Below are 230,686 nucleotides of genomic sequence, written 5' to 3' on the forward strand. Positions count from 1 at the left end.
GGTTTTAACTTTGAAAGTCAAGAACTTTTTAAAATTAATTTGAAAGCTTGTTTTGAAATATCATTATGTGTGTCGTTTTGTTTCGTCCGACAAGTAAATACTATACACGCTTAAAACGCTTTGAACAACAGTAAAATTTACACTTTTCTTCATGATCAAATGTGATCTTTCTTCATTTTACATACTTTTTATTTCCAATGGTTCGTATCGTTCGTTTTTATCTTCATCTCGTGATTTTTGACATTGATAAATAGTTTGAATAACTCTATAAAACAAACTTTACTGTTTATTAAATTTCTTTTCAAAAATTTAAAGCTACCTTAAAAAAGGTAGCTTGGTTTCATTTTATTTATAATTGAACACTTATTACATCTCTGTTCTGCCCATAATCGCTTTTGATAATGTCACTTCATCCGCGTATTCTAAATCTCCACCAACAGAAAGTCCTTGCGCTAATCGAGTTACTGTTAAACCTATTGGTTTAACTAGTCTCGATATATACATCGCCGTTGACTCGCCTTCCAAATTAGGGTTCATTGCTAAGATGAGCTCTTTTACTTCATCATTTTTCAAGCGATTGATTAAACTTGGAATATTAATATCTTCTGGTCCTATGCCATCCATCGGAGATATAGAACCATGTAATACATGGTACAAGCCTTTATATTCACGCATTTTTTCCATAGCGATAACATCTTTATCGTCCTCAACCACACAAATAATTGAACGATCTCTCTGTTTATCTTGGCAAATATAGCATGGATCTTGCTCAGTAATATGCCCACACTCACTACAATAGGTAAGTTCTCGTTTTACATCTACTAAAGCTTTAGCAAATTGAACGACATCGTCTTCTTTCATATCTAATACATGAAACGCCAGACGTTGAGCTGTCTTCGGCCCAATGCCTGGCAGTTTCATGAAACTGTCGATAAGTTTGGATATTGGTTCTGGATAGTGCATACAATCACATTCCAGGGATATTTAAGCCTTGTGTATGCTTACCTAAACGTTCTTGAGTAAGTTCATCAGCTTTATTCATCGCTTCGTTAGTAGCAGCAATAACTAAGTCTTGTAACATTTCAATGTCATCTGGATCAACTGCTTCTTCTTTGATTTCTACATCGAGAACTTCTTTATGACCTGATACTGTGACAGTTACCATGCCACCACCAGCTGTACCTTGTACTTTTTCTTCTTTTAATTTTTCTTGTTCTTCATTCATTTTCTTTTGCATTTTCTGCATTTGTTTCATCATTTGTTGCATATTTCCGCCACCGCGCATATATTTATCCTCCTTAAAAACTTCAATCTCATCTGATTGTAATTCATCTTTTGTCTCATTATACATGCCTTTTAATTCATTGTCATGTATCACTCTTCATCAATTACATTTACTGTGTTTTCTCCAAATAGGTCTTTAGCCTTTTGAACGACGTCGACTTCTTCAGGAGACGCTGTTGTCGCTGTTCTGTTTTCTTCCGCACTCGTACTTTGTTTGCGGTTTTGAAGATATTCTGTTCTTACTCTCATCCACTGATCTGCTGGCACGCCCACTACTTTAACTGTTTTATCTATAATATTACATACTACGTTCTCAATATTCTCTCTTTTTTCATCATCTTTATTTACAATCTCACAGTGTATTTCTTCTTCGAATTTAATCAGTACATGTGTTTCACTAGCTGCCACTGGTTCTGAATTTTGAAGTAAGCTTACTAATGATTTCATATCATTACTTTTAGCGTGATCTACAACCTCTTGCCAGTGGTCTTTAAGCTGTTTAATATCTTCTTTGTTAGCTTTATCTAATACTTTGGCAATTTGTTGCATTGAAAACGCATTTTTCGATTGCGTGCCTTTACTAGCTGTTTTTTTAGCTTGCGGTTTTGCATTATTAGTTACGACACCTTGTGATTTTAATGTTTTCAGTTCATTTTCTAACTGTTCCATTCGCTGTAACAATACTTCATTATTAGGTTCACTGGCTACGCTCGTTGTAGCAACAGTTTGCACATTTTCTGATTCGCCTTTAATCATTTCTGCTATTTTAACTAATAATACTTCAAAATGCACACTTTGATTGACACTAAATCTGATTGAAACAAGCGTATCATTAATCACATCAATCATTTTATACAAAGTTTCTAAGTCAAAATGCATCAGTGCATCATATTCAGATTCTATATTAGATGTCTTATTCATAATGGTATCTCTCACAAAATAAATCATATCATTAATCAGACGATTTACTTCTTTACCTTGTGCAATAAATTGGTGATAAGTTGAAAATGCAGTTTTTACATCTCCTTCAACTATCTCTTTTAGTAAATCATTCAATGCTTGAGCATCTACGCTACCAGTTACATTCAACGCGTCTTGCAATGTAAGATGATCATCACCAAAAGCAATTGCTTGGTCCATAATACTTAACGCGTCTCGCATACCACCTTCAGATGCTTTGGCAATAAAATCTAAGGCAGCATTATCATATTCTATATCTTGAGCGTCTGCTACGAATTGCAAACGTTCTACAATTTCATCGTGACTAATTGCTTTGAAATCAAATCTTTGCGCTCTTGAAATAATTGTCGGAGGTATTTTATGTGGTTCTGTAGTCGCCAATATAAAAATTGCATGTGCTGGTGGTTCTTCTAAAGTTTTCAACAATGCATTGAAAGCACCTGTTGTTAACATATGAACTTCATCTATAATGTATACTTTGAATTTTGATTCACTTGGTGCGTATTTAACTTTATCTCTGATATTTCTAATTTCATCCACACCATTATTACTAGCAGCATCTATTTCAATCACATCTGAATTCGTTCCTCGCGTAATCCCTGTACAAATAGCACATTCATTACAAGGTTCTCCATCGGAACGTTCGAGACAATTAATAGCTTTCGCGAATACTTTTGCGATACTTGTTTTGCCTGTCCCTCTCGGCCCGCTAAAAATATACGCATGTGATTGTTTGCCTTTTGAAATTGCATTGCGCAATGTTTTAGTTACATGTTCCTGGCCTACTACATCTTCAAAACTCTGTGGCCGGAACATTCTATATAAAGCTTGATAATTCACCTTCACACCTCCAATTACATTCAACAACTATTATATCACTGTGCTTTATATTTTGAATATTAATTAAATGCCTCTGGATAAACTACATTACCATTTGGTTGCTCTGCAAGTTGTTCCCACAAGAATTTAACCATAAAATATTTCGATGGTACATCAAACGGGCTATAAATTTGATAGTAGCTTGCCTCTTCATAACCTAACATACCATAATATTCAGGATCTCCTAGTACAATAATAGTCGTATAATCTTGCGCTTTTGCGCGTTCTTCCACAGCTTGAACAAGCGCTTTACCTATACCTTTACTTCTATATTCTGGCAATACAGATAAAGGTGCTAACGCTAACGCCGTATAGCGTGTTTCATCGTTAATAATCTCTATTTCTGAAAGCATTGCATGGCCAATGACATCACCTTCATCTGTCTTCGCAACAACTTCCAATTCGGAATTATATTCTGTAGATGCTCTAATTTTCAAAACTAAATCTTGTTCATCATGGTTGGACTCTGCGACGTTTTCAAAAGCAGTTTTTATTTCGTCTAAACTTGCGTCATAGTCATTTTCAGTTAATGTACTTAAATAAATTTGCATATGTCGTTCCTCCAAATTCACTAAATTCAATTTTGGGCAGTTACAATCAGAATGCTATCGTTACAGTTCAATCAATTAAATTAATGTATCGCTATTATTTTAATATAAAAAAAGAGTGACTGCTATCAAAAGATAAGTCACTCATAATATATGGTTAATTGTATTTATTTTAAAAATTAAAACCGTGCACCTTCGCTTCGAATACGTATCATAAACGTAACCAAAGTCGACAGCTAAATCTCGGCAATCCTACGGCACATACGATGATCCACTTAATGCTGCTTCCGTCAGGACCTGACATGGTTCATGGGTTCATATTGCATAGGACCGAAATCTTCAAACACTACGTGCTTTGGGCAGACTTCACAAAAACGTAGCCTTAGCGAAGGAATTAAGTCTCGCATAAGCGGATTTCGAGTACAGGGAACCGCTACCTCCCCACCTAGCACGGCAAGATATATCATACTATAAGGTAATGACTGATTGCAAGTCATACAATTCATTATTTTATAACTTATTTCATTAAATTTTGTGACGTCTCGAAAAATCATTAAACTTAAACTCCGTGGCTAAATGTTTGGAAATGTTATATTGAAATTTTGTCGTATCCTTTAAATGGACGATACCTCGAACCGTTGCAGTGTATGGTGGTGTTACATCTCCAAATATTTCACATTCTAAATTACCAAATGCTTCAAAGGTGATAGATTTATTAGAGTAGCTAATTTCTAACTTCAGCGTTTGTTCTATATAATGATACAGCGAATCTTTAGCAATGTTCATTGTTATATCAGGAACAATTTTTTCTACTAAATAATCTTCATCAATAATTTTTACGCGACGATCAATTTTTCGCGTTCGGATAATGTGCCACAATGTTTCACTCTGCCGCAAGCCCAAAGCGTTTTTTACTTCCGGTACTTCGCTGGCAGGTATGCGTTCTAATAATCTAACTTCAGTCTCATGACTCAGACCTAATCCTTGTTGAACTTCCCTGAAACTCGTTAAATTCGCAAACGGGAATTCTGTAACACCTTGATAGATTACAACTGATCCTTTACCTTTAATTTTCTGAATCATACCGTCTCTAACAAGTAGATTAAGCGCTTTGCGCACAGTTTCACGAGAGGCATTGTAATCGAATACCAATTCGTTTTCTGATGGCAATTGAGCACCATATGGTAGCTTTGATTCGATGATGTCTGTGCGTAAATTTTCATAAATCGCAATAAATTTTTTCTGTTTCATGTGATTTCACTCACTGCCTTTTAATTTAAATTATTGTCTAACTACGATGGCACCAAATCCGTCTATTAAACCATTTACAATCGAGCCATTTTGTAACATTACTTCTCCTTCAACTTTTAAGTCTTGTGGTATTTCAACTTTTTCTTTTGAAAAGTTAGCAATCACTAACCATGTTTCATCCTTATAATGACGCTTATAAACAAATAATTCATCGTGGTCCATGTAAAGTGGCTCAATATTCCCATAAGTTATAATATCATGTTCGTGACGTAGCTTTATCAATTTTCTATATGTTTGCAAAATGGATTGATCGTCTTCTATGGCTGCTTCAACATTGATTTCCTTATAGTTGTTAGGAATATCAATCCAAGGTGTGCCTGAAGTAAAACCTGCATTTTCACCGCTTGTCCACTGTACAGGTGTACGAGAGTTATCACGAGATTTTTGTCCTAATATCGTTAAAATCTCTGTTTCTGGATAACCTTCAGCTTTTAACTTTTTATATGCATTTAGAGATTCTATATCTCTATACTGGTCGATATCATTGAAGTGAGGGTCTGTCATACCAATTTCTTCACCTTGGTAAATATATGGTGTGCCTTGAAGCATGTGCAAAGCGATGGCTAGCATTTTAGCACTACTTTGACGTAAAACCTCCGTCGAATCATCACCGAATCGTGTTACTACACGTGGTTGATCATGATTACACCAAAAAATAGCATTCCATCCGCCACCGTTATAAATACCTATTTGCCATTCCATTAATATTTCTTTTAATTTATGAAAGTCTAACTTTGCGTTTGTCCACTTTTCTCCATTAATATAGTCTACTTTTAAATGATGAAAATTAAACACACTACTTAGTTCTTGACGTTCGGGATCCGTATATTGAATACAATTTTCAATCGTTGTCGAAGACATTTCGCCCACTGTCATCATATCTTTAACTCCAAATGTCTGTTGATTCATTTCGTGTAAGTATTCATGCACACGTGGTCCATCAGTGTAAAATTCTTTTCCTATCTTTTCTGAATTTTTAAATTCACCTTTTGATATTAAATTAATTACATCGAATCTAAAACCGTCTACACCAAAATCAATCCAATAATTAATCACTTTATAGAGTTCACGGCGCACTTCAGGGTTATCCCAATTCAAATCTGCCTGTGTTACGTCAAATAAGTGAAGATAATATTCATCTGTTTTGTCATCGTATTTCCAAGCATTACCACCAAACTTTGATTCCCAATTTGTCGGTGGTTGATTATCTGCTGACCTCCTAAAGAAATAGTAGTCTCTATATGGGTTGCTTTTATCTGAATATGCTTGTTTAAACCATTCATGTTCTGTAGATGTATGATTAATGACGATATCCATCATTATTTTTAAATCACGTTGATGTGCTTCAGCAATCAATGTTTTTAAATCTTCAATCGTGCCAAATTGTTCATTCACTTTGTAATAATCGCTAATGTCATAACCATTATCATTCATAGGTGATTCATAAATAGGTGTTAACCAAATATAATCCACACCTAGATATTGTAGATAGTCTAACTTTTCAATTATGCCATTTAAATCACCTTCACCATTACCCGTCGTATCATTGAATGACTTAGGATAAATTTGATAAACTACCGATTTTCTCCAATCATTGACTACCATATTATTACCACCTTATCTTTGTATTTTAAATTAAGAAACTCGCTAATCAAACTTAGCGAGTTTAGTTGTACTTATCTATTCGAATTAACTATTCTTCTACTATTTCTTTTGCTTCTTCTTTACTGAACTTCGAGAAGATAACAGTTAATATCGCTGGTACTACCATTGCTAGAACGGTACCTATTCCGTAAATTAACCAAAAATCTTTTTTAATAGAAATGATGGCTGGCACACCGCCAACGCCAACATTACCTAAGACACCAATTGCACCTATGATAGCGCCTATAACACCCGAAGTTAAAATCGCTGCAACAAAAGGATATTTCAACGGTAAGTTTACACCAAACAATGCTGGTTCAGTAACCCCTAAGAATCCTGATACACCAGAAGTCATTGCCAAGCCTTGTTCTTTGGCCATTTTGCGTCGTTTATAGACGAACCATGCACCAAATGCAGCTGAACCTTGACAGATATTTGAAATTGCTAAGATTGGCCACAAGTACGTCCCTTCAAGACTGCTTCCCATCAGTTGGAAATCAACCGCTAAGAACATATGGTGTAAGCCTGTAATAACTAGAGGTGCGTAAAAGAAACCATAAATTGCGCCACCTAACCAGCCGATATGTTCAAAGACAAATGTCACACCATTTGTAATCCCTGTTCCTAACCATAAGGCAATTGGACCTATAACGATAAACGCTAAGAAACCAGTGATTAATAAGGCAACTGGACCAACGACTAACATTTTGATTGAATCATGCACATATTTACTTAAGAACTTTTCAATTTGTGCTAATACATATGATGCTAATAAGATTGGTAATACTTGACCTTGATAGTTCAGTTGTTTAATTTCTAAACCAAAGATATGCCATGCTGGTATATTACCTTTCCCAATATCATATTGTGAAGCGAGTTGTGGGTTCATTAAAATTAGACCTAATACCAAACCGAGTATTTGACTCCCACCAAACACACGCATACTACTCCAACCAATTAAAGCTGGCAAGAAAATAAAGGCAGTGTTTGCAATAACATTAATAATATCTGCAAAGTCCCCTAATTGTGGATATTGTGCCACCAATGCTTGCTTCCCAAACAAGTCTTCCATTGTTAATACATTATAAATCCCTAATAGTAAACCAGCAGTTACGATAGCCGGTAAAATTGGTATAAAGATATCTCCCAATAACTTAACCAATCTTTGTATAGGATTCCCTTTTTTAGCTGCCGCTGCTTTCGCATCATCTTTAGAGGCACTTTCAGCCCCGGTTTCCTCAATAAATTGTTTATAAACTTCATCTACAGTACCTGGTCCAATAACAATTTGATATTGATTATCAGCTTTGAATTGTCCCTTAACTAAATCATTGTTACTCAGTCGATCTTTATCGACCTTATCATCATCTTTCAAAACAAGTCGCAAACGCGTCACACAGTGTGTTGCTGTGTCCAAGTTTTCTCTGCCCCCAATAGCTTCGACTATATCTTGAACATCTTTCTTTTTAACAGCCATGATGATTCACTCCCTTAAACTTTAATATTATCCAGATTATAACTTGTATAGACAAGTTTTGTAAAGGCTTTCATTCAGTTTCTTAAAAAAGGTCATCAAGTAGACATTAATTTCCTATCTCTACTTGATGACCTTCTTCAATAAAAATATATATTATTTTGTGTTTGGCGTAATCACAGCAATAAGTTTAATGATATATGCCACAAACAATAACAAAAACTATGTTAAGCACTCGTCTTTTTTCTATCATTGATCGTAAACAACAAAAAAAGACAAACACTTTATATTAAATAAACGTTTGCCTACTATATTATTTATTAGTCTTGGTATTTAATGATAATGGCGGAGGAAGAGGGATTCGAACCCCCGCGGGCCGTTAAGCCCCTGTCGGTTTTCAAGACCGATCCCTTCAGCCGGACTTGGGTATTCCTCCAAATGAACACAATAATTATAATATTATAGCCCATTAAAAAAGTCAATTATAATTAAAATGTTACACCAATGTTTTTTCAGTTAGGTATTCGTCAACAGCATTAGCGACTGCTCTACCTTCTTGAATTGCCCAAACAACAAGACTTTGACCTCTTCTTGCGTCGCCTGCCGCAAAAATATTTGATTGATTCGTTTTGAAATTTTTGTTATCTGCAACAATTTTATTTCTCTCAGTTTGTATATTAAACGCATGTGGCACAGTGGTTTCAGTACCAATAAATCCTATTGATAACAATACCAAGTCAGCTGGCCAATGACGTTCTGTACCATCGACAACAACCATACCATCCTCTGTTTCTTCAAGTATTTGTGTATAAACACCTGTTACATTACCAATACGATCAACTTCGTAACGCATTGTTTGAACACCATATGCACGTGGTTCAAAACCAAAACGCGCCTCATATTCATTATGAGCATAATCCATTTTGAATACAGGCATGGCTAATGGCCAATACGTATTTTCGTCAAATTCGATAGCTTCAGGTTGTTTTGTGTATTTGTTAAATTGAACGATAGATTTACAATTTTCTCTCAGTGCAGTCGCTACACAGTCTGCACCTGTGTCACCAGCACCAATGACAATTACGTTTTTCCCTTCTGCAGATATTGACGGCTTTTCAATTTCACCATTTAAATACTCGCCCTGTTCTGTTAAGTAATCCATAGCAAAGTGAATACCCATGCCCATTCGACCTTCTAATGGTAAATCACGTGCGTTTTGCGAACCTGTACAAATAATAATGGCATCGAATTGTTCCTCTAAACTTTCTTTACTGACATCTATCCCTATTTCCGTATCAGTGATAAAGGTGATACCAGATTGTTCCATTAGTTTGATTCTACGTCGCACTACGTCTTTATCTAATTTCATATTAGGTATACCATACATTAATAATCCACCTGCTTCATGTGCACGTTCATATACAGTTATGCGATAACCTAATTTGTTTAATTCATCTGCAGCTGTTAAACCAGCTGGGCCGCTTCCTACTATAGCTACTGATGCTGCTTTACGCTCATTGGGAATCGTTGGTTTAACCCAGCCATTTTCAAAAGCTTCATCAATAATAGTACGTTCAATACCTTTAATCGCAACAGATTCTCTATTTATCTTCATCACACACGATTGTTCACACGGAGCCGGACATACACGTCCAGTAAATTCCGGGAAGTTATTCGTTTCATTCAAGCGTTTATATGCCGTTTCGAAGTCTTTTTGGTACACTAAATCATTCCATTCTGGAATATAGTTCCCAATGGGACAACCAATTGTTTCTCTACCATATGGTTCACCTGTTTGACAAAAAGGTGTACCACAATCCATGCATCTCGCACCTTGTTCCGAGGCTTCTTCTTTTGTAAACCTTTGCTGAAAGGGTGCGTGTCCTTTCAAACGTTCTACTAAAGACAATTCATGCAAAGGTTGTTTATCATAATTCATAAATCCTTTGAATTCTCCCATACTTAGTCCCCCTTCAAATTAATACACAGCCGTTAATTGTTGCGCTGGTTCTAGATGTGTTCTCTTGTCATTAAAAGCATTCAGTAACGCTTCATCTTGCTGGTTAGATTCACGCTTTTGTAATTCAATTTTTTGCATCATCAATTTATAATCTTTCGGAATGACTTTCACTACTTTATTAGCCATTTCTTCAAAATTATCTAATATATTTTTTGCTTTAGTACTATTTGTATAAAGTAAATGGGCTTCTAGCATCTCTCTCACAACATTTTTTTCTGCTGCAACAGTGATTTCGTCGAAGTCTAAACTGTCTAATTGACGTTCTTCTTTGAATTTTTCAATATCAGATGGGAAGATATAAGCAACACCACCACTCATGCCTTGACCAAAGTTCTTTCCGACATCTCCAAGCACAATGACGCGACCGCCTGTCATATACTCAAGACCATGATCACCAATACCTTCAACAACAACTTGTACACCACTATTTCTAATACAGAATCTTTCACCAGCTTTACCATTAATAAAAGCTTTACCATAAGACGCACCATAGAAACAGACATTACCAACTATAATTTCTGATTCTCGCTGTTGCGTCGGTGCCTTCACAATTACTTTACCGCCAGAAAGCCCTTTACCTACATAATCGTTAGCATCACCTGTGTGATGTACTGTTAATCCTTGAGGTATATAAGCAGCTAAACTTTGACCAGCATGACCTACTGTATTGACATTGATACTATCTTCAGGCAAACCTTCAGCACCGTAGATATCAGTAATCATACTACCAGTAATGACGCCCACATCTCGTTGCTCATTTTTCACTACATAATTGCCAGTAAATGACTTCTGTTGTTCAATTGCTACTTGAGCATCAGGTAATAGTTGTGTTAAATCGAATCCTTCATCAAGATGGTGATTTTGCGCTATTTTTTTATATCTTTCACCTTCGTGCTGATATAATAATGCTTCAACATTCATAGATGCAGCTTTAGGTCTTCGTTGAGATAAATTATCTTTTCGTTTTAATAAGTCTGTACGCCCCACCAAATCATCTACAGTGCGCAAACCAAGTTCGGCTAGTATCTCTCTTAATTCCTCAGCAACAAAATGCATAAAATTGACCACATGATCAGCTCTACCATTAAATAGTGCGCGTAAATCTTGATTTTGTGTAGCAATACCTACAGGGCATGTATCTTTATGGCAAACCCGCATCATTATACATCCAAGTACGACTAATGGCGCTGTTGCAAAACCAAATTCTTCCGCTCCTAATGCACATGCATATGCCACATCTTTACCTGTGAGTAATTTGCCGTCTGTTTCTACAATCACTCTCGATCTCAAATTATTCATCATAAGTGTTTGATGTGTCTCCGCTAATCCAATTTCCCAAGGTACACCTGCGTGTTGGATACTTGTTTTGGGAGAAGCACCCGTACCGCCATCATATCCACTAATCACAATTTTATCAGCATAAGCTTTAGCTACACCTGCTGCGATTGTACCGACGCCAGTTTTAGATACAAGCTTCACTGTGATATTTGCGTTTTTATTAGCATTTTTCAAATCATGAATTAATTGTGCTAGGTCTTCAATTGAATAAATATCATGATGTGGTGGTGGAGAAATCAAACCAATACCTGGTGTAGAGCCTCTGACTTCAGCAATCCATGGATAAACTTTAGAACCAGGAAGCTGACCGCCTTCCCCAGGTTTAGCACCCTGTGCTACCTTAATTTGTATTTCTTTAGCATGTTGTAAGTAATGACTCGTCACTCCAAATCTTCCAGAAGCAACTTGTTTGATTGCACTAGAACGATTACGACCTTCGTCATCCACTACAAATCGTTCAGGATTTTCTCCACCTTCACCACTATTACTTTTACCACCCATTTGATTCATTGCTTCAGCAAGTGTTTGATGGGCTTCTTCAGAAATAGAACCATAACTCATTGCACCTGTATTAAAACGTTTTACGATTTCACTCGTTGGTTCTACTTCATTGATATCAATTGAATCTTGGTTTTTAAATTCCATTAAGTGACGAATATGATCTGTACGTTGGTGATTGACTTCATTTGAAAACGTTTTGAACTGTTCATAATCATTTAAACGACACGCATGTTGTAGTAAGTGAATTGACGTCGGGTTAAATGCGTGATGTTGGCCTTGTTTACGCCATTGAAACGTACTACCAGATTCAAGGTACTCGCTCTCAGATGACTGTCTCGCTTTATTTTCTTTATCTATCAAGTTTATATCGATACCAGATAGTTTTGTTTGTGTCCCTGTAAAATACCGGTCAACAACTTCTTGTGACAAACCTACCGCTTCAAAAATTTGAGCCCCTTGGTAGCTTTGAACGGTAGAAATCCCCATTTTAGCCATAACTTTTATGACACCTTCTGATAATGTATCCGTATATGTTTGAACGTTTTCGGCAATATTTCCGTTTAAGCGTCCTTTCTCCACTAAGTTTTCTATTGTATGCTGCGCTAAATATGGTACGACTGCATTAGCACCATACCCTAATAAACACGCTACATGGTGCACCTCTCTCGTTTCACCAGAAAGTGCGATGATACTTGTACGCATGCGCAAACCTTCTCTAATTAATAATTGATGTACATGACTTACCGCAAGCAATATTGGCAATGCATAGCCTTGCGCTTCAACTAGTACTCGATCATCTAATACAATAATTTCATAGCCATCTTTTACAGATTGAATTGCTTGTTCCCCTAAATTGTCTAACGCCGTTTCTAAGTTTTCGTGATATAGCGTTGATAAATGCTTAACTTTGAACCTACTATCGTCAATCGCTTTTAATTGTGCCTCAGTTAACACCGGTCTTTTCAATTGAATTCTATTCAATACATCTTCGTTAGGTTTTAATAAATTACCTTCTGAACCTAAATAAGACAATTCACTTGTCACTATTTTTTCTCTATATGCATCAATCGGTGGATTAGTGACTTGTGCAAAAAGTTGTTTAAAATAATTGAATAACGATTCATCTTTTTCATTTAAAACAGCAATCGGAACATCATACCCCATAGCGCCAATTGGGTCTTTCTTACTTTCAATTAATTCTGTCATATATTTGTCGATTTCTTCATTCGTATAAACAAATTGCTTTTGTAATCTAGCTAAAGTTGCTTCATCCCAATTGGATGGGACCACTTTTACATTGTCTAAATCTAAGTCTACTTTAAATTGATTTAGCCAATTCTCATATGGTAATTCATCAGCGATACGTGATTTTAATTCATTATTATCAACTACTTTTTGCTGTTGAAAATCAACTAATAGTAATTTCCCTGGATTTAGTTGACCTTTAAAAGCAACTTGTTCCTCAGGTACATCTACAACACCCACTTCTGATGAAAAAACAATGTAATTATCTTTAGTGATTGTATAACGTCCTGGTCGCAAGCCATTTCTATCAGTTAGCGCGCCAATTTTTTCTCCATTACAAAATGAAATCATTGTTGGACCATCCCACGGTTCCATCAAGTAACTATAGTATTCATAAAAAGCACGAACGTTACTGTCATTCGCCGTATTATAAAGCCAAGGTTCTGGTATCATTAACATTGCTGCTCTCTCTGGTTCCATAGCTAAAGATAAAAATTCTAAAGCGTTGTCTACAATAGCTGAGTCACTACCGTCTTCATCAATAATTTCCTCTACTTTATGTTTGTCTTCACCAAAAATAGTTTCAATCAAATCATTTTGTCTTGCACGCATCCAATTAACGTTACCCTTAATAGTATTAATCTCTCCATTATGCATTAATAATCTATTAGGGTGTGCGCGCTTCCAGCTCGGAAATGTATTTGTACTAAAACGAGAATGCACGAGTCCTAGCTTTGATATATAGCGTTCATCATTTAAATCTTGAAAGAGCTTCTTAATTTGGTCAGAACGCAACCATCCTTTATAGACGATTGTTTTATGAGATAAACTTGTGAAATATAAATCTACTTGCTGCTTTTTAGCATATAATTCAATTTGTTTACGTGCTAAAAATAACGCTTTTTCTATGTGAACATCATCATTTAATGCGATGAATACTTGTTGTATATATGGCATCGTTTGGGCTACATGTTCGGCAATGGCATTGACATCTACTGGCACATCTCTATAACCAATAACATTTAATCCTTCGCTTTCAAAATAACGATTGAACGTTGCTTCATGCTCTGAATTTTTTATCTTCACGTTCGAAAAAAACATACCTACTGCATAATGACCCTCTTTCGGTAATTCAAAATCTGTTTGTTTAGAAAAATAATCAAAAGGAATTTCTGTCATAATACCGGCACCATCACCTGTCATGCCATCTGCACCAATTCCTCCACGGTGATCTAACCTACGTAGCATTTCCAGTGATTTTTCAACGATATCGTGTGATCTCCCATTATTCATATTGGCATAAAATCCAATACCACATGCATCATGCTCTTCACGACTATCATATAATCCTAATTGCTTACCATATTCGAACATAACCCTCACCTCTTTTTCGAAAATTCTGAATATTAAATAAGTATAGTAAACTATATAGTAATACATTAATCTATTCAATATATAAAATAGATGATATTATTCTAATAATTCGAATAATATTAATATGTTGGGAATGGTCATATGGAAATTAAACAATTGAAATATTTTATAGAAGTTGCAAAAAGAGAACATTTATCAGACGCTGCTCTAGAACTTAACATTGCTCAATCTGCTATAAGTAGGCAAATCACACTATTGGAAAAGGAATTACAAGTGACGTTGTTTAACAGAGAAGGGCGCAACATACACATTACTGAAGAAGGGCAACAATTATTTTCTGAAGCAACAAAGATTATCGAACAGCTTGATAACACAGTACGTTTATTTCATAACCAATCTGAAACAGAGCATTATATTATACGTGTTGGTTATGTTGAAAGTTATATAACACAGGTACTTACATTATTAATGCAATCCTTTGAAAACGAAAGCACATCCATCATTCAACCCATTTTAATGGAAGAAGAAGACATTTTTTCAGCTTTGCTCACAGATAAAATTGATATTGCTTTCACTGCTATGTCAGATGAACTCAAACAGCACCGTTCTTTAAAGGTAAGCCCTTTATTTGAAGAAACATTCCATGTCTATGCACCTAAAGATGATCCGATCACAATGGCTACGAATCCACCTTTAGTACAATTTTCGAATAAATCTATTTACGAATTATATCCATTACCAACCAAGATTAGACAAACATTAGTAAAAACAACCAAAACACCTATACAAACGATTACACATCCTCAACTGGCTGAATATATCTTAAGCAAAGGGCGTGGCTACATCGTCACACCTTCTTATCATTTGCTTTCAAAAAATCCGCAAAAATGGCGAGAAGTATCATTAGAACATACAGCATTGAAAAGAACCATTTGCCAAGTTGTTCGGCTAGACAATCGAAAACATGATTTACAATTTTTATTAGAAATTATCGATAAATTATTAAGTAGAAGCACGACTTATCATTAATCACATGCATAAAACTTTTGAATTCAAATCGCTAGGAGCGTATAATCGCATTGTCTATATAGGGAGGACTGAAACAAAACAATGCCTTTTAAAACGTTATTTAAACGCCCTTTTGATTGGGTCATCTTGATATTTATCATCTTATTTGTGGCTGTATTTATTTTCACATTTTTCAATGCCAGATTTTACGATACACCAATCGGCCAAATTACAAAGATCGAAAATAAATCTACATCACACATTACAGATGATAACCATAATAAAGATACTAAATACAATCAAACCCTAACACTTAAAATTTTGAACGGAAAATTCGAGGGACAAACGACGAAGATTCCTCATCATTACATAGCATCACAAGCTGATAGTGAAGCATTCTCAAAACATAACAAAGTTTTGTTACACATCGGCAAACATCTAGATGATGCTTATATCATAGAAAAGAAGCGAGATAGCCTCGTCGTTATGATAACTGGAATATTTTTATTAACTGTTTTACTAGTAGGACGTAAAATCGGTTTACAATCGATTCTTTCTTTAGTTTTCAATACAATCGTTGTGCTTTTAGCTATCTATTTACATAATAAATTTCCTGATTTAAATTTATTTGCACTTATGAGTATCGGCGTCATTTTTACTACGGTATTTACTTTGCTCTTAGTTACCGGTTGGCGATGGCGAACGTCAATTACGATAGCAAGCACACTATTAGGCACTTTTATTTGTGTTGGCGCCACCCAATTAGTGATTACGTTAACAGACGGTGCGGGCTTAAAATTTGAAACAATGAGTTTCTTAACTTTGCCTCCTAAGGATGTTTTCCTTGCTTCTGTTATGATTGGAACACTTGGTGCTGTCATGGATGTAGCTATCACAATAGCAAGTGGTATGGCAGAAATATTGCGCAGAACACCTAATATAAGTATGACTCGATGGGCGCTCGCAGGGCGTCATATTGGTCAAGATATTATGGGGACAATGACGAACATCTTATTATTTTCATATTTATCTGGTAGTCTTCCGATGTTTCTTATTTACCTTAAAAATGCAAATACAGTAACCTATACCATTTCCATGAATTGGTCATTAGAAATTTCCCGGGCAATTACTGGTGGTATTGGTATTGTTTTAACGATTCCAATCACTATTTTATTAATGCAATTATGGTTTAAAATGCGAGGTGTTAATCAGTGAGCGTCATAACAATCTTAGGTCTTCTACTTTTCCTATTAATGGCCATTTTTGGAGGAAAAAAAGGTATCATCTCATATTTAACACTGTTTTTGAATTTTGTCATATTATTAATCACTGTCATTATAATTATGCTCGGCGCACCTATTTATCTCGTAACACTTATATTTTGTATCGTTATTGCAGCATGTAATTTATTTGTTTTAAATAGTTACAATACAAAAACAAAAGCAGCATTCTGTGCAACGGTCATTACTACTTTGTGCTTGATTATTGGTATTTATTTATCAGTATCCATCGGACATTTACAAGGTTTCACAACCGAACAACAAGATGAAACGTATATTTTTTCTATGAATATCGGCATTGATATGGTGAAATTCATGGTGTTTACAGTAGTACTTGCAGTCATAGCTGCGGTTATTGATTTAGCAATCACAATCAGTTCACCAATGTATGAGTTATACGAAACCAATTCGAACTTAACAAGCAAAGCATTATTTCAATCTGGCATGCGTGTAGGACGTGAAATTTTAGCTACTTCGGCAAACACAATTTATCTAGCCTATTTCGGAGGACAATTGACATTATTCTTTTGGTTTTTTAGGTTGAATTATTCTTTTGGACATATCATCAATTCTAAAATCTTTGCACAAGAATTTATATCTATCCTGCTAGGAGGCATCGCTGTTGCCATTAGCATCCCGATTACTGCATGGATAACAGCACTATTAATTAAACATCAAAAAGAGCGTCACTCAAAACACACGCATCAATCTTCACATTAAAAAATCAAAGTCCCACATCTCAATTTATTGAGATAGTGGGACTTATGCATGAGCTACTGCTCAGGTAACCATTTTACATTTTTACAATCTTTGTCAGGACGGGACGACGAAATCTTGTTAATAAAATTAGATTTCTGTCCTACTCTCTTTGTGAATTTGTATGATTATATGATGCATACATACCTAATTTTTAATCAAAATTTTTAACATCTCACAATAACAGAAATATGATTCGCTATTTTAAGAGAGTGTTCAAAATTTCCAAACGTTTTTCAACTAAGCTAAATCATTTAAAGTTCTTTCAGTTTTTCATTTAATAATTGCATTTTACGTTCTCGTAACTTTGTATAATATGCGATATCCTCTGCTCGCGTTTCTAGTGGAAATATATAGTAAACATCTTGATAAAAATCAATATTAGCTTTCGTGCGCCTACCCTCCAACACGATTCTCGAACTACTAGGTTGTGCTAAGGATAATTTGTATTTAGGCATCACACTATGATACACATTTACGATTTCCCCATCTTTAATTAAATCTGAGGTATTTACAAATTTAATCTCTATATGGTTTTCATTCGCTAAACTTCTCGTTAATAGCGCTAACATTATGTCACAAAACATAATCGTCATAATACCTTTATTTTCGAAAGGAGGTGCAACTTCTAATCTTTCAATACACACCTTTTCAGTTTCACCAAAATGATCAAATCTAGATTTAAATGTATGGTGATCTTCATTTTCATATCTAGTAATAACACTTGTTGAAACATAGTCTAATGATGTACCTCTCAAATAATAATAACATTCCCCAAAATCTACTAATCTTTGATATGTAAAAGGTTTTATTTCCTCATAAAAACTTTTACAAATAATATTAAACGGACTCATACTGTTACGCTTTGTAAGCATGGAATAACCTCCTATTAAATTGTTATTCATCATAATATTTAGCTATCGCAATTGTTGCTTCCGACACACATAGAAAAACACCCCACATCAAATGTGAAGTGCCAAAGCTGATATTTATTTTTCAACTTAAGATTAATGATTATTAAAAATGAAATAATTCTACTATTTATGGCATGCTAAAGTTTCAAAAATTAAACTTTTACAAAGTATCATCCAAACTCATTACAGCAGATAACATTAATAAAATACTTTCAACCATAATATCTATTAAGCTCTACGTACAATCTCATATGCGAAGTACCTGCAAAAGCCATTCTTAACGATTCAAAAATTATTTTCATAAACCAAACTGCACATCAATGGTTCAAATAAAAATTTTCCATCCTCATTGCCTATTCAATCCAATCAATGCATCAACAATTCAGTTTAATAACTTATACATTCAAAATAATCATATCCTTAATTTTTTTATTATTTATATATTTAACATTTAATATCCAACCATAACAGATTTTCATATTTAAACAAACATAATTGATTCATTTGAATTTAAATAATTCTAATATATTTTTGATTTTCTTTTAAAATCATAGACTTTCATTATATTTATTTTATTTATGCTTATATGTATTTTCAGCTGATACTTCTATTGCACAACCACTTTCATCAAGTTCACTTCACGCAAAAAAAGCGCCATTAAAGCTAACAAACTTTGTTAGCTTTAACGACGCAATCATTGATTTCAACAACTTTGCTTCATTATGTATACAGGTTTATTTTCTAATAACGTTTCGCCTACAATTTCATAATCACTTTGACTATAAAGTTTCATTGCCAAATGGTTGTCTGTATTTACCGCTAAATAAATTTCATTGATTGTGGGATAATACTGTTTGACATATTGAGGTAAAATACGCATCACTTTTTTACCATAACCGAAGCCTCTATAGTGACTATCTACACTAAAGGATCTGAAAAATATTGCGTTTGCATTTATAGAATAAGGTTTGACTCCTTCACCTTCATGTAACGTAAAAAAGCCAACACACTGCCCCTTGCCATCATACACTAATGTAGGGTGACGTTCTTGATCTCGATTGGCCAAATCAATATTTTCTAAAGGGGTTTTGGTGAATTTCCGGTCTTCTGTCGACAGCGTAAAATTCACTAAATCAGCATATAACGATGCGTGATACGGGCTTAATTTCACTGGTTTAGATGACTCACTTTGTTGTTTAGCATATTTAATCCATGTAAGCACAGCGGGCGCAATTTTTTCCGTTTCATTTTTTGTGATCCATTTTATATCAGTAATTTCTTGTGCTGGTTTAACCGATGACCAATCAATATCTAAAGATGTTGAAAAACAATTCAACTCCGTCTTAGTATTTTTTTGAGGATAAGCATCTCCAACAACAGTACCTAAATATTTAAAAGTTTGTTCCGAAATATCCAACTGTAATTCTTCTTGCAATTCTCTTCGCAAAGCTTGTTTTAGAGACTCTCCTTGATCTATTTTTCCACCAGGAAAATAGTATTTTTTTCTGTTTCTAGCCTGCACCAACAATAATTTGTCGTCTAATTCAACTACCAAGCATACACATCTAATCATAACTATCATCTCCACTCCCCAAAGCAAACTATTTTTATACTTTCAACGCTTATGTTATCATAATCCATCCCTTGAACACATTTTGTTTTTTTCTCTCTCACAATAGAGTTTAATCTAATTAATGTTATAATAATAAAGCGGATTTTATAAAATGGAGGATTTCATTCATGGCTAAAAAAACAAAAATTAATCGCATTTCAAATACAATTAACTTCATAGGCATTGCCGTAGAAGGTTTTAATTGGTATGCATATCAATCAAAAAATAAAAAATTACTTTACACAAGTATGGCTATTACAAGTGTAGGTGCAGTCTTAGATTTCTATACTGCCTTAAAATCACCAAAAAAGTTTGCTAAAATATTTTCAACATTCACTTTGGCAAGTACGTTATTCTCAACTGCCAAGCGTATAAAATCATTACGTCAAGAACCATAAACATGAAACGTCTAGCAACGAGCTATAAAATTTCATAAAAGCAAAATAAACGTCAATTTCTATATGATTTAATAGAAATTGACGTTTATGCGTTAGTCAAAGATATTTTTGCCTTAGGCACGCTTAATGGATATATTTATATGAACTCACTTGCGATGCTGGAATCGTTCTATATGTCGTGATTCCAGGCGAAGCACTGTAGTTCATTTCAGAAACAGTAATGCTACCATTTGAATTGACAGACTCCACAAATGCTACGTGTCCATAATATCCAAGATCACTTTGTAAGATTGACCCTACAGTAGCTCTATGATCTACTGTGTATCCATCTCCTGGTGCGGCATTGTCCCAATTATTAGCATTCCACCAATAAGTACTAATACCTTTCCCAATTTGAGCACGCTTATTAAAGACATGCCATGTACACTGACCCCAGTCATACAAATTTGAATGGTTAAATACTGGCGTTTTATAACCAGTTGAACCTGTTGATCCTGTTGAGCCACCTGATGATGCTGAACCAGATACTTTTAATTTTTGCCCTGGATAAATATTGAAATTTTTAAGACCATTCAAGCTCATGATTTTTTGATATGTCGTCCCATATTTAGCAGCAATCGCAGATAATGAATCGCCTGATTTCACTGTATATGTTGTCGTTTTACCAGATGTAGTTGAACCACTTGTTGAAGTTGAGCCAGATACTTTTAATTTCTGTCCTGGATAAATTGTAAAATTAGAGAGTCCATTTAAACTCATAATTTTTTGGTATGTCGTCCCATGCTTAGCTGCAATTGATGACAATGAATCACCCGATTTCACTGTATACGTTGTCGCACTTGAGCTGCTTGTTGAAGTTCTTGAACTTGTAGTCCCTGATACTTTCAATGTTTGATTTGGAAAAATCACATTCGATGTTAAATTGTTTAATGATTTCAATTTTGCTATTGAAATATTATATTTATTCGCTATTGACCAAAGAGAATCGCCACTTTTGACTTTGTAAGTTGTAGCTGCATCTGCATTTGCAGAATTAATAGCTGCTAGCGCACTTGTCCCAATTACAGTTGCTATTATTTTTTTATGCACTTATGTAAACCTCCCAATATAAATCCGATACATTTCGTTTCCATCACGTTTACTATTATACAATTTAATTTAATACTTTTGTATATAATTTATATGACATTATTATTACAAAGTAAACCTTTTGTTATTTCAATGAAACATAACGTTGAATACTGTATATTTCAGTCAAAAGTTTTTATATTTATATCTTTAATACCAAAATAGCGATGCAAAAAATATTTATAGTTTTCAGATGTTATATTTTTCTTTTCTTTTTGACCATGATCAGTAATTGTTAAATGATTGTTCGACATCGTTACTCTACCGAAAGTCGTTGCTTTACTAATTAAAAGTTGTTGAACAAAAATGGATGCTTCATTATTTTGATTAAACGCTATGCCTTGTTCAAAATCTGACAACACCTTAGGTTCATCCCTATATTGATATTGCGTCTGCCATTTATGATCAACTTTCTTCTTCATTTCAAATGTATTGTCACTTATTTTGCTTACTTTAAACTCACCGTTTACATCATAAACAATTTCCTCATCATGTGTGATTGGCATGGCTGCTTTAGGTATATCCGCATAACCGACATCAACTAAGTATTTTTTCTGATTTAATGTAACGATTAATGCCATATGCGACCCTTCCATGGCCCAACCTGAGCCATTATAAATTGTCGCAGATACCATATACACGTTATACCCTTTACTTGTTAAATATGCGCAAAACAATCTGTTTTGTTCATAACAATAGCCCCCTCTATGTTCGTTTACAATTTTATCTATCATTGATGGATTATCTAAAGCAATAGGTTGTCCATTCTGCACATTAATATTTTCAAATGGAACGTTCAATACATACTTTTCAATATAATAGTTCAATGTTTCTAAATGATTGTCATGATATGTATGTGTATCTATCGCTAAATAATTTTCTAATATTTCAAAATCAGTCATATAACTCCTCCATTTCTCTATAGCTATAAAATAAGTCCTATACGCATCACGATGCATTAGCGCAATTGTCAGTGACAACTTATAACTGATCAACCTCGTTCATTCACTTTAAACAATAAAAATATAACTATTTTAAGTTATGCAAGAATTTCTTAAACATGTTCTGTTAATTTATATGATAAAGGGTAATAATGATTATAGACAATCTTTTGATATTGACATCAATTAAATAAATAGATATTGTGTATACCTATACATTTGTATAGCTAATTTACTATATTTCAAAAGTATCGAAGTCACTTTACGATTCCGTGAAATGTACGAACACTTAGGTGTCATGACATCAGGTACTTATTATTTTAAAATTTTCAGATTATTCTTAATATAATGTGATTTTTTATTTTGGAGGGGATTATTTGAGCAAGGAACAGTCGCAAAATCAACAACCAAACGATTTACGAATCCGCAGCAAAGTGATTAGTGAAGGTGTAAGCCGTACACCTAACCGATCTTATTTACGTGCACTTGGTTTTGAAGACGAAGATTTTGAAAAACCTATGATTGGCGTTGCTAGTACATGGAGTGAAGTTACACCATGTAATATGCACATCGACGGTCTCGCTCATGCATCTAAACGCGGTATAAGCGAAGCTGGAGGTTCACCACTGATTTTTAATACGATTACAGTTTCAGATGGCATTTCCATGGGCACTGACGGTATGCGCTTCTCACTGCCAAGCCGTGAAATTATTGCTGATTCAATTGAGTCCGTAGTCAGTGCTGAAAATTTAGATGGTGTTGTAGCAATCGGTGGCTGTGACAAAAACATGCCAGGTTGTATGATTGGTATCGCTCGTCTTAATTTACCAGCTGTCTTTGTATATGGCGGGACTATATTACCTGGGAAATTGAATGGCAAAGATTTGGATGCTGTATCTGCTTTTGAAGGTGTTGGACAATACAACAATGGAGAAATAGATAAAGAAGCATTACATAAAGTAGAGTGCTCTGCTTGCCCCGGTGCCGGAGCTTGTGGTGGGATGTTTACTGCTAATACAATGTCCTCTGCTATTGAAGCTATGGGAATGAGCTTGCCTGGAAGCGCCTCTCACCCAGCTGTATCAACAAACAAATCAAAAGATAGTCGCGCAGCGGGCAAAGCTGTTTATCATTTATTAGAGCAAGGTATATATCCTAAAGATATCATGACCAAAGAAGCATTTGAAAATGCGATTACTGTTGTCATGGCGTTAGGTGGCTCTACAAATGCAATCTTACATTTACTAGCTATTGCGCATACAATTGATGTAGATTTAACACTTGATGATTTTGAAAAAATACGTAAACGCGTACCGCATATTGCAGATTTAAGACCTAGCGGCAAATATGTAATGGCACATCTTGATGAAGTCGGTGGCGTACCAGGCGTAATGAAACTATTACATGAAAAAGGGTTAATCCATGGTGACTGTTTAACAGTTACTGGAAAAACCGTTGCAGCAAACTTAGCTCAACAACCAAGTCTTTCTGATGATAAAACAATCATTAATTTTGATCAGCCTAAACATCCTACAGGTCCACTTGTTATTTTAAAAGGTAATCTAGCACCTGAGGGCGCAGTAGCAAAAATTTCAGGTTTAAGTGTTACTTATATTAAAGGACCTGCGAAAGTTTTTGATTCAGAACCTGCAGCGACAAAAGCAATACTCAATGACGATATTCAACCTGGAGATGTCGTGGTGATTCGCTATGCTGGACCAAAAGGAGCGCCTGGTATGCCAGAAATGCTATCAGCTTCTTCTATTTTGGTAGGAAAAGGATTAGGTGAATCTGTTGCATTGTTAACAGATGGACGTTTTTCAGGTGGTTCACATGGTCTAGTAGTAGGTCATGCTGCTCCAGAATCTCAAGCAGGTGGCCCAATGGCATTACTTCAAGAAGACGACATCATTACTATTGATGCTGAAAATTTAGAAATTAGTTTTGATATTTCTGATGAAGAGTTAGAACGTCGTCGTAATGCATGGCAAGCCCCGCCACTAAAAGAAACACGTGGTACATTAGCAAAATATGCCAAACTCGTATCATCTGCTTCAAAAGGCGCAATCACTGACTAATGAGTAACATTCGTTTAAGTTGTTTAATATAAAATCTATTTGAATTCATTCACTTTGCCACTTTTATACAACTATTTAGATTTTTAAAATTTACCAGTCTCAAACAATTTTTATGGAGTAATACTTTAAAATATGTGTATCTATAACAACAATAGCTTTAATTAATGAATAAACGTCAGTTTCTATGGAATTTTATAGAAATTGACGTTTGCTTTGTTTCTACGGAAATTTTGTATTAATGAAACTGTTACTTTTCTTTGAAAGCAAAATTCTATAATTTAAATGATTATGTAACCACTTTTCATACACTTTTGAATGCGCTATTGTTATATTTTTTTATTAATTTCCATTTTGGAATAATTTATTACTATTTAGGGAATTTTAAACAAAATTTAGCACAATTCTTTTATAGTGAAGTTAACAAATTAAAGTGAGGTGAAGGACATGGACTTTATCATTGATATCATCAAAAAAATCGTTGGTTTATTCACAGGCAAATAATTTCTAACCTCTTTAAAGAGACTGATACAACATGTATCAGTCTCTTTTTGACATACAACATAATCAATAGCTGCACATTACGATTCATTGATATTATTCCCATCCAAATTTAGCATCTTGTTTCACTTTCTTCGCCTTTTCAATCATATCATTCACATTTCATCCTTCTTCGTTAGACAAATATTGTTTTCAAGAAAATAGAACACACTGCATTTTACTCAACTAAAAATGAGCGAAGATAAAATCAAAGTGTAACTTTTGATTAATTATCCTCGCTCTGAATTGGCTTAAACCATACTCAGTATATATTAATAGTTAAACGTTATTGTCTTGTTTATCAATTTCTGATTACTTACGAAAATAAAGTTTTCAATATATTGAATAATGAACCTACTAAATCAAAAAAGTCTCCACTCATCATTTTCCCTCACCTTCATAAAATATAATCGTAGCGTTTTAACTATGCTTCAGCACTTTCAGTTCTTACTAAATCCGAGGCAATGCCTTCATAAAATCGGCTTAACTCTGCTTGTGAACGCTTCGTATCATTACTATCTTGGCCAACAAAATCTGCATGATCCCAATCGTGCATAATTGGTGTTACTTGCCAAACACCTTTTTGAACCTGATTCGATGCTGCTACATATGCTTGATTAAATGGATGTAATGCTGAAATTGTTGAAACAAGTCCATCATTGACACGCCACTCTTTTTCCGGAGCTTTTCCAATCACATTACCTGTTATTCCCATAGGTAAATACATGTTAATATCTGATTTTTGTCTACCAAATAAACCATCTCTTGTAGATTCTCCAGTATATGTTTTATAAACTATATTTGGATTTAACGATGTTTTTTTATTTAATTCAGTTGCGCCTGCTCTTGTTAAATCGTAAAATCCATTATCATCTGTCGTCCATAATTTACTATCTTTCAATCGTTCAACATATTGATTATATGTTTCATCGTCTTTTTGTTTTAAACCCCATTGCTCCAAGCCAAAGCTAACTTTAGAATTTTTATTACCTTTTAGTTTCGCATAATCAAATGCAACTTGTCTGATAAGCGTTTCATTACCTAGTTGATCAGCTGCATGTGTACCATTATGAGGTGTTGCTAAGGTAGTAATTGAACTAATCATATTATCGTTATTACCTTGAAATACTGGAGATATATCGCCACCATGTTGTTTTTGATATTCTATTTCTTCTGGATCACCATTTCGTAAATATTCTTCTAGTTGTCTAATGGTTTGTCCACCCATGCTATGACCAACTAAATGAACTTTTTGACCTGGTTGCCAATCTTTATATACACCTTCATATGTCTTACCATAACGGTCATGTCCATATTTTTCAGCATGTGCAGCACCGTAATCTACTGTGCCACCTTTAATGTAATAATATAATTCAACTGCTCTATCATGATTACTACTTAATGCACCAATACTTGCTTCATATGCATTGTAACCCTTTTGTTCTAAGTCTTGTTGAATATTTAATTTGTCTCCACCCCAATAATGAGGTAAAACAGATGGTTTAATATCATCTGTAAAACCATTAAAACCATGCACTAAGATAATGGGATCTTGGTTTTTATATTGACTTTGTTTCGCTTTTTTTGTAGGTTGTGTTTGAGTTTTCTCAACGTTCTGTTGATTCACTTTATTATTTGTTGTAGCAACAGCATTTTTCTTAAGTAAAGCTAAACTTTTATCTTGATCGTTGTTCTTTTGATTGCTTTGACGATCTTCATTAACTAAATCATCATTTTTCAATTGTCCAAATTCAACATCATTTTGAACTTCTGATTGCGATGAATCTGCATTTACTTTCATCTCTTTTGCTTTATCTTGCTCATTGTATTCCGGATCTACTTCTTTTGATGTTTCATCTTTTGTTTTATCTTGTTCATTGTATTCCGGATCTACTTCTTCTGATGTCTCATTTTTCGCTTTGTCTTGCTCGTTGTATTCTGGATCTACTTCTTTTGATGTCTCATTTTTCGTTTTGTCTTGCTCATTGTATTCTGGATCTACTTCTTTTGATGTCTCATTTTTCGCTTTATCTTGTTCATTGTATTCTGGATCTACTTCTTTTGATGTCTCATTTTTCGCTTTATCTTGTTCATTGTATTCTGGGTCTACTTCTTCTGATGTCTCATTTTTCGCTTTGTCTTGCTCGTTGTATTCTGGATCTACTTCTTTTGATGTCTCATTTTTCGCTTTATCTTGCTCGTTGTATTCTGGATCTACTTCTTCTGATGTCTCATCCTTTGTTTTGTCTTGTTCGTTATATTCCGGATCTACTTCTTCTGATGTCTCATTTTTCGCTTTATCTTGTTCATTGTATTCTGGATCTACTTCTTCTGATGTTTCATCCTTTGTTTTGTCTTGTTCGTTATATCCCGGATTTACTTCTTCTGATCCCTCGTTTTTTGTTTGATTATTATTATTTTCTACGTCTAATTTTTCATTATTTTCGTTTTCTGCTTCAGTCGTAAATCTATCATTATGTAAGCTTTGATTATCTGAAGTTTGTTTATCATTCTTATTAACCGGTACACCACTATCCCCAGTAGCGTTATCACTATTTGTTTCCCCAACATTTTCCCCAATGTCTTGATAGTTCATTTCACTTGTTTGTTTTTCTGTTTCTGCAGCTTGCGCACTGTCTACACCTATAAATAGTAAAGAGCCAATCAATATAGATGATGCGCCAAAAGTGAATTTACGAATACTATATTTGTTTTTTTTCTGTTCCATACTAGACACCTCTTGGTTAATAGAATTTAATAAATGACAAACTTCCTTTTGCTAAATGAATAAATTTAAAATAAAACGTGGCACTAATTCGAAAAATTTACCAAAAATTTCTTTCATAAACTACCACTCCTTTCAGAAAACGTTTTCAAATAATTATAAAAATTAAATTATCTATTTAAAACAATTGATACAACACAACAATTTTTTTAAATAAATAATTTAATTTGACTTTACTAAACAAATAAAAAATAGTCAACAATATAAATAAAAATATAATAACTTAATTTATACTTTACAAATTATTTAAAAAACCCCTTATCAACAACCAATTTTTACATTGATATGATAAGGGGTGAATGATTAATGTTATTTAATTTCTATAAAAATTGTACGACAAATATTAATATAATAACGATTGGCAAGATAAATTTGATGAGATAATACCAAGGTATAAACAATCTTAATTTATCTTTTCCAAAATGTTCTTTTAATGCTTGTTTATCGAGCAATTGTCCTACAACAAGTGTTGTTCCTAACGCACCTAACGGCATTAAAATATTAGAAACTAAAAAATCCATATTATCAAAAATGGTTCCTGCTGCAAATTTTATATGACTTAAGCTTCCAAAAGACAGTGTTGCGGGAATACTTATGATAAAAACAAGGATACTTATATAAAACGATACAGATTTACGTTTCGAATTATCATTTTTAGTAAAGTTGGACACATTGAGTTCAAGTAACGAAATTGAAGAAGTAAGTGCTGCAAATAAAAATAATATTAAGAAAATAAAATAGAAACCTGGACCATATGCCATTTGATCAAATACTTTTGGTAACACTTTAAATAGTAAACCTGGACCTTCAGTCGGACTATAGCCAAAAGCTGAAATCGCAGGGAATATTGCTAAACCTGCCAACACAGATACTAGAATATTCATCGCTACAATCGAAACAGCCGAAGTTTTAATCGTCATTTCTTTAGGTGCATAACTAGCGTATGTAATCATACCTGTTGTTCCTAATGAAAGTGTGAAAAATGATTGGCCTAGGGCAAATAAAATACCCTCTATTGAAATATCTTCTATTCGTGGTTGTAATATATATTTCATACCTTCAAATGATCCATCTAAAGATAACGATTTAAAAACAATAATAATAAGGAAGATAAATAGTAACGGCATCATAAATTTAGATGCTTTTTCTAATCCTTTTTCAACCCCCATCATTACGATGAACATCGTTAACAAGATGAATATTCCTTGACCTGTAATGGTCAACCATGGATTACTAATAATTGATTCAAATGCTATGTGGCCTAATTTATCACCATTAAGCGAGAATATTTGAAGTAATACATTGAATATATATATGATAATCCAACCACCGATAACACTATAAAATCCAAATAAGATAAATACAGCTAAATTACCATTCCAACCTATAATATTTAACCATTTTTTATTTGTTAATTTTTCATATATTTTAGTAGTATACGTTTTGCCCATTTTACCTACTGTAAATTCCATCATTAATAATGGCAATCCTACAAGCAGTGTGAATATTAAAAACATTAATAAGAAAGCACCACCACCATATATACCTGCCATATATGGGAATTTCCACATTGCGCCTAGTCCTATTGCGGATCCAGCACTTGCCAATATGAAACCGAGCGAGGACTTCCATTGTGATTCATTGTGCATCGTTCATACATCCTTTACACCCTATTATTCTTCATTACGTTAAAGCGTTCATGTAACATAGAAAACTACTATAACATTTTTTTGAATTGAGCTCAATAGTTAATTGTTTAAAACACTTGATATTACAGTTTTCTTTACTATTATGACATTAATAAATCAATTTAATTAAACATCTTACATGGTTTAATTTTCTGAAATTTCATTGAATTCATATAACTTTTGTGTTATATTAATGTATGTTTTGCAACAAATAACTTTAAAAATAATAGAGGTATTAAAATGAATAGACTCATACTGATTTCCGGTCTTATGTTATTCTCATTTTTCTTTGGAGCCGGAAATCTAATATTTCCACCTATGTTAGGATATACAGCTCAAGAAAATATGTGGGTTTCAATGATAGGATTTTCAATCACCGGTATTTTATTGCCATATTTAACAGTCATCGTAGTAGCTTATATGAATGGTGGCGTTGAAAGTATTGGTAACAAAGTCCATCCAGTATTCGGTACGATTTTTGCAATCTGTATTTACGCGTCTATTGGCGCATTATACGGGATTCCACGTGCTGCAAATGTCGCTTATGAAATTGGTACAAAAAATGTTTTACCTGTACATAATCAATTAACTTTAATTATATTTTCAGCAGTCTTTTTCTTAGTTGTTTACTTGATTGCACTTTATCCAAATCGAATCATAGATAATTTAGGTAAATACCTAACACCTATTTTAATATGCATTATCGCTATTTTATGTATTTTAGTGATTATCAATCCTGAAGGTGCAATTGGTAAAGCTGGTGGCGACTTTGCGCAAACTCCACTTGTGTCAGGTATCTTAGAAGGTTATTTCACAATGGATCTCGTTGCTGCACTCGCTTTTTCAGTAGTAATTGTACAAAGTTTTAAATTACATGGTGTTAATGAGCCAAAATTATTAGTTAAAAATGTTGTGAAAGCTGGTTTTATTTCGGCTGTACTGTTATTTATCATTTATTTTGCTTTAGCCTATGTTGGCGCAACAACCGATCAGACAGGCTTTAAAGATGGCACAGATATTTTAACTTTTAACTCATTACGTGTGTTTGGTGCTTTAGGAAACTTAATTTTTGGGATAATTGTGATATTAGCTTGTTTAACAACATGTATTGGACTTGTGAATGCTTGTTCAGCATTTGCAATGAAAAAATTACCAAAAATTTCTTATAAATTATTTGTACTTATCTTTTCAATATTAGGTTTTATTGTTTCTACATTAGGATTAGAGCTTATTTTGGAAATTGCTGTACCATTACTTACATTTATTTATCCAACATCTATCGTATTAGTGCTTATTTCGTTATTGAGTATATTTATCTCATTTGAAATGAAATATAGCTTTATCATACCAACGATTGCAACATTGATTATTTCTTTATTACAAATATTAAATGATTTTAATTTAATTAAAGTACTTAATGTTGTATATGCGCATTTCCCATTAGCGAATATCCAACTAGCATGGTTGATACCATTTATGGTATGTCTGCTAATCGGTATCATTATCGATTTCTTTTACGCTAAATCGCAAACTGAAATGACTTAAGTTAGTGCGTACTGTTAATCAAACGATATGCCAACACATATCTATTCTCATCAATACATCCCTTCAAATATGGGGTGTATTTTTTATATGTAAAATAGCAAAATGCCAAAAGGGATTTCTGAAATTATCATAAACTGTTTATACACTCAAATTGGAAATTTAGATTAAATTCACTCGCCTATAAAGTGATATATTTGCATGTAATTGATATAATACGCTTACGCTATATAATAAAATTCACACTTTAAGGATGGAGATATTGTATGACTGAATTTAATGACTTTTTACAGTCACTGGAAAATGACAAACAAACAGCCACGATGGAAGCTATCTTTAATTGGATTTCTGAAACTTTTCCTGAACTCGAAACAACTGTAAAATGGAATCAACCGATGTACACGCATCACGGTACGTTTATAATCGCCTTTAGTAAGTCCAAACAGCATTTCTCAGTAGCACCCGAAGCTAAAGGAATGGCTAAATTTACGGAACAAATTGAAGCAGCTGGATATTCGCAAACCAATAATTTATTTCGTATTAAATGGACTCAAGACGTTAACTATGCATTATTGAAGTCCATTATTCAATTCAATATCGAAGACAAAGCGGATTGTACAACATTTTGGAGAACTTAATTTTAAATATATTGAAACAAAAAAGGATGACTTCTACTCCATTTAGTAGAAACCATCCTTTTTAATATTTTCATGGCTTATGTATAATCTTCAAAAAACGCGATAATATCTTGTTCTACTTCTAAATGACCTTCACCATACGTCATTAAATGTTTACAGGTAGCATAACCTTGAATTTCTTTATCCTCATGTGCAATTTGATCATAAATATAATTTGCACTAACTTCATAAGCCTTTTCATCCTGTTCGCCAAATTTTATAGCGATAGGAGCAGAAATCCGGTTTAAATTCGCCATCACATTATCAACAAGTTGTTTGAATTTATCAAACCCAGTGGTATAGGTTTCAATTTGGTCAATTTGTTGTTGAATTGTTTCTTGAGACAAACCTACTAAATTACCCATGCGTCCGCCATAAAATTCCAGCCTGCTCGCAAGTCCTGCATCATCTTTACTAAATGGTGTCGACATGACTGCAACAGAACTAACTTGTTTTTCTTCTGCCAATTTTAAAGACAAAATACCACCTAAAGATATGCCACATACACTTATATTCGAATAGCCCTTATCTTCTAAAAATTGATACCCTTCTAACGCATCTTGCCACCAATCCTCTGCGTCATAAGCCATCAATGATTCGAGTAATAAACCATGTCCTTTATAAGCAGGAACATAACAGGTAAAACCCGCTTTATTTAATTTTGTTGCTAATAATTTCACATCTCTGATCGTCCCTGTAAACGAATGTAATAACAATACAGCACGTTCAGAAGATTCATTTTCCAAAAATATTGGATTAGGTTCTTTTACATTTATCATCCATTGTCACTCCAACTTTTAACATCCATAAACATTGTAATAGAAAATCGTTACGATACAAAGAGATATGATTAATAAAAAACCAAGACCGTTCAAGTGATTATCGTAAAAAAATACAAGCCACTTCCTTAAAGGAAGTAGCTTGCTTCTATGAGGAAGTCTGGAAACATGCCTAAGCGCATGCTCACAGCGACCCATAGTGTGTGCATGCCCTTGGCATGCTTATATAGTGTACAATTTTATGTATCTTCTTTCAAACATTTATAAATAATGAAGTTATGGAAATTCATTTTATCTACATGCAAGTATATAAGATAATTTCTATTAAATTTCTTTATTTTTGTAATATTCAGATAAATTATCGTTAAATAATTATCGATTTTGACGAATATATATCAGCTTTAATAAAGTATAATATATAATGAAGGAATTTAAAGAAAACGAGGTAATAAATATGGATGATTTAAAAATCAACAAAAGATTAATTATGACACCCGGCCCTGTTAGCGTAGACCCCCGCGTTTCACAAGCAATGTCAAACTCTATCTTAGGTCAATTTGACTATGAATTTGTAGACATTATGAATCAAACGATGGAGCTAATTCGCAAATCATTTTTAACAAAAAACCAGTGGTCATTTCCTATTGATGGCACAAGTCGTGCTGGCTTAGAAGCTGTAATATCTAGTATTGTTAAGCCTGGTGATGATGTTTTAGTTCCAGTCATTGGACGTTTTGGCTATTTATTCGCTGAACTGGTTACGCGTGCTGGTGGTATCGTCCACAGCATTTATAAGCCAATGGGAGAGGTGTTTGAACAGTCAGAAATCATTGAAGCCCTAGATCAATATCAACCGAAAGTACTTGCTATTGTCCACGGTGAAACGTCGACTGGTAGATTGCAACCAATTGATCAACTTGGTCGTGCATGTAAAGAAAGAGGGATATATTCTGTTGTAGATGCTGTTGCCACATACCAAGGGATGGTTATCCCAGTAGATGAATGGGAATTAGACGCAGTCATTGGTGGCGCTCAAAAATGTTTATCTATTCCTTCAGGTATTACCCCAATCACTTTCAATGATAGATTTAGTGATGCCATCAATGCGCGCAAACGTGTAGAACTTGGTATTCGTTCTACTGAAACAACGGAACAAAATCATTTTATCAGAAGCAATTATTTAGATTTAACACAGTTACAAGACTATTGGAGTCCAAAACGTTTAAATCATCACACTGAAGCAACAACTTCAATATATGCGCTTCATACTGGTCTAAGGTTAGCACTATCTGAAGGTCTAAAAGCACGTGCTCAACGTCATACATTCCATCAAGAAGGTTTAAAATCAGCCTTGAAAGCACTAGGGCTAGAAATTTATGGCGATGAATCAAACGAAATGAAAATGGTGATATGCGTTAATATCCCTGATGGTATAGATGATATAGCATTCAGAGATGGTTTATTAAAAAATTATGGCATAGAAATTGCAGGTTCCTTTGGAGAGTTAAAAGGTAAAATATGGAGAATCGGAATCATGGGTTATGCTGTCCAAAAACAAAACATCTTAACGTTTTTAGCTGCATTTGCAACTCACCTTATTTCCCAAGGCAACATAAAAAACCTTGATCTAGAAACTGCGATTAAAACACTTGTGGATCACTATGATAACAATGAAATATCATAAACTTTTTAACACATCTTTTAATTAGATAAATCAAAAAGGTACAACTCCAAACCTAAACCGTTGGTGTCGTACCTTTTTTAATTTTACTTTTTAAATTTAAGTCTTTTCTACTATTCATCTTCTACAACTCTATTTTTAGCTGCTGGGTAACCAAAAATAAAGAATAGTAATGACATTAACAATAATGCAATAATACCTGATATCCAATTTCCCGTGTAATCATGTAAGTATCCAATTAAAAATGGTCCAATTGCTGCGATTAAATAGCCTACTGATTGGCCAAACCCTGATAACGAAATACTACCATCACTTGTCCGTGCGCGAATGGAAAAGAATGTCATACATAAACTAAAACATGCGCCCATTGCTAAACCAGCAATGACCATACCGATAACAAGTAATACTAATGACTGTGTAAAGAACAAGCCAAAACCAGTCAAGAATAAGATTGTGATAATAACGACCAATATTCGTTGGTCTTTCAATTTAGATGCTATTATTGGAAATGAAAATGTCATAGGTACTTGAGAAAATTGATTGAGCATTAATAAATAGCCTGCTGTAGATGGATCCACACCTCTATCCACTAATATCGATGGTACCCATGCTACAACGGTATAGAACACCATGGATTGGAAGCCCATCGTCAAAGCCACCATCCAAGCTAATTTAGATTTGACAATATTAACTTTCTTGTGATGTTTGACTTGTGTTTCATCAATTGTTTGTTTTTCTAATTTTGCACCTTTACGTGCTTTCGGTATCCATAAAATAATTGCGATAATCCCTAGAATAATCCAAAATGACAATGACAACCTAAAACCAAGCGGCGTTTGAGATAATGGGAAACTCAACCCACCACCTAAGCCTGCTGTAAAGTTCATAGTCCCACTATAAATACCAGTAGCTATACCAATTTGCATCGGGAAATACCATTTCACATAACTTGGTAATACAACGTTACCAAATGCAATTGCTATCCCTAATACTAATGTACCTATAATGAATAAACTAAAATCTCCAGCTACACGCAAGTACAATCCAATAATCAGTAATATTGTGGAGTACAAAATTGTACGAGACATTGTTATACGTGATGTTACTCTCGATACTAATGGAGAAACAATCGCAAAAATAATGAGCGGTATAGTAGTTAAGATGCCAGCAACACTGTTATTAATTTCCATTACATGCTTAATCTCATCAACTACAGGCCCTACTGATGTGAGTGGTGCACGTAAGGTAGAAGCAATAAACACAATTGCCAAAATTACGCCCCAATTTTCTTTGATTCTATGTATGCGATAGGGTTCAGTCATCTTATACCACCTTTCTTCCAAGTCTTTTAATATAATAATACAACGAATCGAACAAATGAAAGCCATTTGAACGATTCGCAAATAATTGATTCTAAGGAACTCATCTATGATTGATCAACATTTAATAAAATACGTGTACCTGCTTTACCCTCTAATGCTTCGACTGCATCATCTAATGAACAGATAATCGCTTCTTTACCCATTTCAGCAAATTGAATCGCAGCTTCAATCTTAGGTAACATACTTCCTGCAGGGAATTGTCCTTCTGCAACATAAGCTTTTGCTTGGTCAACTGAAATCGTTGCTAATTTCTCTTCGTTCGGTTTACCAAAGTTCACACAAACATTTGAGACGTCTGTTAACATCATGAATGTATCTGCTTCAACTTGTTGAGCAAGTTTCAAACCAGAGCGGTCTTTATCAATAACCGCTTCAACACCTTGAATACTTCCATTTTCATCACGGTAAACTGGTATACCACCGCCACCAGACGAAATAACGATTGCTTGGTCAATCAATGCTTTGATTTGATTTACGCCGTGAATCACGAGTGGTTCTGGTGAAGGAACAACACGACGGTAACCTCTACCTGCATCTTCTACCATCACAAAACCATGCGTTTCTTCTAGGCGTTTTGCTTCAATTTCGTCAAAAAATACGCCAATCGGTTTTGTTGGATTATCAAATGCTTTATCATCTTTATCCACTTCTACCATTGTTAATAATGTTACCACATCACTTTGGATGTCTAACGCATGCAAATGGTTTTTCAAAGATTCTTCCATCATATAACCGATGAAACCTTGCGATTCAGCATTACAAGCGTTAATTGGAAGTGGATCAACAACGTCTTTTGCTGCTTCATTTTGTGCAATAATATTTCCGACTTGTGGTCCATTACCATGTGTAATGACAACGTTATGTCCAATTTTTTTCAACTCTGCCATTTTACGTGTAGCAGCAAACACATTTTTATATTGATTGTCGTATGACGCTTCTTGTTTAGGTTGTAAAATAGCGTTACCACCTAAAGCAAGTACAACACGCTTACTCATACGTTTCACTCCTTCAAGTTAATGCTACAAACATGCCATATACTGTGTCTCTTCCTGATGACGAACCTACTTCAAGCAGTCGATCAATGTTTGCCAGTGACGGTTCATGTTGTAACTCTGATATTTTCGAACTAAACAACCCTTGTTGTGCGCATTTTAAAAAGGTTTCTCCTACTAGTGTTGTTAATGGTTCATTAAGTAGGTATTTTAATTTTTCTAAATTTGGTTTTCTAATATATGGATCGGTAAAATGAATAAACAACATACCAGTTAGAATGTCATCACCAGAAGGCGTAAGCCCTTGTCCTCTACCAATTAGGTAGCGGTAATATTGTTCTACGGTTTCAACATCTTCATATTTAAGTGCATGTATAATTCGGCTCATTGTTTGGCGGTCAAAGTCACCTTCATCGTACATCGTAAAGTCATATGTCGATATATTTTGCTTTAGTTCATCATTATTTACCTTTTCAGCGAAGTCTTTAAATGGCAATGATGCAACATGCCACACAAGTTGGCATGTTTTACTCATATAAATAGTGTTAGGACCTATAGTGATTTGTTGGTTTAAGGAAATCTCATTTAACAAACTACGTTTCGTCTGTTGGTCTATTAATATACCAAATGGAAACATGCCATTTTCATCGGTACCTATAAATATAAGTTCTTGCGCATCGTTAACAATATTGAATCCTTTATTAAATATGCTATGCACATAAAAAGTTTGATGATTTGCTAATATTTCCTTGGCAATATTGCCTATAGCTGTTGCGTGGAAAATCACGCTTTAAAGCCTAATTTCTCTGCATATGCAGTAATTGCTTTTTCGAAACATTCAATCGGTGGGTGAACTGTACCTGCACCAATTTGACCATAACCAGCAATTTTATGTGCAATACCTGTATTAATAACTGGAGTAATACCTGTTTCAACGACTTTACGTGCATCAATGCCTAAGCAAGCACCTTTGAAGTTCCACGTAGGAATAGCAAAGTTTGGATTCTCACCGATACAAATTTCAGTCATTTCATTACTGATATCTAATGCATCATCAAAGCCACCAGTACCAACGAATCTAGTTACTGCTGGCGCAGCGATCATTGCCATACCACCAACACCGATTGTTTCAGTGATGGCAGAGTCACCGATATCAGTATTAGCATCTTCAGCAGAATAGCCTGTGAAGAATAAGCCATGAGGCGTATTGACTGGTGCAGTATACCATTCATCACCCATACCAGCGATGCGAATACCGAAGTTTTCACCGTTACGACACATAGCTGTTACAACTGTACCGTGTTCGATTGTACGTGCGGCATCCATCATCGCTTTACCTGTAGCCATCGCTACGTTTAAGAAGAATTGATCTGTATCAGCTAAGAATTGTAACACCTCAGTACGTTTTTCTGCTTCAACATCGTCTAATGAGGAGATGATAGGCGTAACTTCTTTTAAGAAAGCTAATGAAGCTGCAATATTACGTTGGTGGAATTCATCACCCATTGCAATTGCTTTAGCGATTAATACATTAACATTTAAGCCATCGTTCATTTTGTGTAATGCTTTGCTTAATACTGGTCCTAAAACATCTTTCATCCAGTGTAGACGATTGACTACTGTATCATTATAAGCACCGAAACGTAATACTGCGCCGATACCTTCGTTCATTTGGCAATATGCTTCGTTACCTGTCTCTCTGTTTTCCACAACAAGTACAGGCATGTTAGCTGAAGTAATACCACCCATTGGACCAACTGCATTAACATGGTGACAAGGGATGAAAGTAATTTGACCTTCTTCTAACAATTTACGTGCATCTTGTTCATTATCTGCCCATCCTTCAAAAAGGATCGCACCGACACAAGAACCTTGCATAGGATCTGTCATATTTTCATATTTAATTGGTGGACCAGCATGTAATAATACATTTTCTTTGAGTTCAGGAATTTTAGATTTGGCTGGCACTACATCTACTAAAAATGGTGCTGCTGCAATCATCTTATCAATGACTGCTTGGTTAGCTTCATCTATTGTTTTATAAGCCATTTTATACCGTCTCTCCTTCATAATTGTTTAAGAATTGCAGTACTTTCATTAATTTTTCATCTCCACCTGCAATTGGGCGCCAGTTGAATTGAACGACTGGTGCATCACTTGCTTGAATTGCTTCAGTAAAGCTCTTCAATCCAATGTTAATCACACTTGGCTTCATATTTATTAAATTCATTACTTTTTCATCGACAGTTAAATCAACCGGTTCTGAATCAAATGATTTCGTTGCTAATTTTGGTTGAGCTACATTGCTACCAACTAAGTTAAGTGCAGTACGCACCATTTGATCGTTTGTTTCACAAACAATTGCGCCAGCTTCTGTTAACGTTTTAACTTGGCTATCATATCCCTGGTGGTCATGTTGCGTACCAACAACTGTAGCAAGAACCGCTAATGAACGACCGTTAGCTTTAACTTTTTCTAAAATCGTTTTGATTGTTGGTGCAAGTTCGCTAGCCATATCATCATGACTACCATAACCTATGACATTATCTAACATAATTACAGCAGTTGACGGATCATCAGAAGAAGTTTCTAACATTTCAATACGTTTGGATGGATCAATCATTGGATGCGGTCTACCTTGTGTATAAATGTCATCGCCCAAGTCGATGATTTCATGGTTTCCACCTTTATATGAGAAACCTTCTGGTGTTACTTCGCCTGAAGCGTCACCTAAAGTATCTTTAACTAACATAGCTGCTTCTGAAGCTAAAGTACCACCTGAATAATATCCTTTGATGCCATCTTGATTGTCAGCAAATTCAATACCAAGATTTTCTTTAAATGTTGGTTTGAATTGTGGCGTTTCATCATTAGACAATTGAACAGATACGCGTGCCGCTTCTTCTAATGTATATGCATGGTAAATATTTTCTTCAGTGTAAGTTGGTTTAGAACCTAAGAATAAGGTAACAACAGGTTTTTCAATATTACGTAGAAGATTTAATACTTTTTCTTCGACTTCTTTAGCTGGTGGTTTAGAAATAACAGTAATGACTTTAACCTTAGGATCTGCATTTAACGCTTTAATACTATCTAACATCGTAATTGCACCAACTTCAGTTGATAGGTCACGTCCACCAGTACCGATTGCGTTAGTCACGCCTTTGCCTTCACGGTCAATGATTGTTGTCACTTCTTGGATACCTGTACCAGAAGCACCAATAACACCAATGTCACCTTCGTTCACTGTGTTAGTGAAAGCAAGTGGTAAGCTATGGATAATACCTGTACCACAGTCAGGTCCCATCACTAATAATCCTTTTTCATGCGCCATTTGTTTTAAACGCACTTCGTCTGATTTAGCAACGTTATCACTAAACATAAATACGTTTAAATTATTTTTTAAAGCAGTTTCAGCTTCCATTGCCGCATATTGACCAGGGATTGAAATTAATACCAAGTTTGGATTGTTTGCTAACTCTAAAGCACGATTCCAGTTTGAAGCTTCGTCTTGTTTTTTAGACTTGTCATCCTCTTCACCTTTACCTTTGAGTTCTGCATCTACTTGTTCATTAACTTCATCAACTTTTGATTCATCATCTGTATCTATGATGACTACAATATCGTTAGGTTTAGCGTTGTCTAATTCTGCAGTATCAAATCCTGATGATTTGAAAATATCTTTATTGGCAGGCGTCCCCATCATAATAGATACTTGGTTCACACCATCAATAGCAGATAATTTATTCGATAATAACATTAAGACAATCGAATCTTGGTACGTGTTTTCTTTAATTATTGTGTATAACATACTATTCCTCCGTTATTATTCTGCAAATCTATTTTTTCCGTGATAACGATCAAAGTGTACGTCTTCTGACACTAAGTAATCGTAAATTTCATCAACAATTTCAATGCCTTTTTCATCGTATTTTTCACTACGTAAGCGTCCACGTTCACCTGGATAGAATATCTCTCCATATCCTTCAGCAGCTGGTTGAGCTTTCAATTCATCCAACATCGTTGAAATACGTGATTTAAATTGATCTAAGTCTGTAAAGAATGCAGGGTTAATGACAATGTGTAATTGTCCAAGATCACGGCCTTTGGTTAAATCTTTGTACATAGATGAAACATGCACACCATGTGGCACACCTAGCAGACTTCCTGACAAGATATCTACCATCATCATCAAACCGTAACCTTTCGGCCCCGCCACTGGAACAAGTGCATGAACATCTCTGGCATTTGTTGTTGGCTCACCATTTGCATCTACTGCCCATGTATCTGGAATAGATTGATGTTTAGCTCTAGCATCAAGTACTTTCCCCCACGCTTGTACTGTTGTAGCCATATCAAATGTAATGATACGCTCATCATTTGACGGTGCACTAAATGCAATTGGGTTTGTACCGAAATAAGGCTCTGTACCACCAAAAGGTACAACCATTGGATCAGATTGACACATACTTAAACCAACCATATTTGCTTTAGATGCCATTTCCACGAAATAACCTAAGGCACCACTATGAGAAATATGTTTCACACCTACAACCGCCACGCCATTTATTTTGGCCATTTCAATAGCTTTTTCCATTGCTTGTTTTGCAGCTTGATGTCCAGGGCCATTATCCCCTTCAAAAACACCTGTCGAAGGACCCGTTTGCTCAAATTGATACTCAGGGTTAGCAGTAATACCTCCCTTAGCAATACGTTCCGCATAATATTCTACTCTGACTGCACCATGAGAATGAATACCGCGATGGTCTGCAAAAGTCAAAACATCAGCGACATCCTTTGCAGCATCTTCATTTAATCCAGCTTTAACAAGTTTATTTTTCATTAAATCAAACAAATCATTTTTAGAAACGCGCATATTACAACCTCCTTATTACTATTATTGTGTTTTATTTCACTAAAAAATGTGTTTTCAAGCAGTAAAAAAAGAAGTTACTAAAGACGCACCATGCTAAATGTCGTAAGTCACCATTTATTACATTAAATTATCTCGTTCACTTCTTTTTATTACTTCCTAATATATGTCATTAGATATTAAATAATCATAAATTTCTTGAGCAACTGGAATACCATGCTCTGCATATTGCTTTTTAACTTCTTCTTGAATCTCACCTGGGTAATACACTTGATCAAAACCTTTGGTTGGTTTAACACCGTGTAACTCATCTACCATGTCAGAAACTTGTGTTAAAAACTGTGTTTCATCACCAAAATATGCTGGATTAATCACGATATGAAATTGTCCTAATCTACGATATTGACTTAAATCTTCATACATCGAAGTGACATGCTTACCAAATGGCAAACCTAATAAGCTGCCTGCTAATATATCTACCATCATCATCAAGCCGTAACCTTTTGGTCCGGCTACAGGTAATAAAGCAGCTACTTCAAAAGGATTTGTAGTAGGTTCACCCTGTTTGTCCACTGCCCATGTATTAGGTATCGATTTGTGTTTTGAGCGTGCATCTAATATTTTCCCCCACGCTTGTACCGTTGTTGCCATATCAAACAATATGGGCTCACCATTTTTTTGTGGTGATGCAAAGGCGATTGGATTCGTACCAAAATAAGGCTCTGTACCACCAAATGGTACGACCATTGGGTCAGATTGGCATACTGTTAATGCAACCATGCCTTGTTTTGCAGCTTGTTCTGCAAAATAACCAATGGCACCACTATGACCCATCTCTTGAATACCTACCATGCCGATACCACTGGATTTTGCTAAATTAATCGCTTCTTCCATCGCTTGATATGCAACATAATGGCCAACAGCATTATCGCCGAAATATGTGCCTGCTGAAGGACCAGTCTTCGTAAATTTCAAATCTGGTTCCAAATTAAAGCCTTTTTTAGCAATTCGTTCTGCATAATACTGCATTCGAACTGAGCCATGTGAATGAATGCCTCGCTCGTCAGCAAATATCATGAGATCTGCTGTTTTTTCAGCTTGCGCGTCAGGTAAACCTGCATGTGTTAATTTCTCTTTAAATAATTGGCGTAGTTTACCACGTTCGACGTATATTAATGCTCCCTCTTCCATGACTAACAACCTTCCTTAAATTTCTATATCTCTATTTGCATCCTTGGAATAGATGTAAGCGAATGGTTCGTCTAAACCAACAGCATAAGTTGCTTGTGGCGCATAAGCACCCATAAAGATGTAATCACCTTTATCAACTGGTTGCCATTCGTTGTCTAAGTTGTACATGCCACGTCCACTTAATACATAAGCCCCATGTTCTTGAACGTGTGTTTCAATATAACCGTGTGAAGCACCTGGTTTAAATGACAAGATATGAATGTTCATATCATATGCTAATTCTTTTGGTAGCAAATCAAGAATTTTCACTTCTTCCATGCCTTCGTATGGTTCTTGTACCATATCATTAACATTTCCAGTTACAACTTCTGGCGTATAACCTTCTAAAGGTTGGTAACGTTTTTTATATAAGAACACGCGACTGTCATTATTTTGGTTGTTATTTTCAAATGTCATTACTTGATGAGATGGTACATATAAATAACCACCTGCGCTCAATTCATATTTTTTATCATCTGCATACGCATTGATGTTTCCGTATTCAACATAGATGAATGTCTGAACACCATCTCCACCAAATCCTTGTCTATTACCACCTTGATTTTTCAATGTTACAAGGTAGTCTACAAAGCGTGCACCAAGTCTCGGTGAACCTAGAATCGTTACGTCACAATCTTCAAAACCAGGTACAACGTTATTTACTAAACCGTCTGGTGTGATGACTGCGTAGTTATCTTTTTTAATTACTGAACGTGTTTCTAATAAACCTTCTCTATATCCTTGATTATGATTAATATAACCCATAAATAAAATGCTCCTTTTCTTTATCTGTATTTAAAATCTTTTATGCTTATCTCTATAAAAAGTTTGTTGAACCATGTTTATTTATATAGCTCAATGATGTTGTTCTAGTTGTCTATGTCCAAGTATTATTCTTTATAAGCAAGTTTATATAATACTTGTTTTAACACTTCTATACCTTTAACTAAATCTTCTACATTTGTCTCTTCTTCAACGTTGTGACTCACACCGTTAATGGATGGTACAAACAACATTGATGTTGGTACATATTTAGCAAAAATTTGAGAATCGTGACCTGCACCAGAAGGCATTAATTTCCACTCTGATTCACCCACTACAGTTTCAGCAGCATTCTGGACTTCTTTAACCAAGCGTTCATCCATCAATGTTGGTGCTTCATCCATCCATAGATCGATGTCGCATTGAACGCCCTCTTCTTCAGATACACGTTTAATACATGCATCAATTTCTTCTGCGAATTGATTTAACTCTTCTTGATTAATATGACGACAATCAATAGAGAACGTAACTTCTCCTGGAACCACATTAACTGTATTTGGCACTGGATCTACGCGGCCAAATGTAATGACTAATGGATCCCCTATTTCTCGCGCACGATCTGTTAATTGGTTAGCAATTTTGCTGAAAGCTACAACTGCATCATTTCTCAAGCCCATCGGTGTTGTACCTGCATGGTTTGCTTCACCTTTTAAGTTGATTGTATAACGCTTTTGACCCACGATACCGTTAACGACACCAATTGATTTGTTTTCAGTTTCTAATACTTTACCCTGTTCAATATGCACTTCGATAAATGATTTTATGTAGCTATAATCATTATCTGCTGTTCGATAATCAAAACCACATTCACGCATTGCTTCTTTAAAAGCAACACCCTCACCATCAGCTATTGAATCTACATCAGCTTTACCGGCTAAGTTGAAGAAGTTTTTGCTTCCCCAGAAAGCAAATGGGAAACGGCTACCTTCCTCTTCCGCTAAAGCTAAAATTTCTAATGAACGCAATGGTTGACCATATTCAGCCTTAAGTGACTGCATCGCAACGACAGCTGCTAACACACCAAATTGACCATCTAAATGACCACCTTCAACAACTGTGTCAATATGAGAACCGGACATAATTGTTTCTTCAGGGTATTTGCTACCTTCAATACGTCCTTTCAAGTTGCCGATGCTATCGAATTCTGTTTCAAATCCATCTTTTTCTAGTGTTTCTTTCAACGCTTGAACAGCATTTGACCATTCTTTAGAATAAAGTAGACGCGTAATGCCCCCACCTGCCAAACCGCCAAACGCAGTGAATTTTTTGTCTAGAGCCTCAAAAGAAGATCGGATGTCCATGTAATTCAACTCCTTTTTCATTTCACATACAATTATAAGCGTTTACATATTACTTATCATTCACAATTCTAACAATAATGCACTTTACTTTTATTCGATTTATACAAATACGCGGTATTTTTTATTTGAGATACTATATTTAGCAAAATATATCTAACAGGAGGCTAGGTCATTTTGACTCAACAAAAAGCTACTTGTCTATCAAAGGATGGATTTCCATTACCTTATTCAATGATAAAAGCTAAAAATCAAAACCCCAAAGGCATCATTATATATTTTCATGGTGGTGGGCTAATTTTTGGTCAGCCAAACGATTTACCACAAGATTATATTGATATTTTATCGGAATCATATCATTTAATAATGGTTTCCTATCGACTTGCTCCAGAAAGTCATATTGATACGATTATTGAGGATGCACTTAGTAATTATGATCATTTAAAATCGCTTTATCCTTCGTTACCTTTGATTACTTTTGGACGCTCAGCCGGTTCATTTTTAGCGATGCTTGTCGCACGTCATCGTAAAGTTGATGGTATCATTGATTTCTATGGTTATTCCCGTGTACATGTACCTTCATTTTTGAAACCAAATAAGCAATATCAAGCATTATCTACACAAATCACGCCGAAGATATTAAATCAACTTATTCAACCTAAACCACTAACATCTGGGCCATTGCAAACAAGATATCCTATTTACCTATATGCTCGTGGCCAAGCGCATTGGCTATCATATTTAGGCATTGAATCATCAACACAAAGTGCTTATAATATTTCGCCAAAAGAATTGAAATGTTTCCCTCCTATGTTCATTGTACACTGTACAGGAGACCCTGATGTACCTTATAGTGAAAGTGAATATATTGATAGATTAGTTGAAACGAGTCACTTTGAATGTCTAGACCAGAACAGCCATGATTTTGATCGTGAGGTTAGCCCCACTAGTAAAGCAATATATGAACAAGTGATTCAATTCTTGAATCAAATTACACTAAATATTGAAGGGGATAAATGATGAACTTACAAAATGTAATAGAAAATTTTCAAACGTTTAATAATTTTGCCCGAAATCCTAAGAATGGCGGTATTAACCGTATTGCTTTTAGTCATCCAGAACGTGTCGCGGCTTTAAAATTTTCAATGTTATGTCAAAAGGCAGGTCTAGATGTTTACTTTGATTTCTTTGGTAACGTTATCGCACGTAGAGAGGGAAAGCAGCCTTCTTTAAAGCCAATTGTGTTGGGGTCACATATCGATACAGTAAAAGATGGTGGACAATATGATGGTCTTTTAGGTGTCCTTGGTGCACTTGAAGTTGTCGAACATTTAAACGCACATCAAATAGAAACAGATCATCCAATTATTATTATTGCTTTTGCTTGTGAAGAATCTACACGTTTCAACGAAGCAACTTTAGGTAGTAAATATCTTACTGGCAAAATGACAAAAGACGATATGAAATTCATCAAAGATAATGATGGCAACGTACTTTATGATATCGTTGCACCTTTAGCTCAAGATATGAACGGTAAAATAGCATTATTTGAAAGAAACAAAATCAAAGCATTTTTAGAGTTACATATTGAACAGGGGCCTATTCTTGAAAATAATCAAAAGGATATTGGCATCGTCACAGACATTGCTGCACCACACCGTTTCAAGTTACAAATAGCTGGCGTTACAAGTCACTCAGGGTCAACACCTATGCCGATGCGCACAGATGCATTGACTACTGCTGCTGAAATCATTTTAAAAATCGAAGCCTTAGGCCAGGCTTACCATGATAAGGGGATAGTAACGACTGTGGGTTATGCTAACGTTTATCCTAATACAATGAATGCAATCCCTGGTGAGGTCACACTACTCATCGATATTCGAGGTAAAGATGAAGCTATTCGTGAAAAAGTAGTCGAAGAGATAAAAGCACACATCGAAACTATTACAACAAATCGTCAAGCAGATTATGAATTAGAAGATTTAGGTCAGGATCAACCACGTAAATTCAATCAAACAATTGCTGAGATTTCTGAACACAGTTGTAAGACACTAGCATACCAATATCGCTATATGTATAGTGGTGCTGGTCATGATGCTATGAATTTCGCACCCATTTGCCCTACGAGTATGATTTTTATCCCGTGTAAAAATGGCATTAGTCACTCCCCAAAAGAATCTGTAACTGAAAGCCAAATCGAAAAAGGTATTAATGTGATGATAGCAACGACGATTGAATTAGCAAAAGTTGACACAGTATTGGACACATAATGCACATTGGCTTTTGACCAATCAATTGCTATTATGAAGGTAAAACTTTTAGCATAGTCACATCCATTATTATCATTTCATAAGCACTTGCTTTCGGGACCAATGCTTAATGATATGCGTTTTATTATTTAACACCAACATGTGTGTAACTTTCATCTTTAGATAGATGCCAAGTCAAATTATGCAATACCATATGAATCGAAAATTGTTAGCGATATAATAGAGATGTTACTGAATACACATCACTACATCACTGTAAAGGTTGATATATAATGACAAAAATATGCTTTATTAGACATGGAGAAACAGACTGGAATATTGCTGGTAAATTACAAGGTAGAACAGACATCCCACTGAATGAATCTGGCATAAAACAAGCACAAGCCTGTGGCGTTTCCTTACTTCAAAATGAATGGGATCTTATTATTACAAGCCCTTTATTAAGAGCTAAAGAAACTGGGAAAATTATTCAACAAAAATTAAACATACCGCTTCATGAAATGACGTCGTTTATTGAAGTTGCATTTGGAGATGCAGAAGGTCTTACTTATTACGAACGAGATGTGCGTTTTCCTAATCGCGATTATCCAAACAAAGAAACTGAAGCAATGGTTACTGAACGTTTTTTAAAGGGGATTCGTACTGTACATCAGAATTACACAAATAAAAATATTTTGATTGTCTCTCATGGTGCTTTTATTAATGCTATATTTCACTATTTTTCTAATGGGACAGTCGGCACAGGTGTTACTAGACTTACTAATGGTAGTTTCAGCACTTTAGAAATTAACAACAACCACACGCATATCCTAGACTATAATACGACACATCACTTACCAGCCCAGAACCCGAAATCATAACTATTTACTAACAAATAAAAGTACCATAACACTCATCCATGATTCATCATACTAAAAGTTAAACTCAATATTTTCCTTTTAGTAATGACAAGTATGAGGTTTGGTACTTTTTATATTCACTAACTTTACTTATAATTTTTAAAGAAATCTGTAGTTAACGATTTCACTTTTGGCGATAACATTATCACTGCGATAACGTTTGGAATCAATACGGCAGCAAGTGCCAAATCAAGCAAGTCCCACAATTGTTGTGCAGCACCTAACGCACCCACTATCATTGAAAGCACATATATTGTTTTCATCACCCAACCTGCCGTAAGTCCAAATAAAAACTCTGCCATTCTCGATCCGTAGAAAATAACTACCACAACGGTCGAAAATACAAAAAACATCATTGAAATAGAGACCATCATACTTCCAAATTGACCAAAAGAATTTTCAAACGCTCTGGCTGTTAGTGCTGCAGACTGCGCTTTCGCATCACCCGCTTTCCAAACACCTGAAACTAAGACCACAAAACCAGTCGTGCTACAAATAATTAACGTATCTACTACGATTTCACTGATACCCCAGAATGCTTGGCGAACTGGATGATCCGTTTTTGCGGCTGCGTGCGCGATAGATGATGTACCGAGACCAGCTTCATTAGAATAAATCCCTCTAGCAAAGCCCCAACGAATTGTGGTAGCTAACGCTGCACCAAATGTACCTCCAACAGCTGCCGTAGGATTAAATGCCTGTTCTACCACTAACCAAATAACGTTAGGCACATGTCCAATATTCATCAAAATGATTAAAAAACCAAAAAAACAGTAAAGACCAACCATGATTGGCACAATTTTTTCAGCAAATGATGCGATACGTTTCACACCACCAAAAACGACGAGCGCAGCAAGAAATGCTAATATAATGCCAGAAACTGCCATAGGTACATTAAACGTATCTTTCATAGTGCTCGCTGCAGAATGACCTTGAACCATAATACTTGGAATAATTTCAATCATCAATGCAAAGGCAAATATCAAAGAAAAAATTGTACCTAACTTCTTATTTTTAAAACCTTTTTTCATGTAATAAGTCGGGCCGCCCACAAACTCATCTTTTTTATTTTTCTCACGATAGTGGACACCTAAGACATTCTCACTAAATTTTAAAGCCATGCCTAAAAAAGCAATAACCATCATCCAAAATACCGCGCCAGGTCCACCCATCATAATCGCTGTAGGCACCCCAACAATATTAGCTGCACCTACAGTTGAAGATAGTGCAGAAGTCAAAGCCTGACGAGGTGTAATCGTCCCTTCCCCTTTAGGTTTTTTATTAACACTTCCAAATGTTTGTTTGAGCATATAGAAAAAATGACGAAATTGAATAAAATTTAAATAGACTGTCAAAAATACACTTGCAAACAAAAGTAGAAGTACAAGTGGATACCCCCATAACCAATCCGAAAAAGAAATTAATTTTTCCAAATATTACAACCCCTTTGTTTTTAAAGCATCTAACCATCTGTTGTGATAAAAATCTTATGTCTTTAATCACAAAACGCTATAAAAATGAGCTATGTAGACACTAAATAAATGTAATATGTAATATTATTCCCTAGAGTTGCTCACTCAAACCGAGTTTAGAGTTTATGAAAACAAAAAAATTAATCCAGTTAATAAATGGATTAGTTTTTTTGTTTCTTCACAGTATTAACAAACCTTAAATCTTCAGCTATATTCTAAATATAATGGTATGCTACATTTGTTTCTATTTCTTTAATCGTTTGCCTCATTTATTTGATCACAAACAGTCTTTGAACAAGCAATATTTTCACTAAAACAACTGGATCTATTGATGGTCTACCGTTATCAAGTCAATATTTTCCTTCAACAAACTCATATACAAAATTTAAATCTAATACCGCAACAACTTTACGCAATAAATGATTATTAGGAACTAATTCAGAGATAGAAATTATTTCATATTGATCTCTTTTATCAATTGATTTATTCAACATAACAAACACCACTGCTATTTAATTTATATATTATAATATTTTTGCAGTAATGTTATCAGCGGTTTATGCCGACTCCTGCGGGAATAGCACTAGCCGAAGACTACAGGCTAAAGCAATGCCCGCGGAAAGCGTGCATAAAAAAACTGCCAACAAAGTCGGAGACTCTGTCGACAGTCTAGACTAATTCATTTAATAAATGGATTAGTCCTTTTTGATCTTGTTTTTATATCCCAATATCCTTAACTTCAAGCTTTTTCAAGAAATTTTTAGATAAAGCGTCCAATACGTTTATCTGAAATACCTGCTTCATCACTATAAATTTCTTGCCCTCTTAAAATTGTACGTGTTACTTGGGCACCAATTTCACGCCCAATATATGGACTCATTTTGTTACGATAAGCTAAATCTTCAGCTTTTAATGTATACGGTGCGTCAGGTTTAATAAATACGAAGTCAGCATCTTTACCAATTGCAATACTGCCTTTTGTATCTAAGCCAAAGCGTTTAGCAGGTGCTGTCGCAATAATGTCAGCAAATTTTGTTAATGACATTTGACGTTTTTGAACACCTTCATCGAATAAAATATCTACGTTGTTTTGTAATCCAGCGATACCTCCCCATGCTTCAAATGCATTGTCAGTATCTTTTAAGTCTGGCGTACAAGGTGAATGATCAGATGTTACAAAACTAATATCACCGTTTAATACACGATCCCACATTCCTTCTAAGCGAGATTGTTCACGGATTGGTGGAGAACATTTAACAACTGGTCCAATGTCATCTAATTCTTCTTTGTAGAAGTACAAGTAGTGTGTACATGTCTCACAAGTAATGTCTACGCCTTCTTGTTGTGCTTTGATGACTTCATCAACGCCTTCTTCACAAGCCACGTGTACGATGTGCACACGACAACCCGTTTCTTTAGCAAATAAAATAATTTTGCGAATTGGTTCAACTTCTGTAAATACTGGACGACTATCCACGTAAGCGCTTAATGTCGTTTCACCATTTTCTTTTGCGATTTCACCTAATCGATCAGTGATTGTCGCATTTTCAGAATGAATTGATAAAATTTTACCAGTCTTAGCAATTTGCTTCATACCTTCATATAATGAATAATCGTCAACATTTTCAAAGTCACCTTCGATAGAACGGTCACCACAAGTAGCTAAGAAAGCTTTATAAGCCACAACACCCGCTTCATCTAATTCTTGAATACCGCCGTTTAAGTTATATGGTACTAAACCACCATAACTTGCGACATCCACTGATAATTCATCTTTCCCAGCGTCAAATTTAGCTTGGATAGACGCTTTGTCAGTTGTAGCTGGAACTTGGTTTAATGGCATTTCCACAAATGAAGTTACACCACCTTTAGCAGCAGCATTTGTTCCTGTAACATAACCTTCCCAACCGTCACGATAACCACCACCTGGTTCAGTAATATGCACATGTGCATCCACCATTCCAGGTGAAACAATTTGATTTTGTGCGTCAATGACTTGCTCAGCCTCTCCCAATGCTTGACCAATTGCGGCAATTTTACCGTTTTTAACACCAACTTCAACTTGTTGCTCCCCATCTTCTAAAATGACTAAACCATTTTTAATAATCAAATCATACTTCATTATATTCTGCTCCTCCTTTTTTACTTTTATCTGCATGGAATACATAATGTAAAATTAAGTAAACACCACCGGCAATGATAAAGCCTATAAACCAAGAAAAGTCTGATATCACTGTGAATGCTGGTAAAAAGCCTAATATTGAAACAATGACACCAGCAATCGTTCCGATGTATGCAGAAACATTAATACGTGGTATTTTTTGTTCTTTATCTTTTAAGTCAAAATACAACTTATCTATATCAATGTGACATTTAGACACAATATAGAAATGAACAATCATTACACCTGCTACCGGGCCAAGTATAGCACCAATCGCGTTTAGGAATAAGAAAATACTGTCCTCCTCTTCCATCATCTTCCACGGCATAATGACTACACTCAATACTGAGGCAATAATTACACCGCGACGGTAATTAATCCATTTGGGTAAAAGTGCAGTGAGTTGATATGCTGCTGGAATGATATTACTTGTCGCATTTGTAGAAATCGTCGTCATCAATAACACACCAGTAGATATCAGAATCGCCCAGAAGTTGCTCCACTCATTAATAATTGTTAAGATGTTCCATTCTTGATGCCCGAGATAAATCGAACCACCAATAATGATAAACACACTCGCAATCGCGAATAAAATGTGCGCAACAACGATACCTGAAATTTGACCAATCACCTGTGTTTTAGTAGATTTTGCGTTTTGTGTAAAATCAGAGACACTTGCACCTGGCCCTGCCCACACGCCTAAAAGCGAGTTGAATATTAAAATAAAGGATAAAATCGCTGGGTAAATGATACCATTTGATTTTGTAGAAATTTCATAATTTAATATATTTCCAACGCCACCAGCAGCCATAACGCCCCAGATAGCCATACCACCAAATACAATATAAATAAGTGGATTTAATATAGCCGTGAATTTATTTAAAATATCGCCACCGCCAAATCCAATCGCAAAACTAATAGCCCAAAATATTAAAAATGCAATGAGACCTGGAACAGAGATACCAAGTATTGATATACCTTGTCCAATGTCAGCAAAGCCTGGGAATATTTTATTTAATAATATTAATAATGCTTGTGATCCAGCAAATGTTTGTAGACCAAACCAAGCAATACCTGCTACAACACCACGTAGGATACCAGGTAGCTTCGCTCCTACATCACCATATGTATGACGTAATTGCATAGCAAATGGAATACCATATTTCGAGCCAGCATAACCATTACCTACCAATAATAAAGCGATTACAAAAGAACTTAATATTAATGCAAATATTACTTGTAATGGCGATAGCCCTATTAATAAAAATCCCCCAACTGCAGTATAGTTAGGTATATTATGTACAGCGCCCATCCATAGTGTAAAAAAGTTGAATGCGGAGTTATTTCTTTGTGCCGGTGTCTTTGGCATTATATCTTTATTATAACCGCGCTTTTCGAAAACCGCTTGTGATAATGCCGCATTGTTTTCCTGTCTTCCCATTCTATTTATATCTCCTTTACTTTAATAAGCTAATAACTAAATGTATAATCTTCAGTTATAAGTGTAGTATGAGTGTAAGCGTTTTTCTTTGTTATTAATGACATTTCTATACGATAAAATTATAGGAATCGGACAAAATAAGTGTATAATTAACGATATACATTAAATTTTTTGAGCACTTTGAACAATCGTTATCACAAATCGACAAAAACACTACTTTTTAAGATAAATACAGACAAATAGAATTTATTATTATATATATTTTTATGCATTTTCATAACGAGTGATTGTGTAAATTAGAAGCGGAGGACATAATTATGACTACTCTAAACGAAATTTTATCCGTTCCCCAATTTAAAGGCTTAAAATTGTTAAACAGCAACGGAGATTTATCAGCAGAAGTGACAAATTTGGACATTACTGAGAATAATGATATTAAGCATTTCACTTCAAATAATTCATTTATCTTAACAACTGGTGTCTTATTTCAAGATAATCAAGATAACTTGAAAAAGTTAATTAAAGATTTGAATGATATACACACTGCTGGACTTGGCATCAAAGTTTCAAGATTTTTACATGAAATCAATCAAGATGTCATTGATTTTGCGGATGCTATTGAATTCCCTTTAATTGAAATACCAGAAAGTTGGAATCTAGGTGAAATTACACATGAGATTTCTTCATTTATTTCAGATTCTGAAACAGGAAAGCTAAATTACGCATTACAAGTACAACAAGAATTAAACCAATTATTAATCAAAGGTTTCAGTATTGATACAATGATTGATCGCATGAGCAAATTACTAGGCGTACCTATCATCCTATTTGACCCATTCAAGGCACCTGAAGCATACAGTCGTCATTATAGACAAGGTAATGCCTTAATGACTGAACACACCAAATATTTCATGAACCATTATCAAGATGCGCTAACATATGATAAAAATAACCTCGTCTTTGAAAATAAAGACCATGTAATCTTCAAAGTATTAGGCTACACATACTTCCCTTACTATTTAATGGTTTCTCAAGTTAATAAGCTTTCCTATCCATTTAGCTTATTAACACTGGAACAAGTAGTCAGTGTGTTGAGTTTCGCCTTATACAAAAACACCAAAATACAAGAGGCCGAAGAAAATGATATTAATCGATTTTTCGAATCATTGGTCAATAATCAAAATGATCAAACCCTTTCGATTAAAAAGCATGCTGATTTATTAAGACAATATTATATTTATCCTTCTGATTATTATCAAATTATCATTTGCGGTATTGATACTAAAAATAATTTAGAAAATAGTTATTACCTAAATGAACGGCACCATCTCACATTCCTTTGGTTAAAGCATAAATTAACTGATATTGATTCTTATATAAGTATTTATAAATTACCTAGTAACAATCGTTTTGCGATACTCATTCAAAATCGTCACGAATATTACTTTGAATACCTTAAAAAAATACAGCAAAGTTATAGCGAGTACTTTGATGATACGATTTCATTTGGCATTGGAAATGAAGTAACAGAATTCACACAGTTACCATCTTCCTTTTTTGAAGCAAATGAAGCCTTTGAAAATGAATTGTTAAATAACGCAAAAGCATTTATCTCACAATATCATTCCAAAGATATCCAAGAATTATTACAGCTTATCCCTCAAGAAAAGTTATTACCTTTCGTTAAACATACTTTGGGCCCGTTGAGTTATCCAAAACAAAAAAAAGATTTAGAATTAAAACAAACTTTAAAAGTGTACATGGATAATCAATGCGATATAACTAAAACGGCAGATAAAATATTTATACACAGAAATACAGTGAAATATAGAATCAATAAATGTAGTAATATGATTGGCACAAATATTGAAGATCCTGTTCATTCTTTAAATATACGTATTGCTTTATATGTATCTGAAATGATTAGTTTCGATTAAGTGATCAATCTATTTCAAAAAGCTACGTTGTTTGCATGGTTGTGCAAGCAGCGTAGCTTTTTCATTAATTGAACAACACTGACTTGTGCCACCTTTAAAACGATGTATTCCGACCTATATCATCTATCCATTATTTTTTTCTAGAAATCCTTTGTAAAAAATATTAATTTTTTAAACCGAATGGTTTGCTTTGCTAACTTAAAATAATTAAAATTTATCGATGGGATGTTATAAAAAGGAGATGCGTTTATAATGTCGGAGAATGTTATATCTAACAAAAAAAGAAATACGATTATATTAGTTATGCTAAGTAGTGCTTTTGTAGCAATGCTAAATCAAACATTGCTTAATACCGCACTACCAGCAATTATTACGGGATTAGAAATAACTGATACAACTGCTCAATGGTTAATTACAGGTTTTATGTTAGTGAATGGCATCATGATTCCACTAACAGCCTTTCTCATGGATCGATTTCATACAAGACCACTCTATATTTTTTCTATGAGTGCGTTCCTAATTGGTTCGATCATCGCAGCACTTTCGCCTACATTTGGCTTACTCATGTTTGCACGTGTGATTCAAGCTATTGGCGCAGGTATACTCTTACCGCTTATGCAATTCACTGTTTTCACACTGTTCCCTTCTGAGAAACGTGGATTTGCAATGGGACTTACCGGTATAGTAGCACAATCAGCACCAGCAATCGGACCAACCTTAACTGGGTTTTTAATTGATACATTTAGCTGGCGAGCACCATTTATTGTGGTAGCTTTTATTGCGATTATCGCATTTATTGTAGGTGCGATATTTGTAGAAAGTAATAACGAAACCAAACATACACAATTAGACAAAACCTCTGTTATATATTCAACATTAGGCTTTGGTTTAATGCTTTACGGCTTTAGTAGCGCAGGCAACTTAGGTTTCACATCACCAATCGTTATTATTTCACTTATTGTGGGAATCTTAATTGTTACCATTTTCGTAACAAGACAAATTAGAATCGATAATCCGCTATTAAATATGCGCGTATTTACAAATCGTACATTTTCACTATCTGCATTTGCATCTATGGTATTATTTATCGGAATTGTAGGCCCAGCATTATTGATTCCAATTTATGTCCAATCAGGCTTAGGTCTATCTGCAATTCTTTCAGGTCTTGTTATCTTACCAGGTGCAGTAGTCAACGCATTCATGTCCGTCTATACAGGGAAAATATATGATAAATATGGCTTGAAAGTATTGGCGATTCCTGGATTTGTACTGTTAATTTTTATGACAATACTACATTGTTTCTTAACATCAGAAACGCCTTATTGGTATATTGTCATTATTTACGCAATAAGAATGTTTGCTGTAGCATTGATTATAATGCCACTGAATACAATTGGTATTAACGCATTAGAAAGCAAAAATATTTCACACGGTACTGCGATTATTAACTCTTTAAGAATTATTGCAGGCGCGATTGGTACCGCCATTATGATTACAATTATGGCAATTGTTCGTACAAATTATGTTCCAAGTGAAAATCAATCCAAAACAGACATTGCACAACAAGCGACCGTACAAGGTGTTGACGCAGCATTTGCATTCACTACGCTTTTATTAATTATTGGTTTTATATTAACACTACTGATAAAAACAAAAAATAAAGCGGAAAATACGCATGAAGTATAATATTAAATCTATTTAAGTGAAAATAGCAACGCTTCAACAACTTGAACGGTGTAAAGAACATACTAAGATTAGCTATGAAGAAATCTATGACGATAGATTTCTTCATAGCTATTTTATTATTCAATATTTCGTATTGTTGGCTCACTTTCTTAGGGGACAGCTTCAGTCTATAGTCTTCAGCTTGTCCTGTTCCCTCAAGCGTCTCGTCAAAATACAACGTATTCATATGTAATTTCTCATTGAAGCACTTTAAAACAAGGCTCTATTTCAACCCAAAATGATGTTAAAAATTATTCTACATGCATACACCCAAAATTAATTTTTATGTTGCTGTTAGTGGCTATTACCATTCTTTTATAAGTTTAGCTTCAAATGATGTATTAATGCTAAACAACCTTTCGCAGGTCGTTAATATTTTATTGGTAATAAAAAACAAAAAAATAGGTGCAAATCCCGAGTCATAACTAGCAAGCTGACTTTGAATTTGCACCTTTAAAAGTGAATACACACATATAATTTCAATTATTGATTTTAAGACAAATAAAAAAAGACGAGCGTTGCTCGTCTTTTTTTATGCGTTATTATAATTTAATAACGTTAGCTGCTTGAGGTCCGCGGTCGCCTTCAACGATTTCGAATTCAACAGCTTGTCCTTCTTCTAATGATTTGTAGCCGTCTTGGTTAATTGCTGAGAAGTGTACGAATACATCGTTTCCGCCTTCTACTTCGATAAAACCAAAACCTTTTTCTGAGTTAAACCATTTAACTGTACCGTTATTCATAATAAAAATCCTCCAAGTGCTTTTGCACAAAAATTTGTAATCTGTCTAAAAAATCAAAAGGAGTAAATTCAAAAGAATAAAACTACAAATCAATTTCACGAACTAAATTACTTAATACCTAGTATAACGAATAATTCGACTTTTGTATACCCCTATTTTCAAAAAAATATATTTTGCACTTTATTTTTAGTAATATAATCCATTGGTGAATATATATCATTTAATCACATTTGAAAAAATGACAAAATCGTTATATTAAAATGCTTTTTTGTAACTTAAAAATATAGCAAACGAATCAAATAACTTTTACATTATAGATAGTTACTTTAAGGAGGTAATAAATATGAACAGATTAATAAAAGTACTTCTAAGCATCTTTATTATCATTATCATTGTTCTTATCGGCCTTTTTGGCTGGAAAGTTTACGCAGAAAAAAACTCAGACAATACTGATATCGTTAGTTTTGCCAAATTAAACCCACTCATTACTAATGAAACATATTACGTAAAAACTCAAAAGCCAACAAAAGTTGAGCACAATAAAGATGATAATGGAGAAGCCTTTGTCACATATAATTATAAGCAAGATGGATATAATAAAAAAGGTGAAAAAAAACACTTAGATTTCAATGGTTTTGGTGAAAAACCCTTAAAAACAGATCATTTCTTAAAATTAGATACCGAACTTGGTCATGTCCAAAGTTATGAAGAAGTAGCTAAAAATAAAGTGCCCAAAAAAGCATTAAATCAACTTCAATAATCACCTGATTATTTAAAATAATCCACTTAATAACAATGTTATTTTAATGTGCTAATAATATAATAAACGCGCAAGTTAGAAATATTTATTTGCAAAATATAACTTTCTAACTTGCGCGCTTTGTTTGTAATGATTCAGCAACTACGACTTAGTTATTCATTCTTTTGACTATTTCATGCTTAATAATCATTAATGCTTGGCTGTACTTAGAACTTGTATTTTCTTGAGTGTTAATAATCAAAATGTCTACTAAATCATCATTATTCATTTGAACTAATTCTTGTCGAAATTGATCAATATTTTCTACTAATCTCTTATGGTTGGGCTGATACTTATCTATAACATAATACTGGTCAGCACCAAGTCCACCCTCTTCAATCATTTTAGAAATTTCATCTGAACGCATTTCATCAGTTCTATCTATTTTTATATCTTTATTGTAATTATTAACCATTCTGATCCCCCATTTCATTCACCAAATCCATCTCAAATTAAGACTATATGCTAACAAGTTAACTTTTTGACACTAAACTTAATACAATAAATCAAGTCGTACCACCTACAATAAAATAAAATTACTCCAAAAGTTATATATTACATCTATACCCTGAAATTATATTTTAAACTTTGATTTAGATAATTCTTATTTATACTTATAATTTAATAAAACGATATAGAAAATCGATAATATGACACCGATTTTCTATATCGCCTCTAAAAACACCGAAACCATATACCTCATCCCCTTATAATGAATCTCTTTTATATCTATCCTTTTAAAAATTTTTCAAAACATTTCATTATTTTATACTATTATAATGCATTATATTCTTTGGATATAAGATGATATTGACTAACAGTTCATTATTTCATATTGAATTGACTATGCATGAAACAGATTCATAAGTTTTGAGAGCAATATCACAACAATAGCATCCATAAATATAAAAATCGCTGAATGATAAAGTAAAGACTGAGACAACATTTGCCTCAGTCTTTACTACTTCTAATATTTTCTATCATTTTAACGCTCATAATCGCTTTTTTGCTTCGATGCCAATCCATATATTTGTTACTAAACCGACAACACCCATAACTAATGACGGTATCAAAGCATGATTACTAGTATAAAACGTTACTAAAAACATAAGTAAACCAGTTATAATACTGATTAATATAGATGAAAGTTTCATTGGATTGCTCCCTTTTCGCTATATTAATTTACATTATTCCTATACTGAAATTCATTTAAAAAGAAATAAAAACAGTCTGTTGTAGAGTTTTAAAAAATTTGACGTCACAAATACAATAACTTTTTATTTATAAAATATGGAAAATTCCACTTAAGCACATCTTAGAGTTTTTCAACTCAATATGTATGCAATCACAAATAATATAATCGAAATAATGAGTGACATTAACCAAAACGGAGAACTCACTAAATCTTTATACGCTTGATCTGGTGCATTACGCATTTTCAACCGAATAAATTTGATTCCTAAATACAACGCTTCAACAAAATTAACGATTAAAACAATGCTCAACAATATAATAGCCATGGTTCGTCCTCCAAGATATCATCTGATTTATTCCACATCGTACCACAAGTTTTTTTAAAGAATAAATATTGAAATAAATTTTAATTTTTATTACAACCTAAAAACATGTGTGTTATTTTATAATTAACATTGTATATGGTTATTTTTTTAAAATTCTATGGATTAAATATCATAAAGTTGGAGGGGTAATGTGCAACTATTTTTACTTACCCTTTTGGGTATTATTTTTGTTTTTGTATATGCTTCAAATTCAACAATACTTTTACATATCAAGCTTATTAAACGGGCTGAAAATGAGGGCACGGCAGCAATGAATGGTAAACAATGCCGCTTTATGTGGTGTTTGTTTGCAGTTATGGCAACAGGCTTTTATCTACTATTACTCAATTCAAATTTGTTTTAATAAATTTGAATTGAGTAATAATCAAAATAATATGAAAGATTTAATTATTATGTAAATAAGACAGTAGGTAGCCTAACCATCCTGATTCTTTTGATACCACTTTAATGCTTGACTCTCTATGCGTTTGATAAAAGGCGATTTGCCATTTGAATACGCACTTCTATTATTTGAATACTTGTTAGCGAGTTTGATTTTTAAATTTTCATATTCTTTCGCAATAGCTTTATTAGCATTTAAATAATCTCTAAACGCTAAATGTCTATCAATATTTTCATAGTTATCAAATTGAAATATATGGACATGATAAGTTCTAGTATCCGCGCCTTTTATATAAAACCTTCTACCACTGATACCACTTTCTCCTTGAGGTTCATAGCCTAGTTGTCGCATCGCATTATTGTAACGATCCATAAACATTATATTTTTTACGACTACCATGATATCAATAACAGGCTTAGCATAAATATCTTTTATAGCTGTACTGCCAATGTGATGCATTTCTATGATTTCTTTACCAACTATTTTTAACAATAGATCTTTTTCTTTAACAAATTGCGCTTCCCATTTTTCATAATCTTTTTTTAATATAATTTCCATCGTTCAATTTCCTACTTTCTTTTATCCTCATTACTATTAAAAAATGTCATAAAATTCATCTTAACTAAAACATTTTAAAATAAGGTGACTTTTTACCATAAATGAGAAATGATATAGTTGAATTAAAACTCGAACTGTAAAAAGTATGTTTCTAAAATACTGTATAATATAATAAAAATAGTAAAGGAGTCATCATATGAAATTTGTAAATTTAACAGCTATGACAGAAAAAGGCTTAAACAAGAAAGTTAATGAATTCTTAGAAGAAAATCCTTATATCGAAATCATTAAATTTGATTACCAATTAGGATATAGCAACTGTGGCGTAGGTATTCTTTACAATAAAGTTAAGTCTCAGTCCTAAGTTTAAAATCAAAGGAAATATGTTGAGACTTCTATATAACATTACTTATTTGTTCATTTACAAACTTAATTCACGAATGACTAATAAAATAATTGTAAAACGGTCATAATTATAGTTAACAAACAAGCTAATAACATAACATTTTGAGCTTTATGAGTGCCCTGATTTCCATTTTTGTATTCTTTCATTACAAATAACCAAGAAAGAATAACTAAAATCCCTAAAATAATGCCAACCGTTTTCATTTTACCTCTCCTAAAATGTACTGTATAACTTATTATTATTCGCTCAAGTTCAAAAGATACTTCGACTTATATTTTTATAATATCATACATTTTAAAACGTGAATTGTTTGTAAATAATCCAACTTATTGTAATTGAAAATATCCCAATTCAACTATACTTGTAATAAAAACAAAAGCTGAAACATAATAATGTTTCAGCTTTGAATATCTTATGGAAAGTAAATGCTTGTGACTTCATCCACATCATAATATTTAAATTTTTGTTAATCTTATTCAGAATGACATCACTGTAAGATTACGACAATAGCAATACCTAAAATGTCTTATTTTTGAAAAACTTTAAAATTAACACGTTTACATAATAATAAACCACCCACAATCAATGAGATACTCGCTAAAAAAATGGTTAGTGTTCTATTATCTGAAATCATGCCTGTATTAGGTAATTCTTTTATTGCATTGTGATTAACGCTATTTTTTGAATTTTTTACTTCAGTCTCAAATTTTGAGAAATCATTATTTTTTGAAATATCTAAGTTCTGATTTTTATTAAACCGATCACTTTCTCCTCCTGGGTTTTTAGAGTTTAAAACACCTTCATCTTTTAATTTTTCATTTACTGCATTATTGTGCAATGACGTCTCACTATTAGATTTATGATTAAATTCTTTCGTAGCATCTTCTAATTCTTTCGGCTCTTCAACCTCTGCTATATCCTTGTGCGGAAACACATTTGGTTCTGTAAAACTTCCATCCTTATGCAAAATACCATGAGGAATTTTCTTCGTACCATCCTTTAACTCTATCGGTTTTTCAACCTCTGCTATATCTTTGTGCGGAAACACATTGGGTTCTGTAAAGCTTCCATCCTTATGCAAAATACCATGAGGAATCTCTTCACCATTTACCTCTTGACTGCTAAATTGTACAATTGTCATTAATAAAGCTGTAGATAATAGTAACTTTTTCATTTCGAAACTTCCTTTCTAATGGAGTTATTGTAATATTAATATCTCACTCACTTTTACTGTTAAAGTGAATTTTCGTAATATAAAATTTTCCTTAACTACCAAGAAGTTATCTGTTGTATGTATACAATATATTTTATAAATTAATAACAAATATTTATGAGAGATTACTAATTACCATAATATTGCAAGGAGTCGTTTATTAGGGGAATATTTCCGTTTAAGTAAAAATATAGATAGAAAATAGTAATAATATGCAAGTTTTAAATTTAAATATCGGTAATATCGAATCTGTCAAAATGTAAAAATCAAAATAAAAAGAGCTGGAAACTGCACCTTAGCAATCTTTCCAACTCTTTTTATATGATTAAATATTATTCGATATTATTTTAAAATGTCATTTCAGGTGTTTATAATTTTTCATAACATTGATTTTCAAATTTTATTAGTATATTCCAATTGTTTTTTTAAACAAAAGTTCCACTCTTCGTTTTATCAATAGTAGGTATACGTATATTCAAACGTATTATTCACCTGATTTTGCTTTTTGAACTTTCAAAATTGTAAATATAATAACTATTGTTATGGTAATGAAATCAAAAGAATGTGTAAAAGCTTCTCCAAATTCTTTATCTTGCCAGAAGTAACGAATGATGAATAAAAACGTTGAATGAGCAAACAATGCAATAAACATGTATATAACTGGTTTATCAAGTAATAGACCAAAAATAAATACAAATAACAGCATTATTATAGTAAGTATCAGCATGACTATGTTTGACATAGACATATTAAAACTCCGATCGTATAGTTTTTTTCTTGCACTGCTAGAAACCTTTACGTTTAATTTGTCTATATGTAAAAATACCAAAAATTATGACAAATGCGAATTGTACTGTTTTAATTAAAGGTGAGCTAAATTCTAATATTTCAATATGCATCATTGTTCCAATAATAGGTGCAATGAAATTAAAAATAAATAATATTAGCCATATACCAACCAATACTTGTTGTGATTTAGGCATATTAAGCACTCCAATTTATAAAGTTATAGTTACAAATGTTGATGCTTCCACTGAGGGTGGCCCATTATTTAATGATGTAACAATATCACCATCACTAAAAATACAGCACTAAATTCCATAAAATATTTTCTGATTTATACCAATGTGTTTATGATCAAATTGATACTTTTTTCTTAATGAAAGTACTTATACATTTAGTTGGATTATATTGTTTTATAAAAAATAACCGCACTAATTAAGATACGGTTATATAGATATATGACTGCTTGATAAAATTCCAAAAAATTCTATTTAGCTTTTTGCATCACTTTAATTAACGTTAACAGTAATTTCAATATCAATACTGTGTTTAAGTGCTTTCGAGTACGGGCAATAATTATGCGCTTTTTCAACGAACATCTCCGCTTCTTCTTGGCTGAGATCTTTAAGTGTTACATCTAATTCAGCAGCCAATTTTACACCGCCATCAGATTTATCTGGCAATAAGTAAGCAGTCGCACGGACTTCTGGCTCAATCATACCCTTGTCTGCACCTTTCAAAATATGCATTAGTGCATTGTTAAAACAAGCGCTGTAACCAGCTGCAAATAACTGTTCAGGGTTTGACTCAGTAACGCCGTTGCCACCCATTTCTTTTGGAACAGCTAAGTCTTGATAAAATGTATTATCTTCACTAAAAACTTTTCCATCTCTTCCGCCATTACTTATTACAGTTGTTTCAAATAATGGTTTTGCCATGAAAATCACTCCAATAATTTTTGAAATTCAATAATAATGATTAATTAATCTTTTTACATATCAAATTAAGCTTAATCTAATTGTATTTTATCATTAGTTTTTAGATATTTAAAATCATAAGTGTTAAATTGTCATTTATGTCTACTCATAAAAAAAAATAGGACAAGTACATAAGTAAATGTCCTATTTGGCTAAAATACTTTCAATTAATTTAACTCACCCGTAAAACTGCCAGTTCAGCCATTCCCCCAATTCCTAAAACACAAAAAACACCCCCTTAAGCCTATGCTCAAGGGGGTGTTCATCATTCTATTCTATTATTCCCACTCTATGGAGCAGTGATTTTTTATAGTTTTGTAACACTTGTGAACAGTTGATAAATCAATAGTTTAAACTATTCATCATTTGCATTAATTTACAACATTTTAAAATTTACGTATTCAATTACGTATTCATTCCCGTATGCGTGAGATACTGAATTTACAGTTACAATATTGTAATTCAATATCACTAGTGTTTATTTTTATTATCCTTTTTGTCGAAATGAAAATTTAAAAATATAAATATTAACCCTATAATTATAAATATACTATGACTAATAATCTCTAATGGAAATGAACTATCCAGATCAAAAACACTAAATACAATAGGTTGTACAATTATGATAGCCAACAAATATATCCCTATTTTTTTCGCAGTAAAATACTTTGCCACAATCATACGCACCTTTCTATAGAGATACTTCTTTATCATTCCTCGACGCAATACAGACATTCTAACAAAGTGGTTATTTATCTAAAACATCTTCATTAAGAATTAAAAATGCTATAACTCCAATTGGCACTCCTAGTAATGGCGTTACGAATATACTAGCTATGAACACATACAAAACCAACATCAAAACGTCATCAGATTCCCATTTTTTATTTAACAAATAATGCCACATTTCTTTCAAGCTCATAACAAAACCACCCTTTGTATTTTAGTCAATTTAATTTTATTTAATTACAGATTATCATAATATTTAACATAATAAAAACCCCATCATCACGATGAGGTCATAACTTAATATTGATTCTAATTTCAATAAATTACTAATGCTATTTTTGATTATTGCTATAAATCTTTCTTAATACCCTCGCCCTTATTATCAAAATTATGCCTTTTTTTTGCCCTTAGAATTATCGATGTAAATGTGTTCGCAACTTATATAGTTATACAAACTCACGCATCACTGCAGTATAGGATGTTTCTCAACATAGAAAAACGCCACTTTACCAAGTGACGTTTAAAACAAGATATTTAACTTGTCCATGTAATAACTCTTTAATGCTTTAATCTTATTATTTATTTCTTTGCGCGTTGGTCACACTTTCTAATTTCTCTAATCTTTTTTCAAGAGCTAGTTTTTTATTCCCCTCATTTTCTTGTCTCTTTTTATTCATTTCTTGTTTCATTTTCTCTACAGTTTTATTCATTTTAAGCCTCTCGTCATTATCGTAAGAAATTTGCTCACATATTTCATTCCAAGTAATAATTTCAATATCAGGCATTCTTTCTTTTTCTTCTTGTATAAAATCAAGATCCGTACTGTGAATTAAAGGAATTTTCAAATAGTACGCAAAATATAAAGATGCATATTCACCTAAGTTTTTAATTTTATTTTTACTATTATCTATATCTCCAAATCCTTTTAGACTTAATTCGTGTATGAAATGAGGTTCCATATCTCCTAATTCACTAGTTTGTAAAACTTTATATAAACTTTGATTAGCATTGTACTTAGTATAAATGTATGAAAATTTATCTTTATTACTTCTGAATTTCATTATTTCATTATGTACTTGTTCAGCAAAACCAACTATACTATATTCATTTAAATAATCTACTTCGGCGTCACAATGACATGCATCTATCCATATATTTGCATCACATACACATTTAATATTACTCAATAATATTCAACTCCTCATCTATGAGGTTGAGAACATCTTCTAAGTAATCTAATGTTATTTTATTATCTATATAATTTTGTTTTAAATTTCCAATAAACGAACTGGTTATGTAATCAGATTTAGGTATATCATATATCGAATAGTCTAACCCTTCTGTTTCACAAAATTTGATTAGTTTATCATGATTTTTTCTTTGACCTAAATTCATTCTATTGGGATTAAATTTTTTTGGATAAACTTCATATAAAGCTCTAGCTACATTCATATAAGAAACACCATAATAATTTTGTAATCGAACAATATCCTTTTTTCTGATGTATTCAATATTTATATTATTAGACAAAATTATTTCTATTAAATTATTTCTATCTATAAGAATTTTAGATGCAAAATTTTCCGCTTTATATTCCATTTCTTTATGTTCCATGTTATTCATAGTACTTACGTGCCCTATATTACCAGTATACCAATGATAAACTTCGTGCCATAACGATTGATTTTGTCTAGCAAAGTGATGACCTCTATTTATAAAAATGCATTTATAATCACCTATATTTAAATGAAAGCCAGAAATGTCATTATCTAATTTTTTACCTATAATAAAAAACCCCATTTCCTCAATTGTTGAATAAGAGTTTTTTATGGGACTTTTTATATTGGGATAATCTTTTTTAAAATTTATTACTGTTTCATTAACTTCATTTTCAAGTTCTTTTTTTCTAGAACTTGAAATCTCATATCTGTTAGACATTTATATTACCTCTTAACTTGCTTTGTTGTACCATAGTTTTAAATAACTTAATTATGTTTTCAATATCTTTTTCTGATCCTGTACCTCTAAAGCTAATATCAGAAATATTTTCCACATTAAAAATTTCTTTTTTATCAATATTTAATACTTCAGCACACTGTAAAAAAAGCTCCTTATCAAAAATAAAATCCTTCTCAATAGCTCTTGCTAAATCATCGTATCCTTCACTAACTAAATTTATTTCTCTCTCATTAATCAGTGTTACTAATTCATTTTGAGTATATTTTGGAATACTTGTAGCTATCACTTTTATCTCCTCCATAATCAACACAGCATTTCAAACACAAAAATAACAGCGTCCCTACGCTGTTATCGTGTGATTTATGATTAAATACACAAAAACAGTTCCGAGATTTTGTGCTTTCTTATTTATTATATACTTTTATATTATCAACTCATTGGTGTAACAGTGTCAATACTTTTTGTAACTTTATTATACATTAAGTAAACTTTTTTAACACTCTTGACGCTTTTCAATTATAAAAAGGCATTATATGCTTAAAATATTTTTGCCTTTTATACTATGAATAGGAAGAAATACTTTTATAAGTGAATATAAATATTAACAAATATTGTATATCACAACACTTAAGCATAAAAATTAAACAGTTGGGCAATAAATAGGTTTATATTGGATTTTGTGTGTATAATTACAACAAAATTATACATAGGGGGATTCAAAATGGATATCTTAGAAGATATTGATAAAGTTAAATGGAATTTCATTACACTTGTAATTGGAATTATTTCATTTATCAACTTAAATATTCAAGCTAGTGAATTTGTTAATCAATACGGTAATCAAATTCATGTAAAAAACTTGTTTGTTGACGGTTACACAACAGGGACTTTGAAAATTATAGGACTAATGTTATTAACCGTAGCAATTTTTGCTTTAACGATTTATTTAGCTTACCTAATGGGGTCATCATTTTTTGGATTTCTACAGATAATAATTTCATTAGTTCTTATAATATGGTCACTTGTATTAGCTTGGGCTCCATTTATAGGTACATTAATCATAATAATGATAATAGGTGGCTTGTTCTATCTTATTGCAAACGATTATTAATTTCTTAAAACGCTACATTATACGAAAAACCAACCCACTTCTCAGGTCAGAGGTAGTGGGTTATATTATTAATTAAAATGGATTTCCAAATTCTTCACAATACTTATAAAATCCAAATCTTTTCATATACATAGTTTTTTCAATATTTTCAAGTGTATCAAAATTAATTTTTTTTAAAATTTCTTTAGTGAATTCCAGAGGAGCCGTGCCATTGGCTGTAACTAATCCCCTATCATTTACTGCTTGTATTTCCAAAAATTTATCTTCAGATGTGTAGAACTCGTGATTTTTCCATAAATAAACTGAATTGCCAGTATGTTTATAGTCATTTAGAAAACCATTTTTAGCTAGATAATCAACAGCACCACATATAGCTCCTATTACGATGTTTTTATTAAATGATTCTTCAATAAATTTAAAAAGTCTTTGATCATTAATGTTCCAAGAATTACCTCCAACCAAAATCAACAAATCATAATCTTTAGGTTCAAAACCAATAATATAATCAACTAATACTGAAAATCCACCAATTGAAATCACTTTTTCTTTTAAAGAAATAGTTTTCACTGACCACTTTTCATTTTGATTTAAAATTGAAGATAGATGCGAGCCTTCCCAATCTGCAAAATCATCTAATAATAAAAACAATGCTTTTTTCATGTTTTTCTCCTTTGATATTATTAATGAACAACAACTTCTTAAACTTTTTGAATAGTAGTTTTATCGAAACCAATAGCATATTTGAGTCCATAACCAATTGTTCTATCCATACTAATGTGTGCTAACCAAATCAAAGATACTTGTAACAGTATAGACTCTTTAGTTAACAAATAACACAAAGTGATTAATATAGGTAATATATATGTATGACCAATATTATAAATTTTACTACCCACTTCTTTATTTATAATATACCCAAACATAGATATATCAGGTAACAATAGAAATAAAAGAAATATCCATAGTGAGAAATCAAACATAAAGTAAACACATAACGTGACAATAAATACAAATGCATTTTCTAACTTAATGAAGTTGCTCAAATTGTAACCCCCTTCGTTATATAGTGTAAAATTTAAATATATTTTACATATATTCGAATAATTATGTATTGCGCACAAACCACCCACACACGTCACTGAGTGGGTGGTTTAATATATAATAACAAGACAAGAAGAAAATCGTTTCAAAACCTAAAATCAAAACCAATTAGACTTCTCTTATTTTTGCTTAACCTCTTTAGACTCTTTCTTAAAAAACATATCGTAAACAAAAGATAATCCAGCTAATATAAAACCTAATGTTACCAACCCATTTAAATTTTTATTTTCGTAAATATTTATTAATCCTAAATTTCCAAGTTTACTCCAATATTTATTTAAACTAATATTCAAATCTATGTAATTTAACACAGTCGCTACTAAAAAAATAATTACGATAATAATAATAACGTCTTTAATTGCCTTAAAAAGTTTATTCTTAATACTTACACCTCCACAATTCTTAAATTAACATAATTGCTTTATTCCAATTGCTTTATTGACGTTGAGTCTCTGTATTCTTAACGATCAATAAATTTTTCAAGAAAAATACGTGTTCTACTTCTTTTTATTCTTCTTATTTTTTTCATTTACAGAAATAACAATTGGCAACAAACCACAACAAATAACAATTATCAAAAACAAACCAACATTCATAAAAATACTCCTTTTATATAAAACAAATCTTTTATAATCTTCGCTTATTTCTAATTTTCATAGATTTCGTAACTAAGTATATAGCATTTACCATCACTATAAGAACATAAGGTATTAATATAAACAAATTCTCTAAATGCATAATAAAAATAAGACCAAGCATGAGAAATACATTTAACATAGTTGCTATTATAAATCCTTGATCTAGTTCATCATTCTTTTTCAAAACTATCACACTCCTATGTAAAATAAAAACATTATTTATTGTTTGCAACTTGATATTAACACAAAAAATAGGGCGAGCACATAAGTGCCTGCCCGAGCAGTTTTGAATTAACTATAAAAATAGTTAGAGTGATTTCATAAAATAACACAACTATAAATAAGAAGGTGATATTTTAATTTGTGAAGCGTCCCCTAAGGGATTAATAAGGGATGAAGTTCTGGAGGAACTTTATACACAATTAAATTGTTCAATACTATTTACAGTATCTTAACACTATTTATTCTCCCTATTTCTCCTTATTTAAATAAATAGCTAAGAATGCCATACCTATACAAAACCACATACTAAATATTGCTATCCACATACCTATTCCACCTTTTCTATATATTCCATTAGTATATTCCCAATTAAAACAACTATAAGAATATCTGCTAGTATAATTGGTATGCTAAATGGTAATGAGAAATTTAATAATAAAGTCCCTATGTAAAAAATAGCTATAGCAATAAACAACTGTATTACAATACAAAATAATTTTCTCCCTCTCATTTTCATGAAAAAGAGTCCTACAAACAATACAAAAAGTAATGATAAGTATAATGTAATACCAGTTAAACCCTTCAATTCTTCTGATTGAGAGTTAATGTAAAAAAAGGGTATAAAAGTTAACATCCTATTTATGAATAAAAGAATGCCGCAAAAAACTACAATACCAACAAAATGAATACCTAAACTTTTAATAAATAATAATAATTTACTTTCTGACTTCTTAGAACCAATCGATATAAACACATCTATTATAGCAGCTAACACAATTATTAATATAAATACTATTAAATAAAATCGGGAATACTTGCCCACAAATAGGTCAATAAAAAAAACTAGAACATCGTACAATCCACTTAACATAATTTTCTCCCTAAATTTTGTTTTCTTTTTAATAATATTGAGGATAACTCAAAAATATAATAACATATTTTTTAAAAACTTATATTGCCTAACTGTATAAATTTAGTTCTTATATGTCTATTCTATACAAATAAATGTAACTATAACCAAACCACCTAACAGAACTTATAGTGGTATGTACATTTTAGAGAACTACATTTATTTAAATAACCTATTAATATCAATAAATATTTGATAGTGTGATATTAGTTACATACACACCCTTTATTTTACGGAGGCATATATGCTTAAAATTCAAGATGATGCTTATCTCAAAAGAACATTAAAATTCTTATTTACAACATTATTGATTTTTTTAATCACCCTTATTTTGGCTATTATATTCAGTCCATCTATAGAAACTTTAAAAAGTGCTACAGACGGTACTCATAATTCCGTAGATAGGGCACAAGGTTTGAAAAAGGTTTGGGAATATATACTAAACAATGGCTTTAAAGTGCCTTTTCAAATGCTAATACTGACTATAATTCCAATTCCTTTTCTATATTACTTAAATATAATAAAAACAACTGTACCACTAGGTATAGCGTTTGGCTTCGTACTTCATTTTGATTTATATAAAGGGAGTATGATGATTATAGCTTCTACACCTCATTCTATCGTAGAAATATTGGGTTTTTGCTTCATAGCTAGTGCCTTATTTAAAGTTAATCAATCTTTTATTAGGAAAATTAATAACCTTTTCAGAAAGAGTAAGAAACAAAATCTTTCTATCAAATTAGCAATACTTAATTTATTGAAAATTTATTTGTTAATTGCCCTACCTTTGATTATAATCGCAGCATTTATGGAAACTTATTTAACAGATCTTTTATTAAACTTATTAACATAATAACAAGCTCATTATCATTTTGAATTGGATAATATTAAATATCAAAAGATCATTCCATATGTATTTTCTATTGAATTCTTAAACAAAAATTCAATATATCTATAGATTGATTCATATTATGATGATTTTTTAGACATCTTAAAAGTCTTATATACTAATTTCGACTATTTAAATCTCAGTACTTATTAGTAAATTACATAAAAGACGACACTAACCATTACACAAAGGAGCTTTAATGTGGAGTATATTGTAGGTACAGTAATTAAAGTTATAAATTTCATTTTAAGTACAATGCTCGATGGTTACTTGTATATTAAGGAATTTATTAAAGTGAGAAAGAAAAATAAGGATTAGCAGCACCCACTACATGTCTTTACACACGTACGCCCTATTTTAAGGTTGCGAGATACATAGTAATATTTTAATTAAATAGTGTTGAAAGTAGAGGAGTGATTACATGAAATTTGGTAAATATAAATACGATTACAACTATTTAATTATGTCCATACCACTTTTAGTAGTATCTATATTTGTACCAGCAGTTTTTGTAGTATTTGTAATTTGCTTAATATACGGATTTGAGGAGCGTAAATAGGATGGATATTATGAAGTTCGGTAAGTATAAAGTAGATGAAACGTACTTTGTTTTCGCAATGACATTTCTAGTATTATCTATTACTGTAATGCCTTTATTTTTGGTTATTAGCTTATCATTTTTAGTATTTAGCTTTAAGAAAGAGAAATAATACATAACAAAGGGGGAAATTTATCATGCAATTTAAATTTAATGAGTGGAATGTCACTGTAAATGGAAAAGGTTCACATGATGTTGTTGTTAATGAAGATACATTATTAATTTTACAAGGATACCAACACGTTGAAATAGCATTAAAAATAGATAATGATACCATACAAGTAAAATCTTTAGGTTATAACGAAGATGTAAGTATTAACCCTGTAACTAAAGAAATTATTGTTAATGTGGCTAACTTATTAGAAGATGATGAATAATTTATAATCAAGTCAAGTATTTATTAAAAGACAAATAAATTTCTTCATGGGTAGTACGCCTACCCTATTTATTTTATATCTTAAGTAGGGATAACGTATGTGGCATGAACAATTCACTAATAAATATAATCAAATACAGTATTGTTTCTATGAGAAGTATAAAGACCATATATCTACAAATGGAAACGTGTGAGCGTTGTTCTAAATAAGAATGATAAGTAGTCGCAGAAAGAAGCTCAAAGTCTCTTAAATGAGCGTATAGGGGAATTATTAGCAATTCAACCAGATAATATTGATTTTGATAATAAAACCTTAGAAATAAACGGTACAATTCATTGGCGTAATGAAAATAATACAGTAGGCTTTAAAGATACAACCAAAACTGAGGCTTCTTATAGATTAATTTCACTAACCTCTCGTAGTTGTGACATTTTACGCAAAACTATATTAGAGAATAAAAAGGCTATTCAATGGGAATCTATGTATCAAGATAGAGGATTTATATTCACTAATCATCGTGGCAATCCTATGTCGCTTAGTACCATAAATAGAAATATGCAACAATCAGCATCTAGCGTAGGCATGACAAAGCACATAACAAGTCACACTATGCGTCACAGTCACATATCATTATTATCTCAGTTTGGCGTGCTCTCCAAGCCATTATGGGGCGTGTAGGTCGCACTGACCATAAGACTACACTACAGATATATAGTCACATAACTGAGCAAATAGATAAAGATATGATGAATAAATTAGAAAAAATACAATAATTTATAATACAATAGAAAGAGTGATAACATGAATTTTATTATTTATCCTTTGTTATTCGGATTGATTTTCGCTTTATTTAAAACTTTAGATTTATGGTATTCAAAGAGAATCGCAAAGACATCTACAAGTGATTGGAGATTCAACCCTCATTTAATTTGGATACTATTTATAGTCGGTGTATTTATAGGAATTGCGTATGTTTTATTATTCAAATAATTCTTAATACTAGAGAGGTAACTTCTATCGATTATCTCTTGTCATGCCCGAAATTCATAAAATTGCAAACTATGCCCTTTTCACATTCTAAAACCCACAAAACACCCCCTTAAGCCTATGCTCAAGGGGGTGTTCATCATTCTATTCTATTATTCCCACTCTATGGTACTTGGGGGCTTAGATGTAATATCATAAACAACACGGTTCACGTGGTCTACTTCATTAACAATTCTGCTTGAAATTTTTTGTAAGACTTCCCAATCAATACGTGCAAAGTCACTTGTCATACCATCAATAGATGTCACTGCGCGAATACCTACAGTGTGGTCATATGTCCGGTAGTCTCCCATGACACCTACGGATTGAATACCAGGTAACACTGTGAAATACTGCCATATATCACGTTCAAGACCTTCTTCACGAATGACTTGTCTTAAAATCGCATCTGATTCGCGTACGATTTCAAGTTTATCTTCTGTAATTTCACCCAGCACACGAATACCTAAACCTGGACCTGGGAAAGGCTGTCTCCATACTAAGTGTTTTGGAATACCTAATTCGATACCTAATTCACGCACCTCATCTTTGAATAATGTATTAATAGGTTCAATTAATTGGAATTCCATATCTTCAGGTAATCCGCCTACATTATGGTGTGATTTAATCGTTTGTGCTGTTTTTGTACCTGATTCAATAACGTCTGTATACAATGTGCCCTGCGCTAAGAAATCAACACCTTTTAGCTTAGATGCTTCATCATCAAAGACATAAACGAATTCATTACCAATGATTTTACGTTTTTGTTCCGGATCTGACACACCTTGCAGTTTATTCATAAAACGTTCTTGAGCATCGACACGAATGATGTTCATGTTGAAACCTTCACCAAATTGTTCCATGACCATGTCGCCTTCACCTTTACGTAATAAGCCATGGTCTACGAAGATACATGTTAATTGGTCGCCGATCGCTTTGTGTAATAATACTGCAACTACAGATGAGTCTACACCACCGCTCATTGCACATAGCACCCTGCGATCACCAACTAGTTCGCGAATTTTTTCAACTTCGATATCTATAAAGTTTTCCATTGACCATTCGCCAGTACATTCACACACGCGACGTACAAAGTTACGTAATAAGTCGTTACCAAATTCAGTGTGACGTACTTCAGGATGGAATTGAACACCGTAGATACGGCGTGATTTATCTTCAATTGCTGCATAGTTCGTACTTGGACTGTCTGCAATCACTTCAAAACCTTCTGGGATTTCAATAACTTTATCTGAATGACTCATCCAAACATTTTGTTCTTCAGGTAATCCGAAGAATAATTCGTCAGTTTTCGCATTAATCACGGCTTTACCGTATTCTCTTTCATTGGCACGTTCAACTTTCCCGCCTAACAATTTAGTTGTTAATTGCATGCCATAACAAATACCTAGAATAGGAATACCTAAATTGTAAATTTCTGGGTCAATCGTAAAAGAGTTCTCTTCATATACTGAATTTGGTCCTCCTGAAAGGATAATCCCTTTCGGATTCATGCGTTTAATTTCTTCAATGCTGATTTCATGGTCGTGCAGTTCACTATACACACCCATTTCACGTATACGACGTGTAATTAATTGGTTATATTGGCTACCAAAATCTAAAACAAGTATGAGCTCTTGCTCTTTCGCCATTTCCATAACTTTAAATCTCCTTTAACTTAGAATGAATAATTTGGTGATTCTTTTGTAATTTGCACATCATGTGGGTGACTTTCTGCTAAACCAGCAGGTCCCATACGTGTAAATTGTGCTTCTTCTCTTAATGCTTCTAAGTTTCTTGAACCAGTGTAGCCCATGCCTGATCTCACACCGCCCATAAGTTGGTAAATCGTATCTTGTAATGGACCTTTGTAAGCAATACGACCTTCAATACCTTCAGGCACGAATTTTTTAGGAGCTTTATCTTCTTGGAAATAACGGTCGTTAGAACCACTTTCCATTGCACCTAATGAGCCCATACCTCTATATACTTTATATTGTCTACCTTGGAATACTTCTGTAGCACCAGGACTTTCTTCAGTACCTGCAAGTAAGCTACCTAGCATCACAGCATGTCCACCTGCAGCTAACGCTTTGATAATGTCTCCTGAGAATTTAATACCACCATCAGCAATAATAGACTTTCCTTGCTTACGTGCTTCTGTTGCACAGTCATATACAGCTGTAATTTGTGGTACACCTACACCAGCAACAACACGAGTCGTACAAATTGAGCCAGGTCCGATACCTACTTTGACAACATCTGCACCTGCTTCATATAAAGCTTTAGTTCCTGCAGCAGTTGCCACGTTTCCAGCAACTAATGTTACTTGTGGGAATTTTTCTTTAATGTGTTTAACTTGTTCTAAAACGCCTTTAGAATGTCCATGAGCTGTATCAATAACTAAGGCATCTACACCCGCTTCAACTAATTTTTCAGCGCGAATATCCGTATCTTTTGCGATACCAATTGCTGCACCTACTAGCAATCTGCCAAGTTTGTCTTTAGCAGAATTGGGGAATTCAAGTACTTTTTCAATGTCTTTGATTGTGATTAAACCTTCTAATTTACCATCTTTAACTAACGGTAATTTTTCTATTTTATGTTGCTGTAATAGTTCTTCAGCTTCATCTAAAGTAGTGCCTACAGGTGCTGTAATTAAGTTTTCTTTAGTCATAACATCTGAAATCTTAATAGAGAAATCTTCAATAAAACGTAAATCACGGTTTGTTAAAATACCGACTAATGTTCTCTCTTCTTCATTATTTACAATAGGTACACCTGAAATACGATATTTACCCATCAACGCTTCTGCTTCATACACACTTTCTTCTGGCGTTAAGAAGAATGGGTTTGAAATAACACCGTTTTCTGAGCGTTTAACTTTTTGAACTTCATCTGCTTGATCTTCAATATTCATATTTTTATGAATAACACCTAGACCACCTTGTCTAGCCATTGAGATCGCCATTTTGGATTCAGTTACAGTATCCATACCTGCTGAAATAACAGGGATATTTAATTTAATACCTTCTGATAATTGAACACTTAAGTCTACTTCTTTCGGCAATACATCTGATTCTGCTGGTAACAATAACACATCATCAAAAGTTAAAGATTCTTTTTCAAACTTATTTTCCCACATATGAATACAGCCTCCTAATATTTGTTTTATAGCTCCATTATTCCATAGTTTCTATGTTTTGTTGATTCTTAATGCCGTTAAAAAAGAAATTCAAAACAATTGCTGAAATAGCACCAAGTACAATACCATTTTGAGTTAGCCATGCGAATTGGTCTCCTAAAGCTTGAAATGCTTGAGGTACTGCACTTATACCCGTTCCTAGTCCAACTGATACCGCGATTACCAACAAATTATTTTGATTTTTGAAATTAATATTACCTAATATACTAACACCATATGCCATAACCATGCCAAACATTGCTATCATTGCACCACCTAATACTGGTAGAGGAATCATATTTGCTAAGGCACCCAATTTAGGGATACATCCACAAATAATAAGCAAGATAACCATGCCATAGATAACTTTGTTCTTTTTAGCACCAGATAAAGATACTAATCCCACATTTTGAGAATAAGCGGTATACGGGAACGCATTAAAAATGGATCCTAAGATAATCGCGATACCTTCAGCAGTATAACCTTTACGAAAATCTTTTCTCTCCAATTTCTTACCTGTAATTTCACTTAATGCATGGTAAACACCTGTTGATTCTATCAGACTGACTAATGCAACAATAAAGAATACTAAAGTTGCACCAAAATCAAAGCTGAATGTTGAAAATCTGAATGGTTGTGGTAATGAAAACCAATGTGCTTCACCAACTTGTTTCACATCAACAATGCCAAATATTGACGCTAATACAGTACCTACAATTAAGCCAATCAATATGGCAATTGATTTTAAGAAACCTGTTGTAAAACGTTGCACAATTAATATGACTATTAATGTAATTACACCAAGTAAAATGTTTTTGGCATCACCAAAATTTTTAGCACCTTCTCCACCTGCTAAATAATTCATCGCTACTGGCATCAAATTGATACCTATAATTGTAACGACACTGCCTGTCACAACTGGTGGAAAGAATTTAACTAAATATGAAAAAAATGGAGCAATGATGACAACTAATATACCTGATAAGAAAAGGGAACCGTATAAATCACCGATACCTTTAGTTTGCCCGATTAAAATCATCGGTGCAACGGCTGTAAATGTACAGCCTAAGACAATGGGCAACCCAGTACCTGTACCTTTCCAAACTTGTAAAAATGTGGCTACACCACACATGAAAATATCAACAGTGACTAAGAAGGCAATTTGTTCTGGAGTAAAATCTAGGCTTGTCCCTACAATAATTGGTACGAGTATAGCGCCTGCATACATCGCCAATAGATGTTGTAAACTTAAGATGAATGTCTTCATGATTGTTCCTCTAAAAATGTCACTTTGTTACCACTTAGAGAAGCAACTTTACATAAAGACGATACTTTCAATCCTGCTGTTTCTAAACGTTCTCTGCCTGGTTGGAAACTCTTTTCAACTACAATACCTATGCCAACAGTTTCAGCATTGGCTTGTTGAACAATTTCATTTAAACCTAATGATGCATCACCATTAGCTAAGAAATCATCGACGATTAATACGCGATCATTTTCGTCTAAAAATTCATCTGAAACCACTACAGTACTCGTCGTATTTTTAGTGAATGAATGGATATCAGCTTGATAAGTATTTTTCTTTAACGTGCTAGGCTTTGCTTTTTTAGCAAATAAACACGGCACATCAAAGTGCATTGCTGCCATGATTGCTGGTGCAATACCAGATGCCTCAATCGTTAATACTTTAGTAATCCCTTCATCTTTAAATTGATTATAAAACGTTAGTCCTACGTCGTGCATCAGCTTTGCGTCTATTTGATGATTTAAAAACCCATCTACTTTCAAAATTTTCTCATCAATGACGACACCGTCTGCCTCAACTTTCCGTTTTAACAAATCCACTCAAAAAACCTCCTCATTTTTTATACAAAAAAAATCCTAAACTAACTTAGTTTCAGGATCTATGAGTGAACGTGCAATACTATAAAGAACTGATGTTTAACTTACAACATGTACGTTGCAAATTAAGTCTTCAACATTCATTTCCCTAATTATGTAAAAATTGAAAACACTACAATTGTTTTAGAAGATTATATGTATAACTTCATTTCCCTAATAAAGCTTTAAAACGATTGGAGTTGAATGCTTTTTGTATTGTATTGGTTACCCATAGTCATGTCGTTAATGGCAACATGGTAGAAACTTCTAGAGCCATATCCTCTAGATTATATGAGTTAGATAAATTATTAACTGATGATAGCAAATTTCAGCATGATTTTCAATACGAACATTATAAGTAAGCGCTTTAAATAAAGAGATTTAATAATAACCAACGCTTCTAGTAACCGTTTTCTTTACTTTAAAATCAAGATTGTCAGATACGTCACTTCATTATATAATAAAAATATATTCGTTTTACCTAGTGGTTCATAGGGAAAGTATTAGATAAACAATAGAAAAGTGGACGGAGGGACAAGACAATGGCTGATTTTACAATTGTACAAAGCAAAGATGAAATACTACCAACTATCCAACAAAAATTGTCAGAAGGATATGTTGAATCTGAAATTTCAGTATTAAGTAAGACAAAACTTCATTTTGATGAGTTACATGATTCTGAAGTAAACCTAACAGCAACGAGTGGTTCATTCAGTGACAAAATGGCAAAAATTTTAACTGGAGAAGACGGTGAAGAAACTGTTTTAGCTTATTACGATATTAATGATTATGACAAAGAACGTTATAAAAAAGAACTTCTTGATAATAACTTTCTAGTTGTTGCAACTAGAGATAACTCTTCTCATGAAGAAGTTCAAGAAGCAAACGCTGCATATGCACGTAATACTGTTGAAGATAAGCATTACGCAGAAGAAACAAACGGACCAAAATCCTAATCTTCGCTTAATCAAAATTGTGATTTAATGTAATTATTTAAAAATGGTCACAACATACTTTCAAATTATTGCTTAACATATAGACAACCTTTATCAGGAGCGAACACAGAAAATCACTATGTATTTTGTGGTTTCTGTCTCGCTCCTATTTTATTTCTATTACAAATGATACATACAATATTTTCACTGATTTCCATTAATTTACTATGTTATAATAAACGCATTATTATTGGGGGTGCATCTATTCATGGATTTTAAGACTATCAAATCAATTGATGATCCATTATTTAAAGCAGCATTAAAACTATACGATGGACAATTTGACATTGATTTATCTGAAGATGAACAAATATTTAAACAATCTTTAAAAAATGAACATACCAAAGATGACTATATCTTTTTAGTAGGCTTACAGTCAGATAAAGTTGTTAGTTTAGCAACTGCACATTATGAAGCGACGACAAATTCTGCATTTTTAATCTATCTGATTGCAAATGATCAACCGGATCACGATGAATTAATTACAAATACTTTGGCACGTATTGAAAAGGAAATTAATTATTTATCCAATCAATTACATGAACACGATGTAAACTTTATTATGCTAGAGGTACCGAAAGAACCAGAACTTGTTTCAGAAGATGAGCAACAAGTGCTCAGTAATAGACGTGAATTTTTATTTAGTCATGGCTTTGAAAAGCAATATGATTTAGATTATCTAGCCCCAAATTTAAATGGATATTCAGAGGGATCACCGAAAGATTTATTTATCAAATCTAATATAGAACTGACAAAAGACATATATGGACCATGTATTAAATCAAACTATATATTAAAGTATGTATTTGCAAATAGAATTTCTAGAAGTATTATTTACCCATTGTTAGAAGAAATGGATTTACGTAAATCATAGTGTACACCACTTGAAATCACTGTTAAAACAGTTTAGACTAACATAGAGGTAAGACTGACGTTTCACTAACCGAAGACAAACGTCCGTATACATAAAATCATTTATGAAAGGACTCATTTCTATGTTAACTAAAGAATTTGCACAACGTGTTGAGCTAAGTGAAAAGCAAGTCCGTAAAATCGTTCAACATTTAGAAGAACGCGGTTATCAACTTAGTAAAACTGAATATCGTGGCCGCGAAGCTACAGATTTCCAAGAAGAGGATATTGAACTCTTCCAAGATATTGCTGAAAAAGTTAAACAGACAAATAGCTATGATTTAGCTTTTGAAGAACTCGAAAAGGAAAAAGATTTTCTACAGGTGTTAGTCAAAGAAGATGACAACAATCTACCTTCAGACCAAAATGTATCTCTACTCGTAGAGGACTTACGTACTGAAATTCAAAATATGCGTGACGAGCGCCAAATGCTAGGACAAATGATTAATCAAGTACACCAACAACAGCAAGAATTGCATAAAATGCAAAATCAGATTACTTCTAAATTAGAAGAAAATACAGAATCACTTAAAGCAATTCAATCATCTACAGACGAAATTAAATCTACACAAAGTGTCATTCAAGATTCTCAAAAAGAACAAACTGAACTTGTGAAATCTAATGTCGAATCTGAGCATGTGTATACAAATCAAAGTTCAACAGATAACGACGCAAATGCGTTCACTGAAAATACAACTGAACAAGCTAATACTAAAGTAACACCTGAAAAAATGGCTGACACAACAGATCCTCATACAAATGAAGTTTCTGAAAATGTATCAGCAGAAACTGTTGATGAAGAAATCACACAAATTAGTGAACAACCTACAGCACAATCAGCAAATTCAGAAGCTGAAAAACAAACTTCCAAAGCAAACACGGCTGATAAATCAGATGCCCCTGTTGAATCAGGTACTCACAAAGAAACTTCTGAAGTTGAGCAACAAACAGATAATAATAAAGAAGACGCATCAGCGTCATCTACTACAAATGAGTCAGATTCACAGCAATCAAATGCATCTCAAGAGGCTACTTCATACGCTTCGCCACTTGCTAAAGAAGAGCACAAAGAAGAACGTAAAGGATTTTTCGCACGCCTCTTTAATTTATAAGTGACAGATGATTCCAAGGCATAAAAGCTTTTGGTTAAAAAGAAACGTCAATTTCTATTGAAATAGTATAGAAATTGACGTTTCTTTGTTTTGCATGAAATCTCGTAGCTTGTTGTGTAACTATTTTCCTAATATTCAGGGCTACTTCGACTTATTAAATCCTCGTTTAACTATCATATTGCTCGAATCGAATCCCTTCTAAGAATGGCCACCAGCATTTCTAAATCAAAATTCCCCCTAATTTCATCTTTGCTGTATTGCTAATTAATTTAGCCACAAACGCCTTGACACCACACCCTACCTAGGTTTATAGCTTCTCCAATTCTGTTTCAAAAATAAAGTCATGTAAATTTCATAATTTTTTTGAGTAATTGACTTGAATATTATTCGTTTTGCTACTATCCTTAGTATGCGTATCGGATTTAACAAAATAAATTAAATAATAGAAAGTGTAGGTCTTGTTTTTATGTTACTAACAATTTTAAACATCATTATTTTTGCGGCCTTCCTTATCGGATTATATGTAATGGCAAGAAGACATGTTTCATTTCCTAAACGTGTCTTTACAGCATTAGGCATCGGGATTGTCTTTGGAATTGCTATTCATTTAATATACGGTGTGGACTCAAAGGTCACTAAACAAACCACAGATTGGTTTAGTATAGTTGGAGATGGCTATATTTCATTCTTACAAATGATTGTTATACCTTTAATCTTTATTTCAATCGTTTCAGCATTTACTAAAATTAATATTGGAGAAAAATTTGCTAAAATTGGCATCTATATCTTCATTTTCTTAATTGGGACTGTAGCAATTGCAGCAATTATCGGTATTATCTCAGCACTTGTCTTTGGTTTAGACGCATCTACAATTGATTTAGGTAGTGCCGAAAGCTCAAGAGGTAGTGAACTCGCAAGTCAAGCTAAGGATATGACAGCGAACACGCTACCACAACAAATCTTAGAATTATTACCAAGTAACCCATTCTTAGATTTCACTGGTCAACGTACAACATCAACAATCGCTGTTGTAATCTTTGCTGCGTTTGTTGGCTTTGCATTCTTACGCGTTATGCGTAAACAACCAGAAAGCGGTCATTTACTTAAACGTGGTATCGATGCAATTTATAATATCGTTATGGCGATTGTGACATTTGTACTACGTCTAACACCATATGGTATTTTAGCTATAATGGCGAATACAATCGCGACAAGTGATTTTGGTGCAATATGGACGTTAGGTAAATTTGTTATCGCATCTTATGCGGCATTAATTGTAATGTATATCATTCACTTACTCATTGTAACTGGTATGGGACTAAACCCTGTTACATTTGTTAAGAAAACATCTGAAGTATTGTTATTTGCATTTACTTCTCGTTCAAGTGCTGGTTCATTACCACTCAATGTCCAAACTCAAAAAAATCGTTTAGGTGTACCGGATGGTATTGCAAACTTCTCAGCTTCGTTTGGTCTTTCTATTGGTCAAAACGGCTGTGCTGGTATTTATCCAGCAATGTTAGCAATAATGGTAGCACCAGCAGCTGGTGTTGAAGTTAATTTACAATTTATATTATCTGTCATCGGCATTGTCGTGATTAGTTCATTTGGTGTTGCTGGTGTTGGTGGTGGCGCAACATTCGCCTCTATCATTGTATTATCTACTTTAAATTTACCTGTTGCATTAGCTGGTGTGCTGATTTCAGTAGAACCACTTATCGATATGGGCCGTACTGCATTAAATGTTAACGACTCTATGCTTGCTGGTACAGGTACAGCTAAATTGACAAACAACTTAGATACTGACACTTATCATTCAAAAGAATACGGTGAAATCACAAGTTCATAATAACAAGACAACACATACTATGAACTTTGGATATCTTTTATAAATGTAATTAAAGGTTGGAACGCTTGTCGTTCCAACCTTTTTTCATTTCTATACTTTCAATATATTTTCAATTCTATTTTAATCATATTACTATTTTTGTCGTTTTATCGTTATCATTAGTTTTACGTAATTATAAATAAAGACAATAATCAAACTTAGCGACAATGATTTCAACAATAGGTTGACCCATGTACCGTCTGTAGTTAAGTAATACGTTACGATACTATTTATAACAAACACAATAAAAATAAGCCCTAGCTTCAGTAACATGTCTCCCACCTCTTTTAATTCAGTTTAGTGGGAAACATGTATTTTTTCAATTCAATTTTTTATGCTAGTAATTTATATGTCCTTAGTTATTTAAGTTTCAACACTTGTTTCTCCAAATATCTTTTTCTTTATCGCTTCTCCAGTAGGCGTTCCAGCTAGACCTCCCAATCCAGTTTCTCTTAACGATGCTGGCAAGTTACGTCCTACTCTATCCATCGCCTCTATCACTTCATCAACTGGTATTCTGCTTTTTATTCCCGCTAATGCTAAATCAGCTGAAATTAGTCCGTTACCTGAACCTATAGCATTACGCATAACACACGGTATTTCAACCAACCCTGCCACAGGATCACAAACCAATCCTAATAAATTACTGATAGCTAAAGCCATCGCATGACCACTTTCTTCAGGTGTTCCACCAAATATCTCAACTGCTGCCGCTGCTGCAATTGCGGATGCTGATCCCACCTCTGCCTGACAACCACCAATGGCACCCGCAACACTTGCATTGTTTGCGATGATTTTGCCACATAGTGCGGCTGCAAATAAAAAGTCGATCATCTGTGCTTGTGTTAATCCATGTGTCTTTTCTAACTTGAATAGTATGCCTGGTATTGTACCTGATGAACCAGCAGTTGGCGTTGCACAAATGATTCCCATCGCAGCATTTACTTCATTTGTCGATATTGCGCCTTTTAAAGCTTCTACCATATCATGTCCAGATAAAGCATGGTAATGCTCATTATATCGATCTAGTTTCACGGCATCTTGTCCTGTATAGCCCGTAACACTTTTTACGCCTTCTCCAGAAAGTCCCTTTTCTAAAGCTTCTCTCATAACATCAAGGTTTTGTTTCATTAATGCACGAACTTCATCCCTTGAAATCCCTTTTATATCCATCTCCTCACGAATCATCATTTCAGCAAATGTTGTGTTGTGCGTCATTGCATAATCTATAATTTCTCGCATTGAATGATACATATTGCCACTCCTCTAACAGATATATGAAAAATTTAATTCTTTATATTTCTCGCGTAACCTACTTAAACTATCTATATTTAAAGCTTTATTTAAGTGTAATGCCAATAAACACTTGTCATCATTAATTGTTTTTATCTCTTCATTAATATCTACTTCATACTCAATCAAGTCATTAATCAAATGGTTAATTAATGAAATATTGGCTGCTCCATCTACAACCAAAATAGGTAATGCGTGATGCATAAGGATACAAAGACCGTCCACGTGAATACTTTTAATCTTGATTGTACCTCCACCGATTGAAATACCATTAATTTCCACATGTCGTTCGTTGCCATCTAATTTAATTAATGCGCAGTTAGGATGCTCACCTAAGCTAGCACTTGTTTCTTCTATAATTTCTATATCAATATTTTGAGCTTCAGCAAATGAAATAGCGTCTTTAATACGTTCATCAAATGTACTGAAACCCAATGATCCACCTATAATCGCTAAATCTGTTCCATGCCCCTTGTGCGTGGAGGCAAATGATTCATAATAATGAATTACAATTTTTTGAGGTTCACATTGTAGTACTGTGCGTGCAGCATTACCTATTTTTACTGCACCTGCCGTGTGAGAACTAGAAGGCCCCATCATAATTGGACCAATCACATCAAAAGCACTTTGATAATCTTGTTTTCTTGCCATTCTTCTCTCTCCTTAATTTGTCTGTTTTTTCATTCTAGGTAGATTGAAATTTAAGCTTGTCATATTAAATTTATTAATCATTTTTCCTATAACTAGACTTAATAAAATACTAGTAATTGATACCGTAACAATCGTTATTACAGACCTAATTGGATCATTGAATCCAAACAATACAATAGCACCGGCAATTGGCGTCGCCATACCTGTCACATTGATTACTAATCCACTAAATGTGACGATACATGCGTTTACAACACCAATAAGCGCATTTGTACCATAGAGTTGTAAAGGATACTTCGCAATAATATCTATTTGGGTTAATGGTTCAACTGCAACAGCAAAAGCTTTAGAAGCGTTACCTATTTTTAATTGTTTAAACATAATGAAATTGACAAATGAGCTACCCGTACATGTCAGTGCACCAATTGCCATTGGCAAACCAGTTAGTCCTAATAAACTTGTTAATACCATAGAACTAAGTGGTGTCATACCTGTAACAGGAATAATGAGACCTAAAATAATTGCTAAGACATAGGGATTGTTATCACCAACAGCTGTCACGGCACTACCAATTTGTTTTAATAATGCGATAACACCCGGGCTCATAATACTTGCAAGAAGGAATGAAACAGCAGGAGCAAATAAAATTACAGTAATTAAATCTAAGCCTTCAGGGACTTTCTTTTCTAAAAATTTAATAGCAAAAGAAACTAAATAAGCAGCTAAAAAAGCAGGTAGTAATTTAAAATCATGAAGTACTAAACCAACGATTACGGCAAAAACTGGCGAGACACCTAATTTTAAACAAGTAAGAAAGCCGACTGCCACACCACTTAAACTACCGGCTAAGTCACCAATCTCTTGCAAAAATTTAATGTCAAAGACACCGCCAATGGCATAACTTAAAAATGCTTGCGGTAAGAAGGTTGCACAGGCAGCGCCCGATAATGCTTGTAGTCCTTTCTTACCATAAGGTGCAAAGTTTAAAAATAGCGTCATAGCTAACAAAACAATGAGTAGCGTTCCTACACCTAAAATAATATCCATTTCCTCAAACCTCTTTCTATTTTCATTGATATCTATCACTTTTTTATTTCCAACCACATCATAAAACTTTGTGAAAGCACTTACAATGGCAAAAAACAGACTTTTATGAAATATTTGTGAATAAATTCACAAAATAGAGAATTTTATATAATATAATAAACAATTTAACAAATTGATTATTATATTAAGTTAATGGATTTATGAAAACGAATAATCATTAAACCTGGATATACGTTCAAAAGCTATTAAAAGTTGTACAAACACTTGAATTTTCTTTATTATCATAAAATATTAAGCACTGTCATTGCGCAACAAACTCAAAAATTCCATAAAAAAACGCCAATTTCTATATTGTTACAATAGAAATTGACGTTTACTGTTTAAGCCAAACTGTTGAAATTACAAACGCTTAAAGCATTGACAATATTGAGTTAATCAACTTAATAACTCTATTTAATATGAAAATGTTTCATGCTTAATTATTTTTCTTAACGACGTCTCTTCTATAATTTCATTAAGGATGATTTTATCGTCACTTTTTAATATTTGCTATCTTGGTTTGAAGGGACCCCAAGTGATTTTCTGTTTGCCATCTAACGGAATGGTGTCAATCGTATTCGATACATCATCAAACCACTTTAAAAATGCAGGGTTTTTGTCTAGATGCGCTTCGGCACTATCTTCACTAATATCGTGTAAATACCATGCCTTGCTTTCAAATTCATATTGAATCTGTGAATATGCGAGCCGAGTTAAATCAACACTATCGTATAAACAGTTCACATGTTTCACGAGATTCGGTGCTTGTGAAATTAAACTATTAGATATGGTTTTTTTATGCGTTTGATTATCTAAATCATTCCACATTCTTAACTGGCCGTCCATTTGGAAGAATATATCTATCGTAGAATCATCTTCGTTAAATGAAATAAGAATAAATATACGTTCTGCTGTGTGATCAACGGAATTAATTGCTCCGACAACTAACTTTTGGGCCATTTTCACCCAATAAGCTTGAGCTTCTTGAGGGGTTAGTTTACTGCTAGAAGAATAAATATATTGCTCATTAGCTTTATGATTTCCATGCGTTTTCTTACCAAAAAATTTATCAAACATGCTCAACATAACCAACCCCTTTCTTAGATATGGCCTATCCATCATAAATGACACGCAACAGAAGTTGTCAGTGAATTATTTTTTAATAAAACCTGATTTATTCAATTGTTCTAACATATCTAGTCTCTGCTTAGCACTCATAAAATTAGAAATTTGTTCCGACCATGTTTCATTACGTTCGCCATTTGTACGAGATGCATAATATTTACTTACGGTTTCATCGTAATCTGCCAATGTTTTACGTTGCGTTTCTTTATCGCTGTCGTATTTATTGTGATGGAAGATATTTTCAAGTGGTAAGCGTGGCTTAGGATTTCCATTTTCATCATCTGCTGGCAGACCTAATGCCATACCAAATAATGGGAAAGTATGTTTAGGTAAGTCTAAAACTTCACGCACACGTTCAACATCATTTCTAAGTGATCCTAAATAAACCATGCCATATCCCATATCTTCAGCTGCAGCAGCAATATTTTGAGCAACTAATGTCGCATCAATCGTGCCGACCAATAAACCTTCTGCTGATTCAAATGATGTCGCCATATCTTTTTTAGTATTTTCATTTACAATTGCATGTCTGTAATAATCCATGACAAAAACAAATAAATAACCGTTTTCTACCACATAAGGTTGACCTGAGACTTCTTTCAAGTCTTCTTTAATTTCAGGATCATCTATGCCTATAATTGAATAAGCTTGTAAATAACTTGACGTTGAAGCGCTTTGACCCGCCTCAATTAATTTTTTAATATGTTCTTCTGAAATAGGTTCATCCTTAAAGCTTCTGACTGAATGGTGTTTTTCAATAAGTTGTATACATAATCAGACATGTATTATCCGCTCCTCTTTTATGTAAATGTTTATAGTATTTAAATGTTAACAAAGCTCGTAATGAATTGCTTGTTATTTGTTTACCCTTTTTTCACTCTAATTAAATGTTAATCCCCTATTAAATATTAGGTATTCATAAAATATATGAACAAAATAAAGCTCTAATGTAACGTTTATGTGACTCAAAAAATAAGTCATCTTAACACACATATGTCATAAATGAATATACAACACATACTTCTAAAAATTTTTCTCTCAGACTTCGCATAAGCACAAACATTTTTGCGTTTTGTAAAATACCTCGTTAAAAAAATAATAATGTTCAAAATTAATTCAAAAATTGAAATGTTTTTAAAATCATTAATGTGGAACGATAGTAATAAGGGGGTAATTCATTTGAGTAACAAAAAACAGGAACAATTAAAAAATGTAGAAAAAAACAATGACGATAAAGCAATGACGACGAATAATGGTGTTAAAGTTAACGAGGATGAAAACACCTTAACTGTTGGTGAACGTGGTCCTAGCTTACTAGAAGATTTTCATTTTAGAGAAAAAATTATGCACTTTGACCATGAACGTATTCCTGAAAGAATCGTACATGCACGTGGTTTTGGCGCTCACGGTGAATTCCAAGTTTACAAAGACTTATCTGAATACACTTCTGCAGACTTTTTAACACATCCTGAAAAGACTACCCCAGTGTTTGTCAGATTCTCTACTGTCCAAGGGTCAAAAGGTTCTCCAGACACAGTAAGAGACGTGCGTGGTTTTGCTACAAAATTCTATACAGATGAAGGTATTTTTGATTTAGTAGGTAATGACATACCTGTTTTCTTTATACAGGACGCTATTAAATTTCCAGATTTAATTCACGCTGTTAAACCTGAACCGCACAATGAAATGCCTCAAGGTGGCACTGCACACGATACATTTTGGGACTTTTTCGCACAAAACCCAGAAACAATGCACACGGCTGTTTGGGCTATGAGTGACAGAGGAATCCCTAAAAATTTCAGACAAATTGAAGGCTTTGGTGTTCATACTTTCCGTTTAGTTAATAGTAAAGGTCAATCCTATTTTGTTAAATTCCATTGGAAGCCAGTTCAAGGTTTAGAATCATTGGTATGGGATGAGGCACAAATCTTATCTGGTAAAGATATTGATTTCCACCGTAAAGATTTATATGAAGCAATTGAAAAGGGAGACTACCCTGAGTGGGAATTAGGTCTTCAAGTCATACGACCAGAACAAGAATTTGATTTTGATTTTGATATTTTAGACCCAACAAAAATATGGCCCGAAGATGAGGTTCCAGTTGAAATTGTTGGCAAAATGACGTTGAATCAAAATGTATCTAATGTTTTTGACGAAACAGAACAAGCCGCATTCCATCCTGGTCACATCGTACCTGGCATTGATTTTTCTAACGATCCTCTATTACAGGGACGTTTATTCTCATATACAGATACGCAAATATCAAGATTGGGCGGACCAAACTTTAATCAAATCCCAATTAATCGACCAGTTAACGAAGTACACAACAATCAAAGAGACGCTATGCATCAAATGAATATCCACAAAGGACAAACAGCATACCACAACAATGCTTTAAACAATAACGATCCTCACACAACACCTAAAGAAGAAGGCGGCTATGAACATTATCAAGAAAAAGTTGAAGGCCGTAAAATACAAAAACGTAGTGAAAGCTTTAAAGACTATTACAGTCAAGCTAAACTTTATTTAAACAGTTTAACAGAGCCTGAATTTGACCATACCGTAGATGGATTTTCATTTGAAATTGGTAAATGTAAATCAGCTATGGTTAAACAAAATGCAGTAAATCAATTGAACAAAGTTGATCGTACTTTGGCAGAGCGTGTCGCAGCAAATGTAGGTGTCGAAGTTCCAGAAGAAAATGAAGAAGTACAAACTGATGCAAAAGATAGTAAGTTAACAATGGAAAAATTCGATATACCGTTACCTGGACATTCTGTAGCAGTACTAGTGAATGGTGAAATAAATGAGGAAACATTAAAATCATACGCAAAAACATTTGTCGACAACAAACTCAACTACGCTTTTGTAGGTAAGCAACCCAAGGATATCACTAAAGATTTCGGCATAACTGAGACGTATGATACTGCACACCCTACATTATTTGATAGTGTATTTGTAATTTCAGATGGTACACAATTATCACCTGATGCAGAGGCATTTGCTGAACTCACTTACAAACACAACAAACCGTTAGTAGTTAATCAAGCCGCATCAGAAAAACTATCAAGTGCAAAACTAGACTTGGACGCACCTGGTGTATTTATTTCAGATGATGCTCAAACAATTGTTCAAGCATTTGAACGCGCAAGATATTGGGACAGATAAACTTATAAAATTAAAATCATCTGTCCATTAAATGATATATTTAATTATACAAAAGGGCGAGAAAGAAATTTTTCATTGTAATTTAATTTCTTTCTCGTCTTTTTTATGTATATATGGGTAAATACATATTAAATATTTAAAGATTTAATTTTAAGCTCTATTCATTCCAAAACACCTCCAAATATGCAATCGCAACTACTAGTTGCACACTAAGAAACGATTAAGTGCGTGACATTACATGTTTATACAGTTAATTTCAAATAAAAGGAGTGATAACTATGGAAATTGGAACACGAATCAAAGAACAACGTGAACTCAAAAATTGGTCACAAGACGAACTTGCAGAAATATTAAATATTTCACGCCAAAGCATTTCAAAATGGGAACTAAACAAAGTCTATCCTAGTATTGATATGCTTATTAAAATGAGCGATTTATTCGACGTATCTTTAGATGAACTCATTAAAGGAGATAAAGCATTTAAAAAGACGATTATTGAAACCTATCAACAACCTGTTTCTAATCAGAAAGATCGACCTATGAATGGTTGGGAATTTTTATCCAACTATTGGTGGTTATTCTTCCCTGTAGCGTTTATTATTTGGTGGATGGTACAGTCGTTTGTTTGATTATAAAAACCAATGCTTCCAAAAATTAAAATAATTACTCTATGCAATTTAATCATTCAATAAATACAGTTATCTATTTTTAGTATGAAACCGTTGAATAAATGTAAAAATGCGATGACAGTGTTGAACAATAAATCTATGAATTATCATTAAGAATGATGTAATATTCGCTTATCATTACAAATTCCGAATGCAGTAATTGCATTCACAAATTTGTGACAATTTTTATAAGCCCATCATATCAAACTTTCATAGCCTCCCTTCTCAATTCTTATGTTTAGTTGAGAATAGGAAGGCTATTTATTGAGTGTGAAAGAAAATACAAATAATGTATATGCTTTCATTTTTGAATGTAGTTGAATCAACTTTATTGTCTTCCAATGCAAATAACGAGCACGATTTATAACTATTGTGCTTTGAAGGTTCTAATGTTGACGAAACGATAGCTACATGCAATAATAGTAAACGAAAGATTAGAATTATTATAATTAAGAAATTATGATAATCTAATTCAATAATACTTAAACTAACACTAAGTTATTAAATAGGAGGATGTTTCACATGTCTTTAATCAACAAGGAAATTTTACCATTTACAGCTAATGCTTACGATCCAAAGAAAGATGAGTTTTTCGAAGTTTCTGATGAAAACTTAAAAGGTTCTTGGAGTGTCGTTTGCTTCTACCCAGCAGACTTCTCATTCGTATGCCCTACTGAATTAGAAGATTTACAAAATCAATATGATAAATTACAAGAATTAGGTGTAAACGTATATTCAGTTTCAACTGATACACACTTCGTGCACAAAGCTTGGCATGATCATTCTGAAGCGATTAACAAAATTCAATATACAATGATTGGTGACCCTTCACAAACAATCACTCGTAATTTTGACGTATTAGATGAAGAACTCGGCCTAGCTCAACGTGGTACATTTATCGTTGACCCTGATGGTGTAGTTCAAGCAGCTGAAGTTAATGCAGACGGTATTGGCCGTGATGCAAGTACATTAGTACACAAAATTAAAGCAGCGCAATATGTACGTCAACACCCAGGTGAAGTTTGCCCAGCAAAATGGGAAGAAGGTTCAGAAACATTACAACCTGGTCTTGACTTAGTAGGTAAAATCTAAGGAGGCATTGATTTGAATGCTTAATGATCAGCTAAAATCACAATTACAACAATTACTTCAATTAATGGAAGGTGATGTTGTACTAAGCGCAAGTCTTGGTACAGATGATAAATCAAAAGAACTAAAAGAGTTGCTAGATGAAGTTGCTGCAGCATCATCCCATATCACAATTGAAGAGAAAGACTTAAAACGCACCCCAAGTTTTACAGTGGATAAACCTGACGAAGATACAGGTATTACATTCGCTGGTTTACCTATGGGTCATGAATTTAATTCACTTGTATTAGCTTTATTACAAGTAAGTGGTCGCGCACCTAAAGAAGAACAATCTGTAATAGATCAAATTAAAGCTTTAGATCGCCCACTCAATTTTGAAACTTATATTAGTTTAACTTGTCAAAAATGCCCTGATGTCGTTCAAGCATTGAACTTAATGAGTTTATTAAACCCAAATATTACTCATACAATGATTGATGGTGCTATTTTCAGAGAAGAATCTGAAGATATCATGGCAGTGCCAGCTATCTATTTAGATGGTGAAGAATTTGGCAATGGACGCATGACAGTACAAGATATATTATCTGAACTAGGTAGTAAAGCAGACCCTTCAGAATTCAACGATAAAGATCCTTATGACGTGTTAATCGTTGGCGGTGGCCCTGCGAGTGGTAGTGCCGCTATCTATACTGCACGTAAAGGATTGCGCACTGGTATTGTTGCTGATCGCATTGGTGGTCAAGTCAATGATACTGCAACAATCGAAAACTTTATTACTGTCAAAGAAACAGACGGTCCTAAATTCTCATCTGCACTTGAAGATCATGTAAAACAATATAATGTGGATATCATGACAGGTGTCAGAGCAAGTGATATTGAAAAAACAGACAATGGTATTGTTATCACTTTAGATAATGATGCTAAATTACAAAGTAAAACTGTTATTATTGCTACAGGTGCACGCTGGCGTAAGTTAGAAGTACCTGGTGAAGAAGCCCTTATTAATAAAGGGGTGGCATTCTGCCCGCACTGTGACGGACCTCTATTTGAAAATAAAAACGTTGCTGTTGTTGGTGGCGGTAACTCAGGTGTTGAAGCTGCAATAGACTTAGCAGGTATTGTAGAACATGTTACCCTACTTGAGCGTAACGCTACGCTTAGAGCAGACAACGTATTACAAGAACGTTTAAACTCTTTACCAAACGTTACAATTATTAAAAACGCACAAACAACCGAAGTATTAGGTGAAACTTCAGTTACTGGTCTTAAATATCAAGACAAAGCAACTGGTGAAGATCACACGATAGAATTGGAAGGTATATTCGTACAAATCGGACTACTTCCAAATACAGAATGGTTAGAAAATTACGTTGAATTAAACCAAGCAAATGAAATAATCATTGATCGTAAAAATGCTACAAGCATCCCTGGAGTATTTGCTGCAGGTGATGTCACAGACGATCGTAATAAACAAATCATTATTTCAATGGGCGCAGGTGCAAATGCTGCACTAAATGCATTTGATTATATTATTCGACACTAATCACTTCCCTATTCAAATAGATTATAAAGGAGGACCAAATTGGTTCTCCTTTTTATTTTTGTTGTTTTAGCTTCTATGTGATAGTAGAGACTTTTTTCGTTGTTATGAAACGTATAGACTCGAATTTTCAAACTTTGTTCAAAAGATTGTGCGTTTAACTTTACGACATCTATATCAATCAATAGCTTGAAATGATAGTCTTAGGTTATAATTTCAAAAGCACATAAATTAATATATAAATCGGACTATTATTAAAGGAGCAATACGTTTTATGAAAAAAAGTATACTTATAACATTAGTACTCATGCTAACTATGATACTCACAGCATGTGCTAATGGCGATTCAAATGGTGATAAGCAACACAGTGAGAAACACGCCCCTTCAAATGTAAAAAAAGTTACAGAAAATGATATCTTTGATACTAACAAAAAGGGAGAAAATATAAGCGAGGCGGAAATGAACAAAGCGATTAAAAAATATCTGGATGTTAATTCAGATATCCTCGACAATAAATATTTATTACAATATAAATTAGATAAACAAACCGGTACAGATACTAAAATTACTGATGCACAAGCAAAAAGATTATCTAATTTATCACACAATGCGGTTAAAAATGACGTACGTTTCAAAAAATTTGTCAAAGACAATCATCTACCTAAAGGTTATAAAGACGATGTTGATCGAATCATAAACTATTTCACAGCGTTAAATACCACTATTAAAGATGCTGATAAACAAATTGAAGAAGTAAACTATCAACCTCAAAATAAGCTAAACGTAGTAGACGTACCAGCAGAAAATGCAGGTAACGTAAATGGTAAAAAACAAGAAAAAATCAAAAAATTCCTTAAAGATAAGGGTATTAAAAGTGATGCAATAGATAAGTAAATACAGTTTTATGGAACTACTTGAATTTGTGAACATTTTTTGAATAATTATCAAATCCACTTTAAATTGATATCAAAATAAACATGATGCATTACAAAATGATGACATTACCTATTTCCAGCACTATAAAGCCTTTTAAGCGCTTACTTAAGATTATATGATTCATATTGACTTATGTTTGTAAAAAACCTTACACGATTGTAAGGTTTTTTAATATAATATGCCTTTTTTTCTCAGAGAAGTATTTGTTATCCTATGTTATAAGATTGAACATAGTAAACGTAGGAGCACAGCCGAAAACTTTTTTAAGGAGGTCGCACTATGGTAATTACAATTTTACTAGGTGCTATGGCTGCTGTCTTCATAGCTTTTAATCTCTTTGAGAAAAAAGAAACTTATGGCGTAATTTCATATAAATCTATTGCTTTAAGTATTACTTACGTCATACTCGCAGTTATTGTTGGTAGTTTCTTAGACAATATCAACACTGTATTCCAAGGATTTCACGATAGCTTAACAGCAGCAAAAAAATATTAACCTGAACTGAGTAGATAAACAGTTCAGGTTTTTTAATACATGATTTTATCGATACTATAGCTCAATTTCATAAGGTACACAGTTTTCAATTTTCTTATCTATCACAGATGTTTTATTTTCATAACCTAAATAAACGAAACAACACCTAATTACAACTTGGTGAGCAATGATTACAACCGTATCTAAAGATGTATCTAGTTCTTGTTTAAAAAATGATTCTACACGTTGTAACACATCTTCATAACTTTCCCCTGCTGGTGCTTTTTGAGTAAAACTGTGTCTAAACGAACTGTTTGGACCGCCGTTAAAATATGTTGCAAATTGAGTATCTTGTTCAATTTCACTCACTTTTTCGCCCTCAAACTTACCTAAAGAACGTTCTCTCAATAATGTCGTCACACTTGCCGGAATATCTTTATCAAAAATTGCATTATAAGTCTGTCGCGTTCTTGTTAAATCAGACATATAGATATGATCAATTTTTAATTTATTAAAATGATGTTGTAATAATTGTGCATCTCGAGCGCCTTTTTCAGTTAATGGAACGTCTAATTGACCACAAAAATAATGATTCCCTTCTTTTTTATCATAATTTGATTTTGATTCACCATGGCGAATTAAGTATAACTTCATATGTTTGTACTCCTTTGCATTTTTAAATAAGGTAACATTTTTGTTAGATGAGGTATAACTTCTATAAAACAAGATTTATTTCTGTTACTTTAAATGTGAGGTGATCAAAATGAATGAACAACCTTTAAAATCAGATACACAAGCCGGACGTGTCTTAGCTTCTGTAAGTTATTTTAGTATATTTTTCGCACCAATCATATTACCCATCATCATTTGGATTTTTGCTGACAAACCAGCATCAACACATGCTGCTAAATCGTTATTCTATCATATCATCACATATTTAGGGCCAATATTTATTATTATCATTGCAAGTTTAGGTGGTATGCTAATCAATCAACAACATCAAACAATTATGGTTATAACGATTATTTTTGCAGTTATTTTAATTATACTCACGATTTGGTATACGATTAAAAATGTTTATCGTGGCATCAAAGTATTAATTTCTGAAAATGCTTATTTTAACCCCTAAGATAAATCGTTTATTTTTGAATATTAGATAGCCATGAAAATATACTAAAAAACAGCTTGGGAAGTTTTAACTTCCTCAAGCTGTTTTTAGTTAAATCTAGATTAACTACTTTTGCTAAATAATAAATTAAGCGACAGACCAATTAATACTGCTCCTACCGTATAGTCAAAAATAGCTTTAATCTTTCTGTTTGCAAAAAGTAATTTAATGTATTGAAAAATATATACACAGAAAATAAACCATAATAAAATAACCGTTGTTACAATCGCAGATAACACAGCTATTTGTGTTGTAACACCATCGCCCGCACTTAAAAATTGCGGCAAGATACTTATGTAATAGAGTAATGCTTTTGGATTTAAAATGGTACTAAAGAAACCTTGTCTATATGAGCTTAAATAACTTATTTGTTGTGCTTTCATTTGTGTGGTTGAAAAATTCATACTTTGACGTGCGCTAATAATACTTTTGATACCTAAATATATAAGATAGCAAGCGCCCAGTATTTTAATCACTAAAAACACATAATACATATTAGCCAAAATAAAAATAATACCAAATACCGCTAGTAGAGAGTAAACAACGTGGCCTGTCGTTATGCCCAATGCTGCCATTGCGCCATTACCTTTACCAGAAGTGATCGAATTTTTCATCACGACGAAAAAATCAGGTCCTGGAACGATAATAATCATTAATGTAATTGTTATAAATGCGGCTAATCCTTCCATTTTCTGCACCTCCACCTTAATTATGTTATCAAGATGCGCACGGTATCGCAACACACGAAATAAATCTTTTACCATCCGTTTATTATAAAGTGAAAATAATAGATGAACTAAATTTAAATTTGGATCATTGGTCAATATTTGAAAAGCTTGGAACAGAAAATGAATTGTTGTGATTCAAATCAATTCGTTTTTAGCTTAATAATTTCAAACCAATCGTGCTACCCAATATAACAAGAATACAAATAATCCGTTTAATATCTGTTGATTCTTTATAAAAAACCATACCTAAAACTGCTCCTCCAACAGCACCAATACCGGTCCATACAGCATATGCAGTACTCATCGACAACTGTTGCATAGCAATAGATAATGTTAAAAAACTAATTGCAAAGAATGTTAACATCCAACCGAGCGATTTATATTTGTGACTATGTACATAAGCATTCAAAAATGTGATACCAAGCATTTCAAATACACCTGCACAAATCAATAAAATCCAAGCCATTATGAACGCCCTCCTTCATTTGTTGTTACTAATTTCAGACTAATTACACCTAGCAACAATGTTATGATTAATACTATTTTCCCTGGATTAAATGGTTGACCAAAGAAAATAAAATCAAATAACGTAACGCCGGTTGTACCAAGTCCTACAAAAACTGCATAAGAGGTACCCACTGGCAATACTTTTGATGCTTCAATAAGAAGATAAAAACTTAAAAACATAGCAATAACTGTCAAAATCCATTCAAATACTGATGAAGCATGAGTTAAACCAATCACCCAGCCCACTTCAAAGATGGCTGCAATAACAATTTTCAACCAATTCATATCAAAATCCTCCTTTAAAATTAAAAAAGCCTGGGAGATAGTTATCTATACTATCTCCCAGGCTTTTATCCTTCCGTGTCACATATAAATATGTGCCTTTCTCTCGGACCGAACCAACACCATCGTTGTGGAACCCTAGAAAGGTTTATTCAATTATTGAAACCATATCAAATTACACTTAGAACTTCAAGTTCAGATGCTTCATTTTATAATAAATTATATTAATTCTTATAAAGAAAGCGTTTTAAATTAATTTTTAGGCCAAAACGCTCTACTTTTTATGTATTTTAATGTATAATAAGGATTACATTATAATAATTATAATGTAATAGCGTCGTTAATGAAACTTATTCTCAATTGAGTACTTCCGTTAGCTAGACCAAAATATTGATAAAAGTGAGGGATTATTATGAAATTGTTAAATTACAAAATGCAAAAAAATGAACTCGTTGCTACTGTATTATCTGACAAGAAACAAGTATTCAAATATACGTTTGATGTAAATACTCCAGAATATGAAATTTTAGATGTACTTGAAGAAATCAACCATTACGTTGACAATGGTCATCATCCACTAGGTTGTTCTTTATTGAAAAACTATTCACATGAGGATGTGAGCCACAATATTTTATAATCTAGATTCTCGACCAAAAAGGTGAGTATAACTGATAGACATTAATCAGTATACTCATCTTTTAATTTTTAATTCGTATAAATAGCCATACTTCTTTTTAATTTTGAAAGCCTAATTTTTGATATAGCCTTTCTTCACCATGTGTTGAAATTAAATGTACACACGACACCTACCTAATTGTATAATCATTCTACGAACACTGTCATAAATTGACGCGTTAAAAGCACCGCCTGATAAATATCGAACCGATTCTACGACACTACCATTATATTTTGCTATCACTATATGTGTGTTAGCATTCATAACTGCTTTAATCTTATCCTTATTATGCCCAATCCAACCATTTGAGTGAAACATTTTCATAAAGTCTCCTAGTTTATTTGTATCCAATACATAAGTATGATCGATTCTCCTCATATACATCCTCAAATTTATGTTTATCAATCTATTTCATAGCTTTCTATACCCGTACATTACATAATCATTTATAATATATTTAAATAATTTTTTGATGTCACATCACATATTATGTGTAAAGAATAAAGAATGCGTTAATTTTAGTAGTTAACAGGGTAAATATATAGTAAAAGCGTTATTATTTTATCGATAAAAGTAAGGAGGGACGCAAAATGTGGATTGTTTCAATATTACTCATTATCGTTGGTATTGTGTTGCTCATCATAAATAACCGCACACCAAAAAGTGAAGGTGTCGGCAAAAAACAAAGTTTAGTAAGCTTTGGCGTTGTTTGTTTAATCATTGGTATTTTCGGATTTATAGGTCAGATTATTAGATCAATCATATAACATATAATATCAAAAAGAGCAGGGTAGAAATCCAATTAAACCAGATTTCTTAACCCTGCTCTTTTTGATTCGACATTTTTTAATAAGTGTTAAAACTATTTGCTTTACATATTAAATAAGTCATTAAATGATTCAACCATTGTAGGATGTGTATAAATATTTTCTTTTAATACTTCATATGATAAGTGTTGGTCAATTGCTAATTTTACTAAGTTAATAATTTCCTCAGATTGTAAGCCGTATAAAGTAACTCCTAATATTTCATTTGTTTCTTTATTAACTACTACTTTAAACAAACCTCTTGTATCATTGTTTATTTTATGACGCGGAATTGTGTTTACAGGTACTGCATTTTCTAAAATTTGATAACCTTGCGCTTTGGCTTCTTCTGCTGTTAAACCTACACGTGATAATGGCGGATCAATAAATACAGTGTATGGCACAGCACCGCGATTTTCAGTAGTACGTTCGCTATTACCAAATAATTGATCTTTTACAATTCTGAAGTCATCCAATGAAATATACGTGAATTGCATGCCACCTTTAACATCACCTAATGCATAAATATTTGGCACATTCGTTTGTAAGTTTTGGTTTACTTTGATTTCTCCACGTTCGCCAATTTCAACATCCGTATTTTCTAAACCTAAGTCTGTATTAGGTTTACGACCAGTGGCTAGCAATACTGCGTCCGCTTCATAGCTACCTTTCGTTGTGTGTACTGTCGTACCAGATGCATTATCTTCAAAACGCTCTGTATCAGCATTGAATACCAGATTAACACCTTTATTTTCAAGATCTTTTTTAACTTCTGCCACAACATCTTTATCTTCTTTAGGCATAATATCATCATGTTTCTCTAAAACTGTTACTTGTGTATCAAAGTTCGCAAACATAGAAGCAAATTCTAGAGCAATATAACCTCCACCCACAATAACTAAACGCTTAGGTTGCGTTGCCAATTCCATAATGCCAGTAGAATCATATAAATGTTGTGATGTTTCTATACCTTCAATAGATGGAATAATTGGTTGTGCGCCTGTATTAATCACTATATCTTCGGCAGTAATTGTTTCTTGCACCTCACCACTTTCATCTAATAATTCTACTTCATTATTAGACTTAAATGCTGCAGTATAATCTAATACGCTGATATTATCATCATCTGCTAAATTATGATAATTCTTATTGTTTAGCGCATTTACTACATCGTATTTTCTAGAAAAAGCTTGTTCAAATGACCCGTGCGCTAAACCTTCATGTACAAGTGTTTTTGAAGGAATACAACCTATATTAATGCAAGTACCACCATACATTTTTTGAGATTTTTCAACTATAGCTACACTTTTTCCTTGGCCAGACGCAAATTTCGCTAAAGTTTTACCACCTTTACCAAATCCAATAATTAATAAATCATATTTTTTCATAATTGTCCTCCTTAATCGTTTCATTTAAGACATCTTTAATCGTTACATTTTGATAATAATGAATTAATAACTCTTCTTCTTTTTGATGAAATTTAAACATCGTGTTGCCTATTTCTCTTGAAACTTCACAGTCACTGCCTGCATCACCAGTAAATAAGCGCCCTTCCGAACGGTCTTCTTTAAACATCACAAATAACTCAGACAAATTAACATTTGCTGTCATATCATTAGCCTGATATCCTCCAAATTTACCTCTTGAAGTTTCTAAATAATGATGTTGGTTTAACTTACGTGTTACCCTGCGTAATTGAACCGGGTTAATACAAATACGTTCTGCTAATTCATTGCTGCTAAAACGCTCATCATAGTGCTTTAGCAAAAAAGTCAGTAAATGAACTGCTATATTGAATTCTAAATTCATAGAAATCACCTTTTATTTTTAATTGAAACTTTTATAGTTACATTTAAACACATTAAACTATATTGTGCAAAAGTTTTGTTTTGATATTTGCAATGTGTATTAAAAAAGATTGAAAGAGCGTTCAATGTTAAACATTGGCCACACTTTCAATCCTTATTGGACAGTTACATTAATGCACCTCTTATTTTATTGCCATATTCTAAATATGATTTCAGACAACTAAGCATATATACCCAGCCTTCTTTTTGACCTAATAGACGTTCTACATCGTTTTCTTCAATATCTTTTTCTGTAGTAGTTACAATTGTATGGTTATCATCACCATCCAATTCAATAGTCACATGATTATTGCCCCACTTGAAATGAATTGATTCATTTTCAACAATACTTTCTATTAAAATATCGATTTCAGCATTATACTCTTCGTATCGTAAAGTAATCGTTTTACCTTCTTCCCAACGTTTAGAACTAGAAGAAAACCAAAATCCTCCGATATATTCTGGATTGACAAAAGCTTCAAATACTTGATCACTAGATACATTTACTTGCATTTTAGTTACTATATCCAAAATGCCCACAACCTTTCTTTTAAAGTTAAACATTTTATAATCATCTAATAATAAGAACATATAATTATATTGTCTTAAGAGATTCAGCGATTATTAACTGAGCAGAAAAAGACTTAACCTTACATGATAAAGAAAACCAGAAATTATTAACATGTGTATCATAAAAACTCGACAAATATACATTTCATTTTCTATCTACTTGCTCTATATTTCATACCCCAAAATGTAAATTTCATTACACTGCTATTAACATAATTGTAAATAACATATAATCTATATAGTATTAATAAATTTGTTATACTTTACTAGTTAGTAAATATTTTTGTTCAGGAGCTAATTATGAAAAATATTCTAAGTACTTACGTATATTATTTAATTATGCTTGTTATTGTTGGCATAATACTGATTAGTCTATATTTTACATATATATGGAACAATAACCAGTCATCAAATCAGGATAAATATCAAAATTTCGCTCAATTAAAATCAGACACAGTGAAACAGCGTGATTGGCAAAGAAATATTAAAAAAACAAACAATAAAGATATACTCATCACTGCCATTCATGGTGGTGGTATAGAACCAGGCACCTCAGAATTAGCTAAAATCATTTCTAAAAAAGGCGACTTTAATTTATATAGTTTTGAAGGATTATTAAAATCAAATAACAAACAATTGCATATTACATCTACCAATTTTGACGATCCTAAATTGAACGAAATGACTAATCGTTCACAAGAATCTATTTCTATACACGGATTTCAAGGCGATAAAGATACCGTTTATATTGGTGGTCAAGATAAAAAAATGGCGCAATCCATAAAAAAAGAATTAGAAAAAGAAGGATTTAATGTAGAAAAAAGTCCAAATAATATTAATGGCCGTTCTTCTAAAAATTTCATTAATGAAAACGACTCAGGTTCAGGTGTTCAACTGGAAATATCTACATCTATTAGAAAATCATTTTTCAAAAAGGACAACTTAAACAGAAAAACGAGAGAAAATACGAATAAATACCAAGATTCAATTTATGATTTCGCAGAAGCTGTCACTAAAGGGATTCATTCACAAACATAAAATTTTATTTTTTTCAGTTTACTTGTATCAATGGACTTGATTTTTTTAATAATGAGTATAAAATTCTGATTATTAAAATACGAAGGACTTTAAAAATGAGACTATTAAACAAGCCGTTATATATGTATTTAATGTTGTTTTCATTAACCACAATCGTTGGAACCTTATTGTTATATTTACCGGTCACAGGTGTAAAACCTTTAAACTTTATAGACGCATTTTTTATTTCTGCCAGTGCCTTCACAGTTACTGGCCTAGCCACTATAGATATATCTAGCCAATGTAATTGGTTAGGCGATACGATTATTTTATTACTTATTCAAATTGGTGGATTAGGAATAGTCACTGTAACACTTTTAACACTTATTCTAATGCATCGAAAAATCAGTTTAAGAAACCGCTATTTGATTATGACAACATGGAACATTGAGACACCTGGTGGCGTCATCAAATTGATTCTACAATTTGTCGTTTATAGTATCTTTACAGAATTCATTGGGGCAATATGTATCGCACTATCATTTATTCCAAAATATGGCATTGGTAAAGGAATATTTTTAAGTGTGTTCACTTCAATTTCTGCTTTTAACAATGCTGGTTTTTCATTATTTAATGACAATATGATGGGCACTGTTAATGACCCTATAATAACTATTATCGTCCCAATCCTTATAATCATGGGTGGCATTGGACCGCTTGTCTTTTTAGATATCGCTACAACTAGGAAGTTAACTAAATTAACCGTACACTCAAAAATTGTATTAACGACATCGGTCATACTGATATTCATTGGTTGGATTGTATTTTACTTTTTAGAATATAACAATTCTATGACACACTTATCATTTTTAGAAAAACTTGGCGCTTCATTCTTTCAGTCTGTTACTACGCGAACTGCTGGTTTTAACAGCGTCGATATCGGTCTAATCACACCACCCACTTCAGTATTATTAATGCTATTAATGTTTATTGGTGGTGCTCCTATCAGCGCTGCAGGTGGTATTAAAGTAACAACTTTAGTCTTAACGTTATTATTTATAAAAAGTACATTAAGAAACGAACAGCACCCTTCTATTTTCAAAAAATCTATAAATGACCATACACTAAAAACTGCTGTGGCCATTACATTTTCTGCCGGAGCATTTGTTATAATCGTCTCATTTATAGTAAGCTATTTAAATTCAGCAATATCTTATACTAAAGTATTATTCGAAGTAATTTCTGCTTTCGGCACTGTTGGACTATCGATGAACTTCACGACATTTTATGATAACCCTACGAAAATAGTTATTGTGCTAACAATGTTAATTGGTAAAATTGGTATACTTACATTTCTCCAATTATTTATTACTGAAAAAAACCAAAAATTTCATTATGCTAAAGAAAATGTGCATCTATAAAGAAATAAAAATAGACCAGAAATTAGCTTTTAATTTCTGGTCTATTACTATTTCACATAAATATTCGTTTCAGTATCGTCTAATCAAATCTTAATAACATTATTTCACTTTTCTTAAAATTGTAGACGTTGTCGCACAAATAATAGTCATTAATACCAAGGTAGTCATAATTACCATATGTGTACCAGATACATCGAATCCTATGCTAAAGTTCCCAGATTGATTATTGATAAAACCGTTAACAAACACAAGCACTAATACACTTATTACACATAAAATGCCAATCACATCAAATAAAAATTTAACATATGGATATTTAATACCTTTAGTTAACATCTGTATCACCTCAACTTTTACGAACTTTCTATATAACACATTAACAATTCACTAATTTCGATTACATATAATGTATCACACTATATATAATCATAAAATATTTAGAATTGTTAATCCCATATAAGTCATGATTAAAATATTTCAAAATTGTTGTTATTTTAAGACTCAACTAATCAATCATTAACCAATTGTATACTTTGGGCCAACCTTTTAATTTGTGCGTTGTCTGTTGCATTAATTTCAACCGTTTCTATATCTTGTTCAACTGCATTTTTAGTGACTTGATAAATATCCTCAGGGTTCGAAGATGCGCTTGATTCCCATCTATAAGGTATTTTTTCATAAACATTAATAGTTCCATCCCCATTACTACTATAAGTGATTGAACCACCCACTTTCATTGGCGCTTCTAATTTAACGACATCCTCAGGATACATTGCACTCTTTTCCGCATTTTTATTAACGGGCGTTCCTTTTGGATATTTTTTGACATAAATATTTTTGACATCTTTAACCATACCTAGTTGATGCCAAATACGTGCGTATTCGATTTTTGAAGCACTTAAACCATTTAAATAACTTTTACTATTATCATTATTTTTCATTTTTGAAGCATTATCGTTTTTAGACGTTGGGTCTTTACCCTTGTCATTTTCAGCCGATGAATCTTTATGTAATGATTGATCCGTTTTCACTTCACTTTGTTCTGTAGATTGACGTTCCTCACGTTGATTATTATCTTCATCCTGTTTGTTTGTATCACTGCTTTGTTCAATGTCATTGTTGCTTTCTTCATTGTTCCCGCATGCTGTCAGAATCACTGATAAAAATAATAATGACAGTATTAAACTGAACTTTTTCATTATCTATACCCACCCATAATTTTATATTATTAAAGTAACACGAAATTATGACGTTCACAATTATATTAATAAAAAACAATTTTTGATTTATTAAAAAAACGAGCGCCGTCTAATTAGACGATGCTCGTTCTATGCAACACTTCTATTTTATTTTTAGAATTTGCCCAACTTTTAAACTATTAGAACTCAACTTGTTATCTTTTTTAATTTTATCTACAGTGGTACCTTGATTTTTAGCGATGCTGTATAATGTATCACCTTTTTTAACCGTATATGTCTTAACTAGATATAAGATTTGTCCTTTACTAATATTATCCGACTTTAAATGGTTCCATTTTTTTATGTTTGCCACACTAACTTTACTTCGTTTTGAAATATTATATAGTGTGTCTCCTTCAACCACTTTGTGCGAATCGCCAGTAATGGAATCACTTGGTGTGCTTGGATTTTTCAACTTTAGTACTTGCCCTACAGAAAGCGTGTTGCTCGTTAATTTATTCCATTTCTTAATATTATCTATTGAAACGCCACTTCTTCTCGAAATGCTATACAGCGTATCACCTTTTGATACTTTATATGTGCTGCCAGTAATTGCTCCGTCACTACCTCCACCTGATAGAGATTTATAGTGTTTCTGTACTAAACTGTAAAACTGGTTCATGTTATAACCCCATTGTCCGAAATAGCCAACCGGATCTGAATGATCTGAACCACCCCAATATTGGCTTACCGCATTGTGACTTATAATTGTTCCTGTTCCTTGATTATTGTCAGCAAGCGAAGGTTGTAGCCCATTGGCTTTCAACATTTTTGCAGTTAAATATGCTTGGTTATTAACAGATCTGGCGAACCCATCAAATGTGTTAGATCTTGTTAATTCAATTTGATAAAAATATGGATTGGCATTAGCACCTGCGCCCCAAGCTAAATATTGACTTGGCGCAGTTTGAACAATTTTATCACTACCCGCATACGCATGCACAAACGCACTATTATAATTGTTGTACATGTAATTTACTTCACCATCGATTGTACTGTTCGGATTTGCAGTTTCATGTATTACTACACCAATATATTTACCAGATTTATAATTATACTTTGGTAAGTTATTCATTCTGGAATCTTGTACGATTTTAGCTGGTTTTATATTATTATTTGCTATGTATGTATTTACATCTTGATACGCTCGATTTGCCGAAAAACTTCTCATTTCAGTATTTTGACGTTCACCATCTTTATTATGTAACTTTAAATCTCCTGGTGTTAATGCATTTTTCAATTGCTGTGGACTCATTTTTTGAGCTTTTTCATAATCAATGGCTTTGCTCGTATTTTCTTTGTTTTGTGTATCATTTTTCTTCGTATCTTGCGTGTTTTTATTTTCTTGTGCTGCAATTGCAGTTTGTGACAGTAGCAAGCTCGATACTAATAACAATGAAACACTAAATCTAAACTTCATAACGACATCTCCTTAAATAAAATATTAATACGGTTAATATTAGGTAACCAAAAATTTCACTTACAAAACTTCTTTAATTCATTCTATATTAATATTGAATTAATTACAAAATGAAATATTATTTTATACTTCATATTAATGATGCTTTACCTTTCCAAACCAAAATTAAAATGTCGTCACTCATTTGAGCAACGACATTTTATTAAATATCTGTAAAAACACTAGACAGTATCGCAATCAAAGCCACCACTAACACAAGTACTAAGATGGAATCTATTTTTCTTTGATTACGTTGATTCATAGGTTTTCTGAACTCTTTTAATGCTTTAAAACCTGCGATTAAAACAATAATTAAACAGACTAAATGAAATAACAACGCAAACACAGCCATCACAATCACCCCAAGTCATATTAATAAGATTTTCAAACCGTATCATTACATAAAAATATAAATCTCTTATGAAAAGGTAATATAATTTATTTATCCATACCCTTTCTATACATTAAACTAACAACCACTTATTTTTCCATTCGAAACTTTGGTTTTGGTTCTATTTCTATAATAAATTATTAACTTATTTTAAAATACCATCGTTTGGCTTTAAACATAATTATTTCAATATCAATTGATAAAAAGCTAAGTCCAACCATCTGCCAAATTTGTAACCGACACTTTTTATATTTCCACAAAATTCAAAGCCATATTTTTCATGTAATTTAATACTAGCTGTATTTGATGCGTCAATACCTGCAATAATCGTCTTATAATTGCTGTTTTTGATATCTTCAATTAATTTAAGTAACAGTTGTGAAGCTATACCTTCATTTCTCGTTTCTGGATCAACATAAATCGAATGTTCTACAGTGTGTTGATACGCTGGCCAATTTCTAAACGAGCCATACGTTGCAAATCCAACAACTTTGTCGTCTTTTAAATATACAAAAATGGGTTCGTCTTGCGCTGATTTTTTATGAAACCAAGTTTCTCTTTCTTCAATAGTTACTGGCTCATATGTATAAACTGCAGTCGTATTTAATATTGCATGATTATATATAGTTAAAATCGATTGTAAGTCTGATTGTCGTGCTTGTCTGATCACATCGCTTCACCTCAGGTTCATTGTATATTTAAAGCAAATCTTCAGCAAATCTATGTAATAAAACATAACAAAAACACTCACCATAACCTTAAAGTTATCAAATGAGTGTTTTTCATAAAATGTTTATATATATGCACAAAGCACAAAGTGTATTATTTATTAATAAATTGTAATTCATAAAGTTCTTTTTCATCATACGTATTAAATCTATCTAATTTACCATTGAGCATAATTGTTTTTACTTTTCTACTAACGTTATGGTAATAATTAATTCTAATATTTAAATTAGATTCATAACCATTATTTTGAATTGTACTTTGCAATTCATCAAAAACGTCTTTATTAATTGGTAATAAATAACCTTCTTTACTTGGTAATATACTTACATATTTCTTTTGAATTACGTTATCTTCATTAAGAATAATTTCAATCTCAATATCTTTTGCTGCCCCGCCACCTAGATTAAACAATTTTAAATAATCTTGATGTTCAACAGAATCAGAACTTGTATTAATCATTTGTAATTGATTATCTTTGTCTAAAGAAAGTAAAATTTGATTAAATCCGAGCGCAGGAATAAAACTTATTTTCATTTGGTACAGTTGTATTGAAACTGAAACAAAATAAAATAGCGCCATTATAAAAGTTCCGATAGAACCAATAGCTGAAATAATGTTTATCATACTAAACCACCTTTATATTATCATTGAGAGATGGTTGTTGATTATCGTAATATTTTTACAAAAAAGATCATAATTTCTACCCGTTATAATAAAAATTTTTTCTAACTTTTTGTAAGTCGACTTATCTTAATTATTTTTTTCTAAGTAACTTAATAATAAGAGAAACGATAAATATTAGTACAATTGAGCCAATCAATGCTGGGAAAATTGGTACGCCGCCCCATACTGGGCCCCAAGTACCTAGCAATCTACTACCAATCGCAGAACCAATTAGACCTGCAACAATATTACCAATGATACCTCCTGGGATATCTTTACCTACGATAGCGCCTGCAATCCAACCGATTAGGCCACCTACAATGATCATTATTATAAAACTCATATGCATAAACTCCTTTTTATTTGTATATTTTCAAACACATGAATATTACGATAACCAACATGAAAATACAATACCACAATTACTTTATTTACGTAAATAGTAATTAATATTTTTAAATACAAAAAGACCCCTAATAAAAGGGGCCTTATAACGGGAGTTATGAATCTTCTGCATGCCCAAGGGCACACAGAAAACCCATCTCCTCATTTTCGCACACCCGTGGGCATGCAAAACTAATTATAAAACTACGTGACGCTAATGTAAATCTTAAATTTGTATATTTTAACATTTAATTGATTTCATCTTACAATTTTAGTGATAAATTTCATGCATAACCCCTTATAAATTATAAAATATAATCGCTATTATTACGATAAAGAGAATATCAAAAAGGATTATCTTGATATTTTTTTCCATAACGTGCGGTATCCCACCTATGATTAAGCTTAGTATAATAAGTACGCCAGACCCGTTAACAACATAGTCTAGAAATTTCCATTCAAAGATCAAAGCTAGAATCAATGAGGCAAATACTAATATCAAAGCTGCTATGCCTAATGTGTTTGCTATAACTTCTATTTTCTGATATTTTTTCTTATTATTTTCATGATTCATAAAATTCCTCCAAAATGCTATATGAACATTCATTTTAAAATACTTAAGATTAATATTTATGTTTTTTAAATTTCTGTTAGTGGATTATATAGTGTAGAAAACACTTTAGTTAAGGCTTTTAATGGTTATTTTTCTTTGAAATTTCGATACTTTTATAAAGTAAAAAACCTGCATTTAAAACAGTTATTATTGCAAAAATGACTGTAAGAAAACTATTAAGGTAATTAAACGCGCCAAAAGCAAATAATAACACTAAAATTACATTCATAAAATTAGCCATTATAAAACTCGTATCCATATTATTTTTCAAATTTGTCACTCCTGTTGAACAAATATTTTTAGAAAAATACCTCACTCGTATTACATAAACTTATATATTGATTTGATTTATTAATAATGTGCTGAATTATCCAGATGTCTCTATAATTATTTAATACAATACCTACACTTAGTAATTATCTTCTCTTTCTTTTCTTTTGTCTCTCAATGCTTGAACCATGTAATAGATATTTCCTGTAGTCACAATTAAAGCACCAATACCTGCTGTAATAGAATTATTGTAAAATGAATAAACAGCAAATATGAGCGCACCTACAAATAAAATAAATGAAACAACTATCTCCATATTATTCCACATATAAATACCCCTTTTTGTTATAATAATATTTCCATGCTAACATACTTTTTATAAAATATATGTTGTATCCATCCAAATTATTTTAGGAGTTGGCATAATTTGAATAGATTAATTGTTGATATGGGCTTTTGGTATGAAGGACATACACTTTCTTATCCTTTGATATTTTCAGATTGTACAGTTACATATAGTATTTGGGAATTAAAAGTACTTTTAGAATATTACGAAAAGGATTCATGGTGGAAGAATTATACAATTGCATTAATGGATTTCGAGACAAAATACAATAATGCTAGATAGTTAATTACATACTTTTGATTCCAAATGTTAAAAAGCAGAGTATTAATATTTGAGGAGTGGAGAAAATGAATAAGAGAATGGCTATACACCATACAATTAATATCATTTTAATGATAACACTCATTATTTTTAATTATACAAATATTGGTGGATTTACCACTTCATTAATATTAGCAGTATTTTTTATGGCTAATGCAATTTTATTAATACGGGCAAGCACAAAAAAAGTTAAAAAAGATGGCGTTACGATAGATGACTATAACAAGAAGTAATATAACTTTATGAGGAGTGATATGATGAAATTTGGCAAATATAAAATTGATGAATTTTATCTAATCATGATTGGCGGATTTTTAATAACATCTATTTTTGTACCATTCATGCTCATTTCAGCTGTGTTAATGGTTATTTTAGGATTAGAAAAAGATGAATAATATATATAAGGGGATGGTATGATGGAATTCAATAATTGGACAGTTACAATTAATGGCAAAGAATCATATAATGCAGTCAGTGATAAAGATACACTAGTTATTCTAGAAAACTATCAACATGTTGCCCTATATTTGAAGTTAGAAAATGATACTATAAAAGTTAAATCATTAAGTTATGGAAATAATGTATCTTTTAATGTTGATACAAGGGAAATCATTGTACATGTGATTAATTTATTAGATGATGACGATTAATCTAAATCCACACTATGCTAACTTCAAAAATATTAAAGTTATAATAAGTTTACTTAAAAACTTAAAATACACTTATTTAAAATTAGTAAATTCTTACATTTGAACAAAGTTTAATGCCCTTTCCAAAAAATTTAAAACACACAAAAATAACCCAGTAGGTATATGCCTACTGGATTTCCAGATACAATATCTATTATTATTCTTCTTTGATATGCTACTATTTTATGAAAAATCATTAGTGTTTAAAAAGTTATTATAAAGGCATTTACTAGCATATTTCTGTAAATGCCATTTCATACATTTGCCCTTATTATCAAAATCATTCCTTTTTCCTTAATATTACGTATGCTTAGTATCAAACTTTATTAAATCAATTGAGTTATAACCTTTTATTATTAATCAGGGAATCAAAGTGTAAACAACAGTAACTAAAACCATCACAATAAGAATTATAATATTTGTTATTCCTACCTTTTTAAGTTTTTCTTGATATTCATTATCAGACATTTCATTTTTCTTTTTACTTAAAATATAATAAAAAGTAAAGATAGAATAACCAATAAAAATCACGAGTGAAATCACAGATAAAATTAAAAATATAATTTTTAGTACGTCCATATTATTCATCTCCAAATATTAATTTATCCATCTTTCAAATTTATTATCTGTTTTTTTAATTCGATCATAGTATTGTACTTTTCATTAGGTTCCACTTTAGACAATAATACATCTAGTGACTTATCATATATGCTCTTAGCTTTAGATTTGTCCTCTTTAGCCACTGCACTATATAAATCCCCAATTTCTTCAAATAAATTTGAACTTTTATTTAAATAGATAAGTTTTTCTTTATTAGCATCATGATCAATCAAACCGTCTCTAATACCGTATTTAATTGCATAATAAAGTAAAATAGCTGATAAAATTATGTATACAAAAACCAAATAAACACAGCCTTTCATTTTTCAAATTTATGTGTTCCATTACGCACATTAACTTTTATTGTTTTTCTTATTTAAATAAATGGCTAAAAATGCAATTCCGATGCAAAACCACATTCCCAATATTGAAAGCCAAATTGTCATAGCGAATTCAGTCCTTCTTTTTAGTTTTATTATCTCTCTTGTAAAAAATCTTATTCAAAAAAGTGATATCTGCTAAATAGCTAAAAAAGCTACCTCCAATAACATCTACAATAAATGATGCGATAGTTGCAAACACCTTTCTAAGAAATTTCATATAAAAGTCCACACAAATATTGTTTTAAATATGATTTCATACTAACACACCCTCGATTAAATTTATATTGTGTATAAAATCGATAATAATTTTTAGTGAATCGTTTATTTTAATAAGAAATACATAGCGATAGTTAACACACTAAGACCAATTACATAATTTAAAAATGTTCTGATTTTTATTTTTGTTAGATTTGTCATTTTATCACGTCGATATATTTTTTGATGTATTAATAATTATCGAAAAAGTAAAATTAGTCTATATTAACCACCCACCAACGCTTCTGTTGATGAGTGGTTCATTAAATACCTGTGAGAAGCGAATATAAAAGCTCTCTTAAATATTCTTCACAAAATGCTGCTAATATTATTACTGGTATCACCGTAAATATATAGATTTTTATTGTACTAAAAAGTGATTTTATAACAGATGTTCGTTCACTATTATTCTTATTAAATAGCTCTCTGATTTTACTTCGAATTGATTTATTTAGCTGAAACAATACACTTGCAAATATACAGAAACCTAAAATTTCTAGAGTAGTGTGAGGAAATACAGATATGATGTTAGCTATAGCTTTATAAAAATCAATTTTTAATAAAATACCAATCACAATACCTGGCAATATAGAACTATATATCAAATTAAAAAAGTATAAAAATTGAATAGGTATTAGTGAAAGCAAAAACATTTGTAATGGAACTATAAAACCATTATTTACGATATATATAATAACTGCACTTAGTCCTGAAGATTGTTTAACAGAACTGGATATATCGTTATCTATACCTTTAATCATTGCTTCCACATTCATATCGATACTATATGTAATTACAATCGTTAAGATCATTATACTCAGACTAAATAAAAATATTTTTAGAGTTCTAATAATAAATTCTTTATCAATAACAAACATAGAGTTCTCCTTGTATTTTATGTAATTCACAACCAACCACAAACTAACATATTAGTAAATATGAATAACCTCCATCAGCACGTATTGGTGTTTAGAATTGTATTATACATATTAACTTATTTCTTTTTTCATCCATAAAATACAATGACAGTAAAGCAAAGAAAGCACTAACAATCCATAATCCAGAAATATAAAATAAAATAGCTGTTAACCCAGAGAAAGTAATCTTTAAAATTTTCAAATCTTTTTTTTCATAAACTTCCACCTTTTTTTAAACCTTCTTCTACAATAACAGATCATACAAACCCTATTAACCCATTAATCAAAGATGGCCAAAAATTCATATCTCCCATATAAACAGAAACTAAAAAAAATAATCCCCCAGTCACTATACAAATTATTCATTGACTTGATTTTATAGACTAAAATACTTACTTCTAGCAACCTTTAATTCAGTTTATTTAATCTTATTCAGAATATAAATATAAAAAAATAGGTCAAGTACATAGTTGTTTATCCTACATACCACTCCTCATATCAGAAATATTGGGTTACATACTTCTATTTAAAAACCTTTACGTTTAATTTGTCTGTATACAAATATGATTGCAATTAATAAAGTTATACTATCAAGTATCTTTATAAAAATTGAACCAAACTCTAAAATTTCAATTTGAAAAATTGCTCCTATTATAGGTAAGAAAATATTAAAACCTATTAATACTAATAAAATTGCTAATATTACTTGTTGTGATTTAGGCATAACAAACACCTTCATTTCTTATTATATAAAAGCTAAATATTAACATTAAAAGAAACCCACTCCACAAATCTATAGAGTGGGTTATATATCTATTTAAACCCTTAGTGTAAAGAAATATTAAACAGAAGTATTTTCATTACTTTTTATTATTAGAGTTAGAAGAAAATAAAAATGCACCAAAAAATAATAATGGGAAGATGGCAAATAAACGTATATTAAAAGAATTATCATCAAAAATAATTGGCAAAGAAATATAAATTATAAATGTTATTACTAAAAATATTAGATAAATTTTTTTATTATTACTCATATGTAAAACCTACAAAACAATTGCTATAAACGCTCTAGCAACGACATATGCAAATTGTTTATTAAAACCAAAATTATTAGATAACCCATTCGCTATGCCACCCGCTAAATTGCCTTCAAACCCTGTTAAAATATCACAAAATTTATTGATACTTTGATAATGGAACATAACGAGTTTAGTTCCAGTTGTATTTTCTATTTTCTTTACCAATTTGTTCCATGCCTTTTCACCGACTTTATTTACAGTAGCTCTAATTGCTTGGGCTCCTGCTTTTGCAGTCATTGTGGCTTTGCCTCTTTCAGCTACACCATCTCTATAATTTTTCACTTGCCCTTTTAGCCTTTCAGCAACTGCCGGATCTTTAAAATCACTTTTACTATTATCAATCTCTTTTAATAGTGCATCACCAATCTCTTTTCTTTGATTCATTTCTTTATCTATTTCACTTATAGTTTCAGCATTAGCTTTACCAGAATCAATAGTAAAATATACAGGACCAGATAAAATCGCAGTAGCTACACTAGCAGTTAATATTTTTTTAATTTGCTTATTCAATATTAAATCTCCTTTTATATAATAATTCTCCCTAATTACTATATAAATAACATCCCTTTATAAGTTTAGCACAATTAATATGCAATTAAATTAAGGTAGTGTAAATATTAAATTAAAGCATCCAATAACTCTTAGACAATATATATAATATACGCTTTCAATTTGGCACAATTTCACAAAAAAAGTGATATATTTAGTTAATCTTATCAGCATTGTTTAATTTATATTGCGTATATTCAATTATTATTTACCTCTTTAAAAATAATTTTTTTGTGTATGAACGATAGCTCCCCAGCATTTATAAAACCTCTATCACTACAATCATTAAACTGCATTATCACACGATATCATTCCAAGAACTAATGTTCATTTTTACATTGTTAACAATTAAATATTTCCATGCTATCCTTATACAAAAAGGTGATTAACAATGAGCTTACCTGTTCAATAATATTAGGAATCATCATTATACTTATTTATGCTTACTTTTGGGTATCTATATATCGTTGGGAAAATAATAAAAGAGTAAAACGTAACAATTTTAAACCTATGACTAAAAAGTTGGTTTATTGGAATTTATTAGTGCATAGTATTTTTGCTACAATTTTCGTTATTATTGCAATCTACTTAAGTTATTTTAAATAAGTTACTTTAAAACCATAATACTGATCAAACAAGATGTCCCTATAGATAACAACTTTCTGAAATAGTATTTTGATAAACTTGAGCCATTACTTTTTGAGTAATAATAGCATTTATTGACTTTGTCGTATTGCAATCGGACTTTTTGTCTTTTGGTTATCTAGTCATATTTTAATAATAAACAGATGCACAAATTTAGTGCATTAGCCCGTAAATTAACAAAATGTTGAAAAAATTTTATTCACCTCTTCAAATTTATGAATTGTAAAATTCAACGATCAAACAAAAATTCAATAAATAATACCCATTACTTACATAAAGGAGCATCATTGTGGATATACTTATAGGAATCATAATCAAAATAATAGATATAATTGTAGCTATAGTAAGCTTATTTGAACGGGAAACATCAAAGTTATTGAGTAAGATGTTTATACGTAAAAATAAGAAAGAAGATGAGATAAAAGAATAGCAAGTACCCATTACGTGTCTTTGCACACTTACACCCTATTTTAAGATTGTGAGTTACATAGTAATAATTTAATTAAGCAGCGTTGAAAGGAGAGGTTCAAATGAGTAAAGCAATGACAGTACATCATACAATTAATATAATCCTATTAATTATACTTTTAACATTAAATTACTTTAGTATTAGCAATTTAGCGGTTTCTATAATATTAGCTTTGGCAATCGTTATTAATACTATTTTATTTATCAGAACAAACAAGAAACAAATTGAAAAAGATGGCATGACTATAGATGACTATAAGAAAAAGTAATATAAATTCTATTGAAGGTTTCTATGAAATTCGGTAAGTATAAATACGATTACAACTATTTACTGATGGCAATACCACTCTTAGTAGTATCAATATTTGTACCAGCAGTTTTTGTAGCATTTCTAATTTGCTTAATATGTGGATTTGAAGAACAAAAATAGTTTAAGGATATTTTTATGAAGGTTGTTAAGTTTAAAATCGATAAAACTTACTATGTTTTATATTTATCATTCATTGCGTTATCTACAACAATTCCTTTATTTTTAGCAATTAGCGCAATATTTCCATTTTTAGGATTTTTAAAAAGAAAATTAAAGTTATGAAAGATTAAAGTGAGTAAAGCAATGATTACACATCACACGCTTTATATTGTATTGATGATAGTTTTAATAACATTGAATTATTTTTCTGCCCTTTTTACAAATAAAAATCCACAAAAATAACCCCGTAGGTATATGCCTACGGGGTTTTCAGATATAATATCTATTATTGTTCTTCTTTAACATATGGTAATAATGCCATATGACGAGAACGTTTAATAGCTAATGTCAACATACGTTGATATTTAGCTGAAGTACCTGTTACACGACGTGGTAAAATTTTACCGCGTTCTGAGATAAAACGTTTTAATAATTCTGTATCTTTATAGTCGATGTGTGTAATTCCGTTTGCTGTGAAATAACAAACTTTTTTACGACGACGTCCGCCTCTTCTTGGTCCACCTGCCATGGTAACTGCCTCCTTTTAATAGTTTTTTAATTTTATGCGTTCATTATAATTAGAATGGTAAATCATCATCACTAATATCAATAGGGCCGTTTGCATTTGCAAATGGGTTATCTGATTGATTATTGTTTGATGAATTATTATTATTGTTATTGTTTTGATAAGATGACGTATTTTGTCCGGATTGTTGTCCACCAAAATTCTGGAAATTATTATTTCCTTCTTGAGCATGACGCTGATTTTGGTTTTTAGGTTCAAGGAATTGAACGCTATCGCAGACAACTTCAGTTACAAATATACGACGACCTTCTTGGTTTTCATAGCTACGTGATTGAATGCGACCGTCAACGCCAGCTAGACTACCTTTGAATAAGTAGTTATTTACATTTTCTGCTTGTTTTCTAAAAACAACGCAGTTAATGAAATCAGCTTCGCGTTCCCCTTGCGCATTTGTAAACGTACGATTTACTGCTAGAGTAAAAGTCGCAACACTCACGCCTGAGGGTGTTGTTCTATATTCTGGATCTTTCGTTAAACGACCGACTAAAACAACTCTATTTATCATTTAAACGACCCCCATTTATTATTTTCTTGTCTTATCTTCGTCTTCACGAATTACGATATAACGGATGATATCGTCTGTGATTTTAGCTAAACGTTGGAATTCGTCAGTCGCTTCATTGTCTTCAGTTTGGATACGTACGATGTTGTAGTAACCTTCACTGAAATCATTAATTTCATAAGCTAAACGACGTTTGCCCCAATCTTTAGTTTCTAAAACCTCTGATCCGTGAGAAGCTAAGATACCGTTGAAACGTTCAACGACAGCTTTTTTAGCATCTTCTTCAATGTTCGGACGAACGATGTACATAACTTCATATGTTCTCATTTTATAATTGCACCTCCTTGTGGTCTATGCGGCTCACCATCATTGTGGTAAGCAAGGAATAATTTTCATTACTCACAATCAAGAATTATAGCACAGAGCTTTACATTTTACAATGATTATCAGACGTTCAAAATGACATTTTTGCATCATGTTTCATATGAAACATTTTATCAACTCAGCATCCACAGCTCTCAAGTTAATACAATACTTTATATAAAAAATTACATATTATATTCATTTTCAAATGATTATAAATAAATTTAAAAGCCATTCCAGATAAACTTGATAAATCATTTTAATTCTAATAGCATATCATGTACGTTCTTGATTTGTATCATTACAATCATAGGGCGTGTTTACATAACTCAAAATTAATCAAAGGAGATTTATATGACTTCAGTTATTAAAAAAGGATTGCTGTCCATGAGTGTCCTGTTTGCCACTACAATAACATTTAATACTGTACACGCAGCTGAAAATACAGCAAATCAAAAAGGAACAATGGGATATGACTATCAAAAATATATTGAAAAGCATCCGGAAGAAAAAAATAATGAAACTCAAGAAAGTGCCTTTCGTTCTAATGCCAGTACAACAGCTTCTGGTGAACGTGTCTTAGATATTTCTGAATGGCAAGGTAAGCTTTCAGCGCAACAAGTCAAAGATTTAAAAGCAAATTATGATTTCATTATTATTCGTGCACAATATGGTTCTGAAAAAGTCGATGCGGCATTAGAGCATAACTCAAATTTATTAGATAAATATAACTTAGATTTTGGTGTTTACTCTTATAGTATGTATGAAAACCCTGATGATGCCAGATATGAAGCACAAACCTTGTACAATCGTGCACCTAAAGCCAGTTTTTATATTAATGATTTTGAAGAAAATACTGTGACATCGGGTACCGCTGATGAAAGTACAACTGCATGGTATGACAAAATGCGTAGCCTTGCAGGAGACAAAAAAATCTTATTTTATTCATATGAAAACTTTATGAAAGAACATGCTACAGAATCAGTGGGACAATATGATGGCTATTGGCTCGCTAACTATAACCAAGAACAACCAACGCAAGAACATGTGTTATGGCAATATACAGATAGCTATGCCTCACCTGAATTAAACCAAAATGTCGACGCCAATTATACGGGGCCTGGTGTGGACACATCATGGTTTACATCTTAAGTTTTTCATTGCAGCATTCGTAATATTATTTTGATAGGTAAAACTTAACACAACCAACGTCATGTCACTTTTACTTATAACCTATATTCGAATCACCGTATATTTTTATGTATTTCATTCAAAAGAATTAAGAAGTATATATAGTTTAAAATTTTAACCTTATGCCAGTTAAATTTAATGAAAACATTTCTATGAACCAAATGAATATTCTAGACTCCCGGCATACTTACTATCCAAATTTCTGAAAAAAGCTTACGCATTACAATATTAAGTAACGCGTAAGCTTTTATTTTATACATTAAATCTAAAGTGAACGATGTCTCCATCTTTCATGATATATTCTTTACCTTCTAATCTTTGTTTCCCAGCTTCTTTAGCACCATTTTCACCATTAAACTCTACATAATCATCATAGCTTGTCACTTCTGCACGTATGAAGCCACGTTCAAAGTCAGTATGAATAATCCCTGCACATTGTGGAGCTGTCATGCCTTTAATGAATGTCCATGCACGTACTTCTTGTACACCCGCTGTAAAGTAAGTTGCCAAACCTAATAAGTCATAAGTTGTGCGAATTAAACGATCTAAACCAGGCTCTTCAATGCCTAAATCTTCTAAAAACATTGCTCTATCATCATCATCCAATGTAGCAATTTCTTCTTCAATCTTAGCACTGATGACAATGACTTCTGAACTTTCTTTATCAGCATATTCACGAATAGCTTGAACTTTTTCATTATCTTCATCGCCAATTTCGTCTTCTCCGACATTAGCAATATATAACATTTCTTTAGATGTTAATAATTGTGCTTGGTTTACGTATTTTTGATCTTCTTCAGTAAATTCTAAACTTCTTACTGGATTACCTTCTTCTAAAGCTTCTTTAATTCTTGATAAAATGCGAACTTCATTAACCGCATCTTTATCTTTTTGTCTTGCCATTTTTTCTAATTTTGGTAGACGTTTTTCAACTGATTCCAAATCCGCCAATACAAGTTCCATATTGATTACTTCAATATCATCAATAGGATTAACACGACCAGAGACATGCGTCACATTATCATCATCGAATGCACGTACGACTTGGCAAATTGCATCAACTTCACGAATATGAGATAGGAATTTATTTCCTAATCCTTCACCTTTTGAAGCCCCTTTAACAATCCCTGCAATATCAGTGAATTCAAAAGTTGTGGGAATTGTTTTCTTTGGTTGTACCATATCTGTCAATACATCTAATCTACTATCTGGAACTTCAACAATCCCAACGTTAGGATCAATCGTTGCGAATGGGTAATTCGCTGCGAGCGCACCCGCTTTAGTAATTGCATTAAAAAGTGTTGACTTCCCTACGTTTGGAAGCCCAACGATACCTGCTGTTAGAGCCATTTATTCATTCTCCTTATTTTCAGTATCTTGATGAGATACTAATATTTTTTTCAGTTTTTTATTAAATGTTTGTCGCGGAATCATAATGCTTCTTTGACAATTTTCACATTTTATTCGGATATCTGCCCCTACACGAATGATTTTAAAACGATTCGTCCCACAGGCGTGTTGCTTTTTCATCTCTACAATGTCATTTAAACCGTAATTTGATGTCATTCTGTCACTCCTCCGAATATTTAAGCATTATTTTGTTGATTAGGATCATATTGTAACATCATCGGCTTAGGTGTTTTAATATCTTTTTGCTTAAACAATTTAAATATTTCTTTTCTTAAAATACGCGCTCCGGAAGCACCTTCGCCCGGAATTGTTTCAGCAGATACACTCAATACAATTTCATCTCGACTGATTGAATTGATACCAATAACTTGCGGTGTAGAGATAAACAAATAATAATTTGTTTGTATAGATTGAAAATGGTCTGTTAAGACATTTTCTACTTGATCAATATCTTCCTCTACTGAAACTGGGATTTCGACAATTGCTTCACCATTAGTCACTGAATAATTTGTAATCTCACCCATACTGCCATTTGGTAATGTCGTTAATTCACCTGTAATGGTATTTATTTTTGTTGATCTTAAACCGATGACTTTAACTGTACCTTCAGCAACAGTTGTACCACCATTATTTATTTTAACATAATCTCCTACATCAAATTGATTTTCGAATATAATGAAGAAACCAGTGATAATATCTTTAACAACTGTTTGTGCACCAAAACCAACAGCTAAACCAACAACCCCAGCACTTGCAATAATACCTTCAACACTAATACCAAACTTGCTTAAAATGGTTGTTAACACTACAAACCATACCACATACGCTACGATATTTTGAACTAATGATATTAATGTTGCTGAACGTTTTTTATTCGCTTTTTTACCTTTATTTTGTATTTTGAAAAATTGTTCTATTCCTTTATTAATAAAACGCAATACTATCCACGCTACTATGATATATATCACAATCATAATAAGATTGGAAATTAGCGTTTGATATGTTTCTGGTTTAGTTAAAGGTTCTATTAAGGAATACATGATACTTTTGATTTGATCCAATAATATTTCCTCCCTTAGTCAAAGACTCTTCTCATTCTATTATAATTATTTAAACTGTTAAACACATCCAACTTCCGACTAAATTTGTCTAACGAATAAACGTATCATTTTGGGTATATATCTACTTTCATTTACATAGAAAGCATGCTACAGCTTGTATGATTATAATCAGAAATCCCCATATTATCATTACCCACTTTATACTATCAATTTTTAATTATAGTTTATATAATTTTTACGTTTAATTAAATTTAAATTATGTAATTTAAAAAAGACAAAAGAAAAAGAACCATAATTTAAAATTATGATTCTCTAATACTCAGTAAGTAATATTACTACAAACATCCCATGAAATAAAGCATTTCCTCGGTTTTTAGTTATCACTTTCATCAATAATTTCTTTATTCTGCTATTTTTTGCTCAAGATTATTGTAAAGTTTAAATATCATGACACGTTCACCTGTTTTAGAACTTAAATCCGTGTGAAATCCTTTGACTGCTTCACCAGTAACTGAAAAAACAATATCATCAAGTGCTTCTATACCGGATTCTACAAGTTTAGATCTAGTACGTTTAATTGTTAATAATCCTTCATGTGTCTCACAAACTTTATATTCAGCTTGTGTCAACACACCTTGTAAACTAACAATAATCATATCACGCAAAATATCAGTTTTTACAGACAGTGAGCCACGACCAAGAAAGTCTTTTTCCCATTGTGTAATTGCTTTACTGATTTCAGACTCATAGGTACCTTTAGTTGTTTTCATGTCGAATGCATCTCCCATAGAATCAAAATTAATTGTCGTATTATTTAATAATGCTAACATTATCATTTTTATATATTTTTCTCCATAGTTATGCGCAATTACCTAGAAAATAATTTGATAAATCATATAAAAATCATTTGCTTATTCTGTCCATTAACAAATCGGAACAGCGCTTTTTAAGTTAATCAACTAACCAGTGTTGCCAATTACCAAATTCATCAATACTTGCCAATTTAACCCATCCATTGTGTACCTTTTGATAAAAATCATGATGTTCATTTAATAGCTGTTTAATATAATCATTTGGCGCGTGCACGACAATGAGTAGTCTAATAGGAGAATGATACATTTTATTGTCTGCCGACATTACAGATTGCCAAGGTAGACCCGTCAACAAATCACTCGCATTACCTTGCATAACACCTATACCTGCCGTAATTGTCTGTGTTGTTTTACTACCGCTACCATAATAATGCGGTGCGACTGTTGAGGCATAATACTGTAAATTAATCCATTGAGCCACGGTAGCTGGGCCACTAATGATATTCGCTAAGAGGCTGCCATCACTATCTTGTTCCCAATCATAATTGTGTAAAAATGCTCGCCCTTTTAAGTCGCTGTTTTTTGTTAAATCACGTGGCCCTATAATAAACGAAGCGTTTCTCGCTAAGCCCCATTCTGGTCTAATCTCACTCCAATCGTTTGATAAACGATGTACTTCTTTAATTGGGTCTTGTTTTAAGATGTGATTATCTGGTAATGCTTTCAATCGTTGTGCATTTGCTCGATAAGTAATATCAGACATTGCAGTTTGAATTTGATTCAAAGCATTTTGCGCAGATTTTGACATAGTTGGTAAGTATATCCAATTTAATTCATCGGTAGATGTTTGGTGCTCTGCTGCCGCAAAGACAGTGTCTTCTGGAATGACAATACCTCTCTCATTTAACGCTGTTCTAACTTCAGCTAAGTTACAAAGCTGTGCTAATACCTTCGCGTTAAATCCGCTCGCTGCGCCACCACACGCACCACAGTCAAGTGAAGAAGCATATGGATTGTTCGCACTTTGACTGCCATGCCCACACAATACGATTAATGGTGCAAAATCTAAAGTTAATCCCATTAAGCGCAATGATTGTTGCGCATAATCTACTTTTTCTTCATTTGTAAAACCCACTGGTATACCCTCTTCATGAATATTACGATGATCTAAGGATAACGCTGTGTCATTTGGTTTTTGTAACCAACTATCATAAAACTTTCGTATCAATTGTCCTATTGGTCTCGGTGCGAAACTTCGTGAAAACATTTGAAGCGTTAACCAAGGGCCACTTAATTCTGGCAATAGTAGACTCGGCAAAGCATTTTGTTTCATTTTTTTAAATGTATACGTAATCGATTTTAGTATATGTTGATGCTGACGAAAAGTTGTAGGTTCTTGCTCATGTGTGTATTCTTTAATTTTATGTTGCGGGAGGTTCATCACAGGTAAAGACGGATGACTATGTGATTGACCCAACTCTTCTTTGACAATTGGTAAACCAAAAAATCCTGCAATACCGATTGTTTCAAATGCACCAGCCGCTTCTATTTGACGTCGAAAAGGTTCCGAGCGTACGTCTATACAAAATGCCATTTGTACTTGCGGCTTTTGTCTTTCTTGCTCATTATCTTTATGTGTGTGTGTGGTTACAGTACCTTCCAATTGATGCTCGTATGTTGCTTCCCAAGCCGTTAATAAAATTTGTCTAAGACCTTGTTTTTCAAATTGTAATGCAAAATTTATATAAGCGTTTTTTTCAAGTTTAGATAGTTGTTGCCATTGTTCTGTCGTAAACATACCAATAGACATCCAATGCTCTGCAAATTCATCGCGTTCATATGCTATTGGATTCTCTGCTGAATTCACAGGTAAATATGGTTCAACAATGGCCCATTCTATACCCAGACGAATAGCTAAATAAGACAATAACATTTGGTCAGCATTAGACGCTTGTTCATCTTGCCATAGCATCATACCAGCCCATCCAGGTAATGATAGCAAATGATTTTCCAAATATGTTTGATACTGTGCCTCAGCAATACCCAGCTTTTGTAAAACCATATGAATGAGCGATTCAGCTTGATTTGGCAATGTTTTCAAGCGTGAACGTTGTTGCTTGGTCAATGCTGGATCATGTTGTACCAAACGTTGCCATGCAAAGAATAAACCCTTTTCTCTATTAGGCATCGTCCATCCAGATTGCGCATCATCTAAATATAATTTGCACCATTTAATAACGTGATAATCTACAACATCTATCAACCGTCTATCATTTTTATCCGTAATATATGTACTTACTAATGGCACAGTATTAGTTTCATCGTCTAAATTTATTTTTTCATTATGTTGATTGACTTGTCTTTTATTTTCAGAATGACGCGTTACACCTACTATATTAGACAAATCTAACATCGCTCTAGCATAACTTTCAGCAAACTGTCTATCTATCGAGATCACCGATTGATTTAACCATTTTTGTAATTTAAATTCAATCATATCTTTATCAATTTCGTCACGCTGATATGCTTGTTCAAACATATACATTGTAGGATAGATATCTACGTCACGGACATTTGCTAACCATTGCGCCACATCTTTAAATTCATATTGCTCCAAATTTGACCAAGGGTTTCTTGCGGCAAACACAGAAATAGGCGATAAAGGAACGATAACCCTACTCGCTTTAGAAATTATTTGATCGATATCATCTTTGTGCTGATTTTGGTTTGTCATTTCTTTATGCTTTCCCATTTAGTGCCCTCCTTTTGACAAATAAGATTTTAAATAATTAGGATGACGTTCAACCGTTTCAACCTTTGCATCTCCTAAACGAACAATCCACATATACAGAATTGAAAATACGACAGAAGACCGGTGACGTGCTACCCAGGTACTAATCAAACTACCCAACAATAAAATGATTGCTACGGCAATAACGATAAAAGTAGGTGGTTGTACGCTGTGAATTGTCAGAGTATGTAAAGCATCTGAAAAATAATGATGCACCACAAAATAAACTGCACCTACAACAATGAGTATCGTCATACCTATAACACGACCAAAATTGCCTTCACCAAAAGCTACTAACTGTGTCCATGAGACAGATAAGGACCACGCTAAGATAAGACCGCTCACTAGACGATAACTTTCTTCTGGTGCACTCAACCAAAAGCCTAACCCAATCAGGAACGCTAAAATACGGCCACTGACTATCCATACATATGACATTCTTTCATTTGCACGACTCGGTACACTAAAATGACGCACTGCTGATCCAGAGCGTAAAAATAAAGTCGCTTTGAATAAACCATGTAAAATCAAGTGAATGATTGCAGGAATATATGCACCTAATGCACACTGAATTAACATAAAGCCCATTTGGCCTATCGTAGAACCCACCAATAATCTTTTATAATCCACATGGACTAAACTAATGCCTGCACCTAGTAATACTGAGACACTTGCAAAAATTAATAAAATTACAGATGCAATGTCGCCACTAAAAATGCCTGAAAACCTGGTTAACATAATACCACCAGCATTAACGATACCAGCATGCATAATCGCAGAAACTGGTGTAGGTGCTGCTACAGATTCGATTAACCAACGTTGAAAGGGCCATTGTGCCGCTGGAATCATAACAGCTAGTACAATGAGTAAATTAATACCAAATTGTGCCAAACCGTTAAGCATGGATAGATGTGCTTCATTTAAAGCTACAGAATAATGCCATTCACCGGTAGATAATCCAATCCACAAAACAGCACTTAATAACGCAACCCAACTTAACATGAATAACCTACCTGTTACCTTCGCTGCTTCACGTGTAACTTTCCAGGCGCTTGTTAAACTAATCAAAATCGTAAGTCCTAATAATGTACATCCCCAACTGATCACCATAATTCTCATATCCGCAGTTAACCAAGCAAATGATGCGAAGGTAGTCGTAAAAGTAAATAAAGTGAAGTATTTTTTATAGCTTTTATCACCAGCTAAATAACGAATACAGTAACGTTGGATGATCACACCAATAACGAGGACAAAACCAACCATGAGCCAAGATAATACGTCAGACCGCCATATACCTATCTCTATATTTTTCTGTGACAATATAAGACCTAAGTTAGCCACAATTGCCGGTAATGCTACAAAATAAATATGTATTCGTGCATATTTAGGCGATATTTTTTTTATTAAGAAAAAGAGACTACTTAAAATTGAAATAATTAGAGTTAGAAATAATAATGTTATAAAAATATGCGCGTCAATCACGATTATCACCTTACCTTCTGTACTACGACATTTAAATTTATAATAGTAATAAAACACTTAATTTAAAATTATATTTTCCACGAAAAAAGCCGACAATTAATAATAAATCGATTACTGACTTATTATCATTGTCGGCTTCATTACAACGCACATATGATGAGTGTTTTGCTTTGCTACCTATTATATATTCATTTATTTTAAAATATGCTAATTTTATATTTTTTTACGTTAAGACGTACAATTTCTTATTTCCACTACTATTTATTCACTTTTTCAATTTGCCAATACACACTGATTAACAACTTGCTAAAGCTTAATTATATAGAAAAACATAGAAAAGTATGCCTAAATTTTAAACTTTTAATATTAATAAGATATAACGATTATTCGTGTTTGTCAAGATAGACAGTAGTTAAGCTTTGTTCATTATAACTCTTTATACTTAAATGCTTGTTTAGAAGCAATAAATGAAAGCACCATAACGATTAAGCCAATCAATGCAAAAATACCACCATACCACAGGTTTTTACTAATTTCTTCTATAAGATTACCTGTTCCTGATAATATGGCCATACCTACAAAATAATAAACAAAGAATAAAATGACTACGATAATAGATACAATCATAAATATGACATTTGATTTTTCCGCACCCATTTTAAAAGTAAATGGGAAAATAAGCGAATACAACGCGATAAATCCTGTACCAAGCAACGCTGAATTCACTCCACTAACAATACTACCTGCAACAATTGCATTAATCACAAGTGACACCACCATCCCTGTTAGTGCCAATAAGCTATAAAATGCAAAATGACTACTCACATAAGTGTTTCTGCTATAGGGTAATGTAGAAACAAAATACATCCACTTTGAGTCTTTTTCATTTTTTAAATTATCTGTAGCTGGTGAAACTAAAAATATCATAGGCATGAAACTAGCCATTATTGGATTTGTAAAGGAGAAAAACAAACAAATTGGAATACTTAACAATAAATATATATAAATTGATTTTTGATTTGTAAAATAATAACTCAGTAAGTAACCCTTCATGCTAATTCTCCTCTCATTAATATTTTTGTGGCATCATCAATATTTTTTAATGGCTGTGCTAACTCTATATCTTTATTTTGGTTTACAAGTGCTTTCCCTGTTCCTTTATGTATGCGATAAGCAACAACATTACTGTGATTAACATCAAATTCCCCTTCTTCAAACGAAACAATGCCATAATCATTTAGTAATGTATCTTTATGCTCTTGTAATAAAATACGCCCATTTTTCATAAATACTAATTTATCTGCAAGCGTCTCAATATCCTCCGAAATATGTGATGAAATTAAAATACCGTTACCTTCATCAACAAAATCTTCAAGTATTTCTAATACTTCTTCACGTCCCGAAACATCCATCCCTGCCGTTGCTTCGTCTAAAATTAAAAGTTTACTATCATGAGACAGAGCAATAGATATTGAAATTTTCATACTCATACCACGGGAAAAAGTTTTAATTTGACGTTCTTTCGGTAATTCAAAATTCTCCAACATTTCAAAAAAATGTTGTTCATCCCATGTGCGATAAATATTAGAAAACACTTTACTAATTTGTTTTGCGTTAAGTTTATTAGGCAGTCGAAGATCATCAAATACAACGCCTAGGTGTTCTTTATACGCATAGTCATCGCGAGAAATCTGTGTATCAAAAAACTGAATGTCCCCAGCATCTGCAAAGCGATTTCCCACTAATGTATTAATCAACGTAGATTTACCAGAACCGTTTTTTCCAATAAGTCCTACCACTGTATTGGGTTCAATTGTTAGATTAATTTGATTTAAATTAAAATCTGAATCAACGTAAGTTTTGTTTAAATTTTGTACATTGAGCAAATACTCCATGATAACCCCCTATATTTCATTTTTTGATAAAATCTTAACCTTTTACATTAAATCACTTTCTAAATTAACATAATACACCTCGTTATAATACACAATACATTTTTCAAAAATATTTATTTTTATTATTTTTAATTAAATGTATATCTAAATACGTAATAACTAAAAGCCATTAACTGTTAATTGTATTTAAAATGACTACATCATTCCACCCAACAAAGATAATTAGAGTTCAATGGGATAAAAGGCTGAGACAATTCTTTTGTCCCAGCCTGTTGCATGTCATATTTATACATGAGCTATAATTGTTTACGCTTTTCTAGCCAACTTGAATAGCATGAAATGACGAAACTATTTTATATAATATAATGTCTCTTTTTACATCTTTTTAAAATATTACTTAATAATATCAATGAGTTCTTTCTTAGCTGCTGAACGTGCTGGAATCCAACCAAATACGATACCAATTAATGTAGAAACACCTACAGCAATGAGTACTGAACTTAGACTAACCGCACTCTTAATATAGTCTGGCGTTACTGCATCTACCAGGCTTGCGACAAGTATACCTATGATTAGACCAATGATACCGCCAATCACACATAGTACAACACTTTCTACCAAGAACTGGATTTCAATATCGCGCGCTTTCGCACCAAATGCACGACGAATTGCAATTTCTTCTGTACGCTCTGTTACTGAAATATACATCACATTCATAACACCGATTCCGGCGATAAATAATGAAATACCTGCAACAGCAGCCACAAAGTAAGTAATGCCATCAAATACTTTATTAATATTTTTCATAAATTCTTCCATATCTGTGTAACTATAGTTACCATCGCCTGCGCCTGAACCTTTTTTATTCAATTCTTTAGCGACTTTGTCTGCGACTTCTTTCTTGTCAGCACCATCTGCTAATGATAATTGGAGTGATGGAAAATCTTGCGTTAATTGTCCCATATATCTATCAAATGTATTTGCAGGCATATTAACAGCTGATGGGTTCATAGCGTCGTTTGCTATGCCTACAACTTCAAATCCTTGATCATCAATATATAATGTTTTACCTATCGCATCATTATTGAATACATCTTTGGCAATTTTGTCATCGACTGTAACGACTTTTTTGTTCAGTTCATTATCGTCTTCATTAAAGCCTTTGCCTTTTTCTGGGCTAGTCATTTCTCTTTTCTTTAAAATGCTGACGTCGCCTTTTTTCTGGGCATTCGTCATTTTTGCAGAATAACCTTGATCGTCACTTTCTTTGATTTTTGCATCTGTAACACCATTTACTTGTTTAGCAATATCCAAATCTTGTTGGCTAAAAGGATTATCTTTCGCACCTTCACCACTACTCGTCATATAATTAACCGTAGCAGAATCTTTGCCTGCACCTGTATCTTCAAATTGTTCTGATGCCGTTTGTTTAAACCCATTACCTAGAGACATAATCGTAATGACTGCAGCAATACCAATGATGATACCAATCATAGTAAAAATATTACGACGCTTATTCTTTAAAATGGATTTGAATGAAATGGCGATGATATTTGATAAATTCTTCATTCAACCACCTCTTCTCTTTGGACACGACCATCTAGTATATGAATAATGCGATCTGCTTTATCTGCTACTTTGCGATCATGTGTTACGAGAATCATCGTTGTGCGATGTTCTTTATTTAATTTCATAAATAAATTAATAATATCTTCAGACGTTTTAGAATCAAGTGCCCCTGTAGGTTCGTCAGCAATGATAAATTTCGGGTTATTGATGATAGCACGTGCAATGGCTACACGCTGTTGTTGCCCTCCTGATAATTTATTAGGTACTAAATTTTCTTTATCATATAGTCCAACATCATGTAATGTATTGATTACTTTTTCTTTACGTGCTTGTGACCCTAATCCTGCATAAACTAACGGAATGCTCACATTTTCCAATATCGTATTGTTTTGAATTAATTTGAAGTTCTGGAAAACGAATCCTACTGTTTTATTTCTAATTTCTGCCAATTCATTATCCGAACTTTTTTTATAATTCTCTTTATTAAACAAATAAGCACCTTCATAGCCTCTGTCAATAAACCCTAATATGTTAATGAGTGTACTTTTACCAGAACCCGAAGGCCCCATAATTGCTATGAATTCTCCTTCTTTAATGTTGATATTGATGTCTTTTAAAATGTGATTTTCTTCATCGCCGTTTTTGAAATGTCTATTGATATCTACAAGTTCTATCATGATGACACCTCAACTTTGTCTCCATCATTCATAGATTTTTTAGGGTTTTTAATTAATTTGTCGCCTTTTTTCAGACCCTCTTTTACAAAAATTTCACCGTTTACTTTATCAATTTTAATATCACGTTTTTCAACTTTATTGTCTTTACCTAATACAAAAACATTATTATCTTTAGTTAATACTGATTTTGGTAATTTAATGGCATCTAATGGCACTTCAACTTCCATGGAATAACCTGCACGTACAGGGATATCAATATCACTAATTACGATTGTATATTTTGATGAATCTGAGTCACTACCACTGCTTGGGTCAGAAACTGGATTAGAAGCTTGAGCACCGCCGTCTTCCTCACTACCTGAACCAGCTGCTGCTCCGCCTCCAGATTTACTTAAACTCTCTTCATAACTTTTTGGCAACTCTGAAATTTTCTTGATTTCGCCTTTACCTTTTTTACCAGTACTTGTTACTTTAACGTCTACTTTGTCGCCTTCTTTAATCTTCCCTAAATCAAATTCAGTTACAGTTGCTTTAATTTGTGGTTCATCTGCAACAAGTTGTAAAATAGGCTCTCCGTCAGAAACGTTTTCTTTATTTTGAATATCAATTTTACCGTCAAAAGCAGCGTAAATACTATCGTTCACTTGACGATCATATTGGTTAAGTTGTTGTTGTGCTTCCGCTCTCTCATTTTCATCTTTTGCATTGTCCACTTTATCAACTAATTGTTGGCGTTTATTATTATTAATTTCATAATTGATGAGTGGATCACCTTGTTTAACTGATTGACCATCATCAACTTGTGTACTTACATACGTTCCCAATTGACTGTTGTTATTATATGTTTTAACTGATTTAGGTGAAGCTTTACCTTCTAAATTGAGTGGACTTTCTTTCTCCACTTTATATGTATCATAACCATCCTTTTTGTCTGAGCTACTATTTGCTTGCTTTAAAATTAATGCAATTGCAATTAATACGATAATGACAATAACACCGATAATCCACATCCACTTTTTCTTCAATGCTAAAACACTCCTTTAAATTATTATTCATTTTAGATACTATCATAATCACACAACAAAAAATATAATGCATAACATTATTTTATATACAATATTTTTCAGTGAATATATACCTAACAATATTGTAATATTGGCAATAGTAATCAAAAAGATTTTATTTTTTTAATTTTATTTAAAGTTTTTCTTAAAAGTGTTTTAAAATATTGTAGGTAATGTTATGCTTTGGAAAATAATATATATAGGGGGCAAGGGATTCATGGAAAATTCTAACTTACCATTCGCACAACATTTTTCAAAATTACGTGAACAACCTAAATGGGGACTCAAACTAATCATTGCAATCGTAGTCATTGCACTCTCAACTGCAGTAGGTGCTATGTCAATTGATTACAATGAAATTTATCAAGATGCAGGTGCAAGTGCTCAAGATATGGGCAATATGCAAATGATTGGTTTAATTGGTGGCATCGTCGCTGGTTTAATTGGTGGTATATTTGGTATTGGTATTACATTTTTAATCTTTTTAGTTATTTCTAAGATAATGAAATCTGATGCAACTGCAAAACCTATCTTTTCTGCAACATTAAGTTTTACTATAATTACTGGCATCGTAGGTTTAATTATTTTATTAATTCAATGGATTGCTGGTTTATCGCCTACAGATTATAATATTGCAAGCTTAAATGTCTTTGATAAAGGCAACCAAATGTTAGGCACACTTAACTTACAAACACTCATCAGCGCATATGTATTTGGCATCATGCTCTTTGCAACGAATCGCTTGTCTAAAAAAGCTTCAATTATTTGGGCAATTGTATACATCGTTGTATCAATTGGATTTGCCTTAATCGGAGCAAGTTTCCAATAATAAATATATTTACTAAAAAACATGGAACGGTAGCGTTCCATTTTTTTATTTTGATATAACATTACTCACACACAAAACAAGCGCCCATCATACTGACAATAATAATGATGGGCGCTTTCTTTCTAATGAATCAACATTGATTTATAAATATTTTTCTTTTTCCGCTTCTCTTAATTCAATGCGTCTAATCTTACCTGAATTTGTTTTAGGTAAATCTTCTACAAATTCAATCGCTCTTGGATATTTATAAGGTGCTACGTCTTGTTTAACAAAATTTTGTAATTCTTTAACAATAGTTTCATCACCTGTAACATCATCTTGCAAGATGACAAACGCTTTGACGATATTCCCTCTAATTTCATGTGGACTCGCTACGACTGCACATTCTTTTACATATGGGTGTTTCGTCAGTGAATCTTCTACTTCAAATGGTCCTATGGTATAGCCAGAACTTATGATGATATCATCTCTTCTACCTTCAAACCAAAAGTAACCATCTTCATCCATTTTTGCTAAATCTCCAGTAATAAAGTATTCTCCAACTTGTGGATCCGCAGTACGTGCTTCATCTTTATAATAGCCTTTAAATAATGCAGGTAAGTCTAACGGCACTGCAATATTCCCTACTTCATTGGGTTGTGCAGGATTACCATCTTCATCGATTACTGTAACATAACTACCTGGAATAGCTTTACCCATTGACCCAGGACGTCCTTTTGTATCCTTTAAGAAACCGATTAACAACGTACTCTCTGTCTGACCATAGCCATCTCTAACAGTTAAGTTAAAGTTTTGTTGGAATTTATTAACAACTTCTTTATTTAATGGTTCTCCAGCAGATACAGCACTATGTAAATGTGACAAATTATATTTTGTTAAATCAGGAGATTTTGCCATTAAACGATATTCTGTTGGTGTACAGCAAAGCACATTGATTTGATACGTTTCTAATAATTCAAGATATTTCTCAGCATTAAATTTACCATTATAAACAAATGCCGTTGCGCCTGAACCCATAATTGATAAAAATGGACTCCATACCCATTTTTGCCAGCCCGGTGCTGCTGTTGCCCATACGATATCATCTTCAGTTATACTTAACCAATGCTTGGGAGCCATCTGTAAATGCGCATATCCCCAACCATGAGAGTGGACAACTGCTTTTGGATTGCCTGTTGTGCCTGAAGTATACGATAATAAAGCGATATCTTCTCTTGAAGTTGCTTCTGTATCAAGCTCATCTGAGGCATCAGTTTGCGCGTCTTCAACGTTAATCCAATTATCTTCCTTGCTGCCAACTATAAATTTAAGTAATGAGTCATATTCTTTAACACCTTTGAACTCTTCGATGCTATCACCTGTGGCTACAACTGCCTTAATTTCACCATGTGTTATACGATATTGTAAGTCTTTAGTACGCAACATTTCAGAACTAGGCACAATAATAATACCTAATTTCCATGCGGCTAAATATATTTCATATGTCTCAATCGCACGTGGCATCATGATTAATAACTTATCACCTTTTTTTAGGCCATATTTTAAAAACATATGACCAACTTTGTTTGCATTTTTTATCAATTGGTTATACGTTATATCCCGTTTTTCACCAGTTTGATCATTAAAAATAATCGCTTTTTTTGACGGATTATTTGCATATTTTTCAATTTCGCTAACGATGTTATATGTTTCTGGAGCAATTAAATCTGCTTTATTCATTGGTTACTCTCCTTATTTCGGTGATTAATTTTACAATATACAGAACAATATCAAGTTGTATTTTGATTATTCAGAAAATAGTACTGCGTTCACATTCGTTTTTGTTATGAACTACATATTAACACATACTTGATTAGTTCATATATTCATATCATTTTTTCATTATAACAAATGATACTTTAATATACTTGGTACAAGCATTTTTATATTGTGTTTTATCTTTAGTATCCGTGGAATAAAATTTATAGTAAATAATATATGAGGTGGTATTCATAATATGAATTTCAAGGATTGGGAAAATGAAAAAGATACGCTACATTTATTATCACAGATTCTAGGTAAATATAAATTAGAAGCAAGTCATCAAGAACCTCAATGGTCACACGTGACGCTAAATATAGATGTCCAAGGCTTTTCAACTGGTATGTTAAGCTATGGAACACATACATTTGCATTAAGCGTTAACCTGATGCAACACCATATTGAAATCGTCATTGACCAACATGTACATGATATTGCCTTAAAAAATGGAAGAACTATACAATATTATTATAATGAAATTGAAAAACTGTTAAATCAATCAGATATTCATTTAAAAGTTAACACTTTGCCACAAGAAGTACCAAATCCGATACCGTTTGAAAATGACGTAGAACATCATCATTATGATGATAAAATTGCATCAGAGGCATTAGCATTGATGAAATTTGCTTACCATGCTGAGGCAAATTTCATTAATGGCTTAAGAGTAAGAAAATCTAAACCTGGCCTATTTTGGGGAACATTTGATATTTCTTGTATTATCGTCAAAGATAAATCAGCACCATTTGAAAATGATAGCATGGTCATTGAACGTGCGGCTTTTGATGAAGAAATGATTGAATTTGGCTTTTGGTTTGGTGATGACCAGTTTGAAGGTCCGACATTCTTTGTTTTACCGTATCCTTTTGCAGATCAACCTTTTGATACTGACCATCAATTTCCCAAAGATTGCTATTTTGATCAACAATTAATGGAATATCTAATCGAATATAAACAACATCATGATATCGATACAATAACTCAATTTTTCAAAGCGTCTTATTTAAAATTCGCGGATTTTCTAAATTGGGATAACGTCGATTATGCTTTTTCTCCTCTAAAAATGAGACCAAACCATTTAAGTAATACACCTTAATTTAAAATCTATGAATTCAGCTACTTTTAATTAAATCGAGGGTATGAGACACCTATCATGTCTCACCCTCATTTATATTTTCATACAACTTTTTGATGCATAACAAAACTAAATTGCTATATACCCAACATAAGAAATCCCTTTCATGACAATATTTCAAACTTCTCACAGATAAATTTTAAAAAATAAGTTCAACTTTTAGATTTACAACGTTTCAAGTGCTATAATATTTAGATGTGTAATTTGTTAAGAAAGAAGTGAGTACATTGACAGAAACTGGAAATTTCCATGTTGAAAAGAGAATACCTCTGTTTATCGTTCTATTATCAGGGGCTTTTATAACTATTTTAAACCAAACTTTACTTGGAACAGCATTACCACCAATAATGAAAGATCTCCAAGTGTCAGAAAGTACAGTACAATGGTTACAATCTATATTTATGTTAGTAAACGGGATTATGATTCCTGTAACTGCATTTTTAATTGAACGTTTTACATCGAGGCAGTTATTCTTAACTGCAATGAGTATTTTTGCAGTAGGTACGTTGCTTTGTGCAGTCGGTATTGATTTTTCAATGCTATTAATCGGGCGTGTCTTACAAGCAGCAGGCGCAGGTATAATGATGCCGTTAATGCAAACAATACTATTTTTAACTTTTCCTAAAGAAAAACGCGGTACTGCAATGGGTCTGTTTGGACTTGTTATCGCATTTGCTCCAGCTATCGGACCTACTTTATCAGGTATATTAGTCGAACACCTATCATGGAGAAGTGTCTTCTATGTTGTATTCCCTATCGCGATTATTATCATTATTGCTTCTATATTCCTATTGAAGAACGTTACAGAAACAACACATCCAAAATTAGATATTGCTTCAGTTATCTTATCTACATTAGGATTTGGTGGCTTACTATATAGTTTCAGTTCTGTTGGTGAAGCAGGTTGGACTAGCGTACAATTTATTGCACCGCTTGTTGTTGGTATCGTTTCACTCGTTATATTTATCCGTCGTCAATTAAACTTAAAAGAACCTATGCTTGAGTTCAGAGTATTTAGTTACGGTATTTATACGTTAGGTACGGTACTAAGTATGTTTGTATTTGGTGTACTTATTGCAACAAATATTATCTTGCCACTTTATATGCAAAACATGCTACAATACTCAGCCTTAAAATCTGGTTTAGTCTTATTACCAGGTGCAATTATTATGGGTATGATGAACCCAATAACTGGTTATTTATTCGATAAATTCGGTGGTAAATGGCTCGCTCGAATTGGCTTATTCGTACTAGTCGTTTCGACATTACCATTTACAATGTTAACAGAGCATACAACATTTACGTATCTCGCTACTTCTAATGCATTGAGAATGGTTTCAATCGCCATGGTTATGATGCCTATGACGACATTAGCAATTAACCAACTGCCAAATGATTTAATCGCACATGGTACTGCCATGAACAATACATTTAGACAAATGGCAGGTGCTATTGGTACCGCAGTCTTTATTACTATAATGTCAGTTTCAGCAATACCTCAAGACGGTATTACTGGTATAATTCATGGTGTTAACGTAACGTTTATCATTGCTACAGTTATCTCAGCAATTGGATTACTATTATCATTTAGACTTTCAGACGACAGTAAACCAAAACGTCGCACCTTATAAACACGTATAAATAACAATACAATGTCTAGAACATCAATATTGTTGATTAAAAAAACGTCAATTTCTATATAATATAGAAATTGACGTTTTTTGTTTACGCTTAAGCGCATCATTGTTCAAAGCATTTATATCAACTTTATCTTCATTCAACTCAATGTTCAGAGCATTCAAAACATGAACTACATAGGCATTTTGTTTACTTAAAATCCTGAAGCGATATAGTTCATCTAAATATTTTACAATAACCCTCTAACTCTTACATCAGTGACGATTAAGTAAACTTTGCCGTCATCCATATCACTTTTAAAAGTAGCGATTTCACTTTCATCTACACCTAAATCAATCAACTTTCTTTTCAAAGCTTCTCTCTCAGAATCATTTTCTTTTTTAATATCTATACCTAAAATATTCGTATCTTCTACAATTTTTTCTGTTCGAGATTTATCTAAGGATAATACGTAAATGTCCTGATTACCTATACCTTTATCTTGTAATGCAGTAACATCCACTTCTAACTCACTATCATTCTTATAAGCTTTAACTACTGGTTTCATAAGAAAGTCCTCCTCTTAAAATATCCGTCATCATTTTTCATGGATACACATTAACCATTACGCTTTAGACTGAATCATTAAATGATCGAAGCGTTCCTTTGTCATATAAAAATACGTATTTTCTAAAATTTTATCAAATAAGTCTTCTCTTTCATCGTCTTCAGCTAAGCTAAAGTTAGTTTCAACATCTTCCTGATCTGCTTCGTCGACAAAAATAACCTGTTCACTTTTTACATCTAACGTCTTACGATTATAAATGAGCTCTAAATGATTATGTTTACGGTGAATTGCTTCAATGTTGTCAATTTTATATGCGCTCTGAATAAAATCTATCACTCGCTTCTCTCTATAACGTTTATGCTTTTGAGCTTTAAAATCTTTAGCAAAACTTTGTTTCACTAGTAAATAAATAATAATGATTACAGCTAGAATTAAAAGAAAAATTAACGTACTCATCTAATTGTCCCCCTTATCAAAAACACCTTAGTTGTGTTATTACGATATTATGCATAATTTTCCCATTCTGTATATTCTTAAACATGACAAATGCTTTTATCACAACCATCAAAGCTTTTCAATTTATAAGCATTTAAAGACAAAAAAACGCTAAAAAAACATAAAACCCCTCAGCAGTTTGGCTACTGGAGGGGTTTCATACTTCCACTTATTGTTGATGATAACGAATTTGCAATTTTTTAATTTTAGATGACACTGCTTCAAAAGGTCCTTCAACATGAGCATCTCTAATTACACTTTCAATAGGTAAATTTTTAAAAGGGGCAGGCGCAACATTGATGGCTTCCAACCATTGACTCAATTGTTTTGAGGAACTCGCATATACAATTTTATCTAAACCAACGAGTGCGTGTGCAGTTGCGCACATTGGACAATGTTCTCCGGAAGTAAAAACAATAGTATGCTTTCTTTCGTCAGGAGTAAGATGGGTTGCTGCCCATTTTGCGATAGCAATTTCTGGGTGTTCAGTCGCATCACCACTACTGATTCTATTATAATCTTCAAATAAAACATTACCCTCAATATCCACTAAAAGTGAGCCAAAAGGTTCATTACCATAATTTAATGCTTCCTCAGCAAGTTCGACTGTCCTGTTTAAATATTTTTCATAATTCAATCAAATGACTCCCTTCATCATTCCATGTATGAATCAATAAATAATTTATAGATTAGCATTTAGCTTAACAAATCATTCGATTTTATCTAGTTTTTCGCTTGCATGATTATTGTAATTAAGTGATTGAATCATAACTGAAATCACTAATAAACTTCCCATAGTATCAGTAAAATAATGCGCGCCCACATAAATACGGGATACTATAATTGAAGCCACTAAAATAATGGCTATACAATATAATGTTTTATTCCTTTTTATTAATAAAATTAGGCTCACTAATATACATACACTTAAAACATGCATGCTGGGAAAACTATATCCGTCAAAATGTTCGGATGGTCTCGACCGTTGAATGACATATTTCATAAAAGTACCTATTAAAAATACTGAAAAGCACCAAAAGCCATACCACAAAAACTTAAATTTATGATAGAAAAACAAAACAGCCAAAACACATAATGTTAAAATCAAACAAATTTTAGGGTCAAAAATAGTTGAAACAAAATATAGATATTGTTTTATAACATCTATATTTAAATATGTATGTAACATGTTATAGATCCCTTGATCTATAGGTTTTGCTATACCTATTGCAATACCAATCAAAATAGCAATAAGCAAAATAACTGGTAGTGTAATTTTTAAAATACGGGTCATTTTAAAGTTTCCTTTCTGTCGTTGTTAATTCTTCTAGCCACTGCTAAAAGTGCGCCAAAAGCTATACTGATACTCAACATAGAAGAACCACCATAACTCAACAAGGGCAAAGTCACACCAGTTAATGGAACAATACTAGATATACCAGCTAAATTAATGAAAACTTGCATAAATATGTAACTGACTACACCAACACAAATCAATTTATAAAATTGATTGTTCGTTTTATTCGCATAAATAAGTCCTTTTATTAAGATATAACCATAAATTATGAGCGTAAATAGCACACCTAGTAGCCCCAATTCTTCTGAAATAACGGTAAATATAAAATCAGTGTGCGGTTCTGGTAAATAACCTAACTTTGCTAGACCATTTCCTAAACCTTTACCAGTCAGGCCGCCATTACCAATCGAGGTTAACGCACTCGTTAACTGATAACCATCAATTTTTGTACATGCGTGTTTTTAAAAAGTTTATATTTATGCATAATGCAATAAATATAATCACTAAAATACCCACAATCAAAAAGATAAATTGTCTTTTCATAAAATAATTACTTTCAATTGGAACGCCACCAGTTAATGCACCCTTAGATGCTGATACCATACTCGCACTATATATCATGATGACACCTAAAACACCTAATATAATAAAACTAATTAGCATCCCGTAATCTAGACCTTTTAACCGCCGCCTAATTACTCTCATATTTTTCTTCATCTCTGCATCTCGTTATAAACGTCCACCACCTAGTAAACCAAATATAACAGCCATACTCAATCAGACTTTAGGCTTACCTAATTTAATATACTATTAGTATATTATGTAATTTTATTTAAATATTTTATCCATACATAAATTGAACAAATATACTTTTTTAAAATAACCATTGATTATCTATAATTTTAAATATTACAAGACAACTTGACGTCATTTAATTGAAAAAAATTTGCCTACTATGCTAAAATCAATTAAAGACTTTACAAATCTATAATAACTCTAAAAATACAAAAAGAAAATCTATTCTAAAGGATGATGAGCTTGAATCAATCTCAATTTAATCAAATAGCACAAAATTATGATAATGACGAAAGAATTAAGTTAGCTAAAACAATCTCTTCCGAATTAAATTTACTGTTTAAAAAAACTACGTATGATTCGTTATTAGATTACGGTGGTGGCACTGGGCTTGTCGCATTCGATATCGCACATCATTTCAATCACATTACTATTTTAGATGCATCACCTAAAATGGCTGAAATATGTAATGCCAAAATTAAATCATTAAATAAAACAAACATTAAAGCCATTGAAGGCGATTTACTAGATCCAAACAAAACAAAACTTCACCAATCATATGACGTGATATTACTCTCACTTGTACTACTTCATAGCGGAAATTACATAGCGTTACTGCAACAATTAGCTACTCAATTAAATCGTAATGGCATACTAATCATAGTAGACTTCGATAAAAATGAAAATGTTAATCACCCGAATATATATAATGGATTCGAACAAAAAGATATCCACAAAGCATTACGTAAAATAGGACTTTCAAATATAAATAGCCATACTTTTTATCAAGGCAAAAATATATTTATGAACAAAGATGCCAGTCTATTTTTAGCATCTGGGCAGTTAACCTAATCTCTCTGAAATGTATAACTATACAAAATAATGTATATTATTTGTATAGTTATTCAAAAACAAAAGTTACTTTTTTAAATAACTTAACAACAAAAAAACTACTGTTTTCTAACACTTTACGTGTGAAACAGTAGCTTTTTTGATTAAGTATATGTTTATTTAAAAATATGTTTATTAACCAAAGAATCCAGCGATGAAGTCTGCACCTTTAGCTACTACATCTGCAATGCTAGTTCCCATATTTACCCAGTCGTGATCTAAACCTGATTTTACTGCATTTGAAATTGCTTCTACGATACCTGACATAATGTAAGCACTCCTTTAAATTGATTTAATTAGTTATTTGAAAATTACGCGAAAGTGTCAACTAAAGTTTTGATTAATTTAATGATACCACCGATAATATCTGCAATCATCATGTCAATACACCCCTTTACTTGTTTGTGTAATTACATTGTATGCTAATTAATAATTTAAATGTTAAATTTTTCTCAATTCGTATAGTTAAGTTCCTAACTGTCTTAAATTAATAAAAAAAGTACAGTTAGGCAAAATACATACGTATATCGATATCACTTTTAGAGATATCAACCATCTCATTTTGTAATTTTACACTAAGACTAGTTGCTATTAGACTTGAAATAAATACTTGGCAAATATTAAATTTGTTTCAACTAAGGAGAGATGGAAATGAGAAAACATTACGATGTCATCGTTGTCGGTGCCGGTTCTATGGGTATGTCAGCTGGATACTATTTGGCAAAAAGTGGATGGAATACTTTAATGATAGATGCTTTTGACCCACCACATGAAAATGGTAGTCATAGTGGTGACACAAGATTAATAAGGCATGCTTGTGGAGAAGGTTTAGCGTATGTACCTATTGCTTTGAGAGCACAAGAACTTTGGAATGAACTTCAAAAACAAACAAATGAACGGATATTTTTAAATACTGGTGTCATTACTTTTGGCCCAAGCGATTCATTGTTTGTACAAACCGCAATCAATGGTGCTCAACAATATAATCTAAATACTGAAACTTTATCAGCTAAACAAATTAACGACACTTGGCCAGGTATTACAATACCTGATGACCAAATTGGTTGTTATGAACCTGAGGCCGGAGTGCTATTTTCTCAAAACTGTATCCGCGCATTTAAACGACTTGCTTTAAATCATGGTGCTGAATTAAAAACCAATGCGCCAGTCATGAATATTGATATTTTTAATGACTCAGTCGAAGTTCAAACCAATTCCGAAACATTCACCGCAAATAAATTAATTATCACTGGTGGTGCTTGGAATAAAAAAATTTTAGATGATTTAGATTTAAAACTTCAACTCCAACCTTCTAGACAAACGATTGCGTGGTTTGATTCCAACGATATTTTGTATAAGTCAGATGGGTTTCCGGGCTTTTTTGCCGACGTCCCAAGTGGTGTATATTATGGATTCCCTTCTATTGATGGCACTGGTTTAAAAATTGGACGTTACGATAATGGAGACCCTATCGACCCAACTTATTACAATAAATCATTTGGGTCTTATGAAAAAGACGAAAACGATATTAGTGGTTTTTTGAACCAATACATGCAACAAGCGAACGGAAATATTAATGTTGGTAAAACGTGTATGTTTACAAATACATTAGACGAACACTTTGTGATAGATAAACATCCCGAACATGAACATATTGTCGTTGCTGCTGGTTTTTCAGGACATGGCTATAAATTTTCCAGTGCAGTCGGAGAAATATTATATGAATTAACCACTAAAGGTAAATCCAAACAGGATATATCACTGTTTAAAATAACACGTCCAAGTTTACAACCTGAAAATAAAGACAAAGTTTTTAATAAAGCTAGGGGGGTTTGAAGATGACACAATCAAATTTAGAATTCTTACAATCTCTCATCAATGTTGATAGCACCAACCCACCTGCTAATGAAAATAACGTTGTAAAACTTTTTAAACAACGGTGTGCGTCTCGAAACATTCCTATTAACATTACAAATTTAAGTGATAATAGAAGCAATTTTTCAGTAACTTTAAAATCCAAGCAGCCAAACGCTAGCAAACTCATATTATCCGGCCATACCGACACTGTAAAGATAGGTGCACAAAAATGGGATTATGACCCATTTAAAGGTGATATTGATCATGGAAAATTATATGGAAGAGGAACAACAGACATGAAAAGTGGCTTAGCCGCTTTATATCTCGCATTAGAATCTTTAATTGAGGAAAACTGTGAATTAAAGAAAGATATCGAATTTTTAGCCACTGCAGGAGAGGAAGTAGATTCAATAGGTGCGGAACATTACGTCAAAAACACAAATATGGATAATGTCGCTGCTATCATTATAGCTGAACCCACGACTGAGAAAGTTGCAATTGGACATAAGGGCGCATTATGGATAGAAGTCACTTTGACTGGAAAAACTGCACACGGCGCGATGCCAGAACAAGGTATTAATGCAGTTGAAGGCATAAACAAAGTCATTCAATTGATAAATGATTTAAAAGAAGAATGGTCAGAAGAAACTGCAGCATTAGGTAAAAGTAGTATCTCTGCAAATATGGTCAATGGTGGTATTCAAACGAACGTGATACCTGATGAATGTGTATTAAATGTTGATATACGAACAGTTACACCGAATATTCATGACAAGCTGTATAAGCAATTTAATCAACGTTTAAACCAGATATTTTCTGATAGGAACGCTCCAAAAGTAAGCACAAAAGTATTGCTTGATCGCGCTACGATTCTAACTGATGAGGACACTGAAATTATTCAAAAAGCCTTAGATACTTCTAAAGAAAATAATATTACTGGAATGGCTTATTACACCGATGGCTCTGTGCTAAACCCTAATAGCAACATTCCTACATTAATTTATGGACCTGGAATAGAAACATTAGCACATCAACCCAACGAATATGTAGAAATAGAAGCATTTGAACGATCTATAGACTTCTTCAAAACTTTAATTAAAAAATATGCAACATAATAAGACTGCCGTCATAGCGACGGCAGTGCTTTTTTCAGCATAAAAGAAATGGTTTCATGTATAATAGCCTCAAACGAAAAGTCGGGTGATATTATGGAAATCAAAGATTTTAAAATTTTTCAAAGTGTTAGTCAACATCAAAGTATTAGTAAGGCTGCTAAATCACTTAATTATGTGCAATCACATGTTACATTTCGCATAAAACAGTTAGAGCAAGAACTCAACACACAACTTTTTTTACGTCATAATAAAGGTACGACCTTGACGACAGATGGTGAAAAATTCCAAACGTATGTTGAAAAAATTTTAGCTACATTAAATGAAATAGAACGTGATTTTGACAAACAAGCATCATCTAACGGTAAAATTGATATCGGGATTGTCGAAACGATTACTAAATTACCTATGCTATTATCAATGTTCCGGAAAAAATCGCCACAAATTTCTCTATCATTACATACTGATGTTACTGCCAATATTTCTAAAAAAATAGTCAATCAAAACTTGGATTGTGGATTTGTCACAGGCTTCAAACATCATCATAATATAAATAAAGTAGAGTTATTTAAAGAAAAACTTGTGTTAATATCCAGTACAGAAATGACGCAATTAGAAGATATAACATCCGCTGTATTTTTGGTGTTTAAAAATGGATGTAATTATAGAAGAAATCTTGAAGCCTGGTTAAAATCCGAAAATATTAAAAAGCCATTACTTGTAGAATTTGGTACGATGGAAACAATTATTGGTAGTGTTAAATCTGGTATCGGTATCAGTTTAGTTCCAAAATCATCCGTACAAAATGACTTAGAAAACGGGTCATTGTATAGTTATCAATTGCCTGATAACTATAGTAATATCTCAACGGATTTTATTTGGAATAAAAATTATCATTTAAGCCCTGCTATGACTCATTTTATTCAAACTATCAAATCTGTTGCGCTTGAATACTAAAAATAAACAGTAGTGTATATTTTTAGTATTATAAAATGTTAATGATTAACGCTTCATATTGTGTAAAGTGTATACGCGTTATGACATTGATTGAAGCACTTGACTTTTTTCTTCTTCGGTTAAAAAGGTATATTGAACTGCACGCTTATTAATGTATTTAATCTGGTTTATATTTATTAACTGATGTTTTAATAACAACGTATATTCTTCATTTAATGAAGTTTGTGTCACCATACGATTATCTGTATTGATAATAAAAGGTATATCGTTTTTTAATAAGTAAGGGATGTTTATTTGTGACAATGTCTCTATAGCTTTGGTTTGCAAATTACTTTTAGGACATATTTCTAACAATACATCCTTCGCTTTAACTTCCTTTAATACAGCTTCATCTATGTTAGCAACAACACCATGACCAATACGCTTAGCCCCTATTTTGATCGTTTCTAAAACGTTATGTATACAACCACACTCACCTGCATGGAGTGTTAAATTCATACCTTTTTCTAATCCGTATTGAATAGTATCTTGAATTTCATATGGAGGAAATCCTACTTCAGGCCCCGCAAAATCTATACCACATATTTTTTCGCTATTATATATAGACACATCATCAAATAATTGTTTATTCACAGACGATGCATGCTGCCTCATTGCGCAAATGAGTAAATTCACTTTCATATGCAATGTGTCTTGTATGATATTAACCCCCGCTTCTACAGCTTTTAATACATCTAAAAGCGTCATACCTTGTTCCATATGTAGCAACGGTGCAAAGCGAATCTCTATATATTTAACATTATCCTCATAAGCTTGTTGCGCAACATCTACAATTGCACGCTTTAGGCTATCTGCGGTTTGTAATACTTTTAATACTTCATCAAAACACTTCAAATACGCTTCTAAACTTTCACAATCTTCATGCACTGTAAGACAATCCTCGTTTAAAGGTATGCGTTGTTCTTGTGCCAATTGTCGAATTAAATGTTTACTGACTGAACCATCTAAATGACAATGTAATTCTATTTTAGGAATATCCTTTATACTTTGATCCATTTTGATAAATGTCCCTACCTTTATATTGTATTCATTACGTTTAAAACGCCAATCAGATAAATTTGATTTACTTAATATAACACTTTAATTTTCACTTTACTATAAAACATATAAGTATCATTGATACTGTTTGCTTATCTACAAAACAATATATAATAACGATTGTTAAATAGAAATACACTTATTTAAATATAAAAACAGGGTGAAATCAAACTTGTCATTTGATTTCGTAGCCCTGTTTATCAATGCATATATAATTTATAATTGATGATAATAACCTAGTATTATTAGTGATACACCTATGCCAATAAAACATATTACCATAATTGTGACCATCACTTTCAATTCTACAAAAAAATGTTTTCTACTTTGACCTAAACGCACAAGTAACAATCCGCACGATACTACTAAAATAAATATAATAAATAATATTATGGCAATGATATTTAATATCTCCATTCGATTGCCCCTTCAATTTTTTATTATTAAACTTAAATTTCATCGATATACTGATGTTTTTGTAAATAATCCATAATTTTGGATACTGATGCTTCCACAGAAAGTGTTTCTGTATCTAATGTAATCTCTGGTTGTGTAGGGGCTTCATATGGCGCATTTACGCCAGTAAATTCTGCGATTTCACCACTTCTTACTTTTTTATATAAACCTTTCGGGTCTCTATTTTCACATTCTGATAGACTACATTGCGTATAAACTTCTATAAAATCATCTGTATCTAATAAATGGCGTACTGCTTCTCTATCTGATTTATAAGGAGAGATGAAAGCTGTGACTGTTATCAAACCTGCATCTACCATCAATTTACTAACTTCACCTATACGTCTTATATTTTCTTTACGATCTTCAGGTGAAAATCCTAGATTTCGATTCAATCCATGTCTAACATTATCTCCATCTAAACGATATGTATGGATTTGGTGATTAAACAATGCTTTTTCAAGTTCTACAGATATCGTTGATTTTCCTGAGCCAGAAAGTCCTGTAAACCAAATAACTGCACTCTTATGTTGATTACGCTGTAATCTTTCATCCTTGGTAACCTCTGAAGCATGCCATGTTATATTTTTAGATTCTCCCATTACTACATCTACACTCCTTTATTTCTGTTCTTTCAATCCATTTATAAGGACTTGAGCTACTTCTGGTCTCGAAAATTCTTTCGGTAGCGATTCTCCCTTTTTCAATTTTTCACGAACTTTCGTACCACTTAAATGCAAATGTTCTGAAGCATCATGTGGGCACGTTTTTGCTGTAGCCATATTTTCACACGTTTTACAATAAAAGGCGTGTTCGAATTTTAATATTTGTATACCTAATTCTGCTTCGTATTTAGAAATCAGTTCTTGCGCTTCATAGGTGCCGTAATAATTACCTACGCCTGCATGATCACGTCCAACAATAAAGTGTGTACATCCATAGTTTTTACGTACTGTAGCATGTAATATCGCTTCTCTAGGTCCTGCATATCTCATTGCAGCAGGGTAAATAACTAAACGCGTTTTATTTTCCGGGTAATAATTTTCTAATATAACTTTGTAACTTTCCATACGCACTGATGCTGGAATGTCATCAGATTTTGTTTCACCTACTAAAGGATTCAACAACAAGCCATCCACTGCTTCTAAGGCTGCTTTTTGAATATATTCATGTGCGCGATGTACTGGGTTTCTAGTTTGAAAACCTACCACAGTTTGCCATCCTAAGTCTGTAAAGAGTTGTCTTGTTTCTTTAGGGTCTAGATGATAATCCACAAATTCGTCGTGTTTAGGTCTGTTTAATAAATAAATTGGGCCTGCGAGATACACATCTCCTTTTTCATAGACCTTTTTGACACCAGGATGATCAACATCCGTAGTTCCGTATACAAGTTTCGCTTCTTTTTGTTTGTCATACGTATACTTTTCTTCTAAGTCAATCACACCATATAAAACACCATCTTCACCATACAAGGCAACACGAGAGCCAATATTCAAATTTTGAGATTGTTCTGTTGTCACAGGTAATGTGATTGGGATACTCCAAACCAAACCATTTTCTAAGTGTATGTCTTCTACAACTTTAGAATAATCAGCTTCTTTCATAAATCCTGTCAATGGACTAAATCCACCGATTGCAATTAATTCCAAATCTGATAAACTCCAAGGATTTAATGTGATAGATGCGAGTGTTTCAGCTTCTTTAAGCAATTGTTCTCGCGCTGCACCGTGGACCTCTCTATTGATAAGTGAACCACCATGAGGTTGGATGGTAGATTGTTCTTTTTCGTTTATTAATGACATGTCGTCACACTCCTTAATGAATTAATCTAATTTATTTACATTTGTTTCATCTTTAAAAGTAGCAAACGGTAATTTATTATTTTGGTATAAAGCATACAGAATTAATCCGAACCAAATCACAATCAATGCAATTTTTATTGTGATTGATAAAGCATGATTGATTTCAACAACACTAATCAGTGAATTTGTATTTGTGAAAATAATCAATCCACTCACACAAACAGCTAAAATATTCATCGGTAACAGTCTAACTAACCACGCTGCAAATGGTGCTGCAATCATACCACCGACACTTAATGATACGACAAGCCACCAATTAATTTGGCTCCAGCCAAGAAAAATAATAAAGCTTAGAGACGCAGACACCGTTACGAAAAACTCACTTGCGGATACCGTACCAATCGCATACCTAGGTTCTAATTTCTTTTGAGCAAGTATCAATGGCGTATTGACTGGTCCCCAGCCTCCACCGCCAATTGAATCTAAAAATCCTGCCACTGCACCTTGTGGTATTAACACAAGTCGAGATGTCTTTTCATTCGCTTTCGATAATGGTTTTTCTTTGGTAAATAAAAATTGGTATAAAATATAGAGTCCCATTGATAACAAGAAAATAGCGATAAATGGTTTAATAAAATCACTGTGTATATGACTCAATATAGCAGCACCAATAAATGCTGTTATCGCTCCAGGAATCGCTAATTTGATCATCGTAGGTTTATGTACGTTTTCAAATTTCCAGTGCGACGTTCCTGACGCAGCTGTAGTAGCAATTTCTGAAAAATGAATTGTTGCTGATACGATTGCTGGCGCCACACCAAATGTCAATAATATCGAAGAAGACGATGCGCCAAACCCCATGCCTAATGAACCATCAATTAACTGAGCGAGAAAACCAGCCAGTGCAAAAACAAATAATTTATACATATGATGTCCCCCTTTCCTTTCAATTTATTCCAGCGCTGATAACCACTTTCTAACTTCATTTTGCTTACTTATTTTTAAATATTTTTCATTTAAGATTTGCTTCAAAAACCGTTCTTTTTCCTCAGGTGAAAGTGAGCTACGTTTAACTTGTTGCCTACATTCATATAGGAAATCAACATAATCACCATATGCACTATTAAAATGTTGTTGTAACTCAGCTAAAATTTGGCTTGTCAGTTTAGGACTGGCGCCTTGTGTTGAAACACTGATCATTAACTTTCCACGTCGTAATATACTTGGAATGAATACATCGCCAGCTAACGCTTGACCCGCCATATTAATTAATGCCTTGTCTGGCTTGGCTTGTAATATGGATTGATTTACGTCTGTATCGTTCGTCGCAGCAATAATTAAATCCGCGTCTTGCACATCACTACTTTCAAATGTTTTATTCCGCCATTGAATGACTTGTTTATCAACAAGATGTTCTAAGCTATTTGTTAGCGTGGGGCTAATAATTTGAATTTGTTTTGTATATGTTTTTAAAACATTGACACGTCTTTCAGCTATTTTTCCGCCACCTATAACAACGATTTGTTTTTGTGAAATATCAACCACTAAAGGGATGTAAGACATGATGTCACTCCTCAGATAAGTACTTTCAACTTTGATAAAAATGACTAAACTGTATCAAACGTCTCTTCAACACGTTCTTTTAATGCAATTTGTAATTGCTCGTGATGGCTTAGATGAGCTGCTAAAATAATGTCACTTTTTAATTGGTATGCACTCACAACATCAGCGATATGTTGGTCTAAAATACCTGTAAACCAGATATACGGTAAAATAAATATTTGCGAATGACCTGCGTTTACTAAACGGTCCAACGCATCTTCAAATAGCGGTTCACAAGCTGCCAAATAACACACTTCTATGCTTTTAGAAGGAAACATTTCTGATAATTGTGACTTTATTATCGAAAAATCTTGCTTCGTTTGTGGATTATAACTACCTCTACCAATAACTAATAATTTAGCGTCAGCATTAGGCGTGATTTCACGCTCTTCTAAACGTTGTTTAAGAATTTCAGTTAATCGTTTTTGTACACCCAAAGGCTTACCGTAATTGATTTTTATGTTGGGAAATTGAGTTTTAATACGTTCAATCTCTACAGGTATATCTTTGTAGTAATGACCTGCGCTAAGCAGTAATACAGGGATCACGGAAATTTCAGTTGCACCTTGATGCACTAATTTCCTAAAACCTTCAGATATATCTGGGTCTGCAAGTTCTAAAAAACATGTTTCTTGTAAAGGAATATTAACTTTTGCTTGAACACGCTCAATCAATGACGTTGCTTCTTCAACTGCTTCTGCTACACGGCTACCATGACTAACATATAAGACGCCTTGCATATAATTATCCCTCCAGCCACTGTTATGTGAGTTGTGTTAATAATTCATTTTTATATGTTTCCTCAAACCAACTAATGCGGTTACGCAATTTCACGACTTCACCCACAATAATCATCGCTGGGTTTTCAACATCTTTTGCACCGTGGACAATGGTTTCTAATGTGCCAACAACGGTTTTTTGTAATTTAGAAGTACCCATATGTACAAGCGCTACTGGCGTATTTTTATTACGCCCATTTTTAGTTAGCAACTCAACAATCTCTGGCAGCTTTTTAACGCCCATATAGATACATAACGTTTCCGGCCCTAAAGCTAGATGTCTCCAGTATTCATCCTTGTCAATTTCCTTGTTGATAACACCCGTAACAAATGCAACAGAAGAGCTGTAATCTCGATGTGTTACAGGGATACCTGCGTATGCAGGTGCTGCAATACCTGCAGTTATACCTGGTACGATTTCAAATGAAATATTATTGGCGGCTAATACTTCTGCTTCCTCGCCGCCTCTGCCATAAACGAAAGGATCTCCACCTTTCAAGCGTGTAATCGTGTGACCTTCTTGAGCCAAATCAACGAGTAGTTGGTTAGTATCTACTTGCGAAACAGATTTATGGTTAGGATTTTTACCACAATATATTAACTGCGCAGTTATAGATGCGTACTCCAATAACTCAGGATTAACTAAACGGTCGTATAAAATAATGTCAGCTGTTTCAATCGATTTTTTACCTTTAACTGTAATTAAATCAGGATCACCAGGTCCTGCGCCTACTAAAAAAACTTTTCCCATCCTAACACCACCTTTTTAATTGATTAACTATGGAATAATTGACCGTCTGTGACTGCTTCAACAATCCCTGCTCTGACTACAAAATTACCAAAGCGCTCACCATCTGTTCTTTCTTGTGCATATTGCAATAAAATGGGTCTCAAACTTTCTAATATTTCTGCTTCATCAATATTTTCTTTATACAATTTATTTAAACGATCACCAGCGAAACCGCCACCTAGGTACATATTGTACTTACCTGGTGCTTTACCAATAAATGCAATTTCAGCTAATGCCGGACGCGCACAACCGTTAGGGCATCCCGTCATTCTAATAGTTATTTCTTCTTCATTTAAGCCCGCTTCATCTAACAAGCTTTCTATTTTGGTAATTAATGAAGGTAAATACCGTTCAGATTCTGCCATTGCTAAACCACAAGTAGGAAAAGCGACACAAGCCATGGAATTTTTCCGCAACCCAGTATAATGTTCACCATCTGTTAAACCATATTGCTTTATGAGTGCTTCAATTTCTGGCTTTTTCTCTGTTTCAACATTCGCAATTACTAAATTTTGGTTAGGTGAAAGTCTAAAATCTCCAGTATGTACTTCAGCAATCGCTCTTAACGCTGTTTTCAATTTATATTCTTCCGTATCTTTAACACGTCCATTTTGAATAAATAAAGTGAAATGATGCTTACCACTGCCTTCAGTCCAACCATATCGATCACCATTATCTTCAAAGTGAAATGCACGCTTGGACTCTAATTCCCAACCTAAACGACGATTCAGTTCATCCGTGATCCATGCTACCCCTTTGCGATCCACAGTATATTTAAAACGTGCATTCGTTCTATCTTCACGATTTCCATAATCTCTCTGAATCGTAAGGATTTTTTCACAAACATCAATGACCTGTGATTTTGGGAAATAGCCAATCAATCGTCCAACTTGTGGGTACGTCGCAGTATTTCCATGTTTCATACCCATGCCGCCACCAACTGTGAGATTAAATCCAACTAATTCACCGTCTTCAATGATTGAAATTAACCCGATATCTTGTGAAAATACGTCGATATCATTAGAGGGTGGGACTGCAATACCAATTTTAAATTTACGTGGCAAATAGGTTTTGCCATACATTGGTTCTGGTTCTTGATCACTCGTATCTAACACTTTCTCTCCGTCTAACCAAATTTCATGGTAAGCCTGTGTTTTAGGTGAAAGGTGACGGCTAATATCACTCGCAATCTGATTAATTTCCGCATGCACATCAGATTGATAAGGGTTAGGGTTACACATCACATTACGATTAACATCTCCACATGCTGCAAGCGTGTCTAATAAAGATTGGTTTATATCAAACATCGTTTGTTTTAAATTTCTTTTTAAAATCCCATGGAATTGAAACGCTTGTCTCGTCGTTAATTTAATCGTTTGATTTGCATATTGATTCGCGATATCATCCATCGCAATCCATTGTTCTGGAGTCGAAGCACCGCCCGGAGCACGCACTCTTATCATGAAACTGTATGCAGGCTCTAACTTCTGTCTACGGCGTTCATCGCGAAGATCTCTGTCATCTTGCATATAACTCCCATGAAACTTTAATAATTTAGTATCTTCTTCTGAAATAGCACCTGTAATTCTATCTGCTAACCCTTCAACAATTGTGCCACGAAGGTAGTTACTATCAGCTTTGATACGTTCCATCTCATCAAGTTTTTGAGAAAAATTTAAATTTGACTCTGTCACGTGATCAGCTCCTTTTCTAATAAACGTCTCTTTGATATCGTTTGTCTTTTTTCATTTGTGTCAAATAAGTCTCAGCTTCTTCCTCTGACATATTACCTTCTTTAACTAAGACCTGATGTATCGCTTTATGTACATCTTTAGCCATATTTTGTTCATCGCCACATACATATAAAGATGCACCGTTTTTTAACCACTCATAAAAAGTTTCACTTTGTTCCACAATCTTATGTTGAACATAAACTTTTTCATCCGTATCTCTTGAAAATGCTAAGTCCAACTTACTCAGCACACCTTCTTTAAGCCAATCTTGCCATTCTGTTTGATATAAAAAGTCTGTTGTAAAATGCTGTTCTCCAAAGAACAACCATGTTTGGCCTGATAAATCTAACTCTTCACGTGCTTGTAAATAAGATCTAAAAGGTGCGACACCTGTTCCAGGGCCAATCATAATGACGGGTGTAGCTTCATCGAATGGAAATTTAAAATTCGGGTTTTTCTTTAGATATACAGATATAGATGTTCCAGGTTCCATGCGTTCAGCTAATTGAACTGAACAAACACCTTGGCGCTCACGTTGGTGTGCTTGATATCTTACAGCGCCTACAGTGATATGAACTTCATCAGGATTTGCTTCATAACTGCTCGCTATAGAATATTCTCTAGGTGGTAATTTTCTTAAAAATTGATATAGCACCTCAGGCGCCAGGTTTTCTGGTTTAAAGTCTTGAATTAAATCAATTAAATCTCGACCATAAACATAAGATTTAACCCACGCTTGATCTAAGACGTTTTCTGCCAACGCTTCATTTCCAAACAACTCAGCTGCTTTTTGTAGTAGTGGTTTAGTTAATTTAGTAATTTCAAAATGATGTTGTAGTGCATCCTTTAATGAAAGCACATCGCCTTTGTCGTTGATTGGTATTTCTGTTTGAGCATCCCAATCTAATTTATCCAGTAAGACTTCTACTAGTTTTTCATCATTTTCTGGAATCACAACCAAGCAATCACCTGGCTCATAGTCTTCACCATAATCTTCAAATTGTAATTCAATATGTCTAACTTCTTTATTAGAGCTTCTACCATTCAAGTTAATATTTTCTAATATTTCAGCTTCATAAGGTTGTGTTTTTGAATATCGTTTTTCATTTGTCAATTGTACCGCGTTCGTTGTTGTCACCTTTTCTTCACTCAATGAGGCTTCGCTTAACTGTTCAATAATTTGATCCATCCAAGATTCAGCCATATCATCAAAATCCAAGTCACAATCTCGTCTATCTACTAAGCGGGAAGCTCCTAAATCTTCTAGACGTGCATCAAAATCCTTACCTGTTTGACAGAAGAATTCATATGATGCGTCCCCGAGTGATAAAACTGAAAAACGTACACCTTCTAACTTAGGTGCTTTTCTACCATGTAAAAATTCGTGAAAGCTAATGGCATTATCGGGCGGATTTCCTTCACCATGAGTAGAAGAAATAATAAATAAATCTTCTACTTTTTTTAGATCTTTTGTTTTATAATCACCCATTGCACTCAATTTCACATTGAAATTGAGTTCGACAAGGCGATCAGCTAACTTTTCAGCCAAACCTTGTGCATTACCAGTTTCTGAACCATACAATACAGTGATATGTCTCTCACTATTTGAAGTGTTTTCTTTATTTAATACAAACTGAGCTACTTCCGATGGTGTTTCTTGTTTTGTAGTAACACTTTGTAAATTTGCAGTTAAATAACCGCTTAACCAAACTTGCTGCTCAATCGTAAGATTTTGAATAATTTGGTTTAGTTGTGTGGCTTGATTTTCATCAAATGGACTATTTATTACGGATAAGTTCACAACCATTTCACCTCATTTTAATTTTTATTTAACAATCATTTTATTTAAACTTACTCAACAATTGACGCCATACTCTTTTCAGAAAAATTTTTAACCATCACCTAAGATTATTTTGTTTAATCATCCTTTAGATATATCTATCCGATGGGAATACTAGGATTTAATGTCAAAAAAAATTTATTATTATAAAGATGTATGGTCTGTGGTATGAAGGCCGCATTCTGTTTTGTTTGAATTGGTCCATCTTCCCGCTCTTGAATCTCCTGATCCTTCAACAGCTGTCGTACACGGTATACATCCTATACTTGGATAGTTAAAATCATGTAATTCATTATAATGCAATTTATATTTTTTAATATATTGCCATACATCATCCCATGTCCAATGTATCAATGGACAAATTTTAACTGATTGGAAACGTTCGTCTTTATTTATAAACTGCGTATTTTGACGGCTTGGTGATTGCGCTCTACGTAACCCAGAAATCCAAGCAGTAGCACCAGACAAGACATCTTCCAATGGTTTGATTTTTCTAATATAACAACATTGGTTTGGATTGTTTTTCCAAAGTGCGGGGTTATATTGTGATGATTGCTCTTCCAAAGTTAATTCCGGTTTTTTAAGTTTAACACGTAGTTCTGGGTAGCGTTTTTGAACACGATCAATTAAATCATATGTTTCTTGAAAGTGAAGGCCTGTATCTAAAAATACAATTTGTGCATCCTTCTTAACACTATAAATCAAATCTATTAAAATCATGCCTTCCGCGCCAAAACTACAGGCATAAATAACCGAATCTCCATAGGTTTGGTAAGCCCATGAGACGATTTCGCGTGCACCTTTTGTTTCATCATCAATATCTATTGACTCAAAGACATTTGCATTAAAATGTTCATAAGTAACTTTTGGTTCAAACATTAATCTATTCGCCCCCTCATAACGTACATGAATACATTATAATTAGATTTATTATAAATTTAGAATTATTTGAAAATAATTATGATTTACACTTTACTCATTGTAAATTTTTATGTCAAGTGTATATTTGAACGTGCGCATTAGTTACATTTTTTATTAAATTTGTATAGAAAGTGCATAGTCATAGTGTTTTAAGCACTTTTAATTTCTAAGTTAATTCATTTTTATAACAACCTTGTTATATTGAATTTCCGCCTTTTCTACCACCTTTTCACATTTTTCTGAAATTTTTTAGATTTTTCATTTTTGACTGTATTTTAAAAGCCATCATTTTATAAAAGGTGATTCAGAACGTAAACAAACCCTTCGCATTAATTTGCGAAGGGTTTGTCTACTTATATAGTTTTTTCAAAATAGTAGTGGTATTTCAAACCATTATTGGCCATTTTACTAACCATATTGCCAATTTTTAAAGATTCATGGCAACACAAATTAACATGGTCTCCATAGAAACTTTGTCATGGTGTCTATATTTCGTTCATCGCATACCATGCTGTTCTTTTATATCGCCTAAATCTTCTCTCAATTGTTTGACTTCGCAAATTATATTGTTTCTTTACAGTATCAACAGTGCTTTTCAATGATATAACCATCTTTATCTACACATGCATGTAGACTATAAGCAAATTGTTTTTATCGTTCTCTTTTAACATATTATCCCACTTCTAAATCAGTAATACTTTTAGTGTGATATTGGCAGTGATTTGGGCCGACTCCTGCGGGAAGCGCACTAGCCGAAGACTACAGGCTAAGGCAGTGCCCGCGGAAAGCATGCACAAAAAACTGCCGACAAAGTCGGAGACTTTGTCGACAGTCTGAGCCACCTTTTATAAAAAGGTGGCTAGCTCATTTCAATTTTTAGAAATTCAAATCAATGGTTAAGTAAATCAACCCTATTTTATTAATGCATATATTTTATAAAGTAAAGGTCTTATTGGTTTAATAAAATCTCCAACATACTCTTCTATATGCGCGTTGAAGCCTGCTTTGAATTTTTGTACACCAGCATCTTCAGCATTTTCACTGAAATCTCCTGTTATACCGTAAAAATTATAACGATGGATATTGTGCGCTTTCGCAAATTTTATCATTTCCCATTGCAATCTATAGGCACCCATATATGTATTGTATCTAGGGTTGGAGCCGCTTGAAAGATAATAAACTTCATGATCGTTGTAAATATAAAGTGCAGCTGCTAAATCCAATATGGTTCCATCTGTTTTGATTAATGCTTCTGTTTCGGTTACTTTTCTTTGTTGTGCTTTTATTTGTTGTAAACCCTGCTCATACTTATTTTTATTTTTTTTCGAGTTAGGATTATTTTCTAAGCGCGCTTTAATATTTTCTAAGTCTTCATTTAATTTTTCTAATTGTTTATTTTGTTTGACTAACAATGCTGACAAATCGATATATGCTAATTTTAACATGCTATTATCATGATAAATATTTTGCATTTCTTTAAAGTAATGCTGATCTCTAAACTTAAAACCATGTTTTTCTTCAGCCATTTTAAATAATTTAAAAAATCTACTAGTCTCCTCAATAGGGAGTGTACGTATTTGTACATCCATCTCGTATGTTTTCTTAATATTTCTACGTGTTTGATAATCCATTTCTTTAAGTAGGTCATCTTCAGTTTTGTTCTTCAAATCCAGAACAGATAACCAACGAATTTGACTTATTTGAGAATACCCTACTGTATACCCTTGATGTTTATAACCGATATCTTCCATAGTCTTAATAAGTGGTTTATTGTTATAACTTTCTAATATTTCACCTTGAGAATTTCTTATATTTTCTAACGTGTATGGATCTGTTAAAACATATAAACCACGATGCTTTTTTAAATATTTAGTTAAATTTTTGTAGAAAAACCTTACTAACTGATAATCCGAAAAATCCAAAACAGGTCCTCGATGCGTATAAAAATATTTAAAAAATTTAAAGGAACGTGCTTCAGTTAAAAGGCATGCTGCTATAACATTATCTTCGTTATCTTTAACACCTACAATATGCACATCGTTTTTATGTTGGTTTCTGTAATGAAAATGGTTGGCACTTTGTGTGTAATGTGAGGCATGATTATGAGTAAAACTTTCAAATTCATCAACTTTCAAGTGAGTGAAATACATTGTAAACCTACTTTCTCTTAATTTATAATGCATTGAACAATATTTATATATCATTAAAAAAACCAAGCACTAGGAAGGCTTGGCTAAATGATTTTCAACGGAGGGAGAAGGATTCGAACCAACGCAAGCAAGATGCTTCTAATTAATATTAACTATTAATTTCCCTTAAGCCAGACTTGGGTATCCCTCCAAAATTTTAATTATTTGATTATATTGTACTACTCATTTACAAAAAATAAAAGTATTGTTTAAAATATATTAAAACCTTTTTTCATTGCAAATTCATATCTATAAGGCACCATCTTTTCACAACAACAAAGAAGGAACAAGTAACCGTTCTTACGTTACTCGTTCCTTCTTTAATATCATACATTTTCATTTTCAATAAGTGTTATTAGTTTTTCTAAAAAATGAATTGTATTATTTGTTTTAGTGGTAAAGTGATCCGACATAAAATTTAAAAGCCCTTCATTTTCAGGCGTTACTTGAATTTTGTGCTTTATCTCTTGTGCTTCTATTAACATTTGTTTATTATCTTGAATCTTGCTTTCCAAGATATTGATTACTTTTTGATTATCTACAAATTTAAGGTAAGCAACACCAACATACATTTCACTAATTTCTTTAGTGTTCTCGAACAACTTATATATCAATTTAGGCAAAGTTTGTTTACCTTTTTCAGTAATTTGAAATACTTGCTTATCCGGACGATTTTCTTCTTTAATTGTCTCCACTATTTCTACAAGGCCTTTTTTGGATAATGCTTCAAAATTATAATAAAGTTTACTTTCTGTTAGTCCGCTCATTTTATCAAAAGGTATTGGTTCTGATAGCTGTTTTTTTAATAAATAAGGATAACTGTTTTTTTCCATTAATTTCCCTAATATAAATATTTGGATAGACATTATTAAAGTCTCCTTTTCTCATAATACCTTTATTTTAACAGAATCAAAGAAGATATTAATAGTTTGCAAGTGTTTCGTTAGTATTTTTGTAATGCTCAAAAACAACATCGGGTTCTTTTTTATAAACAAAAGTTACGATAACAATATTAACCAACATGGCAACGACACCTACAGTTACCATAGATAAAATATATGGTGTTTGTGACACACTTCCAAAAATGTTTGCAAAATGACCCTGCACTGAATAATACATTGGTGAAATATGACTCATCCAGTTATAAACTGTAGGCATCATATCACGACTCATTGTTGCCCCATTAGCAATTGTTTGTATGAGTAAAATAGGAATATTTAAAATCATACCTGCCTGACCTATTAGGAAAACGACGATTGCAGTAAAGTTAAAGGAAACCCAATAATTCAATACTAATTGGCCAAAAATACTTAAGAATTTATCAGCTTCTAAATCATTTACTAAATAAGCAATACCTAACGAAATTACAGAAGAAGCTAGTCCAATGATTAAGGCTGTTAGTTGAACATAGATGAACAATTTAGTTTTACTAGCCTTGTTTCTGTTTTCTTTAAATGCACTAACTAATTGCATCGCTCCAATCATTGCTCCTACATATCCAGCTAAAGTTAAAAACATAGGTAACATTTTAAAATTCATGCTTGATGGCATTTTATTCATATGAGTAATGTCACCAGAATATGAGGCATTTATTTGCTTAATTAAGCCGTCCATTTGTTCATCAGGTATTTTTGCTTGTTGTAAAACACCTTCTGTAGTTTGGTTAGAAAATTGTTTACTAAGCTGACTATTAATTTCACTTCCGATTGAATCCATAGATTGACTAATCATCGTTGGAGAAGCGTCATTCACTTTAAAATCTAGTCCTGGTGTAGCTTTTTCAGATTTTAAATCACTTGAAAAATCTTGAGGTATATGAATAACAAGATTTAATTTATTATGTTCTAACTGATTATTTGCTTTCGCATTAGAAATATCTTTTTTAATATGATCGAACGGTAAACTTTTGTTCAATTGTTTTGATATTTGGTTACCGTAATCCCCTTTATCGTCGTTAACAATCGCAATCGGTAATTTATCAATATTACCTGGCATCGCTTTGTAACCAGGTAAAAAGATGGCCAACATCACTAATCCATAAAAAATCCCCATGAATATTGCGCCAACTGCCCCTTTTGTTTTTAAAAAAGCACTAAATTTCATCTTAATTATCCTCTCTAATACACATATATATAGTTTTATAAAAGTACTTTTAACAAAGTACTTTGTTTATACTACGCTTTTGGATTTAATAGGTCAATTATATAAACCTAGAATTTTCATTATTTTACGAAACGTTATACGACAACTGAATGTCTATTTTTATGTGTATAGAGGGTAAAAATGCTTTGTATACATACAATTTATGCTCAAATTGTTTTGCTAATTACAAAGTATACTTAACTGGCACTATATCTTTATATTTTTGATTTATTTGAAAAATATTTGCGCAGTGTAAAATAAAAAACCCCCGACTAAGCTATTAAGTCGAGGGCTTATTTAATAAAAATGAAAGGTCTTCAGATAAATAAAATACCATGTTTATTTTATAATATTTTTTGAATCTATATAAAATGTGTAAACCGAGTTAAATTACACTGAAAAGCTCAATCTTGGGATAAATGTTTCAAAATGAATATGCTCCATTGGTACTTCTAATTTTTGTAATTCTTGAATCATAGCTTTTAAGAATGAATTACCACCACATACATAAACTTCTGTTTCACCATCAAGGTATTGTTTTAATTGTTCAGCGTCTATAAATCCGTCTTGATCACGGAAATGTTTATCAAATTGTGCTACTGAAGATTGTGCTGTGATTGCTTCTAAATTTTCTTCAAATGCTACATTTTGAGCATCGGATGTTGATTGAAGGAATGTTGAAGTTAAACCAGCATCAACTGCTTCTTTATACATTGAAACGAGAGGTGTAACACCTACGCCAGAGCCTAAGAATAATTGTTTGTTATCTTTGTTTGCCAATCCAAATCCACCAACTGGTGCAGATAGCAATAGAGTGTCTCCAACGTTCACTTCATCGTGTAGCACTGTAGATACTTCACCTTCATGTTCTTCCGTAACGTCTCTACGTACACCGAATGTTAAGAAATCCTTGTCACCATCTACAATAGAATAATGTCTTTTAGCTCTGTATGGCAACTTCTCACTAGATATGTCTACTGTAATATATTGTCCAGGTACAAATTGACTTAAATCAATGTCGTCAGATGTTACTGTGAATGATTTAATTATTTCAGTTTCATCAGTGATATTTGTTACAGTAAATGGTTTAAAACCATCCCAAGCCATTTTACTGTATACTTCTTTTTCTAAACCGATAAATGCATCAGCAATTTCTCCATATGCTTTAATCCAAGCTTGGATAATAGGATCGTCTTCTTTTAAACCAGTCTCTTGTTGAATTGCCCAAATTAAATTTTCACCAACGATTGGATAATGCTCAGCTTTTACTTGTAAAGCACAATGTTTGTAAACCACAGGCATAATTGCGGGAACAATCGGTGATAAGTCTTCGATATTTTCTGCCGCTGCTAACACTGCCATCGCCAATGCAGAAGATTGTAACCCTCTTTTTTGGTTAGTCTGATTAAATATATTTTTCAATTCAGGATGTTGTTCAAATAATCTTTTATAGAAAGTTGATGTTATTGTCTGCCCTTTATCTTTTAATAATGGTACCGTTTCTCTTATAGTCTGTATTTCTTCTTGATTTAACATAAAACCCCTCCTAGTTATTCCTTCACTTCCATTATTGTACGCCATTCGTTTACTTACAAGAGAATGTGTTTTATTTCACATAATTTTCACATTCAATATTCATTAATTTGTAACTATTTTATGATTAACAATTTTTTAAAAGACAATATATAGGAAATCATTGCTTACTTTCATTCATAATATAATTTAAAATAAAATATATTTTTTTAGAAATTAGTTTTAACAAAAATTAAAAACCACATGCACCAGACGATAAATGAGTTGGCTTGTGGTTTTAACTTTTTTATTTACTCTTATTAATATGTTTTAAAAATGCTTTACACTTATTAATTAACAGATAAAAATTCTATTTTAATTATATTTCTCATTCAATTGGTGTATCAACCTTCTGAACTCCGTTTCGGATTTAAATTCAAAGGTGATATAACCTTTTTTATTTTTGTTAGAAATCGTCACAGCTGAACCATATTGTTCTTTTAGTTGTCGCTCTTGCTGTTGAATAAACTTTGGTTTTTTAGTTGCTTGTTGTTTCTCTATAATCTTTTTTTTATCTTCATTGTTTTCATTTACATACTGTTCTAATGTACGTACACTCCAAGACTCCTGGAAGGCTTGCTCAGCAATGCTTTTCATCTTTTGTTTATCTTTTATCCCTAATAATGTACGTCCATGTGCACCTGATAATTTATTATCTTTAACCATTTGAGTAATTTCCTTAGGCAATTGTAGTAAACGCAACATGTTGGCAATATAAGGTCTAGATTTACTTAATCGCTGTGCAACTTCTTGTTGAGTCAGCTCTAAATCATCCATTAGCTTACGATAACTTTCTGCTTCTTCAATCGCATTTAAATCTTCGCGCTGCAAATTTTCAATCACAGCGAGTTCCATCATGTCTTCATCAGATAGCACTTTTACAATAGCTGGTATTGTCGTTGATCCTGCTAGTTTTGAAGCTCGATAACGTCGCTCTCCAACTACAATGTTATAACCAGATATTGTTTTTCGTAACACGATAGGCTGTAAAATACCATGAAGTTTTATCGACTCAGCTAAATCTTCTAAACGTTCTTGATCAAATGTTTTTCTAGGTTGATAAGGATTAGGTTTAATGCTGTTAATAGCAATTTCTTTTACGTGCGCATTGTTATCTACTTTGAGTCGTTCATCTATAGAATCATTCATTTTTTACACCTACTTTCTTAAATAAAATAATTTTTTTAGTTAAACATAGTATATCATCACAGTAACAATGAAAAATATTATTTTAAATTATCGGTTAAATCAAAATTTTCAGATAAGTTATTGACAAAAGTTATTTTAATGTGTAATCTAAGTGATAACAAATTCGAAATAGCAACACACAGTAATAAGGAAAGTAGAACTTACACTGCTGACACAGAGAGTCTTCACCTGCTGAAAGAAGACACAGAAAGAAAGTTTGAAAATGGCCTTTGAGTGTTGATGCCAATATGAGGTGTCAACGGGATCGCCCGTTATAGCGATACAGTATTAACATTTTGTTTAATGGCGTACTGGATTATTCCAAGCGTTGCATATGTCGTTAATACTCATTTCACTTTCAGTGGCAGTGAGTTTTTTATTTGGACATATTACGGTAGCGCAAGTTCAGTACAAGTAATTAATGCAATTTGGCGTACTGGATAAGGTTACTTTAGTGATAAAGTAATGAACAAAGGTGGTACCGCGAGCTAAGCTTTCGTCCTTTACATCCGATTGAGTCGGGTTTAAAGGACGGAAGCTTTTTTTATTTTTTAAAGGAGGTTATCTGTATTATGAAAAATACTGAGTTATCACAAATTGCACTGACACAAGATGCAACAGGAGCGATTGCAAATCCAATCTATTTATCAACAGCATATCAGCATCCTCATTTAGGAACATCAACTGGTTTTGATTATACAAGAACTAAAAATCCTACCCGTTCAGCTTTTGAAGAATCATTTGCTAAGTTAGAACGTGGTACTGCTTCATTTGCAACTGCAAGTGGCATGGCAGCCATACAATTAATATGTAATTTATTTAAAGCTGGCGATGAAATACTCGTTTCATTCGACCTTTATGGTGGCACATTTAGACTATTTGATTTTTATGAGCAGCAATACGGTGTACATTTCAAATATGTAGATTTCTTAAACTATGAAACAGTCAAAGAAAACATTACAGAAAATACCAAAGCACTATTTATAGAAACGATTTCAAACCCACAAATGCAAGAAGTAGATGTTGATCCATATTATATTTTAAGTAAAAAACATCACTTATTGACGATTATAGACAACACTTTTTTAACACCATATCTCTCAACACCACTTGAAGATGGTGCAGATATTGTACTACATTCTGCTACGAAATACATAGGTGGTCATAATGATGTACTTGCTGGTGTAGTGACAGTTAAAGACGAAAATTTGGCTGAAAAATTAGGTGAATTTCATAACATGATTGGTGCAACTTTATCACCTTTTGACAGCTACTTACTACAACGTGGTTTAAAGACATTGCACTTAAGAATGGATCGTTCAGAATATAATGCTCAATTATTAGCCAAACGATGTTATAACTTAAAAGGCATTGACCAAGTCTTATATTGTGGTCGAACAGGAATGATGAGTCTACGTTTAAATAAAAATTATAAAGCCGATAAATTTTTAGAAAACTTAAAAGTATGTATTTTTGCAGAAAGTTTAGGCGGAACAGAAACATTTATAACATTTCCATATACACAAACACACGTTGATATGCCAGATGAAGAAAAAGAAAAACGAGGCATTGATGAACATTTACTAAGATTATCCATCGGTGTTGAAGATTACGAAGATATTGAACAAGACATTATACAAGCATTAGAAAAATCTAAAGAAAGCGTGATTATATGAGTTTATCAAAAGAAACAGAAGTGATATTTGACGCACAAAGAGGTGTTGAATACGATTCAGCTAACCCACCATTATATGCTTCTTCGACATTTCATCAAAAAGTTTTAGGTGGCGATGCTAAATATGATTATGCGCGAAGTGGCAACCCTAATCGTGCTTTGTTAGAAGAAAAATTAGCAGCACTTGAAGGCGGCGATTACGCATTTGCTTACGCATCAGGTATTGCAGCTATTTCAGCTGTACTGCTTACATTAAATGCAGGTGATCATGTCATTCTACCCGATGATGTCTATGGTGGTACTTTCAGATTAACAGAACAAATCTTAACACGTTTTAATATTCAGTTTACGACGGTAGACACAACGCAATTACAAGAAATCGAGGAAGCCATTCAATCAAATACAAAACTAGTTTATATTGAAACACCATCTAATCCATTATTTAAAATCACTGATATTAAAGGCGTCTCTCGTATTACACAACAACACGAACTATTACTCGCTGTTGATAATACATTTATGACGCCACTTGGTCAGTCACCTTTAGCTTTAGGTGCAGATATCGTCGTACATAGCGCTACAAAATTCTTGGGTGGCCATAGTGATATTATTGCTGGCGCTGCTATCACAAACAATAAAGCAGTAGCAGACGCACTTTATCTATTACAAAACGGTACTGGAACTGCACTATCTGCACATGATTGCTGGACGTTAGCACAACATTTAAAAACATTGTCTGTACGTTTCAATCAATCTGTGGAAAATACACAGAAAGTTTATGATTTCTTATCGCAGCGTGAAGAAATTGCAGAAGTTTATTACCCGGGAAATGACAAGTTACACTTGTCTCAAGCAAAACATGGTGGTGCTGTTTTAGGTTTAAGACTTAAAGATGAATCGAAGGCACAAGCCTTTGTAGATGCACTCACACTGCCACTTGTTTCTGTAAGTTTGGGTGGTGTCGAGACTATTTTATCTCACCCTGCTACTATGTCTCATGCTGCTGTACCAAAAGAAGTTCGTGAAGCACGCAATATAACGTTTGGATTATTCAGATTAAGTGTGGGCTTAGAAAATGCTGACGAATTAATTGCTGATTTAAACTACGCACTGAAGGAGGCTTTCAATGAGTCAACTCATCAACAAACTGAAACAGAACATTTTAGTCGCTGATGGTGCAATGGGAACCATTCTATATTCTGATGGTTTAGATACTTGTCCAGAAGCATATAATTTAACCCATCCTGACAAAATAGAACGGATACACCGCTCCTACATTGAATCTGGTGCTGATATTATTCAGACCAATACTTATGGTGCAAACTTTGAAAAATTAAAAGTATTTGGTTTAGAACACAAAGTTAAAGAAATACACAAAGCCGCAGTACAAATTGCCAAAAAAGCAGCTAATGACGAAACATTTATATTAGGTACTGTGGGTGGATTTAGAGGTGTGAAACAGGAAGATTTAGGTTTAGAAGCCATTCAATATCATACCGAAATCCAGGTAGATACTTTAGTTGAAGAAGGTGTCGATGGTTTACTTTTTGAAACCTATTATGATTTAGAAGAGCTTACTAATATTATTAAAGCTACAAAACGAAAACATCATATTCCTATCATTGCTCAATTAACTGCTTTAAACACAAATTATTTAAGAGATGGTACAGAAATTAATACAGCTTTACAACGGGTTGTTGACAGTGGCGCTGATATCGTTGGACTCAATTGTCACCATGGTCCTCATCACATGCAGCAATCTTTTTCACATATTGAATTACCTGACAATGCGTATTTATCTTGCTATCCCAATGCAAGTTTATTAGATATTGAAAATAGTCGATTTAAATATAGTGACAATGCCGAATACTTTGGTAAAGTGGCGGAACAATTAATTAAAGAAGGCGTTAGGATTATCGGGGGATGTTGCGGGACTACACCAGAACATATTCAATACATTAAGTCCTCAGTAGCCAATCTCAAACCGGTATCCAGTAAAAATGTAATTCCTATAAAAAAATACAATAGCCCTTCATATGCCAATACACAGCAACAAAATTTAACAACTAAAGTTAAAGCACAACCTACAATTATAGTAGAATTAGACACGCCAAAGCACTTAGATACAGAAACATTTTTCAGAAATATCAAAAAACTCGACGATGCTCAAATTGATGCGGTGACCTTAGCAGATAACTCCTTAGCCACTGTGCGTATCAGTAATGTTGCAGCAGCGAGTATTATCAAACAACAATATAATATTGAACCGCTCGTTCACATTACTTGCCGCGACCGTAATCTCATTGGATTGCAATCACATTTATTAGGCTTATCCTTACTAAATGTGAATGAAATATTAGCCATTACAGGAGATCCATCAAAAATTGGTCACTTGCCAGGAGCAACGAATGTTTACGATGTGAATTCCAAAGGTTTAACAGAAATTGCATTACGCTTTAACGAAGGTATTAACACTGATGGTGATGCGCTGAAGACGAAAACAAATTTCAACATCGCAGGTGCTTTTGATCCGAATGTTCGTAAACTCGAAGGTTCAGTCAAACGTGCTGAGAAAAAAATAGAAAGTGGCACGCACTACTTTATAACACAGCCAGTTTATAGCACCGAAAAAATCGAAGAAATATATGAAGCAACCAAACATTTGGACGTACCATTCTTTATTGGCATTATGCCAGTCACTAGCTATAATAATGCACTATTTTTACACAACGAAGTGCCTGGTATTAAACTGTCCGAAGACATTTTAGAACAATTTGAAGCTGTTAAAGATGATAAAGAAAAAACGAAAGCATTAAGCCTTAAACTTTCTAAGGAACTTATAGATACCGTCCATAAATATTTTAACGGTTTATATTTAATTACACCGTTCCAGAAAGTAGATTACACTTTAGCACTTGCATCATATTCACAATCAATTACTTCAAGTAAACAGGAGGCAATATTATGACAATTCAAACATCAAATTTAGGTTTCCCAAGATTAGGTAGAAAAAGAGAGTGGAAAAAAGCAATAGAAAGTTACTGGGCTAATAAAATAGATGCCCCTACATTAAATCAACAATTAACAGACTTGCATAAAGAGAATTTATTGCTACAAAAGAATTATAATTTAACAAGTGTCCCTGTCGGAGATTTCTCTCTTTATGATCATATTCTTGATACATCTTTATTATTCAACATTATTCCAGAACGTTTCCAAGGCAGAGCATTAGACAATGATTTATTATTCGACATTGCCAGAGGTAATAAAGAACATGTTGCAAGTGCATTGATCAAATGGTTCAACACAAATTATCATTATATTGTACCTGAATGGGACAACGTAGAGCCAAAATTGAATGACAACGTATTATTAGAGCGTTTCAAATATGCACAATCTATTAACGTGAATGCACACCCAGTGATCGTGGGCCCAATAACATTCGTAAAACTTTCTAAGGGAGGTTCACAATCATTTGAAGAAAAAGTAAATACATTACTGCCTTTATATAAAGAAGTTTTACAGTCTTTAGTAGATGCAGGAGCGGAATACATTCAAATCGATGAACCTGTACTTGTGGAAGATGATAGTGCATCATTTGAAGATATTACACGTACTGCTTATAACTATTTTGACGAAGCAGGCGTAAGTAATCACCTTGTGATTCAAACTTATTTTGAACGTGTAAATTTAAAATTCCTAAACAGCTTACCTGTAAAAGGATTAGGTTTAGATTTTGTACATGATAATGGCTATAACTTAAAACAAATTAAAGATGGAGACTTAGACAAAAACAAATCACTTTATGCAGGTATTATAGATGGTCGTAATGTGTGGGCAGCAGATATTGAAGCTAAAAAATCATTAATCGACACATTACAAAATGCTACAAATAACCTTGTCATTCAACCATCTTCTTCTCTATTACATGTGCCAGTATCATTAGACGATGAAACATTAGATGAATCTATCGCAGAGGGCTTGAGTTTTGCCACTGAAAAATTAGATGAATTAGATGCATTAAGACGATTATTTAATGACAATGACAGCCAAAAATTTGATGAATTAAAAGCACGTTATGAACGCTTCCAAAATCAATCATTCAAAAATCTAGAGTATGATTTCGACAGTGTACGCACTACACGTCAGTCACCATTTAAAGTGCGTAAAAAAGCACAAGATGCACGTCTTAACTTACCTGATTTACCAACGACAACGATTGGATCATTCCCGCAATCGCAAGAAGTAAGAAAATTCCGTGCAGATTGGAAAAATAATCGAATTACAGATGAAGATTATAAAACATTCTTAAAAAATGAAATTGCACGCTGGATTAAAATCCAAGAAGATATCGGCTTAGATGTCTTAGTACACGGTGAATTTGAGCGAAATGACATGGTAGAATTCTTTGGCGAAAAATTACAAGGCTTCTTAGTGACGAAGTATGGATGGGTGCAATCATACGGTTCGCGTGCGGTAAAACCACCAATCATTTATGGTGATGTAAAATGGACAGAGCCTTTAACAGTAAAAGAGACACTTTATGCACAAAGTTTAACGGATAGACCAGTAAAAGGTATGCTTACAGGACCAGTGACTATCTTGAATTGGTCATTTGAACGTGTAGACTTACCGCGTGAAACTGTACAGGATCAAATTGCATTGGCGATTAATGAAGAAGTTTTAGCTTTAGAAAAAGCTGGTATCCAAATTATTCAAGTTGATGAACCTGCATTGAGAGAAGGTTTACCATTACGTTCAGAATATCATGAAGATTATCTTAATAAAGCTGTGCATTCATTTAAATTAGCTACGTCATCTGTTGCCGATGAAACGCAAATTCATACACATATGTGCTATTCTCAATTTGGACAAATCATTCATGCTATCTATGATTTAGATGCAGATGTTATTTCAATAGAGACATCCCGTAGCCATGGAGACTTAATTAAAGATTTTGAAGATATTACTTATGACTTAGGTATCGGATTAGAGGTATATGATATCCATAGTCCACGTATCCCTACTGAATCTGAAATTACAGAAGCGATTAACCGCGCTTTACAAGAAATTGACCGTTCTTTATTCTGGGTTAATCCAGACTGTGGTTTGAAAACACGTAAAGAGGACGAAGTAAGAGAAGCATTGACTGTGCTTGTGAATTCAGTAGACAAATTACGTAAATCAACAAATCCAGCAACAGTTTAATCATTAATGACGAAGGTGATATCAATGAATTATCCACTATGGGAGCAGTTAGAACAATTAAAAACTTCAACATGGGTAGATTTAACCCATACATTTGATGAAACCATTCCATGTTTTAGTGAATTTGAACGCGCAAAAGTCTCTACACTATTTAATGTTGCTGACGATGGCTTCTATGTCCAAAATTGGAATATTGTGACTCAGTATGGGACACACATAGATGCGCCGATACATTTTGTCGAAAAAACACGCTATCTTCATGAGATTGATTTAAAAGAACTCGTATTACCACTAGTTGTTTTAGATTTTTCACAAGAAGTAGCAGCTGATGCTGACTTTATTTTAACGCGTGAGCATATTAAGCAATGGGAAGCTGAACATGGTTCAATCGAACCTGGCACTTTTGTTGCCTTTCGTAGCGATTGGTCCAAACGATGGCCAGATATTGAACGCTTTGAAAATAAAGATGCAGAAGGACAACTTCACTTACCTGGTTGGGGCTTGGATGCCTTACAATATTTACTAGAAGATAGACAAGTCAAATCTATCGGCCATGAAACATTCGATACAGATGCTTCCATAGATGTTGCCAAAAATGGTGATATTGTCGGTGAGCGTTACGTATTAGGTCAAGATACTTTCCAACTTGAGTTACTAACGAATTTGGATCAACTGCCTACACGAGGTGCCATTATTTATGCTATTAGTCCAAAACCAAACAAAGCACCTGGATTTCCAGTACGTGCCTTTGCTATCAAACCATAAACATGATGCGAAACCGTCCATTTCGCCTCTATAATATAAAACTTATAAAACCTAGCCATTATAATATATAAGAAATTGAGCACTTCTTATATTGATATTTCTCTTTTATAAATAATAAATAAATTCTAAAGTATGATCATGTTGATACGTAACTATTTGAAATGATACTACACAGATCATTATCATTTGCTGTTTATAGAAGCCAACATATTAAATCATATTACCAACTTAATTGGGGCGGGAATTTGATATCAAATACCATATTTGATTTCTATCCCGTCCCACTTTTATTGAATAAATACATAGGTCATAAGTTGTATTTTTGACAGATGATAATCTCTATCATTTAAAAAATTAAAATCAATGTTATACTTCAATTAAATTCTATTATATAAATAGCGTGTTATTGTTCATGCTTTACTATAAATTTTTAATACAATACGAGGTGACCTTTTTGGAATTAAATAGAACAAATTCCCCTTTTGATGAAAATCAATTGGAACTTATACAACAACTCATGCCAACACTGTCATCAAATCAACAGTCTTGGTTAAGCGGCTATTTGCTTAATGCTTCTACAGATGAAGGTGACCCATTACAATATACTGATCATCCTGAACCATCTGAGCACTCAGACGCAACAGCTGAATCAACATCATCCATTCACACAACTACTGCTGAAGCACCAACAGAAGATACGTCACATTCGACAATATCTACAGATGAACCCATCGAAGTTAACATTTTATTTGGTACAGAAACAGGCAATGCTGAAGAAATTGCTGATGAATTTGAAACGAAATTAAAAGAACACGATTTTACAGTTCACACGTGGGAAATGGATGACTTTCCTCAAGAGGACTTATCGAAAGTTAACCATGTGTTTATCATTACCTCAACGCATGGCGTGGGTGAACCTCCGATTAATGCGTTAGATTTTTATGACTACCTGCATAGCGATGAGGCACCAGATTTAAGTCATTTAAACTTCTCAGTACTCGCGTTAGGTGATCAAGATTACCCTGATTTCTGCCAAGCAGGTAAAGATTTCGACAAAATCTTAGGTGATTTAGGCGGTCATCGTTTAGCTGATCGTGTTGAATGTGACTTTGATTTTGAAGAAGTATCTGAGCAATGGATTATTGACATGCTTGAACTTTTGTCTCAAATGTCTCCCGGTAGTCAAAACAATGAACCCAAAGATGAAGATGTTGTTGTCGAAGAACCACAAGCAGCTTATTCAAAAACACATCCATTTTATGCTGAAATCATCAAAAATAGTGTGTTAACTGAACCAACTGCTACCCGTGAAGTCAGACATCTTGAATTATCTTTAGAGGGATATGGCGAAGCCTATGAACCTGGAGACAGTTTAGTAATTATCCCTAAAAACAATCCAGAACTTGTAGCAGAAGTGATCAATACATTGGGTTGGGATAGCACAACAACCATAGATATAGACAATAACGGCAATAGTGCTACTATACAAGATGCACTTACGAATGAGTTTGAAATTGCTAAATTAACACCATCTATATTAAATAATGCAGCTGCATTATTTGGAAATCCTATGCTAAATGCAAATGTACAAAACAAGGAATGGGTGCAAGATTATATTTATGGCAGAGATTTCATAGATTTAATTAAAGATTTTACACCTGTCGCGCTGTCACCTGATATGCTAAAAGACTTATTAAGAAAACTGCCACCTAGAGAATACTCTATTGCCAGCAGCAATCAAGTAAACCCACATACCGTCCATATAACTGTACGCGTGGTTAAATATGAAGCACATCATCGTGAACGCCATGGCGTATGCTCTGTACAACTTGCAGATCGTACACAATTAGGCGATAAATTACCTGTTTATCTTAAAAAGAATCCAAATTTTAAATTCCCTTATGATGAGCAAACACCAGTCATTATGATTGGAGCAGGTACTGGCATTGCGCCTTACAGAGCATATCTCCAACAAAGAGAACATTTAGGACTTAAAGGAAACCAATGGCTCATATTTGGAAACCAAAATGTTGATGCAGATTTCCTATATCGTAATGATTTAGAATTATGGCTAGATCAAGGCGTGCTTAGCAAACTAGATTTAGCATTTTCAAGAGATACAGAAAATAAAATCTATGTTCAACACCGAATTGAAGAAAATGGGGCAGATTTTTATCAATGGCTAACAAATGGTGCAACCATTTATCTTTGTGGTGACAAAGAAGAGATGGCAAAAGGTGTACACCAATCCTTTGTCAATGTACTCATTCAGCACGGTAACTTTAATCAAGCACAAGCAGAAGACTATTTAACAGAACTAATTAAAAATCAAAGATATCAACGTGATGTTTATTGATAGTTGCGCCAGACACTACGCTATCATCCCATCGCTTTTAATCCTACAACCACCTCAGCGATTACTTTAAAGTCAATCGTACAGAAAGTAGACAAACCCTTCGCATTAATTTGCGAAGGGTTTGTTTATTTTCTATTTATATCGTTTTTTCAAATAGGACTTTTCCCCTTGAACTAATCTTTATTCGTTAATTTCATTATTTAATGCTTCTTGAAAATGGAGTGTGTCCTTCTCAGCTAATTCAGTAGTATACTTATTCTTATTTGCATTTGCTTTAATATGCATAGAATCAATAAATAAAGATGAGTGATCTATTAAATTGTTTTGATAGCTATTTCTTATATTTTCTCAAATATTTGTCTTCGACAAGTTCATATACAAAATTTAAATCTAATATCTCATCGACTTTACGTAATAAATGACTATTAGCGACTAAGTTAAAGATAGAAATCATTTCATATTGATCTCTTTTATCAATTGATTTATTTAACATAATAAACACCATCACTGCTTAATTTACATATATTATCATATTGGCAGTCATTTATGCCGACTCCTGCGGGAATAGCACTAGCCGAAGACTACAGGCTAAGGCAGTGCCCGCGGAAAGCGTGTATAAAAAACTGCCAACAAATTCGGAGACTTTGTCGACAGTCTTAGCAATTACTTTACAGTTAATCGTATTGAGGTGGTTTTTTTAATGCTAAATGTACCGTTAATTATGCCATTTAGCATATGATTACGACCACTTATCCATTTAGTATGGTAACCCAGACATATATTTGTTTTACTTATCATAAGAAGGAGGCGAACTGAGCATGAATGTGAAAGTAATATATAATCAAAATTTAGACAACAATCAAATCATCATTGAAGTAAATGAGCACACTGAACACGTGAATGACATCGTTAACTATATTAACAAATTATCTAAAACCAAATTATTTCCCGGAAAATATAAAGGAGAAACACACTTTATAAAACAAGAAGACATTATTTCATTTCGCATAGAAAATAAAATCTTAACTATGATTACTACAGATAAACAATTCACCATGAATCAACGACTATACGAAATCAAATCTCAACTCAACACCTATTTTTTACAAATTTCTAAATCTGAAATAATCAATATTAATTATATTGATTATTTGAAACTCAATAAAAATGGCACAATTGAAGTTCGTTTTACTAATAGTGATTTCACTTATTCATCAAGAAGGTACTTACCATTAATCAAGGAGGCATTAAAATTATGAAACGTTTATTACACGGCGCAATCACAGGTATTGCTATTGGAGTTATAATTTCGTTATTGTTTTCAACTATTTTTTCACATAGCTCATTTCATCCAGTTTCTCCTGTCTCAACAATGGGTCATTTATACTTTCAATATTTAAGTGAATTACAAACGATGTTTATCGCAGTTACCATCTGGGCATTAATTGGTATTACATTCAGTTTTGGGGAGCTCATATTTTCAAATTCTAGAAAATCTTTATTATTTAAAACTTCACTTCATTTCACCTTAATGTTCGTCATCATGCTACCTTTAGCAATACTAGCGGGCTGGTTTCCACTTAAAGTTTCAGCTTTATTATCTTTTGTCGTCATCTATACCATTGTCTATTTTATCATTTGGTCAATAGAAACGAAGCGTAACCAACAAGATATCAATGAGATTAACGCTATGCTTTCAAAAAGGAAGGATGAAAAACATGAATAAAGGTAGATACACTGTAATACCCAATTCATCGGTCACAGTTTTTCTAATAGGGCTTCGTATAAACAAATGGCATAAAATTCATAAATGGTTACCTGTACTCTTATCTATGCCACCTATGCTCAGAGAATTATCAAAAGACCAAACGCTGGGTTGTTTATCTTTTGAAATGCTATTTAAATATCGTGGTGTGATGATTGTTCAATATTGGGAATCTAATGAGAAATTACTTTCTTATTCAAAAATGCCTGTGCATTTAAAAGCGTGGAAACGATTTATGAGAGAACTTAAACATAATGATGCTGTAGGTTTTTATCATGAGACTTATAATGTCGATGCGAACCAATATGAAAATATTTATATAAATATGCCAGATTTTGGTTTAGGAAAAGCACGTAAAAATGAAAAAGTAACCAAAGCTACACACACTGCTAAACAACGCTTACGTACACAAACCTAACCTACCAATACTTATCATGTGTTATCGCTATAGATATGATAAGAATATGCTAAAATAATTTTTTAGCATAGAAATGCTCCCTCCAAGTTTCATTTTTTAAATGTCACTTTGAAGGGAGCATATTAATTGTCCTAGACGCATTCCTAACAAAATATTAATATTTCAGAGTTTTATTACTACTTAATCTTTAAATTATTACCTTACATATTCAAAGATACCTGCAGCACCCATACCAACACCGATACACATTGTAACCATACCATATTGTGTATCTGGGCGTTTTTTCATTTCTGAAAGTAATCTGCCGACTAACATCGCACCCGTAGCACCCAATGGATGACCTAAGGCAATTGCACCGCCATTAACATTTGTCTTTTGAGTATCTAAACCTGTCTCTCTCATTGAAGCGATTGTTTGAGATGCAAAAGCTTCATTCAACTCTACTAAATCAATATCATCTACATTCAAGTTTGCTTGTTTTAACACTTCAGGAATTGCATAGGCAGGCCCTATACCCATCAATTTAGGATCTACCCCAACTGCTTTAAAGCCTACGAATCTTGCAATCGGTTCTACGCCTAATTCCTTCACCTTTTCTCCTGACATAACCACTACAAAACCTGAGCCGTCAGTCAAGGGTGCCGAGGAGCCTGCAGTCACTGTGCCATCCGCCTTAAAAACAGTGGGTAATTTAGATAATGCTTCTTGATTCGTATCTGGTCTAATCAATTCATCATCTTTAAATACTTCCTGCGATACGACTGGGCCATTTTCATTATAATCTACTTTATTCACTTCAATCGGAATAATTTCATCTTCAAATTTACCTTCTGCTTGTGCTTTAGCAGCACGAGCATGACTTTGTACTGCATAGGCATCTTGATCTTCTCTAGAAACCTTATAAGTTTCAGCAACCATTTCAGCAGTTAAACCCATCGGATAAGAAACACCAGAATCTTCGTCTTGCAGAATTGGGTTATTGGTCGGTTCATTGCCTCCCATCGGTACTGCACTCATTAGTTCAATACCTCCGGCAACAAGAATGTCCGCTTGGTCCGCTTTAATTTGATTTGCTGCATGTGCAATCGTTTGTAAGCCTGAAGAACAATAACGATTGACTGTTTGACCTGGTACTTCATTAGGCATTCCTGCTAATAAAGCAATCGTTCTAGCAATATTTTGCCCTTGCAAGCCTTCTGGAAATGAATTCCCAACAATGACATCTTCAACCATATTAGGTTCAAACGAACCTCCAACTCTTTCTAAAACACCTTTCAATACTTTTGCAGCAACTTCATCAGGTCTTTCATGAGTCATTGCACCATTTTTTGCCTTACCAGCTGCTGAACGTCCATAAGCTACTATATATGCATCTCGCATTTAGTTTCACCCTTTCTTCTATAATGTTCGATTATTAGTTGCGTAGTGGTTTTCCTTTTTCTAACATATGAGAAATTCTATCGTATGTTTTTTTATTTTGAAGTAATTCTAAGAATCTTTCTTTTTCAAGTTTTTGTAAATATCTTTGATTTACATAGGTGTTACGTGGAACATCTCCACCACTCAGTACTTCTGCAACCTTCAATGTTATTTCATAATCGTAATCACTAATAAAGTGACCTACACGCTGTGCATCTAATTGACCTTCTGCTAAGGCTTTAAAGTCTCGGCCTAAAGCGATGTATTGAGATTTTGGAAGTGGTACATAATTTGCTTCGGATTCATAGCGCGCACGTTTCAATGCAATTTCAATACGTCTTTCGGTATTTAAAATAACCGTATCTGTTTCTTTTAAATAGCCATATCTCTTAGCTTCGTAAGCATTTGTAGACACTTTAGCAAAACCAATCTGCATTAAAATTTTAGTAATAGACGCTTGTTTATCATCATTTTTATGATTTGTACGCATAATGCGATCCGTGAGTTCTGCGAGTCCGCCACCTGCTGGCAATAAACCTACACCTGTTTCTACAAGACCAATGTAAGACTCACTTGCCGCTACAACAATTGGTGAATGTAGTACGAGTTCGCAACCACCGCCTAATGCACGTCCTTGAACAGCTGTTACAACAGGTTTCAATGCATGTTTCAGTCTCGCAAATACATGATGTAATTGTTCGACCGCTTCACCTACTTCAGAAACTACTTTTCCGTCTTCATGTGCTTTCTTCATTTGATATAAATTAGCACCTACACTAAAGTTGTTACCGCCTGCGTAAATCACCATGCTCGTAAAGTCTTCATTTTCAAGCTTATCAATAGCTTCTAATAAGTCAGATAAAAAGCTATTTGAAATGACATTATTTTTACTTTGTAATTTTAATAATAGTTGATCTTTATTCGCTATAGATAAATTAGAATCCGATCTATCCCACAACTCTGAATCGATATAAGATGTTACTGGTGTTACGCGTTCAATAGATTCACCTTCAGCATAAAATGCTTCGTTGCGTTGCTCAATCCAATCTGGTAATTGACCTAATTCTTCTTTCATACGAGATTTAACACGTTCATATCCCATTAAATCCCATAATTGGAATGGTCCTAATTTCCAGTTAAAGCCCCAAACTAATGCGCGATCAATATCTTTAAAATCTTCCGCAGCTTTTGGTACATTCACTGCTGAATAGTAGAAATTATTTCGCAATGTTTCCCATAAGAATACGCCCGCATCATCTTGCGCATTAAAGATAACATCTAAATTTGAGGCAAGATCTTTACTAAAGCGACCTAAAATTTCTAATTGTGGGTGTTTAGGTTCAACATAGTCATTTTGCTTATCATCATATACATAACGCTGTTTATTTACTTTTTTATAAAAACCTTGTTTTGTTTTATTACCTAATGCACCATTTTTTGCTAATTTTTCAGAAAGTGCTACATCCTTGAAGAATGGTTGCTCTTCTGGAATTTTTTGTAATCCTTTGATCACAGCCATAGCAATATCTAATCCTACTAAATCAGATAACCCATATGTGCCCATTTTAGGTCGACCAATACTGCGACCTGTTAATGCGTCAACTTCAGTAATAGAGAAACCTTGTTGTTCTGCTCGATACATAATATCATTCATTGTTTGTGTGCCGACTCTATTGGCAACAAATCCAGGTACATCGTTTGCTACAATTACACCTTTACCTAATACATCTTCTGCAAAAGCTTGTACCCGTTCGACAACCTCTGAATGCGTTTGTTTATTTGGGATAACTTCCACTAATTTCATTATTCTTGGTGGATTGAAGAAGTGCATACCGAAAAATCTTTCTTTATCACTATCGTCAAATACCTCTGCAATTGCTTCAATTGGAATACCTGAAGTATTTGTTGCAAACACTGCATCGTCATTTGCTACTTTTTTAACTTGATCCCAAATTTGATGCTTTATGTCCACTTCTTCTTTCACTGCCTCAATATATATATCTGCATCATCATCTTGTAAATCTTCATTGAAATTACCATATGATAAGTTTGAGGCAAATGATAAATCAAACAGTTGTGGACGTTTAGGATTTGTTATTACTTCATAAGCCTTTTTCGAGATTTTGTTTGGATCATTTTCATCAATGACAATATCCAATAATTTAACTTTTAAGCCTGCATTTACAAGTAGTGCAGCAATTTGACTACCCATTGTTCCTGCACCTAGCACTGTTGCTTTTCTTATCGTCATACTAAACCCTCCAATTTTTTCATTAACCATTTAAGCATAAATTTTTATATAAATGCGGAATCTCCTGTAATTGCTCTGCCGATAACCAGTGCGTTGACTTCGTGCGTACCTTCATATGTGTATATCGCTTCTGCATCCGCAAAGAAACGAGCAATATCATACTCTCCAGCTAAGATACCGTTACCACCATGAACACCACGACCCATAGCTACAGTCTCTCTTAATCTTAATGAATTCATCATTTTAGCTGTTGAAGTCGCTACTTCATCGTATTCACCGTTAGCCTGCATACGTGCGAGCTGTGCGCATGTAGCCATGGCTTGTGCTAAGTTTCCTTGCATCATTGCCAATTTTTCTTGAATGAGTTGGAATTTACTAATTTCTTTACCAAATTGTTTACGTTTTGTTACGTAATCTGTCGTTGCTTTCAATGCACCGGCCATTGCACCTGTTGCCATATATGCAACACCTGCACGTGTTGAATATAAAACTTTCGCTATATCTTTAAAACTATTGATATTTTGTAAGCGTTGTTCCTCTTTGACAACGACATTCTTCAAACGAATTTTTGCATTAGGTACGATTCTTAGTGCAATTTTATGTTCTAACAGTTCAATTTCTACACCTTCTTGGCTTGGTTCAATAATGAAGCCTTTAGGTTTTCCTGTTTCAACATCTACGGCATAAACTGGCATAACATCTGATACATTTGCTCCACCAATCCATTTCTTTTCACCATTAATAATCCATTCATCGCCTTGACGTTTTGCAGTTGTTTCTAATCCACCTGCGACATCAGAGCCATGTTCTGGTTCCGTTAGTGCAAAGCAAGTACGTAATTCATGCGATTGTAACTTTGGTAGGTAATATGCCTGTTGCTCTTTACTACCGCCAAACCAGAATGAATTATGCCCTAATCCTTGATGCACACCTAGCAACGTTGCTAAAGATACATCAAATCTTGCAATCGTATATGACATGAAAAATTGGAACATTTGACTCGGTGTACGAGCGCCTTCACGTCCTTCAAAAAGCAATGGATTATTAAAATAGTTAAGTTTACCTAACTCGTTAAAATAATCTTCTGGCTCAGTGGCATTTAACCAATGTTCATTGACAGAATCACGATACTTTTCTTCTAACATGTCATTCAATTGTTTTAATAATTTAACTTCACCTTCTGTTAAATCTTTTCCAATACTTAAAATATCTTCTGGGTACAATGCTTTTAATGTTTCTTCTTTTGTTGGCATAATAAAAACCTCCATTTTTTGATAGCGCTTACATTTATAGTAAAAAAATTTTGTGCTTTTCAGCATTTTATTTTAATTCAAATCGTCAACATCTTTTGCTTCTTGTTGGGCTTTCTCATTCATGTATTTCTGAAGTTCTAATTTGTCTGCTTTTGACGTTGAATTCAATGGCATGTGTGTCAATTTCAGATATAATCTCGGTATTTTATAACCAGCTATATTTTCACGCATATGCGCATCTAATTTTGCTTCAAAATCCGGGTCATCTTCGGTAAGTACAACTGCTGCAGCAACTGATTCACCATATTTAGGACTGTCATATCCAACGACAACACCTTGAGCTACGAGTGGGTGTTCTGCTAATACCGTTTCTACTTCGGAAGGTAAGACATTTTCACCACCAGTAATAATCATTTCTTTACGACGATCAACAATATAGACATCACCATCTTCGTCTACTTTTGCTAAATCACCTGTTAAGAAATATTCGCCATGAAATGTTTTTGCAGTTTCTTCCGGTTTGTTCCAATAACCAGGTGTTATATTATTACCACGAACGCCAAGTTCACCAATTTCACCAACTTCTACTTCTTCAAAATTATCATCAAATATACATATATCCATAAACATGACCGGCTTACCAATACTGCCTGGTTTCTGTGCACCATTCTCAGGTGTATTAACCATGACAAGCGGTGCTTCAGTTAAACCATAACCGTTAATAATTGAATAGCCTAAGCTATTAAATTTCTTTTGTACCATTGGTAAAGGTGATGAACCACCTTGAATTAAGAAATCGATACTTTCAAAGTTTTTTAGATCGAAATTTTCAGCTACTAACATGGCGTAATACATCGTTGGAATCTGAATTAAATAATTAGGTTGGTACTGAGCCATTAAATCATTTAACGCTTCGCCATTAAAGTAACGCTGTAATATCAGTGTGCCGCCAGCCATTAATAGAGGCAGTGTCAAATCGTTAAATCCTAAGACATGAAACATTGGTGTGGAAACAATTGTTGTATATGTCGAATTAATTTTATAAGTCAGTGCTATATTAATTGGATTATTTACAAAAGAATCGTATGAAAACATAACGCCTTTAGGTAGCCCTGTCGTACCACTTGTATACATTAATGACGCTAAATCGCTTCCTTCCACACTAACAGTATTGAATGGACGGTGTTGCGAAGGATCTACTATTTCATCGTATGCTTTTGAGTCAATATCCATGTGTAGCAAATCATCTGCAATACCTTCTAAACTTGAAACATGCTTCTCAGCATAAAAAATGAGTTTGACATTGGAATCTTCAATCACACTTTTTATTTCCTGTGTTTTCAAACGCCAGTTAATTGGCAAGTATACAGCACCCAATTTAAATGAAGCGAACATCAAATCTAATAATGCTACATCATTAGGAGTGAATATACCGACGACATCACCACGTTTTACACCTTGATCTTGTAAATAATTAGCTAAATTTTCTGCACGAATATTCAAATCTTGATAGGTCCATTCTGTGCCTTTGAATGGGTCAATCACTGCGGCTTTTTCATCGTCAAATGTCGCTCTCGTTTTAATCCAGTCGTAGTTCATATTTTTCTCCCCCTTAGTTTAAATACGATAATCCGACTTTATTGCATCAGACAATCCTCCCCACTTATCTTGATAGATATCGCTATTCATTTCATTCAAATGTGTTGCAATGAGCGGCTTGAATTCCATATTCGCTAGAACATCCCGCTCTAAATCAAGACCTGGAGCTATTTCAATGAGTTTTAATCCTTGTTGTGTAAGTTCAAATACAGCCCTTTCGGTGACAAAGTACACCTCTTGATCAAGCAAAAACGCATTTTCAACATTGAAATCGATATTATCAATTTCATTGATAAATTTTGGTATATGACCTTCTTGTTCTACATTTACCTTGCGCTGTTCATAACTTAGTTGACCCCCGACAACTAACGAACCGGAAAAGACAATTGTTTTTACCGTTTGACTTATGTCGATAAATCCACCACAGCCATTCATTTTATTGCCAAATTTTGAGACATTTACATTACCTTTGGAATCTACTTGAGCAAAACTTAGAAATGCTATATCAACACCTCCGTTATAAATGAAATCCCAAGTCATATCGTGTCTCATACGTGCACTTAAGTTATAGTTCATACCAAAATATTTTCCGCTGCTAATCAAACCACCAAACACGCCTGTATCTATATTGGGCTGTACTAAATTATTAACGCCTTCTTCAGTTAAAAGATTGGATAACTCATTATTTATGCCAAAACCAATACTGATGACATCACCTTGAAGTAAAAATTGAGCAGCACGTCTCAAAATTACTTTTCGAGTGTTCAATGCTATATATGGTTCTCGCATCTCTGTAATTTGATAATGTCCTGAAAGTGCCGGATCATAATACGTTTGAATCACTTGTCTATGATATTTTGGATCACGGTTCACCACAATATAATCTACTAATTTACCAGGTATAAACACTTCATTTGGATTGAAACGACCACTTTGAATCACTTCTTTAACTTGAACAATGACTTTACCTTTATTTTTATGCGTAGCTGCTGCTAAACTAAAACCTTCTCCTAAATGTGTCTCATGCTGCATGTAAATATTGCCCTCTTCATCAGCATATGTACCTCTTAGTAAAGCTATATCAATATCTGGAAAACGGTAGTTCAAATAAGTGTCATCATTTATATTTATTAAAGAAACTAAATCATCAGTCGTACATGAATTGACTTTGCCACCTGAATAACGTGGATCCACGTTTGTATTTAATCCAATTTTAGTAATCGGACCTGGAAAAGCTTCCGTACTTCCACGATAATGTGTGGTTATTACACCTTGAGGCAGGAAGTAAGCCTCTATTTCATTGTTTTGCATTGCTTGAATCGTTACTGGTGAACCAGTAATAATACTCGTGATTAATCGTTTGACCATACCCCTTGAAACAAATGAATCTAAATCATAACTGTCTCCTCTATAATCACTAATATCATTTGCAAGCATGAACGTTAAATTATTAAGTGATTGATCTTCATCATATTGTTCGACTAACGTTTTAAGTATCTCAGCTGGTAAATTTGCTGTAGATAAGGCTGCCAGAGCTATAACATCACCTTCATTTACGATGTCTTTCAAATCTGAAAATGGAATAATTTTCATACAGTTTCTCCTATCTATGTTTAATCCAACTATTAAAGTTTTGAGTTATAAATATCTCCTTTCTTTATGTATGTAAGCCCTTACATGTAATATACCATTATTTTTGAAATTTATGCAAAAATTTTAAATTTTACGTTTATAGTGAATTGTGAAAACACGCACAACATCTGCTGTGACAGTTTTAGAAGTGGATTAAGAAAAATATGAAAATAGTTGAATGAGGGGTATATAAATCAAATAGTTTATCAAAAAAGTAAATATGGCTTAAGATGATAAAAAAGAATCTGGGACAACATTGATTCGTCCCAGACACATTCATTTTATCAGTAGATGACTGAACTGAAAATTAAAGTTCCACTTTGCAATTAATTGTGTTGGTGGGGTTTATGTATGAGATTCAGCTCAGGTAGTCATTTTACACTTTTTCAACACATATATTGAACAGGTTAGATATTTAGAAAAATACTCTTAAATTTGCCACTCTTCTCTCAAAACACCCATTTGTATCGCGTCATAGAATTCACCCTCAACTACTCTTCCCTTGCGTATACGTGCTTCCTCAATCATCCCAGATTTACTTGCTAACTTCATCATTCTAATATTACCTGACCAAGTTGAAATACCTATTCTATTAGCATCTGTTTCTTTAAAAAGATAATTAATCCAATTATTGAATAATTGAGAACCTAAACCCTGTCCCCAGTTATTATTTTTGTATATGACAATACCACATTCTAACCATTTGGACTTTTTATCTTTCCAATATGATGAAACTATCCCTATGAACTCATTTTCATACTTTATTGCCAAGGTAGATAATGCATTTTTATAAAGATATTTGTTTTCTTTATATTTATTTTTGAATTCAATAAACGTCATTTTTTCTCTTCGATATATGGTCCGTTCCATTCCTTAGCTTTTTGTAAAGGATCTAAATACTTCCAGTAATAGTAATTGTATAAATCATCTTCATTCAGTTCTACTAACAGTGGCTTTTTATTTGTGTTTTTCAATCTTAATCTACTCCTGCATTGTTCATAATTTATTAATAGTATATCTTTTTTATTGAGATGGTTACACATGATAAATTTAATTATTTTCAAAATACCGGATTTATTTTTAGTATCTTGAATATTTTTATTAAGTTATATGTTGCTTTTAAAAAGATTAAAACACATACATATAGTGTATGTGTTTTGGCTATCTTTATATCTTATAATTTAAAGAAACTAATAAAAATCGATACAAAATACTTTTAAATTACATTTTTTATTGTATAGATTTTCTCTAGCTACCTATATTTTTATTTAAAGTTAAGTACCATAAAAAAATGAAAAAAGTAATTTGTATTTTCCTTTTTTCTCTCTTGTACTGTACTTTTATCTATTCATTCTCCAACAATTTAAATTTTTTTTCTAGAGTTTGAAGTCCTTGATCTATAATCTTTTTTTGTTCAATTAAATTTTTTTGATGTTCCAAAAATATATTTTTTCGCTTCGTTTTTGTGTCACTTCCTTGATGATATAACTCCGCAATTTCTTTTAACGTTGATATGGGCATATGTGTCTGACGCATACATTTTATAAATTCAATCCAATATAAGTCTTCTTCTGAAAAATCTCTATAACCATTCTTATTTCTCTGAACAAATGGAAAAAGTCCTGCTTTATCATAATATCGAATGGTATGTTCACTGATGCCTAAGTTATCGGCAACTTGTTTTACTTGCATAATTTACCTCCTAAAAAAGGTGACTTTATAAAGTCACCTTTTTGTCTATTTCATAAGTTGAACCAGTAAATCTTCATATTCATTATCAATGATAGCTTCAAATCCAAATGTCGATGTCATATCGTTCTTTAATGACTCCACACTGTTATAACCAATGTGTTCAGGATCATCTATATTTAAACCAATGCCTTTAATATCATTATGGAATAAATTATTTTGATGTGATAGCTCAATAATCTCTTCAGCTAATGATTTAACGTAACTATGACTTGGCACAGATACACTTTTTTCATCTATTACCTTTGTTTCTGTAATAATTTTGATATCTGTTTCTTTCCCTTTAAATATTGCTAAAAAGTAATTCATATCAAAATGACCTCCTCATGATTAATAAGTAAACTAGCGTGTCGTATAACCGCCGTTAGCAAATAATGTTTGTCCGTTGATCCACCATCCATCTAAAGTTAAGAAAATAATAATTGGCGCGATGTCTTCTATTTTTGTAAGTTGGTTATGAAGCGCTTGAGATTTATGGAATGCTACAGCATCTTCGCTTTCTTGTGGGTAGAAGAATGGCGTATCCATTGGTCCAGGAGCGACCGCGTTTACTGAAATGCCTCTATCCATAAACTCTGATGATGCTGCACGTGTATAATGCTCAACAGGCGATTTGCCTCCAGCATAAGTTGAATAAAAGCCTGTGTATGCAGCAAGCAATGCAGTGGCTAAAGTGATGATTTTACCATTATCATTCATAGATTTTTCAGCATATTTAATAAAGAAATAAGCTGACTTTGCGTTGATGTCTGCCATACTATCAAATTCTTCTTCAGTCGTTTCTGAAATAGGTTTTTTAAGCACTTTACCAACAGTATTTATTGCAATATCAACTTTTCCAAATGTCTCTTCAGCATGTTGAAATAAAGCTTGGACATTATTAACGTTTGTCAAATCACCAGAAAATAATGTACCTTCTCCGCCTAAGTTTTCAACTTTTGTAAGTGTCGCTTTTGCATCATCTAAAGATTTTTCATCATGGTGATGGATTACTAATTTGGCTCCTTCTTTAGCGTAAGTAGTACTTAATAAACCACCAAGGTTCTTAGCACCACCAGCAATAACTACAACTTTGTCCTGTAGACTATTAAATTTACCCATATTATATAACCTCCTTTGAATATATTCCAACCATAAACCTTAGAGTGCGATATCAAGCAAGAGATTATTGAAAAATACTAATTATTTTTTGTGGTATCTTTGTATCATTAGGATGTGCTGTACTGTAAGCGAAAATGATTATATTGCTATTTTCTTTTGAATTTTACACCCATGCTTTTGTGCCAAATTCTATTTTAGTTTTTTAGTTTAGCGTTAACTTTTTTACTGTGTTTTATATTATTAATAAAAAATATAAACCATAATATTAGAAAAATAATCACAAATATAGTAATTGATGAAACAACTGTGGAAACCTCCATTGGTAACCAATGATTAAGATAAGCTACAGCAATAAATGAAATAACACTACCACTTAAATGAATGAATAATTGCAGTAATAAAGGTATATTATCTACTACATAAATACTAGATAATAAACCACAAACGGCTCCAAAGAAATATATTCCTATTACATCACCAAAACCAATGCTCATATGATTAGCTGCGAGAAATATAATCGTAATGCTACTGCTAAATCCAACACCTTGTAACATTTCTTTTAAGATTCTTTTCATTATAATCCTCTCCTTATATGTTATATGCCTAATGCTTTATTTAAATTTTTGACGTATCTTCGAGATATAGACACTTTTTTACCATTCGTAAGTGTAGCTATTAGATTACCTGAGAATGATGGGTTAACTTTCTTTATAAAATGAACATTAATAATTGATGATTTAGATATTTGTATAAAGAAAGCTCCGGCCAATTTATGTTGTAATGTACTTAAAGACATGCGTGTTGTAAGTTCTTTTTCTGTTGTCGTAATTGTGATTTCTTTATCAAATATTTCAGCGAACATAATATCTGATTTACTGATCATGAATATACCTTCTGATGTTTTAATCCCCAGTTTATCTAAATTTGAAAATGTGAAATTATTAATGTGTTCTAATAAACTTTCACCTGTTTTTCTATCAAAAGTATTGATGTTTACTTCTGTTATAGTGCGAACTTCGTCTATTTTCAGATGAACTCGTACGTCACTTTCCATAGTACCGCCCCCTCTTTTTACTTATACTATATAATTCCCTTCTATTTTGTCAGTACTTTTATCGTAAGAGGTCACCAATATAACGTAACCGGTCGGAAACATAACTATAAAATTCAATGGCTTTTCTAACATCGTTCATAGTTTCATTTTTAATAAAAAACGAAGCACATTAAAAATTAGCCAGAGACATAAAGTTCTTGGGCAAATGGGACGTATTTTGGCGAGACTCTTGAGGGAACAGGACAAGCTGAAGACTACAGGCTGAAGCTGTCCCCTAAGAAAGCGAGCCAACAATACGAAGTATTGAATTAAAAAGAAGCACTCAGATGAATTAAATCATCTGAGTGCTTTTTCTGGGATTTATGTACCAGACTCATAAACATTTTATTTTTTACTGTCTATTTGACAAGGCGCCTTTTAAATATGAAATTTATAGCACAGTATCATTTATAAATAAATGCTTAAGCTTTTATATTTTTAGGTATAATGATTTGAGTCAGAATCACACCAATAATCATAATTGATAAACCTGTTAAAAATGAAGTAGTCGCAGCTACACTAGCACTATGGTTGACTTGTACTGCTGCAAAAATAGTTGTGTTAAGCGCAATTCCTAGCGCGCCACCTAGTGTTGCACACATTTTGTAGATACCTGAAGCTAAACCAACTTTTTCATCAGGTATGGTTAAAATTGCAACTGTAATTCCTGGTGTAGCACATAAACCATTTCCTATAGCACAAATGACAAAGCCAAACACGACAATGCCTACGTACCAATCTGTTGGTAATACAGTTAAACTAATAAACATAATTCCTATTGCTGGAAATAATGGTCCTACTAATAACAGTGGCTTACCACCAAAGCGTAAGGATAATTTTTCTCCTAAACGTATCATCACAACTGCCATAATGACATAAGGTACAGTCACAAGACCTGCTTGAAAGGCATTTAACCCTAACTCTGTCTGCGCATACATATTAAATACTGTTGTTGTACCTACGCCAGAATTGAGTACAACATTGATCATTGAAGAACCCACAAATCCACGGTTTCGAAATAGTGAAAAATCAATGAATGGTGCATGTTTTTGTCTTTCAAAGAATATAAAGACAACTGTAGAAAGTACAAAAATTACAAGACACGTAATTGAAAAGGTGCTGAACCATCCTTGTTCAAATCCTTGTGTAGCAAATAAAGTAATACTTCCTATTAAAACTGCAAATAAAAACATCCCAATATAATCAAATGGTCTTGTGTCAATTTTTTCTTTTTCTACTTCTTCTGTTCCCCACAATAACCAAAATGCGATAATTGAAATAATAATAGAGATGATAAAGTTAGATTGCCAATTGACATATGTAGCTATCAATCCACCAACCATCGATGCTAAACCGATACCACCAACACTACCAATCATCAAGTAGCTAAATGCTCTACGCATTTCCTTACCTTTAAATTGCTCATTTATCACGCCTACAGTAGAAGGAAGTAAAATAGCCGCAGAAAGTCCTTGCAGCATACGTCCTACCAATAAGAACGCTGTCACACTAGATACAATAATGAGTAATGAGCCTAAAATACTAAAAATGATACCAATATAAGTCATTTTTAGTTTTCCTATTTTATCAGAAACATCACCTGCACCTACCATAAAAATACCAGTAGCAAATGATGCTAAACTGACAGATAAGTTAACAACACCTGGTGTTGTTTGGTAGGTATTTTGAACCTGTGTAGATATATTAATAAACGATTGGGCAAAAAGCCAATACGTTAACACACTTAACACAATAGCTAAAATCAATTTGTTGTTTGATTGTTGCTTTGTACTCACGATGCATGAGCCTCCTCATCTAAATATTGCATATAAAAATACGCACTAGATAGATATTATCATACAAAGTACAATTTATTTTATGATTTTTTACTATTTTTCTAATTCAATTAAAAATTTACTTTTATTTGAATCCTAAAAGTAAATTTAAAGTTTGTACAACACCATCTTCATTATTATTAATTGCAATTAAATTAGCCTCTTTTTTTAATTCGGGATAGGCATTATCCATTGCGACTTTATATTTGGCAGCTTTAAATAAATCTAAATCATTATATCCGTCACCAAATGCAATAGTTTCTGCAGGCGTAATTTGAAGTAAATTCTGAATTCGATTAATTGTGGTTCCTTTATTCACGCCCAAGTCTGCAATATCAATCCATGCCTCATCTGAAGCTACGATATAAACGTCTTTTTCAAAATGTTTTAGACGGTCGGCAGTCTCTTTACAATGACCACTTGCATCATGAACTGTAATTTTTAATAAATCTTCTTCAATATCGTTATAATCTTTAATATAGTTCACATGTTGATAAGAACCATGCACGTGCCTTTTCTCTGACTCCGAAATATTGTCTAACACATAAGCGCCAGTTTTTGAACAAGCCAGAATAGTTTGTGTATCATCAATTTCCCTTATCGTATCAATAATTTCTTTTGCTTTTTCATTTTCTATCTCTGCATTGTAAATAAAATCTCCATTATATTTAATTCGTGTTGCACTATCACCTACAATAAATGTATTTGTTGCGAGGTCTCCTACGATATTTTCCACACGTTCACATTGTTTACCAGTACAAAAAACAAAGCGGATATCTTGATCTGCACAATTTTCCTTTAACAGTTGAAAAGTCTCACTATTAAATTGGCTGTCATCATTTAAAAATGTGCCATCCATATCTACGACAATCAGTTTAATATTCATAAAAAATCCCCTTTTATTTAGCATTAAACTCATTTTATCTACTTATCATTATAATTAACAATTTTTCTAATAAACATTGAATCATTACTTTGTGGCAATTTGCTTTTTCTGAAACTGTTTTGGTGTTAACTTGTATTTTTCTTTAAAAACTTTTATAAAATAACTCGTTGTTGAAAAACCACATGCCATTGCAATATCTGTAATTGTGTAGGGATATTTACTACGCAACATTCTTACGCTGTGCTCTAATCGTAAATTCACTAAGTATTGCATAGGGGTTTGGTTTACATAGTATTTGAAGCATCTAACCGTTTCAGATTTACTCATATGAATCTCTTCACTTAACATTTGTAATGAAATTTTCTTGTGAAAATGACTTTGTAAAAACGTCATCAGTCTTTTAATACGATAGTCAAAATAGTATCGTTTTTGTTCATTTACCACTGCTGAATGCAACAATAACCATTTTATTGCATTATAATATTTGGCAGTAATCTCTAGTTCAAAATATAAATTTTGATTTTCATATATTTGCCCAGCTGAGTTAATAATCTCTATAAGTTCTTGTTGCTGTTTGTCATCTTGAGATAAGTATATATACGGCACATGATGTGCTTTATTCATAATTTCTGACACATAATTAAATTCTACATAATTGGTAGTTTCTGGTATCTCAATATTCCAACAAAAATACTCTGTATGCGACACTTCACTTGTTAACTCATGCACAACATTTGAATTGATAAAAGCCCGTCACCTTTTTTAACATTAAATGTGTCGTCACCAATTGAAACATTGAGTGCTCCATTAATCACATACATGAATTGCAATGCGTGGTGCCAATGTATAGGAATGTAGCCAAATATCGTGCGATTTAAATATGTATGTAAAATAATATGTTTCCATTGTTTATCAGGAAATTGTATTAACTCTTCTCTTGTATTTTCTACGATAATTTCTTGATACATAAATTAGACACCTCAATATTTTGTTATTTTAAGCTCATTTTTATATATTATATCGTGTATTTTCACGCTATAGTATGAATATATTAATATTTAACAGGTGATGATATGGTAAATGAAACAAAATTTCGAATCGTAGGTATTTTATTAGCAATTGTAGGAGCATCCTTTTGGGGACTCGGTGGCACAGTATCAGATTTTCTTTTTCAACAAAGGGACATTGATATCAATTGGTATGTAACTGCGAGGTTATTAATCAGTGGCTTCTTCTTATTAATGATTTACAAAATAATTAATAGAAAATCTTCATTATTCGATATATTTAAAAATAAACATAGCCTATTCCAACTTTTTATTTTTTCAATTTTTGGTATGTTGCTCGTTCAATACGCTTATATGGTGTCTATCAATTTCGGTAATGCAGCAATCGCTACTTTACTCCAATATATAGCGCCAGTATATATCATTATTTGGTATGTTATCAGACGTAAAGAGCGCTTTAAACTTTTTGATTTGATCACGATTGTCCTTACATTATCAGGTACCTTTTTGCTACTAACCAACGGATCTTTTAGTAAACTTGTGGTATCTACACCGAGTGTAATTTGGGGGATTATATCTGGTTTAGCACTTGCGTTCTATACACTTTACGCAACACAATTATTAACTCGGTTTCCGTCTATTTTAGTTGTCGGTTGGGCAATGTTAATTTCAGGCATTGTCATGAATTTCAAAGCACCTATATGGCAGTTTGATTGGTCCAATTTAACAGGATCGACTGCACTTTATTTAACTTTTGGTATTATTGCCGGAACTGCTATAGCATTCTTTTTCTTTATTGAAAGTTTAAATTACTTATCAGCAAAAGAAACCACACTTTTCGGCACAATCGAACCTGTTATGGCCATATTAGCAAGTGCGCTTTGGCTTAATGTTACATTTCGTAGTTTTCAACTTATTGGTATTCTACTGATTATCGTACTCATTTTAGCTTTATCCTTAAAAAAACAACATAACATAGAATAATTTTTATATATTAAAATTAATATAAATGATAACAATAAGTATTTAAAACGTTTTTTCAGTATGCATCGTCATAATTTCATTTATCTTAGTAATAAAATGATTATTGCTATTGAATATATTCTTTCCATTGTAAACATTATTAAAATATTTTTAAAATATTTACCACAATATTGATAGAGTTTTACATTTATGATACTAATATAAAAGTAAAGGGGGATAATTAATGAAAAAATCAAACATTTTACTTACGTCATTATTAGCAAGTTCAATAGCAGTGACAGGAATCCAAGGCACAGCTAATGCTGAGGAAAATGGTGCTAAAACTGTTACAGGAGAAACGCTACCAAATAGTACTGACCCAGACGGTGATGGATGGGCAAACATCGACTTTGATATCTCTGCTCTGCCACAAACATATCAAGATGAAATAACACAACTTACTCAACAAAAAGATTCTGGAGAGCTATCTCAAATCAATTATAATGAAAAAGTTGCAAGTATTTTTGAGCAAGCAAAAGAAGAACAACAAGCACATCAAACTACGCAAGGTAATAGACCATATGGTGGTGTAACACCTGATGGTATGTCTATCGAAGATTATCAACAATTAGAAAATAACGTACCAAATCCAACAGAAGTTTCACCAAAAGCATACGAACAATCTATACAAAATGAAACACAAAAAATTGCCAATAAAAATAATCAATCAATTAATACACCACAAGGAGTCGTTACACCAAACGCTCAAGATAACCAAATGGAACAACAACAAAATTTACCAGATACTGGACAACAGAATAATGCTGAAATCTTAAGTATCAGTGCTGGTTTATTAGCATTAACTGCTGGACTTAGTATATTAGTGTTTAAAAATCGTTTTGTTAATAAATTTAAGTAACAAAGCAAATCACGAAATAAAAACAAAATTTAGAAATTATGTACAAAAATCGCTATTCAATTTAATTGGCTAGCGATTTTTGGTATTTAAAACTTAATTTATACACATTTTCATACCAACCACTTATACCGTACTATATTTTAGTCTGAAGTAATAACATAATCCCTACTTTCTAAATTTAAATCAAAGCAAAAATGAGTAGAAGCGGAATTAACGTTTTAAGTTTAATTCCAAATTTCTACTCAAATAAGAATTACCATATGCTTTAATAATTAATGCATAGATATTGTCCAAGTCATACAACTTTTATTAAGGTTTAAATCTTTAACATATTAATTTTTGATGTTTTTAAGATTTTTTAAAATATACAGTACATAATAAATGATGCCGATACAAAACCAAATCAATGTATAGATCTTAGCCTGACCACTTAATCCCCAGAACACAATAAACACACAAATAAATATAATCACTGGCATCACTGGGTAAAATGGCAATTTAAATGCTGGTTCTGGTAGGTCATGGCCTTCTCTTTTACGCAATGAAAAAATACCTACTGTAACAAACATAAACGCTACAAGCGCACCTGCTGAAATTAATTGTGCTAAAAAGCCAAATGGAAAAACAGAGCCAATAATAATTGCAACAATCGATAGTATGATTAATGCACGATTTGGTAAATTTTTATTATCTAATTTTCCTAACCAAGACGGTAAGATACCATCTCTACCAAACGAATAAAGCAAGCGAGAACCTGCCATCATCATACCAATTAAAGCAGTAAACATACCAATTACTGAGACTGCCTGCACTATGACCGCAACAGTACTATGTCCACTCATACGTAAAGCCCAACCTACTGGCTCAGCATTATTTTTATATTGCGCATAATCAAACATCCCCACTAATACAAGTGAAACGACGATAAACAATGTAACTGCAATCAGTAAAGAGCCCAAGATTCCTCGTGGCATTGTTTTTTGCGGATTAATCGCTTCACCAGAGTTTGAAGCAATAGAATCAAACCCAATATAAGCAACAAAAATGACAGAGCTACCTGCATATATACCCTGCCAGCCACCAAACGCGCCTGCTGCAGTTTCACGGTACTCTGGAATAAAAGGTATGTAATGACCAATATCAATGACTGATAAACCTACGATAATAAATAAGAGAATAGCCAATACTTTAAGTATCACGAGTGCATTTTGAACACGTGCCGCTTCTGACGTTCCTCTGTATAGCAATATCGCCGTTATAATCACCACGATAGCTGCTAATAAATCAATGATACCTCCGTCTGTACCGAGAGAGTTAGATAATGAATTAGGTAATGATATATGAAAAGGTTCTAGTAAACCTCTCAAATTAGCTGAAAATCCTGATGCTACAAAAGCAACCGCAATTAAATATTCAGCAATTAAAGCCCAACCTACAATCCATCCGAAAAATTCTCCAAACAATATGCTAATCCATGTATATGCTGATCCAGCAAAAGGCATAACAGATGCCATTTCTGCGTAAACAAATGCCACCAAAGCTGCTACAATAGCTGCTACTAAAAAGGACAAACTGACTGATGGACCTGTGTGATCAGCAGCTACAACACCAGGCAATGTAAAAATAGCAGTAGAAACAATTGTACCTACACCTAAAGCTAAAAAGTCTCTTATTCTTAACGTGCGCTCTAAATGAGCATCTTTGTTTTGAAATTTAGAAATATCTTCTTTTTTGAAGATTTGTTTTAAAAGATTCATTAATTTTCTCCTTGCTAATTATGTACAAACACGTATTACAGTATAGTGATTTTTAACTATAATGTACATATCCTTTTAAAAAAGAATCTTTAATAAATTTATGATTATTTAGCTTATAACTATATTCGTTTAATGTTTGTTACTTCTAATGTTTTATACCTTAATATAGCGCACCCTAAGTCTTACCTATATTTAAATACAAAAAAGACTATCGATACAGCAGTTAAATAGCTTTATCAATAGTCTAAATGGTTAACCTTCAATCTTTATTGTCTTTGGTTACAAATACATTATTTATGATTTCATTCGGTTTAACACTTCTTGCTGAATTGTCTTTAATGCTTCATTATAGGCTTTATTCGTACTCTCCTGTGCATTTATAATTAGGAGATCAATCAATTCAGCATTATTTTTTTCACTCACTTCATGTTCAAATTGATGTAAATGTTCTTCAGATGTTTTCGCATTTTGCTTTTCAATTTGATAATATTGGTCAGCTCCCAAACCACCTTCTTCAATCATGACAGAAATCCCACTTGAGCGCGTTTCATTTAAACGTTTTACTTTTATGCGTTTATTATCACGGATAACCATTTGAATCCCTCCTATCTCAATATGTAAATCAATTTTAAAAACACATATTTTATATAACGATTCATGATTCATATCCGAAGCTCAAAAATTTTGAACAACAGTCAATCATCAAACCATCTTTTGGACTAAGGTCATGTCATCTCATATTCAGGAAATTATTGTTTAACCTAAGTGTAATATTACATTGTATTTATATCAATTTCTTTGCTCATTTATTGGTCATTTATTTTTCAAAAGCAAAAAATTAACCCAATATATGTTACGTACAATAATGCTTAACAAAACATTCACAAAATTATATTAAATTTACTTCTATTATTTTTGATAAAATTGTATAATTGATAATGATTATTATTATCTCATTATAAGAAAGAGTGAGTTTTATGTTAAGCATAAAAAGTGGAGACTTAAAAAAGAATTACAAAATCAAAGAAATGAACATTAAAAATCAACACATGCGCCATCGATTAAATGCACTTGGTTTAGTGAATGGTACTAAATTAAAAATTAAGCAAAAGTGCCTGTTCAAGGGTCCTTGTATATTAGAAGTGAATGGTCAATGTTTAAGTATTCGTGGTTGTGATGCATGTCAGATTGAATTAGAGGAAGCCAATGACTAATAGTTATTGTATTTTAGGAAACCCTAACGTCGGTAAAACATCTTTATTTAATGCATTGACTGGCACATACGAATATGTAGGAAACTGGAGTGGCGTAACTGTAGAGAAAAAAGTAGGGCGCCTCAAACAACATGTTGGAGACCTAGTTGATTTACCAGGCATTTATGAATTGTCACCTATTTCTAAAGACGAAATGGTTGTGACGGATTATTTATTGAATAATTCATTTTCTGGCATGATTAATATTGTAGATGCAAGCCAATTAAAACGTAACTTACAACTAACCGTTCAACTCATGGAATTAGGTGCACCTTTAATTATTGGATTAAATATGGTTGATGTTGCTACAAAACGTGGTATTCGTATCAACCAACAAGCACTTATGAAAAAATTAAAATTGCCATTACTACCTATCATAGCAAGAAATGGCAAAGGGACGCATCAATTATTAGAATCTTTGAAAGACAATGGCTTATCAAAAAACAGACCATTGAAATTAAATTATGGTAAGAACATTGAAGATACGATATCACAAATTGAAGCACATTTAACATCAAGCACCTCTATTGATAAACATTTAAGACGCTTTATATCAATACAATTTTTATTAGAGAACCCAAAAATTTATGAATTTCTAGATGATACTGTTTTGAAAGAAATAACATTATTACGTCAAAATTTATCAGAAGAATTAGATAATTCTATACGTGATGAGATACAAGCAATACGCAATACATATATAGACAATATTTTAAAAGATACAGTTGAATATCCTGATGAGGAACGACAATATTTCACGCATCAGATAGATCGCATTTTAACAAATAAATATTTAGGCATCCCAATCTTTTTAATCATTATGTGGTTGATTTTCCACGTTACTTTCACTTGGATTGGTACACCTATATCTGATGCATTAGATGAATTTTTAGGTGGCACCTTTACGGATACGGTATCAAACTTGATGGATAAATTAGGTCTCGTTCCATTTTTACAAGATTTAATCAATGACGGTATTATTGCTGGTGTAGGTGCAGTACTTGTATTTGTGCCACAAATACTGGTGCTTTTCTTCTTTATTTCTCTTTTAGAAGACTCTGGTTATATGTCTCGTATTGCCATATTAATGGATCGAATTATGGAATACTTTGGTCTTAGTGGTAAATCTTTTATACCAATGATTATAGGATTTGGATGTAACGTGCCAAGTATTATGGCAGCACGTAGTATTGAAAGTGAGAAGGAAAGACTTACAACGATTTTGATTGCACCATTTATGTCTTGCTCTGCGAGATTACCCGTTTACGCATTGTTTGTAGGTGTGTTTTTTGAATCTCATCAGGCACTCATCGTCCTAAGCTTATATGTACTTGGTATTGTTGTGGCTTTATTAACAAGTGTACTATTAACGAAAACGGTATTAAAAAATGATGACTCTGTATTTATCGTCGAATTGCCTACTTATCGATTACCATCAGTCAAAACACTATGGAGAAGTACATGGGAAAAGGCTAAAGGTTTTGTTAAAAAAGCAGGAACATTTATCTTTGCTGGTTCGGTAATTATTTGGTTATTGAATTATACAGGTCCTGGCGGTTTCAATGTAGACGTTAATGATAGCTTTTTACACTCAATTGGAAGTTTCTTTGCTGTATTAGTTGCACCATTAGGTTTTGGTTCATGGCAAGCGGGTGCTACTTTAATACCTGGATTCTTAGCAAAAGAAGTTATCGTTAGCTCGATGGCAATTATCTATGCATCAGACGAAGCTGGTCTTGTAAACATTATACAAAGTCATTTCACACCATTATCGGCATATTCGTTTATGATTTTCATCTTGTTATATATACCATGTTTATCTACAGTCGCAACCATTCGCAAAGAAACATATTCTCTTAAATGGACTGTACTGGCTGTAGCATATCCATTAATCACTGCATATTTACTTTCGTTTGTCTTTTATCAAATCGGATTATTATTTTATTAAGGATGTGATTTAATGACGATTATTATCAATGTAGTTATCTTTTTAGCTATTATTAGTTATGTTGTTTTTACATTATTCAACTTTTTCAAGAAAGCTAAAGTTGGTAAATGTAACTCTTGTGGCTCTAAAAATGGGTGTCATACAGGAAAGAAAACATTATAACTACCTGTCACGTTAGATAAGTTCATCAATTTTTGTAAAAGTGACAGCATACTCAAATCTTTTCATAATGTTTGATTCACATCAAAAAGATAAAATAAGAAAGCGCTAAGTTTTGAAGTATTTGTAAAAACTTATGCTACTTTACAACTAAATACGCAGTTCTTTATTTATTATAATTTTAACTATAAAAAAGAAATAGGGAGATTACTATCCCTGATTCAAACATAAACGTCAATTTCTATTACAATGATAGGCATTGACGTTTGTTTTGTTGCTATAGAACATCGGTACTCATTGCGTGACTATATTTCATTGTAGCAATTTTGCATTGTACTGTTACTTGTGGAAATGACATGAGTGAGAGAGGATATTCGCGAACTATGCTACAACTTACTCGAATAAGCATGCACGATCAAAACCGTAAGTTTTTATATAAAATGAACTCATCCATCATGTGTAATAATACGAAGCTTTTTTCTATTGTATTAAAACACACCTTTTATAGAGATTTTGCATCGTGCAGACGCCCGGGGAAATGATATGAGCGAGAGACTACAGGCTCGAGCCATATCCCCAGGCAAGCATGTACGATCAAAATCGTAATATTTTCATATAAAAAGGACTAATCCGTTTGAAAACGAATTAGTCCTTTATTTTGAGATTGAGGTTTGTGTCCCAGCTATTTCTTATATTTAATAATTATTCTGATTTGTTGGCGCCTCTATTTTCTGCAATTCTCGTATATTCTTCTAATCTATGTTTGTTTGGTGATAGTGTTAAACCTAAGAACTTACGCTCTTTATTGGCATCTTTATAGAAACTGACCATCATACAAAGAATGATGATAGAGAATGGTAAGGCGGTCATGATTGCCATGTTTTGAAGGGCATTTAATCCATTATCTCCACCTGAGAATAATAAGATAAATGCAATCAATGCTTGTGCAACACCCCAAACCACTTTAATCATTGCTGATGGGTTTAATGAACCAAATGTTGTTTGCATTCCTAATACGAATGTCGCTGAATCGGCTGACGTAATAAAGAACGTTGCTATTAAGAGCAATGTCACAATGGACAGCGCAAAGCCTAATGGTACTTCATTAAACACACCAAATAATGCAGTTTCTGGTGGCATATCAAATATTTTTGGATTGTCTTTTGCAGTTTCGATACCTAGAACACCGAATGCTGCAAACCAAACTAAACTTACAAGTACCGGTGCTAACATAACTCCAGATACGAACTCTCTAATTGAACGTCCTTTAGATACACGTGCAATAAATATACCAACAAATGGACTCCAACTAATCCACCAAGCTAATTGGAAGAAAGTCCATGATTTCATCCATTCATTTTTTTGTGGATCTAATGGTGCAGTATCAAACATGTTAAATAATAACGTATTCAAATATTCACCTGTTGAACTTGTTAACATGTTTAAGATTAAAACGGTTGGTCCTACAATAAAAATAAATAATAAGATTATGCCTGCTAAACCAATATTAGCATTACTTAAATATTGGATACCACGGCTTAATCCTGACCATGCACTAGCTAAGAATAAGATTGTAACAATTACAATAATAATACCTTGAGTCACAATATTATTCGGGATATCAAATAGGTAGTTTAGACCACCTGCAATTTGCATAGCGCCTAGACCTAAAGATACCGCTACACCACCGATAGTAGCGAAAACAGACACTACGTCAATAACTGTACCAAGCGGACCGTCTACTTTATTTCCGAAAATTGGACGTAATGTTTTTGAAATTAATGCAGGTTCATTTTTTCTAAATTGGAAGTAAGCTAACGCTAACGCAACAACACCATACACTGCCCATGCGTGGAAACCCCATTGCATAAATGCACCTCTTAAAGCTTCTTTATAAGCATGTGCTGATTGTGGTTCTCCAGATGGTGGTGATACAAAGTGACTGATTGGTTCAGCTGCTCCCCAAAATACTAAACCAATTCCCATACCAGCACTAAATAGCATCGCAAACCATGAAATTGTGTTAAATTCTGGTTTATCTTCAGGTTTACCCAATTTCAATTTTCCGATTGGGCTAAATATCAAGAAGACACAGAAGAATATCATTAGAGCTACAATAACCATATAATACCAACCAAAGTATTCAGTAATCCAACCAGTAATATTTGTCCCTATTGAATTAAACTGATTTGGAAATATTGCACCTAACAATACAACTATTGCGGTAATAATAATACTATAAGTAAAAACAGAAGACAGTTTCTTCCCACTAGCATTATGTTGTTTATTTTCCAAAATTAGTAACCTCCCTTATAATTGAACATTAGGCAGAATAACAGACTTTATATATGAAAACAACAGCACTAACATTTGTTTTCATATATATATCGTTTGGCTAAAGCCGTCATAAAAGGATTACAAAACTAAACATAAAAATTCAATATTTCTATAAATATATTTATTAAAGTTGAATTCATTAACTTTAAAATAAACTTGTCCATGTTTTAATCTAAAAAATAAAAGACTAGAAAGTAATTTTAACCATTACATTCTAGTCTAAAATATGATGTTTTTACGCGGAAACATAACGCTCATCGCTATAATAAAAGCATTTCAATACTTTGACTTCAATATTATTTCACTATAAGTACTGGTATAGGACTTCTTTTAGCAACTTTATGTGTCACATCTCCAAGTACATGTTTGATATCTATACTTACTCGATGGTTACTCATTACAACTAAATCAAAATCGCCTACACCCATATCTCCAAAACTGATTCTCTCAAGTATGGTATCTTTTACAGGCCCAAATTCGATGGCTACTTTATAATTAATACCTTGCTCTTTTAATTTTTCAAGAAATGGAGTAAGTTCTTCTTCCTTTTCTTTAATGATATCTTCTTTATGTTTATTTTCATAACGTACACTCGCTAATAAATCATTTTCAGTCATGACATTATGAACAACTACAGTGGAATCTTCTCCAACTAATTTCGCTAAGTTCTCAGGAATGTTATCGAAATCATTTTCAAAAGAGTATGGTAGTAAAATATTTTTATACATAATAAATCACCTTTCTTAATTAAACTATTGCAAAACAGTCTCATGTAGTTTTGCTCGTTTAAATATATTTTTGGTGCCTTAATGCGTATTTTACTAGTGAAACAACTGAAGTATTGAGCAACTTTTTGCATTAAATCAATGATGTACCCATACCATAAAAATTTTTTAGTGTACTTACTTATTATTTAATTACCACAATTTTATATAAATTATTCATTAAATAACCATTATTAATGAAATATTTCATATTCAGCGTTTCAAAATACTTATAGCTTGTTGATTACATACACAAATAACACTCACAATAATGATTTCAAAAATAGATGTCGTTTATAAAAAATAGACATGACTATGAAATCAAAATCATTTCATTGATCTCATAGTCACGCCTTATAATGCTTGTTTTATTAATGTAATTGTTCTTGGCCTCGTTTATTCCAAGTTAAAATAAAGCTTAACATCGCTAAAATACTAATAACTGTTAATAAGACAAAACCAAAATCCCATCCAAAATGTTGTACGACAAAACCTAAAACAATATTTGCCATCACAGCACCAAATAAGTAACCAAATAAACCTGTTAGACCTGCAGCTGTTCCGGCTGCTTTTTTAGGTACATAATCCAATGCTTGTAAACCAATCAACATCACTGGCCCATAGATTAAAAATCCAATTGCAATTAATGATAAATTGTCTAACCATGCATGACCAGGAGGGTTCAACCAATAAATTAATACAAAGATTGTAACGCCAAGCATAAAGAAGAAACCTGCAGGACCACGGCGCCCTTTAAATACTTTATCGGAAATATAACCACAAAGTAGTGTACCTGGAATGCCTGCCCATTCATAAAGGAAATAAGCCCAACCTGATTCACTTAAATTGAATTGCTTTTCTTCACTTAAATAAGTAGGTGCCCAATCTAGCACACCATAACGTACAAAATAGACAAAAATATTAGCAAAAGCAATGGCCCATACCCATTTGTTATTCAATACATATTTAAACAGTATTTCTTTTGTTGTTAACTCTGTTTCAAGTGTTTCCTGCGACGTCGTTGAGTAATCTTTGTTAAAGCGTTCAATAGGAGGTAAACCTTGTGACTGAGGTGTATCTCTAATTAAACAATATGCAATAATTGCGATAACAATTGCCAGTAATCCTGGATATATAAATACACCTTCAAATCCTCTTAAATAACCAAAATTATAAAGGGCAGTCATAGATATTCCCCATGTTGCGATCGGTGCCATTAGACCTCCACCAACATTATGAGCCACGTTCCAAATAGACGTTTTACTACCACGTTCACTAACACTAAACCAGTGCACAAGTACACGTCCTGATGGCGGCCATCCCATGCCTTGAAACCATCCATTTAGAAATAACATAATAAACATGATTGTTATACTAGAAGTAAAAAATGGTACAAATCCTAATAGTAAATTAACAATTGCCGTAAGCATCAAACCTAAAGTTAAAAATACACGCGCATTACTGCGATCACTTACGGTTCCCATTACAAATTTACTAAATCCATAAGCGATTGAAATGGCTGATAGCGCAATACCAAGCTCTCCTTTACTGAAACCATCTTCAATTAATGAAGGCATCGCTAATGAAAAGTTTTTTCTCAGCAAATAGTAACCCGCATAACCGATAAAAATACCTAAAAAAACCTGTAACCGTAACTTTTTATATGTATCATCTACCTTTTCAGATGGTAAAGGATCCACATGTTTTGCTGGCTTTAAAAAACGAAACATACAATCACCCCTAAATTAGCAATTATTTTTTCTTAACATTTTATTTACAAATTATTTACTTAATATTAATATTTCCCAGTTAGTAAAGCAATACTATTATTAAGATTTGAATATTATTATTGTAAGAAATAATATTTACTAATGCGTGGGGTATACGATCGCAATAATCAAAGATTTCATAAATCAAACACCTCATAGTTATGATAAATCTTTAACTACAAGGTGTTATGAAAAGTAACTATTACAATACATCAAAAAAATGCATGCTTAATAGCACAATTATAATAAATAATCCGACACAAACTATAAAACTGTACATAAAAGTTACAGTATTACGCAATTTACTACTATAAACATCATTAGGGTCTTTCCCATGCATAAAAGCAACTATCCTGTCATACGTTTGTATTCTATACGATTTTTTTAAGGCTTCTACTTTAAATGATGCAATAATCATAGTTATTAAGAGTATAAGTTCAGCTGAAATCCATAATGTCGTCCAATAGTAGAGTGTTGGACCTGCTAAAATTGCGGATAATAACATAGGCCAAATCATTAAATGACTCCATAAATTAAATTTGCTCTGTTTTAACTTTTGTTCCATAATCTCTATGTCTCCTTTAACTAAATTATCTAAAGAAACTTGAAACAAAGAACTAAGCATTAACAAATTATGTATATCTGGATAACTTTTATCATTTTCCCAATTTGAAATTGTTTGTCGTGAAACATACAATTTTGCAGCTAATTCTTCTTGTGATAAATGGTCACGCTGTCTAAAAAATTTAATTTGATTACCTATGTTCATTTGCCAAGCTCCTTTAACTTGAGACTATAGTGTGATTCTATTTTAGACTACCAAATTGTATTGACATGCGCACATTTAATTATGCAAAAAGTTTTTGTCATATAGCTATAGCGTCTTTTTTAGACCTCCCTTAGACTTACAAGAAATAAGAGTAAGACCGCAACTAAATCATGTTTTTAATCACGTATCTTACTCCTATCATTATTATTATTTAATTAACCTGTATCATAGCGTTAAGAAATCAGTATCCCATCATAATTTTATATTTATGTCGCAGTTTGTTGTTGTTGATATGGTATAGGATGATCTAATTCAAATGAAGCACCTGCAGTAATTTTTTTATATTGATAAGTAAAGTAGCCAATCCATAAAATTGTAAATACAAATGCGAGGCCATAACTTAAATTAAGATCCAGACCTAAACCTATCTTCTGACTTAAAATATAAGTGAAAATATTCCAAGTCATAAAGACTGCTGGAATTGCTGCCACCCAAAAATTCTTTTTCGCGATAAGTAAGTACATTGCACCTACCCATAAAGCGACAACAGCTGTAGTTTGGTTTGCCCAAGAAAAATAGCGCCATAAAATGGTAAAGTCTACCTGAGTCAAACCAAAGCTTACGACAAATAATGGTGCAGCTACAATCACTCGTTTTAACATACTGCGCTGACCATAATTTAAATAATCAGCTATAATCATACGTGCACTACGGAAAGATGTATCACCACTTGTAATTGGTAAGACAATAACACCCAGTACTGCAATCGTACCAAACACAGAACCCAATAATAGATGTGATGCTTCGCTTACAACAAGAGCCGCTTCCCCACGTGCTAAAACATCACTTAATCCACTATATCCATTAAATAAACTCATGCCTGCAGCTGCCCAAATCATTGCTATAATACCCTCTGCAATCATCATTCCATAGAATATGAAACGACCATTTTTCTCTTTGTTTGTCGTTCTCGAAATAATAGGCGTTTGTGTAGCATGAAAACCAGATAAAGCACCACAAGTAATTGTAAAAAATAGTAGTGGAAATATAGGAGCGCCATCTGGATGCATATTTTTCAAATTAATTTCAGGTATCGGTGCACCTGTTTGAATAAGACGGAAACCTATACCTACTGCACTAATTAATAGCAATGCACCGAAAATTGGATAAATGCGTCCAATGATTTTGTCTATAGGTAAAATTGTAGACAAAATATAATAAACAAAAATGACAAAGATAATGATACCTAATGCGATTCGACCATCTAATAAATTATGTAGTAACAATGCCGGGCTTGTTACAAAAACTGTTCCAGTTAGCAATAATAATAAGATTGAAAAGATATTTACAAAGTGTTTCATAACCTGACCTAAAAATTTACCAGCAAGCTCCGGTAAATGTGCCCCTTTATTTCTAATTGAAATCATTCCAGTCAGATAATCATGTACTGCACCTGCAAAAATACATCCCACAACAATCCATATAAATGCTACAGGTCCATATAATGCCCCCATAATCGGTCCGAAAATCGGTCCTACACCTGCAATGTTCAATAGTTGAATGAGTGAATTTGATGATGTCTTCATAGGTAAATAATCGACATTATCACGTTGATTATATGCTGGTGTTGGTCTATCTTGTTTCGTGCCAAACATTTTGTCGATATACTTCCCATAAGTGAAATAACCTATAACTAATAAAATAATAGATACAATAAACGTTACCATTTTAACATCCCCCTTTAATAATATGTAAGCGTTTTCTTAATTTAATCACATATTTTATTATTCGACAATCCTGTAAATGTTTTTTATTTATTTATTTTTAATTTTTGGGGAATATAAAATAAAATATACTTTTAAAATAACCTTTACATTTAAATGATATCTGACTCATTAACACTTATAATAAATAAAAAAAGTACAACCTCATTTAAATTAAAACGAAGTTGTACTTTTTGAATAAGCGATATATTCAATTAAACTCAACTGTTATTTTTTATAAAGCTTAATTTTTATTTCATAATAATCATCATGGTCTTTAGCTTGATGTTCAAACTTGATGCCACTTTTTTCAATTTCTTCTAAACTTTTGCCTACCGCTTCACGTGCATCTGTTAAGTCTTTTTCAAATGCAAAACTTTGCGCTTTCACTTTTTCAGGGCCGACTTTTTGTTTTACTCTAGCTTCAGTTTGTTTCACGTTTAACTTTTGGCTTATAATCGTTTCCACTAATGTTTCTTGATCTTCATCTGATAAACTTAGCATCGCACGTGCATGACGTTCTGTAACTTTGCCTTCACGTAAACGTTCTATCACTTTTGGCGCTAATTTTAATAATCTCAATTTATTTGCTATAAAACTTTGACTTTTACCTACACTTTTAGCTAATTCACTTTGTGTAGTATCGCCTAGTTCTAAAAGTTTTTTATAGGCTTCTGCCTCTTCTACAACAGATAAATTTTCACGTTGGATATTTTCTATTAAAGCAACCACTGCAGTTTCTTCATCACCTAAATCTCTGATAATGACATCTGCGTATGTCTTATTCAACGATTGTAAGGCTCTAAATCTACGCTCTCCAGCAATAATTTCAAACATATCCTCTTCTATAGGACGTACTACAATCGGTTGTAACAATCCATGCTCATCTATTGATTCTGCGAGTTCTTTAATCTTATTTGGCTCAAATACTTGTCTTGGTTGATAACGATTTGGCACAATACGTTCAGTATGAATAGATTCAACACTATTATGATCCTCTTCTATATAACCAACAATGTCATCTTTATTTTTCAAACCAAATAATTTAGAAAAAGGTTTCTTCATATTTTATGCGCTCCCTCTAAATTAGTTGTATTAAATCACTTTTCTTTTTCAAGTAATGGAGACTTATTGGGCATTCCTGGTTTTCTTGGATATTTCTTTGGTGTCTCACTTCTCTTATCAATCTTTATCATTTGCCTTTCACCAGCATCTTCTGGTAATTCATATGAAATGACATCCTGAAGTTTACCACCGAGGATTCCTATACCAAAACGCGCTTCTTCCAATTCTTCTTCGCCTTTAGCTGACTTTAAAGCAATGAATTGTCCACCCTTTTTAACTAACGGTAAACACAATTCGCTTAATACGGAAAGTCTAGCAACTGCACGTGCAGTTACAATATCATAAGACGCCCTGTAGTCTCCCTTTCCGTAAATTTCTGCGCGATCATGTACAAAATTCACATTTTCTAAATCTAATGCTTCTGCTAATTGATTTAAAAAATGGATGCGTTTATTTAATGAATCTACAATTGTAATTTTTAAATTAGGATAAATAATTTTTAATGGAATACTTGGAAAACCAGCACCAGCACCAATATCACAAATTGTTAGCTCTTGTGTCAAATCCGTATAAAAACTTAGTGCAATTGAATCATAAAAATGTTTCAAATACACTTCATGTTCTTCAGTAATACTTGTTAAATTCATTTTTTCATTCCATTCAACGAGCATTTGAAAATACGTTTGAAATTGATGTTGTTGTTTTTCTGTAAGTTCGATATCTTGTGTGCTGAGTTGCTCAGTTAACCATTTTACACTCATCTTAATTTTCCACCCTTTGTATTTTACCTTGTTCTAGGAACACTAATAAGATCGAAATATCTGCAGGATTTACACCTGAAATCCGAGATGCTTGCGCAATATTTAACGGTTTAACTTCCGCTAATTTTTCGCGTGCTTCAGTCGCTAAACTATCAACTTTACTATAATCTAAGTCTTCTGGAATTTTCTTTTCTTCCATACGTTTTACTTTTTCAACTTGCTGTAACGACTTATTGATATAGCCTTCATATTTTGTCTGAATTTCAACTTGCTCTTCAACATCACTAGGTAATTGATTTTCTTCTTCTAAAATTTCTAGAATCAAGTTATACGTCATTTCAGGTCTACGCAATAACTCCAAGGCTAATATACCGTCTTTCAAGCGTGAACCGCCTTGCGCTTCAATAATTTCTTGTACACGTTCGTGCGGTTTTATTCTAATTTCATTTAAGCGTGCTTGCTCATCTTTTATCATTTGACGTTTTTCATTGAAACGCGCATAACGTTCTTCAGAAATCATACCTAATTTATAACCTAAATCTGTTAATCGTAAATCTGCATTGTCATGTCTTAATAATAAACGATATTCTGCACGAGATGTTAATAAACGATATGGTTCATTGGTACCTTTTGTTATAAGATCATCTATTAAAACACCAATATAGGCGTCTGAACGGCTTAAGATGACTTCTTCCTCATCTAGTACTCTTGACGCTGCGTTAATTCCAGCCATGATACCTTGTCCTGCCGCTTCTTCATAACCAGAAGTTCCGTTGATTTGTCCTGCAGTATATAAGTTTTTAATTTTTTTAGTTTCTAGTGTTGGCCACAGTTGTGTCGGTACAAGTGCATCATATTCAATTGCATATCCTGCACGCATCATATCCGCTTTTTCTAAGCCTGGAATTGTTTCCAACATCTGACGTTGAACATGTTCAGGTAAGCTTGTTGATAAACCTTGGACATAAACTTCATTGGTATTTCTACCTTCTGGTTCTAAGAAAAGTTGATGTCTAGGCTTATCATTGAATCTTACAAATTTATCTTCAATTGATGGACAATATCTAGGTCCTGTACCTTTAATCATGCCTGAATACATCGCAGATAAATGTAAATTATCATCTATAACTTGATGTGTTTCTCCATTGGTATATGTTAACCAACAAGGTAATTGATCTAAAATATATTCCGTTGTTTCAAAACTAAATGCTCTACCAACGTCGTCACCTGGTTGTATTTCTGTTTTAGAATAATCAATCGTTTTGGCATTAACACGCGGTGGCGTACCAGTTTTGAATCTCACTACTTCAAATCCGAGATTTCTAAGATTGTCAGCTAGTGAAATAGATGGTAATTGATGGTTTGGACCACTTGAATATTTCATGTTACCTAAAATGATTTCACCACGTAGAAATGTACCAGTTGTAATAATGACCGCATCTGCCCAGTATTCTGTGCCGATATTCGTACGTACGCCTTTGATGACTTCATCTTCAATAATTAAGTCATCCACCATACCTTGCATAATATCAAGGTTTGCTTCATCTTCAATTACCTTTTTCATTTCTTGTTGATAAAGTACTTTGTCAGCTTGTGCGCGAAGTGCTCTTACTGCCGGGCCTTTGCCAGTGTTTAACATACGCATTTGGATATGCGTTTTATCGATTGTTTTCGCCATTTGGCCACCTAATGCGTCTATTTCACGAACTACTATTCCTTTAGCCGGGCCACCAACTGATGGGTTACATGGCATGAATGCAATATTATCTAAATTTATTGTTAACATTAACGTTTTGGCACCACGTCTTGCTGAAGCAAGTCCAGCTTCAATACCAGCATGTCCGGCTCCAATTACTATTACATCATATTCTTGAGCCATACTTTTTTCCTCCCTTTTATTTTCCTAGACAGAATTGACTAAATAATTGATTTATCAATTCTTCACTTGCGGATTCTCCGATAATTTCACCTAAAATTTCCCAAGTTCTAGTTAAATCTATCTGAACCATATCCATTGGCACACCAGCTTCTGCAGCATCTATAGCATCTTGAATTGAGTTTCTCGCTTGTTTTAACAATGAAATATGTCTTGAATTCGATACATATGTCATATCCTGATTTTGGACATCTCCTGCAAAGAATAAATCTCTAATTTGTATCTCTAACTGATCAATACCTTCTTGTTTTAACATTGATGTTTGAATGATTGGCATATCTCCAACCATTTCTTTTACTTCTGAAATATCTAATTGTTTGTCTAAATCCATCTTGTTAATTATGACAATGGCATCTTCATTTTTAATAACTTCATATAATTTGCGATCTTCTTCTGTTAATGATTCGTTATAATTTAGCACAAACAAGATTAAATCCGCTTCACCTAAAGCTTTGCGTGAACGTTCTACACCAATACGTTCAACGATATCTTCCGTTTCACGTATCCCAGCAGTATCTACTAACCTTAAAGGTACACCGCGAACGTTTACGTACTCTTCTAAAGTATCTCTAGTCGTACCAGGCACCTCTGTAACAATCGCCTTATTGTCTTGGATCAGGTTATTTAACATGGATGACTTACCAACATTCGGCTTACCAACTATGACCGTTGCTAAACCTTCTCTCATTATTTTCCCTTGTGTGCCTGTATCTAATAACTTATTAATCTCTGTCTTAATTTGATTTGATTTTTCTAATAAAACTTCTGTTGTGGCATCTTCCACATCATCATATTCTGGATAATCTATATTAACTTCTACTTGTGCAAGGATTTCGAGAATGGATTGTCGCTGTCGCTTAATCATATCACTTAAACGACCTTCAATTTGATTCATTGCAACTTTAGATGCACGATCGGTTTTAGAACGAATAAAATCCATCACCGCTTCGGCTTGAGATAAATCAATACGCCCATTTAAAAACGCACGTTTTGTGTATTCACCTGGATCAGCCATTCTTGCACCGTGTGTCATCGTTAACTCTAACACTCTATTGATGGTTAAAATACCACCGTGACAATTAATTTCAACGATATCTTCTCTAGTAAATGTTTTCGGTGCACGTAAGACAGACACCATCACTTCTTCGACCACTTCATTTGTCTCAGGATCAACAATATGCCCATAATTTATTGTATGAGAAGGTACATGTTCTAATGGTTCTTTCCCTTTATATAATTTATCTGCAATATTTACCGCGTCAACACCTGACAAACGTACAATACCAATAGCACCTTCACCCATAGGTGTGGATATACTCGTTATCGTATCTAAATCCATCATCCATCTCGCCTCCTTTATTCTAAAATTTATCATTATAATATTGTAAATAGTTTTGGATCAAAAAGCTAACATCTTGTTCAAAATTTCTAATAAGTTAGTCTTAGGGTTGTGTGACGTTAGACTGACGTCAGTCTTAATTATCCCCTACCCTACTTAATTCGTTTATTAAAAACCTTAGCTATTTTTAAAACATGTTCTAAACTTGCTTGGATTTGTAGTGTATCCATATCTTTAGCTGGCTGCCTGGCTATCACAATAATTTCCATTGGTAATATATTTTGTTTATGTACCTTGAAACTTTCACGAATAGCACGCTTAATTTTATTTCTAACAACAGCATTACCTAATTTTTTAGAAACACTAATACCTAGTCTAAAGTGTTCTAATTCTTTATTAGGTTTCGTATAGACTACAAATTGACGATTTGCTACTGATTTTCCTTTTTTATATATAAATTGGAAATCACTGTTCTTTTTAATTCGGTATGCCTTCTCCACGAAACATCACTCGCTTATCTTTTCATTACATTTATTATTATATACCTAACATGTGTTGTATTTTTTAATAATAACAATAATTTTGCTACTTATTTTCGTTATTTTAAACCAAAAAAAAGACCACTGATGAGTCAGTGATCTTATGCTGATAATACCTTACGGCCTTTACGACGACGACGCGCTAAAACTTTACGACCGTTTTTTGTGCTCATGCGTTTTCTGAAACCATGAACTTTACTATGTTTACGTTTATTTGGTTGATAAGTACGTTTTACCATGCAAAAACACCTCCATCTGTATTCGGTTATCTAAATATTATAATAGATAAATTAATATAAGCTTTTTGCTTCAAGTCTTGATTTAATATTATTAATTTCTAGTCATAATTCAAGCAACTACTACAATATAACAAAATCTTTTTTATAAAGCAAGTATCAATTTCAAGCATGTTTTCATCTCATTATAATATGAATGAGTACTAGATATTTTTAAACTGTATTGATAAATACGTCTATTAATATAGAAGATTCACCTTATCATATAAATATTTTTCATTTCAAATCTAGAGAATTTTTAATTATACAAATTCCATACACTTTTTATAAATTATTTCCCAAGCCCACAAATCGTTTAATTTTTGATATACTATTCATTCTTGTAAGTTATCCACTTATTCACAGATACGCATGCTTATTTTGTGGATAATATTTCATCTATGCACAGGGTTATTTACGATTTAACAACATATTCACAGCCATTTGACAGAGGTGTTTGTTAAAAAGTATAATTGTGTGGATAAGTTATGTAAATATTGATAAATAAGGGATTATATTATGGAGATATATCCTAAATGGTTGTGTATAACTTATAATCCACAATGAGTTATCCACTGATTGTGTGTAACTTGTGGATAATTATTAACAGCTTGTGATTATGTTTATTCACACATGTTATTTCTGTGTATAACTTTTAAAATATAGAAAGTTGGAGTTTGCTATTATGTCAGAACAAGAAATTTGGGAAAAAGTTTTAACCTTAGCTCAAGAAAAAGTCAGCTATCCTAGCTATCAAACTTTTTTGAAAGATACAAAACTTTATTCGTTACAAAATGATGAAGCTATTGTAGTCATTGATGATCCTTTTGTAGCTAATTGGTTAAAAACACATTATGTTGAAATCGTACAATCTGCATTATATGAAGCTATTGGTCACGAAATCATGCCAGTATTTTACTCTGAAGATGAATTAGAAAGTTTAAAATCTGAAAAAAAACAAGATGTTAAACAAAGTGCTAATGAAAAAGAAGTAGACCTTGATACTGTTGATGTAGCAAAAGTTGGTGATGAACAATTCAATATCAACAATACATTTGAAACATTCGTCATCGGTCCCGGAAACAGATTCCCACACGCTGCGAGTTTAGCTGTAGCCGAAGCACCGGCCCAAGCATATAATCCATTATTTATATATGGTGGTGTAGGATTAGGTAAAACCCATCTAATGCATGCTATTGGCCATTATGTCTTAGATAATAATCCAAATGCCAAAGTCATCTATACATCTAGTGAAAAATTTACCAATGAATTCATTAAATCTATCCGAGACAATAAAACAGAACGTTTTAGAGAAAAATATCGTAATATCGATGTGCTCTTAATAGATGATATACAATTCATTCAAAACAAAGAACAAACTCAAGAAGAATTCTTCCACACATTTAATGATTTACATCAAGCGAATAAGCAAATTGTTATTTCTAGTGATAGACCTCCTAAAGAAATTGCTAAATTAGAAGATCGACTACGTTCTCGCTTTGAGTGGGGATTGATAGTAGATATTACACCGCCAGACTACGAAACCAGAATGGCTATTTTGCAGAAAAAAATTGGTGAAGAAAATATAAATATTCCTACTGAAGCCTTAACGTATATCGCTAATCAAATACAATCAAATATACGTGAACTTGAAGGCGCACTTAATCGTGTATTGGCCTTTTCAAAGTTACAAGGACAACCTATCACAACTGAATTAACAGCAGCTGCACTGAAAGATATCATCCAAGCACCTAAATCTAAAAAAATTACTATACAAGATATCCAAAAAGTTGTTGGAGAATACTATAGTGTAAGAATAGAAGACTTTAGTGCCAAGAAACGTACAAAATCGATTGCTTATCCACGTCAAATTGCTATGTATTTATCACGTGAATTAACTGACTTTTCGCTGCCTAAAATCGGAGAAGAGTTTGGTGGACGTGATCATACTACTGTTATTCACGCACATGAAAAAATAGTAAAAGATATCAATAATGATCCGACATTTAAGCAAGAAGTTGAAAATCTTGAAAAAGAAATTAGAAACCAATAAAACAATCTGTACTATAACAGATTAATAAATCAATTTAGAGGTATAACAAAATAACTTATTTTTTAACTTTGTGGACAATGTGCAAAAGTAATACACACTGTGCACAAGTTATCCACAGTCGTCAAACAATGACATGATTGTATTAATTTGAGTTATCCCCTAATCCACAAGCCCTACTACTATTACTACGTGTTTAAAACCTATATAATTATTATATAAACGACTGGAAGGAGTTTAAAAATGGAATTTACAATTAGAAGAGATTATTTTATAAATCAATTAAATGACACATTAAAAGCAATCTCACCAAGAACTACATTACCTATACTAACGGGTATAAAAATTGAAGTTAAAAACAATGAAGTCATACTTACTGGTTCAGATTCAGAAATCTCAATAGAAATTACAATTCCTAAACAAGTAGATGGAGAAGACATTATTGAAATTACAGAAACTGGTTCAGTTGTACTCCCTGGTCGTTTCTTTGTAGATATTATTAAAAAACTACCAGGAAAAGAAGTTAAATTATCAACAAATGAACAATTCCAAACTTTAATAACTTCTGGACATTCAGAATTTAATTTAAGTGGTTTAGATCCAGATCAATATCCTTTATTACCACAAGTTTCTCGTGATGATGCGATTCAATTATCTGTAAAAGTGCTTAAAAACGTGATAGCACAAACGAATTTCGCAGTGTCCACCTCAGAAACACGCCCAGTACTCACTGGTGTTAATTGGCTTATACAAGATAATGAATTAATATGCACAGCGACTGACTCACACCGCTTGGCTGTGCGAAAAGTAGCTTTAGAAGATGAATCTGAAAATAAAAATGTCATTATTCCAGGTAAAGCTTTAGCAGAATTAAATAAAATTATGTCTGATAGTGAAGAAGATATCGATATTTTCTTTGCATCAAACCAAGTATTATTTAAAGTCGGAAATGTAAACTTTATTTCACGTCTCTTAGAAGGTCACTATCCAGATACTTCACGTTTATTCCCAGAAAACTATGAAATTAAAATAGGCATAGATAACGGAGAATTCTATCATGCTATTGATCGTGCGTCTCTATTAGCACGTGAAGGTGGAAACAATGTTATTAAATTAAGTACAGGTAATGAATTAGTCGAGTTATCCTCTACATCACCAGAAATTGGTACTGTGAAAGAAGAAGTAAAAGCGGATAACGTTGATGGTGGCAATTTAAAAATTTCATTTAACTCTAAATATATGATGGATGCACTTAAAGCAATCGATAACGATGAAGTTGAAGTTGAATTCTTTGGTACGATGAAACCATTTATTTTAAAACCAAAAGATGATGATTCAGTTACACAATTAATTTTACCAATTAGAACATATTAAGCTTTTGTTCAAGAGATAGAGCCTGAGACAGATTTATGTCTCGGGTTTTTTATATTGTGGATATTTAAAACATAGTAAGCATAACTTAGAGGTGTGGACAGAAGCTTGATTTAAAACCCATTTTCAATTCAGTCATCTACTGCCAATATGAAATGCGTTTGAGGCGAATCTATTATGTCTCAACCTCTGTCACATATAAACCATTGCTTCACTCTTTTTTATTTCGAAGTAATTTCATAAAATAAAACGTGTATATTGATAGATATATATTAATCATAAACATTTAACGCTACTTACATGCTATTTAGAGCTTAAATATAAGCAATTTAAACTTTTTTAGACTTATGATACCTAAAACGAATAAATAAGCTGAGAAAGTCATTAAAATTCAAAATCATAACATTGTCGTTGAACGCATATTAAAATTTTTTATGAAATATTGCGTAATTAAGAACATTAATAATTAATTTTTAAGTAGAATCTTTTTTTAAGAAGATAGAATATTAGGAAGAAAAGTTTGTTATAATATATGAGTGTTACCTTGTTAAAAGTACTTTTGTAAATAAATTTCAATAATAGTAAAAATTATACATAAGAAAACGCTTTCTATCTGCATTTTGCATGAAATTTTTCTCGAAAAAAGGTATAATATATAGATGAGTTTAAAAGGAATGGAGTGATTGATTTGGTTGAAGAAGTAATTGTTGATGGAGACATTACTTTAGGGCAATTTCTAAAGACAGAAGGTATTATTGAATCTGGTGGTCAAGCGAAATGGTTCCTGCAAGATTTTGAAGTAATGATCAATGGTGAGCGCGAAATGCGTCGTGGTAAAAAATTAAACCATCAAGATAACATCGTTATACCAGAAGTCGGTTCATTTTTGATTATACATCAAGGTGAAGAATGAAACTAAAGACACTCCAGCTAGACAATTATCGTAACTATGAGTCAATTACTCTAAATTGTCACCCTGAAGTCAATATATTGATTGGCGAGAATGCGCAAGGGAAGACTAATTTATTGGAATCTATTTATACACTAGCATTAGCCAAAAGTCACAGAACATCAAATGATAAAGAACTCATACGTTTTGATCGAGACTATGCTAAAATAGAGGGTGAACTCAGTTATAGATATGGAGAAATGCCTTTAACGATGTTTATAACTAAAAAGGGTAAGCAGGTTAAAATCAATCACTTAGAACAAAGTAGACTGACACAATATATCGGTCACTTAAACGTTGTCTTGTTTGCACCTGAAGATTTGAATATTGTCAAAGGCGCACCTCAAATAAGACGTAGATTTATAGATATGGAACTTGGACAAATTTCAGCTGTATATTTAAATGATTTGTCTCAATATCAAAGAATTTTAAAACAAAAGAATAATTATTTGAAGCAATTGCAATATGGTCAAAAGACTGACAGCACTATGCTTGATGTCTTAAACCAACAATTTGCAACATATGCACTCAAAGTTACATTAAGACGTGAACATTTTATTAAAGAACTTGAATCATTAGCCAAACCTATTCATTCTGGTATTACAGACGAGAATGAAACACTGTCATTAAGGTACCTTCCTAGTATCAAATTAGATGCGGAAGAAAAAAGTGAGACAGAACGCTTAGAGGAAGTCTTAACTTTACTAGATGATAATAAAGATCGTGAAAAAGATAGAGGTGTCTGTTTGTTTGGCCCTCACAGAGATGATTTAGGTTTCAACGTAAATGGTATGGATGCTCAAACTTACGGTTCGCAAGGACAGCAAAGAACGACGGCTTTATCAATCAAACTTGCAGAAATCGAACTGATGAATATTGAGGTAGGTGAGTATCCCATCCTATTACTAGATGATGTGTTAAGTGAATTAGATGATTCACGTCAGTCTCATTTATTGAGCACAATTCAACATAAAGTGCAGACATTTGTGACGACAACATCAGTTGATGGCATTGATCATGAAATTATGAAAAACGCTAAACTTTATCGCATTAATAATGGCGAAATTATAAAGTAACGGAAAGTGAAGGTGGAAGCATTGTCAGATGTGAACAACACGGAAGATTATGGTGCTGGTCAGATTCAGGTATTAGAAGGTCTAGAAGCGGTTCGTAAGAGACCAGGTATGTATATAGGCTCAACTTCAGAAAGAGGACTACATCACTTAGTTTGGGAAATTGTTGATAACAGTATTGACGAAGCACTTGCAGGTTATGCTGACCAAATCGACGTTATTATTGAAGAAGATAATTGGATAAAAGTAACAGACAATGGTCGTGGTATTCCTGTTGGTATACAAGAAAAAATGGGACGACCTGCCGTTGAGGTTATTCTAACTGTACTACACGCTGGTGGTAAATTCGGCGGTGGCGGTTATAAAGTTTCCGGCGGTCTACATGGTGTAGGTTCTTCTGTTGTAAATGCTTTATCAGAAGATTTGGAAGTGTATGTATACAAGGATGAAAATATATATCATCAAGCATATAAAAAAGGCATACCTCAGTTTGATTTAAAAATCATTGGTGAAACTGATGAAAGTACTGGTTCTACAGGTACTGCGATTCGTTTTAAAGCTGATCCTGAGATATTCACTGAAACAACAACATATAATTATGAAGTCTTGCAACAACGTATCAGAGAACTGGCGTTTTTAAATAAAGGTATCTCAATTACATTAAGAGATGAAAGAGAAGAAGAGGTTCGTGAAGATACTTATCACTATGAAGGTGGTATAAAATCTTACGTTGAAATGTTAAATGAAAATAAAGAACCTATTCATGAAGAACCGATTTATGTACATCAATCAAAAGATGATATTGAAGTTGAAATAGCGCTTCAATACAATAAAGGCTATGCTACAAATCTTTTAACATACGCGAATAATATTCACACTTATGAAGGTGGTACTCATGAAGAAGGCTTTAAACGAGCGCTCTCTCGTGTGTTAAATAGCTACGGTCTTAACAGTAAAATCATGAAAGAAGATAAAGAAAGACTTTCAGGTGAAGATACACGTGAAGGCTTAACGGCTGTTGTTTCAATCAAACATGGTGATCCACAATTCGAAGGACAAACTAAAACTAAATTAGGTAACTCCGAAGTACGTCAAGTTGTTGATCGTATATTCTCCGAGTTGTTTGAACGCTTTTTATACGAAAATCCACAAGTAGGTCGAACAATCGTAGAAAAAGGGATTATGGCATCACAAGCACGTCTTGCAGCTAAAAAAGCGCGTGAAGTGACACGTCGTAAGTCTGCGCTAGAAATTTCAAGTTTACCAGGGAAACTTGCAGATTGTTCTAGTAAAGACCCTTCTCGAAGTGAAATTTTCATCGTCGAAGGTGACTCTGCCGGAGGGTCTACAAAATCTGGTCGTGACTCAGAAACGCAAGCCATTTTACCATTACGTGGTAAGATATTGAACGTTGAAAAAGCACGTTTAGATAGAATTTTAAATAATAATGAAATACGTTCTATGATTACTGCTTTTGGTACTGGTATTGGTGGAGAGTTTGATTTAAGTAAGGCACGCTATCACAAGATTATCCTTATGACAGATGCCGATGTTGATGGTGCACATATTAGAACTTTACTATTAACATTCTTTTATCGCTTTATGAGACCGTTAATTGAAGCTGGATATGTTTATATTGCACAACCACCATTATTCAAATTGACACAAGGTAAACAGAAATACTATGTGTTTAACGAACGTGAATTAGAAAAACTTAAAGCTCAATTGGATCCAAGTCCAAAATGGTCTATTGCACGTTACAAAGGTCTTGGTGAAATGAATGCTGATCAATTATGGGAAACAACTATGAATCCAGAGAACAGAGCTATGTTACAAGTATCATTAGATGATGCGATTGAAGCTGACCAAGTTTTTGAAATGTTAATGGGCGATGTTGTTGAGAACCGTAGACAGTTTATTGAAGATAATGCAGTTTATGCAAACTTAGATTTCTAAGACAATGAACTGAATTTTTGAAGGAGGATATCTTGATGGCTGAATTACCTGAATCAAGAATAAATGAACGAAATATAACGAATGAGATGCGTGAATCGTTCCTAGATTATGCGATGAGCGTTATCGTTTCACGTGCGCTACCAGATGTTAGAGATGGTTTAAAACCAGTACATCGACGTATACTTTACGGCTTACACGAACAAGGTATGACACCTGATAAATCATATAAGAAATCTGCGCGTATTGTTGGGGACGTTATGGGTAAATATCACCCTCACGGAGACTTCTCAATTTACGAAGCTATGGTTAGAATGGCCCAGGACTTCAGCTATCGATATCCTTTAATTGATGGCCAAGGTAACTTTGGTTCTATGGATGGTGATGGCGCAGCGGCGATGCGTTATACAGAAGCGCGTATGTCTAAAATCACACTCGAAATGTTGAGAGATATTAACAAAGATACGATTGATTTTGTTGATAACTATGACGGTAACGAAAGAGAGCCGGCAGTCTTACCTTCAAGATTTCCAAATTTACTTGTAAATGGTGCATCAGGTATCGCAGTAGGTATGGCTACTAATATACCTCCACATAACTTGACTGAAGTAATCAATGGTGTATTAAGTTTAAGCTATAATCCAGATATTACGATTGCAGAATTAATGGAAGATGTTCAAGGGCCAGACTTCCCTACAGCAGGTATTATTCTTGGTAAAAGTGGTATACGCCGTGCATTTGAAACTGGACGTGGTTCAGTTCAAATGAGAGCAAGAGCTGAAATTGAAGAACGTGGTGGCGGTCGTCAACGTATCGTTGTAACAGAGGTTCCATATCAAGTAAATAAGGCCCGCATGATTGAAAAAATTGCTGAATTAGCACGTGATAAAAAAATCGATGGCATTACAGATTTACGTGACGAAACAAGTTTACGTACTGGTGTGCGTGTTGTGGTTGACATACGTAAAGATGCCAATGCCAGTGTTGTATTAAATAACTTGTATAAACAGACACCATTACAAACGTCATTTGGTGTTAACATGATTGCTTTAGTTGATGGCAGACCGAAATTGATTAACCTTAAAGAAGCATTGGTTGAATATCTTGAACATCAAAAGATAGTTGTAAGAAGAAGAACAGAATACAACTTGAAGAAAGCACAAGACCGTGCACATATTTTAGAAGGCTTAAGAATTGCTTTAGATCACATTGATGAAATTATTCGTGTGATCCGTGAATCTGATACAGACAAAGTTGCAATGATAAGCTTGCAAGAACAATTTAAACTTACTGAACGACAAGCGCAAGCCATCCTTGATATGCGATTAAGACGTTTAACAGGTTTAGAAAGAGATAAAATTGAATCTGAATATAATGAATTAATTGCATATATAGAAGAATTAAAAGCGATTCTTGCAGACGAAGAAAAACTATTACAACTTGTTCGTGATGAATTAATTGATGTTCGTGAACGCTATGGTGACGAACGTAAAACAGAAATTCAAATGGGTGGTCTCGACAATATTGAAGACGAAGACCTAATCCCAGAAGAACAAATTGTCATCACATTAAGTCACAATAACTATATTAAACGTCTACCCGTTTCAACATATAGAGCTCAACATCGCGGTGGTCGTGGTGTACAAGGTATGCAAACATTAGAAGAAGATTTTGTAAGTCAACTTGTTACATTGAGTACACACGATCATGTCTTATTCTTCACGAATAAAGGTAGAGTGTATAAACTTAAAGGTTATGAAGTGCCAGAACTCTCCCGTCAGTCTAAAGGTATCCCAGTAGTCAATGCGATTGAACTGGATAATGATGAAACGATTAGTACAATGATTGCCGTCAAAGATTTAGAAAGTGAAGAAGACTACTTAGTATTTGCAACGTTAAATGGTATCGTAAAACGTTCAGCATTACGTAATTTCTCTCACATTAATAAAAACGGTAAGATTGCGATTGGTTTCAAAGAAGATGATGAATTGATTGCAGTGAGATTAACAGATGGTGAAGATGATGTATTAATCGGTACTGCTCATGGTTCTTTAATTCGCTTTAACGAAACTGCATTACGTCCTTTAGGTCGTACAGCTGCTGGTGTTAAAGGTATTACATTAAGAGAAGGCGACAGCGTCATTGGATTAGATGTTACTAAAGCAGAAACAGATGATGAAATTCTAGTCGTGACTGAAAATGGCTACGGTAAACGTACGCCAGTTAGTGAATATCGTTTATCTAACCGTGGCGGTAAAGGTATTAAGACTGCTACGATTACAGAACGTAACGGTCAAGTTGTATGTATCACATCCGTCGAAGGTAAAGAAGATTTGATGATTGTTACAAATGCTGGTGTAATTATCCGTATCGGCGTTGAAGATATTTCACAAAATGGACGTGCAGCCCAAGGTGTAAGATTGATTAAATTAAACGACGATCAATTTGTTTCTACAGTTGCTAAAGTAGATGAAGAAGAAAAAGAAGCTGAAGAAATTGAACTTCAAGAAACAGAAAATGAACAAATTGAAGGCTCTTCAAGTGACGGTCAACAATCAGAATCTGTAGTAACTGATGATTTATCAGAAGGTATCGTTCATACCGAAGTTGAAGAAGATACCGATGAAGATGGTCGTCAAGAAGTGAGAAAAGACTTTATGGATCGTATCAATGAAGACATTGATAATAGTGATAATGAAGACACTGAAAACGAAGATGACGAATAACCTCAATTTCTATAAGTAAACCAACAGCTACATTTAAAATTGAAAAATTTAAATATACAAATGAATCTGGGACATAAATCCCTATTCTCAAAATAAGAGGGCCAATCCTTAATATGGATTGGTCCTCTTTATATTTAAAATATTACGATTTTGATCGTGCATGCTTGCCTGGGGATATGGCTCGAGCCTGTAGTCTCTCACTCATACTATTCCCCCGGGCGTCCGCACGATGCAAAATCTCTAGTCATAAAATAGAAAAACTACTTAATGATGATATCCGAATGATGTGGTTATTACAAAATCAAACGCCTTCTTCTAAAACAATTAATCGTTTTAGAGTAAACCCTAAAGCAGATGCCCTATTAACATCTTTAGTTCATTGTATTAATGGCACTTAATATAAGAAAAGTAGTATCTCAAAGAACTAAATATAACCAAAACAATATTGAAAAAAGGCAATTTCTATATTATTTCAATAGAAATTGCCTTTTTACTTGTCCAAGAACTTTATGTTCCAGACTCATTTTATTTTGGTTTAATATATTTATATCGCAGGTGCTTATTTAGCTCTCCAATGCTTTCATAGCATATGGAATTTCGCTAATTAAATGAGAAGGTGGTACGACATACATTTTCTTTGATAATTCTTCCCCGATATAACTGTGTGTATAAGTAGCACTCGTAACCGCTTCTTTCGTGTCGTTGAATTGACCTACAAAACTTGTAATCATACCGGCAAGTGTATCACCCATACCGCCTGTAGCCATCGCAGGTGTACCAATTGGTAGTTTGTAATCTCCATCTTTGAAATAGATTTCAGTGCCGTGCATTTTTAATACAATCGTTGCTCCAATTCTATCAGCAGCTTCGCGATTACGTTCATAGGTTTGTTCTTCTATTGCGATACCACTCAAACGTTCCCACTCTTTTTGGTGTGGTGTGAAAATAACATTGCAAGTTGGAATATCTGGCTTTAATTTACTAAATATAGTAATAGCATCTCCATCCACTATAAGTGTTTGGTGCGGTTGAATGTTTTGTAATAAGAACGTGATAGCATTATTTCCTTTGAAATCACACCCCAATCCAGGACCAATTAAGATACAATCTGTATTTTCAATCATTTTAGTGAGCATTTTAGTATCATTGATATCAATTACCATTGCTTCAGGACAACGTGAATGTAGCGCAGCATGGTTTGTTGGATGTGTAGCTACCGTAATTAAACCACTGCCACTATAGACACAAGCGCGTGCAGCAAGCATGATTGCCCCACCTAGATTCGCATTACCTCCAATTAAAAGAATTTTGCCATAATCACCTTTATGCGTTTCATCTTTACGTTTTGGAATGCTTACTGATGAAATTGTTTCCAACATTGAAACCCCCTTTAATCATATTAGTTATTTCAACTTTTAATTTGTATATTTGATCATTATTTTGTTGATTCGTAAGTTTGTACTTTTTGATAAGAATTATATATTTATAAGCTTTATGAAAGGTTTTCTCTGTAGCTTTTTTATTAATCTACTTTTTAAATACAATAAAAAATATTATACCTGCTTTGCATTTTAGTCAATAGGTAAAAGCATTAAGAATTTGTTTATTTTTAGAAATAATAAATTTGCCTTCTTTATCTTATTAAAATACTAATTTAATACCATGTTACGGATATGGACGAACCTATTGTTCTTAAAAATATGGAAGCGTATACTTTAATTAATTGAAAATCATCAGAAGTAAGGAGATGGGGAAATGACATTACAGCTTAATGGTGAAAATTTAACAATTAATGCAATTAAAGATTTTTTATATCAAAGTGATGATGTAAAAGTAACAGAGGATGCATATGAACGTGTAAAACAGAGCAGGGTAACAGTAGAAAAGATTATAGATGATAAAGAAACAATTTATGGTATAACGACTGGATTTGGTTTATTTAGTGATGTGCGTATTGATGAGGGGGAATACAATCAATTACAAGTAAATTTAATTCGTTCACATGCATGTGGTATCGGAAACCCTTTTTCACAGGATGTCGCGTTAGTGATGATGATTTTACGTCTAAACACATTGCTAAAAGGTCATTCTGGTGTGACAATCGATTTAGTAAATCAAATCATATATTTTATTAACAACAGAATTATTCCAGTCATTCCACAACAAGGGTCTCTTGGTGCTTCAGGTGATTTAGCACCACTTTCACATTTAGCTTTGGCATTGATTGGAGAAGGTAGCGTCTATTATAAAGGTGAAGAAGTAGACAGCCGGTATGTCTTAAATTTATTAAATCGTGAACCTTTGAGCTTACAGGCTAAAGAAGGTCTTGCTTTAATTAATGGTACGCAAGCTATGACTGCACAAGGTGTAATTAATTATATAGAAGCGGAAGATATTGGTTACCAAGCGGAGTGGATTGCTGCACTTACGCATCAAGCATTAAATGGTATTACTGATGCATATCATGAAAAAGTGCATCGCGTCCGAAATTTTCCAGAACAGATAGATGTTGCTTCGCGCATGTTAGACTGGCTTGAAGGTTCTAAATTAACAACGACACAGGGAGAAATTCGTGTACAAGATGCTTATACATTACGCTGTATTCCACAAATACATGGCGCAAGCTTCCAAGTTTTTAATTATGTAAAAGAAAAGCTTGAATTTGAAATGAATGCGGCGAACGATAATCCATTAATATTTGATGAAGATGATGAGACATTAGTTATTTCTGGAGGTAATTTCCATGGTCAACCGATTGCATTCGCGTTAGACTTCTTAAAGTTAGGCGTAAGTGAATTAGCCAATGTTTCAGAAAGACGTTTAGAGAGATTAGTAAACCCACAATTGAACAATGGTTTACCGGCGTTTTTAAGCCCTCAACCGGGTTTACAGAGTGGTGCAATGATCATGCAATATGCAGCTGCAAGTCTTGTTTCGGAAAATAAGACACTCGCACACCCAGCTAGTGTAGATTCTATTCCATCATCAGCTAATCAAGAAGACCACGTTTCTATGGGGACGATTGCTTCACGCCATGGTTACCAAATGATTGAAAATGCACGACGTGTTTTAGCAATAGAAACAATCATCGCACTTCAAGCAGTAGAATATAAAGATATTGAAAAATTATCACCTAAAACCTATGAAAAATATCAAGCTTTACGAAAAGTGGTACCATCTATCACTGAAGACCGCCAATTTCATAAAGACATAGAAGCTGTTTCACAGTATTTATTAGATCACGCTTATGCTAATTAAGGTTGGGTGAATTTTTAATGAACATTCAGCGATTGCATATCCTTGGCCTTGAAAAGTGATAGGTTATTTGCTATATTAAAATCAAGTTAATAAAGCTATTGTTCGTAGGATAAGTAGTATTGTACTTCTGGTTTCAGAGAGCTTGTGGTTAGTGAGAACAAGTAATCAGGGTCAATGTGAATCTACCTACTATATGAGAACAATCGGGTTTAACCGTTATTTTGGTGAAAGCGCAGTCTCTTTTGACTGTTAAATAGGGTGGCAACGCGTAAAGACCACGTCCCTTGTACAGGGATGTGGTCTTTTTTGTGTTCTATTCTTAAAAAAAAGAAATTGAAAGGATGGAAAATGACATGTTAGACATTAAACTATTTCGTAATGACCCAGAGTTTTTAAAAGACAAAGTTGCAAAACGTGGTATGGATACAAAAGTAGTAGATGATGTATTATCGCTTGATGACAAACGCCGTGAATTAATTCGTAAAGCTGAGGAAATGAAAGCTGAACGTAACAAAGTGAGCGGTGAAATTGCGGAAAAAAAACGCAATAAAGAAAATGCAGATGATGTTATCGCAGAAATGAGAAAATTAGGTGACGACATCAAACTGTTAGATAATGATTTAAATAATGTGGATAAAGAGCTAGAAGACTTATTATCTCGTATTCCAAATACAATTCATGATGATGTGCCTGAAGGTGATTCTGATGAAGAGAATGTAGAATTAAAACGTTGGGGTACACCAAGAAAATTTGATTTTGATGAAAAAGCACATTGGGATTTAGTAGAGTCACTACAAATGGCTAATTTTGAACGCGGTGCAAAAGTTTCTGGTGCAAGATTTGTGTTCTTAACTGGCGAAGGCGCACAGTTAGAAAGAGCATTAATGAACTATATGGTCACGAAACACACGACGCAACATGGTTACACAGAAATGATGGTACCACAATTAGTAAATGCTGATTCAATGTACGGTACTGGCCAATTACCAAAATTTGAAGAAGATTTATTCAAAATTGAAAAAGAAGGATTATATACAATACCAACGGCAGAAGTACCATTAACGAATTATTATCGTAATGAAATTATTGGTCCGGATGTCTTACCTGCTAAATTCACAGCGCAATCAGCGTGTTATCGTAGTGAAGCGGGTTCAGCTGGTAGAGATACAAGAGGGTTAATCCGTTTACATCAATTCGATAAAGTAGAGATGGTACGTTTTGAAAAACCGGAAGACTCTTGGCAAGCATTAGAAGAAATGACAGAACATGCAGAAGCAATTTTAGAAGAGTTAGGCTTACCATATCGTAGAGTTATTTTATGTACAGGTGACATAGGCTTTGGCTCAAGCAAGACTTATGACTTAGAAGTTTGGTTACCAAGCTATAATGAGTACAAAGAAATTAGCTCTTGCTCAAATATTACTGATTTCCAAGCACGCCGTTCTAACATTCGTTTTAAACGTGATAAAACAGCAAAACCAGAATTAGTGCACACATTGAATGGTAGTGGTTTAGCAGTAGGACGTACGTTTGCTGCAATCGTAGAAAACTATCAAAATGAAGATGGTTCAGTTACTATTCCAGATGCATTAGTACCATATATGGGTGGTAAAACAGTGATTCACCCAGTTAAAGAAAAATAAGATTAGTTGTAATGAATATCATCAGCGGTATTTGAGTTAGCTCAAGTGTTGAACTTTCAAAATAGATGCTACAAAATGATGAAATGCAAATAGAGGTTGAGACAAATGGATGTCTCAACCTCTCATTTTATATGAACAATGATCCTTCTGATCTTCTAAATACCTTAAATACTTTTAAAGTAAAGAAAGGGTAGGGGAGGTGTTAAATATCTCGTTTTGTAGGTTATCTCATTTATTGAAGGCCTTATTTTATTCAAAAAATGAGAGGTAAGTCTAAAATAATAACACAATATTCTGGAATTTAAAATATTATAATAACAGCATTTTTAGACAAACGTAAGCCTTAGGTTACACATACGTCAGTCTAAAAACATTGAATGTATATTTCAGTTTGTATTAAACTAATTCTATTATTTTTATAAAATGTGTGGGAGGTGGCATGATGGCAACACATTTAACTTTTAAGCAAGGTGTAAAAGAATGTGTACCGACTTTGTTAGGTTATGCTGGTGTTGGTCTTTCATTTGGTATTGTTGCAGTTGCTTCAGGTTTCAATTTGATTGAAATCATTTTATTATGCTTACTTGTCTATGCTGGCGCGGCACAATTCATTATTTGTGCGTTAGTCATTGCTGGAACTCCAATTTCTGCAATTGTATTAACGACATTTATTGTAAATTCTAGGATGTTTTTATTAAGTATGACCTTAGCGACAAGTTATAAAGGATATGGGTTTTGGAATCGTATAGGTATGTCTTCTTTGATTACAGATGAAACATTTGGTGTCGCTATTACACCACATCTAAAAGGTGAAAAAATCAATGATCGATGGCTGCATGGATTAAATATCACAGCTTATTTATTTTGGACATTTGCAAGTGTTGTTGGTGCTGTTTTTGGTAAATACATAACAAACCCAGATGCGTTTGGGTTAGATTTTGCTATTACTGCAATGTTTATATTCTTAGCTGTTTCCCAATTTGATGCTATTAAGCAATCACAATTTAAAACATATTTAGTATTAATTGTTTGTGTGATCATATTAATGCTTATTTTAAGTTTCTTTATGCCTTCATATGTAGCAATTATCTTAGCTTCGACAATTACTGCGGGGTTAGGGGTGGTGATCGATAAATGACAACGACCTTACATATGCTATTAATCATTGTTTTATGTGGTGTGGTCACTTGGTTAACACGAATTATACCGTTTATATTAATTACAAAAATTAAACTATCTGAGACAGTTGTAAAGTGGCTTTCCTTCATTCCTATTACATTATTTACGGCATTGATTGTAGACGGCGTCTTAGAACAACATGAAGGTTCAATGGTGTATAGTATTAATTTACCGTTTTTAGTGACGATGCTTCCAACAATAATCATTGCCATTATTACACGGAGTTTAACGATTACGATTGTCAGTGGTATTTTAATAATGGCAGTTTTAAGATGGATATTTTAAATATATTATTGAAGTGGTTCACATTATCCGTTAGAATAGAAATAATTAGAAAATTTTGATAATTTTAAAGGAATACTTGTTAAAATAGATGTTTGATTTATACACAGCTTTTTACAATTAAAATTAAATCTTATTTCGAGAAGCAGAGGGACTTGGCCCAATGAAGCTTCAGCAACCGACTTTAGAAGCACGGTGCTAATACCAACGATTCGCTCGAATAATAAGTATTGTAACTTCTTACTTATTATAAATAGGTAGGAAGTTTTTTTACTAAGTAGGAGGTAAATGATGACAAATTATACGGTTGATACATTAGAATTGGGACCATTTACAACTGAATCAGGTGAAACGATCTTAAATTTAAAATTACGTTATGAACATGTTGGATATGAAGGGCAGCCACTTGTACTTGTATGCCATGCGCTGACAGGTAATCATTTGACATACGGGACGGATGACAATCCTGGTTGGTGGCGAGAGATTATAGATGGAGGGTACATGCCAATACATGATTATCAATTTTTAACATTCAACGTGATAGGTAGTCCATATGGCTCGAGTTCGCCACTTACAGATGCTGACTTCCCCACGCATTTAACATTGCGTGATATTGTCAATGCAATAGAATTAGGTATTCAAACATTAGGGTTTGATCGAATTAGTATTTTAATCGGTGGGTCTTTAGGAGGTATGCAAGCGCTGGAATTATTGTATAATCATAAATTTGAAGTAGATAAAGCAGTCATTTTAGCTGCAACAGATAAGACATCCTCATATAGTCGTGCATTTAATGAAATTGCGAGACAGGCGATTCGATTAGATCATGGTGAAGGTATGAGTATCGCAAGACAACTTGGTTTCTTAACGTATCGTTCTTCTAAAAGTTACGATAGACGATTTACACCAGACCAAGTTGTAAACTACCAGAAGCATCAGGGAAATAAGTTCAAAAAGCACTTTGATCCATTGAGTTATTTAACCCTGCTAGACGTCTTAGATAGCCACGATATAGATAGAGATCGTACTGATGTAGATGAAGTGTTTGGACGTCTAGATACTAAAGTTATGACTATGGGCTTTACGGATGATTTATTATATCCAGACGATTTAGTATATGCTACAGGTGCGCGATTTAAATATCATAAGCATTGCTTTGTGCCAGATAATGTAGGACATGATGGTTTCTTACTGAACTTTAACGATTGGGCACCCAATTTGTATCACTTTTTAAAAGTTTCCAAGTTCAAAAGAAAATGACGATATGCTACATTTTAGTTCGTTTTGTATTATAAGACGTCTGGGATAGTTATTTTATACTTAAATGAAAGTGGAAATAACTGTGTTCCTATGACGTCTTATTTTTATGGTGAGTAAAATGTGAAATTTGAAGTTGGTATTAACGAGGAGATGTAATTTAAAAAGGCGCTCATTTTCAGATTTTGTCGCTGATATTGAACTTCTGACAAAAAGAATTGTCAATAATTGTATAAAAGTTTTAAAGAGGTTAAAATAATAAACATAGACAAAAATTGTATAGGAGTGGCGAATTTGTTTTCTAAAATACATACTAAAGCCACTATACTTAGTGTAATCACGTTAATTATAGTAGCTTTAGCTTTACATAT

At 33.0% G+C, this 230,686-nt stretch carries 221 protein-coding genes, 2 tRNA genes, 1 other RNA gene, 6 pseudogenes, 3 riboswitches and 2 other annotated features (1 of these 235 cut by a window edge); of the genes and pseudogenes, 78 read left to right on the plus strand and 152 right to left on the minus strand.

The annotated features are described in order from the left end of the window. Window positions 1-366: 366 nt before the first annotated feature. The 11 genes from recR to gltB all read right to left on the minus strand — a co-directional run bounded on the left by recR (window position 367) and on the right by gltB (window position 14,578). On the minus strand, window positions 367-963 hold the full coding sequence (recR, locus tag KA873_RS08000) for a recombination mediator RecR (protein ID WP_046206986.1): 597 nt from the start codon (window positions 961-963) through the stop codon (window positions 367-369). A 4-nt stretch (window positions 964-967) separates the two neighbouring features. After that, window positions 968-1,285, minus strand: coding sequence for a YbaB/EbfC family nucleoid-associated protein (locus tag KA873_RS08005; RefSeq protein ID WP_026034724.1), 318 nt, complete (start codon window positions 1,283-1,285; stop codon window positions 968-970). Between the two features lie 89 nt (window positions 1,286-1,374). Beyond that, window positions 1,375-3,084: a DNA polymerase III subunit gamma/tau gene (dnaX, locus tag KA873_RS08010; protein ID WP_107383737.1), complete on the minus strand. Its 1,710-nt coding sequence runs from the start codon at window positions 3,082-3,084 to the stop codon at window positions 1,375-1,377. A 59-nt stretch (window positions 3,085-3,143) separates the two neighbouring features. After that, window positions 3,144-3,674 carry a GNAT family N-acetyltransferase gene (locus KA873_RS08015; protein ID WP_192959295.1) on the minus strand — a complete coding sequence of 177 codons (531 nt, stop codon included), beginning with the start codon at window positions 3,672-3,674 and terminating at the stop codon, window positions 3,144-3,146. A gap of 182 nt (window positions 3,675-3,856) precedes the next feature. Further along, window positions 3,857-4,125, minus strand: an RNA gene (gene ffs / locus KA873_RS08020) — signal recognition particle sRNA large type. Window positions 4,126-4,196: 71 nt separating this feature from the next. After that, on the minus strand, window positions 4,197-4,922 hold the full coding sequence (gene treR / locus KA873_RS08025) for a trehalose operon repressor (protein WP_107383739.1): 726 nt from the start codon (window positions 4,920-4,922) through the stop codon (window positions 4,197-4,199). Window positions 4,923-4,952: 30 nt separating this feature from the next. Continuing rightward, window positions 4,953-6,587 (minus strand): alpha,alpha-phosphotrehalase, encoded by a 1,635-nt coding sequence (gene treC, locus KA873_RS08030; RefSeq protein WP_107385688.1) that lies wholly within the window; start codon window positions 6,585-6,587, stop codon window positions 4,953-4,955. Between the two features lie 88 nt (window positions 6,588-6,675). Further along, window positions 6,676-8,103: a PTS system trehalose-specific EIIBC component gene (gene treP, locus KA873_RS08035; RefSeq protein ID WP_107383741.1), complete on the minus strand. Its 1,428-nt coding sequence runs from the start codon at window positions 8,101-8,103 to the stop codon at window positions 6,676-6,678. A gap of 340 nt (window positions 8,104-8,443) precedes the next feature. Next, window positions 8,444-8,536, minus strand: a tRNA-Ser gene (locus KA873_RS08040). Between the two features lie 60 nt (window positions 8,537-8,596). Continuing rightward, on the minus strand, window positions 8,597-10,060 hold the full coding sequence (locus KA873_RS08045) for a glutamate synthase subunit beta (protein ID WP_019467858.1): 1,464 nt from the start codon (window positions 10,058-10,060) through the stop codon (window positions 8,597-8,599). Window positions 10,061-10,078: 18 nt separating this feature from the next. Beyond that, the gene (gene gltB, locus KA873_RS08050; RefSeq protein ID WP_210140209.1) at window positions 10,079-14,578 is read right to left on the minus strand and encodes a glutamate synthase large subunit; all 4,500 of its coding nucleotides are present in this window, start codon (window positions 14,576-14,578) and stop codon (window positions 10,079-10,081) included. Between the two features lie 141 nt (window positions 14,579-14,719). Between gltB and gltC the strand changes: the two genes are divergently transcribed. The 3 genes from gltC to KA873_RS08065 all read left to right on the plus strand — a co-directional run bounded on the left by gltC (window position 14,720) and on the right by KA873_RS08065 (window position 17,586). Next, entirely contained in the window at window positions 14,720-15,607 is an 888-nt protein-coding gene (gene gltC, locus KA873_RS08055) for a glutamate biosynthesis transcriptional regulator GltC (RefSeq protein WP_107383743.1), read from the plus strand. An 81-nt stretch (window positions 15,608-15,688) separates the two neighbouring features. After that, complete coding sequence (locus KA873_RS08060) at window positions 15,689-16,801, plus strand: YibE/F family protein (protein WP_107383744.1); 1,113 nt, start codon at window positions 15,689-15,691, stop codon at window positions 16,799-16,801. A gap of 38 nt (window positions 16,802-16,839) precedes the next feature. Then, window positions 16,840-17,586 (plus strand): YibE/F family protein, encoded by a 747-nt coding sequence (locus tag KA873_RS08065; protein WP_154409622.1) that lies wholly within the window; start codon window positions 16,840-16,842, stop codon window positions 17,584-17,586. A gap of 290 nt (window positions 17,587-17,876) precedes the next feature. On the opposite strand, the gene KA873_RS08070 is transcribed toward KA873_RS08065, so the two are convergent. Further along, complete coding sequence (locus KA873_RS08070; protein ID WP_192959293.1) at window positions 17,877-18,497, minus strand: hypothetical protein; 621 nt, start codon at window positions 18,495-18,497, stop codon at window positions 17,877-17,879. Between the two features lie 742 nt (window positions 18,498-19,239). After that, the gene (locus KA873_RS08075; RefSeq protein WP_107383747.1) at window positions 19,240-20,109 is read right to left on the minus strand and encodes a GNAT family N-acetyltransferase; all 870 of its coding nucleotides are present in this window, start codon (window positions 20,107-20,109) and stop codon (window positions 19,240-19,242) included. 167 nt (window positions 20,110-20,276) lie between these two features. On the opposite strand from KA873_RS08075, the gene KA873_RS08080 reads away from it, so the two are divergent. After that, window positions 20,277-20,546 (plus strand): hypothetical protein, encoded by a 270-nt coding sequence (locus KA873_RS08080; RefSeq protein WP_019467864.1) that lies wholly within the window; start codon window positions 20,277-20,279, stop codon window positions 20,544-20,546. A gap of 123 nt (window positions 20,547-20,669) precedes the next feature. Here KA873_RS08080 and KA873_RS08085 read toward each other — a convergent pair whose 3' ends face one another. Both KA873_RS08085 and KA873_RS08090 read right to left on the minus strand, forming a co-directional pair. Continuing rightward, complete coding sequence (locus tag KA873_RS08085; protein ID WP_107383748.1) at window positions 20,670-21,635, minus strand: LysM peptidoglycan-binding domain-containing protein; 966 nt, start codon at window positions 21,633-21,635, stop codon at window positions 20,670-20,672. Between the two features lie 161 nt (window positions 21,636-21,796). Next, window positions 21,797-22,576: an arylamine N-acetyltransferase family protein gene (locus KA873_RS08090; RefSeq protein WP_107383749.1), complete on the minus strand. Its 780-nt coding sequence runs from the start codon at window positions 22,574-22,576 to the stop codon at window positions 21,797-21,799. A 416-nt stretch (window positions 22,577-22,992) separates the two neighbouring features. Here KA873_RS08090 and ilvD point away from each other — a divergent pair, with 416 nt between their 5' ends. Further along, a complete protein-coding gene (gene ilvD / locus KA873_RS08095; protein WP_107383750.1) occupies window positions 22,993-24,693 on the plus strand; it encodes a dihydroxy-acid dehydratase in 1,701 nt (566 codons plus the stop codon). Between the two features lie 961 nt (window positions 24,694-25,654). On the opposite strand, the gene lip is transcribed toward ilvD, so the two are convergent. Then, a complete protein-coding gene (gene lip, locus KA873_RS08100; protein WP_210140210.1) occupies window positions 25,655-27,958 on the minus strand; it encodes a YSIRK-targeted triacylglycerol lipase in 2,304 nt (767 codons plus the stop codon). A 377-nt stretch (window positions 27,959-28,335) separates the two neighbouring features. Then, complete coding sequence (locus KA873_RS08105; protein ID WP_210140211.1) at window positions 28,336-29,664, minus strand: sodium-dependent transporter; 1,329 nt, start codon at window positions 29,662-29,664, stop codon at window positions 28,336-28,338. A gap of 279 nt (window positions 29,665-29,943) precedes the next feature. On the opposite strand from KA873_RS08105, the gene brnQ reads away from it, so the two are divergent. Continuing rightward, the gene (gene brnQ, locus KA873_RS08110; RefSeq protein WP_210140212.1) at window positions 29,944-31,248 is read left to right on the plus strand and encodes a branched-chain amino acid transport system II carrier protein; all 1,305 of its coding nucleotides are present in this window, start codon (window positions 29,944-29,946) and stop codon (window positions 31,246-31,248) included. A 263-nt stretch (window positions 31,249-31,511) separates the two neighbouring features. Then, window positions 31,512-31,883, plus strand: coding sequence for an iron chaperone (locus KA873_RS08115; protein ID WP_210140213.1), 372 nt, complete (start codon window positions 31,512-31,514; stop codon window positions 31,881-31,883). Between the two features lie 77 nt (window positions 31,884-31,960). Here the strand turns inward: KA873_RS08115 and KA873_RS08120 are convergent, their stop codons facing one another. Continuing rightward, window positions 31,961-32,701, minus strand: a complete 741-nt coding sequence (locus KA873_RS08120) for an alpha/beta hydrolase (RefSeq protein WP_107383755.1) — start codon at window positions 32,699-32,701, stop codon at window positions 31,961-31,963. Window positions 32,702-33,155: 454 nt separating this feature from the next. Here KA873_RS08120 and KA873_RS08125 point away from each other — a divergent pair, with 454 nt between their 5' ends. Further along, window positions 33,156-34,385 (plus strand): pyridoxal-phosphate-dependent aminotransferase family protein, encoded by a 1,230-nt coding sequence (locus tag KA873_RS08125; protein ID WP_210140214.1) that lies wholly within the window; start codon window positions 33,156-33,158, stop codon window positions 34,383-34,385. Between the two features lie 110 nt (window positions 34,386-34,495). Here KA873_RS08125 and KA873_RS08130 read toward each other — a convergent pair whose 3' ends face one another. The 9 genes from KA873_RS08130 to allC all read right to left on the minus strand — a co-directional run bounded on the left by KA873_RS08130 (window position 34,496) and on the right by allC (window position 44,982). Further along, window positions 34,496-35,704 (minus strand): CynX/NimT family MFS transporter, encoded by a 1,209-nt coding sequence (locus KA873_RS08130; RefSeq protein WP_107385677.1) that lies wholly within the window; start codon window positions 35,702-35,704, stop codon window positions 34,496-34,498. A 104-nt stretch (window positions 35,705-35,808) separates the two neighbouring features. Then, a complete protein-coding gene (gene arcC / locus KA873_RS08135) occupies window positions 35,809-36,759 on the minus strand; it encodes a carbamate kinase (RefSeq protein WP_107385676.1) in 951 nt (316 codons plus the stop codon). A gap of 13 nt (window positions 36,760-36,772) precedes the next feature. Beyond that, the gene (locus KA873_RS13720) at window positions 36,773-37,543 is read right to left on the minus strand and encodes an oxamate carbamoyltransferase subunit AllH family protein (RefSeq protein WP_107504871.1); all 771 of its coding nucleotides are present in this window, start codon (window positions 37,541-37,543) and stop codon (window positions 36,773-36,775) included. Further along, a complete protein-coding gene (locus KA873_RS08145; protein WP_210140215.1) occupies window positions 37,540-38,805 on the minus strand; it encodes a YlbE family protein in 1,266 nt (421 codons plus the stop codon). The genes KA873_RS13720 and KA873_RS08145 overlap by 4 nt, the downstream gene beginning before the upstream one ends. A 1-nt stretch (window position 38,806) precedes the next feature. Then, complete coding sequence (locus KA873_RS08150) at window positions 38,807-40,567, minus strand: acyl-CoA synthetase FdrA (protein ID WP_210140216.1); 1,761 nt, start codon at window positions 40,565-40,567, stop codon at window positions 38,807-38,809. Window positions 40,568-40,582: 15 nt separating this feature from the next. Continuing rightward, complete coding sequence (allD, locus tag KA873_RS08155) at window positions 40,583-41,632, minus strand: ureidoglycolate dehydrogenase (RefSeq protein WP_119517681.1); 1,050 nt, start codon at window positions 41,630-41,632, stop codon at window positions 40,583-40,585. 156 nt (window positions 41,633-41,788) lie between these two features. Then, window positions 41,789-42,820: an ureidoglycolate dehydrogenase gene (gene allD, locus KA873_RS08160; RefSeq protein ID WP_107504873.1), complete on the minus strand. Its 1,032-nt coding sequence runs from the start codon at window positions 42,818-42,820 to the stop codon at window positions 41,789-41,791. A gap of 15 nt (window positions 42,821-42,835) precedes the next feature. Further along, the gene (gene allE, locus KA873_RS08165) at window positions 42,836-43,624 is read right to left on the minus strand and encodes a (S)-ureidoglycine aminohydrolase (protein WP_107383764.1); all 789 of its coding nucleotides are present in this window, start codon (window positions 43,622-43,624) and stop codon (window positions 42,836-42,838) included. A gap of 125 nt (window positions 43,625-43,749) precedes the next feature. Further along, window positions 43,750-44,982: an allantoate deiminase gene (gene allC / locus KA873_RS08170; RefSeq protein ID WP_210140217.1), complete on the minus strand. Its 1,233-nt coding sequence runs from the start codon at window positions 44,980-44,982 to the stop codon at window positions 43,750-43,752. A gap of 174 nt (window positions 44,983-45,156) precedes the next feature. Here allC and KA873_RS08175 point away from each other — a divergent pair, with 174 nt between their 5' ends. From KA873_RS08175 to KA873_RS08185, 3 genes are all read left to right on the plus strand, one after another. Then, window positions 45,157-45,999, plus strand: a complete 843-nt coding sequence (locus tag KA873_RS08175) for an alpha/beta hydrolase (protein WP_210140218.1) — start codon at window positions 45,157-45,159, stop codon at window positions 45,997-45,999. Next, window positions 45,999-47,249 (plus strand): M20 family metallo-hydrolase, encoded by a 1,251-nt coding sequence (locus KA873_RS08180; RefSeq protein WP_107383767.1) that lies wholly within the window; start codon window positions 45,999-46,001, stop codon window positions 47,247-47,249. The genes KA873_RS08175 and KA873_RS08180 overlap by 1 nt, the downstream gene beginning before the upstream one ends. A 272-nt stretch (window positions 47,250-47,521) precedes the next feature. Continuing rightward, a complete protein-coding gene (locus tag KA873_RS08185; RefSeq protein ID WP_107383768.1) occupies window positions 47,522-48,109 on the plus strand; it encodes a histidine phosphatase family protein in 588 nt (195 codons plus the stop codon). A gap of 125 nt (window positions 48,110-48,234) precedes the next feature. On the opposite strand, the gene KA873_RS08190 is transcribed toward KA873_RS08185, so the two are convergent. The 5 genes and pseudogenes from KA873_RS08190 to allW form a co-directional block, all read right to left on the minus strand. Next, window positions 48,235-49,581, minus strand: a complete 1,347-nt coding sequence (locus tag KA873_RS08190; protein ID WP_210140219.1) for an alanine/glycine:cation symporter family protein — start codon at window positions 49,579-49,581, stop codon at window positions 48,235-48,237. Window positions 49,582-49,889: 308 nt separating this feature from the next. Next, window positions 49,890-49,958 (minus strand): annotated as a pseudogene (locus KA873_RS13770) (hypothetical protein); the annotation flags it as partial. A gap of 12 nt (window positions 49,959-49,970) precedes the next feature. After that, window positions 49,971-50,114 carry a hypothetical protein gene (locus KA873_RS08195; protein ID WP_210140220.1) on the minus strand — a complete coding sequence of 48 codons (144 nt, stop codon included), beginning with the start codon at window positions 50,112-50,114 and terminating at the stop codon, window positions 49,971-49,973. A gap of 266 nt (window positions 50,115-50,380) precedes the next feature. Continuing rightward, complete coding sequence (allB, locus tag KA873_RS08200) at window positions 50,381-51,742, minus strand: allantoinase AllB (RefSeq protein ID WP_226953556.1); 1,362 nt, start codon at window positions 51,740-51,742, stop codon at window positions 50,381-50,383. Continuing rightward, window positions 51,732-53,222 (minus strand): allantoin permease, encoded by a 1,491-nt coding sequence (gene allW, locus KA873_RS08205; RefSeq protein ID WP_107385108.1) that lies wholly within the window; start codon window positions 53,220-53,222, stop codon window positions 51,732-51,734. The genes allB and allW overlap by 11 nt, the downstream gene beginning before the upstream one ends. Window positions 53,223-53,539: 317 nt before the next feature. Here allW and KA873_RS08210 point away from each other — a divergent pair, with 317 nt between their 5' ends. Together KA873_RS08210 and KA873_RS08215 are read left to right on the plus strand one after the other, a co-directional pair. Next, window positions 53,540-55,159, plus strand: a complete 1,620-nt coding sequence (locus KA873_RS08210) for a PucR family transcriptional regulator (protein WP_107385666.1) — start codon at window positions 53,540-53,542, stop codon at window positions 55,157-55,159. Between the two features lie 252 nt (window positions 55,160-55,411). After that, complete coding sequence (locus KA873_RS08215) at window positions 55,412-56,845, plus strand: MDR family MFS transporter (RefSeq protein WP_107505214.1); 1,434 nt, start codon at window positions 55,412-55,414, stop codon at window positions 56,843-56,845. Window positions 56,846-57,426: 581 nt separating this feature from the next. Here KA873_RS08215 and cspD read toward each other — a convergent pair. Then, the gene (gene cspD, locus KA873_RS08220; protein ID WP_019469926.1) at window positions 57,427-57,627 is read right to left on the minus strand and encodes a cold-shock protein CspD; all 201 of its coding nucleotides are present in this window, start codon (window positions 57,625-57,627) and stop codon (window positions 57,427-57,429) included. Window positions 57,628-57,970: 343 nt separating this feature from the next. Between cspD and KA873_RS08225 the strand changes: the two genes are divergently transcribed. Continuing rightward, on the plus strand, window positions 57,971-58,387 hold the full coding sequence (locus tag KA873_RS08225) for a YxeA family protein (protein WP_107505212.1): 417 nt from the start codon (window positions 57,971-57,973) through the stop codon (window positions 58,385-58,387). A gap of 148 nt (window positions 58,388-58,535) precedes the next feature. Here KA873_RS08225 and KA873_RS08230 read toward each other — a convergent pair whose 3' ends face one another. The 3 genes from KA873_RS08230 to KA873_RS08240 all read right to left on the minus strand — a co-directional run bounded on the left by KA873_RS08230 (window position 58,536) and on the right by KA873_RS08240 (window position 59,946). Beyond that, the gene (locus KA873_RS08230) at window positions 58,536-58,841 is read right to left on the minus strand and encodes a hypothetical protein (RefSeq protein WP_107383879.1); all 306 of its coding nucleotides are present in this window, start codon (window positions 58,839-58,841) and stop codon (window positions 58,536-58,538) included. Window positions 58,842-59,418: 577 nt separating this feature from the next. After that, window positions 59,419-59,580 carry a hypothetical protein gene (locus KA873_RS08235; RefSeq protein ID WP_154409607.1) on the minus strand — a complete coding sequence of 54 codons (162 nt, stop codon included), beginning with the start codon at window positions 59,578-59,580 and terminating at the stop codon, window positions 59,419-59,421. Between the two features lie 171 nt (window positions 59,581-59,751). Beyond that, window positions 59,752-59,946, minus strand: coding sequence for a hypothetical protein (locus tag KA873_RS08240; RefSeq protein ID WP_019469922.1), 195 nt, complete (start codon window positions 59,944-59,946; stop codon window positions 59,752-59,754). A gap of 190 nt (window positions 59,947-60,136) precedes the next feature. Between KA873_RS08240 and KA873_RS08245 the strand changes: the two genes are divergently transcribed. Next, window positions 60,137-60,349, plus strand: coding sequence for a hypothetical protein (locus tag KA873_RS08245; protein WP_107383878.1), 213 nt, complete (start codon window positions 60,137-60,139; stop codon window positions 60,347-60,349). 72 nt (window positions 60,350-60,421) lie between these two features. On the opposite strand, the gene KA873_RS08250 is transcribed toward KA873_RS08245, so the two are convergent. Continuing rightward, window positions 60,422-60,946, minus strand: a complete 525-nt coding sequence (locus tag KA873_RS08250; RefSeq protein WP_210140221.1) for a GrpB family protein — start codon at window positions 60,944-60,946, stop codon at window positions 60,422-60,424. Window positions 60,947-61,142: 196 nt separating this feature from the next. On the opposite strand from KA873_RS08250, the gene KA873_RS08255 reads away from it, so the two are divergent. Further along, window positions 61,143-61,310: a hypothetical protein gene (locus KA873_RS08255; RefSeq protein WP_181187401.1), complete on the plus strand. Its 168-nt coding sequence runs from the start codon at window positions 61,143-61,145 to the stop codon at window positions 61,308-61,310. 80 nt (window positions 61,311-61,390) lie between these two features. Here KA873_RS08255 and KA873_RS08260 read toward each other — a convergent pair whose 3' ends face one another. From KA873_RS08260 to KA873_RS08300, 9 genes are all read right to left on the minus strand, one after another. Continuing rightward, window positions 61,391-61,555: a hypothetical protein gene (locus tag KA873_RS08260; protein WP_181187402.1), complete on the minus strand. Its 165-nt coding sequence runs from the start codon at window positions 61,553-61,555 to the stop codon at window positions 61,391-61,393. 323 nt (window positions 61,556-61,878) lie between these two features. Further along, window positions 61,879-62,526 carry a hypothetical protein gene (locus KA873_RS08265; protein ID WP_210140222.1) on the minus strand — a complete coding sequence of 216 codons (648 nt, stop codon included), beginning with the start codon at window positions 62,524-62,526 and terminating at the stop codon, window positions 61,879-61,881. A gap of 523 nt (window positions 62,527-63,049) precedes the next feature. Then, complete coding sequence (locus tag KA873_RS08270) at window positions 63,050-63,313, minus strand: hypothetical protein (RefSeq protein WP_245337688.1); 264 nt, start codon at window positions 63,311-63,313, stop codon at window positions 63,050-63,052. 37 nt (window positions 63,314-63,350) lie between these two features. After that, a complete protein-coding gene (locus tag KA873_RS08275; protein WP_192959281.1) occupies window positions 63,351-63,548 on the minus strand; it encodes a hypothetical protein in 198 nt (65 codons plus the stop codon). A 309-nt stretch (window positions 63,549-63,857) separates the two neighbouring features. After that, window positions 63,858-64,286: an organic hydroperoxide resistance protein gene (locus KA873_RS08280; protein WP_107383873.1), complete on the minus strand. Its 429-nt coding sequence runs from the start codon at window positions 64,284-64,286 to the stop codon at window positions 63,858-63,860. Window positions 64,287-65,073: 787 nt separating this feature from the next. Continuing rightward, window positions 65,074-65,247 carry a VraH family peptide resistance protein gene (locus KA873_RS08285; protein ID WP_210140223.1) on the minus strand — a complete coding sequence of 58 codons (174 nt, stop codon included), beginning with the start codon at window positions 65,245-65,247 and terminating at the stop codon, window positions 65,074-65,076. Window positions 65,248-65,629: 382 nt separating this feature from the next. Continuing rightward, window positions 65,630-66,241 carry a hypothetical protein gene (locus KA873_RS08290; RefSeq protein WP_210140224.1) on the minus strand — a complete coding sequence of 204 codons (612 nt, stop codon included), beginning with the start codon at window positions 66,239-66,241 and terminating at the stop codon, window positions 65,630-65,632. Then, complete coding sequence (locus KA873_RS08295) at window positions 66,234-66,992, minus strand: ImmA/IrrE family metallo-endopeptidase (RefSeq protein ID WP_210140225.1); 759 nt, start codon at window positions 66,990-66,992, stop codon at window positions 66,234-66,236. The genes KA873_RS08290 and KA873_RS08295 overlap by 8 nt, the downstream gene beginning before the upstream one ends. Further along, the gene (locus KA873_RS08300) at window positions 66,985-67,299 is read right to left on the minus strand and encodes a hypothetical protein (protein ID WP_210140226.1); all 315 of its coding nucleotides are present in this window, start codon (window positions 67,297-67,299) and stop codon (window positions 66,985-66,987) included. The genes KA873_RS08295 and KA873_RS08300 overlap by 8 nt, the downstream gene beginning before the upstream one ends. A 435-nt stretch (window positions 67,300-67,734) precedes the next feature. Here KA873_RS08300 and KA873_RS13565 point away from each other — a divergent pair, with 435 nt between their 5' ends. Then, window positions 67,735-68,124, plus strand: a complete 390-nt coding sequence (locus tag KA873_RS13565; protein ID WP_245337689.1) for a hypothetical protein — start codon at window positions 67,735-67,737, stop codon at window positions 68,122-68,124. A 72-nt stretch (window positions 68,125-68,196) separates the two neighbouring features. On the opposite strand, the gene KA873_RS08310 is transcribed toward KA873_RS13565, so the two are convergent. The 4 genes from KA873_RS08310 to KA873_RS08320 form a co-directional block, all read right to left on the minus strand. Beyond that, on the minus strand, window positions 68,197-68,784 hold the full coding sequence (locus KA873_RS08310; protein ID WP_210140227.1) for a type 1 glutamine amidotransferase family protein: 588 nt from the start codon (window positions 68,782-68,784) through the stop codon (window positions 68,197-68,199). Between the two features lie 38 nt (window positions 68,785-68,822). Then, window positions 68,823-69,167: a DUF4260 domain-containing protein gene (locus tag KA873_RS08315; protein ID WP_210140228.1), complete on the minus strand. Its 345-nt coding sequence runs from the start codon at window positions 69,165-69,167 to the stop codon at window positions 68,823-68,825. Between the two features lie 685 nt (window positions 69,168-69,852). After that, on the minus strand, window positions 69,853-70,047 hold the full coding sequence (locus KA873_RS13570; RefSeq protein WP_245337690.1) for a hypothetical protein: 195 nt from the start codon (window positions 70,045-70,047) through the stop codon (window positions 69,853-69,855). A 366-nt stretch (window positions 70,048-70,413) separates the two neighbouring features. Continuing rightward, window positions 70,414-70,956, minus strand: coding sequence for a hypothetical protein (locus KA873_RS08320; protein ID WP_210140229.1), 543 nt, complete (start codon window positions 70,954-70,956; stop codon window positions 70,414-70,416). 283 nt (window positions 70,957-71,239) lie between these two features. Here KA873_RS08320 and KA873_RS08325 point away from each other — a divergent pair, with 283 nt between their 5' ends. The 4 genes and pseudogenes from KA873_RS08325 to KA873_RS08340 form a co-directional block, all read left to right on the plus strand. Next, on the plus strand, window positions 71,240-71,848 hold the full coding sequence (locus KA873_RS08325; protein ID WP_210140230.1) for a stage II sporulation protein M: 609 nt from the start codon (window positions 71,240-71,242) through the stop codon (window positions 71,846-71,848). A 596-nt stretch (window positions 71,849-72,444) separates the two neighbouring features. Then, the gene (locus tag KA873_RS08330; protein ID WP_210140231.1) at window positions 72,445-72,594 is read left to right on the plus strand and encodes a hypothetical protein; all 150 of its coding nucleotides are present in this window, start codon (window positions 72,445-72,447) and stop codon (window positions 72,592-72,594) included. Window positions 72,595-72,619: 25 nt separating this feature from the next. Further along, window positions 72,620-72,859 carry a hypothetical protein gene (locus tag KA873_RS08335; protein ID WP_210140232.1) on the plus strand — a complete coding sequence of 80 codons (240 nt, stop codon included), beginning with the start codon at window positions 72,620-72,622 and terminating at the stop codon, window positions 72,857-72,859. A gap of 231 nt (window positions 72,860-73,090) precedes the next feature. Then, window positions 73,091-73,632: pseudogene (locus KA873_RS08340) on the plus strand (tyrosine-type recombinase/integrase); the annotation flags it as partial. Window positions 73,633-73,998: 366 nt separating this feature from the next. Here the strand turns inward: KA873_RS08340 and guaA are convergent. From guaA to xpt, 4 genes are read right to left on the minus strand one after another with little or no spacing between them, the layout of a single operon-like run. Continuing rightward, window positions 73,999-75,540, minus strand: coding sequence for a glutamine-hydrolyzing GMP synthase (gene guaA, locus KA873_RS08345; protein WP_210140233.1), 1,542 nt, complete (start codon window positions 75,538-75,540; stop codon window positions 73,999-74,001). Between the two features lie 20 nt (window positions 75,541-75,560). Next, a complete protein-coding gene (guaB, locus tag KA873_RS08350) occupies window positions 75,561-77,027 on the minus strand; it encodes an IMP dehydrogenase (protein WP_107383871.1) in 1,467 nt (488 codons plus the stop codon). Between the two features lie 37 nt (window positions 77,028-77,064). Then, on the minus strand, window positions 77,065-78,333 hold the full coding sequence (gene pbuX / locus KA873_RS08355) for a xanthine permease PbuX (protein WP_046207045.1): 1,269 nt from the start codon (window positions 78,331-78,333) through the stop codon (window positions 77,065-77,067). After that, window positions 78,330-78,911 carry a xanthine phosphoribosyltransferase gene (xpt, locus tag KA873_RS08360; protein WP_210140234.1) on the minus strand — a complete coding sequence of 194 codons (582 nt, stop codon included), beginning with the start codon at window positions 78,909-78,911 and terminating at the stop codon, window positions 78,330-78,332. Before xpt ends, pbuX begins: the two co-directional genes overlap by 4 nt. A 248-nt stretch (window positions 78,912-79,159) precedes the next feature. Next, window positions 79,160-79,262, minus strand: a riboswitch (purine riboswitch). A gap of 227 nt (window positions 79,263-79,489) precedes the next feature. Between xpt and KA873_RS08365 the strand changes: the two genes are divergently transcribed. The 4 genes from KA873_RS08365 to KA873_RS08380 all read left to right on the plus strand — a co-directional run bounded on the left by KA873_RS08365 (window position 79,490) and on the right by KA873_RS08380 (window position 83,815). Continuing rightward, window positions 79,490-79,903: a general stress protein gene (locus KA873_RS08365; RefSeq protein ID WP_107383869.1), complete on the plus strand. Its 414-nt coding sequence runs from the start codon at window positions 79,490-79,492 to the stop codon at window positions 79,901-79,903. A gap of 247 nt (window positions 79,904-80,150) precedes the next feature. Then, window positions 80,151-80,816: a hypothetical protein gene (locus KA873_RS08370; protein ID WP_107385937.1), complete on the plus strand. Its 666-nt coding sequence runs from the start codon at window positions 80,151-80,153 to the stop codon at window positions 80,814-80,816. Between the two features lie 121 nt (window positions 80,817-80,937). Continuing rightward, a complete protein-coding gene (locus KA873_RS08375; protein WP_107385938.1) occupies window positions 80,938-81,966 on the plus strand; it encodes a hypothetical protein in 1,029 nt (342 codons plus the stop codon). Window positions 81,967-82,432: 466 nt separating this feature from the next. Next, window positions 82,433-83,815 carry an L-cystine transporter gene (locus KA873_RS08380; protein ID WP_107383866.1) on the plus strand — a complete coding sequence of 461 codons (1,383 nt, stop codon included), beginning with the start codon at window positions 82,433-82,435 and terminating at the stop codon, window positions 83,813-83,815. 132 nt (window positions 83,816-83,947) lie between these two features. Here the strand turns inward: KA873_RS08380 and KA873_RS13575 are convergent, their stop codons facing one another. The 6 genes and pseudogenes from KA873_RS13575 to nfsA form a co-directional block, all read right to left on the minus strand. Then, window positions 83,948-84,127, minus strand: a complete 180-nt coding sequence (locus KA873_RS13575; RefSeq protein ID WP_107383865.1) for a hypothetical protein — start codon at window positions 84,125-84,127, stop codon at window positions 83,948-83,950. A gap of 90 nt (window positions 84,128-84,217) precedes the next feature. Next, a complete protein-coding gene (gene sdaAA / locus KA873_RS08385; protein WP_210140235.1) occupies window positions 84,218-85,108 on the minus strand; it encodes an L-serine ammonia-lyase, iron-sulfur-dependent, subunit alpha in 891 nt (296 codons plus the stop codon). A 12-nt stretch (window positions 85,109-85,120) separates the two neighbouring features. Continuing rightward, on the minus strand, window positions 85,121-85,798 hold the full coding sequence (gene sdaAB, locus KA873_RS08390) for an L-serine ammonia-lyase, iron-sulfur-dependent subunit beta (protein WP_107383863.1): 678 nt from the start codon (window positions 85,796-85,798) through the stop codon (window positions 85,121-85,123). A gap of 12 nt (window positions 85,799-85,810) precedes the next feature. Beyond that, window positions 85,811-86,845 (minus strand): PTS sugar transporter subunit IIC, encoded by a 1,035-nt coding sequence (locus KA873_RS08395; protein WP_107385940.1) that lies wholly within the window; start codon window positions 86,843-86,845, stop codon window positions 85,811-85,813. Between the two features lie 549 nt (window positions 86,846-87,394). Further along, window positions 87,395-87,961 carry a hypothetical protein gene (locus KA873_RS08400; RefSeq protein WP_107383882.1) on the minus strand — a complete coding sequence of 189 codons (567 nt, stop codon included), beginning with the start codon at window positions 87,959-87,961 and terminating at the stop codon, window positions 87,395-87,397. A gap of 75 nt (window positions 87,962-88,036) precedes the next feature. Further along, window positions 88,037-88,791 (minus strand): annotated as a pseudogene (gene nfsA, locus KA873_RS08405) (oxygen-insensitive NADPH nitroreductase). Between the two features lie 397 nt (window positions 88,792-89,188). On the opposite strand from nfsA, the gene KA873_RS08410 reads away from it, so the two are divergent. The 6 genes from KA873_RS08410 to KA873_RS08435 all read left to right on the plus strand — a co-directional run bounded on the left by KA873_RS08410 (window position 89,189) and on the right by KA873_RS08435 (window position 95,909). Next, window positions 89,189-91,180, plus strand: a complete 1,992-nt coding sequence (locus KA873_RS08410) for a catalase (protein ID WP_210140236.1) — start codon at window positions 89,189-89,191, stop codon at window positions 91,178-91,180. A gap of 278 nt (window positions 91,181-91,458) precedes the next feature. Next, window positions 91,459-91,809 carry a helix-turn-helix domain-containing protein gene (locus KA873_RS08415; RefSeq protein ID WP_107383859.1) on the plus strand — a complete coding sequence of 117 codons (351 nt, stop codon included), beginning with the start codon at window positions 91,459-91,461 and terminating at the stop codon, window positions 91,807-91,809. Window positions 91,810-92,370: 561 nt separating this feature from the next. After that, on the plus strand, window positions 92,371-92,940 hold the full coding sequence (gene ahpC, locus KA873_RS08420; protein WP_107383858.1) for an alkyl hydroperoxide reductase subunit C: 570 nt from the start codon (window positions 92,371-92,373) through the stop codon (window positions 92,938-92,940). Between the two features lie 16 nt (window positions 92,941-92,956). Continuing rightward, entirely contained in the window at window positions 92,957-94,480 is a 1,524-nt protein-coding gene (ahpF, locus tag KA873_RS08425; protein WP_210140237.1) for an alkyl hydroperoxide reductase subunit F, read from the plus strand. Between the two features lie 271 nt (window positions 94,481-94,751). Further along, window positions 94,752-95,372: an NDxxF motif lipoprotein gene (locus KA873_RS08430; protein WP_210140238.1), complete on the plus strand. Its 621-nt coding sequence runs from the start codon at window positions 94,752-94,754 to the stop codon at window positions 95,370-95,372. Between the two features lie 321 nt (window positions 95,373-95,693). Then, window positions 95,694-95,909 (plus strand): hypothetical protein, encoded by a 216-nt coding sequence (locus KA873_RS08435; protein WP_107383855.1) that lies wholly within the window; start codon window positions 95,694-95,696, stop codon window positions 95,907-95,909. Window positions 95,910-95,963: 54 nt separating this feature from the next. On the opposite strand, the gene KA873_RS08440 is transcribed toward KA873_RS08435, so the two are convergent. Next, a complete protein-coding gene (locus KA873_RS08440; protein WP_107505024.1) occupies window positions 95,964-96,542 on the minus strand; it encodes a histidine phosphatase family protein in 579 nt (192 codons plus the stop codon). Between the two features lie 109 nt (window positions 96,543-96,651). Between KA873_RS08440 and KA873_RS08445 the strand changes: the two genes are divergently transcribed. Then, on the plus strand, window positions 96,652-97,017 hold the full coding sequence (locus tag KA873_RS08445; RefSeq protein WP_119535573.1) for a magnetosome magnetite crystal formation protein family: 366 nt from the start codon (window positions 96,652-96,654) through the stop codon (window positions 97,015-97,017). Between the two features lie 101 nt (window positions 97,018-97,118). On the opposite strand, the gene KA873_RS08450 is transcribed toward KA873_RS08445, so the two are convergent. From KA873_RS08450 to KA873_RS08460, 3 genes are all read right to left on the minus strand, one after another. Continuing rightward, window positions 97,119-97,745: a LysE family translocator gene (locus KA873_RS08450; protein WP_019469885.1), complete on the minus strand. Its 627-nt coding sequence runs from the start codon at window positions 97,743-97,745 to the stop codon at window positions 97,119-97,121. Between the two features lie 190 nt (window positions 97,746-97,935). After that, entirely contained in the window at window positions 97,936-98,250 is a 315-nt protein-coding gene (locus KA873_RS08455) for a DMT family transporter (protein WP_213014016.1), read from the minus strand. Further along, window positions 98,250-98,576, minus strand: coding sequence for a DMT family transporter (locus KA873_RS08460; protein WP_107383851.1), 327 nt, complete (start codon window positions 98,574-98,576; stop codon window positions 98,250-98,252). The genes KA873_RS08455 and KA873_RS08460 overlap by 1 nt, the downstream gene beginning before the upstream one ends. Before the next feature lie 52 nt (window positions 98,577-98,628). Continuing rightward, window positions 98,629-98,726: riboswitch (guanidine-I (ykkC/yxkD leader) on the minus strand. A gap of 259 nt (window positions 98,727-98,985) precedes the next feature. Here KA873_RS08460 and KA873_RS08465 point away from each other — a divergent pair. Further along, window positions 98,986-99,210 carry a hypothetical protein gene (locus KA873_RS08465; RefSeq protein ID WP_107383850.1) on the plus strand — a complete coding sequence of 75 codons (225 nt, stop codon included), beginning with the start codon at window positions 98,986-98,988 and terminating at the stop codon, window positions 99,208-99,210. A 150-nt stretch (window positions 99,211-99,360) separates the two neighbouring features. Here KA873_RS08465 and KA873_RS08470 read toward each other — a convergent pair whose 3' ends face one another. Continuing rightward, window positions 99,361-99,627: a hypothetical protein gene (locus KA873_RS08470; RefSeq protein WP_192959275.1), complete on the minus strand. Its 267-nt coding sequence runs from the start codon at window positions 99,625-99,627 to the stop codon at window positions 99,361-99,363. A gap of 212 nt (window positions 99,628-99,839) precedes the next feature. On the opposite strand from KA873_RS08470, the gene KA873_RS08475 reads away from it, so the two are divergent. After that, window positions 99,840-100,016, plus strand: a complete 177-nt coding sequence (locus tag KA873_RS08475) for a hypothetical protein (RefSeq protein WP_181187406.1) — start codon at window positions 99,840-99,842, stop codon at window positions 100,014-100,016. Window positions 100,017-100,120: 104 nt separating this feature from the next. Here the strand turns inward: KA873_RS08475 and merA are convergent, their stop codons facing one another. From merA to KA873_RS08490, 3 genes are all read right to left on the minus strand, one after another. After that, window positions 100,121-101,443, minus strand: a complete 1,323-nt coding sequence (merA, locus tag KA873_RS08480; RefSeq protein WP_107505022.1) for a hypothiocyanous acid reductase MerA — start codon at window positions 101,441-101,443, stop codon at window positions 100,121-100,123. After that, window positions 101,430-101,864, minus strand: coding sequence for a redox-sensitive transcriptional regulator HypR (gene hypR, locus KA873_RS08485; RefSeq protein ID WP_107383848.1), 435 nt, complete (start codon window positions 101,862-101,864; stop codon window positions 101,430-101,432). Before hypR ends, merA begins: the two co-directional genes overlap by 14 nt. Window positions 101,865-102,028: 164 nt before the next feature. Further along, window positions 102,029-102,433, minus strand: a complete 405-nt coding sequence (locus tag KA873_RS08490) for an SRPBCC domain-containing protein (protein WP_107383881.1) — start codon at window positions 102,431-102,433, stop codon at window positions 102,029-102,031. 339 nt (window positions 102,434-102,772) lie between these two features. Here KA873_RS08490 and KA873_RS08495 point away from each other — a divergent pair, with 339 nt between their 5' ends. Beyond that, a complete protein-coding gene (locus KA873_RS08495) occupies window positions 102,773-103,510 on the plus strand; it encodes a poly-gamma-glutamate hydrolase family protein (RefSeq protein WP_107505021.1) in 738 nt (245 codons plus the stop codon). Between the two features lie 95 nt (window positions 103,511-103,605). Next, complete coding sequence (locus KA873_RS08500) at window positions 103,606-104,910, plus strand: TrkH family potassium uptake protein (RefSeq protein ID WP_210140239.1); 1,305 nt, start codon at window positions 103,606-103,608, stop codon at window positions 104,908-104,910. 99 nt (window positions 104,911-105,009) lie between these two features. On the opposite strand, the gene KA873_RS08505 is transcribed toward KA873_RS08500, so the two are convergent. The 10 genes from KA873_RS08505 to KA873_RS08550 all read right to left on the minus strand — a co-directional run bounded on the left by KA873_RS08505 (window position 105,010) and on the right by KA873_RS08550 (window position 110,985). Beyond that, a complete protein-coding gene (locus tag KA873_RS08505; RefSeq protein ID WP_107383845.1) occupies window positions 105,010-105,246 on the minus strand; it encodes a hypothetical protein in 237 nt (78 codons plus the stop codon). A gap of 173 nt (window positions 105,247-105,419) precedes the next feature. Next, window positions 105,420-106,109 carry a hypothetical protein gene (locus tag KA873_RS08510; protein WP_107383844.1) on the minus strand — a complete coding sequence of 230 codons (690 nt, stop codon included), beginning with the start codon at window positions 106,107-106,109 and terminating at the stop codon, window positions 105,420-105,422. 142 nt (window positions 106,110-106,251) lie between these two features. Further along, on the minus strand, window positions 106,252-107,568 hold the full coding sequence (locus KA873_RS08515) for a peptidoglycan recognition protein family protein (RefSeq protein ID WP_107383843.1): 1,317 nt from the start codon (window positions 107,566-107,568) through the stop codon (window positions 106,252-106,254). A 202-nt stretch (window positions 107,569-107,770) separates the two neighbouring features. Then, window positions 107,771-107,959 carry a hypothetical protein gene (locus tag KA873_RS08520; RefSeq protein ID WP_046207074.1) on the minus strand — a complete coding sequence of 63 codons (189 nt, stop codon included), beginning with the start codon at window positions 107,957-107,959 and terminating at the stop codon, window positions 107,771-107,773. Window positions 107,960-108,179: 220 nt separating this feature from the next. Then, a complete protein-coding gene (locus KA873_RS08525) occupies window positions 108,180-108,668 on the minus strand; it encodes a GNAT family N-acetyltransferase (RefSeq protein ID WP_210140240.1) in 489 nt (162 codons plus the stop codon). 152 nt (window positions 108,669-108,820) lie between these two features. Next, a complete protein-coding gene (locus KA873_RS08530) occupies window positions 108,821-109,351 on the minus strand; it encodes a hypothetical protein (RefSeq protein ID WP_107383841.1) in 531 nt (176 codons plus the stop codon). A gap of 130 nt (window positions 109,352-109,481) precedes the next feature. Continuing rightward, complete coding sequence (locus KA873_RS08535) at window positions 109,482-109,733, minus strand: GlsB/YeaQ/YmgE family stress response membrane protein (RefSeq protein ID WP_119535580.1); 252 nt, start codon at window positions 109,731-109,733, stop codon at window positions 109,482-109,484. 339 nt (window positions 109,734-110,072) lie between these two features. Further along, window positions 110,073-110,348: a hypothetical protein gene (locus tag KA873_RS08540; RefSeq protein WP_210140241.1), complete on the minus strand. Its 276-nt coding sequence runs from the start codon at window positions 110,346-110,348 to the stop codon at window positions 110,073-110,075. 118 nt (window positions 110,349-110,466) lie between these two features. Then, the gene (locus KA873_RS08545; protein ID WP_210140242.1) at window positions 110,467-110,658 is read right to left on the minus strand and encodes a hypothetical protein; all 192 of its coding nucleotides are present in this window, start codon (window positions 110,656-110,658) and stop codon (window positions 110,467-110,469) included. 138 nt (window positions 110,659-110,796) lie between these two features. Further along, entirely contained in the window at window positions 110,797-110,985 is a 189-nt protein-coding gene (locus tag KA873_RS08550) for a hypothetical protein (protein ID WP_210140243.1), read from the minus strand. A 99-nt stretch (window positions 110,986-111,084) separates the two neighbouring features. Here KA873_RS08550 and KA873_RS08555 point away from each other — a divergent pair, with 99 nt between their 5' ends. From KA873_RS08555 to KA873_RS08570, 4 genes are all read left to right on the plus strand, one after another. Next, complete coding sequence (locus KA873_RS08555) at window positions 111,085-111,285, plus strand: hypothetical protein (protein WP_107505300.1); 201 nt, start codon at window positions 111,085-111,087, stop codon at window positions 111,283-111,285. Window positions 111,286-111,350: 65 nt separating this feature from the next. Next, complete coding sequence (locus KA873_RS08560; RefSeq protein ID WP_107505299.1) at window positions 111,351-111,557, plus strand: hypothetical protein; 207 nt, start codon at window positions 111,351-111,353, stop codon at window positions 111,555-111,557. A gap of 24 nt (window positions 111,558-111,581) precedes the next feature. Continuing rightward, window positions 111,582-111,719, plus strand: coding sequence for a hypothetical protein (locus KA873_RS08565; protein ID WP_210140244.1), 138 nt, complete (start codon window positions 111,582-111,584; stop codon window positions 111,717-111,719). Window positions 111,720-111,740: 21 nt separating this feature from the next. Then, window positions 111,741-111,974, plus strand: coding sequence for a hypothetical protein (locus tag KA873_RS08570; RefSeq protein ID WP_210140245.1), 234 nt, complete (start codon window positions 111,741-111,743; stop codon window positions 111,972-111,974). 399 nt (window positions 111,975-112,373) lie between these two features. On the opposite strand, the gene KA873_RS08575 is transcribed toward KA873_RS08570, so the two are convergent. From KA873_RS08575 to KA873_RS08595, 5 genes are all read right to left on the minus strand, one after another. Continuing rightward, on the minus strand, window positions 112,374-112,592 hold the full coding sequence (locus tag KA873_RS08575) for a hypothetical protein (RefSeq protein WP_119535581.1): 219 nt from the start codon (window positions 112,590-112,592) through the stop codon (window positions 112,374-112,376). Window positions 112,593-112,615: 23 nt separating this feature from the next. Next, window positions 112,616-112,918 carry a hypothetical protein gene (locus KA873_RS08580; RefSeq protein ID WP_183076491.1) on the minus strand — a complete coding sequence of 101 codons (303 nt, stop codon included), beginning with the start codon at window positions 112,916-112,918 and terminating at the stop codon, window positions 112,616-112,618. Window positions 112,919-113,514: 596 nt separating this feature from the next. Beyond that, window positions 113,515-114,129 carry a stage II sporulation protein M gene (locus KA873_RS08585; protein ID WP_119535917.1) on the minus strand — a complete coding sequence of 205 codons (615 nt, stop codon included), beginning with the start codon at window positions 114,127-114,129 and terminating at the stop codon, window positions 113,515-113,517. Between the two features lie 565 nt (window positions 114,130-114,694). Beyond that, window positions 114,695-114,892, minus strand: a complete 198-nt coding sequence (locus KA873_RS08590) for a hypothetical protein (protein WP_107505295.1) — start codon at window positions 114,890-114,892, stop codon at window positions 114,695-114,697. A gap of 319 nt (window positions 114,893-115,211) precedes the next feature. Then, on the minus strand, window positions 115,212-115,757 hold the full coding sequence (locus tag KA873_RS08595; protein ID WP_210140246.1) for a hypothetical protein: 546 nt from the start codon (window positions 115,755-115,757) through the stop codon (window positions 115,212-115,214). A gap of 1,214 nt (window positions 115,758-116,971) precedes the next feature. On the opposite strand from KA873_RS08595, the gene KA873_RS08600 reads away from it, so the two are divergent. Together KA873_RS08600 and KA873_RS08605 are read left to right on the plus strand one after the other, a co-directional pair. Next, window positions 116,972-117,178, plus strand: coding sequence for a hypothetical protein (locus KA873_RS08600; protein ID WP_107504662.1), 207 nt, complete (start codon window positions 116,972-116,974; stop codon window positions 117,176-117,178). A gap of 23 nt (window positions 117,179-117,201) precedes the next feature. Beyond that, entirely contained in the window at window positions 117,202-117,339 is a 138-nt protein-coding gene (locus KA873_RS08605; protein ID WP_192959263.1) for a hypothetical protein, read from the plus strand. Between the two features lie 325 nt (window positions 117,340-117,664). Here the strand turns inward: KA873_RS08605 and rpsR are convergent, their stop codons facing one another. From rpsR to rpsF, 3 genes are read right to left on the minus strand one after another with little or no spacing between them, the layout of a single operon-like run. Next, window positions 117,665-117,907, minus strand: coding sequence for a 30S ribosomal protein S18 (rpsR, locus tag KA873_RS08610; RefSeq protein ID WP_002484306.1), 243 nt, complete (start codon window positions 117,905-117,907; stop codon window positions 117,665-117,667). A gap of 49 nt (window positions 117,908-117,956) precedes the next feature. After that, window positions 117,957-118,469, minus strand: a complete 513-nt coding sequence (gene ssb / locus KA873_RS08615) for a single-stranded DNA-binding protein (protein ID WP_107385199.1) — start codon at window positions 118,467-118,469, stop codon at window positions 117,957-117,959. 18 nt (window positions 118,470-118,487) lie between these two features. Further along, window positions 118,488-118,793 carry a 30S ribosomal protein S6 gene (gene rpsF, locus KA873_RS08620; protein ID WP_019469843.1) on the minus strand — a complete coding sequence of 102 codons (306 nt, stop codon included), beginning with the start codon at window positions 118,791-118,793 and terminating at the stop codon, window positions 118,488-118,490. 390 nt (window positions 118,794-119,183) lie between these two features. On the opposite strand from rpsF, the gene KA873_RS08625 reads away from it, so the two are divergent. Further along, window positions 119,184-119,981, plus strand: a complete 798-nt coding sequence (locus KA873_RS08625) for a GH25 family lysozyme (RefSeq protein WP_210140247.1) — start codon at window positions 119,184-119,186, stop codon at window positions 119,979-119,981. 291 nt (window positions 119,982-120,272) lie between these two features. On the opposite strand, the gene ychF is transcribed toward KA873_RS08625, so the two are convergent. From ychF to KA873_RS08680, 11 genes are all read right to left on the minus strand, one after another. After that, entirely contained in the window at window positions 120,273-121,370 is a 1,098-nt protein-coding gene (gene ychF, locus KA873_RS08630) for a redox-regulated ATPase YchF (RefSeq protein WP_107504664.1), read from the minus strand. Continuing rightward, window positions 121,371-121,586, minus strand: a complete 216-nt coding sequence (locus KA873_RS08635; RefSeq protein WP_046836920.1) for a DUF951 domain-containing protein — start codon at window positions 121,584-121,586, stop codon at window positions 121,371-121,373. It abuts the gene before it with no gap. 20 nt (window positions 121,587-121,606) lie between these two features. Further along, window positions 121,607-122,491, minus strand: coding sequence for a mechanosensitive ion channel family protein (locus KA873_RS08640; protein WP_107385873.1), 885 nt, complete (start codon window positions 122,489-122,491; stop codon window positions 121,607-121,609). Window positions 122,492-122,892: 401 nt separating this feature from the next. After that, window positions 122,893-123,261 carry a Na-translocating system protein MpsC family protein gene (locus KA873_RS08645; RefSeq protein ID WP_107384209.1) on the minus strand — a complete coding sequence of 123 codons (369 nt, stop codon included), beginning with the start codon at window positions 123,259-123,261 and terminating at the stop codon, window positions 122,893-122,895. A 181-nt stretch (window positions 123,262-123,442) separates the two neighbouring features. Then, the gene (locus KA873_RS08650) at window positions 123,443-126,055 is read right to left on the minus strand and encodes a DUF2309 domain-containing protein (protein WP_210140248.1); all 2,613 of its coding nucleotides are present in this window, start codon (window positions 126,053-126,055) and stop codon (window positions 123,443-123,445) included. Then, a complete protein-coding gene (locus KA873_RS08655) occupies window positions 126,056-127,585 on the minus strand; it encodes an NADH dehydrogenase subunit 5 (protein WP_107385871.1) in 1,530 nt (509 codons plus the stop codon). 417 nt (window positions 127,586-128,002) lie between these two features. Continuing rightward, a complete protein-coding gene (locus KA873_RS08660; protein WP_107384205.1) occupies window positions 128,003-128,629 on the minus strand; it encodes an ABC-2 transporter permease in 627 nt (208 codons plus the stop codon). Continuing rightward, window positions 128,626-129,471 carry an ABC transporter ATP-binding protein gene (locus KA873_RS08665; protein ID WP_107504668.1) on the minus strand — a complete coding sequence of 282 codons (846 nt, stop codon included), beginning with the start codon at window positions 129,469-129,471 and terminating at the stop codon, window positions 128,626-128,628. The genes KA873_RS08660 and KA873_RS08665 overlap by 4 nt, the downstream gene beginning before the upstream one ends. Window positions 129,472-129,864: 393 nt before the next feature. Continuing rightward, the gene (locus tag KA873_RS08670) at window positions 129,865-131,040 is read right to left on the minus strand and encodes an ABC transporter permease (protein ID WP_210140249.1); all 1,176 of its coding nucleotides are present in this window, start codon (window positions 131,038-131,040) and stop codon (window positions 129,865-129,867) included. Continuing rightward, window positions 131,037-131,717, minus strand: coding sequence for an ABC transporter ATP-binding protein (locus KA873_RS08675; RefSeq protein WP_107384202.1), 681 nt, complete (start codon window positions 131,715-131,717; stop codon window positions 131,037-131,039). The genes KA873_RS08670 and KA873_RS08675 overlap by 4 nt, the downstream gene beginning before the upstream one ends. Beyond that, window positions 131,714-132,742: an efflux RND transporter periplasmic adaptor subunit gene (locus KA873_RS08680; protein WP_107385867.1), complete on the minus strand. Its 1,029-nt coding sequence runs from the start codon at window positions 132,740-132,742 to the stop codon at window positions 131,714-131,716. The genes KA873_RS08675 and KA873_RS08680 overlap by 4 nt, the downstream gene beginning before the upstream one ends. Before the next feature lie 256 nt (window positions 132,743-132,998). On the opposite strand from KA873_RS08680, the gene KA873_RS08685 reads away from it, so the two are divergent. After that, complete coding sequence (locus tag KA873_RS08685) at window positions 132,999-133,610, plus strand: YIP1 family protein (protein ID WP_107384200.1); 612 nt, start codon at window positions 132,999-133,001, stop codon at window positions 133,608-133,610. 141 nt (window positions 133,611-133,751) lie between these two features. Here the strand turns inward: KA873_RS08685 and mbcS are convergent, their stop codons facing one another. Next, on the minus strand, window positions 133,752-135,329 hold the full coding sequence (mbcS, locus tag KA873_RS08690; RefSeq protein WP_107385866.1) for an acyl-CoA synthetase MbcS: 1,578 nt from the start codon (window positions 135,327-135,329) through the stop codon (window positions 133,752-133,754). 277 nt (window positions 135,330-135,606) lie between these two features. Here mbcS and KA873_RS08695 point away from each other — a divergent pair, with 277 nt between their 5' ends. After that, window positions 135,607-136,506 carry a DUF5996 family protein gene (locus KA873_RS08695; protein ID WP_119535550.1) on the plus strand — a complete coding sequence of 300 codons (900 nt, stop codon included), beginning with the start codon at window positions 135,607-135,609 and terminating at the stop codon, window positions 136,504-136,506. A gap of 266 nt (window positions 136,507-136,772) precedes the next feature. Beyond that, window positions 136,773-138,176 (plus strand): MDR family MFS transporter, encoded by a 1,404-nt coding sequence (locus KA873_RS08700; protein ID WP_107384197.1) that lies wholly within the window; start codon window positions 136,773-136,775, stop codon window positions 138,174-138,176. A 236-nt stretch (window positions 138,177-138,412) separates the two neighbouring features. Here KA873_RS08700 and KA873_RS08705 read toward each other — a convergent pair whose 3' ends face one another. From KA873_RS08705 to KA873_RS08725, 5 genes and pseudogenes are all read right to left on the minus strand, one after another. Continuing rightward, window positions 138,413-138,730, minus strand: a complete 318-nt coding sequence (locus tag KA873_RS08705) for a YflT domain-containing protein (RefSeq protein WP_107384196.1) — start codon at window positions 138,728-138,730, stop codon at window positions 138,413-138,415. Between the two features lie 57 nt (window positions 138,731-138,787). Further along, window positions 138,788-139,186, minus strand: coding sequence for a hypothetical protein (locus KA873_RS08710; RefSeq protein ID WP_107504675.1), 399 nt, complete (start codon window positions 139,184-139,186; stop codon window positions 138,788-138,790). A 208-nt stretch (window positions 139,187-139,394) separates the two neighbouring features. Next, the gene (locus KA873_RS08715) at window positions 139,395-139,862 is read right to left on the minus strand and encodes a nucleoside deaminase (protein WP_107385863.1); all 468 of its coding nucleotides are present in this window, start codon (window positions 139,860-139,862) and stop codon (window positions 139,395-139,397) included. Between the two features lie 72 nt (window positions 139,863-139,934). Beyond that, entirely contained in the window at window positions 139,935-140,519 is a 585-nt protein-coding gene (locus KA873_RS08720; protein WP_107384193.1) for a phosphatase PAP2 family protein, read from the minus strand. Next, a pseudogene (locus tag KA873_RS08725) lies at window positions 140,516-141,239 on the minus strand (FtsW/RodA/SpoVE family cell cycle protein). The gene KA873_RS08720 and the pseudogene KA873_RS08725 overlap by 4 nt, the downstream one beginning before the upstream one ends. 321 nt (window positions 141,240-141,560) lie before the next feature. On the opposite strand from KA873_RS08725, the gene KA873_RS08730 reads away from it, so the two are divergent. Beyond that, complete coding sequence (locus KA873_RS08730) at window positions 141,561-142,169, plus strand: class I SAM-dependent methyltransferase (protein WP_210140250.1); 609 nt, start codon at window positions 141,561-141,563, stop codon at window positions 142,167-142,169. 174 nt (window positions 142,170-142,343) lie between these two features. Here the strand turns inward: KA873_RS08730 and KA873_RS08735 are convergent, their stop codons facing one another. Then, on the minus strand, window positions 142,344-142,475 hold the full coding sequence (locus KA873_RS08735) for a beta-class phenol-soluble modulin (protein WP_046207113.1): 132 nt from the start codon (window positions 142,473-142,475) through the stop codon (window positions 142,344-142,346). Between the two features lie 384 nt (window positions 142,476-142,859). On the opposite strand from KA873_RS08735, the gene solA reads away from it, so the two are divergent. The 3 genes from solA to KA873_RS08750 all read left to right on the plus strand — a co-directional run bounded on the left by solA (window position 142,860) and on the right by KA873_RS08750 (window position 146,134). Beyond that, a complete protein-coding gene (solA, locus tag KA873_RS08740; RefSeq protein ID WP_210140251.1) occupies window positions 142,860-144,044 on the plus strand; it encodes an N-methyl-L-tryptophan oxidase in 1,185 nt (394 codons plus the stop codon). Window positions 144,045-144,046: 2 nt separating this feature from the next. After that, window positions 144,047-145,180: a M20 family metallopeptidase gene (locus tag KA873_RS08745; protein ID WP_210140252.1), complete on the plus strand. Its 1,134-nt coding sequence runs from the start codon at window positions 144,047-144,049 to the stop codon at window positions 145,178-145,180. 93 nt (window positions 145,181-145,273) lie between these two features. After that, complete coding sequence (locus KA873_RS08750; protein ID WP_107385859.1) at window positions 145,274-146,134, plus strand: LysR family transcriptional regulator; 861 nt, start codon at window positions 145,274-145,276, stop codon at window positions 146,132-146,134. 78 nt (window positions 146,135-146,212) lie between these two features. Here the strand turns inward: KA873_RS08750 and add are convergent, their stop codons facing one another. From add to KA873_RS08835, 17 genes are all read right to left on the minus strand, one after another. Beyond that, on the minus strand, window positions 146,213-147,190 hold the full coding sequence (gene add, locus KA873_RS08755) for an adenosine deaminase (RefSeq protein ID WP_210140253.1): 978 nt from the start codon (window positions 147,188-147,190) through the stop codon (window positions 146,213-146,215). 258 nt (window positions 147,191-147,448) lie between these two features. After that, window positions 147,449-147,649 carry a hypothetical protein gene (locus KA873_RS08760; protein ID WP_107384187.1) on the minus strand — a complete coding sequence of 67 codons (201 nt, stop codon included), beginning with the start codon at window positions 147,647-147,649 and terminating at the stop codon, window positions 147,449-147,451. A gap of 32 nt (window positions 147,650-147,681) precedes the next feature. Continuing rightward, complete coding sequence (gene cysC / locus KA873_RS08765) at window positions 147,682-148,290, minus strand: adenylyl-sulfate kinase (protein WP_119535545.1); 609 nt, start codon at window positions 148,288-148,290, stop codon at window positions 147,682-147,684. Between the two features lie 18 nt (window positions 148,291-148,308). After that, window positions 148,309-149,490 (minus strand): sulfate adenylyltransferase, encoded by a 1,182-nt coding sequence (gene sat / locus KA873_RS08770; protein WP_210140254.1) that lies wholly within the window; start codon window positions 149,488-149,490, stop codon window positions 148,309-148,311. 21 nt (window positions 149,491-149,511) lie between these two features. Further along, window positions 149,512-150,417: a sulfite exporter TauE/SafE family protein gene (locus KA873_RS08775; protein ID WP_019469811.1), complete on the minus strand. Its 906-nt coding sequence runs from the start codon at window positions 150,415-150,417 to the stop codon at window positions 149,512-149,514. 24 nt (window positions 150,418-150,441) lie between these two features. Further along, window positions 150,442-151,053, minus strand: a complete 612-nt coding sequence (locus KA873_RS08780) for an NAD(P)-binding protein (protein ID WP_107384184.1) — start codon at window positions 151,051-151,053, stop codon at window positions 150,442-150,444. Window positions 151,054-151,097: 44 nt separating this feature from the next. Beyond that, window positions 151,098-151,832, minus strand: coding sequence for a sirohydrochlorin chelatase (locus KA873_RS08785; protein WP_107384183.1), 735 nt, complete (start codon window positions 151,830-151,832; stop codon window positions 151,098-151,100). Between the two features lie 22 nt (window positions 151,833-151,854). Next, window positions 151,855-152,622: a uroporphyrinogen-III C-methyltransferase gene (cobA, locus tag KA873_RS08790; protein WP_107384182.1), complete on the minus strand. Its 768-nt coding sequence runs from the start codon at window positions 152,620-152,622 to the stop codon at window positions 151,855-151,857. 23 nt (window positions 152,623-152,645) lie between these two features. Beyond that, window positions 152,646-154,355 carry an NADPH-dependent assimilatory sulfite reductase hemoprotein subunit gene (locus tag KA873_RS08795; RefSeq protein ID WP_107384181.1) on the minus strand — a complete coding sequence of 570 codons (1,710 nt, stop codon included), beginning with the start codon at window positions 154,353-154,355 and terminating at the stop codon, window positions 152,646-152,648. Between the two features lie 16 nt (window positions 154,356-154,371). Continuing rightward, complete coding sequence (locus tag KA873_RS08800; protein ID WP_210140255.1) at window positions 154,372-156,195, minus strand: assimilatory sulfite reductase (NADPH) flavoprotein subunit; 1,824 nt, start codon at window positions 156,193-156,195, stop codon at window positions 154,372-154,374. Between the two features lie 183 nt (window positions 156,196-156,378). Further along, window positions 156,379-157,113, minus strand: a complete 735-nt coding sequence (locus KA873_RS08805; protein WP_210140256.1) for a phosphoadenylyl-sulfate reductase — start codon at window positions 157,111-157,113, stop codon at window positions 156,379-156,381. Window positions 157,114-158,066: 953 nt separating this feature from the next. Continuing rightward, window positions 158,067-159,305: an aminoacyltransferase gene (locus KA873_RS08810; protein WP_210140257.1), complete on the minus strand. Its 1,239-nt coding sequence runs from the start codon at window positions 159,303-159,305 to the stop codon at window positions 158,067-158,069. Between the two features lie 98 nt (window positions 159,306-159,403). Then, window positions 159,404-159,495 (minus strand) — tRNA-OTHER (locus tag KA873_RS08815). A 175-nt stretch (window positions 159,496-159,670) separates the two neighbouring features. Then, window positions 159,671-160,210: a PadR family transcriptional regulator gene (locus KA873_RS08820; protein WP_107385299.1), complete on the minus strand. Its 540-nt coding sequence runs from the start codon at window positions 160,208-160,210 to the stop codon at window positions 159,671-159,673. Between the two features lie 55 nt (window positions 160,211-160,265). Next, the gene (locus KA873_RS08825) at window positions 160,266-161,447 is read right to left on the minus strand and encodes a YhgE/Pip domain-containing protein (RefSeq protein WP_226956013.1); all 1,182 of its coding nucleotides are present in this window, start codon (window positions 161,445-161,447) and stop codon (window positions 160,266-160,268) included. Between the two features lie 429 nt (window positions 161,448-161,876). Beyond that, window positions 161,877-163,022 carry a globin domain-containing protein gene (locus tag KA873_RS08830; RefSeq protein WP_107504867.1) on the minus strand — a complete coding sequence of 382 codons (1,146 nt, stop codon included), beginning with the start codon at window positions 163,020-163,022 and terminating at the stop codon, window positions 161,877-161,879. Between the two features lie 351 nt (window positions 163,023-163,373). Next, on the minus strand, window positions 163,374-164,207 hold the full coding sequence (locus KA873_RS08835; protein ID WP_107384156.1) for a ParB/RepB/Spo0J family partition protein: 834 nt from the start codon (window positions 164,205-164,207) through the stop codon (window positions 163,374-163,376). 172 nt (window positions 164,208-164,379) lie between these two features. Beyond that, window positions 164,380-164,753: a binding site (T-box leader), on the plus strand. A 65-nt stretch (window positions 164,754-164,818) separates the two neighbouring features. Between KA873_RS08835 and KA873_RS08840 the strand changes: the two genes are divergently transcribed. The 6 genes from KA873_RS08840 to KA873_RS08865 all read left to right on the plus strand — a co-directional run bounded on the left by KA873_RS08840 (window position 164,819) and on the right by KA873_RS08865 (window position 174,250). Further along, window positions 164,819-165,922 (plus strand): PLP-dependent transferase, encoded by a 1,104-nt coding sequence (locus tag KA873_RS08840; RefSeq protein ID WP_107384157.1) that lies wholly within the window; start codon window positions 164,819-164,821, stop codon window positions 165,920-165,922. Continuing rightward, window positions 165,919-167,094 (plus strand): cystathionine beta-lyase MetC, encoded by a 1,176-nt coding sequence (gene metC, locus KA873_RS08845; protein WP_210140258.1) that lies wholly within the window; start codon window positions 165,919-165,921, stop codon window positions 167,092-167,094. Before KA873_RS08840 ends, metC begins: the two co-directional genes overlap by 4 nt. Continuing rightward, window positions 167,048-168,889, plus strand: coding sequence for a bifunctional homocysteine S-methyltransferase/methylenetetrahydrofolate reductase (locus KA873_RS08850; protein WP_107504865.1), 1,842 nt, complete (start codon window positions 167,048-167,050; stop codon window positions 168,887-168,889). The genes metC and KA873_RS08850 overlap by 47 nt, the downstream gene beginning before the upstream one ends. Next, window positions 168,883-171,129, plus strand: coding sequence for a 5-methyltetrahydropteroyltriglutamate--homocysteine S-methyltransferase (metE, locus tag KA873_RS08855; RefSeq protein ID WP_210140272.1), 2,247 nt, complete (start codon window positions 168,883-168,885; stop codon window positions 171,127-171,129). The genes KA873_RS08850 and metE overlap by 7 nt, the downstream gene beginning before the upstream one ends. 24 nt (window positions 171,130-171,153) lie before the next feature. Continuing rightward, window positions 171,154-171,894, plus strand: a complete 741-nt coding sequence (locus KA873_RS08860; RefSeq protein ID WP_107386463.1) for a cyclase family protein — start codon at window positions 171,154-171,156, stop codon at window positions 171,892-171,894. A 454-nt stretch (window positions 171,895-172,348) separates the two neighbouring features. Further along, complete coding sequence (locus KA873_RS08865) at window positions 172,349-174,250, plus strand: diflavin oxidoreductase (RefSeq protein WP_210140259.1); 1,902 nt, start codon at window positions 172,349-172,351, stop codon at window positions 174,248-174,250. Between the two features lie 331 nt (window positions 174,251-174,581). Here the strand turns inward: KA873_RS08865 and KA873_RS08870 are convergent, their stop codons facing one another. Beyond that, the gene (locus KA873_RS08870; RefSeq protein ID WP_181187411.1) at window positions 174,582-174,743 is read right to left on the minus strand and encodes a hypothetical protein; all 162 of its coding nucleotides are present in this window, start codon (window positions 174,741-174,743) and stop codon (window positions 174,582-174,584) included. Between the two features lie 325 nt (window positions 174,744-175,068). Between KA873_RS08870 and KA873_RS08875 the strand changes: the two genes are divergently transcribed. Genes KA873_RS08875 through KA873_RS08885 form a run of 3 tightly spaced genes read left to right on the plus strand, consistent with a single transcriptional unit; the run spans window position 175,069 to window position 176,433 of the window. Continuing rightward, window positions 175,069-175,509, plus strand: coding sequence for a LytTR family DNA-binding domain-containing protein (locus KA873_RS08875; protein WP_192959246.1), 441 nt, complete (start codon window positions 175,069-175,071; stop codon window positions 175,507-175,509). Continuing rightward, entirely contained in the window at window positions 175,506-175,976 is a 471-nt protein-coding gene (locus KA873_RS08880) for a DUF3021 domain-containing protein (RefSeq protein WP_107523293.1), read from the plus strand. The genes KA873_RS08875 and KA873_RS08880 overlap by 4 nt, the downstream gene beginning before the upstream one ends. Further along, window positions 175,969-176,433 carry a DUF4188 domain-containing protein gene (locus tag KA873_RS08885; RefSeq protein ID WP_107504860.1) on the plus strand — a complete coding sequence of 155 codons (465 nt, stop codon included), beginning with the start codon at window positions 175,969-175,971 and terminating at the stop codon, window positions 176,431-176,433. Before KA873_RS08880 ends, KA873_RS08885 begins: the two co-directional genes overlap by 8 nt. A gap of 195 nt (window positions 176,434-176,628) precedes the next feature. Here the strand turns inward: KA873_RS08885 and KA873_RS08890 are convergent, their stop codons facing one another. The 16 genes from KA873_RS08890 to KA873_RS13590 form a co-directional block, all read right to left on the minus strand. After that, window positions 176,629-177,813 carry a thiolase family protein gene (locus KA873_RS08890; protein ID WP_107384166.1) on the minus strand — a complete coding sequence of 395 codons (1,185 nt, stop codon included), beginning with the start codon at window positions 177,811-177,813 and terminating at the stop codon, window positions 176,629-176,631. A gap of 34 nt (window positions 177,814-177,847) precedes the next feature. After that, a complete protein-coding gene (fadB, locus tag KA873_RS08895) occupies window positions 177,848-180,103 on the minus strand; it encodes a 3-hydroxyacyl-CoA dehydrogenase/crotonase FadB (RefSeq protein WP_192959245.1) in 2,256 nt (751 codons plus the stop codon). A gap of 44 nt (window positions 180,104-180,147) precedes the next feature. Next, window positions 180,148-181,356, minus strand: coding sequence for an acyl-CoA dehydrogenase FadE (fadE, locus tag KA873_RS08900; RefSeq protein ID WP_107384168.1), 1,209 nt, complete (start codon window positions 181,354-181,356; stop codon window positions 180,148-180,150). Between the two features lie 72 nt (window positions 181,357-181,428). Beyond that, entirely contained in the window at window positions 181,429-182,955 is a 1,527-nt protein-coding gene (gene fadD / locus KA873_RS08905; protein WP_107384169.1) for a long-chain-fatty-acid--CoA ligase FadD, read from the minus strand. Between the two features lie 18 nt (window positions 182,956-182,973). Next, window positions 182,974-184,548: a fatty acid degradation protein FadX gene (fadX, locus tag KA873_RS08910; protein WP_107384170.1), complete on the minus strand. Its 1,575-nt coding sequence runs from the start codon at window positions 184,546-184,548 to the stop codon at window positions 182,974-182,976. 468 nt (window positions 184,549-185,016) lie between these two features. Beyond that, complete coding sequence (locus tag KA873_RS08915; protein ID WP_245337693.1) at window positions 185,017-185,427, minus strand: GNAT family N-acetyltransferase; 411 nt, start codon at window positions 185,425-185,427, stop codon at window positions 185,017-185,019. Then, window positions 185,424-185,561 (minus strand): hypothetical protein, encoded by a 138-nt coding sequence (locus tag KA873_RS13580; RefSeq protein ID WP_245337694.1) that lies wholly within the window; start codon window positions 185,559-185,561, stop codon window positions 185,424-185,426. The genes KA873_RS08915 and KA873_RS13580 overlap by 4 nt, the downstream gene beginning before the upstream one ends. Window positions 185,562-185,931: 370 nt before the next feature. Further along, on the minus strand, window positions 185,932-186,279 hold the full coding sequence (locus KA873_RS08920; protein ID WP_107386048.1) for a MerR family transcriptional regulator: 348 nt from the start codon (window positions 186,277-186,279) through the stop codon (window positions 185,932-185,934). A 45-nt stretch (window positions 186,280-186,324) separates the two neighbouring features. Then, on the minus strand, window positions 186,325-186,645 hold the full coding sequence (locus KA873_RS08925; protein WP_210140260.1) for a hypothetical protein: 321 nt from the start codon (window positions 186,643-186,645) through the stop codon (window positions 186,325-186,327). A 33-nt stretch (window positions 186,646-186,678) separates the two neighbouring features. After that, a complete protein-coding gene (locus KA873_RS08930; RefSeq protein ID WP_107386049.1) occupies window positions 186,679-187,437 on the minus strand; it encodes an SDR family oxidoreductase in 759 nt (252 codons plus the stop codon). Between the two features lie 194 nt (window positions 187,438-187,631). After that, window positions 187,632-188,012 (minus strand): DUF3021 domain-containing protein, encoded by a 381-nt coding sequence (locus KA873_RS08935; protein WP_107523297.1) that lies wholly within the window; start codon window positions 188,010-188,012, stop codon window positions 187,632-187,634. A gap of 20 nt (window positions 188,013-188,032) precedes the next feature. Continuing rightward, entirely contained in the window at window positions 188,033-188,491 is a 459-nt protein-coding gene (locus tag KA873_RS08940) for a LytTR family DNA-binding domain-containing protein (RefSeq protein ID WP_107523298.1), read from the minus strand. A gap of 461 nt (window positions 188,492-188,952) precedes the next feature. After that, a complete protein-coding gene (locus tag KA873_RS08945) occupies window positions 188,953-190,329 on the minus strand; it encodes an MFS transporter (protein WP_394858324.1) in 1,377 nt (458 codons plus the stop codon). A gap of 121 nt (window positions 190,330-190,450) precedes the next feature. Further along, window positions 190,451-191,251, minus strand: a complete 801-nt coding sequence (locus KA873_RS08950) for an HAD family hydrolase (RefSeq protein ID WP_107386052.1) — start codon at window positions 191,249-191,251, stop codon at window positions 190,451-190,453. Between the two features lie 84 nt (window positions 191,252-191,335). Further along, window positions 191,336-191,959, minus strand: coding sequence for a helix-turn-helix transcriptional regulator (locus tag KA873_RS13725; RefSeq protein WP_348634382.1), 624 nt, complete (start codon window positions 191,957-191,959; stop codon window positions 191,336-191,338). Between the two features lie 8 nt (window positions 191,960-191,967). Next, window positions 191,968-192,219 (minus strand): AraC family ligand binding domain-containing protein, encoded by a 252-nt coding sequence (locus KA873_RS13590; protein WP_245337695.1) that lies wholly within the window; start codon window positions 192,217-192,219, stop codon window positions 191,968-191,970. Window positions 192,220-192,324: 105 nt separating this feature from the next. Here KA873_RS13590 and KA873_RS08960 point away from each other — a divergent pair, with 105 nt between their 5' ends. Next, window positions 192,325-193,242, plus strand: coding sequence for a DMT family transporter (locus KA873_RS08960; RefSeq protein WP_210140261.1), 918 nt, complete (start codon window positions 192,325-192,327; stop codon window positions 193,240-193,242). A 223-nt stretch (window positions 193,243-193,465) separates the two neighbouring features. Further along, entirely contained in the window at window positions 193,466-194,140 is a 675-nt protein-coding gene (locus tag KA873_RS08965) for an LPXTG cell wall anchor domain-containing protein (RefSeq protein ID WP_210140262.1), read from the plus strand. 332 nt (window positions 194,141-194,472) lie between these two features. Here the strand turns inward: KA873_RS08965 and KA873_RS08970 are convergent, their stop codons facing one another. Further along, a complete protein-coding gene (locus KA873_RS08970; RefSeq protein ID WP_107384175.1) occupies window positions 194,473-195,897 on the minus strand; it encodes an APC family permease in 1,425 nt (474 codons plus the stop codon). Window positions 195,898-196,191: 294 nt separating this feature from the next. Continuing rightward, window positions 196,192-196,491, minus strand: a complete 300-nt coding sequence (locus KA873_RS08975) for a hypothetical protein (RefSeq protein WP_107384176.1) — start codon at window positions 196,489-196,491, stop codon at window positions 196,192-196,194. Between the two features lie 383 nt (window positions 196,492-196,874). Between KA873_RS08975 and KA873_RS08980 the strand changes: the two genes are divergently transcribed. From KA873_RS08980 to KA873_RS08990, 3 genes are read left to right on the plus strand one after another with little or no spacing between them, the layout of a single operon-like run. After that, window positions 196,875-197,111 (plus strand): FeoA family protein, encoded by a 237-nt coding sequence (locus KA873_RS08980; protein WP_040030384.1) that lies wholly within the window; start codon window positions 196,875-196,877, stop codon window positions 197,109-197,111. Continuing rightward, window positions 197,104-199,098 carry a ferrous iron transport protein B gene (gene feoB / locus KA873_RS08985; RefSeq protein ID WP_192959239.1) on the plus strand — a complete coding sequence of 665 codons (1,995 nt, stop codon included), beginning with the start codon at window positions 197,104-197,106 and terminating at the stop codon, window positions 199,096-199,098. The genes KA873_RS08980 and feoB overlap by 8 nt, the downstream gene beginning before the upstream one ends. 12 nt (window positions 199,099-199,110) lie before the next feature. Next, window positions 199,111-199,260, plus strand: coding sequence for a FeoB-associated Cys-rich membrane protein (locus tag KA873_RS08990; protein WP_210140263.1), 150 nt, complete (start codon window positions 199,111-199,113; stop codon window positions 199,258-199,260). Between the two features lie 699 nt (window positions 199,261-199,959). On the opposite strand, the gene KA873_RS08995 is transcribed toward KA873_RS08990, so the two are convergent. The 11 genes from KA873_RS08995 to rpmH all read right to left on the minus strand — a co-directional run bounded on the left by KA873_RS08995 (window position 199,960) and on the right by rpmH (window position 212,538). Then, on the minus strand, window positions 199,960-201,555 hold the full coding sequence (locus tag KA873_RS08995) for a BCCT family transporter (RefSeq protein ID WP_107384179.1): 1,596 nt from the start codon (window positions 201,553-201,555) through the stop codon (window positions 199,960-199,962). Window positions 201,556-201,890: 335 nt separating this feature from the next. Continuing rightward, a complete protein-coding gene (locus KA873_RS09000) occupies window positions 201,891-202,322 on the minus strand; it encodes a universal stress protein (RefSeq protein WP_210140264.1) in 432 nt (143 codons plus the stop codon). A gap of 407 nt (window positions 202,323-202,729) precedes the next feature. Next, window positions 202,730-204,088 carry a glycerol-3-phosphate transporter gene (gene glpT / locus KA873_RS09005; protein ID WP_119535694.1) on the minus strand — a complete coding sequence of 453 codons (1,359 nt, stop codon included), beginning with the start codon at window positions 204,086-204,088 and terminating at the stop codon, window positions 202,730-202,732. Between the two features lie 241 nt (window positions 204,089-204,329). Next, window positions 204,330-204,896, minus strand: coding sequence for a helix-turn-helix transcriptional regulator (locus KA873_RS09010; protein ID WP_107385339.1), 567 nt, complete (start codon window positions 204,894-204,896; stop codon window positions 204,330-204,332). A gap of 266 nt (window positions 204,897-205,162) precedes the next feature. Further along, window positions 205,163-206,623, minus strand: coding sequence for a carbon starvation CstA family protein (locus KA873_RS09015; RefSeq protein WP_107517828.1), 1,461 nt, complete (start codon window positions 206,621-206,623; stop codon window positions 205,163-205,165). A 264-nt stretch (window positions 206,624-206,887) separates the two neighbouring features. Next, window positions 206,888-207,724: a ParB/RepB/Spo0J family partition protein gene (locus KA873_RS09020; protein WP_040030046.1), complete on the minus strand. Its 837-nt coding sequence runs from the start codon at window positions 207,722-207,724 to the stop codon at window positions 206,888-206,890. A gap of 35 nt (window positions 207,725-207,759) precedes the next feature. Then, window positions 207,760-208,485 carry a 16S rRNA (guanine(527)-N(7))-methyltransferase RsmG gene (rsmG, locus tag KA873_RS09025; protein WP_107384810.1) on the minus strand — a complete coding sequence of 242 codons (726 nt, stop codon included), beginning with the start codon at window positions 208,483-208,485 and terminating at the stop codon, window positions 207,760-207,762. Window position 208,486: 1 nt separating this feature from the next. Then, on the minus strand, window positions 208,487-210,364 hold the full coding sequence (gene mnmG / locus KA873_RS09030) for a tRNA uridine-5-carboxymethylaminomethyl(34) synthesis enzyme MnmG (protein ID WP_107384809.1): 1,878 nt from the start codon (window positions 210,362-210,364) through the stop codon (window positions 208,487-208,489). Between the two features lie 16 nt (window positions 210,365-210,380). Beyond that, window positions 210,381-211,760, minus strand: a complete 1,380-nt coding sequence (gene mnmE, locus KA873_RS09035) for a tRNA uridine-5-carboxymethylaminomethyl(34) synthesis GTPase MnmE (protein WP_181187421.1) — start codon at window positions 211,758-211,760, stop codon at window positions 210,381-210,383. A gap of 152 nt (window positions 211,761-211,912) precedes the next feature. Further along, window positions 211,913-212,260 carry a ribonuclease P protein component gene (gene rnpA / locus KA873_RS09040; protein ID WP_046207171.1) on the minus strand — a complete coding sequence of 116 codons (348 nt, stop codon included), beginning with the start codon at window positions 212,258-212,260 and terminating at the stop codon, window positions 211,913-211,915. Window positions 212,261-212,400: 140 nt separating this feature from the next. Next, complete coding sequence (gene rpmH / locus KA873_RS09045) at window positions 212,401-212,538, minus strand: 50S ribosomal protein L34 (protein ID WP_000240855.1); 138 nt, start codon at window positions 212,536-212,538, stop codon at window positions 212,401-212,403. Between the two features lie 721 nt (window positions 212,539-213,259). Here rpmH and dnaA point away from each other — a divergent pair. From dnaA to KA873_RS13775, 8 genes and pseudogenes are all read left to right on the plus strand, one after another. After that, on the plus strand, window positions 213,260-214,627 hold the full coding sequence (dnaA, locus tag KA873_RS09050; protein WP_107384807.1) for a chromosomal replication initiator protein DnaA: 1,368 nt from the start codon (window positions 213,260-213,262) through the stop codon (window positions 214,625-214,627). Window positions 214,628-214,867: 240 nt separating this feature from the next. Continuing rightward, window positions 214,868-215,998, plus strand: a complete 1,131-nt coding sequence (dnaN, locus tag KA873_RS09055) for a DNA polymerase III subunit beta (protein WP_019467929.1) — start codon at window positions 214,868-214,870, stop codon at window positions 215,996-215,998. A 676-nt stretch (window positions 215,999-216,674) separates the two neighbouring features. Next, window positions 216,675-216,908: a S4 domain-containing protein YaaA gene (gene yaaA, locus KA873_RS09060; protein WP_171027031.1), complete on the plus strand. Its 234-nt coding sequence runs from the start codon at window positions 216,675-216,677 to the stop codon at window positions 216,906-216,908. Next, window positions 216,905-218,020, plus strand: coding sequence for a DNA replication/repair protein RecF (recF, locus tag KA873_RS09065; protein WP_019467931.1), 1,116 nt, complete (start codon window positions 216,905-216,907; stop codon window positions 218,018-218,020). Before yaaA ends, recF begins: the two co-directional genes overlap by 4 nt. A gap of 12 nt (window positions 218,021-218,032) precedes the next feature. Then, window positions 218,033-219,973 (plus strand): DNA topoisomerase (ATP-hydrolyzing) subunit B, encoded by a 1,941-nt coding sequence (gene gyrB / locus KA873_RS09070; RefSeq protein ID WP_181187414.1) that lies wholly within the window; start codon window positions 218,033-218,035, stop codon window positions 219,971-219,973. Between the two features lie 35 nt (window positions 219,974-220,008). Continuing rightward, window positions 220,009-222,696, plus strand: a complete 2,688-nt coding sequence (gyrA, locus tag KA873_RS09075; protein ID WP_210140265.1) for a DNA gyrase subunit A — start codon at window positions 220,009-220,011, stop codon at window positions 222,694-222,696. A 239-nt stretch (window positions 222,697-222,935) separates the two neighbouring features. Next, window positions 222,936-223,070 (plus strand): annotated as a pseudogene (locus tag KA873_RS09080) (transposase); the annotation flags it as partial. Window positions 223,071-223,077: 7 nt separating this feature from the next. After that, window positions 223,078-223,282: pseudogene (locus KA873_RS13775) on the plus strand (hypothetical protein); the annotation flags it as partial. On the opposite strand, the gene KA873_RS09085 reads toward KA873_RS13775, so the two are convergent. Beyond that, window positions 223,260-224,072 carry an NAD(P)H-hydrate dehydratase gene (locus KA873_RS09085; RefSeq protein WP_026034765.1) on the minus strand — a complete coding sequence of 271 codons (813 nt, stop codon included), beginning with the start codon at window positions 224,070-224,072 and terminating at the stop codon, window positions 223,260-223,262. The pseudogene KA873_RS13775 and the gene KA873_RS09085 sit on opposite strands and share 23 nt — an antisense overlap. Before the next feature lie 379 nt (window positions 224,073-224,451). Between KA873_RS09085 and hutH the strand changes: the two genes are divergently transcribed. The 6 genes from hutH to KA873_RS09115 form a co-directional block, all read left to right on the plus strand. Next, complete coding sequence (gene hutH, locus KA873_RS09090; protein WP_107383516.1) at window positions 224,452-225,954, plus strand: histidine ammonia-lyase; 1,503 nt, start codon at window positions 224,452-224,454, stop codon at window positions 225,952-225,954. 97 nt (window positions 225,955-226,051) lie between these two features. Next, window positions 226,052-226,242, plus strand: a binding site (T-box leader). Window positions 226,243-226,307: 65 nt separating this feature from the next. Further along, entirely contained in the window at window positions 226,308-227,597 is a 1,290-nt protein-coding gene (serS, locus tag KA873_RS09095) for a serine--tRNA ligase (protein WP_019468519.1), read from the plus strand. A gap of 442 nt (window positions 227,598-228,039) precedes the next feature. Further along, window positions 228,040-228,735 carry an AzlC family ABC transporter permease gene (locus tag KA873_RS09100; protein ID WP_210140266.1) on the plus strand — a complete coding sequence of 232 codons (696 nt, stop codon included), beginning with the start codon at window positions 228,040-228,042 and terminating at the stop codon, window positions 228,733-228,735. Beyond that, a complete protein-coding gene (locus KA873_RS09105) occupies window positions 228,732-229,061 on the plus strand; it encodes an AzlD domain-containing protein (RefSeq protein ID WP_019468521.1) in 330 nt (109 codons plus the stop codon). Before KA873_RS09100 ends, KA873_RS09105 begins: the two co-directional genes overlap by 4 nt. 127 nt (window positions 229,062-229,188) lie before the next feature. Next, window positions 229,189-229,288, plus strand: a riboswitch (SAM riboswitch). A 61-nt stretch (window positions 229,289-229,349) separates the two neighbouring features. After that, the gene (metX, locus tag KA873_RS09110; protein ID WP_019468522.1) at window positions 229,350-230,318 is read left to right on the plus strand and encodes a homoserine O-acetyltransferase MetX; all 969 of its coding nucleotides are present in this window, start codon (window positions 229,350-229,352) and stop codon (window positions 230,316-230,318) included. A 276-nt stretch (window positions 230,319-230,594) separates the two neighbouring features. After that, window positions 230,595-230,686 carry the 5' end (the start) of a DUF2232 domain-containing protein gene (locus KA873_RS09115; RefSeq protein ID WP_171027037.1) on the plus strand. 835 nt of this gene lie beyond the right edge of the window, so only the first 92 of its 927 coding nucleotides appear in the window; it begins with the start codon at window positions 230,595-230,597; its stop codon lies beyond the right edge, outside the window.

The organism is Staphylococcus sp. GDY8P45P (assembly GCF_017892745.1).
Taxonomy (GTDB): Bacteria; Bacillota; Bacilli; order Staphylococcales; family Staphylococcaceae; genus Staphylococcus; species Staphylococcus cohnii.

Excerpts from the sequence above, each read along its gene's own strand:
- KA873_RS08575 (WP_119535581.1), bottom strand. The coding sequence starts at position 112,592 with ATGGACGTACTAAAAATTATATTTTTAATTTTATCTGTGATTTCACTC.
- KA873_RS08370 (WP_107385937.1), top strand. The coding sequence starts at position 80,151 with ATGGATTTTAAGACTATCAAATCAATTGATGATCCATTATTTAAAGCA.
- KA873_RS08590 (WP_107505295.1), bottom strand. The coding sequence starts at position 114,892 with ATGCCTAAATCACAACAAGTAATATTAGCAATTTTATTAGTATTAATA.
- KA873_RS08235 (WP_154409607.1), bottom strand. The coding sequence starts at position 59,580 with ATGAAACTTTCATCTATATTAATCAGTATTATAACTGGTTTACTTATG.
- fadX (WP_107384170.1), bottom strand. The coding sequence starts at position 184,548 with ATGAAAATTATTCCATTTTCAGATTTGAAAGACATCGTAAATGAAGGT.
- gltC (WP_107383743.1), top strand. The coding sequence starts at position 14,720 with ATGGAAATTAAACAATTGAAATATTTTATAGAAGTTGCAAAAAGAGAA.
- KA873_RS08585 (WP_119535917.1), bottom strand. The coding sequence starts at position 114,129 with ATGTTTGTTATTGATAAAGAATTTATTATTAGAACTCTAAAAATATTT.
- KA873_RS08875 (WP_192959246.1), top strand. The coding sequence starts at position 175,069 with ATGAATGTGAAAGTAATATATAATCAAAATTTAGACAACAATCAAATC.
- ychF (WP_107504664.1), bottom strand. The coding sequence starts at position 121,370 with ATGGCTCTAACAGCAGGTATCGTTGGGCTTCCAAACGTAGGGAAGTCA.
- KA873_RS08660 (WP_107384205.1), bottom strand. The coding sequence starts at position 128,629 with ATGAAGGGTTACTTACTGAGTTATTATTTTACAAATCAAAAATCAATT.
- KA873_RS08380 (WP_107383866.1), top strand. The coding sequence starts at position 82,433 with ATGTTACTAACAATTTTAAACATCATTATTTTTGCGGCCTTCCTTATC.
- KA873_RS08935 (WP_107523297.1), bottom strand. The coding sequence starts at position 188,012 with ATGAAAAGAATCTTAAAAGAAATGTTACAAGGTGTTGGATTTAGCAGT.
- KA873_RS08535 (WP_119535580.1), bottom strand. The coding sequence starts at position 109,733 with ATGAGTTTTATAATAATGATCATTGTAGGTGGCCTAATCGGTTGGATT.
- KA873_RS08720 (WP_107384193.1), bottom strand. The coding sequence starts at position 140,519 with ATGACCCGTATTTTAAAAATTACACTACCAGTTATTTTGCTTATTGCT.
- KA873_RS08980 (WP_040030384.1), top strand. The coding sequence starts at position 196,875 with ATGTTAAGCATAAAAAGTGGAGACTTAAAAAAGAATTACAAAATCAAA.
- KA873_RS08065 (WP_154409622.1), top strand. The coding sequence starts at position 16,840 with ATGGCCATTTTTGGAGGAAAAAAAGGTATCATCTCATATTTAACACTG.
- rsmG (WP_107384810.1), bottom strand. The coding sequence starts at position 208,485 with ATGAGTGTAAAATGGTTAACTGAGCAACTCAGCACACAAGATATCGAA.
- KA873_RS08060 (WP_107383744.1), top strand. The coding sequence starts at position 15,689 with ATGCCTTTTAAAACGTTATTTAAACGCCCTTTTGATTGGGTCATCTTG.
- KA873_RS08990 (WP_210140263.1), top strand. The coding sequence starts at position 199,111 with ATGACGATTATTATCAATGTAGTTATCTTTTTAGCTATTATTAGTTAT.
- pbuX (WP_046207045.1), bottom strand. The coding sequence starts at position 78,333 with ATGAAGACATTCATCTTAAGTTTACAACATCTATTGGCGATGTATGCA.
- KA873_RS08495 (WP_107505021.1), top strand. The coding sequence starts at position 102,773 with ATGAAAAATATTCTAAGTACTTACGTATATTATTTAATTATGCTTGTT.
- KA873_RS08530 (WP_107383841.1), bottom strand. The coding sequence starts at position 109,351 with ATGATAAACATTATTTCAGCTATTGGTTCTATCGGAACTTTTATAATG.
- dnaN (WP_019467929.1), top strand. The coding sequence starts at position 214,868 with ATGGAATTTACAATTAGAAGAGATTATTTTATAAATCAATTAAATGAC.
- KA873_RS09105 (WP_019468521.1), top strand. The coding sequence starts at position 228,732 with ATGACAACGACCTTACATATGCTATTAATCATTGTTTTATGTGGTGTG.
- KA873_RS08240 (WP_019469922.1), bottom strand. The coding sequence starts at position 59,946 with ATGGCTATTATATTGTTGAGCATTGTTTTAATCGTTAATTTTGTTGAA.
- KA873_RS08435 (WP_107383855.1), top strand. The coding sequence starts at position 95,694 with ATGGTAATTACAATTTTACTAGGTGCTATGGCTGCTGTCTTCATAGCT.
- KA873_RS13590 (WP_245337695.1), bottom strand. The coding sequence starts at position 192,219 with ATGTATCAAGAAATTATCGTAGAAAATACAAGAGAAGAGTTAATACAA.
- KA873_RS08625 (WP_210140247.1), top strand. The coding sequence starts at position 119,184 with ATGACTTCAGTTATTAAAAAAGGATTGCTGTCCATGAGTGTCCTGTTT.
- arcC (WP_107385676.1), bottom strand. The coding sequence starts at position 36,759 with ATGAGTAAGCGTGTTGTACTTGCTTTAGGTGGTAACGCTATTTTACAA.
- allD (WP_107504873.1), bottom strand. The coding sequence starts at position 42,820 with ATGGAAGAGGGAGCATTAATATACGTCGAACGTGGTAAACTACGCCAA.
- KA873_RS08635 (WP_046836920.1), bottom strand. The coding sequence starts at position 121,586 with ATGACATCAAATTACGGTTTAAATGACATTGTAGAGATGAAAAAGCAA.
- KA873_RS08120 (WP_107383755.1), bottom strand. The coding sequence starts at position 32,701 with ATGATAAATGTAAAAGAACCTAATCCAATATTTTTGGAAAATGAATCT.
- KA873_RS08820 (WP_107385299.1), bottom strand. The coding sequence starts at position 160,210 with ATGTCTATCCAAATATTTATATTAGGGAAATTAATGGAAAAAAACAGT.
- KA873_RS08960 (WP_210140261.1), top strand. The coding sequence starts at position 192,325 with ATGGTAAATGAAACAAAATTTCGAATCGTAGGTATTTTATTAGCAATT.
- KA873_RS08750 (WP_107385859.1), top strand. The coding sequence starts at position 145,274 with ATGGAAATCAAAGATTTTAAAATTTTTCAAAGTGTTAGTCAACATCAA.
- treC (WP_107385688.1), bottom strand. The coding sequence starts at position 6,587 with ATGGTAGTCAATGATTGGAGAAAATCGGTAGTTTATCAAATTTATCCT.
- dnaA (WP_107384807.1), top strand. The coding sequence starts at position 213,260 with ATGTCAGAACAAGAAATTTGGGAAAAAGTTTTAACCTTAGCTCAAGAA.
- KA873_RS09100 (WP_210140266.1), top strand. The coding sequence starts at position 228,040 with ATGGCAACACATTTAACTTTTAAGCAAGGTGTAAAAGAATGTGTACCG.
- KA873_RS08430 (WP_210140238.1), top strand. The coding sequence starts at position 94,752 with ATGAAAAAAAGTATACTTATAACATTAGTACTCATGCTAACTATGATA.
- ahpF (WP_210140237.1), top strand. The coding sequence starts at position 92,957 with ATGCTTAATGATCAGCTAAAATCACAATTACAACAATTACTTCAATTA.
- KA873_RS08950 (WP_107386052.1), bottom strand. The coding sequence starts at position 191,251 with ATGAATATTAAACTGATTGTCGTAGATATGGATGGCACATTTTTAAAT.
- KA873_RS08280 (WP_107383873.1), bottom strand. The coding sequence starts at position 64,286 with ATGGCAAAACCATTATTTGAAACAACTGTAATAAGTAATGGCGGAAGA.
- KA873_RS08930 (WP_107386049.1), bottom strand. The coding sequence starts at position 187,437 with ATGGGTAAATTTAATAGTCTACAGGACAAAGTTGTAGTTATTGCTGGT.
- KA873_RS09015 (WP_107517828.1), bottom strand. The coding sequence starts at position 206,623 with ATGGTAACGTTTATTGTATCTATTATTTTATTAGTTATAGGTTATTTC.
- rpmH (WP_000240855.1), bottom strand. The coding sequence starts at position 212,538 with ATGGTAAAACGTACTTATCAACCAAATAAACGTAAACATAGTAAAGTT.
- KA873_RS08075 (WP_107383747.1), bottom strand. The coding sequence starts at position 20,109 with ATGATTAGATGTGTATGCTTGGTAGTTGAATTAGACGACAAATTATTG.
- KA873_RS08180 (WP_107383767.1), top strand. The coding sequence starts at position 45,999 with ATGAACTTACAAAATGTAATAGAAAATTTTCAAACGTTTAATAATTTT.
- KA873_RS08505 (WP_107383845.1), bottom strand. The coding sequence starts at position 105,246 with ATGTTAACTAAAGGTATTAAATATCCATATGTTAAATTTTTATTTGAT.
- KA873_RS08650 (WP_210140248.1), bottom strand. The coding sequence starts at position 126,055 with ATGGGAAAGCATAAAGAAATGACAAACCAAAATCAGCACAAAGATGAT.
- KA873_RS09010 (WP_107385339.1), bottom strand. The coding sequence starts at position 204,896 with ATGAACATAGGTAATCAAATTAAATTTTTTAGACAGCGTGACCATTTA.
- KA873_RS08890 (WP_107384166.1), bottom strand. The coding sequence starts at position 177,813 with ATGCGAGATGCATATATAGTAGCTTATGGACGTTCAGCAGCTGGTAAG.
- KA873_RS08250 (WP_210140221.1), bottom strand. The coding sequence starts at position 60,946 with ATGGAAATTATATTAAAAAAAGATTATGAAAAATGGGAAGCGCAATTT.
- KA873_RS08445 (WP_119535573.1), top strand. The coding sequence starts at position 96,652 with ATGAATGAACAACCTTTAAAATCAGATACACAAGCCGGACGTGTCTTA.
- KA873_RS08695 (WP_119535550.1), top strand. The coding sequence starts at position 135,607 with ATGAATTTCAAGGATTGGGAAAATGAAAAAGATACGCTACATTTATTA.
- KA873_RS08335 (WP_210140232.1), top strand. The coding sequence starts at position 72,620 with ATGCAATTTAAATTTAATGAGTGGAATGTCACTGTAAATGGAAAAGGT.
- KA873_RS08470 (WP_192959275.1), bottom strand. The coding sequence starts at position 99,627 with ATGAGGAGAATCGATCATACTTATGTATTGGATACAAATAAACTAGGA.
- KA873_RS08850 (WP_107504865.1), top strand. The coding sequence starts at position 167,048 with ATGAGTCAACTCATCAACAAACTGAAACAGAACATTTTAGTCGCTGAT.
- KA873_RS08090 (WP_107383749.1), bottom strand. The coding sequence starts at position 22,576 with ATGACTGATTTTGAAATATTAGAAAATTATTTAGCGATAGATACACAT.
- KA873_RS08125 (WP_210140214.1), top strand. The coding sequence starts at position 33,156 with ATGGATGATTTAAAAATCAACAAAAGATTAATTATGACACCCGGCCCT.
- KA873_RS08560 (WP_107505299.1), top strand. The coding sequence starts at position 111,351 with ATGAATAAGAGAATGGCTATACACCATACAATTAATATCATTTTAATG.
- KA873_RS13575 (WP_107383865.1), bottom strand. The coding sequence starts at position 84,127 with ATGTTACTGAAGCTAGGGCTTATTTTTATTGTGTTTGTTATAAATAGT.
- cobA (WP_107384182.1), bottom strand. The coding sequence starts at position 152,622 with ATGGGAAAAGTTTTTTTAGTAGGCGCAGGACCTGGTGATCCTGATTTA.
- KA873_RS08605 (WP_192959263.1), top strand. The coding sequence starts at position 117,202 with ATGAAATTCGGTAAGTATAAATACGATTACAACTATTTACTGATGGCA.
- KA873_RS08600 (WP_107504662.1), top strand. The coding sequence starts at position 116,972 with ATGAGTAAAGCAATGACAGTACATCATACAATTAATATAATCCTATTA.
- KA873_RS08965 (WP_210140262.1), top strand. The coding sequence starts at position 193,466 with ATGAAAAAATCAAACATTTTACTTACGTCATTATTAGCAAGTTCAATA.
- gyrA (WP_210140265.1), top strand. The coding sequence starts at position 220,009 with ATGGCTGAATTACCTGAATCAAGAATAAATGAACGAAATATAACGAAT.
- fadD (WP_107384169.1), bottom strand. The coding sequence starts at position 182,955 with ATGAACTACGACTGGATTAAAACGAGAGCGACATTTGACGATGAAAAA.
- fadB (WP_192959245.1), bottom strand. The coding sequence starts at position 180,103 with ATGACGATAAGAAAAGCAACAGTGCTAGGTGCAGGAACAATGGGTAGT.
- treR (WP_107383739.1), bottom strand. The coding sequence starts at position 4,922 with ATGAAACAGAAAAAATTTATTGCGATTTATGAAAATTTACGCACAGAC.
- KA873_RS08455 (WP_213014016.1), bottom strand. The coding sequence starts at position 98,250 with ATGGCTTGGATTTTATTGATTTGTGCAGGTGTATTTGAAATGCTTGGT.
- sdaAB (WP_107383863.1), bottom strand. The coding sequence starts at position 85,798 with ATGGCAAGAAAACAAGATTATCAAAGTGCTTTTGATGTGATTGGTCCA.
- KA873_RS08395 (WP_107385940.1), bottom strand. The coding sequence starts at position 86,845 with ATGGATATTATTTTAGGTGTAGGAACGCTACTCATTGTTTTGTTAGCT.
- rpsF (WP_019469843.1), bottom strand. The coding sequence starts at position 118,793 with ATGAGAACATATGAAGTTATGTACATCGTTCGTCCGAACATTGAAGAA.
- KA873_RS08540 (WP_210140241.1), bottom strand. The coding sequence starts at position 110,348 with ATGAATCATGAAAATAATAAGAAAAAATATCAGAAAATAGAAGTTATA.
- allW (WP_107385108.1), bottom strand. The coding sequence starts at position 53,222 with ATGGGAAGACAGGAAAACAATGCGGCATTATCACAAGCGGTTTTCGAA.
- KA873_RS08070 (WP_192959293.1), bottom strand. The coding sequence starts at position 18,497 with ATGCTTACAAAGCGTAACAGTATGAGTCCGTTTAATATTATTTGTAAA.
- KA873_RS08015 (WP_192959295.1), bottom strand. The coding sequence starts at position 3,674 with ATGCAAATTTATTTAAGTACATTAACTGAAAATGACTATGACGCAAGT.
- KA873_RS08130 (WP_107385677.1), bottom strand. The coding sequence starts at position 35,704 with ATGACTGAACCCTATCGCATACATAGAATCAAAGAAAATTGGGGCGTA.
- allB (WP_226953556.1), bottom strand. The coding sequence starts at position 51,742 with ATGAAGTATGATTTGATTATTAAAAATGGTTTAGTCATTTTAGAAGAT.
- KA873_RS08880 (WP_107523293.1), top strand. The coding sequence starts at position 175,506 with ATGAAACGTTTATTACACGGCGCAATCACAGGTATTGCTATTGGAGTT.
- treP (WP_107383741.1), bottom strand. The coding sequence starts at position 8,103 with ATGGCTGTTAAAAAGAAAGATGTTCAAGATATAGTCGAAGCTATTGGG.
- KA873_RS08565 (WP_210140244.1), top strand. The coding sequence starts at position 111,582 with ATGAAATTTGGCAAATATAAAATTGATGAATTTTATCTAATCATGATT.
- KA873_RS08500 (WP_210140239.1), top strand. The coding sequence starts at position 103,606 with ATGAGACTATTAAACAAGCCGTTATATATGTATTTAATGTTGTTTTCA.
- sat (WP_210140254.1), bottom strand. The coding sequence starts at position 149,490 with ATGTCATTAATAAACGAAAAAGAACAATCTACCATCCAACCTCATGGT.
- KA873_RS08400 (WP_107383882.1), bottom strand. The coding sequence starts at position 87,961 with ATGTTTGATAAATTTTTTGGTAAGAAAACGCATGGAAATCATAAAGCT.
- KA873_RS08805 (WP_210140256.1), bottom strand. The coding sequence starts at position 157,113 with ATGTTTGAACCAAAAGTTACTTATGAACATTTTAATGCAAATGTCTTT.
- ssb (WP_107385199.1), bottom strand. The coding sequence starts at position 118,469 with ATGATAAATAGAGTTGTTTTAGTCGGTCGTTTAACGAAAGATCCAGAA.
- KA873_RS08685 (WP_107384200.1), top strand. The coding sequence starts at position 132,999 with ATGGAAAATTCTAACTTACCATTCGCACAACATTTTTCAAAATTACGT.
- KA873_RS08440 (WP_107505024.1), bottom strand. The coding sequence starts at position 96,542 with ATGAAGTTATACTTAATTCGCCATGGTGAATCAAAATCAAATTATGAT.
- gltB (WP_210140209.1), bottom strand. The coding sequence starts at position 14,578 with ATGTTCGAATATGGTAAGCAATTAGGATTATATGATAGTCGTGAAGAG.
- KA873_RS08870 (WP_181187411.1), bottom strand. The coding sequence starts at position 174,743 with ATGTTAAATAAATCAATTGATAAAAGAGATCAATATGAAATGATTTCT.
- KA873_RS08265 (WP_210140222.1), bottom strand. The coding sequence starts at position 62,526 with ATGAAAAAGTTACTATTATCTACAGCTTTATTAATGACAATTGTACAA.
- KA873_RS08225 (WP_107505212.1), top strand. The coding sequence starts at position 57,971 with ATGAACAGATTAATAAAAGTACTTCTAAGCATCTTTATTATCATTATC.
- KA873_RS08295 (WP_210140225.1), bottom strand. The coding sequence starts at position 66,992 with ATGTCTAACAGATATGAGATTTCAAGTTCTAGAAAAAAAGAACTTGAA.
- serS (WP_019468519.1), top strand. The coding sequence starts at position 226,308 with ATGTTAGACATTAAACTATTTCGTAATGACCCAGAGTTTTTAAAAGAC.
- KA873_RS08145 (WP_210140215.1), bottom strand. The coding sequence starts at position 38,805 with ATGGCTTATAAAACAATAGATGAAGCTAACCAAGCAGTCATTGATAAG.
- cspD (WP_019469926.1), bottom strand. The coding sequence starts at position 57,627 with ATGAATAACGGTACAGTTAAATGGTTTAACTCAGAAAAAGGTTTTGGT.
- recF (WP_019467931.1), top strand. The coding sequence starts at position 216,905 with ATGAAACTAAAGACACTCCAGCTAGACAATTATCGTAACTATGAGTCA.
- KA873_RS08520 (WP_046207074.1), bottom strand. The coding sequence starts at position 107,959 with ATGGCTGTGTTTGCGTTGTTATTTCATTTAGTCTGTTTAATTATTGTT.
- KA873_RS08705 (WP_107384196.1), bottom strand. The coding sequence starts at position 138,730 with ATGAAACCAGTAGTTAAAGCTTATAAGAATGATAGTGAGTTAGAAGTG.
- KA873_RS08310 (WP_210140227.1), bottom strand. The coding sequence starts at position 68,784 with ATGAAAAAAGCATTGTTTTTATTATTAGATGATTTTGCAGATTGGGAA.
- KA873_RS08735 (WP_046207113.1), bottom strand. The coding sequence starts at position 142,475 with ATGTCAGGTATCGTAGAAGCAATTTCAAATGCAGTAAAATCAGGTTTA.
- KA873_RS08255 (WP_181187401.1), top strand. The coding sequence starts at position 61,143 with ATGAAATTTGTAAATTTAACAGCTATGACAGAAAAAGGCTTAAACAAG.
- guaA (WP_210140233.1), bottom strand. The coding sequence starts at position 75,540 with ATGGAAATGGCGAAAGAGCAAGAGCTCATACTTGTTTTAGATTTTGGT.
- KA873_RS08005 (WP_026034724.1), bottom strand. The coding sequence starts at position 1,285 with ATGCGCGGTGGCGGAAATATGCAACAAATGATGAAACAAATGCAGAAA.
- KA873_RS08230 (WP_107383879.1), bottom strand. The coding sequence starts at position 58,841 with ATGGTTAATAATTACAATAAAGATATAAAAATAGATAGAACTGATGAA.
- KA873_RS08285 (WP_210140223.1), bottom strand. The coding sequence starts at position 65,247 with ATGAGCTTGAAAGAAATGTGGCATTATTTGTTAAATAAAAAATGGGAA.
- solA (WP_210140251.1), top strand. The coding sequence starts at position 142,860 with ATGAGAAAACATTACGATGTCATCGTTGTCGGTGCCGGTTCTATGGGT.
- KA873_RS08150 (WP_210140216.1), bottom strand. The coding sequence starts at position 40,567 with ATGTTATACACAATAATTAAAGAAAACACGTACCAAGATTCGATTGTC.
- KA873_RS08365 (WP_107383869.1), top strand. The coding sequence starts at position 79,490 with ATGGCTGATTTTACAATTGTACAAAGCAAAGATGAAATACTACCAACT.
- KA873_RS08475 (WP_181187406.1), top strand. The coding sequence starts at position 99,840 with ATGTGGATTGTTTCAATATTACTCATTATCGTTGGTATTGTGTTGCTC.
- KA873_RS08970 (WP_107384175.1), bottom strand. The coding sequence starts at position 195,897 with ATGAATCTTTTAAAACAAATCTTCAAAAAAGAAGATATTTCTAAATTT.
- KA873_RS08045 (WP_019467858.1), bottom strand. The coding sequence starts at position 10,060 with ATGGGAGAATTCAAAGGATTTATGAATTATGATAAACAACCTTTGCAT.
- KA873_RS08260 (WP_181187402.1), bottom strand. The coding sequence starts at position 61,555 with ATGAAAACGGTTGGCATTATTTTAGGGATTTTAGTTATTCTTTCTTGG.
- KA873_RS08710 (WP_107504675.1), bottom strand. The coding sequence starts at position 139,186 with ATGAGTACGTTAATTTTTCTTTTAATTCTAGCTGTAATCATTATTATT.
- KA873_RS08450 (WP_019469885.1), bottom strand. The coding sequence starts at position 97,745 with ATGGAAGGATTAGCCGCATTTATAACAATTACATTAATGATTATTATC.
- KA873_RS08925 (WP_210140260.1), bottom strand. The coding sequence starts at position 186,645 with ATGAATTACTTTTTAGCAATATTTAAAGGGAAAGAAACAGATATCAAA.
- KA873_RS08080 (WP_019467864.1), top strand. The coding sequence starts at position 20,277 with ATGGCTAAAAAAACAAAAATTAATCGCATTTCAAATACAATTAACTTC.
- KA873_RS08760 (WP_107384187.1), bottom strand. The coding sequence starts at position 147,649 with ATGGAGATATTAAATATCATTGCCATAATATTATTTATTATATTTATT.
- allC (WP_210140217.1), bottom strand. The coding sequence starts at position 44,982 with ATGGACATCCGATCTTCTTTTGAGGCTCTAGACAAAAAATTCACTGCG.
- sdaAA (WP_210140235.1), bottom strand. The coding sequence starts at position 85,108 with ATGTATCATTCAATGCGAGAAATTATAGATTATGCAATGACGCACAAC.
- KA873_RS08515 (WP_107383843.1), bottom strand. The coding sequence starts at position 107,568 with ATGAAGTTTAGATTTAGTGTTTCATTGTTATTAGTATCGAGCTTGCTA.
- KA873_RS08320 (WP_210140229.1), bottom strand. The coding sequence starts at position 70,956 with ATGTTAAGTGGATTGTACGATGTTCTAGTTTTTTTTATTGACCTATTT.
- KA873_RS08415 (WP_107383859.1), top strand. The coding sequence starts at position 91,459 with ATGGAAATTGGAACACGAATCAAAGAACAACGTGAACTCAAAAATTGG.
- KA873_RS08825 (WP_226956013.1), bottom strand. The coding sequence starts at position 161,447 with ATGAAATTTAGTGCTTTTTTAAAAACAAAAGGGGCAGTTGGCGCAATA.
- KA873_RS08775 (WP_019469811.1), bottom strand. The coding sequence starts at position 150,417 with ATGTATAAATTATTTGTTTTTGCACTGGCTGGTTTTCTCGCTCAGTTA.
- KA873_RS08460 (WP_107383851.1), bottom strand. The coding sequence starts at position 98,576 with ATGAATTGGTTGAAAATTGTTATTGCAGCCATCTTTGAAGTGGGCTGG.
- KA873_RS08330 (WP_210140231.1), top strand. The coding sequence starts at position 72,445 with ATGGATATTATGAAGTTCGGTAAGTATAAAGTAGATGAAACGTACTTT.
- cysC (WP_119535545.1), bottom strand. The coding sequence starts at position 148,290 with ATGGGAGAATCTAAAAATATAACATGGCATGCTTCAGAGGTTACCAAG.
- KA873_RS08675 (WP_107384202.1), bottom strand. The coding sequence starts at position 131,717 with ATGATAGAACTTGTAGATATCAATAGACATTTCAAAAACGGCGATGAA.
- KA873_RS08745 (WP_210140252.1), top strand. The coding sequence starts at position 144,047 with ATGACACAATCAAATTTAGAATTCTTACAATCTCTCATCAATGTTGAT.
- rpsR (WP_002484306.1), bottom strand. The coding sequence starts at position 117,907 with ATGGCAGGTGGACCAAGAAGAGGCGGACGTCGTCGTAAAAAAGTTTGT.
- KA873_RS08375 (WP_107385938.1), top strand. The coding sequence starts at position 80,938 with ATGTTAACTAAAGAATTTGCACAACGTGTTGAGCTAAGTGAAAAGCAA.
- KA873_RS08940 (WP_107523298.1), bottom strand. The coding sequence starts at position 188,491 with ATGGAAAGTGACGTACGAGTTCATCTGAAAATAGACGAAGTTCGCACT.
- KA873_RS08275 (WP_192959281.1), bottom strand. The coding sequence starts at position 63,548 with ATGCCTAAATCACAACAAGTATTGGTTGGTATATGGCTAATATTATTT.
- recR (WP_046206986.1), bottom strand. The coding sequence starts at position 963 with ATGCACTATCCAGAACCAATATCCAAACTTATCGACAGTTTCATGAAA.
- KA873_RS08645 (WP_107384209.1), bottom strand. The coding sequence starts at position 123,261 with ATGAAAACAACTAAAGGTACCTATGAGTCTGAAATCAGTAAAGCAATT.
- KA873_RS08785 (WP_107384183.1), bottom strand. The coding sequence starts at position 151,832 with ATGCAAGGCGTCTTATATGTTAGTCATGGTAGCCGTGTAGCAGAAGCA.
- allD (WP_119517681.1), bottom strand. The coding sequence starts at position 41,632 with ATGCGCGTTTCTAAAAATGATTTGTTTGATTTAATGAAAAATAAACTT.
- fadE (WP_107384168.1), bottom strand. The coding sequence starts at position 181,356 with ATGCCAACAAAAGAAGAAACATTAAAAGCATTGTACCCAGAAGATATT.
- KA873_RS08780 (WP_107384184.1), bottom strand. The coding sequence starts at position 151,053 with ATGTCTTACATCCCTTTAGTGGTTGATATTTCACAAAAACAAATCGTT.
- KA873_RS08840 (WP_107384157.1), top strand. The coding sequence starts at position 164,819 with ATGAAAAATACTGAGTTATCACAAATTGCACTGACACAAGATGCAACA.
- KA873_RS09000 (WP_210140264.1), bottom strand. The coding sequence starts at position 202,322 with ATGTATAAAAATATTTTACTACCATACTCTTTTGAAAATGATTTCGAT.
- mbcS (WP_107385866.1), bottom strand. The coding sequence starts at position 135,329 with ATGAATAAAGCAGATTTAATTGCTCCAGAAACATATAACATCGTTAGC.
- KA873_RS08550 (WP_210140243.1), bottom strand. The coding sequence starts at position 110,985 with ATGTGGAATAATATGGAGATAGTTGTTTCATTTATTTTATTTGTAGGT.
- KA873_RS08860 (WP_107386463.1), top strand. The coding sequence starts at position 171,154 with ATGAATTATCCACTATGGGAGCAGTTAGAACAATTAAAAACTTCAACA.
- KA873_RS08195 (WP_210140220.1), bottom strand. The coding sequence starts at position 50,114 with ATGTTGAATAAATCAATTGATAAAAGAGATCAATATGAAATAATTTCT.
- KA873_RS08665 (WP_107504668.1), bottom strand. The coding sequence starts at position 129,471 with ATGGAGTATTTGCTCAATGTACAAAATTTAAACAAAACTTACGTTGAT.
- KA873_RS08920 (WP_107386048.1), bottom strand. The coding sequence starts at position 186,279 with ATGCAAGTAAAACAAGTTGCCGATAACTTAGGCATCAGTGAACATACC.
- KA873_RS08510 (WP_107383844.1), bottom strand. The coding sequence starts at position 106,109 with ATGAAAAAGTTCAGTTTAATACTGTCATTATTATTTTTATCAGTGATT.
- metX (WP_019468522.1), top strand. The coding sequence starts at position 229,350 with ATGACAAATTATACGGTTGATACATTAGAATTGGGACCATTTACAACT.
- KA873_RS08670 (WP_210140249.1), bottom strand. The coding sequence starts at position 131,040 with ATGAAGAATTTATCAAATATCATCGCCATTTCATTCAAATCCATTTTA.
- brnQ (WP_210140212.1), top strand. The coding sequence starts at position 29,944 with ATGAATAGACTCATACTGATTTCCGGTCTTATGTTATTCTCATTTTTC.
- KA873_RS08570 (WP_210140245.1), top strand. The coding sequence starts at position 111,741 with ATGGAATTCAATAATTGGACAGTTACAATTAATGGCAAAGAATCATAT.
- lip (WP_210140210.1), bottom strand. The coding sequence starts at position 27,958 with ATGGAACAGAAAAAAAACAAATATAGTATTCGTAAATTCACTTTTGGC.
- merA (WP_107505022.1), bottom strand. The coding sequence starts at position 101,443 with ATGAAAAAATATGATTTATTAATTATTGGATTTGGTAAAGGTGGTAAA.
- KA873_RS08830 (WP_107504867.1), bottom strand. The coding sequence starts at position 163,022 with ATGTTAAATCAAGAAGAAATACAGACTATAAGAGAAACGGTACCATTA.
- KA873_RS08975 (WP_107384176.1), bottom strand. The coding sequence starts at position 196,491 with ATGGTTATCCGTGATAATAAACGCATAAAAGTAAAACGTTTAAATGAA.
- hutH (WP_107383516.1), top strand. The coding sequence starts at position 224,452 with ATGACATTACAGCTTAATGGTGAAAATTTAACAATTAATGCAATTAAA.
- feoB (WP_192959239.1), top strand. The coding sequence starts at position 197,104 with ATGACTAATAGTTATTGTATTTTAGGAAACCCTAACGTCGGTAAAACA.
- KA873_RS08325 (WP_210140230.1), top strand. The coding sequence starts at position 71,240 with ATGCTTAAAATTCAAGATGATGCTTATCTCAAAAGAACATTAAAATTC.
- KA873_RS08185 (WP_107383768.1), top strand. The coding sequence starts at position 47,522 with ATGACAAAAATATGCTTTATTAGACATGGAGAAACAGACTGGAATATT.
- KA873_RS08835 (WP_107384156.1), bottom strand. The coding sequence starts at position 164,207 with ATGAATGATTCTATAGATGAACGACTCAAAGTAGATAACAATGCGCAC.
- KA873_RS08105 (WP_210140211.1), bottom strand. The coding sequence starts at position 29,664 with ATGCACAATGAATCACAATGGAAGTCCTCGCTCGGTTTCATATTGGCA.
- mnmG (WP_107384809.1), bottom strand. The coding sequence starts at position 210,364 with ATGGCTCAAGAATATGATGTAATAGTAATTGGAGCCGGACATGCTGGT.
- metC (WP_210140258.1), top strand. The coding sequence starts at position 165,919 with ATGAGTTTATCAAAAGAAACAGAAGTGATATTTGACGCACAAAGAGGT.
- allE (WP_107383764.1), bottom strand. The coding sequence starts at position 43,624 with ATGGGTTATATTAATCATAATCAAGGATATAGAGAAGGTTTATTAGAA.
- KA873_RS08270 (WP_245337688.1), bottom strand. The coding sequence starts at position 63,313 with ATGTCTATGTCAAACATAGTCATGCTGATACTTACTATAATAATGCTG.
- KA873_RS08915 (WP_245337693.1), bottom strand. The coding sequence starts at position 185,427 with ATGACGTTTATTGAATTCAAAAATAAATATAAAGAAAACAAATATCTT.
- guaB (WP_107383871.1), bottom strand. The coding sequence starts at position 77,027 with ATGTGGGAAAATAAGTTTGAAAAAGAATCTTTAACTTTTGATGATGTG.
- KA873_RS09020 (WP_040030046.1), bottom strand. The coding sequence starts at position 207,724 with ATGAAGAAACCTTTTTCTAAATTATTTGGTTTGAAAAATAAAGATGAC.
- KA873_RS13565 (WP_245337689.1), top strand. The coding sequence starts at position 67,735 with ATGGATATCTTAGAAGATATTGATAAAGTTAAATGGAATTTCATTACA.
- KA873_RS08465 (WP_107383850.1), top strand. The coding sequence starts at position 98,986 with ATGAAATTGTTAAATTACAAAATGCAAAAAAATGAACTCGTTGCTACT.
- hypR (WP_107383848.1), bottom strand. The coding sequence starts at position 101,864 with ATGAATTTAGAATTCAATATAGCAGTTCATTTACTGACTTTTTTGCTA.
- KA873_RS08885 (WP_107504860.1), top strand. The coding sequence starts at position 175,969 with ATGAATAAAGGTAGATACACTGTAATACCCAATTCATCGGTCACAGTT.
- KA873_RS08810 (WP_210140257.1), bottom strand. The coding sequence starts at position 159,305 with ATGTATTTCACTCACTTGAAAGTTGATGAATTTGAAAGTTTTACTCAT.
- mnmE (WP_181187421.1), bottom strand. The coding sequence starts at position 211,760 with ATGGATTTAGATACGATAACGAGTATATCCACACCTATGGGTGAAGGT.
- glpT (WP_119535694.1), bottom strand. The coding sequence starts at position 204,088 with ATGTTTCGTTTTTTAAAGCCAGCAAAACATGTGGATCCTTTACCATCT.
- add (WP_210140253.1), bottom strand. The coding sequence starts at position 147,190 with ATGGATCAAAGTATAAAGGATATTCCTAAAATAGAATTACATTGTCAT.
- KA873_RS08215 (WP_107505214.1), top strand. The coding sequence starts at position 55,412 with ATGTCGGAGAATGTTATATCTAACAAAAAAAGAAATACGATTATATTA.
- KA873_RS08115 (WP_210140213.1), top strand. The coding sequence starts at position 31,512 with ATGACTGAATTTAATGACTTTTTACAGTCACTGGAAAATGACAAACAA.
- KA873_RS08210 (WP_107385666.1), top strand. The coding sequence starts at position 53,540 with ATGACTACTCTAAACGAAATTTTATCCGTTCCCCAATTTAAAGGCTTA.
- ahpC (WP_107383858.1), top strand. The coding sequence starts at position 92,371 with ATGTCTTTAATCAACAAGGAAATTTTACCATTTACAGCTAATGCTTAC.